At 42.0% G+C, this 194,586-nt stretch carries 177 protein-coding genes, 5 tRNA genes, 2 other RNA genes, 2 pseudogenes and 1 other annotated feature (1 of these 187 cut by a window edge); of the genes and pseudogenes, 32 read left to right on the top strand and 154 right to left on the bottom strand.

Annotated features, from left to right (window positions below; translation table 11 throughout):
• The 3 genes in view from YYK_RS08800 to rsgA are tightly spaced (at most 14 nt apart) and all read right to left on the bottom strand, a layout consistent with a single transcriptional unit that may run on beyond the window.
• Positions 1 to 406: the 5' portion of a thiamine diphosphokinase gene (locus YYK_RS08800; protein WP_012027875.1), read on the bottom strand. The gene continues 227 nt to the left of window position 1, outside the view; 406 of the gene's 633 nt are visible here — the first part of the coding sequence; the start codon lies at positions 404 to 406; its stop codon lies off the left edge, out of view.
• Positions 399 to 1,058 carry a ribulose-phosphate 3-epimerase gene (rpe, locus tag YYK_RS08805; protein WP_012027876.1) on the bottom strand — a complete coding sequence of 220 codons (660 nt, stop codon included), beginning with the start codon at positions 1,056 to 1,058 and terminating at the stop codon, positions 399 to 401. The genes YYK_RS08800 and rpe overlap by 8 nt, the downstream gene beginning before the upstream one ends.
• A gap of 14 nt (positions 1,059 to 1,072) precedes the next feature.
• On the bottom strand, positions 1,073 to 1,948 hold the full coding sequence (gene rsgA, locus YYK_RS08810) for a ribosome small subunit-dependent GTPase A (protein WP_012027877.1): 876 nt from the start codon (positions 1,946 to 1,948) through the stop codon (positions 1,073 to 1,075).
• Positions 1,949 to 2,343: 395 nt separating this feature from the next.
• Here rsgA and YYK_RS08815 point away from each other — a divergent pair.
• A tRNA-Leu gene (locus YYK_RS08815) sits at positions 2,344 to 2,425 on the top strand.
• A 419-nt stretch (positions 2,426 to 2,844) separates the two neighbouring features.
• On the opposite strand, the gene YYK_RS08820 is transcribed toward YYK_RS08815, so the two are convergent.
• From YYK_RS08820 to YYK_RS08940, 25 genes are all read right to left on the bottom strand, one after another.
• Entirely contained in the window at positions 2,845 to 4,422 is a 1,578-nt protein-coding gene (locus YYK_RS08820) for an ATP-binding cassette domain-containing protein (RefSeq protein ID WP_012027878.1), read from the bottom strand.
• Positions 4,419 to 5,660, bottom strand: coding sequence for a radical SAM protein (locus tag YYK_RS08825; RefSeq protein ID WP_014636518.1), 1,242 nt, complete (start codon positions 5,658 to 5,660; stop codon positions 4,419 to 4,421). Before YYK_RS08825 ends, YYK_RS08820 begins: the two co-directional genes overlap by 4 nt.
• Positions 5,661 to 5,818: 158 nt before the next feature.
• A complete protein-coding gene (locus YYK_RS10555; protein ID WP_014636519.1) occupies positions 5,819 to 5,932 on the bottom strand; it encodes a TQQ cross-linked RaS-RiPP peptide in 114 nt (37 codons plus the stop codon).
• A 96-nt stretch (positions 5,933 to 6,028) separates the two neighbouring features.
• On the bottom strand, positions 6,029 to 6,892 hold the full coding sequence (locus YYK_RS08830; RefSeq protein WP_012027880.1) for a helix-turn-helix domain-containing protein: 864 nt from the start codon (positions 6,890 to 6,892) through the stop codon (positions 6,029 to 6,031).
• Between the two features lie 489 nt (positions 6,893 to 7,381).
• A complete protein-coding gene (locus tag YYK_RS08840) occupies positions 7,382 to 9,826 on the bottom strand; it encodes an LTA synthase family protein (protein ID WP_012027881.1) in 2,445 nt (814 codons plus the stop codon).
• 12 nt (positions 9,827 to 9,838) lie between these two features.
• Complete coding sequence (locus tag YYK_RS08845) at positions 9,839 to 11,569, bottom strand: glycosyltransferase family protein (protein ID WP_012775361.1); 1,731 nt, start codon at positions 11,567 to 11,569, stop codon at positions 9,839 to 9,841.
• A gap of 364 nt (positions 11,570 to 11,933) precedes the next feature.
• Positions 11,934 to 12,806 (bottom strand): 16S rRNA (adenine(1518)-N(6)/adenine(1519)-N(6))-dimethyltransferase RsmA, encoded by an 873-nt coding sequence (rsmA, locus tag YYK_RS08850; protein WP_012775362.1) that lies wholly within the window; start codon positions 12,804 to 12,806, stop codon positions 11,934 to 11,936.
• 19 nt (positions 12,807 to 12,825) lie between these two features.
• Complete coding sequence (locus YYK_RS08855; RefSeq protein ID WP_009910909.1) at positions 12,826 to 13,356, bottom strand: DUF1697 domain-containing protein; 531 nt, start codon at positions 13,354 to 13,356, stop codon at positions 12,826 to 12,828.
• A 13-nt stretch (positions 13,357 to 13,369) separates the two neighbouring features.
• A complete protein-coding gene (locus tag YYK_RS08860) occupies positions 13,370 to 13,627 on the bottom strand; it encodes a Txe/YoeB family addiction module toxin (RefSeq protein ID WP_012775363.1) in 258 nt (85 codons plus the stop codon).
• A gap of 1 nt (position 13,628) precedes the next feature.
• Positions 13,629 to 13,889, bottom strand: coding sequence for a type II toxin-antitoxin system Phd/YefM family antitoxin (locus YYK_RS08865; RefSeq protein WP_002939010.1), 261 nt, complete (start codon positions 13,887 to 13,889; stop codon positions 13,629 to 13,631).
• A gap of 75 nt (positions 13,890 to 13,964) precedes the next feature.
• Positions 13,965 to 14,420 (bottom strand): 8-oxo-dGTP diphosphatase, encoded by a 456-nt coding sequence (locus YYK_RS08870; RefSeq protein WP_012028534.1) that lies wholly within the window; start codon positions 14,418 to 14,420, stop codon positions 13,965 to 13,967.
• Positions 14,421 to 14,426: 6 nt separating this feature from the next.
• A complete protein-coding gene (locus YYK_RS08875) occupies positions 14,427 to 14,756 on the bottom strand; it encodes a type II toxin-antitoxin system RelE/ParE family toxin (protein WP_012775364.1) in 330 nt (109 codons plus the stop codon).
• Positions 14,746 to 15,033: a type II toxin-antitoxin system RelB/ParD family antitoxin gene (relB, locus tag YYK_RS08880; RefSeq protein ID WP_012028535.1), complete on the bottom strand. Its 288-nt coding sequence runs from the start codon at positions 15,031 to 15,033 to the stop codon at positions 14,746 to 14,748. The genes YYK_RS08875 and relB overlap by 11 nt, the downstream gene beginning before the upstream one ends.
• Positions 15,034 to 15,130: 97 nt before the next feature.
• On the bottom strand, positions 15,131 to 15,499 hold the full coding sequence (locus tag YYK_RS08885; RefSeq protein ID WP_014917322.1) for a hypothetical protein: 369 nt from the start codon (positions 15,497 to 15,499) through the stop codon (positions 15,131 to 15,133).
• Positions 15,492 to 16,061: a ribonuclease M5 gene (gene rnmV / locus YYK_RS08890; RefSeq protein WP_012775700.1), complete on the bottom strand. Its 570-nt coding sequence runs from the start codon at positions 16,059 to 16,061 to the stop codon at positions 15,492 to 15,494. The genes YYK_RS08885 and rnmV overlap by 8 nt, the downstream gene beginning before the upstream one ends.
• Positions 16,045 to 16,827 (bottom strand): TatD family hydrolase, encoded by a 783-nt coding sequence (locus YYK_RS08895; RefSeq protein WP_012028536.1) that lies wholly within the window; start codon positions 16,825 to 16,827, stop codon positions 16,045 to 16,047. Before YYK_RS08895 ends, rnmV begins: the two co-directional genes overlap by 17 nt.
• Positions 16,828 to 16,933: 106 nt before the next feature.
• Positions 16,934 to 17,071 (bottom strand): 50S ribosomal protein L34, encoded by a 138-nt coding sequence (gene rpmH / locus YYK_RS08900; protein ID WP_002939016.1) that lies wholly within the window; start codon positions 17,069 to 17,071, stop codon positions 16,934 to 16,936.
• 167 nt (positions 17,072 to 17,238) lie between these two features.
• Entirely contained in the window at positions 17,239 to 18,234 is a 996-nt protein-coding gene (jag, locus tag YYK_RS08905) for an RNA-binding cell elongation regulator Jag/EloR (protein WP_012775367.1), read from the bottom strand.
• A 19-nt stretch (positions 18,235 to 18,253) separates the two neighbouring features.
• Positions 18,254 to 19,066, bottom strand: a complete 813-nt coding sequence (locus tag YYK_RS08910; protein ID WP_012027897.1) for a YidC/Oxa1 family membrane protein insertase — start codon at positions 19,064 to 19,066, stop codon at positions 18,254 to 18,256.
• On the bottom strand, positions 19,050 to 19,409 hold the full coding sequence (rnpA, locus tag YYK_RS08915; protein WP_004194560.1) for a ribonuclease P protein component: 360 nt from the start codon (positions 19,407 to 19,409) through the stop codon (positions 19,050 to 19,052). The genes YYK_RS08910 and rnpA overlap by 17 nt, the downstream gene beginning before the upstream one ends.
• Before the next feature lie 70 nt (positions 19,410 to 19,479).
• The gene (gene argH, locus YYK_RS08920; protein WP_012027899.1) at positions 19,480 to 20,874 is read right to left on the bottom strand and encodes an argininosuccinate lyase; all 1,395 of its coding nucleotides are present in this window, start codon (positions 20,872 to 20,874) and stop codon (positions 19,480 to 19,482) included.
• A gap of 13 nt (positions 20,875 to 20,887) precedes the next feature.
• A complete protein-coding gene (locus tag YYK_RS08925) occupies positions 20,888 to 22,081 on the bottom strand; it encodes an argininosuccinate synthase (RefSeq protein ID WP_012028537.1) in 1,194 nt (397 codons plus the stop codon).
• A gap of 193 nt (positions 22,082 to 22,274) precedes the next feature.
• A complete protein-coding gene (locus YYK_RS08930; RefSeq protein ID WP_012775368.1) occupies positions 22,275 to 22,823 on the bottom strand; it encodes a hypothetical protein in 549 nt (182 codons plus the stop codon).
• A gap of 72 nt (positions 22,824 to 22,895) precedes the next feature.
• Positions 22,896 to 23,420 (bottom strand): transcription repressor NadR, encoded by a 525-nt coding sequence (locus tag YYK_RS08935; RefSeq protein ID WP_012775369.1) that lies wholly within the window; start codon positions 23,418 to 23,420, stop codon positions 22,896 to 22,898.
• A gap of 105 nt (positions 23,421 to 23,525) precedes the next feature.
• The gene (locus YYK_RS08940) at positions 23,526 to 24,401 is read right to left on the bottom strand and encodes a VOC family protein (RefSeq protein WP_012775370.1); all 876 of its coding nucleotides are present in this window, start codon (positions 24,399 to 24,401) and stop codon (positions 23,526 to 23,528) included.
• Positions 24,402 to 24,507: 106 nt separating this feature from the next.
• Here YYK_RS08940 and YYK_RS08945 point away from each other — a divergent pair, with 106 nt between their 5' ends.
• On the top strand, positions 24,508 to 25,008 hold the full coding sequence (locus YYK_RS08945) for an NUDIX hydrolase (protein ID WP_012027905.1): 501 nt from the start codon (positions 24,508 to 24,510) through the stop codon (positions 25,006 to 25,008).
• Between the two features lie 49 nt (positions 25,009 to 25,057).
• Here the strand turns inward: YYK_RS08945 and mmuM are convergent, their stop codons facing one another.
• The 14 genes from mmuM to YYK_RS09015 form a co-directional block, all read right to left on the bottom strand.
• Entirely contained in the window at positions 25,058 to 26,005 is a 948-nt protein-coding gene (gene mmuM, locus YYK_RS08950; protein ID WP_012775454.1) for a homocysteine S-methyltransferase, read from the bottom strand.
• A gap of 12 nt (positions 26,006 to 26,017) precedes the next feature.
• Positions 26,018 to 27,394, bottom strand: a complete 1,377-nt coding sequence (locus YYK_RS08955) for an amino acid permease (protein ID WP_012028540.1) — start codon at positions 27,392 to 27,394, stop codon at positions 26,018 to 26,020.
• 136 nt (positions 27,395 to 27,530) lie between these two features.
• Entirely contained in the window at positions 27,531 to 28,985 is a 1,455-nt protein-coding gene (gltX, locus tag YYK_RS08960) for a glutamate--tRNA ligase (RefSeq protein ID WP_014917323.1), read from the bottom strand.
• Between the two features lie 71 nt (positions 28,986 to 29,056).
• Positions 29,057 to 30,337 carry an MFS transporter gene (locus tag YYK_RS08965; RefSeq protein WP_012027911.1) on the bottom strand — a complete coding sequence of 427 codons (1,281 nt, stop codon included), beginning with the start codon at positions 30,335 to 30,337 and terminating at the stop codon, positions 29,057 to 29,059.
• A gap of 91 nt (positions 30,338 to 30,428) precedes the next feature.
• Positions 30,429 to 31,088: a LiaF transmembrane domain-containing protein gene (locus YYK_RS08970; RefSeq protein ID WP_012028544.1), complete on the bottom strand. Its 660-nt coding sequence runs from the start codon at positions 31,086 to 31,088 to the stop codon at positions 30,429 to 30,431.
• Between the two features lie 4 nt (positions 31,089 to 31,092).
• Positions 31,093 to 31,539, bottom strand: a complete 447-nt coding sequence (locus YYK_RS08975; protein ID WP_012775372.1) for a LytTR family DNA-binding domain-containing protein — start codon at positions 31,537 to 31,539, stop codon at positions 31,093 to 31,095.
• A 177-nt stretch (positions 31,540 to 31,716) separates the two neighbouring features.
• A complete protein-coding gene (locus YYK_RS08980; protein ID WP_002939965.1) occupies positions 31,717 to 32,475 on the bottom strand; it encodes a TIGR00266 family protein in 759 nt (252 codons plus the stop codon).
• 207 nt (positions 32,476 to 32,682) lie between these two features.
• The gene (locus tag YYK_RS08985; protein ID WP_012027915.1) at positions 32,683 to 33,177 is read right to left on the bottom strand and encodes a beta-class carbonic anhydrase; all 495 of its coding nucleotides are present in this window, start codon (positions 33,175 to 33,177) and stop codon (positions 32,683 to 32,685) included.
• Between the two features lie 123 nt (positions 33,178 to 33,300).
• A complete protein-coding gene (gene radA, locus YYK_RS08990; protein WP_012027916.1) occupies positions 33,301 to 34,668 on the bottom strand; it encodes a DNA repair protein RadA in 1,368 nt (455 codons plus the stop codon).
• A 6-nt stretch (positions 34,669 to 34,674) separates the two neighbouring features.
• Entirely contained in the window at positions 34,675 to 35,208 is a 534-nt protein-coding gene (locus YYK_RS08995) for a histidine phosphatase family protein (RefSeq protein WP_012028546.1), read from the bottom strand.
• A gap of 6 nt (positions 35,209 to 35,214) precedes the next feature.
• Positions 35,215 to 35,658 carry a dUTP diphosphatase gene (locus tag YYK_RS09000; RefSeq protein ID WP_002939955.1) on the bottom strand — a complete coding sequence of 148 codons (444 nt, stop codon included), beginning with the start codon at positions 35,656 to 35,658 and terminating at the stop codon, positions 35,215 to 35,217.
• Positions 35,659 to 35,763: 105 nt separating this feature from the next.
• Positions 35,764 to 37,548, bottom strand: coding sequence for an ABC transporter ATP-binding protein (locus tag YYK_RS09005; RefSeq protein WP_012028547.1), 1,785 nt, complete (start codon positions 37,546 to 37,548; stop codon positions 35,764 to 35,766).
• A complete protein-coding gene (locus YYK_RS09010) occupies positions 37,549 to 39,255 on the bottom strand; it encodes an ABC transporter ATP-binding protein (protein ID WP_012028548.1) in 1,707 nt (568 codons plus the stop codon).
• Positions 39,248 to 39,697 carry a MarR family winged helix-turn-helix transcriptional regulator gene (locus tag YYK_RS09015; protein WP_012027921.1) on the bottom strand — a complete coding sequence of 150 codons (450 nt, stop codon included), beginning with the start codon at positions 39,695 to 39,697 and terminating at the stop codon, positions 39,248 to 39,250. Before YYK_RS09015 ends, YYK_RS09010 begins: the two co-directional genes overlap by 8 nt.
• 221 nt (positions 39,698 to 39,918) lie before the next feature.
• Between YYK_RS09015 and YYK_RS09020 the strand changes: the two genes are divergently transcribed.
• Positions 39,919 to 40,935 carry an NAD(P)H-dependent glycerol-3-phosphate dehydrogenase gene (locus YYK_RS09020; RefSeq protein ID WP_012027922.1) on the top strand — a complete coding sequence of 339 codons (1,017 nt, stop codon included), beginning with the start codon at positions 39,919 to 39,921 and terminating at the stop codon, positions 40,933 to 40,935.
• A gap of 44 nt (positions 40,936 to 40,979) precedes the next feature.
• Positions 40,980 to 41,879, top strand: coding sequence for a UTP--glucose-1-phosphate uridylyltransferase GalU (galU, locus tag YYK_RS09025; RefSeq protein ID WP_014917324.1), 900 nt, complete (start codon positions 40,980 to 40,982; stop codon positions 41,877 to 41,879).
• A 17-nt stretch (positions 41,880 to 41,896) separates the two neighbouring features.
• Here the strand turns inward: galU and YYK_RS09030 are convergent, their stop codons facing one another.
• From YYK_RS09030 to YYK_RS09230, 41 genes are all read right to left on the bottom strand, one after another.
• Positions 41,897 to 42,574 (bottom strand): rhomboid family intramembrane serine protease, encoded by a 678-nt coding sequence (locus YYK_RS09030; protein ID WP_012027923.1) that lies wholly within the window; start codon positions 42,572 to 42,574, stop codon positions 41,897 to 41,899.
• Entirely contained in the window at positions 42,558 to 43,100 is a 543-nt protein-coding gene (locus tag YYK_RS09035) for a 5-formyltetrahydrofolate cyclo-ligase (protein ID WP_012027924.1), read from the bottom strand. Before YYK_RS09035 ends, YYK_RS09030 begins: the two co-directional genes overlap by 17 nt.
• A 40-nt stretch (positions 43,101 to 43,140) precedes the next feature.
• Entirely contained in the window at positions 43,141 to 44,268 is a 1,128-nt protein-coding gene (locus YYK_RS09040) for an N-acetyldiaminopimelate deacetylase (RefSeq protein WP_012027925.1), read from the bottom strand.
• Between the two features lie 9 nt (positions 44,269 to 44,277).
• Positions 44,278 to 44,976, bottom strand: coding sequence for a 2,3,4,5-tetrahydropyridine-2,6-dicarboxylate N-acetyltransferase (gene dapD, locus YYK_RS09045; protein ID WP_012028552.1), 699 nt, complete (start codon positions 44,974 to 44,976; stop codon positions 44,278 to 44,280).
• 274 nt (positions 44,977 to 45,250) lie between these two features.
• Positions 45,251 to 45,718, bottom strand: a complete 468-nt coding sequence (locus tag YYK_RS10240; RefSeq protein ID WP_012027929.1) for a hypothetical protein — start codon at positions 45,716 to 45,718, stop codon at positions 45,251 to 45,253.
• Positions 45,705 to 46,241: a hypothetical protein gene (locus YYK_RS09055; RefSeq protein WP_012775374.1), complete on the bottom strand. Its 537-nt coding sequence runs from the start codon at positions 46,239 to 46,241 to the stop codon at positions 45,705 to 45,707. Before YYK_RS09055 ends, YYK_RS10240 begins: the two co-directional genes overlap by 14 nt.
• Positions 46,242 to 46,352: 111 nt before the next feature.
• Positions 46,353 to 47,093 (bottom strand): metallophosphoesterase, encoded by a 741-nt coding sequence (locus YYK_RS09060; protein ID WP_012775375.1) that lies wholly within the window; start codon positions 47,091 to 47,093, stop codon positions 46,353 to 46,355.
• A gap of 65 nt (positions 47,094 to 47,158) precedes the next feature.
• Positions 47,159 to 48,508, bottom strand: coding sequence for a glucose-6-phosphate isomerase (locus tag YYK_RS09065; RefSeq protein ID WP_012775376.1), 1,350 nt, complete (start codon positions 48,506 to 48,508; stop codon positions 47,159 to 47,161).
• An 81-nt stretch (positions 48,509 to 48,589) separates the two neighbouring features.
• Positions 48,590 to 49,132 (bottom strand): ATP-binding protein, encoded by a 543-nt coding sequence (locus YYK_RS09070; RefSeq protein WP_012775377.1) that lies wholly within the window; start codon positions 49,130 to 49,132, stop codon positions 48,590 to 48,592.
• Between the two features lie 137 nt (positions 49,133 to 49,269).
• An RNA gene (ffs, locus tag YYK_RS10080) (signal recognition particle sRNA small type) lies at positions 49,270 to 49,361 on the bottom strand.
• A gap of 41 nt (positions 49,362 to 49,402) precedes the next feature.
• A complete protein-coding gene (gene tadA, locus YYK_RS09075) occupies positions 49,403 to 49,924 on the bottom strand; it encodes a tRNA adenosine(34) deaminase TadA (RefSeq protein WP_012027934.1) in 522 nt (173 codons plus the stop codon).
• Between the two features lie 279 nt (positions 49,925 to 50,203).
• A complete protein-coding gene (gene tkt / locus YYK_RS09080; protein ID WP_012775378.1) occupies positions 50,204 to 52,174 on the bottom strand; it encodes a transketolase in 1,971 nt (656 codons plus the stop codon).
• A 210-nt stretch (positions 52,175 to 52,384) separates the two neighbouring features.
• Positions 52,385 to 53,476, bottom strand: coding sequence for an L-ascorbate 6-phosphate lactonase (gene ulaG, locus YYK_RS09085; protein ID WP_002938500.1), 1,092 nt, complete (start codon positions 53,474 to 53,476; stop codon positions 52,385 to 52,387).
• Between the two features lie 109 nt (positions 53,477 to 53,585).
• Positions 53,586 to 55,274: a BglG family transcription antiterminator gene (locus YYK_RS09090; RefSeq protein WP_012775379.1), complete on the bottom strand. Its 1,689-nt coding sequence runs from the start codon at positions 55,272 to 55,274 to the stop codon at positions 53,586 to 53,588.
• A gap of 124 nt (positions 55,275 to 55,398) precedes the next feature.
• Complete coding sequence (locus tag YYK_RS09095) at positions 55,399 to 56,016, bottom strand: hypothetical protein (protein ID WP_014917325.1); 618 nt, start codon at positions 56,014 to 56,016, stop codon at positions 55,399 to 55,401.
• An 84-nt stretch (positions 56,017 to 56,100) separates the two neighbouring features.
• Positions 56,101 to 56,817 carry an L-ribulose-5-phosphate 4-epimerase gene (locus tag YYK_RS09100; protein WP_012027938.1) on the bottom strand — a complete coding sequence of 239 codons (717 nt, stop codon included), beginning with the start codon at positions 56,815 to 56,817 and terminating at the stop codon, positions 56,101 to 56,103.
• The gene (locus tag YYK_RS09105; RefSeq protein ID WP_012027939.1) at positions 56,817 to 57,680 is read right to left on the bottom strand and encodes an L-ribulose-5-phosphate 3-epimerase; all 864 of its coding nucleotides are present in this window, start codon (positions 57,678 to 57,680) and stop codon (positions 56,817 to 56,819) included. Before YYK_RS09105 ends, YYK_RS09100 begins: the two co-directional genes overlap by 1 nt.
• A 5-nt stretch (positions 57,681 to 57,685) precedes the next feature.
• Complete coding sequence (locus tag YYK_RS09110; RefSeq protein ID WP_012027940.1) at positions 57,686 to 58,348, bottom strand: 3-keto-L-gulonate-6-phosphate decarboxylase UlaD; 663 nt, start codon at positions 58,346 to 58,348, stop codon at positions 57,686 to 57,688.
• A 10-nt stretch (positions 58,349 to 58,358) separates the two neighbouring features.
• Positions 58,359 to 58,844, bottom strand: a complete 486-nt coding sequence (locus tag YYK_RS09115) for a PTS sugar transporter subunit IIA (protein WP_014917326.1) — start codon at positions 58,842 to 58,844, stop codon at positions 58,359 to 58,361.
• Positions 58,845 to 58,906: 62 nt separating this feature from the next.
• A complete protein-coding gene (locus YYK_RS09120) occupies positions 58,907 to 59,185 on the bottom strand; it encodes a PTS sugar transporter subunit IIB (protein WP_009910950.1) in 279 nt (92 codons plus the stop codon).
• A gap of 58 nt (positions 59,186 to 59,243) precedes the next feature.
• Complete coding sequence (locus tag YYK_RS09125) at positions 59,244 to 60,692, bottom strand: PTS ascorbate transporter subunit IIC (protein WP_012027942.1); 1,449 nt, start codon at positions 60,690 to 60,692, stop codon at positions 59,244 to 59,246.
• Positions 60,693 to 61,019: 327 nt separating this feature from the next.
• The gene (locus YYK_RS10085; RefSeq protein ID WP_014917327.1) at positions 61,020 to 67,328 is read right to left on the bottom strand and encodes a pullulanase; all 6,309 of its coding nucleotides are present in this window, start codon (positions 67,326 to 67,328) and stop codon (positions 61,020 to 61,022) included.
• 181 nt (positions 67,329 to 67,509) lie between these two features.
• Entirely contained in the window at positions 67,510 to 68,451 is a 942-nt protein-coding gene (locus YYK_RS09135; RefSeq protein WP_002939863.1) for a LacI family DNA-binding transcriptional regulator, read from the bottom strand.
• 365 nt (positions 68,452 to 68,816) lie between these two features.
• Complete coding sequence (locus tag YYK_RS09140) at positions 68,817 to 69,563, bottom strand: amino acid ABC transporter ATP-binding protein (protein WP_014917328.1); 747 nt, start codon at positions 69,561 to 69,563, stop codon at positions 68,817 to 68,819.
• Between the two features lie 9 nt (positions 69,564 to 69,572).
• On the bottom strand, positions 69,573 to 70,232 hold the full coding sequence (locus YYK_RS09145) for an amino acid ABC transporter permease (protein ID WP_012027947.1): 660 nt from the start codon (positions 70,230 to 70,232) through the stop codon (positions 69,573 to 69,575).
• A gap of 12 nt (positions 70,233 to 70,244) precedes the next feature.
• Positions 70,245 to 71,033, bottom strand: a complete 789-nt coding sequence (locus YYK_RS09150) for an amino acid ABC transporter substrate-binding protein (protein WP_237718132.1) — start codon at positions 71,031 to 71,033, stop codon at positions 70,245 to 70,247.
• A 162-nt stretch (positions 71,034 to 71,195) separates the two neighbouring features.
• Positions 71,196 to 71,807 (bottom strand): CHAP domain-containing protein, encoded by a 612-nt coding sequence (locus YYK_RS09155; RefSeq protein ID WP_012027949.1) that lies wholly within the window; start codon positions 71,805 to 71,807, stop codon positions 71,196 to 71,198.
• Between the two features lie 331 nt (positions 71,808 to 72,138).
• On the bottom strand, positions 72,139 to 73,515 hold the full coding sequence (locus YYK_RS09160; protein ID WP_012027950.1) for a PTS sugar transporter subunit IIC: 1,377 nt from the start codon (positions 73,513 to 73,515) through the stop codon (positions 72,139 to 72,141).
• 43 nt (positions 73,516 to 73,558) lie between these two features.
• A complete protein-coding gene (locus YYK_RS09165; RefSeq protein WP_002938562.1) occupies positions 73,559 to 73,999 on the bottom strand; it encodes a DUF3284 domain-containing protein in 441 nt (146 codons plus the stop codon).
• A gap of 18 nt (positions 74,000 to 74,017) precedes the next feature.
• Positions 74,018 to 74,332: a PTS sugar transporter subunit IIA gene (locus tag YYK_RS09170; protein WP_002938564.1), complete on the bottom strand. Its 315-nt coding sequence runs from the start codon at positions 74,330 to 74,332 to the stop codon at positions 74,018 to 74,020.
• A 1-nt stretch (position 74,333) separates the two neighbouring features.
• A complete protein-coding gene (locus YYK_RS09175; protein WP_012027953.1) occupies positions 74,334 to 74,645 on the bottom strand; it encodes a PTS sugar transporter subunit IIB in 312 nt (103 codons plus the stop codon).
• A gap of 12 nt (positions 74,646 to 74,657) precedes the next feature.
• A complete protein-coding gene (locus tag YYK_RS09180; RefSeq protein ID WP_014917330.1) occupies positions 74,658 to 76,652 on the bottom strand; it encodes a BglG family transcription antiterminator in 1,995 nt (664 codons plus the stop codon).
• Positions 76,653 to 76,743: 91 nt separating this feature from the next.
• Positions 76,744 to 77,850: a DUF871 domain-containing protein gene (locus tag YYK_RS09185; RefSeq protein WP_014636529.1), complete on the bottom strand. Its 1,107-nt coding sequence runs from the start codon at positions 77,848 to 77,850 to the stop codon at positions 76,744 to 76,746.
• A gap of 9 nt (positions 77,851 to 77,859) precedes the next feature.
• Positions 77,860 to 79,260 carry a glycoside hydrolase family 1 protein gene (locus YYK_RS09190; RefSeq protein ID WP_012027956.1) on the bottom strand — a complete coding sequence of 467 codons (1,401 nt, stop codon included), beginning with the start codon at positions 79,258 to 79,260 and terminating at the stop codon, positions 77,860 to 77,862.
• On the bottom strand, positions 79,257 to 80,618 hold the full coding sequence (locus tag YYK_RS09195; protein WP_012028568.1) for a 6-phospho-beta-glucosidase: 1,362 nt from the start codon (positions 80,616 to 80,618) through the stop codon (positions 79,257 to 79,259). Before YYK_RS09195 ends, YYK_RS09190 begins: the two co-directional genes overlap by 4 nt.
• A gap of 174 nt (positions 80,619 to 80,792) precedes the next feature.
• Positions 80,793 to 83,294: a leucine--tRNA ligase gene (gene leuS, locus YYK_RS09200; protein ID WP_012775383.1), complete on the bottom strand. Its 2,502-nt coding sequence runs from the start codon at positions 83,292 to 83,294 to the stop codon at positions 80,793 to 80,795.
• A 102-nt stretch (positions 83,295 to 83,396) separates the two neighbouring features.
• Positions 83,397 to 85,289 (bottom strand): metalloendopeptidase, encoded by a 1,893-nt coding sequence (locus YYK_RS09205; protein WP_012027960.1) that lies wholly within the window; start codon positions 85,287 to 85,289, stop codon positions 83,397 to 83,399.
• Positions 85,290 to 85,344: 55 nt separating this feature from the next.
• Positions 85,345 to 86,184: a metal ABC transporter permease gene (locus YYK_RS09210; protein WP_012775384.1), complete on the bottom strand. Its 840-nt coding sequence runs from the start codon at positions 86,182 to 86,184 to the stop codon at positions 85,345 to 85,347.
• Complete coding sequence (locus YYK_RS09215) at positions 86,177 to 87,037, bottom strand: metal ABC transporter permease (RefSeq protein ID WP_012775385.1); 861 nt, start codon at positions 87,035 to 87,037, stop codon at positions 86,177 to 86,179. Before YYK_RS09215 ends, YYK_RS09210 begins: the two co-directional genes overlap by 8 nt.
• Positions 87,030 to 87,800, bottom strand: coding sequence for a metal ABC transporter ATP-binding protein (locus tag YYK_RS09220; protein WP_009910969.1), 771 nt, complete (start codon positions 87,798 to 87,800; stop codon positions 87,030 to 87,032). The genes YYK_RS09215 and YYK_RS09220 overlap by 8 nt, the downstream gene beginning before the upstream one ends.
• Before the next feature lie 553 nt (positions 87,801 to 88,353).
• A complete protein-coding gene (locus YYK_RS09230) occupies positions 88,354 to 89,277 on the bottom strand; it encodes a metal ABC transporter solute-binding protein, Zn/Mn family (protein ID WP_012775387.1) in 924 nt (307 codons plus the stop codon).
• Positions 89,278 to 89,402: 125 nt separating this feature from the next.
• Here YYK_RS09230 and YYK_RS09235 point away from each other — a divergent pair, with 125 nt between their 5' ends.
• Positions 89,403 to 90,062, top strand: coding sequence for a metal-dependent transcriptional regulator (locus YYK_RS09235; RefSeq protein WP_012027964.1), 660 nt, complete (start codon positions 89,403 to 89,405; stop codon positions 90,060 to 90,062).
• A 35-nt stretch (positions 90,063 to 90,097) separates the two neighbouring features.
• On the opposite strand, the gene YYK_RS09240 is transcribed toward YYK_RS09235, so the two are convergent.
• The 8 genes and pseudogenes from YYK_RS09240 to YYK_RS09270 all read right to left on the bottom strand — a co-directional run bounded on the left by YYK_RS09240 (position 90,098) and on the right by YYK_RS09270 (position 95,409).
• Positions 90,098 to 90,373: a hypothetical protein gene (locus YYK_RS09240; RefSeq protein WP_014636530.1), complete on the bottom strand. Its 276-nt coding sequence runs from the start codon at positions 90,371 to 90,373 to the stop codon at positions 90,098 to 90,100.
• Between the two features lie 97 nt (positions 90,374 to 90,470).
• Entirely contained in the window at positions 90,471 to 91,145 is a 675-nt protein-coding gene (locus tag YYK_RS09245) for a CPBP family intramembrane glutamic endopeptidase (RefSeq protein WP_012775389.1), read from the bottom strand.
• A 63-nt stretch (positions 91,146 to 91,208) separates the two neighbouring features.
• Positions 91,209 to 91,418, bottom strand: a complete 210-nt coding sequence (locus tag YYK_RS10545; protein ID WP_105202340.1) for a CPBP family glutamic-type intramembrane protease — start codon at positions 91,416 to 91,418, stop codon at positions 91,209 to 91,211.
• Positions 91,398 to 92,029 (bottom strand): annotated as a pseudogene (locus tag YYK_RS09250) (response regulator transcription factor); the annotation flags it as partial. The gene YYK_RS10545 and the pseudogene YYK_RS09250, both read right to left, overlap by 21 nt.
• Positions 92,030 to 92,206: 177 nt before the next feature.
• Complete coding sequence (locus YYK_RS09255) at positions 92,207 to 92,347, bottom strand: putative holin-like toxin (protein WP_014636172.1); 141 nt, start codon at positions 92,345 to 92,347, stop codon at positions 92,207 to 92,209.
• A gap of 154 nt (positions 92,348 to 92,501) precedes the next feature.
• Complete coding sequence (locus YYK_RS09260) at positions 92,502 to 92,687, bottom strand: hypothetical protein (protein ID WP_014636173.1); 186 nt, start codon at positions 92,685 to 92,687, stop codon at positions 92,502 to 92,504.
• 75 nt (positions 92,688 to 92,762) lie between these two features.
• A complete protein-coding gene (gene dtd, locus YYK_RS09265; RefSeq protein WP_012027970.1) occupies positions 92,763 to 93,206 on the bottom strand; it encodes a D-aminoacyl-tRNA deacylase in 444 nt (147 codons plus the stop codon).
• Position 93,207: 1 nt separating this feature from the next.
• On the bottom strand, positions 93,208 to 95,409 hold the full coding sequence (locus tag YYK_RS09270) for a RelA/SpoT family protein (protein WP_012028572.1): 2,202 nt from the start codon (positions 95,407 to 95,409) through the stop codon (positions 93,208 to 93,210).
• Positions 95,410 to 95,664: 255 nt separating this feature from the next.
• On the opposite strand from YYK_RS09270, the gene sntA reads away from it, so the two are divergent.
• Positions 95,665 to 98,106 carry a heme-binding protein SntA gene (sntA, locus tag YYK_RS09275; protein ID WP_012027972.1) on the top strand — a complete coding sequence of 814 codons (2,442 nt, stop codon included), beginning with the start codon at positions 95,665 to 95,667 and terminating at the stop codon, positions 98,104 to 98,106.
• Between the two features lie 521 nt (positions 98,107 to 98,627).
• Here sntA and YYK_RS09280 read toward each other — a convergent pair.
• The 14 genes from YYK_RS09280 to YYK_RS09350 form a co-directional block, all read right to left on the bottom strand.
• Positions 98,628 to 99,452: a class C sortase gene (locus YYK_RS09280; protein ID WP_012027973.1), complete on the bottom strand. Its 825-nt coding sequence runs from the start codon at positions 99,450 to 99,452 to the stop codon at positions 98,628 to 98,630.
• Entirely contained in the window at positions 99,449 to 100,306 is an 858-nt protein-coding gene (locus YYK_RS09285; protein ID WP_012027974.1) for a class C sortase, read from the bottom strand. Before YYK_RS09285 ends, YYK_RS09280 begins: the two co-directional genes overlap by 4 nt.
• On the bottom strand, positions 100,284 to 101,171 hold the full coding sequence (locus tag YYK_RS09290) for a class C sortase (RefSeq protein ID WP_012027975.1): 888 nt from the start codon (positions 101,169 to 101,171) through the stop codon (positions 100,284 to 100,286). Before YYK_RS09290 ends, YYK_RS09285 begins: the two co-directional genes overlap by 23 nt.
• A gap of 272 nt (positions 101,172 to 101,443) precedes the next feature.
• A complete protein-coding gene (locus tag YYK_RS09295) occupies positions 101,444 to 102,298 on the bottom strand; it encodes a prealbumin-like fold domain-containing protein (protein WP_012027976.1) in 855 nt (284 codons plus the stop codon).
• A gap of 23 nt (positions 102,299 to 102,321) precedes the next feature.
• Positions 102,322 to 102,474 carry an LPXTG cell wall anchor domain-containing protein gene (locus tag YYK_RS10220; protein WP_158309762.1) on the bottom strand — a complete coding sequence of 51 codons (153 nt, stop codon included), beginning with the start codon at positions 102,472 to 102,474 and terminating at the stop codon, positions 102,322 to 102,324.
• Between the two features lie 15 nt (positions 102,475 to 102,489).
• Positions 102,490 to 104,274 (bottom strand): isopeptide-forming domain-containing fimbrial protein, encoded by a 1,785-nt coding sequence (locus YYK_RS10225; protein ID WP_158309763.1) that lies wholly within the window; start codon positions 104,272 to 104,274, stop codon positions 102,490 to 102,492.
• Between the two features lie 43 nt (positions 104,275 to 104,317).
• Positions 104,318 to 108,412, bottom strand: a complete 4,095-nt coding sequence (locus YYK_RS09310) for a SpaA isopeptide-forming pilin-related protein (protein WP_012027979.1) — start codon at positions 108,410 to 108,412, stop codon at positions 104,318 to 104,320.
• A gap of 40 nt (positions 108,413 to 108,452) precedes the next feature.
• Positions 108,453 to 111,452, bottom strand: coding sequence for a SpaA isopeptide-forming pilin-related protein (locus YYK_RS09315; protein WP_012027981.1), 3,000 nt, complete (start codon positions 111,450 to 111,452; stop codon positions 108,453 to 108,455).
• Between the two features lie 1,295 nt (positions 111,453 to 112,747).
• Positions 112,748 to 112,870 (bottom strand): membrane protein, encoded by a 123-nt coding sequence (locus tag YYK_RS10465; RefSeq protein WP_012027982.1) that lies wholly within the window; start codon positions 112,868 to 112,870, stop codon positions 112,748 to 112,750.
• 3 nt (positions 112,871 to 112,873) lie between these two features.
• On the bottom strand, positions 112,874 to 113,620 hold the full coding sequence (locus YYK_RS09330; protein WP_012775393.1) for a 16S rRNA (uracil(1498)-N(3))-methyltransferase: 747 nt from the start codon (positions 113,618 to 113,620) through the stop codon (positions 112,874 to 112,876).
• 1 nt (position 113,621) lies between these two features.
• Positions 113,622 to 114,575 (bottom strand): 50S ribosomal protein L11 methyltransferase, encoded by a 954-nt coding sequence (prmA, locus tag YYK_RS09335; protein ID WP_012775394.1) that lies wholly within the window; start codon positions 114,573 to 114,575, stop codon positions 113,622 to 113,624.
• Positions 114,576 to 115,170: 595 nt separating this feature from the next.
• Positions 115,171 to 115,524 (bottom strand): ASCH domain-containing protein, encoded by a 354-nt coding sequence (locus YYK_RS09340; RefSeq protein WP_012027987.1) that lies wholly within the window; start codon positions 115,522 to 115,524, stop codon positions 115,171 to 115,173.
• 1 nt (position 115,525) lies between these two features.
• Positions 115,526 to 115,996: a DUF3013 family protein gene (locus YYK_RS09345; RefSeq protein ID WP_012027988.1), complete on the bottom strand. Its 471-nt coding sequence runs from the start codon at positions 115,994 to 115,996 to the stop codon at positions 115,526 to 115,528.
• 1 nt (position 115,997) lies between these two features.
• Positions 115,998 to 116,333 carry a MazG nucleotide pyrophosphohydrolase domain-containing protein gene (locus YYK_RS09350; protein ID WP_012027989.1) on the bottom strand — a complete coding sequence of 112 codons (336 nt, stop codon included), beginning with the start codon at positions 116,331 to 116,333 and terminating at the stop codon, positions 115,998 to 116,000.
• 69 nt (positions 116,334 to 116,402) lie between these two features.
• Here YYK_RS09350 and YYK_RS09355 point away from each other — a divergent pair, with 69 nt between their 5' ends.
• From YYK_RS09355 to YYK_RS09360, 3 genes are all read left to right on the top strand, one after another.
• Positions 116,403 to 117,689, top strand: a complete 1,287-nt coding sequence (locus tag YYK_RS09355; protein ID WP_014917332.1) for a replication-associated recombination protein A — start codon at positions 116,403 to 116,405, stop codon at positions 117,687 to 117,689.
• A 101-nt stretch (positions 117,690 to 117,790) separates the two neighbouring features.
• Positions 117,791 to 117,984: non-coding RNA, 6S RNA (gene ssrS, locus YYK_RS10100), on the top strand.
• 8 nt (positions 117,985 to 117,992) lie between these two features.
• Positions 117,993 to 118,065: transfer RNA gene (locus YYK_RS09360), tRNA-Lys, on the top strand.
• Positions 118,066 to 118,170: 105 nt separating this feature from the next.
• Here the strand turns inward: YYK_RS09360 and nrdG are convergent.
• The 5 genes from nrdG to nrdD form a co-directional block, all read right to left on the bottom strand.
• On the bottom strand, positions 118,171 to 118,728 hold the full coding sequence (gene nrdG, locus YYK_RS09365) for an anaerobic ribonucleoside-triphosphate reductase activating protein (protein WP_012027991.1): 558 nt from the start codon (positions 118,726 to 118,728) through the stop codon (positions 118,171 to 118,173).
• Positions 118,729 to 118,914: 186 nt separating this feature from the next.
• Complete coding sequence (locus YYK_RS09375; protein WP_012775395.1) at positions 118,915 to 119,409, bottom strand: GNAT family N-acetyltransferase; 495 nt, start codon at positions 119,407 to 119,409, stop codon at positions 118,915 to 118,917.
• A 1-nt stretch (position 119,410) separates the two neighbouring features.
• Complete coding sequence (locus tag YYK_RS09380) at positions 119,411 to 120,757, bottom strand: bifunctional metallophosphatase/5'-nucleotidase (protein ID WP_012027993.1); 1,347 nt, start codon at positions 120,755 to 120,757, stop codon at positions 119,411 to 119,413.
• Position 120,758: 1 nt separating this feature from the next.
• A complete protein-coding gene (locus tag YYK_RS10470; protein ID WP_002939130.1) occupies positions 120,759 to 120,893 on the bottom strand; it encodes a hypothetical protein in 135 nt (44 codons plus the stop codon).
• 98 nt (positions 120,894 to 120,991) lie between these two features.
• Positions 120,992 to 123,163, bottom strand: a complete 2,172-nt coding sequence (gene nrdD / locus YYK_RS09390; RefSeq protein ID WP_012775396.1) for an anaerobic ribonucleoside-triphosphate reductase — start codon at positions 123,161 to 123,163, stop codon at positions 120,992 to 120,994.
• A 383-nt stretch (positions 123,164 to 123,546) separates the two neighbouring features.
• On the opposite strand from nrdD, the gene YYK_RS09395 reads away from it, so the two are divergent.
• Positions 123,547 to 124,836, top strand: coding sequence for an IS4 family transposase (locus YYK_RS09395; RefSeq protein ID WP_012775456.1), 1,290 nt, complete (start codon positions 123,547 to 123,549; stop codon positions 124,834 to 124,836).
• Positions 124,837 to 124,950: 114 nt separating this feature from the next.
• On the opposite strand, the gene YYK_RS09400 is transcribed toward YYK_RS09395, so the two are convergent.
• The 5 genes from YYK_RS09400 to argR all read right to left on the bottom strand — a co-directional run bounded on the left by YYK_RS09400 (position 124,951) and on the right by argR (position 129,180).
• Positions 124,951 to 125,139, bottom strand: coding sequence for a hypothetical protein (locus tag YYK_RS09400; RefSeq protein ID WP_014636177.1), 189 nt, complete (start codon positions 125,137 to 125,139; stop codon positions 124,951 to 124,953).
• A gap of 33 nt (positions 125,140 to 125,172) precedes the next feature.
• Complete coding sequence (locus YYK_RS09405; protein WP_012027998.1) at positions 125,173 to 125,613, bottom strand: DUF3021 domain-containing protein; 441 nt, start codon at positions 125,611 to 125,613, stop codon at positions 125,173 to 125,175.
• The gene (locus YYK_RS09410) at positions 125,610 to 126,053 is read right to left on the bottom strand and encodes a LytTR family DNA-binding domain-containing protein (RefSeq protein WP_012027999.1); all 444 of its coding nucleotides are present in this window, start codon (positions 126,051 to 126,053) and stop codon (positions 125,610 to 125,612) included. Before YYK_RS09410 ends, YYK_RS09405 begins: the two co-directional genes overlap by 4 nt.
• A 131-nt stretch (positions 126,054 to 126,184) precedes the next feature.
• Complete coding sequence (gene mutS / locus YYK_RS09415) at positions 126,185 to 128,725, bottom strand: DNA mismatch repair protein MutS (protein ID WP_012775399.1); 2,541 nt, start codon at positions 128,723 to 128,725, stop codon at positions 126,185 to 126,187.
• A gap of 14 nt (positions 128,726 to 128,739) precedes the next feature.
• Positions 128,740 to 129,180, bottom strand: coding sequence for an arginine repressor (gene argR, locus YYK_RS09420; protein ID WP_002937036.1), 441 nt, complete (start codon positions 129,178 to 129,180; stop codon positions 128,740 to 128,742).
• A gap of 106 nt (positions 129,181 to 129,286) precedes the next feature.
• Here argR and argS point away from each other — a divergent pair, with 106 nt between their 5' ends.
• Both argS and YYK_RS09430 read left to right on the top strand, forming a co-directional pair.
• On the top strand, positions 129,287 to 130,975 hold the full coding sequence (gene argS, locus YYK_RS09425) for an arginine--tRNA ligase (protein ID WP_012028003.1): 1,689 nt from the start codon (positions 129,287 to 129,289) through the stop codon (positions 130,973 to 130,975).
• A gap of 179 nt (positions 130,976 to 131,154) precedes the next feature.
• Positions 131,155 to 132,069 carry an SH3 domain-containing protein gene (locus YYK_RS09430; protein WP_012775400.1) on the top strand — a complete coding sequence of 305 codons (915 nt, stop codon included), beginning with the start codon at positions 131,155 to 131,157 and terminating at the stop codon, positions 132,067 to 132,069.
• Positions 132,070 to 132,121: 52 nt separating this feature from the next.
• On the opposite strand, the gene YYK_RS09435 is transcribed toward YYK_RS09430, so the two are convergent.
• Positions 132,122 to 132,643 (bottom strand): ABC transporter permease, encoded by a 522-nt coding sequence (locus YYK_RS09435; RefSeq protein WP_012775401.1) that lies wholly within the window; start codon positions 132,641 to 132,643, stop codon positions 132,122 to 132,124.
• Between the two features lie 111 nt (positions 132,644 to 132,754).
• On the opposite strand from YYK_RS09435, the gene YYK_RS09440 reads away from it, so the two are divergent.
• On the top strand, positions 132,755 to 132,937 hold the full coding sequence (locus YYK_RS09440) for a hypothetical protein (RefSeq protein ID WP_002937045.1): 183 nt from the start codon (positions 132,755 to 132,757) through the stop codon (positions 132,935 to 132,937).
• A 42-nt stretch (positions 132,938 to 132,979) separates the two neighbouring features.
• Here YYK_RS09440 and malQ read toward each other — a convergent pair whose 3' ends face one another.
• Complete coding sequence (gene malQ, locus YYK_RS09445; protein WP_012028588.1) at positions 132,980 to 134,497, bottom strand: 4-alpha-glucanotransferase; 1,518 nt, start codon at positions 134,495 to 134,497, stop codon at positions 132,980 to 132,982.
• A 302-nt stretch (positions 134,498 to 134,799) separates the two neighbouring features.
• On the opposite strand from malQ, the gene YYK_RS09450 reads away from it, so the two are divergent.
• The 6 genes from YYK_RS09450 (at position 134,800) to pulA (ending at position 142,321) form a co-directional block, all read left to right on the top strand.
• A complete protein-coding gene (locus YYK_RS09450; RefSeq protein WP_002936107.1) occupies positions 134,800 to 136,059 on the top strand; it encodes an extracellular solute-binding protein in 1,260 nt (419 codons plus the stop codon).
• Between the two features lie 212 nt (positions 136,060 to 136,271).
• Positions 136,272 to 137,567 carry a sugar ABC transporter permease gene (locus YYK_RS09455; protein ID WP_012028009.1) on the top strand — a complete coding sequence of 432 codons (1,296 nt, stop codon included), beginning with the start codon at positions 136,272 to 136,274 and terminating at the stop codon, positions 137,565 to 137,567.
• Position 137,568: 1 nt separating this feature from the next.
• Positions 137,569 to 138,411 (top strand): sugar ABC transporter permease, encoded by an 843-nt coding sequence (locus YYK_RS09460; RefSeq protein ID WP_002936115.1) that lies wholly within the window; start codon positions 137,569 to 137,571, stop codon positions 138,409 to 138,411.
• A 131-nt stretch (positions 138,412 to 138,542) separates the two neighbouring features.
• Complete coding sequence (locus YYK_RS09465; protein ID WP_015445375.1) at positions 138,543 to 139,253, top strand: integral membrane protein; 711 nt, start codon at positions 138,543 to 138,545, stop codon at positions 139,251 to 139,253.
• 9 nt (positions 139,254 to 139,262) lie between these two features.
• The gene (locus YYK_RS09470) at positions 139,263 to 140,246 is read left to right on the top strand and encodes a LacI family DNA-binding transcriptional regulator (protein ID WP_002936122.1); all 984 of its coding nucleotides are present in this window, start codon (positions 139,263 to 139,265) and stop codon (positions 140,244 to 140,246) included.
• A 23-nt stretch (positions 140,247 to 140,269) separates the two neighbouring features.
• Positions 140,270 to 142,321: a type I pullulanase gene (gene pulA / locus YYK_RS09475; RefSeq protein ID WP_012775457.1), complete on the top strand. Its 2,052-nt coding sequence runs from the start codon at positions 140,270 to 140,272 to the stop codon at positions 142,319 to 142,321.
• Between the two features lie 153 nt (positions 142,322 to 142,474).
• Here the strand turns inward: pulA and nrdI are convergent, their stop codons facing one another.
• From nrdI to YYK_RS09520, 9 genes are all read right to left on the bottom strand, one after another.
• Complete coding sequence (gene nrdI, locus YYK_RS09480) at positions 142,475 to 142,927, bottom strand: class Ib ribonucleoside-diphosphate reductase assembly flavoprotein NrdI (protein ID WP_002941880.1); 453 nt, start codon at positions 142,925 to 142,927, stop codon at positions 142,475 to 142,477.
• Positions 142,928 to 143,003: 76 nt separating this feature from the next.
• Complete coding sequence (locus YYK_RS09485) at positions 143,004 to 143,942, bottom strand: YitT family protein (protein WP_012028013.1); 939 nt, start codon at positions 143,940 to 143,942, stop codon at positions 143,004 to 143,006.
• Positions 143,929 to 145,680 carry an aspartate--tRNA ligase gene (gene aspS, locus YYK_RS09490; RefSeq protein WP_012775708.1) on the bottom strand — a complete coding sequence of 584 codons (1,752 nt, stop codon included), beginning with the start codon at positions 145,678 to 145,680 and terminating at the stop codon, positions 143,929 to 143,931. Before aspS ends, YYK_RS09485 begins: the two co-directional genes overlap by 14 nt.
• 95 nt (positions 145,681 to 145,775) lie before the next feature.
• Positions 145,776 to 146,228: a GNAT family N-acetyltransferase gene (locus YYK_RS09495; protein ID WP_012775709.1), complete on the bottom strand. Its 453-nt coding sequence runs from the start codon at positions 146,226 to 146,228 to the stop codon at positions 145,776 to 145,778.
• Positions 146,229 to 146,237: 9 nt separating this feature from the next.
• A complete protein-coding gene (locus tag YYK_RS09500; RefSeq protein ID WP_012775710.1) occupies positions 146,238 to 147,149 on the bottom strand; it encodes an aldo/keto reductase in 912 nt (303 codons plus the stop codon).
• Between the two features lie 69 nt (positions 147,150 to 147,218).
• The gene (locus YYK_RS09505) at positions 147,219 to 148,232 is read right to left on the bottom strand and encodes a glycosyltransferase family 2 protein (RefSeq protein WP_014636535.1); all 1,014 of its coding nucleotides are present in this window, start codon (positions 148,230 to 148,232) and stop codon (positions 147,219 to 147,221) included.
• Between the two features lie 44 nt (positions 148,233 to 148,276).
• Positions 148,277 to 150,676, bottom strand: coding sequence for a glycoside hydrolase family 3 C-terminal domain-containing protein (locus YYK_RS09510; protein WP_012775403.1), 2,400 nt, complete (start codon positions 150,674 to 150,676; stop codon positions 148,277 to 148,279).
• Between the two features lie 361 nt (positions 150,677 to 151,037).
• Positions 151,038 to 151,517: a GtrA family protein gene (locus YYK_RS09515; protein WP_012775404.1), complete on the bottom strand. Its 480-nt coding sequence runs from the start codon at positions 151,515 to 151,517 to the stop codon at positions 151,038 to 151,040.
• A 38-nt stretch (positions 151,518 to 151,555) separates the two neighbouring features.
• Positions 151,556 to 154,465: a glycoside hydrolase family 3 protein gene (locus YYK_RS09520; protein WP_012028020.1), complete on the bottom strand. Its 2,910-nt coding sequence runs from the start codon at positions 154,463 to 154,465 to the stop codon at positions 151,556 to 151,558.
• A 238-nt stretch (positions 154,466 to 154,703) separates the two neighbouring features.
• Between YYK_RS09520 and YYK_RS09525 the strand changes: the two genes are divergently transcribed.
• Together YYK_RS09525 and YYK_RS09530 are read left to right on the top strand one after the other, a co-directional pair.
• The gene (locus YYK_RS09525) at positions 154,704 to 155,417 is read left to right on the top strand and encodes a LytR/AlgR family response regulator transcription factor (RefSeq protein WP_012775405.1); all 714 of its coding nucleotides are present in this window, start codon (positions 154,704 to 154,706) and stop codon (positions 155,415 to 155,417) included.
• Positions 155,414 to 156,721 carry a sensor histidine kinase gene (locus YYK_RS09530; RefSeq protein ID WP_012775459.1) on the top strand — a complete coding sequence of 436 codons (1,308 nt, stop codon included), beginning with the start codon at positions 155,414 to 155,416 and terminating at the stop codon, positions 156,719 to 156,721. Before YYK_RS09525 ends, YYK_RS09530 begins: the two co-directional genes overlap by 4 nt.
• A gap of 38 nt (positions 156,722 to 156,759) precedes the next feature.
• Here the strand turns inward: YYK_RS09530 and YYK_RS09535 are convergent, their stop codons facing one another.
• The 13 genes from YYK_RS09535 to YYK_RS09600 form a co-directional block, all read right to left on the bottom strand.
• Complete coding sequence (locus YYK_RS09535) at positions 156,760 to 158,106, bottom strand: metallophosphoesterase (RefSeq protein ID WP_012028594.1); 1,347 nt, start codon at positions 158,104 to 158,106, stop codon at positions 156,760 to 156,762.
• A gap of 85 nt (positions 158,107 to 158,191) precedes the next feature.
• The gene (locus YYK_RS09540; RefSeq protein ID WP_012775406.1) at positions 158,192 to 159,709 is read right to left on the bottom strand and encodes a flavocytochrome c; all 1,518 of its coding nucleotides are present in this window, start codon (positions 159,707 to 159,709) and stop codon (positions 158,192 to 158,194) included.
• A gap of 132 nt (positions 159,710 to 159,841) precedes the next feature.
• A complete protein-coding gene (locus tag YYK_RS09545; RefSeq protein ID WP_012028596.1) occupies positions 159,842 to 160,291 on the bottom strand; it encodes a DUF6568 family protein in 450 nt (149 codons plus the stop codon).
• Positions 160,292 to 160,356: 65 nt separating this feature from the next.
• Positions 160,357 to 160,968 (bottom strand): 30S ribosomal protein S4, encoded by a 612-nt coding sequence (gene rpsD / locus YYK_RS09550; protein WP_002938227.1) that lies wholly within the window; start codon positions 160,966 to 160,968, stop codon positions 160,357 to 160,359.
• A gap of 307 nt (positions 160,969 to 161,275) precedes the next feature.
• Positions 161,276 to 161,527 carry a Veg family protein gene (locus YYK_RS09560; RefSeq protein ID WP_002938218.1) on the bottom strand — a complete coding sequence of 84 codons (252 nt, stop codon included), beginning with the start codon at positions 161,525 to 161,527 and terminating at the stop codon, positions 161,276 to 161,278.
• Positions 161,528 to 161,530: 3 nt separating this feature from the next.
• Positions 161,531 to 162,886: a replicative DNA helicase gene (gene dnaB, locus YYK_RS09565; protein ID WP_012028597.1), complete on the bottom strand. Its 1,356-nt coding sequence runs from the start codon at positions 162,884 to 162,886 to the stop codon at positions 161,531 to 161,533.
• A 31-nt stretch (positions 162,887 to 162,917) separates the two neighbouring features.
• The gene (rplI, locus tag YYK_RS09570; RefSeq protein ID WP_012775408.1) at positions 162,918 to 163,370 is read right to left on the bottom strand and encodes a 50S ribosomal protein L9; all 453 of its coding nucleotides are present in this window, start codon (positions 163,368 to 163,370) and stop codon (positions 162,918 to 162,920) included.
• Positions 163,371 to 163,380: 10 nt separating this feature from the next.
• Positions 163,381 to 165,342, bottom strand: a complete 1,962-nt coding sequence (locus YYK_RS09575) for a DHH family phosphoesterase (protein ID WP_012775409.1) — start codon at positions 165,340 to 165,342, stop codon at positions 163,381 to 163,383.
• A 106-nt stretch (positions 165,343 to 165,448) separates the two neighbouring features.
• Positions 165,449 to 167,365, bottom strand: a complete 1,917-nt coding sequence (mnmG, locus tag YYK_RS09580; protein WP_012028034.1) for a tRNA uridine-5-carboxymethylaminomethyl(34) synthesis enzyme MnmG — start codon at positions 167,363 to 167,365, stop codon at positions 165,449 to 165,451.
• On the bottom strand, positions 167,362 to 167,823 hold the full coding sequence (locus YYK_RS09585; RefSeq protein WP_012775410.1) for an NUDIX hydrolase: 462 nt from the start codon (positions 167,821 to 167,823) through the stop codon (positions 167,362 to 167,364). Before YYK_RS09585 ends, mnmG begins: the two co-directional genes overlap by 4 nt.
• Entirely contained in the window at positions 167,813 to 168,244 is a 432-nt protein-coding gene (locus tag YYK_RS09590) for an NUDIX hydrolase (RefSeq protein WP_012028037.1), read from the bottom strand. The genes YYK_RS09585 and YYK_RS09590 overlap by 11 nt, the downstream gene beginning before the upstream one ends.
• 16 nt (positions 168,245 to 168,260) lie before the next feature.
• Entirely contained in the window at positions 168,261 to 168,713 is a 453-nt protein-coding gene (locus YYK_RS09595) for an NUDIX hydrolase (protein WP_012775411.1), read from the bottom strand.
• A gap of 141 nt (positions 168,714 to 168,854) precedes the next feature.
• Entirely contained in the window at positions 168,855 to 169,181 is a 327-nt protein-coding gene (locus YYK_RS09600) for a winged helix-turn-helix transcriptional regulator (RefSeq protein ID WP_012028039.1), read from the bottom strand.
• 125 nt (positions 169,182 to 169,306) lie between these two features.
• Between YYK_RS09600 and YYK_RS09605 the strand changes: the two genes are divergently transcribed.
• A complete protein-coding gene (locus YYK_RS09605) occupies positions 169,307 to 169,696 on the top strand; it encodes a nuclear transport factor 2 family protein (RefSeq protein ID WP_002941856.1) in 390 nt (129 codons plus the stop codon).
• Between the two features lie 42 nt (positions 169,697 to 169,738).
• Here the strand turns inward: YYK_RS09605 and mnmA are convergent, their stop codons facing one another.
• Positions 169,739 to 170,863, bottom strand: coding sequence for a tRNA 2-thiouridine(34) synthase MnmA (gene mnmA, locus YYK_RS09610; RefSeq protein ID WP_012028041.1), 1,125 nt, complete (start codon positions 170,861 to 170,863; stop codon positions 169,739 to 169,741).
• Between the two features lie 214 nt (positions 170,864 to 171,077).
• Here mnmA and sdaAB point away from each other — a divergent pair, with 214 nt between their 5' ends.
• Both sdaAB and sdaAA read left to right on the top strand, forming a co-directional pair.
• On the top strand, positions 171,078 to 171,749 hold the full coding sequence (gene sdaAB, locus YYK_RS09615; protein WP_002938202.1) for an L-serine ammonia-lyase, iron-sulfur-dependent subunit beta: 672 nt from the start codon (positions 171,078 to 171,080) through the stop codon (positions 171,747 to 171,749).
• Positions 171,750 to 171,761: 12 nt separating this feature from the next.
• A complete protein-coding gene (gene sdaAA, locus YYK_RS09620) occupies positions 171,762 to 172,634 on the top strand; it encodes an L-serine ammonia-lyase, iron-sulfur-dependent, subunit alpha (protein WP_012028043.1) in 873 nt (290 codons plus the stop codon).
• 456 nt (positions 172,635 to 173,090) lie between these two features.
• On the opposite strand, the gene apf is transcribed toward sdaAA, so the two are convergent.
• From apf to yfmF, 8 genes are all read right to left on the bottom strand, one after another.
• Positions 173,091 to 173,645 carry an aggregation-promoting factor gene (gene apf, locus YYK_RS09625; protein ID WP_012775412.1) on the bottom strand — a complete coding sequence of 185 codons (555 nt, stop codon included), beginning with the start codon at positions 173,643 to 173,645 and terminating at the stop codon, positions 173,091 to 173,093.
• Positions 173,646 to 173,776: 131 nt separating this feature from the next.
• Positions 173,777 to 174,571: an energy-coupling factor transporter transmembrane component T family protein gene (locus YYK_RS09630; RefSeq protein WP_002938197.1), complete on the bottom strand. Its 795-nt coding sequence runs from the start codon at positions 174,569 to 174,571 to the stop codon at positions 173,777 to 173,779.
• Entirely contained in the window at positions 174,564 to 175,406 is an 843-nt protein-coding gene (locus YYK_RS09635; protein ID WP_002938195.1) for an energy-coupling factor ABC transporter ATP-binding protein, read from the bottom strand. The genes YYK_RS09630 and YYK_RS09635 overlap by 8 nt, the downstream gene beginning before the upstream one ends.
• On the bottom strand, positions 175,382 to 176,218 hold the full coding sequence (locus YYK_RS09640) for an energy-coupling factor ABC transporter ATP-binding protein (RefSeq protein ID WP_002941820.1): 837 nt from the start codon (positions 176,216 to 176,218) through the stop codon (positions 175,382 to 175,384). Before YYK_RS09640 ends, YYK_RS09635 begins: the two co-directional genes overlap by 25 nt.
• Entirely contained in the window at positions 176,215 to 176,754 is a 540-nt protein-coding gene (gene pgsA, locus YYK_RS09645; RefSeq protein ID WP_012028045.1) for a CDP-diacylglycerol--glycerol-3-phosphate 3-phosphatidyltransferase, read from the bottom strand. The genes YYK_RS09640 and pgsA overlap by 4 nt, the downstream gene beginning before the upstream one ends.
• A 9-nt stretch (positions 176,755 to 176,763) precedes the next feature.
• A complete protein-coding gene (gene rodZ, locus YYK_RS09650; protein ID WP_012028600.1) occupies positions 176,764 to 177,621 on the bottom strand; it encodes a cytoskeleton protein RodZ in 858 nt (285 codons plus the stop codon).
• A gap of 81 nt (positions 177,622 to 177,702) precedes the next feature.
• Positions 177,703 to 178,986, bottom strand: coding sequence for an EF-P 5-aminopentanol modification-associated protein YfmH (gene yfmH, locus YYK_RS09655; protein WP_012775413.1), 1,284 nt, complete (start codon positions 178,984 to 178,986; stop codon positions 177,703 to 177,705).
• Positions 178,983 to 180,236, bottom strand: a complete 1,254-nt coding sequence (yfmF, locus tag YYK_RS09660; protein ID WP_012028048.1) for an EF-P 5-aminopentanol modification-associated protein YfmF — start codon at positions 180,234 to 180,236, stop codon at positions 178,983 to 178,985. Before yfmF ends, yfmH begins: the two co-directional genes overlap by 4 nt.
• A gap of 73 nt (positions 180,237 to 180,309) precedes the next feature.
• On the opposite strand from yfmF, the pseudogene yaaA reads away from it, so the two are divergent.
• Positions 180,310 to 180,694 (top strand): annotated as a pseudogene (yaaA, locus tag YYK_RS09665) (S4 domain-containing protein YaaA).
• 2 nt (positions 180,695 to 180,696) lie between these two features.
• Positions 180,697 to 181,791: a DNA replication/repair protein RecF gene (recF, locus tag YYK_RS09670; RefSeq protein ID WP_012028050.1), complete on the top strand. Its 1,095-nt coding sequence runs from the start codon at positions 180,697 to 180,699 to the stop codon at positions 181,789 to 181,791.
• A gap of 271 nt (positions 181,792 to 182,062) precedes the next feature.
• On the opposite strand, the gene guaB is transcribed toward recF, so the two are convergent.
• Together guaB and trpS are read right to left on the bottom strand one after the other, a co-directional pair.
• The gene (gene guaB / locus YYK_RS09675) at positions 182,063 to 183,544 is read right to left on the bottom strand and encodes an IMP dehydrogenase (protein WP_012028051.1); all 1,482 of its coding nucleotides are present in this window, start codon (positions 183,542 to 183,544) and stop codon (positions 182,063 to 182,065) included.
• Between the two features lie 231 nt (positions 183,545 to 183,775).
• Positions 183,776 to 184,801, bottom strand: coding sequence for a tryptophan--tRNA ligase (gene trpS, locus YYK_RS09680; RefSeq protein ID WP_012775414.1), 1,026 nt, complete (start codon positions 184,799 to 184,801; stop codon positions 183,776 to 183,778).
• 46 nt (positions 184,802 to 184,847) lie between these two features.
• Positions 184,848 to 185,054 (bottom strand) — a binding site (T-box leader).
• A gap of 101 nt (positions 185,055 to 185,155) precedes the next feature.
• On the opposite strand from trpS, the gene YYK_RS09685 reads away from it, so the two are divergent.
• The 3 genes from YYK_RS09685 to YYK_RS09695 all read left to right on the top strand — a co-directional run bounded on the left by YYK_RS09685 (position 185,156) and on the right by YYK_RS09695 (position 190,601).
• Entirely contained in the window at positions 185,156 to 186,028 is an 873-nt protein-coding gene (locus tag YYK_RS09685) for a YitT family protein (RefSeq protein ID WP_012775460.1), read from the top strand.
• A 64-nt stretch (positions 186,029 to 186,092) separates the two neighbouring features.
• On the top strand, positions 186,093 to 187,715 hold the full coding sequence (locus YYK_RS09690) for an ABC-F family ATP-binding cassette domain-containing protein (RefSeq protein ID WP_012775415.1): 1,623 nt from the start codon (positions 186,093 to 186,095) through the stop codon (positions 187,713 to 187,715).
• A 306-nt stretch (positions 187,716 to 188,021) separates the two neighbouring features.
• Positions 188,022 to 190,601 carry a YfhO family protein gene (locus YYK_RS09695; protein WP_012028056.1) on the top strand — a complete coding sequence of 860 codons (2,580 nt, stop codon included), beginning with the start codon at positions 188,022 to 188,024 and terminating at the stop codon, positions 190,599 to 190,601.
• 68 nt (positions 190,602 to 190,669) lie between these two features.
• Here YYK_RS09695 and YYK_RS09700 read toward each other — a convergent pair.
• Together YYK_RS09700 and YYK_RS09705 are read right to left on the bottom strand one after the other, a co-directional pair.
• Positions 190,670 to 190,742 (bottom strand) — tRNA-Asn (locus tag YYK_RS09700).
• A gap of 5 nt (positions 190,743 to 190,747) precedes the next feature.
• Positions 190,748 to 190,819: transfer RNA gene (locus YYK_RS09705), tRNA-Glu, on the bottom strand.
• Between the two features lie 111 nt (positions 190,820 to 190,930).
• On the opposite strand from YYK_RS09705, the gene YYK_RS09710 reads away from it, so the two are divergent.
• Positions 190,931 to 191,004, top strand: a tRNA-Arg gene (locus tag YYK_RS09710).
• Here the strand turns inward: YYK_RS09710 and YYK_RS09715 are convergent.
• Positions 191,002 to 191,685, bottom strand: a complete 684-nt coding sequence (locus tag YYK_RS09715) for a YoaK family protein (protein ID WP_012775416.1) — start codon at positions 191,683 to 191,685, stop codon at positions 191,002 to 191,004. The two genes, YYK_RS09710 and YYK_RS09715, sit on opposite strands and share 3 nt — an antisense overlap.
• A 24-nt stretch (positions 191,686 to 191,709) precedes the next feature.
• Positions 191,710 to 192,189: a 23S rRNA (pseudouridine(1915)-N(3))-methyltransferase RlmH gene (gene rlmH / locus YYK_RS09720; protein ID WP_012028058.1), complete on the bottom strand. Its 480-nt coding sequence runs from the start codon at positions 192,187 to 192,189 to the stop codon at positions 191,710 to 191,712.
• Between the two features lie 173 nt (positions 192,190 to 192,362).
• Here rlmH and YYK_RS09725 point away from each other — a divergent pair, with 173 nt between their 5' ends.
• A complete protein-coding gene (locus YYK_RS09725; protein ID WP_012028059.1) occupies positions 192,363 to 193,559 on the top strand; it encodes a S1C family serine protease in 1,197 nt (398 codons plus the stop codon).
• A gap of 60 nt (positions 193,560 to 193,619) precedes the next feature.
• Positions 193,620 to 194,384, top strand: coding sequence for a ParB/RepB/Spo0J family partition protein (locus tag YYK_RS09730; protein WP_012775418.1), 765 nt, complete (start codon positions 193,620 to 193,622; stop codon positions 194,382 to 194,384).
• The last annotated feature ends 202 nt before the right edge of the window (positions 194,385 to 194,586 follow it).

The following is a 194,586-nucleotide window of genomic DNA, read 5'->3' on the forward strand; positions in this document are numbered from 1 at the left end:
GAAAACGGACGACGTTCTGACTGTCCACCAATTCAATCTGCTCCATATAGGCTGCCAAGTCGGGTTCTGCAACCAGAAAGAGATTGCTCATCATGTGGTCCATGCGACCACCCAAGGCTCCGTATATGCGAACCTGGGCCTGCGGATAGGCCTTGAAGATTTCCTTTAAAGCCAACTCCAAGTCTGTATCATCTTTTTCAGCAGGAGCTTGCAGAAACTGCTCTGCCATCTCCCTTATCTGCCCCAGCTCCTCAGAGGTCACCGAGTCAAAATCACCGATAGCCCAGTCAAGAGGCAGGGAATGGTCCAGAAGACGAAGAGAGCCTGCATCTACCCCCACATAGAGGTCGGCAGGCTCAGGAAGGCAGTCAAAGGAACCGCCTGCAATAACAGCAATCTTAATCATTGAGGGCAGCTCTCAATTTGGCAACGTTGGCATCCAAGTCTCCTTTGAAGAGATAGGAGCCAGCCACAAAGACATTGGCACCCGCACTTTTGGCTGAATGAATAGTCTTATCGTCAATCCCGCCGTCCACTTCAATATCAAAGGCCAAGCCCTTGGCTTCACGGAGTTTGACCAAATCTGCAATCTTATCCGCAACCTCTGGAATGTAGGCTTGTCCACCAAAACCTGGGTTGACCGTCATGAGAAGCACCTGATCCACCAAGTTAAGCACAGGCTCAATGGTCACAAGCGGCGTACCTGGATTGATGACCACACCCACCTTCATACCAGCAGCACGGATTTTCTGCAAGGTTCCATGCAAGTGAACCGTTGCTTCTGCATGAATGGTTAAAATATCTGCGCCTGCACGTGCAAAGGTCTCAATATGATTTTCAGGATTGGACACCATGAGATGGCAATCAAAAACCAGCTTGCTATGAGGACGCATAGCCGCAACCACATCCGCCCCAAAGCTGATATTTGGCACGAAATGACCATCCATGACATCAATGTGCACATACTCCACACCTGTCTTTTCTAGACGCTTGAGCTCTTTTTCAAAATTTGCATAATCTGCCGCCAAAATAGACGGTGCAATCTTAAAATGTGACATAGAGAACCAACTTTCTATTTGAATTTTTTACTGACTTTAGTATAGGTTTCACGCTGATTTTGGATTTCGCTGAGGAATTGGAGATAATTATCAAAGCGACTTTGGGAAATGGCAGAGCTGGCAACAGCTTCCTTGACCGCACAATCCGGCTCATGGGTATGGGTACAGGTCCTAAATTTGCAATCCTGGCTACTTTCCGCAATCTCTGGGAAACAATCTGTCAGAGCCTCCGCCTCCTTGACTTCATAGTCTAGGGATGAAAAACCGGGTGTATCCGCAATTTTTCCACCGAAGACATTGTAGAAGCTGACCGCACGAGTGGTATGGCGACCACGCCCCAGACTATCTGAAATCGCCCCTGTTTCCAAGGCTAATTCTGGCGCAATGCGATTGAGAAGAGTCGATTTCCCAACCCCTGTCTGCCCCATAAAGACCGTCACCTTGTCCTGTAAAAGAGGCATCAATTCCTCCAAACTATAGACAAAAGGATAGCCAATTTTCTCATAGATAGCCTTGAAGGCATCCATCTCCGTCCGATCTTCTACCAAGTCCATCTTAGAGATATAGATAATGGGATCCATATCCTTCTGTTCAAGGAGAACTAGGAAACGATCCAGTAGATTGGCATTAAAATCAGGTTCCTTGGCCGACATGATAACCACCGCCTGATCGATATTGACGATAGGAGGTCGAACCAAACTATTTTTCCGCTCATGAATCTTTAATATATAGCCTTCTGAGTTTTCCTCCGCAGAAAAGTCCACAAAATCACCCACGTAGGGCGTTTGTCCCTTCTTACGAAAATTTCCTCTAGCTCTGGTTTGATAAATCTGTCCATCCGCCTCGACATAGTAAAAACCTGCCAAGGCCTTGATAATTCTTCCTTGCAATGAAGACTCCTTTGTGTGTACTTGTTCCTATTATACCAAATTTCCTAAGAAAAAAGGAGCAGGAAAGAACTCGAACCTTAATAAAAGAGCGCGTCACCCGTTCCACGTTTCAAGTTGTTGAGCTGAAACAGTCTATTCCCAGACTGTTTCAATCCCACCCCCGCACAGCTCAAACTGTCTGGGAGACAGTTTGAGGTTGGATATAAAGCGAACTTTGTTCGCAACAGTCGTAATGGTTAGATTTGGAGTGTAAAACACGAACGATTCTACCAATCAACCACTGCGCTGAGATGTTGACACTAACCTTATGAAGTGAGATGGTCTTTTACCCAGACTCTGAGATTTTACACTTTACTCTAGTCATTTCAAATAAAAAATAGTATAATAAAAAGCAAGCGGAGGTGGTGGAACGGCAGACACGCATGCTTCAGGCGCATGTGCCCATCGGGTGTGAGGGTTCAAATCCCTTCCTCCGCATGATAAATGGAGAGACCCCAAGTCAAAGTTGATGACTTGGGGGCATTTTTATATCTTCTCACTCATACTCAATGAAAATCAAAAACAGACTAGCTCCAAAGGTTTTGGGAACCTTTGGAGGTTGGAAATAGAGCGAACGTAGTTCGTTTCTACTTACGCAGATAGAACCCTGTTACTATTTTGTTTCAAAGGAACAGGCTGGGAGTGGGAAAGAACTCGACCATTCATAGAAGAGTTCGTCTTCCCACCCCCCGCACAGTTGATTAGGTCAGATTTGGAGTGTAAAACACGAACAAATCTGCCAATCAACCACTGCGCTGAGATGTTGACACTAATTTTGTGAAGCGGTGCTGTGCTTTTTGCCCAGCCTCGCTCATCAAATCAAGTCAACAACGTCTGATTTTGATTTTCGAAGAGTATTAATTGCTCTCCCCAATCCGTACCACCCCATCATAACGGCTAAGGACCTCATCGGACACGCGGTGGGAAATATGAATGAGCGTCTTATCAGCTAGTGAGGCAAGGTAATTTTCAATCACTGCATAGGTTTCCTGATCCAAGGCAGACAGACTTTCATCCAGCAACAAGATATCCTTATCTTGCAGCAAGGCACGGATCAAGAGCAGGCGTTGCTTTTGTCCACCAGACAGTCCGCTATCATCACTAATTTCCTCGCTCAAAGAAGCATAACTTGGGAAACGACTGTCAAGGTTCACGGTCTTAATGTGAAACATCAGCCTATCTTCTGGAACCTCCCGTCCCATGGTCAAGTTATATAGAACCGTATCATGGAAAAGGGATCCCTCTTGTGGCAGATAGGCAATCTTGTCTTGAATGGCTTGGTAGGATAAGTCTGAAAGAGAGATTTGATCAACGTAAATATCCCCTGCTTGCAGTTGGCTATTCTTGGTCAAAATAAGAGCCAAGGAAGATTTGCCAGAACCACTTTCCCCAAGAATTAAATACTTCTTGCCACGCTCAAACGCTACGGTCAGGTCTTCAAAGACCTGTTTTTCACCGACAGCATAACTAGCCTTGACCAGTTGAATACTCTGGAAAGCTGAAGCTAGTTCCTGTCCCTTCGTTTCTTGACCAAAAGTAGATAGCTCAAACTCTTGCTTTAATTTCTTAACGGCATGCCTGTCCAAAAAGGCTGCCGCAATGCTATTAATGGGATCCACCAACTGCTCTGAAATGGTCAGAATAGCTGTCAAGCCACCGATGGTCAAGGCACCAGAAAAGACTTGAAAACCACCGATAAAGATAATCGAAAGAGTGGTCAGATAAAAGACAAAACCGACTAAGAGCCGCATGGTTACTGTCGTTCGAGTGGCCTGATTGACCTTGTCATTGACTGCTTGATAGCGATCGTTCAGACCATCTAAAACTTGCTGTCTTTGGTGGCTATTTTTCACTTGCAAATAACTCAGAAAGACATCTGAAACTCTTGTATTATAGACCTGCTGACTGTCCGAAATCGCCTCCTGATTGAGCCTTCTCCGCTTTTTAAACAAATAGGGAATCACAACTGGTAAGAATGAGATCAGAATCAAGAAAATAGCGGTCAGACCATCCAAGCTAAGAAGGGCCAAACTGGCAATGCCAAAGGTACAAGCACCTTGAAAAATTGTAAAGAAAGCGTCGTAATAATCTTCTTTCACCGTCTCCAAATCATTATTGAGCTGAGAAATATAGGCCCCTGCCCCCTGCTCAACAAACTGCCTAAAAGGTAAATCAAAAATTTTCCCAATAAAGGTCGCCTGCAATTGGAAACCTACTTGATTGAGATAGCTGACATTGGCAATCTGACGAATGTATTCAAAAACCAGCATGACAAGGACAGTTAACCCCATCTGCACAAAATAAGACACAAAGGCCTGTCTATCTCCAGCTGCAATAGCATCAATAATATAGCGATATTGGTACAGAAAGCCAACATTTAGCAGGGCTACTGCAAAAATACAAGATAAGGTTAGCCAAAAATTCCTCTTTTTCATTTCTTCTCCACCATTTTATAGATTTCTTCGCAAATATTTCTAGTTGATAACCCAACCGTCTGGAGCAAACCTTCCCAATCATTTATTTTCCTTACAATATTCTGTTCGTGATTTTGCATTGAATATTCTTCAAAATTTTGAAGAGAGTAAGAAGAAAACTCACCATCCGGAAAGAATGTACACGGCTTAATATGGCCACTCTCATTGATTGTCCATTCAATAACACCTGCTCCGCAACGCATTGTCCCATCTACAATGTCTTCAAAATAGTTAAAGCAATTATCTTCTTCCCATGTATGTATATTAATTCTGCTCCCATACTCTCTACTTTTTTCTATAAGCATCTCATAAAATTCTTCTACTTTAGAGGGACTTAAAAACCAATCTGATCCGACTAACTTACCTCTACCCAAATGACTAAATAGCCCAAATCTCACCGCTTTTACTTGGTTTAGTATTAAAAATTCTATAAAATTATCAAATTCGTCGATAAGACTGTTTCGAACAATATTGGTCACTGAATAGTCTAAATTCTCATTGTTTAGAAATCTTATTCCTCTAATCGTTTTATTTAATGTATCCTTTCCATTGGTAATTTGGTCGTTTAGAATCGGATTATGATGATATAAAGAAATTTGAATGTAGCTCATTCCCTTCAAATAAATTATACTTTTGGAATTAATTAAATGACCAGTGGTTGTCATTGTTACTTCTTGAAAGTTCTCCGTAGCATATTTTGAAATCTCTTTAAAATGAGGATGTGCCATCGGCTCCCCACCCGTTAACTGTATTTCATAAACCTTTCCTTTTACCCTATCTAAAAAATTTATTAGCTCTTCATACTTCAAAAAATTCCTGTTAATTGGTCCAGCTTCCTTAAAACAGTGTGTACACTGTAAATGACATTTATTCGTTAATTCTATAACTATTTTCCTAGGGTAAAATTTCCCAACTTCACCATAAATATGCTTCGGATAAACAGAAACTCCTTTAACAATAAACTCTTTCTTCAAGAATAATTTTAATGTATCCAATAATAGCTTTTTTATTTTTGTTTCACATTCCCCCGCTATATCAGAGAAGTAACCTATCAAACTTTCTACACTACCCGTTTCGTTTATCTGTTTTAAAACTAACGCTTGATATTCATTTAATAAGTATTGACCGTATTTTCCTATAACCATCAAATCTTCACCAAAGTAATGGTAGTAGTAATCACAATTTAGCATAAATTTCATTATCATATTCTCCTTAAAAATACGTAAATTTATTTAATGGAATCAATACACTATTATGTTTTTAAAATACAATAAGTTTAATCAACGAAACTTGTAGCGATAATAATATAAAAAATCTCTGTCAACTAGACTAATTTTACTAATCGAAAAACCAAAAATTAATACCATCCTTTTGTTTGCTGTGTTCTTTTTGTTCCACATCCACTGAGGGTTTCAATTTTACTTACTTTTAATAATTTTGAAGACAACTTTTTAAATTCAATTACAGACATATTCTTCTCCTTTTCTTGTCCAATAAATAAATTTACGCATTATTAATAATAAATTATAAATATAGGACAACAAAATATGTCCCTTATACGCAACCACTACTCAATAAGTATCTTTTCCAATATACTTTCATACCAATCTGCTATATTCTGGCTATCGACCGCTCGTAAAAGTCCAATACACTTTCTCATCTCCAAAATAGCATTAGAAGTTCCGGTATTTTGATAATCATAAAAAGCCTTACCAAATTTAAACAAAATGCGTTCAAAAATTTCTGTCTCGTCGAAAAGCAAACCTTCGATAGTCTTTTCAAGAAAGATTGCGTCGACAAGTTCCTTAGTTTGAACGCTGACTAGATAAGCACTAAGGAGAACTTGAGAAACTACCAATCGATGTTGTTTCATTTCACGGTAAAACTGTGTACGATGAATTAACTCTCTACAAAAAAGCATCATTGTTTGATGACCCAATTTGTCAATCGTATTCGCAAATAGTAAGATCTCATAGTAGCTCCAATTCTCAACTCGAAATAAGTAATCCGTTAAAAAGGCTGTATCTTCTTTCGAAACAACTATTGTCTTATCTAAGTTTCTCAGTTTATAAGCGATTAAAATAGCATTCAACCGATGAAACTCCCTACGAGAATCTCTTTCTGCTTTTGCTAATTGTTCAGACAAGATTTTCTTTATGGTTACAACATCTCTGATATAGATGGATTGTTTTAGTTGTTCCAAAATTCTAGTCAGCTCATCTTTTTTGAAATCCTGACTGGCATACACGAACTCGTCCACATCCACATTCATTTCTGCCAGCACACCAAATAATTTACTAACAGTAATGTCGGATTCCCCATTTTCAAACCGAGAAAGTTGAGAAGTAGAAATATGTCCCTTGGCGACCTCCGCCAAACTCTTCCCCTTTCCCTCTCTGATAAATTTCAACGTTTTCCCAAAACAACTCATTTCCAGACCTCCTTTTGTATATAAGGGATTTGTTTAAAGCATAACTTAATAGATGTTATCATGATTTTAAAATAAATATTATCTATATTCAACAATGGGGAATATCAATGAAACAAAATTATCTAATTGCAAACATTACTATCGTTTTAATTTTACTTATTAGTATCCTAAAAGACATTCCACCAATCATTGTTATAAAATAATAATACTCAACGAAAATCAAAAGTAGACCACCTTCAACTATCTTCCAGATAGTTGAAGGTGGAAAATACAAAACAATGTTTGCGTCTTCAAGCCGACGATAGAACACTGTTACTTTCTTATTTTAAGGTAACAGGCTGAAAAGTTTTCCATTCATCAAGACTCTTGACAACGGATAATTTTGATTTTTGAAGTGTATAAACACCTTTATTATACCACTCCTTCCCATATTTGTGTCCATTTTCACATAAAGAAAAACCAAGCCAGCTATCTGACTTGGTCGTGATTTTATTCTGTCGTTTCAGTCGCTACTTTGAAAAAATCTTTGTATTTCAAAAGGTATCCTTTTCCTGTAGATAGGTCATATTGGACCAGTTTGAGTTCTTCTGCAACTTTCGCATCTCGCTCAGCCTGTCCTACTCGGTCCTTATGAAGTACTTCTGTCAAGAGGGCATAGTAAGGACTGACCTTGTTATTGGTCGTCTCCAGCATCAGTGCATTCATGTCGCTAGAGTTAACTAGCTCATAATTGTATTTCGCTGTATCAAAATTGCTCCAAACGAAATAATCTGTCTTATACTGCGCACTTGGGTCCGTCACGAAAGCTGACTCTGGATACAAACCTGGCAAATGGTCCCCGTAAAAAACAACTGTCACTTTCTTATCCAAGGTCTTAAGCTGGTCTAGAAAATCCCTTGTTGCCTGATCCGTAAAGGATAGGAGGCGAACATAGCTGGTCAAGTTTTCATTTTCCTCAGCCGTGAAGCCCTCACCCGATGCTATTATACCTGCAGGCTCTAGAGAATTCCACTGAACATGGTTCTGCATGGTAATAGCCGACACAAAGCTGGTATCGGCAGAACGTACCTGATCCAAAATCAAGTCATAGGTCTTCTTGTCACTGACAAAATTCCCCTGATAATCCTCAGCCGTCACAGTAAGAGGATACTTGGCACTATTGAGAGTGTAGAATTGCTCAATCCCCAGCTGCTTATAGATAGAATTTCGGTTGTAACTGGTATCGTAGTAAGGATGGATGGCAATACGATTATCTGCTGGATAGAGGTCACTGATACTTGGCAACTTCTTCATATTTGGCGCCACATCCAGATAGACTGAAGAAATGGATGAGCTGTAATTGTAGAAGGGCAGACCACTATAGACCTGAAATTCGATATTAGCCGTACCACCACCATAGTGGTCACTCTTCATCAAGCCACTGGTAGTCTGGCTCATGATGTACTCAATATTTGGAAGGACATTTTGACTAAGGGTTACACCTGGAATCCGACGCGGGTCAGCCAAACTCTCACTAAGAATGTAGATAACCGTCTGGTCAGTCAATTGACCTGTCCGTTCTGCATTGATTTCCTCAGCCAAGGCGGTATACTTCTTCACAATGGCCTTCATGGTCTTCTCAGAGTAATTCTCAGGCATTTCCATACTGGTCTTGCTGAGTTGCTGCAACCAGAGGAATGAAAGAGTGCGATAACGAGCCACAAAGGCGTAGCCCTTCCAATCTACATTCCGCCAGTTATTAACCTGAGAAAGAATAGGAATCCAGCCAGCAATCTTATGGTCTTTTTCATTGCGAATTGCCCAGCCCATTCCTAAAATCAAGGATACGATGACTGAAATTCCTGCCAGCCTTTTCCAGATAGAAGCGACAATCCTTCCTTGGAAGTACTTCTTGTGAATACGTCGGTAGATAAACACAAGGAGGACTATAAAGACGAGCGATACCAAGACAACACGTAGACTGATAAAGCTGAGAATCATCCCCAAGTTCCCGACCCATTTGAAATCATTGGGGGTCAATGGCTCCGAACGGTAGCGGAATTTGAGAAAATTGGCCGTAACCAAAATGACGTTTAGACTAGCAATCACGGCAACAGATAAGATTTGGCGGTTGATAACTAGGCTAATGATGACATTGAGGAAAAAGAGGCAGGCAATCTGGAAGACAATAGCCCCTGGAAAGAGATGACGTGTGAAATAAGAACCAGTCGCTCCAGCCATAGAAGCCTGATAACCAATATGCGATAGCGTAGCCAGTGCCAAACTGATAAAGAGCATGCTGTAGACATTGGTTCGATTGGCCTTAAACTCTACAAATGCCTTATGAAGATAGCGAAGAAAAATGTAGGTCCCTATAAAATGGATAGGTGCAAACAAGGGTGTCTGGCTGAAAAACTCTATGTAAGAACCTTTCTCAACCAAACTCTCATAATGGCTATCTTTCCAATAAGATATAGCTAGTGGACTGAGAGAAAGTAAGCTGGTCAAGAGCAAATAGCCATCTGGTACCAAGTGATTGGCTGACCACTGGCTTAATTTTTCTCGAATTCCCGTCTTCTTCCGCCATAAAAATGCCAACAATACAGGAAGAGCCAACATCAATAGAAGCTCAAATTGAAAGAGATTATTCCGGAAAATATTCCAGGGTTGATACTTCTTGGCATTGAGCCGATAGACCAGGTTGATAAGATATAGAAAACCTAGAAAATAGCCGACATACTTGGCAAAGGTTTTGGTCTTTATAAATTTCTCATATTTATCAAGCAAGACCAATACATAAAATGTAAAAATAAGATAGGCAATCAAGGGCAAGGGAATAAACCAGAGTGGAAAAGATACATCACTCAGTAAAAGGGCTCGCCCCATAGCCAGCAAGACGGTCATTACCATGACCAGAATAAATTGCTTGGTTGCCTTGAGTTTGATTTGTTTCATAGCATTTCTCTCTTAGGAAATATTTGATTTTCGGTAGATAAAGGTATAATAAATCGACCAAAGTATCCAGCCAGTCAAACTGATAAAGATAACTGGCAATAACCACCATTGTTGCTTATAGGAGAGGATTAGGGTGTTCTTCCCTTTTTGGCTGGTAACCGTTGGCACACCAATAGTGGAAAGATAATAATCCATCTTCCCTAACCTCTTTCCATTCAATGTCAATTCACTATCTCGGTAAATAACAATCGGTATTTGGATTTCCTCTGATTGATTTGCCGACCAACTTATTTTTAAGCTATCCCCAAAAACTTGCTTATTAAATTGCTGGTTAGGTAAAATAATCTGGTCACGGTAACGATCATAACGAGATTTAGCCTCATTTACCGCACGAACATTCTCTTCTTTTTCAGATAACACCGGCACATAGTCGGGAGTTGATTTCTGAGCCAGTTGAACAAACTCACCTAAATTTTTTGAATGCAAGGATGCACGTAATTCTTCCGTTGTTCCGTATAGAGTAGTATGAAGCATATCTTGTAAGAATTCTGCTTTGTTGTACTGGTCATTGACTGCTTGATTATATTGATCCCAAGTAAAACCAACACCAATTATGGTAGATAAGATTGTCAACCCCAAAAACAACTTTTTACGTACTTCGTAATCTGTTAATTGAAGACCAACAATCGTCAGAAGTAAAGCATTAGCATACAAAAAGAATCTAAAGGGAAATTGGATTAAATCCACTAATCCAATACCTTTACCAGCAAATAGTTGCCACGGAAAAAGATTTGTTGAAAAAATAAAAAATACCAGAAAAGTTACTGTCAGACCCCTCAATATCACCGATTGCTTCTTCCATTTTTTCAGCATAAAATAAAGAGAGGTTGCAAAAATGATTGGTAGAGAGTATGGAAAGTATAAGAAATAAGCCTTAGACCAGGTAACTGTTGACTGAATAAACTTTTTGTTTATAAATGGTGCTGCTAATTCATTTGTTGCATTTACATATAATAAGGGTAACCAGATATTTACAGTTAAAATCAGAAAAACTCCAACCGAAAACAGTACATCTTTCATTACGTTCCATTTGTCTTGCGATTTTAACCAACCAATTGAAAAAAGAATTGCATAGGCTAAGATGAGAAACAGAGCCGACAGCATGTGTATCTGCAACATTAACCCTACAGCTCCTGCCATCAGAAAAATAGGAACTTTACCAGTTTTTAGGAATCGAACTGCTGGAATCAAACAAAGCGGAAATAAGGCCACTCCCCAACTTGAAAATCCTTGAGCTACCCACCAGTATTGAACAGAGTAGGTAGTCGCGAAAAACATGGATAACCCAACAGATAGAGAATAGAGTACTTTCACTTCTCGCATTAGAAAATAAAGCGAAGTGGCACTCAAAACTCCTAAAAGAAGATTAGACAGTAGTTGGTATCGATACCAAGTTCCGGCCAACAACAGCAAGGCTCCTTGCAAATAGGCTAGATATGGACCATATAGAGCATTGACAATCCTTCCAGATTGCTGATAGCCATGCAAGCTCATTATATAAGAAAAATCTCCTGACTTAATTTGTATAGCTGTATCATAAAAACGATTATAATGAAAAACAATATCGTCTCCTGTCACCACTGCTTTTGTCAAAATCTGTGGCAATAGAAGGGTGAGCGAAAAAAGAAAAAATACAGTTACTGCAACAATATCTGGATGCTTTTTCAGTAATTTTTTTAACATAAGATACCTTCATAAAAAAAGAGGGAACCCCTCTCTTGTTTTTGTAAGAACCTGTACTCAGAAGTGAAGTGATTATCAATAAGAGATAGTTTTTCGCTAATCAAGGCAGTTTTATTGAGAGAATACTGACTGTACTTTGAAAAAACTAACGATGACTAGCTTAAAAACTATCCTTAAGTAGAAGTGCTGAACTGTGAATACGGGTTCTTACTATTCTGCTCATTTGCAGACAATAATTCCTTAAAATTTATCAACTCCCAGTATAACAAGCTTTCCCCCCACTGTCAACGAACAAGGCAAACAGGAAAACAATTTTCCATTAAAATAAATATTGATTGCAGATTTCTCCGCAATCAATACTTGCTTATAAACCAACTTCCTGAAGGCTGTCAGACAAACGTGCGAAGTCAGCCATGGAAAGTGCTTCGCCACGAACACTGGCTTCCAGCTCTGCCATGCCAAGTGCCTGCGTCAGCTTGTCCTTGACTTCTTCGGATTTGCCGAAATGGTTGGTCAGGTTGTTCCACAGGGTCTTGCGGCGATGCACAAAGCTGGCCTTGGACACTCGGAAGAAAAAATCTTCGTCTTTGACGCTCACCAGAGGTTGCTCGCGGCGGACCATTTTGAGAATGGCGGAGTCCACGTTTGGTGCAGGCACAAAGACGGTGCGAGGCACGATAAAGGCCACCTTGGCAGTCATGTAGTACTGGACCGCAATGGACAGGCTTCCGTAAGCCTTGGTGTTTGGCTCAGCAGAAATGCGGTCGGCCACCTCCCGCTGCATCATGACTACGAACTCGCTGAAGGGAATCTTGCTCTCAATCAGGTGCATGAGGATAGAGGTGGTGATGTAGTAGGGCAGGTTGGCCACGACCTTGATGGGCAAATCAGGGTTCTTAAAGTTCTGAATCTGGGTCTGCAGGTCGGTCTTGAGGATGTCTTGGTTGACCACGGTCACATTGTCAAAGCGACCCAAGGTGTCCGCCAAAATCGGAATCAGGCGGTCGTCAATCTCAAAAGCCAAGACCTCAGCGGCATTCTCCGCCAAAAACTCGGTCAAGGCCCCGATTCCAGGACCAATCTCGATGACATTGACATTTCGGTCAATCTCTGCCGTGTCCACAATCTTCTGTAAAATATTGGTATCAGTCAAAAAATTTTGACCGAAGGATTTCTTAAAGGTAAACCCGTGGCGTTCAAGGACGGCACGAGTAACGTTTTTGTCTGCAATTCTCATGTGTGTTCTTTCTTGTTTTTTATTTCGCCATTTCACTCAATCGTGAAATAACACTTAGTTTTCTCATCGTCGCTGTAATGTCCAGCTGTTTTTCTAAATAATTGGTATTTAGTTTTTTCTTTCGAGCATCTCTCGGAAGATACATGTATAGACATTGACTTCCCAGACGCAACTCCTCATCGCCAAAGTCTTGGTGCAATAATTTGTTTAATTTTTCACCATTTATCTCATCATTGGTAAAGACCAAATGAACACGAGAAGGATCATAGCCCTCACCAAAAGAATTTTCAGCAACTGCTTGTGTTAACTCCATCTGATGTTTGACAATGATCGCTAACTCTGCACCTATTTTTTCTTTAATGGTTTGATGGATAAGCCGACTGAGTTCTTCATCTAATATATCTGTTTCACAAACAACATTTCCGCTTTGAATATAGGTTTGGACAGAAGTTAAACCAGCTTCCGTCAAAATTTCCGCCAAGTAAGACATCTTGGGAATTTTATTCTTGCCAACAGGGGTAACACCTCGAAGGAGGACGACTTTTTTCATTTGTTAATCCCCCTCACCTATAATGATCCTTTAGCGACAGGATGCACAACCGATCAGCTTCCACCATATAAATCAACCGATTCTCCGCATCAATTCTCCGAGACCAGGCACCTTGATAATCATACTTCAAAGGTTCTGGTTTGGCAATGCCTTCAAAAGGATGTCGCTGCATATCCTGGATAATCTTATTGATTCTCTTCAGTGTTTTCTTATCCTGACCCTGCCAATAAAGATAGTCTTCCCAGGCGTCGTCTGTAAAATGGATTCCCATGTTAGTCCGCCTCTATCAGGTTTCGTTCTTGGGTTTGTCCCGTTTTGACTTTAGCCATACCACGTAGGACTTTTTGAGACAGATAAGTGTTCCGAGCAACAGCGAGGGTTTCTTGTAAACTATCCCACTCACTCTTTGAGAGTACAACAATATCTTCCTCTGGATTTTTATTAACCACGACCAAAGGTTCAAACTCGTCATTGACCTTTTTCATATAGTCCTTTAAGTGATTTCGAAAATGGGAATATACAATAGCTTCCATAAGCAATACCTCTCATCATTTCTAGGCTTACTATAGCATAGAAAAAAAGAGTTGTCAAACTTATTGTACAACTCTTTAACGATTCTCCACCTTCCATTCGCCGTCTTCAAACCAGTAAAAATTCTCCGTCAGCTGCGGCTGTTCAAAGATTTCCAACATGGTTTCAAAACCGTCAGCAAGTTGGAGATTCTTCAATTCTGCACGGTCAATCCAGAAGACCTCGCCCTCATCAGAAGATTGGATAAAACCTGAAAAATAACTGGTTTTGTAGCAAAATACCAGATAGCGATAATGGTCAGTAGGATCCGTCCAGTTTTGAATGCCACAGAGTTCGAGATTGGATACCGTCAAGCCCGTTTCTTCCTTGATTTCACGAATGACGGAGGAAATAATTGACTCATTTGGCTCGACATGGCCCCCAGGGAAAGTCACACCAGGCCATTTCTTTGAATTCCTATCCTGAACTAATACCTGCTGACCGTCTGTAATCATGCACATATTGGTTAGGATGACTTGCTCTGTCCTACTCATGCTCTCTCACTTCAACAACTTCACATAATCACTCTTGGTCGCAAAAAGATGACCAACTCGAACTTCATTTTTCACTACGCGATAGAGGGCGATGTAGTCTTTTCCAACGACATAGCCTCGGGTTAGATGAGGCGGGTCTATCTGCTTACCAAAACGGTTATCGGCGTTAAAACCACGTTCAGGAAAAATTTGCAAACTCTCCAATGCTTCGACAATCATCCCAATTCGTCTTTTGGCAATTTCTTCTGAGAACTGTTCCGAAAAATAGGCGTAAATAACTGCCAATTCCTTCTCCACTGCTGGAGCAAGTATCACTGAATAAGACTCAAATTCCATACTTCTCTTTGACACTTTCTAGGCTGATCCCGTGACCTGCCTCAATCGCCTGTTGGTTTTCCTGGATTTCCTTCTGTAACTGTAAAAACAACTCTTCTCTTTCCAACTCTTCTTCTGTCAGAATTGGCAACTCATTTTTTACAGCGATATTTTGCAAGAAGAGGTTAAAACCAGCAGTCAAATCCAGCTGGTTCATAGCAAATACTTCCTTGGCTTTTTCTAAAAGTCTGGAATCAGTTTTAAAATTTACTTGGGCATCTTTATTTATAGTTATCAATCTAGTCCACCTCCTAGTTTTCTATATTTTAACACAAATAGACACCGCTAGCAATTTTCAAAAAAGCAGAAATAGTAATATTTCCGCTCTAGATTGCCTATCTCCCCAAATCATCAAAATAATAGAGATTCAAAAATTCTTCCTCAGTAACTGGACGTTCAAAATTGTAAAACCAGCGATAGACTTCCACGGCTAGTCCATCAAACTCTACCCTGTCGTCCATTTCTTGCACACCGGCAATATGAAACAAACGGCTCTGCTTCCAAATACCATCCGCATGGACATAGCCATCTTCAACTAAACCAAGCAAATAGTCTGCTAGTTTGTTCTTATCAACCTGCTCATCCTCCCAAACAAGGACATCAGCCGGCAGCAAGTAGGTCACTTCTTCATAAGATGAATAATTTTCATAAGAAGGTTCAAACTCGTTTTTAACCAAGCACTTAACAGCGTAGACCCTATCCATGATAGCTCTCCATAGCCTCCTCAACCTCCGCCAAACTTATCCCAAACAATTCCAATCGTTTGAGGAGTTGTTTGCCGTTGCAGTAGCCGATGCGGAGCTTCTCTCCCAGATACTCCCTCCGCTTGCGACTGTCGCCACCCATAAGCAACCCTAGCCGAATCAGGGTCTTCTGGCTAATATCAAAGTTATTTTCATCATCGTAATGACCACGTACGCCTGCTAGGGCCTTTTCCAAGTCTTCAAAGCTGGCGTGCTCAATGCCCAAGGACCGCCCTTTTGTTTTGGACTTGGGGGCAGCCTCGTCCCGCTGTAAAAAAGCGTGTTTGACCGTGGGAATGGCCTGCATAATGATTTTTCGAATCCGCTCGCCATTGTAGTCTGGGTCAGTAAAGATAATCACGCCACGCAGGTCATGGAGTTTCTCGATGCGTTCCAAGTCATCGTCTGATATGGCAGAGCCTCTGGTTTCGTAGGTATCCACCTCGTAAAACCGCTTCAAGTTTGCCGTGTCGTCCTTGCCTTCAACAACGAGGACTTCTTGTATCTTAATTTTCTGAGTCAATTCTGAACAAACTCCTTGCATTCTCGTAGGTCGCAGCCGCCACTTCTTCGACCGACTGGTTGCGAAGCTGGGCCAGCATATCCACCACATATCTGGTGTAGCCGGTGCGATTTTCCCGACCACGCTTGGGAACAGGCGCCAGGTAGGGTGCGTCCGTTTCGACCAGGATTTTTTCTAAGGGCAATGCTTGCGCCGCTTCCTGAAGTTCAACGGCTTTTTTGAAGGTCACCACTCCCGAGAAGGAGATGTGCATGCCCAGGTCCATGAAAGCTTGAGCCTCCTCCAGAGTGCCAGAGAAGGAATGCATGATGCCTCCACGCGGACCGACGCCGACTTCCTTGATGATCTGGTAAGTATCTTCCAAAGCATCGCGAGTATGAACCACAAAGGGCAAATCCAACTGCTTGGCCAGCTCCATCTGTCGCTTGAAAACACGAGCCTGGATTTCCTTATCCGCCGTCATCCAGTAGTAATCCAGTCCAATCTCTCCCAGGGCAATGACCTTGGGATGCTGGAGGGCTTTGAGCAGATAGTTTTCCACTTCCTCGTCATAAGTGCCAGCCTCTGTGGGATGCCAGCCCAGTGTCAGATAAATTTCAGGGTGCTGGTCAGCAAGCTCCATAGCCTTGTCAATGGTTGCACGGTCAAAACCGACCACATTGTGGAGGGTGACCCCCATCTCCTTGGCAAAGTCTAATTCTTCTTGGACCCGACCGTCAAACTGCTCTACGTTGAGGTGGGTATGGGTATCAAAAATTTGTATCATCGTTCCATCACTTTCTTTCCTACTATTGTAACATATTTCAGAAGATTCTTATGAGAAGAAAAAAACCAGCAGACTCGAGTTTCTGCTGGCTTCTCTTTTCATCTTCTTATGCTACTGTAAGAACTTTACGTCCCTTACGGCGACGAGCAGCTAACACGCGACGGCCGTTTTTAGTTGCCATACGGCTACGGAAACCGTGTTTACGCGCGCGACGGATTTTACTTGGTTGAAAAGTACGTTTCACGATGAATACCTCCTCTTAGATTCTTGTATTCGTTTAGCCGGCTAGTTTTGATCAGTTACTAAACATACCAAACTATTTTATATAAATTCTGTTCGTTTGTCAAGCTATTCTGCCATACTTTTAGGAAAGAATCAGAAAATCATTGAAAAAAGAGGACTAGCCTCTTTTTAATCATGATTTCCTTCAATATCTACAACGACATATCGGTTCGGCTCGCTACCTTCTGAATAACTTGTCAAACCATCCATTTTAGAGATAATGCGGTGGATAATTTTACGTTCGCTACTTGACATCGGATCTGTATGGTAGGCTTCCTGCTCTGCCAAAACACGTTCTGCCAATTTTTGTGCGTAGCCTTGAAGAACCTCTGCGCGGTGTTCTACATAATCATTCACATTGATTGTGATATAGAAATTACGCTCATAACGGTTGTATAAGAAGTTCTGAGCCAAAAGTTGCAAGGCTTTCAAAACTTTTCCGTGATAACCGATAACACGACCTGGTTCATTGGTATCCACTTGAATATTGATTGTACGGCGATTATGACTTGTATCAATACGCGCCTCAACATCCATATCATCCAGAATTTCTTGTACATAAGCTGTCACTTCCGAAACAACTTGTTCAATATCATACTGGGGCTCAATCTTAATATCTAAATCAGCAAAATTATCTGCTTGATTTTCTGAGATGACTTCTTGATTTACGTCTTCCTTAGCAGATGTTGTTGCATCTGTAGTAGTTAGTAAATCCTCTGAAAGAATTTCAATCCGACCTGTTTCTTCCAAAATCGTTGTCGCTTCTTTTTCATTTTTCAAGATCTGCGCTTTAATATCATCATCAAGCGTTTGACCAGACTTTTCAAATTCTTTCACCGCTGCAACAACTTTTCCTAGGTCAATCGTAGCCTCTGAAACGCTTTTTACTGGTTCATTGAGGTCATTAATTTCACTTGGAACGCCACGAACTGCTTTCTGATTAGCCTTAACAACCGTTGTTTCATTGATGACATCAATATCCACAATCGCTGGCTTTTTACCGAAACCAAGGAAACCTTTTTTCTCACGCGCAACCACAGTAATATGTGCTTTTTTTCGAGGAATATTCAGCTCTACCAAGCCATTCTGGATGGCCTCTTCAACACTTGCTCCTGTAAATTTCATCTTCTCTCTCCTAGTTTTCCTATTTCTTTTTCTGTGCTTTTTTCTGTGCCCGTCGGATTTTTGCCTGACGCTCTTTTTCAGCATCAATTTTCGCTTGACGCTCTGCTATTATTTTAAACGGATTATTGAACACCAAGGTTTGAGCAACCTGATAGGCATTTGACACTGTCCAATACAAAGCCACCCCACTAGCAGCTGCCACAGCAAAGAAAAAGATCATCACGGGCATGACATAGGTCATAATTGTCATAGCCATATTCTTCTCAATTGCTGATTTATTGGTCAACCATGAGCTGAGGAATGTAAACACTGCAGCTAGAATCGGCAAAATAAAGAACGGATCCGGCTCCCCAAGATTTAACCAAAGGAAGTGACCTACTTTCAAGGCTTCAACACGTGTCAGAGCTTGAAAGAGGGCCAAAAGGATTGGCATTTGAATAAAGAGCGGAATCATGGACGCTCTCATGCTGACGCCATTCTCTTTGTAGAGAGCTTGCGTTGCTTCATAAAGCTGCTGGCGACTTTCCATATCCGTTCCTGGATACTCCGCTTGCAACTTTTTCAGCTGAGGTTGAAGCTCCTGCATCTTCCGTGAGGAATTCATCTGTATTTGGAACAACGGCAACAGAAGGGTTCGAATTAAAATGGTAAAAAGTATAATACCGATTCCAATTTGACCGTTGATAGATAGGAACTGAATAATGCTGGCAAACCAGTAAATTAATCTATCCCACGCATCTGTAGATTGACTGGTCACTGGCCCTGTTCCGCAGGCTGTTAAAACAATTAGAGATGCTACCAGTAGACCTGCCCATTTAACTTTCTTTTTCAATCACAACACCTTCCTGGTATAGTTTAGCTAGTTTCAAAACATGGATGAGGTTTTGCTTCATTTCTTGATAGGACAATTCCTCTACACCTTTTCGAGCAATGATAACAAAGTCATCTGCTACCAGTTGATGTTGGCATTCAATTAAGATGTGACGAATCCTGCGCTTAATCTTATTTCGCATGACAGCGTTTCCCAATTTTTTGCTGACAGATAAACCTACTCGGAAATGCTTTTGCTCTTTAGGTAATCGGTAGACAACAAACCTCCGATTGGCGACATTGTTTCCTTTTGTAAAAATGTCATTAAAATCTCGTTCACGCTTGACACGATAGCTTTTTTTCAAACTGCCACTCCATCTTTCAAAATTACTTCTATTATACCACAAAATTCAAAAAAGCCAATAAACATACCGTTTATAGGCTTTTTGCGTTCTGAATTTCCTCTTTGGCACTTTTCAACTGGTCTGCAATCGATTCAAAACCTGTCCCGCCAAGGGAATTTCTACGACTAACAGCAACTTTGGAGGACAAGGCATCATAAATATCTGCTTGAATAAGAGGCGAAATAGCCTGATAGGTCTCAAATGATACATCCTGGAGATAGTGTCCTGCCTTGCTACACTCCAAGACCAGTTTTCCAACAATCTCATGCGCTTGGCGGAAGGGCAGACCTTTACTAGCCAAATAATCAGCCAACTCTGTAGCATTTGAAAAGTCCTTCTCTGTCGATTGAGCCATCCTTTCCTTATGAACCGTCATCGTTTTCAGCATACCCGCCAAAATATCAATTGAAATCAAAACTGTTTCTGCCGTGTCAAACATGCCTTCCTTGTCTTCCTGTAAGTCTTTATTATAGGTTAAAGGCAGGGATTTCATGACTGTCAGTAGGCCAACTAAGTTCCCATAAACTCTACCTGTTTTCCCCCGAATCAGCTCAGCCATATCTGGATTTTTCTTCTGAGGCATGATGGAAGAACCTGTTGAAAAGGTATCGGATAGGGTGACAAATTGGTATTCATATGAACACCAGTTAATGATTTCTTCACACAAACGCGACATGTGCATCATGAGGATACTGGCATTTGACAGAAATTCCAAGATAAAATCACGGTCAGACACAGCATCAAGAGAATTACTATAGGGCTTGGCAAATCCCATCAAATCAGACGTCATCTGACGGTCAATCGGAAAGGTCGTCCCTGCCAAGGCCGCCGCACCAAGTGGGGATACATTTGTATGCTGCATGTTGAATGCAAAGCGCTCACTGTCTCGGCTGAACATGTTGTAATAGGCTAACAAGTGCTGAGCAAAACTAATGGGCTGGGCATGTTGCAAGTGGGTATAGCCGGGCATGATTGTTTCCACATGCTCCTGTGCAAGGTCTACTAAAATCTGACGTAGGTTGGTCAATTTGTCTACAACTTGAAAGAGTGTATCCTTCAAATAAAGGTGCATATCCGTAGCCACTTGGTCGTTACGAGAACGAGCTGTATGGAGTTTGCCTGCAACTGAGCCTATTTTCTCCGTCAATAGACTTTCAATATTCATGTGAATGTCTTCGTTTCGAATATCAAATACCAGCTTGCCAGCCTCATACTCCTCTAGCAATTCTTCCAGACCAGCTTGAATGACCTGAGCCTCAGCTTGAGAGATAATCCTAGTTTGCCCCAGCATCTTGACATGGGCCAGTGAGCCTTGAATATCATACTTGGCCAATTTTTGGTCAAAGCGAATGGAGGCTCCGAATTCTTCAACCCATTCCTCAAGACTGGCTTCAAAGCGACCTCCCCATAATTTCTTTGCTTCCATAGGCTCCTACTTTCTAGCTCTTTTTATGAATTTCCGCATTGACCTTGGTTGGCAATCCCCAAAGCTTGATGAAACCGACTGCCGCATCTTGATCAAAGGTATCTGCACTGGTATAGGTTGCCAAATCTTCGTCATAAAGGGAATTTGGAGATTTCCGAGCAACTACTTTGGCTGACCCCTTATACAATTTCACTTTTGCGGTGCCATTAACAACTGCCTGGGTCTGAGCAAGATAGGCCTTCAAGGCATCTGTTGCTGGATTGAACCACAAACCATTGTAAATCAAGTTAGAGAGTTCATTTGAAACAATCGGTTTGAAATGCGATACTTCCCGTACCAGGGTCAAATCTTCAATTTCCTTGTGGGCTGTCAGAAGGGTAATAGCTCCTGGGCACTCGTAAATTTCCCGTGACTTGATTCCGACTAAACGATTTTCCACGTGGTCAATCCGACCCACACCATGTTTACCAGCAATGACATTGAGTCTTTGAATGAGATTAGCAAGACTTAACTTTTCACCATTTACAGCAACAGGAATACCTGCTTTAAACTCAATATCGACATACTCGGGAGTATCTGGTGCATTTTCTGGAGAAGTAGTGATGCCAAAAGTATCTTCTGGCGCTTCATTCCATGGATTTTCCAAGACACCACACTCATTGGCACGACCCCAGAGGTTTTGGTCGACTGAGTAAGGACTGTCCAGATCGGCAGGAACTGGAACACCATTTTCCTTGGCGAAGATGATTTCTTCTTCACGCGCCCACTTCCATTCACGGACAGGAGCCACGACTTTCAAGCTTGGATCCAGGGCTGCAATGGCTACCTCAAACCGCACCTGGTCATTTCCCTTACCAGTACAGCCGTGGGCGATAGTGGTTGCTCCTGTCTTATGAGCCATTTCCACCAACTTTTTGGAAATCAAGGGACGGCTGAGAGCCGATACCAGCGGATATTTTTGCTCATAGTAGGCATGGGCTTGTAGGGCAGGCAAAACGTATTCTTGAGCAAATTCTTCTTTCACATCCAAAACATGCGATTCAATTGCACCGATGGAAAGGGCCTTGTCATGAATAAATTCGAGATTTTTCCCTTCACCAACATCCATACAAACCGCAATGACATCATAGTCTTTCTTCAACCAAGCAATCGCAACTGAAGTATCAAGTCCACCAGAATAGGCCAAAATTAATTTTTCTTTTGTCATAAACTTTCTCATTTCTATATATATTAGCAAATAAAACTTAGTGACTATTATAGTGTATATTTATACTTTTTTGCAACATATTTATGCAAATTTTCTTAAAAAATGAATAAATATCGTACATTTCCAGAAAAATTTCCAAAAAAAGCTAGAGAATATTCTCCAGCTTCTAAAATATATTCCTCATCATAACTGATTATGGTTGATAAATTTTCCGTTCTTTTAAAATTTTCCAGAAATAATAAGCTAAACTAAAATCAAGCAATCCATGAATAGCCGAGCCAACACCCACCAAGCCAAGCATCGTTATCCAGTAGGTAGCAGAAGTTTGTTGCCCCGAAGTAAGCACCATCACCACAATATATTCTCCTAGACCATGCAGGAGATTAAGCCCAATTCCTAATAGTAAAAAGCGCTTAGAATCCATGAGAATCGGAAAACGCTTGACCAAGACCGCACCTAAGGTAAGGAAGAACAGGTGCGTAAGCGCCCGAAATACAATAACGATTGGAAAACCGGCGAGGAAAAAGCCTAAACTAGAACCTAAAGCAACAAAAATAGCAGTAGCTGGTGAAATAAACATGGCTATAAACAAAGGAATGTGACTAGCAAGTGTATAGGATGCTGGGCCAATAATGATTTTAATCGGCATCATTAAAGGTATTAAAATGGCAAATGCGGTTAAAATTGCACTAATTGATAGCTGCTTAACTGAATTTTTAGATGATAGTGTTAATTGGGACATTAGGCACCTCTCTTTCTATTGGTTTGATTATAAAACAAAACCTTACAGGTGTCAAGACGCCTGTAAGATTTATTAATTTTCTAGTAAAATACCTGCATGTTTTAAAGCTGCTGAAAGTTCATTATAGGCTTGCACAGATGGGAAAGAGACTGTATGTGTATGAACTCCTTCTGTTAAATTACTCAGTAACACACCTTGGTATTGACCTAAGGCATCCAAAAAATGATCCCTATCTTCTAAACTTGCAATATTCAGCTTGCCTGATAATAAGCCGTAAATGGGATGCTCAATTTCAACATCTAGTATTTGAGCTCCACCCTCTAGCAAGATTGTCAATTCTTTTTCTACCTCTTCTGGACCATGTTGACAAGCTATCTTTCGAATGTAGGCTCCTTCAGTAGATGGCAAAGAAGATTGGAGTAAGTACCCTCTCGGAGTTGCCAAGACAGCTTCTCCCTCCGCACGAAGCAAGGCTACATCTCCAACAATTACTTGTCGACTCACTCCAAATTCTTTCGCCAGATAATTAGCTGCAAGGGGATAGGGGCTTTCTCGTAAAAGGGATAGGATTTTCTTACGTCGTTCTGTTGCTTTCATACACATTCCTTTCGTACACTTTTTTCCATTATATCAAAATTCCTGTAAATCAACCTTTCCTCAACCCAAAAACGGAAACTGCAGAACAGTCTCCGTTATCATCTGCTAGTTTAGCAATGCTTGAATAGCCGCAATGTCCAAACGTTTCATGGTCATCACAGCCGCATTGACTGCCTTGACCTTTTCTGGGTTAGCCGTATCGTATGCTTCCATCAAAATACGCGGCACGATCTGCCAAGAAATCCCAAACTGGTCCTTGGCCCAACCGCAAATCTCCGCTTCTGGAACTGCCGACACTTTTTCATACCAGCTCTCCGCTTCTTCCTGACTGTCTACATAGACCATGAATGAGAAGGCTTCGTTGAAAGAAGCCACGCCACCGTAGCCGTGGTCCATAACAATCATTTTCTGTCCAGCGACAAGAAGTTCCGCATAATTCAGTTTGGCAGCCTCAACAGCAGCCTCCCCTTCACCGTAGTAGGAAAGTTGACCGACACTAGCCTGAGGGAGCTTGTCCTTGTAGTAGTCCAACATAGGCTGGGCCAAACCGACCTGTTCCTGCGAGAAGAGCAGGCAGATGTCAAACTGATAAGGCTTGTCCAAGTCCGGTGCATAAGACAGTTGCCAAGACAGACCAAAGCGGTCTTCCAACCAGACATAGTAAGGGCTGAAAGGATATTCTCCCAAAGGCATGAGAATACGACCGCCTTCTGACAAGGCTTGGTACAAACGTGTCACTTCATCCTTGTCGGCTACATTGACCATAAGGGACATGGACTCATTGAGCGTAAAGTATGGACCCGCACTAATAGCCGCCAAGGTCATATCCCCCAGTTGAAACTGAATCAAATCCGAATCACCAGAAGGCGTATCCGTAATCGTGTAGGTCCAGTCAACATTGCCACCAAAGAGGTCCACATAAAAAGCCACCGCTTCTTTTGCCTCTGTATCATACCAGAGATGAGGAATAATAGGTTGCATAAATTTCTCCTTTTCTTTCGTCTGCCCATTATACCACACACTTGTCCGTACAAGCTCACAGGAAAACTTCCTATGCTATAATAGAAGGATAGAAAAGGAGCAAGCTATGGAAATCTGGAATGCCTACACAGCCGACGGTCACTTGACCGACCACACCCTCACACGCGGAGAATCCATTCCCGACGGCCTCTACCACCTAGTCGTCGAGTGCATCATCCGCCACCACGACGGCAGCACCCTCTTCATGAAACGCGACAGCACCAAACCCTCCTACCCTGACTATTATGAAGCGACAGCAGGAGGTTCGGCTTTGTTTGGAGAAATAGCAGAGCAGGCCATTTTGCGCGAAGTCCGCGAAGAGACAGGCATTGAGCTGACAGCTGACCAACTACGCCACCATAAACACTTTGTTGCCCATGACGACCAGTGCATTTTCCACTGCTACTGGGCTGAAACCGACTGGGACAAAGTTGCTATCCAACTCCAAGCCAACGAAACCAGCAATTATATCTGGGTGCAACAAGAAAATTTGAAAGATTTCCTGGAAACAGAGCTAGTCATTCCAAGGCAGAAAGACTATGTGGAGAGGCTGTTTTTAGAAAGCTAAATTCCCCTAACAGACAAATCCCCGCCGTCACAGGACAGCGGGGCTCCTTTTATTTCAAACCTGCAACTAGGTCAGCAATATCGGCTGGTCGGGTTCGGCAACAACCTCCAACTACCTTGGCACCCAGTTCGTGCCATTCAAGTGTGTTGTCCAGAAGAGAATGGCTGTCGTCTGCCTTTTCCTTCCAAGTTTGAGTGGCTCCATCATAGACTTCCCCAGAATTCGGATAGGTGACAAATGGTTTATCCGTTTTTTCTCTCAACTGACTGAGAAAGGCTGGATAGAGCGAGGGAGCCGTACAGTTAAGACCAACCGCCAAAATCTGCTCACTGCTGTTGACCAGCTCTGCTATTTTTTCAATAGACGTTCCGTCAGAAATCGACTGACCGTCTTGTGAGGTGAAACTAATATAGGCTTCAGCCTCTGGAAAATCCTCTGCCAGCAACTCTACTAAGGCTTGTGCTTCAAGAACATTTGGGATGGTTTCCAAGGCTAAGAGTTCAGCCTCCTGTTCTAAGAGGAGTTCAATTCTGCGACGGTGGAAATCTTTTAATTCTGACAGACTAATGTTGCCATAATCGCCTGTATATTCAGCACCGTTCGCCAAATAGGCTGCGTAGGGACCCACGTCACCTGAGATGAGAGGATAGGTTCGTTGTACTTTTTCAGCTTCAGACAATTCTGCCCAAACCTCATCACGCGCTTCCTTGGCCAAATCAACGGTCAAGCGAATGAGTTCTTCAGCCTCTGCTTGTGACAAACCAACTTCTGCTAATCCTTCAAAGGTTGCCTGATAGGTTGAAGTCGTGACCAAGTCTGCTCCGGCACGAATATAATCCTTGTGGATATCCTTGATATACTGGGGATTCTCCAAAAGATACTTGGCTGACCAGAGCTTACCTGATACATCATGACCTCGAAATTCCAATTCCGTCCCAAGAGCACCGTGTAAAATGATGTATTCCTTTTGTTCTAATAGTTCTTTAAAACGACCCATACTAGTTTCTCCTTACCACTTCTTGAAGCGGATGTAGTGATAAATATAGCAGCCAATCATGAATGGCACACCAAAGTAAAGACCGGCACGCTGAGAAGGATCCCAACCGATTCCGATGATGGAAATAACCAACAAAACAACCGTAATCCACGGCAAGGTTGGTGAGAAGGGTGTCTTGTATTCCAATTCATCTTCGCTATGATTCTTCAAAAATTCACGTCGGAAACCGATTTGTGCCAATGGAATGGCCAACCAAGCAATCACAACTGCAAAACCAGCAATGGAAACCAGAGCAAGGAAGATAGTATCTTCTGCATAAATTGACGCAACCAAGGCAATCACAACACCAATCATGGACAAGATCATGCCACGCATTGGAACACCGTGTTTATTAATTTTTACCAATTCCTTGCTAATCATGCCTTCATTTGCCAAAGACCAAAGCATACGGCTTGAAGCGTATAGCCCTGATGTAGAGGCCGATAAAATAGCCGTCAAGATAATAAAGTTCATAATATCTGCAGCGTAAGGAAAACCGATTTTATCCAATACAAGTACGAATGGCGCTTCTGTCACACCTGCTTCTGACATAGGAAGTAGGGCTGCCAAGACTACAATGGTCAAGACGAAGAAGATGACCAAGAGACCGATTGTTGACTTGATGGCTTGTGGCACGGCTTTCTTAGGATTGTCAGTCTCTCCAGCGGCAATTCCGATCATTTCCACACCTGAAAAGGCATAGTTAACCGACAGCATAACTGAAATCAACCCAACTAGGCCGTTAGGAAGTAAACCTTGGGCTGTAATATTAGTAAAGAGCGGCGCAGCATTGGTTCCCTCAAATGGCAAAATACCAAAAATAGCTAAAGTCCCAAGCACAATAAAGGCTGCTATGGCATAGACCTTGATAGACGAGAGTGCATCCTCCGCCTTGGCAAACCAACCAACAGAAAGGGTATTTAGCCCAAAGACAATAACTGCAAAAATCGTCGCAAAAATCCAAATCGGTACACTAGGAAACCAGCGTTGCATAAGCTGTGCTGCTCCAACGAACTGAGAAGCTAGAGCGACTACCCAACAAAGCCAATACATCCAGGCCACCATAAATCCTGTTCCAGGACTGATAAACTTGGTCGCATAGGTATGAAAAGAACCTGTGACTGGCATGGCTACCGAAAGCTCACCCAAAGAAAACATAACCAAATAGACCATAACAGCTCCGAAAAGATAGGCTGCAACAGCTCCAAATGGACCAGCCTGTGCAATGGTATAGCCTGAACTCAAAAACAATCCTGTCCCGATAACCCCGCCGATGGACAACATCTGCAAATGACGACTGTTCATCTCGCGGTTAAAGGTCCCTTGATTTTCAAAATTATGATTTTCCATAAACTCTCCTAAATTCTTGTGATTATTCTATCATACCATGGATTTTCAAAAACTGGTTATATCGTTTTCAATCCAGGTGTTATAGCTTCAAACTATGACAAATCCCCACCGCCATATGACAGTGGGGATTATTTCATTACAAACTCTTCAACATATTGTCAATATGCTGGATGGATTTTTCACGGCCGAGCAGGTAAATAGTATTTGGCAACTCAGGTCCATGCATTTCGCCTGAAACAGCGATACGGATTGGCATGAAGAGGTTTTTGCCCTTGATGCCTGTTTCTTTTTGAACAGCCTTGATTTGTGGGAAGATGTTATCTGGTTGGAAATCTTCGTCCGTCATGGCTTCCAATTTTTCCTTGAGGGCGTTGAGAACAGTTGGAACCGTTTCGCCTGCCATGACTTCTTTTTCTTCCGCAGTCAATTCTGGGAAATCAGAGAAGAAAAGGTCTGTCAAACCAACGATTTCATCCGCAGATGACATCTGTGGCTTGTAAAGTTCCACCAATTTTTCTGCCTTGTCTGTCAAACGCCCCGCTTCTTCCAAGAATGGCTTAGCAAGGTTGAAAATAGTTTCTAAATCAGCATTTTTGATGTACTCATTGCTCATCCAGTCCATTTTCTTCTGGTCAAAGGCAGCGGGTGACTTGCTGAGACGGTTCTCATCGAAGAGTTGGATAAATTGCTCACGAGAGAAGATTTCCTCTTCACCACCCGGGTTCCAACCCAAAAGACCGATAAAGTTGAAGACAGCCTCAGGCATGTAACCTTTACGGCGGTAATCTTCGATGAACTGAAGGGTGTTAGTATCACGTTTAGACAACTTTTTACCTGTTTCAGAATTGATAATAAGCGTCATGTGACCAAATTCTGGCGCTTCCCAACCAAGTGCTTCATAGACCATGAGCTGCTTGGGTGTGTTGGCAATGTGGTCATCCCCACGGATAACGTGCGAGATTTTCATGAGATAATCATCAATGACCACGGCAAAGTTGTAGGTTGGGTAGCCGTCACGTTTCTGGATAACCCAGTCACCACCGATGTTGCCACCTTCAAACTCGATCTCACCCTTAACCATGTCGTTCCACTTGTAGATACCAGCTTCGTTGACAGCCAAGCGGACCGTTGGGACAATGCCAGCCGCCTCACGCTCTGCGATGTAGGCAGTTTTTTCATCCTCAGACATACCAAGGTATTCGTTGATGTAGCGAGGTGTTTCGCCCGCAGCTTCCTGACGCTCACGCTCCGCCGCCAACTCTTCTTCGGTCACATAAGACTTGTAGGCCTTGCCTTCTGCCAAGAGCTGATCAACATACTTTTGGTAAATATCCAAACGCTCAGACTGACGGTAGTTCTCATGGGTTTCTGGACTCTCATCCCAGTCAATACCCAACCAACGCAGGTTTTCAAGTTGAGAACGCTCGCCGTCTTCCACATGGCGCTTGCGGTCTGTATCCTCGATACGAATGAGGAAAGTACCGCCATGATGACGGGCAAAAAGATAGTTAAACAATGCTGTACGGGCATTTCCGATATGCAAAAGTCCCGTTGGACTTGGTGCGTAACGCACACGAATTGGTTTAGTCATGTTTCTCTCCTGTAAAATTTCAATCAAGAACATTATAGCATAGATATGCATAAGAAAACAGAAAAATCAGTCTAAACAGACTGATTTTGAGGTGTTTTTTGGTTACGTGCCAGCCAGTAGAAGACATAGAGGACTAACAAACCAGTTGCAGCTAGGAAAAGTCCGCTAATCTGATTGACAGTCAAGATTAAGACCAAACCCGAAACCAACAGTCGAGTAAAGGCTTGACCTAGCATAAAATAGGTTGATACCGCTCCGCCAATGGTCGCCAACTGCTCCTCTGGCATAGAATTGACAAACTTAGCGTTAAACTTAGGTCCACTAGCTCCAGAACTAATTCCCATTGTAGTAAGGAAGAAGAAAATAATTGGCAGTTGATGAAGCAACATTCCGACAAAAACGCCAAGAAGAGAGAAAGTGGCTGCCACTTCCAGCGTCACCATGCTGGTATTTTTGAAAAGGGTAAAGACTAAGGTCGAGCCCAGAATATGTCCGATAAAGAAGATCAGAATGGTCAGGGCAAGGGTTGTTTCAACATTGAGGAAGACGAGGCCTGGGTCTTCGCTAATCAGCAGGACCAGAATAGGATAGAGAATCGCTCCACAGGCGTTGATAAGAGGGTTGGTAATCAGGACCAGGCGGAACTCGGGTATCTTGCGCAGCTCCACGATTGCTTGCTTGAAAGAAGCTAGAATGCCTGGTCCCTTGGTTTTTGGCTCAGTCTGGTTCGGCTGCTCCGCTATTTTCAAAGGCTGCTCCGTCAGGAGTTTGCGAAAGGCTGGCGTCAGCAGCTGCATGATGAGAAGGGAGGCTAAAAAGGTGCCGGCGTTGAGAAAGGCCAGGTTTTGGTAGGAGAGGAGGCCGACCAAGAGGGCAGAGAGGGCCTGAAAGGCGATGTTGAGGAGGCTGGTCACGGTCTGGCGAAAGGCCGAGTACTGCTCCCGCTCTTCTTTGGGCGCTACGCGTAATCCCAGAGGTGTATAGAGGCCGTTTTCATAGAAGCCAGCGAAGTCTGCAAAGACATTGAAGCTAGCTGCCACTACGACAATCCAGAGGGCTGGCTCAAAGCCCATGCAGAATCCGAGGATGAGGTAGAGAAGGACACGAAAGAGTAAGGTCAGCTTGATGGTGCTGATTTTATTGACCGTCTTGTCTGCTAGATAGCCCGTAAAGAGCCCCATAAAGCTAGGGAAGATTTCCGAGAAGGTCACGATCGCCAGAGCCAGACGACTGTTGGGCACCAGTAAAACATAGTTCATCAATGCCAGATAATAGACCACATCGCCAAAATTGGACAACATATCCGCAGTCAGTACCCATAGGTAAGTAGCATTTTTCAAAATCTTTTTCATGATAATCCCTTTCTTTTGATTAATTTTCAGAATATTCTGATTTTTTGTCCTACAGAGGAGCCTGGATAGACCTTCCTCTGCGATTATTCTTTTACATAGAGTAAATATTTAATGTAGAAAATGCCATATCACCCGTCACCAAGAGAATCTTTTCTTTTGGCTCAGATGCGTAGTTGTTAGTTGTTGACATGGCGCTATCCAACTCTACAACCGCTTGCCAGTCAGCAGGCAGATAGAGTGTGATATTTGAGAAGGCCGCATCGATATGAAAATCTGCCTTATTACCCAGAATCACCGCCTGATCAAAATAGACTGTACTAGATCCAAAGGCTACATCCACACTATCATGGATAAAATTTTCCTCATGGATGTATCGAGTCGAGGAACCAAAAGCTGTATCGCGTCCCTTATCGCCAATCACCCCTGTGACAACTCCATGAGCCAGTCTGCGCTTCCTTGGTTTAAAAATTAGTTTCAAGCCAAGACAGAGTAAGACAAGCGACAGAAACATGTTCCAAGTCCCAAACTCCACCCATTCATAGACAGAGTTGGCAGCTATAAAAGCTAGGCCGAAACAAAAGATACTGGCAAGCCAATCCAACTTTACCAAGCGGTGAAAACCTGTCACAAAGGTTAATACAAACCAGACAGTGGTCCAAAAGGGCATTGCCAAATGCAAACCCAATGACTCCCTCAACAAGACCAAAACCGCCAGTCCTATAACTGCAGCTCCAATTAATAAACGTTTCATCTTCCTACCTCATTTCCTGTAACTTTTCTTTTAATAAATGATAATAATGCCGCGACACGTGGACTTCCTTGTGAGTCTTATAGAAGGAAATCCGACTGGTGCCCGAGAAGGACTTATTTAGCGAATAGACTAACTTGCTATTGACAATGGTTGACTTAGCTACCCTACAAAAGTAGATGGGCAAATGCTCCTCAAGTTCATAGAGTTTCATCTTAACCTCGTAGGCATCATCGCCTGTATGAGCAAAAATCTTGGTTCCATCCGTTTCAAAGAAAAGTATGTCCCCCAATGAAAGAAAATACTCGCTGCTCCCCTTGTAAAAAACAAGCGAGGGACGACTAACTTGTTGCAAAGCTTGCTGAATCTGTTCAATCTCTGGTCCCAGCTGGCTGGTTCGGATAACAACTTCAACCTGATCTAAGCTGTCATCAAATTCAATCCTAACTTTCATAGCTCCCTCCTTTTTGATAGCTCTATTATACCAGTTCGACATCCAATTACAAGGGCATTTCAGTAAGTGGCAAAATTAGACAGGTAAGTGGTAGAAATAAACTAAGAAAAGTCCCTTGCATTACGCGAGGGACTTTATTTTTATTATATGATTTTGAAAATTGCAGAGTTTTTCTTCTTAAAAAATCGCATCCAGCAACGATGTGCTTCCACCACCACCATCACCACCTGCACCGACAATATGATTGCCAATGACCTGAGCAAAGGTCTCAATGTTCAAACTCTGTACATAGATTTCTCCATAACCAGTAAAGGTATTAACGATTCCTTCACCTGTACCGATAGATTGGAGGAAACCATTTTCCATATGGATATTGTAGTCCAAATCACGACTCCAAGCAACCACATGAGCATTGTCAATGGTGATACTTCCACCATCCAAAGTTAGCTTCTTAATAGAACCAAACGCATTCGCCAAAAGTGTGCCATGGCCCTCTGTAGTCATCACAAAGAGTCCACCCTGACCACCAAAGAAAGCTTTCCCAACACTCTGGCGTTCCATTTTATACTGGGCAGAACCGTCAAGGGCAAGGAAGGCACCATCATTTAGTCGATATTGCTCTGCACCAAGTTCCAAGGCAATAACCTGACCTGGCGTTGAAGGCGCAAGTGCAATTTTTCCATCGTCACTATTGGAAATGGCTTGCGTGATAAACATAGATTCGCCTGATACCATTGACCGACCGATGGCCCCCATCAATTTACCAAAACCTGAACCACCACGCGCATTGAGCTTGGTATTCAAGGTCACACTCGGCGTATGGTAGACCATGCTCCCCTGTTGAATATAAGCTGATTCACCAGCTTCCAAGGCGATTTCCACCAAAGGAAACTGCATATTACTATCGATAGTATATTTCATCCGATTGTCTGACATAGTTGACTCCTATTTTTTACGAAAGGTCCTGTTAACCACAGGATAGCCATAATAAACCTAGAACAAGCTAAAATAAACCAAGTATCATTTATCTCTTCATTTGTTCTGTTGTGATAATACAATTTTATCTCATTCAAAAAAACTTGTCAAGGATTTCCCGGTCATTCAGATAAAATTTACAGGAAAAACCGAACTTCCTGAGCATTCCTATATAACTTCTGTTATACGACCCGTATCCACATCATAAACCGCACCAGAAATTTCAACGTCGTCAGGTATGAGCGGAGATTGTTTCAAGAGAGCAATATCCTCCCGCACGCTTTCTTCAATGTCTGTAAAAGGAAGAAAGTCCTGACCAGCCACATCCACTCCCAAATCTCGCTTGAGTTGGACTGCAAATTCTTCATTGGTAAAGGTCTGTGCACCGCAGTCTGTATGGTGGAGGACAACGATTTCCCATGTACCGAGCTGCTGCTGGGAAATGACTAGCGAGCGAATCATGTCTTCTGTCACGCGCCCACCCGCATTCCGCAGAATGTGAGCATCCCCCAGAGCCAAGCCTAAGGCCTGCGCCACGTGAAGCCGTGAGTCCATACAGGTCACGATAGCCACCTTGGTCTTTGGACGAAGAGGCAAATGGTAATCACCATGCAGGTCAACATAGGCCTTGTTGGCCTTCATAAAGTTTTGAAAATAAGACATAGGACCTCCTTGTCTGATGAGAATTTCTGAAATTTTCAGAAATAGGTTAGACCTAGCTTATCACATTCCCGACTATTTGTCGCAAAAAGAGGAGCGACTAGCTGTAACTCCCGAATGATTTCATCAGTTGAATACTTTCTGCAAGACTTCGCCAATGGTGGTCACGCCGATAACGGTGATTTCCTTGGGCACCTTGATACCTGTCAGGGAATTTTTGGGGGCATAAACCTTGGTAAAGCCCAATTTGGCGGCTTCGTTAATCCGTTGTTCAATACGATTGACGCGGCGGATTTCCCCTGTCAGACCGATTTCGCCCATAAAGCACTCTTGTGGGTTGGTTGGCTTGTCCTTGTAACTGGAAGCAAGGGCAACTGCGACTGCCAGGTCAATAGCTGGCTCATCCAGTTTGACACCGCCTGCTGATTTGAGGTAGGCGTCTTGGTTTTGGAGCAGCAGGCCTGCCCGTTTTTCCAAAACCGCCATAATCAAGCTAGCACGGTTGAAATCCAGTCCTGTCGTGGTCCGCTTGGCATTGCCAAACATAGTCGGCGTCACCAGAGCCTGCACTTCCGCAAGGATTGGGCGGGTACCCTCCATGGTCACGACAATAGCCGAGCCAGTCGCTCCGTCCAGACGCTCTTCCAGAAAGACCTCACTTGGATTGAGGACTTCGACCAAGCCCTGCGACTGCATTTCAAAAATGCCGATTTCATTGGTGGAGCCGAAGCGATTTTTGACCGCCCGCAAGATACGGAAGGTGTGCTGCCGCTCGCCTTCAAAATAGAGAACGGTGTCTACCATGTGCTCCAAGGTCCGCGGTCCAGCCAAGGTTCCTTCCTTGGTCATGTGGCCGACGATAAAGGTTGCGATATTGTTGGTCTTGGCAATCTGCATGAGCTCATTGGTCACTTCACGTACCTGACTGACAGAGCCTTGCACGCTGGAGATGTCAGGACTCATAATGGTCTGGATAGAGTCGATAATCAGGAAATCTGGCTTGATTTTCTCAATCTCGGTCCGAATGCTCTGCATATTGGTCTCTGCATAGAGATAGAACTCGCTGTCAATGTCGCCCAAGCGTTCCGCTCGCAACTTAATCTGCTGGGCAGACTCTTCCCCCGACACATAGAGGACGGTGCCAATGGTAGACAGCTGAGTGGATACTTGCAGGAGCAAGGTGGACTTGCCAATCCCTGGATCGCCGCCAATGAGAACTAGACTCCCCGGTACCACACCGCCACCGAGGACGCGGTTGAACTCCTCCATGTTAGTCTTAGTGCGAGCCACTTGAATGGATGACACTTCATTGAGTTTCATGGGACGGGTCTTCTCACCTGTCAGGCTGACCCGCTCGTTCTTGACTTCAGCGACTTCCACTTCCTCGACAAAGCTAGACCAGGAGCCACAGTTGGGGCAACGACCCAGGTACTTGGGCGAGTGGTACTCGCAGGATTGACAGACAAAGGTTGTTTTTTTCTTAGCGATGGTCATTTCCTCCTATAGAGTGTATTCTAGGATTTCGCAGTAGGCTATAGTTTCTTTGGGAACAAACTGGCGTATCAGCATACCGTGACAGACGATAACGATTCGGTCATAGGCTTTGTATTTTCCAAGGGCCTGTAAAAATCGCTCTCTCATCTCCGCAGCAGTCTCATAGCGAACAGGTGAAGACTCAGGCACCGCTCCGCTATTTTCCAAAAATAATCGATGAGCTAAGACAGCCTCGTCTTGACTGGCATTTTGCCCCGTCATATCTGGTCGCCATTCATGAAAAAAGGGCTCGACCATAAGAGGTAGTTGCTGGGCATGAGCAATGTAGGTCGCAGTTTCCAAGGCCCGTGTGACGCTTGAAGCGACGACTACTTGAGCTTGGGAAAAGATAGGATTACTAGCAATTTCCTGAGCTAAAGTCCGCCCCTTTTCAGTTAAAGGAGCCAAATCCCGTCCAAAACCTGCATACAGCCGAGGATTATCATGCTGGTCAAACATACTGTAGTCGGGTTCGGAATGCCGCACAAAGAGAATCTGCATAGTAGTCTATTTCCCTGTCGATCCAAATCCGCCCGTCCGAACGCCGTCGGCCTGATCACCGTCAGCCAAGAGGAAGGGGGCAAAAACAGCCTGCACAATCCGCTCACCAGCTTCCACCACGACGGTTTCCTCTGTGATGTTTCGCATCTGGGCAAAGATGTGGCCTTCGTTGGCTGGATTGCCGTAGTAGTCCCCGTCGATAACCCCAACCGAGTTAATCAGGACCAGACCCTTCTTGCGAGGATTGGACGAGCGGTCGTAGAGATAGAGGACTTCGTTTGCCTGCATATAGGCCTTTACACCTGTCGGCACCAGCTTAATCTCGCCTGGCTCCAAGCTGACAGTTTCTGCAGCTTTCAGGTCATAACCTGCTGCATGAGCGGTCTCACGTTTTGGCAATAAGTTTTCATCAGTAAACTGGCTGACCAGTTCGAATCCACGGATTTTCATAGTAGTTTCCCTTCAATTTCTTCATGCATAATACATACGCTCTCTATTATAATTTATTCGCAGGCTAAAAGCAAAACTCCAACCTAGTGGCTGGGGTTTTCAACTTTATTCAAACACAAACTGGTTGTGGTAAAGTTCGGCGTAGAAGCCATTTAGTTTGAGAAGTTGGCTGTGGTTGCCTTGCTCGATAACCTTTCCATCCTTGAGGACGATGATTTCATCCGCATTGAGAATGGTTTTGAGGCGGTGGGCAATGACGAAGCTAGTCCGTCCTGCGATAATGGCCTCCATAGCCTTTTGAATTTTGGCCTCCGTTACGGTATCAACGTTTGAGGTTGCTTCGTCCAAAATCAAGACTTGTGGGTCTGTCAAAAGCGTACGGGCAATGGAAATCAACTGTTTCTGACCTGTTGAGAAGACATTCTCATCATCGGTCACAAAGGTTTCATAGCCCTCTGGCAAGCTCATGATGAAGTCGTGGATATGGGTGGCACGAGCTGCGGTTTCCACCATTTCCTGCGAAATGCTTTCATCACCAAAGCGAATATTGTCCGCAATAGTACCCGAGAATAACACCGACTCCTGCAAGACGATACCGACCTTATTCCGCAAGCTATCCAAATCATATTCCCGAATATCGCGACCATCAAAGGCCACACTACCACCATTGACATCGTAGAAGCGGTTAATCAAGTTCATAATGGTAGTCTTACCAGATCCCGTCGGACCAACGACCGCCACCATCTTACCCTTAGGAGCAGAGATAGACACCTTGTCCAAGACCTTCTGACCTGGCAAGTAGCCAAAGTCGATGTCCTTAATTTCAACACCTTCTTTTAATTCGGTAAATAGCGGAGCGTTTTGAGGACGAACTTCCTCAGGCTCATCAAACATTTCCTGAATACGATGAGCTCCTGTGAAAGCTAGCTGCAATTCTGCCCAGCTGGCAGCAACCTGCATGATTGGCTGGTAATACTGTTGCGAGTATTGAACAAAAGTCACCACCAGACCAAGTGCGGCAGCTGTTTCCAGTGAGCTGTCATTGAGAACAATGCTGGAACCTGCAAAGATAACAATGGCCGTATTGACCAAACTCATACCATTCATAAATGGGAAGAGAATCCCACCAAACAAGCGTCCCTTGAAAGTTGTGCGACGAACTTCTTCATTGAGCTCCAAGAAACCATCAATTGTCTCTTCCTGCACACCTTGTACAATAATCGCTTTTTGTCCAGAAATTTTCTCGTCCATGTAGGCATTGAGTTTAGACACCGCAGCCTGTTGCTTATCCGTATATTTCCGTGATAGGCGGATGATAACGACCAAGGCAATCAAGGCAACTGGCGTAGAAGCAATGGTCACCAAGGCCAAGCGAGTATCCTGACGGAACATCATGATGACCATACCAACATAAAGAGCGATGTTGGTCACCACTTGGGTCAAGGACTGGTTGAAAGCGTTTTGGATATTGTCCAAATCACTGGTAAAGCGAGAAAGTATATCCCCGTCCTTGTGGCTATCAAAGAAGGCAACTGTCAAGCGTTCCAGTTTGCCAAACAAGCCCTTACGCATACGGTTGGTCGAATGAGCCACGATACGCGTGAAGAGGAGAGTGTAAATCAAGGAAGCCACAACCGTCGCCGCATAGGCAAAGAAAAGATTGAGCATAACCCCGTTAAAATCAGCCATGTCTGGCTGAAAGTCAGCCTGACCAGCTTGATTGGCCATAAAGTAAGCCTGCCCGATTTTCCCCATCTCCGCAATGGCATTTCCAAGGAAAACAGGTGTCTTAACCTGCAGGTAGGTCGCTGCCACAATGGCTAGAAAAATCACAGCAAAGGACAGTTTATAGCGTTTAAAATAAAACCAGAAAAAACGTAACGTCTTCATCTATTCCTCCCTCCCTTTCTGTGTTTCGTAGATTTCACGGTAAACATCGTTCGTCGCTACCAACTCAGCGTGAGTTCCTTGTCCAATTAGACGGCCTTCGTCAAGAACCAAAATCTTATCAGCTTTGACAACAGAAGAAATCTTCTGGGCAACGATGACAGTGGTTGTCCCCTTCAAATCATGGTTGAGAGCCTCTTGGACCAGTTTCTCAGACTTGGCATCCAGGGCAGAAGTCGAGTCATCCAAGACCAAAACCTTAGGCTCACCAATCACCCCACGAGCAATGGACATCCGCTGCTTCTGGCCACCAGAGAAGTTATTTCCACGTTCTTCTACTTGGCTCTCATAGGTATCATCCAAGCGGTCGATAAATTCTTTGGCTTGGGCAATACCTGCGGCCCGCTCCAAGCGTTGCAAATCAGCACCAGGTGCCCCTTGACGCAGGTTGTCCGCAATGGTTCCCGAGAAGAGAATAGCCTTTTGCAAGACAATCGATACCGTATCACGCAGGGTGTTCTTGCTGACTTCTTTCAAGTCCCGACCACCGATGGACACCGTTCCTTCTTGCGGGTCAAACAAACGCGGAATCAGTTGAGCAAGAGTGGATTTACCCGCACCTGTTGCACCAACCACACCGACCATTTGACCTGGCTCAATCTCAAATGAGATATTTTTCAAAGTCGGCTCCGTATCGTGTGGATAGGTAAAGCTAACATTGTCAAAAACAATCTTACCAGTCAATTCTTCATCCGCCACATCCTTGAAGGTCATAGCAGGTTCTGTATCCAAGACCTCGCTGATCCGCTTAATAGAAATAGCAGCACGTGAAGCCTGCATCCCCATGAAGCTAGTCATGATAATGGCAAACATGATTTGCATGAGGTAACTCATAAAGGAAGTAAAGCCACCGACTGCCTCCAAGTTGGTTTCCAACATCCCGGACACCAAGTAGAGCGATGCAAAAATCGCCATGTAAGAGATAAACATCATCAAGGGTTGCAAGATAGCAAAACCATAGCCGATAAAGAGGTTGAGGTCCAAGAGTTCATTGGATACTTTCTTGAACTTGGCATACTGATTTTTTTCCTGTACAAAAGACTTAACCACACGAATCCCACGGAGGTTTTCCTTAGCAATACTGTTCATCTTGTCCATGAGGGACTGGAATTTCCCAAAACGTGGTCCCATTTGCCCCATGACAACTGCCATAATAGCCATAATCAAGACCACCATGAGAATAATCATCCACCAGAGTTCTGGCATGGTCCGCACTGCCATGATAAAGGCTCCGACAAACAGCAATGGAACCCGCATCAACACTGTAAAGAGCATCATGACAAGGTTCTGGATTTGATTGACATCGTTAGTCATCCGAACAACCAGGTTCCCTGCGTTAAACTCTTCGATATTAGCATAAGAGAAGCTTTGGATCTTCCGAAAGGTCTTCTCACGAATATCTGCAGATACCCCTTGTGAAATTTTTGCTGCAGCAATGGTATTGACAAGCCCTGCCAAAAGACCAATTCCAGCAATAATCAGCAGTAATTTGCCCACACGAACAATTTCATCCTTGTCATTGGCCAAGACTGCTGTCAAAACATCCTGCAAATAACTAGGTTGCATCAAGGTCGTTGCTACGACAATTGACGTCAGCAAGACCGATGCCAAGGCGTACCATTTATAACGTAAAATGGCTTCTTTAAACATGATTCTTCTCCTTATAGCGTTGAATATTTACTTTTAATTGATTGCCCACCTGTTTAACCAAGTCAAAGTCCTCTTTTTGAATGCCCCAAAAAAGTGAATGGTGCATTTCTTCATGAAAAGCTTTCAGGTGACATATCTTCCCTTGTCCCTTCTCTGTCAAAACCAGCTGTTTGAAGCGTTTGTCAACCTTAGAGGGAAGGACTTGGATAAAGCCATTTTTCTCCATTCTCTTGACCAGATTGCTGGCAACCGATTTGGAAATCTTTAATTCCGCTTCTATATCTTTTACAAAGGTTTCGGCTTCCGACCGTTCCGCAATGAAGCGCAAGGCCCAGCCCTGTGGACCAGCCAAGTGCTCCACATCGTATTCTTTTGCAATGGTTTCACTAATTTGTTCAATCTGATTGAGCAAGTTCCGAAAATCTGCAATAGTATGTCCCATGACAGCTCCTTTCTACGAAAATAATTACCATGAGAACTATTATAGTTCTCTTAAGAACTATTGTCAATTATTTCGTTTGCTCTTTTCTGAAAATATTTTGTTATTTCAGCATCATTACGCACTTAAAACCCATAATATATATACCGTATAAATTATATAAGATTTTATGTATCAATTATGGTATAATATATCTAAATTACACCAACTAGAAAGGATTTTTTATGACCAAACAAACCATTGCCATCTTGGGACCCGGTTCATGGGGCACCGCCCTAGGACAAGTTCTCAACGACAACGGTCATACTGTCCGTATTTGGGGAAATGTCCCTGAACAAATCGACGAAATCAATAAAGAACATACAAATAAGCGCTATTTCAAGGATGTTATCCTAGATGAAAACATCAAAGGATATAAGGATTTGAGTGAAGCCTTGGACGGTGTTGACGCGGTTCTTTTCGTTGTGCCAACCAAGGTAACACGCCTAGTTGCCAAGCAAGTCGCACAAGCTCTCAAACACAAGGTAGTTGTCATGCACGCTTCAAAAGGCTTAGAGCCTGATAGTCACAAGCGCTTGTCTGAGGTACTGGAGGAAGAAATTCCTGCTGAACTCCGTTCTGAAATCGTCGTGGTTTCAGGGCCAAGTCATGCAGAAGAGACTATCGTCCGTGATTTGACCTTGATTTCTGCAGCTTCAAAAGACTTGGAAACAGCCAGCTACGTCCAAAATCTTTTCAGCAACCACTACTTCCGACTTTACACAAATAATGATGTCATCGGCGTAGAAACAGCAGGTGCCCTTAAAAATATTATTGCTGTCGGTGCCGGCGCTTTACACGGACTTGGTTATGGTGATAATGCCAAGGCAGCTATTATCGCTCGCGGTTTGACAGAAATCACACGTCTAGGCGTTGCTATGGGCGCAAATCCTCTGACTTACAGCGGTCTTTCTGGTGTTGGTGATTTAATTGTTACCGGTACATCTGTCCACTCCCGCAACTGGAGAGCTGGAGATCAGCTCGGTCGCGGTGAAAAACTCGAAGATGTAGAACGCAATATGGGGATGGTGATTGAAGGTATTTCAACAACTAAAGCAGCCTATGAATTGGCACAGGAATTGGGCGTTTACATGCCTATTACTCAAGCCATCTACAAGGTCATCTACCAAGGTGCAGGTATTGAAGATGCCATCAAAGAAATCATGACGGGTGAATTCCGACATGAAAATGAATGGCATTGATTTTTATTAAACAGAAAAAATAAAATTAAAAGGATTACATACTTATGAAAAAAGTTAGAAAAGCCGTTATCCCTGCAGCAGGTTTGGGAACACGTTTCTTGCCTGTCACTAAGGCTCTTGCCAAAGAAATGTTGCCGATTGTTGATAAACCAACTATTCAATTTATCGTTGAAGAAGCTCTACGATCTGGTATCGAAGATATTTTGGTGGTCACTGGTAAATCAAAACGTTCTATCGAAGACCACTTTGATTCAAACTTTGAATTGGAATACAACCTCAAAGAAAAAGGCAAAAATGATTTGTTGAAACTTGTTGATGAGACAACAGGCATTCGACTACACTTCATTCGTCAAAGCCATCCACGTGGACTTGGTGATGCCGTTCTTCAAGCTAAAGCATTTGTCGGGAACGAGCCATTTGTTGTCATGCTGGGCGATGACCTCATGGACATCACAGATACAAAAGCTGTCCCATTGACTAAGCAACTCATGAACGACTATGAAAAAACACATGCTTCAACCATTGCTGTTATGCCCGTTCCTCATGAAGAAGTTTCTGCATACGGTGTTATCGCTCCACAAGGTGAAGGTGTCAACGGTCTCTATAGTGTGGAAACCTTTGTGGAAAAACCAAAACCAGAAGACGCTCCTTCTGACCTTGCTATTATCGGACGCTACTTACTCACTCCTGAAATCTTTGAGATTTTAGAAAACCAAAAACCAGGTGCCGGGAACGAGATTCAATTGACAGATGCTATCGATACACTCAATAAAACACAACGCGTGTTTGCTCGTGAATTCAAAGGCAACCGTTACGATGTTGGGGATAAGTTCGGTTTCATGAAAACTTCTATCGACTACGCCCTCCAACACCCTCAAGTAAAAGATGATTTGAAACAATACTTGATCGATCTTGGTAAAAAATTAGATACAAAGAAAAACTAGCAAGCGCTAGTTTTTTCTTATGTCAAATAAAATATCCCTAATAATAGGGCGATCAGACCCAGATAGCCAATGAAACTGAAAAAAATCTGTTTTCCTGTAAAGAGATCTTTTTCCACAAGAGGTGGAAGGAACATCACGACCAAGCAACCTCCAACAGCTCCTCCAATATGTCCTGCCATACTAATGGTTGGATTAAAAAGTCCCAAGACCAAGTTCAATCCTAAAAGGACCATGTAGCGTTGACCAAGAACCTGTAGATAAGGGCTGCGACTAAATTTCCTCAAAAGTGCCATAGCCGCAAAAAGACCAAAGAGCGAGGTCGATGCACCTGCACCAACTACATCTGGTGTAAAAAAGAGAACAAAAAGATTGCCCATTATCCCAGACAAGAGATAGAGGAGAAAGAAGCGCCTTGAGCCAAACAGTCCTTCTAATTGATAACCCAAACCAAGCAAAGTAATGCTGTTAAAGATAAAATGCTCCCAACCAATGTGGACAAAGATGGGGGAAATCAACCGCCACAACTGAGTCGGATCATACCGCACAACTTGACCATACATGCCACCAAATTCAAAAATTGTATAGGCTGTAGTGGTCTGCCCAAATCGAAATACTTGTATCAAAAGAAAAACAAGAGCCGTGACTGCCAACAAGCCATTGGTCACAGGATAGCGCTTATCAAAAAAGTTCTTCAAAAATCAACAACTCCTTCACTGGAATATCAAAAACATCTGGTTCGAAATCATAGACTTGAAAGTCTGCCAAGGTCGATACCGTCTCCCCCTGATAATCTGCTAGGTAGCGATCATAAAAACCACCACCATAGCCCACTCGAAAACCCGCTTGATTCCAAGCTAAACCAGGCACATGGAGCAACTTAACCACAGACTTATCCACAGGTTGTGAATAAATACCAGGTTCCCAAACTCCAAACCTAGATTTCACCAAATCATCAGGATTATATTCTACAAAATCCATACGTCCTTGTGAATAGGTCTTAGGGATGAAAATCTGCTTGCCGTCCTTTTGAGCCTGTTCAATCAGGTAAGAAGTGTCAAACTCATGGGGCATGGAAAGGTAGGTCCCAAGCGACTTTGCACCCTGATAAGTATCAGAAGCAAGGAGGCGTTCCGTTAACTGCTGACTCCATCTTGCTCGCTGACTACTAGTCAGATCTTTCAAACTCTGCAAGACCTCTTGCCGAATGCTCTTTTTATCCACAGAAACTCCTTTCTTTTCAGAAAAAGGCTGGAAAACCAGTCTAGTTTGCTTTCATTTTCAAAAAATCACTCAACTTATCCACAGCAAAGGGAAGCACTTCCTCCTTGGGACTAAGGCGAGGATTGTGGAGGGGATAAGGCGTATCCACACCCAGCCAGAACATAACACCCGGCACCTTGTTGAGCAGGTAGCCGAAGTCCTCACCCGTCATGGCAGGTGGACAGTCAATCATCTCCACTCCGTCAATGCCATCAAAGTAGGTCATGAGTTCATCCGCCAACTGAGGATTATTTTCCACAGGTAGATAACCGCTAGGATTGAGCTCGATTTCCAAGTCTACTCCAAAGGACAGGGCGATTCCCTCTGCCACTTCCCGCACCCGCTTTTGCACCAGAAGACTCATGTTCTGGGTCAAAGCCCGAATGGTGCCGTGCAAAAAAGCTGTTTCAGCAATAACATTATTGGTCGTGCCCGCGTGCATGGAGCCGAAGGTGACCACCGCTCCCTCAATCGGATCAACGTTACGGCTGACCACCGACTGCACCTGAGTCACAAAGTAGCTGGCTGCCACCAAGGCGTCATTTGCGGTATAGGGAAATGCTGCGTGCCCACCCTTTCCTGTAAATCGTATCTTGACTTCACAGGTCCCAGCAAAGAGGGTCGCACGGTTGGTGGCCATTTGACCAACTTTGAGGTCCGGTCGGACATGGAGCCCATAAAATTCATCTGGTAACCAATCCCCGAAAGCTCCCGCTTCATACATAAGCATGCCACCTGCTAGATTTTCCTCCGCAGGCTGAAACAAGAAGAGAAGATTATTTCTCGGCTGCTGCTCTGCCATTTTCTCCAAAAGCCCCAAGGCAATGGTCATGTGGAAATCATGTCCGCAGGCGTGCATCCTGTCTGGGTGGAGGGACTTGAAGTCCAGGCCCGTCTCCTCCACGATCGGCAGACCGTCAATATCCGCCCGCCAGCCAATCGTTTTCTCTGGAGCAGAGCCTGTCAGATAGACCAGAATCCCTGTCTTCCAAGTGCGGACTTGGGCAAAAGAACAGTCTTGAAGTAAACCTTCAATAGTTTCCATAAGAAAGGCGTGGGTCTTGAACTCCTCCATGCCCAGCTCTGGAATCTGGTGGAGGGCCCGGCGTGTCGCAATCAAATCTAGCATAGCTACCTCTTAGAGTGTCCGCAAAGCCTCTTCCAAGGCTGTTTTTTGTTGGGTTTGAGCGTCGATTTCCTTGATGATGCGGGCTGGCACACCTGCCACCACTACGTTTTCAGGAACATCTTGAGTCACAATGGCACCCGCCGCCACTACAGAACCGCTACCGATTTGCACGCCCTCGATAACAACGGCATTGGCACCGACCAAAACGTTGTCGCCGACACGAACTGGCTCGGCAGAAGCTGGCTCGATGACACCTGCAAGGACCGCACCTGCACCGATGTGGCTGTTTTTACCAACGGTCGCACGGCCGCCCAAAATCGCACCCATATCAATCATGGTACCTGGACCGATTTCCGCACCGATGTTAATCACCGCGCCCATCATGATAACGGCATTATCGCCAATGGTCACTTGATCGCGGATAATGGCACCTGGCTCGATACGGGCATTGATATTACGCTTGTCCAGCAAAGGCACAGCCGAATTGCGGCCGTCTTGCTCCACCACATAGTCTACATTTTCAGTCAAGTTTGCCAAGAGTGGCTCGACATCCTTCCAGTCACCGAAGAGGACATTGCCAAGCTTTGTCACTTCAGCAGGAACAGCTCCTGCCAATTCTCCTTCAAAGGTCACTTTAACAGTTGTCTTCTTCACAGCATTACCGATAAAAGCAATGATTTCTTGCGCAGTCATTTTTTGTGCAGTCATAATGTTTCCAATCTAAAAATAATATTTTTTCTATTATATCAAAATTTTCTGAAAATTTGGGAAGAAATGCAAAAAAATGAAAAAGGGAGTGGGAAAGAACTCGATTAGGTCAAAAAAGAGTTCGTCTTCCCACCCTCGCACAGTTGATTAGGCCAGATTTGGAGTGCAAAACACGAACAAATCTGCCAATCAACCACTGCGCTGAGATGTTGATACGAACTCTGAGAAGTGATCCTGGGCTTTTTGCCCAGCCTCCTAAATACTATAGAACTCTCTATCCTCCTAAAGCAGCTGACATTTGCTCTATCTGCTGTTGCAAACCATCTCTATACTCTTTCAAGAATGTAATAATCTCTGCTCTTCCAACAATTGCAGCATTTCCTAATGGACCATATTGTTTTTTCTGTTGCTCAACAGATTGTGATACCGTATCACGCACAGACTGGTACATAGTGGCATCACCCAATCCATACTGGCTGACCATATTTTCATAGTTCGTAATATATTCATTCACAATGAATTCATACATCTTCATATAATCGCTATAAGTTTTTATACTTTCAATTGTTGCATCTGAGCTATCTGTCGGATTAAATTCTGAAACTGTAGCAGTACTTTCTGAACTTGTTGGGGTTTCCGTAGTTTTAGAGGAAGATTCTACTACCTCATCACTAATATCTACGCTATTTAAGATCTGTTCAAACTCTTGTTTCCTAGTGGAAGAATAGTCATCCTTTGACATATAAATTACATTTAAAAATCCCTGTTGGAGTGTCGACTAAAAAGAGTTGACCTTTATATGCTTCGCCATCTATCGTACCTGTCGCATCATAAAGGAAGCTGTCCATCCCATCAATCTTAGCTGAGCTTTCGTTAGCTGGTATCACTTTTCCTGACTGTTCCATCCCCTTCAGATATTGGGAGCGAACAGTTGCATCTTTAACTGATTCCTCTAAGGGCAACCAATATGCCATTGCCAATGATGAATCATCGGGATAAAAATATAAGGTATCACTCGTATCCCCTTCTTTACTCTTCCATGATTCATTTATGCTGATAGCCACTTCTGACAATTGGTAAGTTTTGTATCTTATAGAGCTTGTACTTACCTGTTCTGTCGAAGATTGGCCACCGCTAGAGCTCGTAAGGTTCTTAATCAGACCAATCGCAAACAATCCAACCAACACAATAAACCAAATTCGCTTGTAAAATGGTTTCTTTTGCACATAGACATTCCCATGTTCATCTCTAATTTTCTTCGCCATATAATCCTCCAAAAAATTGTGTACAACACCATTATATATATATATATATGCGTTGTCAAGTAGAAAAACAAAAAAATTAGAAGTTTTACCTCCTAATTTTCATGTATTATCTTAATCTTCAATTTCTTTTCTGGGATTGACAGCTCCTACGATGTAATCCTGTACCAAGCCTGTACCATCCAGCACGATCCCATGCAAAACTCCGCCGTAAACAGCTCCACCGTCAATCCCCATTTTCCCATCTGGACTGGTCCAGATTTGGCTAATGCGGAGTTTTGTTTGATAAAGGTTATAAACAGGAGTATGCCCAAAGACAATCATCTTCCCTGTGGTATTTTCGGCCTCATGGAAAGGGGTGCGTAACCAAACCTTATCATGATTGCTGGTTTCACGCCAGTCTGGTAAGGTCAAGTCCACACCAGCATGGACAAAGATATAATCTTCCGTTTCCAGATGATAGGGACAAGATTTGACGAAATCAATCAGGTCCTCATATTGTTCCAACACTGCATTGGCATCCACCAATCCATCTACAGGAGCATCCAAGGGCCGACCAAGAAGGGAGTTAATCGTCGTATCGCCACCATTTCGCCGATAGTGGTCATAGCGGTCAATCGGATCACGCAACCAGGCTAGAAACATTCGCTCGTGGTTACCCGTCAGACAAATTGCCCCCTTTTCCCGCACCAAGCTCCAGACCAACTCCAAACAGGCTTTGGAATTTTCTCCGCGATCAATCAAATCACCTAGGAAGATCAACTGTTGTCGCTTCTCGTTCCATTTCTTCAAAATATCGAGTAGCAGTTCAAACTTTCCATGGACATCGCCGATTACAAAAAATTCTTTTTTCATAGACTCTATTCTACCACATTTAATAAGCAAAGAAAAACTGACCGTTTCCGATCAGTTTGGTTTTCTTACAAACGTGCGTTCAATTCTGCACCGAGTTCTTCAAATCCTGGTTTTCCAAGAAGAGCGAACATGTTTTTCTTGTAGGCTTCTACACCTGGTTGGTCAAATGGGTTGATTGCATTGAGGTAACCAGAGATCGCAATTGCCAACTCGAAGAAGTAGAAGGTGTAACCAAGTGTGAACTCATCTTGTTGCGGAAGAGTGACAAACATGTTTGGTACGCCACCATCTGTGTGGGCAAGAAGTACGCCGTCCGTTGCTTTTTTGTTTACAAAGTCAACGTCTTTTCCTTGCAAGTAGCCAAGACCGTCAAGGTCTTCTGCCATTTCAGGAATCAAGATATTTTTTCTTGGTTTATCAACACGAACTACTGTTTCAAAGATATTGCGGTTTCCTTCTTGGATAAATTGTCCAAGTGAGTGCAAGTCTGTTGAGAAGTTAGCGGATGTTGGGTTGATACCTTTTTGGTCCTTACCTTCTGACTCGCCCGCCAATTGTTTCCACCACTCGCTGAAGTATTGGAGTGATGGCTCGTAGTTAGCCAAGATTTCTGTTACATAGCCTTTTCTGTAAAGGATGTTACGGACAGCTGCATATTGGTATGCTTGGTTTTCAGCAATCTTATCAGATGTAAATGTCGTGCGGGCTGCGTTTGCACCTTCCATAAGGGCATCAATGTCTGCACCAGCTGCCGCGATTGGCAAAAGACCAACTGCAGTCAAGACTGAGAAACGACCGCCGACATCATCTGGAACTACAAAAGTTTCCCAACCATTTGCGTCCGCTTCAACCTTAACTGCACCTTTTGCCTTGTCAGTTGTCGCATAGATACGCTTGTTGGCTTCTTCTTGACCGTATTTCTTGACAAGTAATTCTTTGAAGACGCGGAAGGCAATAGCAGGTTCAGTTGTTGTACCTGATTTTGAAATCACGTTAACTGAGAAATCCTTATCAGCAACATAATCCACCAAGTCAGCAAGATAGCTTGATGAGATAGAGTTTCCAGCGTAAAGGATTTGTGGAGCTTTGCGCTCTTCACGTGTTTGCAAGTTTACAAAGGCATTGCTCAAGAAATCAATAGCTGCTTTAGCACCAAGGTAAGAACCACCGATACCGATAACTACCAAAACTTCACTTTCATTTTGGATTTTAGCTGCTGCTTCCTTGATACGAGCAAACTCTTCTTTGTCGTAGTTTTCTGGCAAATCCAACCAGCCGATAAAGTCGCTACCAGGACCTGTTCCTTGACGGAGCATTTGGTCTGCAAGGGTAACTTGTGGTTGCATGTATTCTACTTCTTGAGCTCCAACGAATTGGCCCAAGACTTTTGAATAATCAAATGTAATATGTGTCATGTTTTTCCTCCATTTATGTACCATAATATGATAACGCTTTATCATATTTTTTTCAAGAAATTTATCAATTTTCATTTATTTTCATGAAATATGTTGTATAAATCTTAATTTTTGTGAAAATCTAACGAAATTTTCGCGTTTGTAATAATCCTCCAAAGTCTCTCCCGACTGGGTTACTGTAATCCATTTCGGGAGAATCTTAGATAGTAGGTAAAGCGGAATGAGGGCAGGATACCAAATGAACATGACTTCAAAGATGAACCGGTCGTTGTTGCCTCTTGAAATGTAACGTTGGCGGTATTCTTCTTTGAGAGAAGGGTGGGGAATATAGATATGAAATGGTACACCACCGCGTATAGACATGGCCAGCAACATTCTCATCAGAAAATTCAGCGCTACTAGGACTGTCTTTCCTTGTCTATGAAGAGTGTAGCCCTTATTGACATAGATTGTTTTATAGCGTTTATCCTTCAGTGGGCGTTTGGTGGATTTTCGCTCCTCTTTCGTTAAATGACGAACACTGCTATTATCGTACTTAATGTCAGACATTTCTAAGTCCACAACATCTGTATATTTCTTAGCAAGTGTCGTTTTTCCCATACCTGGAAAGGCAAATAAAAACATAGGCTTTCCTCCTTATTCCTCAGTAGAATAGCAGAGCATCCAAAAAGTTTTCTTAAGTTGCCCCTATTTTGCCTCTCATTTCTAAAAATAAGCCAAAGAAAACCCTCTGAAAGCCTGATTTCAAAGGGTTCTTAGATTATACGCAAAAAGAGCACACACTCGACCTCGCTTAGGGCTGCTGGATTCCTCCCCTGACCCGCTTCACGCACGAATGTTGCTCCATTTAATATTATAACACAATTTGGCCAGAGTGCAAGTTTGGAATATTAACTAGCTATCCGAAGTTGCTTCCTCTTGCGTCTTCATGATAAGTTTAGCAGCCTTCTGACTTTCTCTGCGTTGTCTGAAAAAATCTTGCATGATATTGGCACATTCCGCTTCTAAAATACCTGTTTCTACCTTGACACGATGGTTGAGCCGCTCATCTGTCAGAATGTCATAGAGGCTACCTGCAGCTCCAAACTTTTTGTTGGTTGCTCCATAGATGACCTGCGGAATGCGTGCTAGGCCAATAGCTCCGCTACACATCACACAAGGTTCAATCGTCACAAAAAGGGTCGAATCAAGCAAGCGCCAATTCCCCTCAACATTGTTAGCCTCTTGGATTGCCATAACCTCAGCGTGCATGATTGCCTGATTGAGTTCCTCACGCGCATTATGCCCTCTGCCAATAATCTGGCCATCCTTGACAATCACACAACCAATTGGAATTTCATCCTTTTCTAGCGACTTTCTAGCTTCTTGCAATGCTTGAGTCATAAAATACTCTTTTTCTTCATGTGTATAGTTCATAAATCTATTATAGCACAGCCCTGATAACAGTTCAAAATCACTTCTTTATTCGCTGCTATCAAAATCAATCTAACACTACTTCTTCCTTATCACACATTTCTTTCAAAATTCTGCCCTTCTATTAACTTAAAAATATAAAAATACCTCCTCAGTCGAGAAGGTAGGGGGAGCAATATTGATTTTTACAGATATTAATATATCATTTATTGTCGATATTGTCAAGAAAATTTTTAAAAAAATTCAAAAACAGCCTCGAAAGGCTGTATCTGACATTTTCTATTACAATTCGCCAACTAATTTCACAACATTTTCTACTGTGAAGCCGTAGTTGTCAATAACTGTTTGGGCTGGAGCTGAGGCACCGAATGTGTCGATACCAAGGACTTTACCGTCAAGACCGACATACTTGTACCAACTTTGAGTTGCACCCATTTCAATTGCCAAACGACGACGGATGGCATTTGGAAGGATTTCTTCCTTGTAAGCTGCGTCTTGTGCATCGAAGAGTTCAGTTGATGGCACAGAAACCACACGAACCTTAGTGCCTGCTGCTTCTAATTCTTTGGCAGCTTTGACAGCCAAGTTCACTTCTGAACCAGATGCAAGAAGGATTGTATCAAAGCCTGCTGCTTCATAGACAACATAAGCCCCTTTTGCAACCTTGTCAAAGTCTGTTCCTTCTTCAACTGTCAAGTTTTGACGAGTGAGAACAAGGGCTGATGGTGTAGACTTGCTAGTCAATGACAAGTACCAAGCTGCCTGTGTTTCACGCGCATCTGCTGGACGGAAAACGTTGAGGTTTGGCATAGCACGAAGTCCTGCCAAGTGCTCGATTGGTTCGTGAGTTGGTCCATCTTCACCAACTGCGATAGAGTCATGAGTGAAGACATAAGTCACAGGAAGTCCTTGAAGAGCTGACAAACGAACTGCTGCTTTTACATAGTCTGAGAAGACGAAGAAGGTACCACCATAGACACGAAGTCCGCCGTGGGCTGCCATACCATTCAAGATAGTTCCCATGGCAAATTCACGCACACCGAACTGAATATTGCGGTTGAGTGGATTTACTGAATCTTGCAAACCATCTTCCTTGATGTAGGTCATGTTTGAGTGAGCCAAGTCAGCTGAACCACCGAGGAAGGTTGGCAAGACCTTAGCCGCTGCGTTAAGCGCATCTTGTGATGAGTTACGAGTTGCTTGTGAGAAGCCATTCTCATAAACTGGGAAGTCTTCTGGCTTGATTTCAACTACGTCACGACCTTCCAAGATAGCTGTTACTTCAGCTGCTAATTCTGGATGAGCTACTTTGTAGTCTTCAACTAATTTCACCCAAGCATCGTAGGCTGCTGCACCGCGATCAGCTACATTAGCTTTGAAGTCCGCATAGACTTCAGCTGGAATTTCAAATGGACCATAGTTCCAATCAAGCGCCTTACGAGTTGCTTCTGTTTCTTCTGCACCAAGTGGAGCACCGTGAACGGCATTTGTACCTTGTTTGTTTGGCGAACCATGACCGATAACAGTCTTGATTTCGATAAGAGATGGCTTACCAGCTACTTTTGCCTTTTCAATAGCAGCAAAGATGGCATCTACATCTGTACCGTCTGTTACAAGGTCTGTATGCCAGCCATAAGCATTGTAACGGGCACGTACATCTTCTGTGAAGGAGTCTTTTGTTTCGCCATCCAAGTTGATGTCATTTGAATCGTAAAGAACGATGAGTTTTTCTAATTTTTGAAGACCTGCGTAAGAAGCCGCTTCTGCAGAAACACCCTCCATCAAGTCGCCATCACCACAGATTACGTAAGTATAGTGGTCAAAGATTGGGAAACCATCACGGTTGTACTTAGCTGCAAGGAAACGCTCTGCTTGCGCAAAACCTGTCGCAGTTGAGATACCTTGTCCAAGAGGACCTGTTGTTGCATCCACACCTGCTGTGTGACCGAATTCTGGGTGACCTGGTGTTTTTGAGCCCCACTGACGGAAGTTTTTAATCTCGTCCATAGTCACTTCTTCAAAACCTGAAAGGTGAAGAAGTCCGTAAAGCAGCATTGACCCATGACCTGCTGATAAGATAAAGCGGTCACGGTTCACCCAGTTTGGCTGAGCAGGGTTGATACGAAGTTCTTTAGTAAAAAGGCTGTAGGCCATTGGAGCCGCACCCATGACGACACCTGGGTGACCTGATTTTGATTTTTCGATGGCATCAATACCAAGGAAACGAATCGCATTGACTGAAAGATTTGACATGTTTTTCTCCTTTTTTAAAGTCATGAATTTATTATACCATAAAGCGTTTTCTATGTCTGTTTGAATGAAGCGAGAAATAAATTGTCCGTAGAAAAGAGGCAGGACTTTCGTCCCGCCCTTGGAGTGAACAGTAGTAATTCGCACATTTCATACTTTATCAGAGTTTATAGTGCCTCTCCTCGTCTCTATGGGGCAAGAGAGTTCTAAATCTTATAATAAAGCCTTAAATTGAATATTTGAGTCTTCTAAGAAGCAATCATCAAAGCCACGTGGGTGGTGATATTCGATACGGTCCTTGTCCATCGGGTAAGTATACTTGCCACCAACTTCCCAGATGAATGGATGGAAATCGTATTGCAAGCGTTCTTTCCGCATTTTCCAGAGCTGTAGGATTTCATCTGTTGACGCCATGAAGTTAGACCAGATGTCGTAGTGAACAGGGATGATTACCTTAGCACGCAAGTTTTCTGCCATCCGGAGAAGGTCGATTGATGTCATCTTGTCTTGGATACCGATTGGGTTGTCACCGTAGTTGTTGATAGCAACGTCGATGTTGAAGTCACGACCGTGTTTTGCAAAATAGTTTGAGAAGTGGGAGTCTGCACCATGGTAGATAGTTCCGCCAGGTGTTTCAAAGACATAGTTGACTGCCTTGCGAGCCATGAGTTCATCTGTCACAGGAAGTCCTGCTAATTTACCACCATTTTCGTCATAACCTTCGATCGGAAGTGTCACCAAGCAAGTACGGTCGAAGGATTCTACAGCGTGGACCTTGATGTCTTTAAACTCAAAGCTATCGCCTGGTGCGATACGGATGATACGGTCAGCTGGAACCCCCCATTTTTCCCAGATATCGCCACTTTCAACCGGTCCGACAAATTTCACATGGTCCAATTTAGGATTGTTGATGATGGCAGCGGCAGTGCTGATATCCATGTGGTCGCTGTGGACGTGCGATACTAGATAGTAGTCCAATTCATTGATGGCAAATGGATCGATAACCATTGGCTGCACACGCAAGTTTGGTTGCAATTTGCGCACGCCAGCCATGTTAGCCATCTGGTGTCCCCAAACCATATCTTTCACTTTTTTAGTGGATTTTCCACGTGATGACCAGAGGTCCATGACCACGTTAGCTCCACCTGGTGTTTTAATCCAGACACCACAGTTTCCAAGCCACCACATAGCAAAGTTGCCCTCTGGCACTACTTCTTCTTCGATTTCTTCATTGAGCCAAGTTCCCCACTCTGGGAAGGTTGAAAGAATCCAGGATTCTCTTGTAATATCTTGAACTTTAGCCATTTTCCATTCCTCCTATAAGGTACGTTTCTATGCTTCTAGTATATGCTCCAAAGGCAACAAAAAAAAGACCAAATAAAACACAGGCTTGTGTTCAAACTTGGACTTTACCCTAATACAGATCTGTTTCAATATCTTGACTGGATAAATTGGTTAATAATTCATTGGTAATCAGTTTTTGTAGCCGTTGTTTGAGTTCTCGAGCGGTCCTTCCGTCTGCGATATATCCCGATAGAAGCTTGTCTAGTTCTACTGCAAAAACTTGTTTTTCATCTGCCAAACTACGATATTTTGCAAAATGAGTCATGTTTAGCACATCATCAAAATCTAAAATGGGGTGAACCTGCACCAAAGGGAAATCAGTTTCCAACCCATCGCTGGTTGTAATCAAGAAATCAACCTCTAGTAAGTCTTCGACACTCTTGAATTGTTCAGTGGTAAAGACTGCGCCAATCTTCTTATCTGGCAAGTGATGCTGGCATTGTTTATAAAGTAAGCGTTGGACTGACACCCCTTCATCACAGATTAAATAGACAATCTGTGTCTGTGCCTTGCGTGTCCCACTGCGTCGAATAGCTCCTCCTAGATGAATCGTCAAATAGGCAATATCTCCATCGGATAACTCAATCTGCCACTCCTCCTCCAAAATCTTTCCAGAAACCCGTGTCATAGCAAACAGGGTGCTGTATTTATCTTGGATTTGTTGGACCATTGGATTTTTAGATAGGATGCCGTAGGTTTTTCTGAACAACAGAGCCTTACAATGTGCCAAGAGATGTTTGGCTAATTCGTCAGGATTTTCCAATTCAAATGGTGAATGTATCTCAAAATGATGAATAAATCGCTCTACCACTCGCTTCAAGTCAATGAAATCTTGGCTGAATACATGAACATCGCTGTCCTTTCGATAGGATAGAAGTAAAATGGCAATCAGGGAGATTTCTATTTCATCCAATTTCAAATCAAAGGTTTGCAACAAGGCATCTTTCAATTCCTGAGCAACTCGGTACTCGATACGCTCTCGAACTTGTTCAAATTCTTTGAGAATGGCTCGTTCTTCCAAGTCATCCAGCTCCATATTGCGATAGCTAAGGAGCAAGAAAGGCAATACTTTGAGCATAAACTCGATTTCGTAGCGATTGATTTTCTTGCCCAGTTTCTTTTCTAACTGCGATACTTGTCCCTGTAAAAATTGTGCCATTTCTTCTGAGAAGAGCAACTGACACCCCACCAACTCAAATAACTTAGCTTCTAGAACCTGCAAAAAACCTTTATTGGCATCCAAGAAGATGGTATAGAGAAGTGAGTGGACATATTGGATTTTATTTAAAGGGTGACAAACGAGACTATAGCCATGACTCTTAGACACATAGAGGGTCATCTTGTATTGTTCTTGAGCCAACTGGGTTCGAATTTCATTCAAATCATTTAAGACCGTATTACGAGAGACTTCTGTCAACTCCATTAGCCGTTCAATGGTCACTCTTTCTGGTGTGATACAGATATATACCAACATCAGCTGAATGCGCTCAGGCATGCTCATGACGTAGGTGTACGAATCAATGGAATCGAGAAGATCTCGACAGGCTAGTTTTTGCGCTTCGGTAAGTCGAATACCGAGGCGAGGTAAGCTTTCAATACTCTCTACAGTTGTTGGTAGGGCATCATTGATTTTTTCTAGATGGTAATAGATTTTTCGACGTGATTGTTGCAAGCCCTTGGAAATAGCCATGATTGTCTCAGGTTCCTGTAGACCAATCAGGTACCTCAGTAGAGCGCAACTACTCTTATCTAATAACAAGATTCTCCTCCTCTTTCCCCCGTCCCGTTACTATCTTAACATAATTATCTGGGATATTCTAATAATTATTAAAATTCATCTGATTATTACTTGTTTTACATTACATAAATATTTGTAGTTAGAATTAATAGATGCTTTTAATAATTTCTACTCGGGTAATCAGTTCTCCGTGCATGTTATCTATCCGAAGGGCAACATTTTTCAAATATACACAGGCACCAATAGCAATGGTTTTCTCTTCTTCATTGAGTTTTCGTGTCACAAAATCTCTCAAAGTCTCACTACCTTTACTTGGAATTTTTACTCGTGCGATGATATTAGCCACTTTTACTTTCTGGCTGGCGCGCATAATAATATTATTAGAATCATCAAACTGAGTGAAGAGGTATTTTCTAACTGCAAATAGGATGGCGACCGAAATAATTCCAATCAGGTAATCACTACTAGAACCATGCTCTACAATCAGTTGGCGAGCAATGGCAACCAGGAGTACCTCAATCACGGTGCTAGGTGACTGTTTGCAAAGCATTTTGATAAATTCGACTCCGACCGCCAAGGTCATTGCACGACTCAGAAAATTTTGAATAAACGTATCCGCTTGAATATCACCAGCTAATGAGCTGAGTAGGTCTGCAAAAAGAAGCGTTGACAAGGCTAAAAGTGCTAAGCCAAGTATGGCAGATAAAATCAATTCTAAATAGTAGGCTGTTTCTGTCAGACTATCCTGTAAAAATTTCCTCATCTTTCTCCTCATCAAAAGGGAAAAAGCAGTTCTCCTTTTGGGGGAGTCTGCTACTTTTCCCTACTGTTTTTTTCACACAAGAACTTAATGTTCATCACCCTTTTGTCCATAGTAGGCATTTGGACCATGTTTACGGAGGTAGTGCTTGTCCATGATATAGCTTGGTGCTGGCTCCACCCTTGGATTAATCTGCTCGGTGTAGCGGTTCATCCGAGCTACTTCCTCAAGGACAACGCTGTGGTAGACTGCCTGAGCAGGATTCTTGCCCCAGGTAAATGGTCCATGGTTACGGACAACAATTCCTGGTACAGCAACTGGGTCGATACCACGGCGTTCAAATTCCTCGATGATGACTGAACCTGTTTCTTTTTCATAGGCCGAGTTTACTTCCTCAGCTGTCAAAGAACGGGCACATGGTACCGGACCATAGAAATAGTCCGCATGAGTTGTCCCATAAAATGGAATGTCACGACCTGCCTGAGCCCAACCAACTGCTTCTGTCGAATGGGTATGGACAACAGCGTGGACATTTGGCCAAGCCTTGTAGAGGGCAACGTGGGTCGCCAAGTCAGACGAAGGATTCAAGTCCCCTTCCACTACATTTCCGTCCAAGTCGGTCACCACCATGTTTTCCGGTGACAATTTTTCATAGTCCACACCAGAGGGCTTGATGACGATGCGACCAAGTTCTCGGCAGACTTCTGATACGTTGCCCCAGGTAAACTTGACGAGCCCATGAGCAGGCAGGGCGATATTGGCTTCATAGACCCGTTGACGCATTTCCTGTAAATCTTTTGGCATTAGTTTAACCCCGCTTTCTCAATCAATGGATAGAGGAAATCTTGTGCCTCCTTGATAGCTGCTCGTGTTTCCTCAACCGTTTCGCAGTTTTCAGACCACATCTCAATCAAGAATGGACCTTGGTAGTTGGTCTTTTTCAAGACTGCAAACATATTGTCCCAGTCCACACAGCCCTGACCAAATGGGACATCACGGAATTGACCCTTGGAGTTTTCGGTTACCGCATAGGTATCCTTGAGGTGAAGGGCTGCGATAGAACGGTGTCCCAGGTAAAATTCGCTGTAAATGTCATTATGCCAAGCAGACACGTTTCCAGTATCTGGATAGACAAAGAGATAAGGCGAGTCGATTTCTTTTTCAACGGCTAGGTATTTTTCAATTGAGTTGATAAATGGATCATCCATAATTTCAATGCCCAACATGACCTGAGCCTGTTCTGCCCAGTCGCAAGCCTGACGGAGATTCTTGATGAAACGCTCTCTAGTTTCAGGTGATTTTTCCTCGTAGTAAACGTCGTAGCCAGCCAACTGGATGACACGAACGCCCAAATCCTGAGCCAGTTCGATACACTGTTTCATGGTTTCTAAGGACTTGGCTTCAAGAGCAGGGTCATTGGAGCCAAGCGGGTAGCGACGGTGACCTGAGAAACAAATGGTCGGAATGCGGACACCTGTTTCATAGATGGCCTTGACCAAGTCTAAACGCTCTTCCTTGGTCCATTCCAAACGAGCCAAGCGTGCATCGCTCTCATCTACCGACATTTCCACAAAGTCGAAACCTAATTCTTTGGCAAACTCCAAACGTTCCTTCCATGTGAAGTGTTTGGGCGTTGCCTTTTCATATATTCCGATTGGTCGTGCCATAGGTCTTACCCCCAGATACGACGGATTTCGTCTTTAAATTCACGCGCCGCTGCTGCTGGGTCGGCTGCTTCTGTGATACCGCGACCTGCGATAAAGGTGAAGACATCTACACCCTCGAAGAGTTTAAGGGTATCAACGTCCAAACCACCAGTTACAGAAACACGGAAGCCCATGTCAACCAATTTTTTCACTTTATTGAGGTCTTTTTCGCCCCAAGTTTCGCCAGCAAGGAGGGCGTCACGCGATTGGTGGTAAATCGCTTGGGAAATACCTGCGTCCAACCAGAGTTGAGCCTGTTCATAAGTCCAGTCACCATAGAGTTCGATTTGGATTTCACCCTTATCACCACGCACTTCCTTGATAGCCTTCAAAGCAGCTGCCATAGTTGGAATAGTTGCTGAACAAATACAAGTCATCCAGTCCGCACCACGAACAGCATTGTTTTTAGCCACAGTACCACCCGCATCCGCACACTTGGTATCTGCAACGATAATTTTGTCTTGGAAGAGGCTACGTAGCACTTCTACCAATTCGCTACCAACTTGAAGCAAACAAACGGTACCTGCCTCGATAACATCCACTTCATGACCAACGGAAACAGCTGCTTTAATCGCTCCCTGCAAGTCTGAATGGTCAAGGGCAACTTGTAAATTTGGAATATGTTTCATGTTTTTTCTCCTAACTTTCTAAATCTAAACCTTCTAGGTAAGGACTGTTTTTGGACTCTTCCACCATTGCCAAGACTTCCTCAGGAGTTTGACAAGCAATCAAACGCTCAATCGAATTTTCCAATTCGAAGAGGGCGATAATTTGTGGAATAGCTACGGATGTATGAATCTTTGGATCGGTAGCTGCAAGAGTGAGCAGAACAGACACTTCTTTCCCATCTGAGAAGACGACTGGTTTTGTCAAGGTAATCAAAGCAAAGGAATCCTTCAAGACGCCGACACCTGCTTGGGCGTGAGGCATAGCCATACCAGGCATGAGCACATAGTAAGGTCCATATTCTTCAGTTGATGCGATGATCGCGTCGTAGTATTCCTCAGTTGCAGCACCACTTTCAATCAGCGGTTCAACAGCCTTGTGAACAGCCTCCTGCCAGGTTACCGCTGTCAATCCCAAGCGAATGGAATTATTTTCTGTAAATGATTTTTGTAAATTCATAGTTTTTCCCTTCTACACGCTATATGAAAGGGGGAGGGAAACTCCCTACCCCTAACGGCTATTTATAGCACTGCTTGTAATTTTGTTTTGATTTCGTTGTCGTCCATGAGGTTGTCAAGACCAACCAAGTGACCTTTCGTGCGACCTTCCAACTCAGAAATCAAGTGGTTAGAGGCTACGACAATATCATATCCTGCCGCTAAACCTTTTGCTTCACCGACTGAGCAAGAAGCTGATTGAAAATCTGTTACGCCGAGTTGACGAAGGGCGTTTTCTACCTTCATCTTGATGACCATAGATGAGCCCATGCCGTTTCCGCAGGCTGTTAAAACTTTAACCATAATTTCACTCCTATTTTATTTTTAATACATTATGTTCTGATTTTACAGACCAAGGATACTATTCTGCTTGTGCCTCGCCACGATAGTACGCTTCCTTATCTTTTGCTTTCGCAAATTGAAGTTGCGGAATAGCCAATAAGAAGAGGCAGACAAGAACATAACCAGCAATACCGAGGTACTTAAATGCAAATCCAAATGGTAACCATGGCACTTCAAAGTCAATGTTTCCGTGGTAACCACCGCTCAATTCAAGCAAGCCAACGCAGACTGCACCAAGAGCAACTTGAAGGACACCTGAGATGAAGGAAAGGATGGCTGCCGCTTTCCAACCACCACGTTTGTCAGCGTACACTGCGATAGCTGCGTTATCGAAGAATACAGGTACGAAACCAGTGATGATGAGGATTGGACTCTTGAAGACAATCAAGAGAACGATTGTAATCAACTGACCGATTAAACCGAAGGCAAAACCTGAAAGAACTGCGTTAGATGAACCAAAGCCGTAAGAAGCTGCAACGTCCACCGCTGGGAATGAACCAGGAAGCAATTTGCTTGAGATACCTTGGAAGGCATTTGTCAATTCTGCTACGAACATGCGGACACCTTGCATCAAAATGAAGAGATATACTGAGAAGGTGAAGGCTGTTTGAATCACATACATAAAGAAGGCTTGTTTAGCTGGGTTGTATGGAGCACCTGAAGTGATAACTTCTGGATTTGCCATGATTTCTGGACCCAAGATGAACAAAATCACACCGAAGAATACAAGCATCAATGTCGCTGAAGCAACAACTGTATCGTGGAAGATGTTGAGGAAGCTAGGTAGCTTCAAGTTATCCAAGTTTTCTTCTTTTTTACCAAGTTTTGGTGCAATCTTATCGACAAACCAGATTGCGAATTGTTGTTGGTGACCGATGGCAAATCCACCGCCACCTATCAATCGTTGGGTTGGCTCAACTGTCATGTTTGAGCTGACTGCCCAGTAGATACCACAGATGATACCAATCGCTGCTGTACCGAATTGGTTACGAAGAGCCGGGATGAGGAAGAGCACCATCAATGAGACTGTTGCCGCTTGTTGTACCATGATGTGTCCAGTGATGAACAGAGTACGTACTTTGGTAACCTTACGTAGTGCCACCAAGAGGATGTTGACACCGAAACCAATCAAGAGCGCTGTAGTGGCTGCTGATACGAAATCAGGGAACTCCTCAGCAATTTTCCCATTTGCTGCTGCAAGACCGAAGTAAGGGTCAATAACTGCCGCATCAATTTGGAACTTATAGTTCAAAGCCGCCAAAATCGGACGGAAGGTTGTGACCAAACCACCGGCTGCTACGTTCAAAATCATATAGCCGACTGTCGCTTTGATAAACCCTGCAAAAACATCATGAGGCTTTTTCTTTAAGAGGGCATAGCCCACCAACACTAAAAGACCTACGAAGAAGGCTGGATTCTGCAGGATATTCTGTGAGAACCAGTTTAATGGGGTTTGAAGGAAATCCATTTTTCATTCTCCTTTTTTGAAATGATTTTTATGGTTTTATTATAAGTTATGTAAGCGGAAACAAAAAGACCAAATAAAGCACAGGCTTGTGTTCACTATTGGACTATTTCCGAACTTTAATGGCTGATTTAATCAGAATTCCTCCCTATAGTTCACCAGCCCATTTATTCTAATAATCAATAAATAGACGTTATTTTACCTAAAAATTTAAAAGAAGAGGTTGGTTTGAAACCAACCTCTTCTAGAGGGAAGTGATACTCTCAACTCTTGTATTTATAAGAAATTCACAAGGTTTTGAGTAATGCTCCTCTGGAGAGCCAAATATTATTACTCTTCTGATTTTTTAGTTCTTCCTTGCGCAGCAACTGTCAAACCAAGTCCAGCAAGTCCGAGACCTAGAAGTGCCAAATCGCTTTGTCGGTCACCCGTAATCGGCAGACTCGCCTTGCTTGCACCACTTGTCGCTTGTCCAGACGCTTGAGCTGTTGGAGTAGAAAGACTTGGTTTTTCTACCACATCCTTAGCCTCCATACTACCCTTAACAACAATCCGCGCCTCACCATCTACAACTGTTTCAGATAACAGATTTGTTGCTACTACCTTGCCGTCAACCAAGACATCTTGATAAACTAAGACTCTCTTACCTGCCTTACCTTCTTGAAGCACATAAGATTGACCTTTTGCAAGTGTTGCATCATAGCGAACTTCCTCTGCAATCGGAAGGACTGTTTCTTCTGTACGTTCCTTGGTAGTAAAGTCTAGACTTGGTTTTTCTTCAGCAGTAGGCGCTGTATCTGGAAGCGCCGTAGTGATATAAGGCAAACGAATCACTGTTGCAGTCAACGGTGCAAGAACAACTGAGCTATCAGTCAATTCGACACCCACTAAATCAGACAATGCTTCTACACCTGCACGTTCACCGTCAACCAGCACTTGACCCTTAAGCAATTCTTTGTAAATATCAGAAAGAACAAAGCTGCGCTCCTTACTGTCGGCGTTGACAAAAACAGCATAGCGGTCCCCATTGCTTGCAATGGTTTGATAGGCAATGACCACATCATTTTTAGCAATACCATTTTGACCTGGAATTGAAATCAAGCTAACCTTCTGTTCAACTTCTTCTTTTGTTCCCAAACGGAAGGCATCTGTAGATTTGCGCAAGGCAATCAATCCTTTTGTAAAGGCCTGAGTACGGGTATTCTCTGGATAGAGCGCCTCATCTGTCGCTTTGGTCCAGTCAAACTTGTTGACCGCATCCGATGAATCGTAAGAATCATGAATGTAGTATGGATAGTCAAATGGTGTACCATCAGCATTTGTCAACAAATGCGCTTTGTTCGGTACCTTGTCCTCTGTAACTGGTTCCTTATAATCAGGATGGCGGAACTGTTTGGTCCGTCCATACTCCTGACCAGAATGAATAAACGGTGTCCCTTGAGCAGTCAAAACTAGCAAATTACCCAAGCGTTGACGTTGGTGAATTTCAGTATAGTTTTCAGTAACTGACGGATCCTTCTTGATGGACTGAGCGATAATATCAAAGAGGGTCAAGTTATCATGCGCAGCAATATACTGGATCACATCACCTGGATCATCTGCCAAGAAGTTGCCTGGTTGTGCCTTGATGTTATTGAAGACAGACTCAACACTCTTAGCACCCCCTGTGATAAAGGCTGGCTGACCTTCGTTTGGATAACCAGATTTAAGTGTATTGCGAATTTCATCTGAGAATACCGCAACCGTATCTGTTGAACTCATCCAGTCTTGGTCCGCTGGCTGAACAGGCTGATTAGCATCACCTGTAAAGGTTCTCCATCCTTCACCAAGCATAATGATGTTTGGATTGAGTTTTTGAGCCTCAGTAAAGGCCAGCTCAATTGCTTCGGCATCATGGTCCCCCATCATATCGAAGCGGAAACCATCTACCTTAAACTCATCCACAAGATACTTGATGGAATCAACTAAGACACGACGGCTCATGTAGTGAGTGGTCCCCAGACGACCACCACCAAAGCTTGATTTAGCCGTACCATCTGCCTCCATGAAGTGATAATAGTTTGGCTCTAAGTCTTCAAATAAGAAGGTCTTAGAAGTGTGGTTATAGACCACATCCAAAATCACACCCATGCCTTGTTTGTGGATTTCATTGACCAGATTTTTGAACTCTTCGATACGTTTCATTGGATCTGTCGGATCTGTAGAATACATACCTGTAAAGGCAAAGTAGCTCTGTGGATCATAACCCCAGTTGTAGTTACTGTTGCTTGACGCGTACTCACTCATCCGCTCTGCATTTTTCAATTCATTGACAAAATAGTAGCTCATAACAGGCAATAATTGAATATGAGTCACACCCAATTCCTTGAGGTAGCTGAGACGCTCTGCAAAGGCAGCAAAGGTACCAAACTGAGCAGTCAATTCATCGGAAATAGCAGGATCGGCTGTGAAGTCACGGACATGAGCCTCATAGATAATAGCATCTTCACGCTGATTGAAGTTAGGAATTGTGGCATAGTTCAAATCACTTGGACCAACTTCTGCTGGGTCCACAATCGCAGCTTTTGCAATCCGATAAGATGGATCTGTATCTGCCAAATCACTATTCCACTCCGCTAAAGATTTAGCATATGGGTCTAAAACAAGAACAGATTGATCCCCACGAGTGATTTCATAATGGTAGTAGTAACCACGATAGTCCGCGATACCAAGACCTGATTGGCTGTTCAATTCGAGGTCCCATTGTCCCTTATCCCCCTTGGTCATGGCCAATTTACCGACCACCTTAGATTGATCATCCTTATCATAAAGAACGACTGCCACACTGTCTGCACTTGGAGACCAGAGAGTCATATCAACGACACTACCAGCCTGACGCACACGCGCACCAAGCTCTCCATCATAAGCATAGAGCTCATCCTTCAACTGCCAGCTCATAGTTGTTGTGAAGCTATCATTGCCATATTTGAGGGTATAGCCCGCATTTTCTTGGTTGAAATCCCCGAGGACTCGCACCTTGTTGCTGGTAAGGTCCAAGACAAGGTCCGTCACTGCAACTGTCTGACCATTCTTATCTGTTACAGACAATTTCTCCAAGATGCTATCCTTATCCGCACCTTCCAATGTTGTAAAGGCTGCTTCTAAGGCTGTTAGGCTAACGTGAGAAACACCTGTCGCACGGACATTATTGACAAAATAAGGGTTGGTGTAAATAGTCGCATCATCATCCTTGAGGAAGATTTGTGTCTGATTTTTCAAATCTTTAAAGCTATAATCTTTCTGCTGAATCTTCACATCGTCTCCTGACTTGCTTTCATCCAATAGCAAGAAGCCAATGGAACTTGGTAAATCTGTCAATTTGACATCAATATAGGCACCGTACTTGCCTTGGTTTTCAAAATCAATACCATTTGGCCAGTCACCCAGGGTAAGGTCAGTCACATCACCCCAGATCCAGAGACCTTTTTGATCATAATTGCCATCGGTACGGAAGTAATTGATACGGATGTAGCCTTCTTTAAGTGGTTGATAGAGGCTGAGTTGATAATTCTCATCAAACCAAGCTTCATTCATCTTGGTGCTAATCCGTTCAATGGTCTTGTCACCTGTGATGTTATCACCAGAAGTGTTATTAATCAACAGACTAATCTTGCTGGCTGTTTCATCTTTCATCTTGATATCAAGATAATAGCCATAGTCATCCTGTTTAGCCGTGCTGAAATTGGTTGCACCTGTTGGCCAAGCACCAAGATCTGACGATGGTTTTTCGACATCATCCCATGTCCATAAACCTAGGCTAGATAAATTATCAGATGGTAGAGTTTTAAAGTGAACACGGAAGTAGCCTGCTTCAATTGGTTCTTCAGTTGCTCCTTGCACACTTGCATTGACGATGTCACCTGCTTCTGTCTGAAGGAGCATGGTGCCACCTTGACCGATTGTTGGCAGTTCGACTTGAACAACCCATTTACCGTCTTTCTCGATAGCTTGATAAGATTTTCCTGTGTAGGCATCTGTGACAACTACATCTTTACCAGATACTTCAAGCGCCATTTCCTTGTTCTCGGTATTGGTCGAGAAGACAAGATAGGCAGCTTGATCTTGGTAACTGCGTTTGCTGATAAGCCAACCTTGGCTATCATTTCCAGCAAGTGTGCTTGTATCACCACGTGAGAGCAATGTTGAATTGGCATTGCGGAAAGCCAATAATTTCTGATAGTGGTCTGTGATGTCGCTAGTCTCTACCTTGCTCCAATCGAAATCGTACCGGTTGTCATAAACTGGCCAGTTGTTTTGTCCAGATTGCCCCACTTCTTCACCGTAGTAAATGACTGGCTGACCTTTAGCAGTAATCAAAAGACTAGCAGCCAATTTCAGTTTGTCCAGATTTCCTTCTTTTTCTGCGCCACCGAGACTGTAGAGGAAACCATCTTCGTCGTGACTGCCCAAGAATTGACCCAGAGAAGCTGCACTAGTCAGAACCTTGCTACGTTCTTCCAGCTCTTTTCCAGCTGCTTTTAGTTGACCATTGACCAGATATTTGGCGATATCCTTGAAGCCAAAGTCCAACAAACTATCCATAGTGCCGATACCCAAGTCACCCTTGGTATCCTTATAATTCGCTCCCCAAGTTTCCCCAATCAAGTGGAAGTCAGGATCTCTATCCACCAATTCATTTTTGAAATGTTGCCATGTGGTATCATCAACGTGTTTGACTGTATCGACACGGAAAGCATAGATAGAGTTGCCCTTGGCAGTTGTTGAACGTTCCAACCAAGATGCCTGCCAAGCAACCAACTGATTGCGAACAGCAGCTTCTTCTGTCTTGAAGTCTGGTAATCCAGATAATGAGCCTAATTGGTCATCTCCCTGCTTGTCTTCTTCCTTAGTCCGTACCATACCTGCAAAGGTTTCTTCTGTACCATAGCCAGCATGGTTAAGCACCACGTCAACAATAATATTGATGCCTTTTTCGGCTGCGGCATCAATCAATTCGTGGAAATCAGCTAAACTTCCCAAATGCGGATTTAGTTTCTCAAAATTGGATGCCCAATAACCATGATAAGCATAGTATTCTCCATCTTTTACGCTACCAACATTCTGTGGAATATTTTCCACAATCGGAGTCAACCAGATAGAGTCCACACCCAATTCTTCCAAGTAGTCCAGCTTGGCTGTCACTCCTTTGAAGTCACCGCCCTGGTAAAGACCGCGTGGGTTGGAGGCTGTTCCTTCCACTAGCTTGTCATTGCCGGTGTCTCCATTATAGAAACGGTCTGTCATCATGAAGTAGATGACTTGCTCGTCCCAGTCTTTTTCACCATCTGCCTTGATACGCTCTGTAATGGTCACATCCAATTTTGTTTCGTAGTAACCGTTGTCCTTGTCATAGACCTTTACAGGAAGACTATATGTCCCTGGCGCTGTGCTAGACGTCGCTTTAATGGTCACACGATTGAGCTCAGTAGAGATTGGCACAAGACCTCCACCGATGGCACTTGTATCGACTTCCATTTTGACTATTTCAGCATTTTCAGGGTTGGTGACGGTTACAGATACCAAGCCACTTTCATTGTAGTTGAATGGTGCTTTCACACTTGCCCCAACAGTCACATTTTTTGTACCTGGAGTAGCTTTACTTGTATCGAGTTCTACTTTCTCTTCGATAAAATATGGATTGGTATAGACTTTGTCGTCGTCATTGCGAAGGAAAATTTGGCTATGCCGTTTACGATCTGCAAAGGCTAAATCAATTGTTTTATTGCCTGCCAAATCTGGATTATTCTGATTGATTAGCAGAAATCCAAGCTTGGAATCTAAACCATTCGATAGAGGAATGTCAACATAGGCGCCGTATTTGCCAAGTTTAAAGTCAACGGCACCTGCTGGCCAGCCGCTACTTGCTTCAGTCGTATCTCCCCAAGTCCATACGCCCCAACCTTCATAATTATTGTCTTCACGGGTGTAGTTGATACGGAGGACATTTTCATCTTTGAGTGGCTCATAACTAGACACGCTATAATCACTAGCAATCCAAGCCTCATTTTGTTCCGGAACAAGTAGCTCCACTTTCTGGTCCGATTCTGTTATTTTTTCCCCATTCTTGAGAACCAGATAACCAATCGTTCCTGGTGTCTCAGATTTTTTAATATCAACGTAATGGCCGTAGTCATCTACCTGACTGCTTGAAAAGTTCGCTGTATCCGTTGGCCATTGATTACCATCGGACGGCTCTGCCACTCCTCCCCAAGTCCAAAGTCCTTGACTTTCTGGTGCTGTTTCATCTACATTTTCAAAGTGCAGACGAATGCTGCCTTCTTCGATAGGAGCTTCCTCTGGAGCAGTTGCATCGGCTGTTTCTGTTACCGCTGTCGCTTCAGCTACCATAGAATCTGTAGCTTCTATCGCAGTTGTGGTCGCTTCTACCGCGCCGCCATCCTGTTCCGAAAGAGTCGTTGAACTAGTTGACGCAGGGAGGACAACTTCCTCTGCCTGCACTAGTTGACCTGCTCCACTTAAAAACAGAGCAGCCGCAATCCCAACAGAGGCTACACCTACATTTAGTTTACGAATGCCAAAAATCTGTTTCTTCTCTAGCATCCCTGTTCGTTTCATATTCTGAACGGATTTCTTTTTCATAGACTCCTCCATATAAATAAGTTTGAATTGTACACTACCAGTATATACAATTCCAAGGAGTCTTTGCAAACGTTTTCTTAAATGTTAACGGTAACAAGTTTTGAGCTACTATCTAACAAAAATAGAATAAATAGCTCCCCCTTCTTTTGCTCCTAGACCGCCCACTGACCAAAAAAAGAGACTACTGAGGTGTAGTCTCCCTTTCAATTAAGGTTGCCTGGCAGTAATGCCCCTGTCTAGCCAGAGGCTTGCCATCCAATATCGTCATTAAATGTTTGACGCTAAGAGCCCCCATTTGACGAATCGGCTGCTTCATCGTCGTCAAGGCTGGTCTGGACATCCTATCTAAAAAGAAGCCGTCAAAACCAATCACCCCAACGTCATTCGGAATAGACTTTCCTAGAGCTTGTAAACCTCTTGTAACCCCAAGAGCGAGACGATCCGATGCGCAGATAAAGCAGGTGTTTTCTGGTAAATAATCAAGATTTTTCACAAATTCTTCCGCAACACGAGAACGATTTTCCAATCGATAGAGATGAGTTTCTCGGCCCTGCATCGCATCTTTGTAGCCTTCTTCTCTCCCTTTTTCAAAGGCTTCTGGCAAGTCAATCCCTACAAAAACAATCCTCTCATAACCTTTTGATAAAGCAAACTGGGTTGCGGACCTAGTCGCCAAACGATTGTCTGAATCTACAAAAGGAAGGCCTTCTTGATTCTCCCCAAATAAAATCAATGGCTTCCGCAGCCCTTTCAACCAAGGGTAGTCATCCTTGCGAGCGCCAGTCACAATGTAACCATCACATTGATCAGTGATCTGACTTGGATTGGTCACCAACTGCAAGGTATAATTTCGATGATTGAGCTCATCAGCGATTCCTGCAAGAAGGTCGATATAGTACGGCTCTACCACATCCATCTTTTCGAGAATGACAGCCTGAACAATCAGTGTCCGTTGCTGGGCCAAGGCCTTGGCCGCCACATTTGGCTTATAGTTTAATTCTTCCATCGCAGCTGTTACGAGCGTCCGCAGCTCTTGTGTAACTTGTTCTGGATGGTTGATGACACGCGAAACAGTCATCTTTGATACATTGGCTAACCTAGCCACATCGGCTAATGTCGTCATAGAACTCCTCCCTAATTCTATTTCTGTTGCTTATCTTTTAGCAAGCAAACAGTCAAAATTGTGCAAACGTTTTCTTTAGGTTATTATATACTATTTATTACTAAAAAGTAAAGACCTTTCGAATACATTTATCGTTATTTAGTTTTCCTTCTATTACTTCCTTAGCTCACCTTGCCTAACTTCATCTATGCCTGCGGCTCATCGCCTCGTGCTAAAAGTACTATATAAGAATACCCATTCCCTCTAAACAAAAAATACTCCAACTGCTAGACCAATCAATGTCTAACAATTGAAGTATCTTTGTCAAATTCTGTCCATTTTCTGTACGATTATGGAAATGAATAAGATAAATTAATTTGCTTAGCTTACTCAACATCTACCTTTTGAATGCGAGCTAAGAATTGCTTAGTACGTTCTTCTTTTGGCTGGTCAAAAATGTCTTCTGGTCGACCTTCTTCGATAATCCGACCACCATCCATAAATATGACTCGATCAGCTACCGCACGCGCAAAGCCCATTTCATGAGTCACAACCACCATGGTCATACCTTCTTTTGCCAACTGCATCATGACAGCCAGGACTTCACCGATTAACTCAGGATCCAAGGCCGAGGTTGGTTCATCAAAATAGATGACCTCGGGATTGGTCGCAATGGCTCTGGCAATGCCGACCCGTTGCTGCTGACCACCGGACAGCTGACTTGGATAGAAACCATATTTATCAGATAGTCCCACCTTGTCCAAGGCTGCTTTACCGATTCTTTCAGCCTCTTGTTTGGGTACTTTCCGAGCCACAATCAGGCCTTCCGTCACATTTTGTAAGGCAGTCTTGTTGGCAAAGAGATTATAGTTTTGAAAAACGAAGGCTGTGCGCTTGCGAATGCCTGCAATTTCCTTCTTGGTCATCTGAGCCAGGTCATAGCTGTCCTCACCGAAGACTAAGTGACCCGCGTCAGCTTTTTCCAAAAAGTTTAAAGAACGAAGAAGAGTCGTTTTTCCCGATCCAGACGGGCCTAAAATGACGACCACCTCACCTGGATTGACCTCTACATCAATCCCTTTTAACACCTGCTGACTACCGAAGGTCAGCTTTACTCCATTTGCTTGAATCATCTGAACCTCCTAATAGACTGCCAACTTCTTCTCACCATAGGCTTGAAGCTTGGTCAAAATAGTTGAAAAGAATAGATAAACAAGGGCCACCTCACAATAGAGGGCAAACGGTTCGTAGGTCCTTGCTGCAATCTGCTGAGTTGCCATAAACATCTCCAAAACGGTAATATTGGCAGCCAGCGATGTATCCTTGACCAATCCAATCAAAGTATTGGACAAGGGCGGGAAGGCCACTCGAAAGGCCTGTGGGAGAATAATCCGACGCATGGTCTGAGCAAAACTCATCCCGACAGAATAGCCAGCCTCCAACTGCCCCTTAGGCACGGACTCGATAGAAGCCCGTATGGTTTCCGCAGCGTAGGCACCTGTATTGACAGAAAAAACCAAAACCGCCGACGGAAAAGCATCCAAGACAATTCCTAGACTTGGTAGCCCAAAGAATATCACATAGAGTTGAACCAAGAGTGGTGTCCCTCGAACAACCCAAATATAGAAACGAGCCACTTGTTTGAGAATGGGAATCTGAGCAATTTGCACCAAGGCCGTCCCAATAGCAATTAACAAGCCAAAGGTAAAAGACAGGATTGTCAGTGGGATAGTCACCAACAATCCTGGAACAAGTATTTGTGAAAATGAATCAAGCAATAGTTGCCATACTCTTTCTGTCATTGTTTCTCCTGATTACTTAGCTTTTGATACGTCTTCACCAAAGTATTTGTTTGAAATTTCAGCTAATTTTCCTTCACTAGCCAATTCTGCCAAGGCTGCATCAATCTCTTTCACAAGATCTTCATTTCCTTTTGCAACTGGGAAGGCTGTTGTCGATACGTCATCCGTCAAGGTCACAACCTTAATCGGTGCATCAGCATGTTGTTTCACATAATCCAAGTACACCAAGTTGTCATTGATGGTAGCATCCACACGTCCTGTATTTAACAATTCAACTGCCTGAGAGAATCCATGCACACCGACAACTTCTGCACCATTTTCACGCGCCAAATCTGCCCAGTTACTTGTCAAGCTGTTGGCAGATTTTTTACCAGATAAATCTGCAAAGCTTGTAATGTCAGTATTATCTTTTTGCGTCACCAAGGCTCCATAGATGTATGTATATGGTGTTGAAAAATCGTATTTTGCCTTACGCTCATCTGTAATACCGACTTGGTTAGCGATGGTATCAAAACGGGCCGCATCCAAACCTGCAATCATGGAATCCCATTCTGTTTCAACAAATTCCACCTTAACACCCAATTTCTCAGCAACGGCTTCGGCTACTTCTACATCATAACCGACCAATTTCCCGCTCTCATCGTGGTAAGAGTAAGGAGCATAGGCACCTTCAGTACCGATTTGAATAACGCCTTCTTCCTTAATTTGTGCCAAGAGGGTTTGGTCTGTACTATTCGATGTACCTGCAGATGAATTGCAGGCTGCTAACACGATACCCGCAAACAATAAACTTGTAAACATAGCTATTTTCTTCATAATTAAAACACACTTTCTTTTTCAGATTTTACAATAGTATCATGAATAACAATTTCCAGCCAATATATTTTTTCTATCGGGGACATTAAAAATTTTAATCAAGTATCGGAGCATAAAAAAAGACCTACTCGGTCTTTATATCTCATATTAATTTACTCCAGCTGGTGGGTAAATATAGCTGACTGTTCCTTCGCTAGTCGTTGTTGGATCAAAGAAACCTCGGACATTACTTGGGTAGTATACTCCACCATAGTTTGATTCCTTAACTTGAATGTGACCATTAGCTGCCACATCTGTTACATAGGCAACATGACCGTAGCCTCCATCTGTCCATACAGCAATAGCGCCAACTTTTGGAGTAGTTCCCACTTCATATCCAAGCGCTGCCGCACTAGCTGCCCAATCTCCACCATTACCCCAATAGTTTCCAACCCAAGGAGCCATTTCTTTGGCACCCCAAGTACACTGACCCGCTGGATAGGTATTAGCCGTATATTCCAAAGCAACCTCTGACACCATATTGGTAGCCAAAGCAGCCTTTGCAGCGGCAGCAGCTTTCTCAGCCACAATTTTTTCTGCAGCAGCTTTGGCTGCTATTTTTGCAGCTTCAACCTTTTTTGTTAACGCTGATACTGTCGGACTATCGCTTATAACTGTGTCATCTGCACTGACATTCACCATTCCCAACCATAAAAGATTTCCTATGAGGGCTGTAAACAGTCCCAATTTGAATTGTTTTTTTATCATTTGATAACTCATAATATTTGATTCCTTCGTGTTTTTCTGCCCTATCTATCCTAAGGGATAATCCTTGCAGAGAGCTTAAAGGAATGTAACAAATATTACAGATAACTTGCAATCTCTTAACAATCACAGTGTCCGGACTTTTTGTCAAAAAAACGACCTCCAATACGGAAGTCGTTTTCTATTTAGTGTTAGTGTAATTATTTTCTCCTACTCCTGAGTACACTGATTAGAATAAAAACCAAACCAGATATAATGTTTAGATATTTATTCCCATAAAGCGGACTAATCGCGATAAGGAAAAATCCTAGCGCCAATAAGAAAGGAGATTTGTTCTTGGAAAACATTATTCCTCACCAGCCTTAACCTTATTGGCTGCAATAACAAATGGTGTCCAAATCAGGAAGGCAACAAAGAGGTTGAATAGTGAAACCAACGCAGCCATAATGTTACCACCTGTTGCTAGATAAGCGTAGAGTCCTGGAGGGGTAATCCATGGAACAGGAGCAAAGACTGGCGGAATTATACCTGCCGCTGTCGCTAAGTATGCGATAGTTGCACAAATCGGTGGAACAATTAGCCATGGAATAGCAAACAGTGGATTCAATACCATTGGTATACCAAAGGTAACTGGTTCGTTAATATTGAATACACCCATTGGAGCAGATAATTTAGCTACCATTTTGTATTCTTCTCGTTTTGAGAAAATGAAAATAGCAATAATCAAAGCTAGAGTGACGCCTGAACCACCCATTTGAGCATAAGCATCAAAGGAACCACGAGTCCAAAGCCACGGTAAATTCGCAGTACTATGAGTTGCAGTATAAGCAGCCGCATTTTCATTTAGTGCAACCATATAGACTCCGTCCATAATTGGCGCCAAGACATTGTGACCATGCAGGCCGAAGAACCAAAAAAGTTGTACAAGGAAAGTTAAAAGAATGACTGACCCAAGACCTTGTGACAGACCAAGTAATGGCAGTTGAATATAAGTTGATACTAAATCTCCCAAAGATTGTCCTGTTAGAGTAAATGCAAGATATGCCACAATGGATGACGCATAAATTGCAGCAGTACCTGGGATAATAGCAGCAAAGGCCTTATTAACTGCCGGTGGAACAGAATCTGGCAATTTAATAATGACATTCCGTTTTACAAGACTTGCATAGACCCATGTAGCGAGAAATCCAATAAACAATGCTGTAAACAAACCTGTTGCACCGCCATATTTCAATGCGATAGCTCCCCACTGGCTTGTTTCCAAGGCTGAAACTCCATCTGTCGTCACAATGGATAATCCCAAACCTTCCAAAGCAGAAACAACTGACTTATCAACTCCGTCTAAAGCAGTGGAAATCGTTACACTTTGAGGAATAGTAGAGATGAATGATGCAAAGGAAATTAAACCACCTGCTAAAGGATTCACCTTATACATGAGTGACAAATTGTAACCAAAGGTAAAGGCAAATACAAGTGCCATTATCCCGATAGTTCCAAAATAAACGTAACCATTGATATCTATCACTGGTTGCATGGCATCAGCAAAACCAGTCCATCCCATATTATTTGGGATGTCTCTCAGAAAGACATTCAATAGAACGGCCACTGTACCTGCCATCGTAATGGGCATCATAGAAATAAAGGAATCACGAATCGCAATCAAATGCCGTTGCGAACCAATTTTTCCAGATATTTCCATGAACTTCTCAGAAATATTTGACATATTCTGTCTCCTTTTCTATTTTTTGTTTTATATTTCCTAAATGTTAAACTGATACCGGCTCAACTGAGCAACGAATCAGCGCCTCTAACTGGGCATTTGTCTGACGTTTTATACTTTTTGAAAAGATTTTTTCCATGAGAAATTGATTGCCTTTTACAAAAATATCACCAGCCTCCATCTCATAAGAATATTCTATATTGGTTTGATCATTCCCTAAATCCTCTAACTGATAGCGAACATGCTCTTTTCCTCGATTAGAATGGAAACAAACTGCATAGCAATAAGGAGCTGTAAACTCTTCTACAGTTACCTTGACACTATGTTGTCCCTTATCACCAAATGTTTTAGTATAAGTAAGTCCCTGGATAATGTCTTGATCTTGCAAGATGGAACCCGTATTTTGCTGAAAATCATCTTTTAAGGATTGGCGAATAGTAGCGAAAAGTCGCTCAATTGGAACTTGACCTATTTTTGATATCTTCATAACCCAGTTCTCCTATAATTATCCAATCTGTTTATAAAGATCTACGAACTCTTTCGCTAAATCAATAAATGTCAAAGCATTCATCAAGTGATCTTGTCCATGTACCATTAACAAAGATAATTCAACAGACTCTCCACTTGCTTCTTTTGCTAATAATTGTGTTTGCGATTTATGGGCAATATTCAATGAAGCTATTGCGTCTTGGAGCAGCTGTTCCGCTTCGTCAATACGACCTTCTTTGGCTGCTTGAATCGCCTGGCTAGCGAAGCCCTTTGCTTCACCACCGTACATGATTAACCCCATAATCGCTTCAAGATACTCTGGAGAATTCATACTACCCCTCCATCATTTTTAGGGCAGCCTCTAGCACCTTAGCTCCGTTCATCACTCCGTAATCCATCATATTGATAGCATCTACCTTAATAGTTGGCTCAAATTTTGCCTTATAGTCGTTCAATAGGAATTTTACTTGTGGACCTAAGAGTAATACATCAATCTCTTTTTGAGCAACTTCATTATCGGCTTCAGATACTGGAACAGCCCAAATAGTTGCTTCAACCCCTGTTTCTTCTGCTGCTTTTTGCATCTTAGTTACAAGCATACTTGTAGACATGCCTGCGTTACAAACTAACATAATGTGTTTCATAAAAAACTCCTCCTACCCCTTTCTTTGAATGAGGAGAATAAAAATATCAATTAATTCTTTATAATTTGGATGATGTAACAAACGTTCTTGGAGAACTCTATCTTGAACAAAATCAACCAGACAAGGTGAGATATACTTCAGAAATGCATTTCGACCCTTTGACGGTGACAATAGGAAGACGAATTGAACTTGCTTTCCATGGCCCCAATCTACAGCATTCTTATATATCCCTACAACAATTTGTTCTGAATAACTCATCGGCAAGGCTGGATGAGGAAAGGCTAACCGATTCCCAAAGACAACCGGACTGTAAGATTCTCGTAAATTCACTTGTTCTATAAAGCGATTAACAAAATCAGGCTCAATGGATTCGTCCAAAGAGGTTACTAGTTGCTTCAAGGCTACTTCTCGATCACAATCCTCCTCAAGATAGATTATTCTATGTGGAGCAAATACTGCTTCTGCAATCTGCTTAGCCTGACCTACTTCCATTAGCACATTTTCCCCTTGGTCAGGAATAACTGGGGTCGTTTGCTGTAAATGAGATCGAATAGCCTCAATGTCCTTCTCTGATAGGAAGACGCTGACATTGATAACCGGTGTCATAAAAATTAGATTCGACAAGCTAATGGATGAAATAATCAAATCAACATCCTTCAGTCGTTCCTCTGTAACTTCATAATAACTAACCGTATCAAGAATTTCTAAGCTGGATGAAAATTCTTTCTCCAAGCGATTCTTTAACATCAATGCACTTCCAATTCCGGTAGCACAGACTACCAATACTCTGGTCTTCTTAAATCCCTGATAGCGTTCAATTGCCGCCATCACATGTAAGGTAAGGTAAGCCCACTCATCATCCGAAATCGAATACCCCATTAGTTCTGGTATCGCTGCAAATGCCATTTTTGTTAATTCGAAAGCCTCAAAATATTGGTCTTTAATTTCAGCAGTTAGAGGATTTCCCAGTTGAATATTATTCTCCAAACGAATACGTAACGGCATCAAATGGGCCAGAACTCCTTTGAATAGCTGCTGATCCTTTGACAACTCTAGGCCTGTTAAATGTGACAAATGTAAAAGACTATTCTCCACATTCTGTCTAAATATCTCTTCCACCTCACCATCTTGATTTGGATTCCCCGTTAGTTTTACCTTAAGGTGCAACGCAATGTAATTTGCTTCCTCTGACGGTATCGTCACTTGAAACGTTTCTTCGATTCGGTCTATAATCCGTTGTGCCACAAGATACTCTTGAGACGACTGAATACGCTCCGGTATCGGGAATCGGTCTAGACCAGACCCGATTTTCAACCGTTGTAAAAGAAGAGCGATATGGAGCACTAGATTCTGCATGACAAAATCCGATAAACGTAATTTAGCATCCCGACACTCGTCTAAGACGATTAACATTAAGTCTGTGAACCGTATATCTGGCAATAGATTGGTTTCGACAACCCCATAAACAGATTGAACATTTCCCTCATCAAAAAAGTAATCCATAATAAAGTGACGGATAGCAGGTTCATCCCCCTTTAGTTCAATTCCTTTACGTGTCACAAGGAGTTCTAATTGATAGGGGATAAATAGTTTTCGAATATCCGCCAAAATGGAATGAAGCGTAGTCTTTCCAATGAATAGCTCTCTTTGTAAACAATCTGGTGACTGAATCGGATCCTCAAACAAGAGCTTATTGAGAATATACCGTTGCCGATCCCCCGCTTCTTCTAGTTGAGTTAAATCAGTTAACCGCTTTTTTAGGAGCAATTGCTCCTGCCAAAACATTTCAAACTCAACTGGCCGTTCAATCTGTAAACAATAACCACTACCTTGTTTTGAAAGGATATGAGCACCGCTATTTTCTAAAGAAGATGTCAGTTGATGAATATACGTTCTTACCGTTCGATCACTCACTGATAATACCTTGGCTAGTTCGATGCTTGGTACGAATGTCTCCTGTTTTGCAAGTAAAGCCTCTAACAAGCGTACTTCTTTTTTAGATAACATGCTCCCTCCTTTCCTCCAACAGTCTTTGATTTCTTATATGTACATTATAACATGAAAGCGATTTCTGGAGGTGCCTACTTTTTCCGCATCATTAATGAAAGTGCTCGGAAGCTATGACCAGTTTAAACTCTTGCCACGGTTTAATAAAGCGTAACAAGGGAAGATAGTCTGGGCTGATTCGTCCGACCTTATTTACCTTTGGACTGATGGTAAATTCTTTGAGTGCAATTTGCAATTCACCCTTGTAGCGACCATATAAATCATTATCAATTAAGATATCACCTCGTCCCACAGGAATTGCTTGGTCTGACCGAGCCGGTACAGATGCGTCCTTATACACCACACGGGGCATGGTTGAACGCAGAACATAAGCAGAAATATCACCTCTATAAACATGATTAAACGCTACAATCTCTCTTTCAACGGGAGTCAAACCCTCCTCAATATCAACCATGAGGCTGATTGTATCTTCATTTAAAACTGTTTGAATGGATTGTAGTTCCTCCTCCGAGATAAATTGGTTTGAAATCAAAATAGAATCAATAAAACCCGTTGCCTTCATCCAAGCAATTTGCAAGGGAAGAGGCCAGAACCGATGATCTTCTAAAGTTGGTAGGCCTTCAGATAATGGCCACGGTCCTTCAGAAGCTGTTTGTGCACTGACAAATGCCGCAGTTCTTATACCTGATTGATGATAAAAAGATGACATCTCTAAGAAGTGCTCTTCGGATAAACCTGTAAAAGCATGAGGATAAAAATTATGGCAGGCAATAATATTATCCCTGTTTGCAACACTAGCCAAAAGATTGGACAGCAAGATCTTATCTGTACTCAAATTCAATTCAACTTTTATGTTGCGTGGATTATGTGTCATCTCAATGATTTCTTCCAAAGGAAGAGCTTCATCAAGACGAATCCCGGCCAACCCCAGTTCTGCTGCACGCTCCATCAACGCCCCATCCCAACCTTGCGCTGCGATAAAATGGGGACTGATATCTGCAATGACAGTCATCCCCAGTTGATTTGCATAGTCAATTAGTTTTTGATACAATTCGAAAACTGTTCGGTCTCCATTTTCAAGTTGCAACAAACTCATAAATAAGCGCCTTGCTCCGTATTGGTGCAGAAGTTTAATGTAAGCTTGACTCTCTTCTAGCGAATAGTTTTCAGGATAAATTGAAAAGCCCAGTTCTACCATCATTCCCTCCTAGCGATGAAAACCATTAGCATCGCTCAATTTCTTGAACCACTTGCCTGATTTCTTAACAATTCTTTCTTGCGTGTCTAGATCCAGTTCAACTAATCCATAGCGATTCTTGTATGCATTTAACCAAGACCAGCAATCAATAAAGGTCCATAACATGTATCCTTTACAATTCGCCCCTTCTTGGATAGCTCGATGTAATTCAATTAAGTGATCTTCGATAAATTCGATCCGGTAATCATCTTGAATGAGTCCATTGTCTTTAAATGCGCGCTCTCCTTCAACTCCCATACCATTTTCTGTTACAAACCATTCGATATTATGGTAATTTTCCTTAATATTTATCGCAATATCGTATATCCCTTTTTCATAAATCTCCCAACCTCTATGCGGATTCATTTTTTTACCTGGCATATCATATGGGGCAAAGAAATATTCCGGAGTTAGAGGCTCTCCCTCTTTCCAACTATTGGTTGGAGCTTGTACCCGAAGGGGTTGATAATAATTCACCCCTAGGAAGTCCACACGATTTTCCTTAATAATGGCTAATTCCTCATCGCTGACCTCTGGCATTAGACCATATGCATCAATCAGCTCGACTAAGTCATCGGGATATTCTCCTAACACAGACGGATCTAGAAAGCTCTTTGTTTGAAACAATTCTGCAATTCGAGCTGCTTTTATATCCTCTGCTTGCTCACTACGAGGGTAGGCAGGAGTTAGATTCAAGACAATAGCGATTTTTTTGTGAGGATTTACCTCATGGCATGCCTTTACAGCTAAAGAACTTGCCAACTGTGTATGATAAGCCACCGCAACTGCCGCTTTTGCATCAACCTTACATGGATAATGATAATTTCCTAGATAACCACACTCTACTGGAACAATCGGCTCATTAAAGGTAATCCAACGATCGACTAAATCATCAAACAATTCAAAACATGTACGTGCATATGCTTCATAGGCTCGAACAATTTCCTTATTTTCCCAACCACCTTTTTCTTGTAAACAATAGGGAAGATCAAAGTGATAAAGATTGACAAAGAGCTGAATTCCCTTTGCTCTTACCAAAGAAAAAACCGAACGATAGAAGGACACCGCCTCTTGATTAATTTCTCCAGTACCTGTTGGTATGAGACGCGACCATTGAATGGAAGTCCGAAATACAGTGTGTCCAGTTTCAACTAGTAAATCAATATCTTTTTCATAATGTTTGTAAAATGTTGATGTTTGACTAGGGCCAATTTTGTTATGAAATCGTTCAGGCTCAATACTATACCAATAATCCCAGTTGTTCTGTCCTTTTCCATCACCTGGCTCGATTCCTTCACTTTGAGGTCCTGATGTAGAAGAACCCCACAAAAAATTTGTTGGAAATTGATAAAATACCTTGTCTTTAGTCATTGATTGTTCCTTCTCTCTTTTATGTGCTGTATAGCTGGTGCGAATTGTGGCAAATAGTTCTCATGTGCAAGTAACATATCTTGTAATAGCACTTCAGCTTGTGGTCCATTTGAAATAAGCGGGTTGAGTGTAAAAGCTTGTAAAGCCAGGGAATAATCACCTGTCATTGCTGCCTGAACAGTGACAAGCTCCATTTGCTTCATCAGTTGTAAATAGCCGGTTACAATCGGCGGAGTTGGTGGACAAGCTAGTGGAGTTGCTCCTTGCGCAGAGATAATCGAGGTGACTTCTACCACACAATTTTCAGGTAGATAGGGAATAACTCCTCTATTTACAGTAGATACGGTCAATTCTTCTCTACTATCATTATGGATAGCACAAATAATTTGACAGGCAACATCACTATAGTAGGCACCCCCACGTAGTTCCAGTTGTTTTGGTTTGTCTTTCAATTGTGGGTCTTTGTAAAGCTCAAACAATTCTGTCTCTACTTCTTGAACAACCTTGGCTCGTACATTACCCTGACGATACTGTTCCAAAGCATCCTCTAACATTTCTTGTTCCAAAAAATAATAACGATGGTAATCACATGGCAACATTCCAATCGTCCGAAGCAATTGAATAGGAAACTCTAGATTAGTAATATTTTTGACTGCTTCTGGCATCTCCTCTCTCAAATCCCCATACAATGTTTCTAAGATTACTTGCGTACGATTTTCCCCATACTTATCCCAAACTTCATGAAAGTGAAAATGATTTAACCCAATATGGCGCGTACTTAGGTCTCCTTCTGATTGGCCTAAAATCTGAGCAGCAAGTTTCTTTTGACCAATAGGGATATTACACAAACCAATAACTTTCTTCCAGTGGAGTTCATTAGCAATGGCTTCCGTTACGATACCAGCAGGATTCGTAAAATTAATCAACCAAGCATTCGGACACAAGTCCTTCATATCCTTGATAATCCCTTTATATGCTTCAATGGTCCTAAATGCTTTAAAGATTCCTCCAGCCCCATTGGTCTCTTGCCCCAGCATCCCATAACTCAAGGGAATGGTCTCATCTAAGTATCTTGCAGGTAGTTGGCCAACTCGGAACTGAGACGTTACAAAATCAGCCTCTATCAATGCTTCTCTTCTGTCTAAGGTCGACTCTATCTTCCAGTCCAGGCCTGCTTTTGCGACCATTCGCCGTGCTAACTCAACTACGATCTCCTGTTTTTTTGCGCCTTGTTCAACATCAACAAACCACCATTCTCGAATGGGTAATTGATGTGCACGAAGAATCATACCTTCAACCAATTCTGGAGTGTAACTTGAGCCTCCACCAATTGTCACTAATTTAAGAGTTTTCAACACGCTTTCCCTCCCTCATCTTCTTTTATATTCTTATTATATTTCAGTGAACATCTATTGTAAACGGATACACAGACCCTCTTTTTCCGTATCACAACGGAAATTAAGACAACATGATCATTCTAGAAAATACAAAAACGACCTCCAATACGGAAGTCGTTTTCTTATTATTTACATTTATTTCACAACAATATTAACTAGTTTATTCGGAACACTAATCACCTTCACCACTGTTTGACCAGCTATTTCAGCTTGGACTTTTTCATCTGCAAGGGCAACTTTTTCAAGTTCAGCTGGTGCTAAGTCTTTGGCTACGGTCAAGCGAGCTTTTACCTTGCCTTTGATTTGGACAACGATTTCCACTTCGCTTTCTACCAGCTTGCTTTCGTCATATGTTGGCCATGCGACATAGCTGATTGACTGGCCTGTATTTGCAAGACCCTGCCAGAGTTCTTCTGCCAAGTGTGGTGCAAATGGGGCGATCAATTGGACAAAACCTTTGGCGTAGTCAACATAAAGCTTGTCTTCCTTGTTGGCTGCGTTGACAAAAATCATGAGCTGGGCGATAGCTGTGTTGAATTTCAGGTCTTCAATATGCTCTGTCACCGTCTTCACAGTTTCATTGTAAACTTTATCAAGCGCTCCGCTATTTTCCGCCACAAGCTCCTTAGTGGTTAAGAGGCGATAGACACGGTCAAGGAACTTACGGCTGCCTTCGAGACCTTCTTCTGACCAAGCGATTGACGCATCAAGTGGACCCATGAACATTTCATAAACACGGAGAGTGTCCGCACCGAATTGCTCGACCACATCATCTGGGTTAACCACGTTTTTAAGAGACTTAGACATCTTAGCAGGTGCCTGCTCCAACTCTTCACCAGTTTCCATGTGGAAGAAGGACCCATCGCGTTTTTCAACTTTATCTGTCGCTACAAGGGCACCACGGCTGTCGCGGTAGCTAGTTCCCAAAATCATCCCTTGGTTAAAGAGTTTTTGGAATGGCTCTTTGGTCGGCACAACGCCAAGGTCGTAAAGGAACTTGTGCCAGAAGCGAGCGTAGAGCAGGTGAAGGACTGCGTGCTCAGCACCACCGATGTAGATGTCCACTGGCAACCAAGCTTTGAGAAGATCCTCGTCTGCCAATTTCTCATCATTGTGCGGGTCGATATAGCGGAGGTAGTACCAGCTAGAACCCGCCCATTGTGGCATAGTGTTGGTTTCACGGCGACCTTTAACACCGTCTTCACGCACCACTTCCAACCAGTCTGTCAAGTTAGCAAGAGGTGACTCCCCTGTACCTGAAGGCTTGATGTCTGAGGTTTTTGGCAATACCAAAGGTAACTCATTTTCTGGTACGGCTGTGGAAGTTCCATCTTCCCAGTGGATGATTGGAATTGGCTCACCCCAATAACGCTGGCGGCTGAAGAGCCAGTCGCGGAGGCGGTAAGAAATCTTCTCCTGACCGACACCGTTTTCTTCCAACCAAGCTACCATTTTGGCAATAGCTTCTTCCTTGTTAAGACCATCTAGGAAATCAGAATTGATGTGGGCACCGTCCTCTGTGTAAGGAGCTTCTTCTACATTGCCACCTTCCAGAACTGGAATAATGTCCAAACCAAACTGTTTGGCAAATTCCCAGTCACGCTCGTCATGAGCAGGAACGGCCATGATAGCACCTGTTCCGTAGCTTGCCAGTACATAGTCGGCAATCCAGATTGGAATTTCTTTACCGTTGACAGGGTTGATGGCATAAGCACCTGTCCAGACACCGGTCTTGTCTTTAGCCAGGTCAGTACGAGCCAGGTCTGATTTGAGAGAGGCTTGGCGTTTGTATTCTGCCACAGCTTCTGCTTGTTCAGCTGATGTGATACTATCTACCAAGTCATGCTCAGGGGCAAGGACTGCGTAGGTCGCACCGAAAAGGGTGTCAGGACGGGTAGTAAAGACTGTGAAGTCCTTATCTGTGTCCTTAATCTTGAAAGTCACATTGGCACCCGTAGACTTGCCAATCCAGTTGCGTTGCATATCCTTGATAGACTCTGGCCAATCAACTTCTTCTAAGTCATTAAGCAAACGCTCTGCATAGGCCGTTATTTTCAACATCCATTGGCGCATTGGCTTGCGGACAACTGGATAACCACCACGTTCAGACGTTCCGTCAGGAAGGACCTCTTCGTTGGCGATAGCTGTTCCCAATTCTTCTACCCAGTTTACAGGCACTTCTGCCTCATAGGCTAGGCCTTTTTCATACAATTTGGTGAAAATCCACTGAGTCCACTTGTAGTAGTTAGGGTCAGTCGTATTAACCTCGCGGTCCCAGTCGTAAGAAAAGCCAAGGGCGTTAATCTGACGTTTGAAGTTGGCAATATTTTCCGCCGTAAAGTCAGCTGGGTCATTGCCTGTATCCATAGCGTATTGCTCAGCTGGCAGACCAAAGGCATCCCAACCCATTGGGTGAAGAACGTTGTAACCTTGGGCACGCTTGTAACGGCTGAGAATGTCCGTCGCCGTATAGCCCTCAGGGTGACCAACGTGCAAGCCCGCACCAGACGGATAAGGGAACATATCTAGGGCATAAAAGTTTGGCTTTTCTGCATCTGTTCCTGTCTTAAAAGTATGATTTTTTGCCCAAAATTCTTGCCATTTGGGCTCGATTTCCTTGTGATTATAGAAGCTCATGTCATTTCTCCATGTCAATAAATTATCTTTACTATTATATCACGTTTTGGGGGAATTGGGAAAGACAAAAACAGCCAGTTTTCACTAGCTGTTTTCCCATTTTTACCAAATAATCACACGGTCTTCTTTGGCACGCCACATGCCGTCGCCTTCTTGAACGCCAAATGTTTCATGGAATTCATCGAAGTTTGGCAACTGGATGTTGGTGCGTAGGTGACCTGGTGCATGGACATCGACACTAGCCAACATCTGCATGAACTCAGGACGAGCCTTCATTCGCCAGATGCGAGCAAAGTTAGTGAAGAATTCCTCTGCGGAGAAGTCATCTTCTGACTTGGCTGCTTCTAGGGCTGCCGCAATCCCACCAAGGTCGGCAATGTTTTCTGACACGGTCAATTTACCATTGATTTTGGCACCGTAAGAATCCTGACCCTCAAACTGGTCGATGACCTGCTGAGTACGAGCTTCAAAGGCAGCATAGTCTTCCTCTGTCCACCAGTTATTAAGGCTACCATGCTCATCAAAGGAAGCACCGTTTGAGTCAAAGGCATGAGAAATCTCGTGGGCAATAACCGCACCGATACCGCCGTAGTTAGCTGATGAAGACTGCTCCAGAGAGTAGAAAGGCGCCTGCAAAATGGCCGCTGGGAAGACAATCAAGTTCTTCTGTGGATTGTAGTAGGCGTTGACCATGTGAGCTGGCATGCCCCATTCCTTAATGTCCACAGGCTTGTTCCACTTGCTCCAACCATGAGCAATGTCAATCTTGTTTAGTTCGATGGCATTTTCCACCAAGGACTTGCTTGGGTCAACAAGCTTCTTATAATAACGCTCTGGCAAGGCTTCTGGGTAACCGATATAAGGCTTGATAACATTGAGTTTGACAATGGCCTTGTCACGCGTTTCCTGAGCCAACCAGTCTGCCGTTTCCAAACGAGATTTGTAAACCTCAATCATCTTGGCAACTTTGGCTTCCACATCGGCCTTGGCTTCTGGTGAGAATTTTTCTCCTGCATACCAAAGACCGAGGGCTTGGTTAAAGTAGCCTTGTGCCAAGTTGTAGGCTGCTTTTTCTTGGTTTTGCGCCTGCGGTGTACCAGAAAGAGCACGGCTGTAGGCTCCTGCTAGAATACGGATTTCATCCGACAGGAAGGCTGTATAAGCTCCTGCCGCTTTCAAGATCAAGGTCGCCTTCAAAAGCTCCCAATTATCCGCACAGTAAATGTCCTTTGCAGCCTGCCAGAAACGTTCCTCAGGCACGATAATCTTGTCTGGCGTTTGACCTAAAATCGCTGTGAAGAAATCATCCAAAGGCAACTCTGGTGCCAAGGCAGTAAAATCTGCCCACTCGTAGGGGTGATAGAGTTTTGCATACTCAGAACCCTCTTCATTTGACAGAACATACTTGGCAATCGTGGCATCTAGTTCCAAACGCTTGTCCAAGAGGTCCTTGATTTCCTCATCACTGAAACCAAACTTAGGTAAGAGGGCTTCTTGGCTCTCTCTCCACGTTTTGAGCAACTCTGCTCCTTTTTCATGCCCTTCTTCATAGTAGGTCGTATCTGGCAGGATAATGCCTAGAGAATCTGCCCAGAGGACATTGGTGGTCGCGTCCATAAAGTCAGGTGCCACACCGAAAGGCATGAGGTTTGGCTTGCCTGCCAACTCATATTCTGCCAGCTTGCTGGTAAATTCTTCGAAAGAGTTGAGAGCCTTGTACTCTGCAATCAAGGCCTGGGCAGGTTCTGCACCCAAACGGTCACGGATTTCATAGTCAGCTACTTGTTTGTGAAAAGCCACAAAGTTTTGCAAAACGCTATCTTCTGGGACATCTTCTCCCGCCAACCAAGCGTTTGTCGTGTCAATCATGAGCTTTTCAATCTCATCCGCCAAGTCCGTGAAACCACCTGTTCTTGGCTTATCATCTGGAATCACGGCTGTTTTTGCCCATTCACCATTGACGTATTCGTAAAAATCATCTTGTAAACGTATCATTGATTTTCTCCTTTGTCTTTCTTAATGACTATAATAACAAAAAATTCTGACAATTTCACTTATCAGATGACCGTGACCAAGTATTTTTTAGAATAATACTCGAACAAACCACAAGAAGGCTGACAACGGCACAGGTCCCTGACATGGTTAAATCCAGTTGATTGGCCACTAAAAAACCTAGCACAACCGTTAGAATAGCGATACCTTGCCCTAAAAGAAGCAATTGCCAAAAGGATTTGACCCAACATAGGGCAGCCATACTTGGTGCCACCAAGAAAACAATAACAGTCATCGAACCAATCGCTTCAAAGGCCAGAACAGTAGTTAAGGAAACTAGAATCAAAATAACCATTTCTAAAATCCTTGTTCGTAAGCCAGACAAACGAGCATGGTTGCTGTCAAATAGGTACACTTGTAAACGATGGTAAGCCCACGCAAAAAATAGAACAATAACCAACCAAGCCAAACTCGACTTGACCAGACTAACAGGGAGTGACCAGGCTAGAACATCCATACGATGGAGCGGAGCAAAAAGTACTTCCCCCTGCAAAACCAGATCCACATCCAAGTGAACATTGCGAGCAAAAAGAGAAATAAGTAAAACCGCCACCGCAAAAAAGAAAGAAAAAACTAGACCTGTTGCGGCATCATGCGCTATCTTTCGACTATGCAGACGGTCAATGGCAAGAACCGATAATAACCCAAACAGACTGGCACCAACTATTAGCAATGGCGAATCCAAACTATGACTAATAAAAAATCCCAGAACAATCCCAAGCAAAACAGAATGCGATAGCGCATCTGCCAGCATTGATTGATTTTTTACAACCAGTATCGAGCCGAGCAAGCCACAAGAACTAGCAATAACCATCAAAATGAGTAATACTTCAAACACGACCATTCTCCTTTCTGACATAGGTAATATACACAAATGCAGACAGGGTCAGACCTGTCAGACAGACGATAATAGTCGGTCCGGTCGACAAACCAGATACACTGGAGCTAATCCAGGTCCCTACGAAAGCCGACCCAATTGCAACGATTCCTGCCAGTAATAGACTCTTGTGATACGATTTTCCCAGCATCAAGCCAAAGACAGCTGGTGCAATCAAAAAACTACTCATCAAAATAGCTCCGACTAACTTTAATCCTACTGCAATTAGGCAAATCATCAAAAACATCGTCAACTGCTGCAAGTACTTTACACGAACACCAATAACCCTTGCAAAAGTTTGATCAAACAGATATAGCTTATAGTCTTGATAAAAGAAAGCAAACAATGCCAAAGCCAATAGAGAAATAATTCCGATGAGTATCACATCATCCAGCTGAATAAAGGCTGCCTGTCCAAATAGATAGGTTTGCAATCCAGCCTGGGAAGCCCCTGCAAAGGCTTCATTTCCCTGAATAGCATTTTTCAAGACCATTCCCAAACCAAAGAAAGAAGCAGACACCAATGAAAGGGCATTGACTAGGCTGTGACCTCCTTTTCGACGCAGCCAATGGACAAGTGCATAAGAAAGGTAACCTGACAACACTGCTCCTAACAGCAAGTAGAGAGGATGTCGCGACTGAAAAATCATGAAAGAGACAATCACTCCAGGATAAGAAGCATGCCCAAGAGCATCCCCAAGCAAACTCTGTTTAGTAAGAACAGATATACTTCCGATAGTGCTGGCTGCTACAGCTAGGCTGACGGTCCCTAAAGCAACTGTCCAGAAAGAATACTCTTTGAAAACCTCAAACATGACTGCCTCCTTTGGCATTTCCTAGAAACAACCCATTTCCTATGCCGTAGGTCGCCTGATAATTCTCGCTTGTCAAAGTCTCATCCATCGGACCAGAGTCAATCACATGCTTATGAAGCCAGACAAGGTGATCAAAGTAGGCATCCAGCGTCGTTAAGTCATGATGAATGACAATGGAAGTTTTCCCTTCACATTGGAACTCCTTGAGCATATCCATGATCATGATTTCTGTTGCCTGATCAATCCCTGCTAGAGGCTCATCCATAAGATACAATTCTGCTTCCTGTGCCAGGGCTCTCGCTAAAAATACCCGCTGACGCTGCCCACCTGAAAGCTGATCAATCTGACGATGGCGTAAATCCGCAATTTTTAACCGTTCTAGAGCCTGCTCAACAATCTGTCTATCAGCCTTAGTCGGTCTTCTAAACATTCCCTTACTATGAGCGAAGCGTCCCATCAGAACAATTTCAAAGACTGTTGCAGGAAATTGCCAATTTACTTGACTGGATTGGGGAATATAGGCTACTTTTTGAGCAATCAACCTCTCTAGACCTGCCTCCTGACCAAGCAAGCGAACCTGCCCTGTGTCAGGTTTTTCCAACCCCAAAATGACCTTGAATAGACTGGACTTCCCAGCACCATTTGGTCCAACAATAGCCGTCCGACTCCCTCTGGGAATCACCAAATTGACATCTTCTAAAGCCATGGTCTGGCTGGCTGTATATGCTAAATTGACATCTTTTAATTCAATGATTGCTGACATATTTCCTCCTATTTTTAAAAATGATATGCCTCATTCATACTCAATGAAAATCAAAACCAGACCAACCTACCAAGCTGAGAAAGTCGATAAGATTAAGATACCGTACCAACAAATTGCTGGCAAACCCTATACATCGCTTATTTCAACACATCAGTACATGAATTTGATTTTCGCAGAGCACCAATGCTTCCTTCAATCGTATGTTTATAAATCTGTTAAAAATGGTCCAAAAACGGAAAGAACTCAACCTAGACCGAGTCCTTTTTACTACTCATTTGAAATCTCTATTCACGCACAGACTACTGATATATAAAGTCCCGCTGTAAACCAAGATCATCGAGGTCTACAAGCGGTATTTCTAGTCAAGGACCTCAATAACTGGTGTGATTTGCTACTAACGCCTATCCTCCCCCAAGCGTTACCACCTCCAATAGAAAGAGCCCTATACCGCTTGTGCTCGAAACAATTGATTGTCCCTCATATTGGTACCTATCAACTCTATCTTTGGTAATATCTCTAGTCTTCATTGAATAGCAAGTCCGTTCGACCTGTACTATTTCAGATATTTAACCATCAGTTTAACATTATGTTTGTACATGTCGATAAAGGTATCCCCTTCCTCGCCTTCTGGTGCCAAGGAATCTGAGAACAACTCTTTACCTTCGCCAGTAACAACTTCAACCTGACCACCTTTGGCTTTTACTGCCTCTTGCAATTTCTTCATGCGTTCTGGATTGGTTGTAGACTCTGTAAAGATAGCCTTGATATTATGGTCGATGATTAGGTTAACTGTCTCAATCATGTCACTGTTAGCCACTTCTGAGTCGGTGCTCACGCCTTGAGGAGCATAAAGAGTGAAGTCATAACTAGCAGCAAAGTAATTAAAGGCATCATGTGGTGTTACCAAATAGCGACTTTCTTTTGGAATCACACTTAATTCTTTTTCTACCCAGGCATGCAAATCATCTAGCTGCGCTTGGTATTTTTCTGTATTTTTCTGAATCATCTCAGCTTTAGCAGGTAAGAGTTTTTGTAGTTCCTCTGAAGCTACAGCTACAGCTGACTTGTACAAGGGAATTGAAAACCAGAAGTGCGGATCGACAATCTCTTCTCCATCCTCATCCATCGTATTCAAGTCTTTTGCATTAAAGTTTTTAGAAACAGCTACTCCGGTCTTCTCCAAAGCTTCAACCATTTTACCTTCAAAGTGCAAACCGTGATAGAGAACAAGGTCAGCCTTTTGTAATTTTGATAAATCACTAGATTTGGCTACATACAAATGAGGGTCTTCTCCTGCTGGAATCAGCAAATCACGTTCCACCTCATCACCCGCCAACTGATAGACCATGTCATTGAGGAAGGAAGTAGTCACAGCCACTCTTGGCTTACTAGAGCCTTCTGTGGTTTGCGATGGACGACAAGCTCCTAACCCTATTAGGGACAATAGCAGAGCAAAACTGAACAATATTTTCTTCATATAGGTTCTCCTTTTATTTTTATTAAGCATACCTAACTATATAATTAGATTAATCTAAAAAAATCATTTTGTCAACTGATTTTTAAATTTTTTGATATAATAGTTTCAGAAGAAAGCGAGTTCTCATGACACCAAACAAAGAAGATTACCTAAAATGTATTTATGAACTGGGTCAATTAGACCAAAAAATTACCAATAAACTCATCGCAGAGAAGATGGCCTTCTCCGCACCAGCCGTTTCCGAAATGCTCAAAAAAATGGTAGCCGAAGAGCTCATTTCTAAGGATGCCAAGGCAGGTTATCTCCTCAGTCAAACTGCCCTTGAAATGGTAGCCAGCCTCTATCGCAAACACCGCTTGATTGAGGTATTCTTAGTTGAGCAACTTGGCTACTCTCCAGAAGAAGTACATGAAGAGGCTGAGATTTTAGAACACACCGTTTCAGATCACTTTATCAATCGCCTAGACCTGCTACTGGAACAGCCTCAAACTTGTCCTCACGGGGGAAGCATTCCTCAAGCAGGACAACCGCTCATCGAACGCTACCAGACACGGCTGTCACAGCTAACTGAGACAGGGAACTACCAGCTTGTCCGTATCCATGACTTCTATCAACTCCTTCAGTACTTGGAACAACATGAATTAGCTGTCGGTGATTTACTAACCGTCACAGCCTTCGACCAGTTTGCCCAGACCATCACCATCCAGTACAAGGACAAAGAGCTCGCCGTCCCAACAGCCATCGCTCAACAATTATTCATCGAAAAAAGCAATCGCCCAGCCTAAACAAGCTGAGCGATTTTTTCTTCTAAAATAAATAGTTACCTCTTTTTCAAATTACGGAAAATAGATCTGGCTGCAAAAAATAGTTGCCCACATACATACACCAACCAAAGTAGGAAACCTATATAAAAACAGCCCAATAGAAAATGAGGGTTATAGGTTAAAGGCTGCAAGACAAACATGAGAATCCCTACCAACCCCCACCGCATACCCCAGGTCATCTTTCTCTGGATAATCCACTCCAGCCAATCTTCTCCAACTGAACTTCTGGTTTCCAGATACTCTTGATTAAGGTCTTGAAAAAATTTTCTCATATTTCTGCCCACCTCTGCACTTGATAGTTAGCAATTATAAAATTGCCAACTTCCTCTCAGTATACAGGCATTTCCACAAAATGTCTACTGTCAATTTTTATCCACCAATCTGCACCAAACCAAATAAAATTTGGAGGAATAAAATGGAGGCATTATAGAAGCTATGTGCAAGGATAGTATCCGTCATTCGTCTATTGCACATATACAGATAGCCCAGATAAGCCCCTGTGATAAAGTGACCTAAAAATGCCACTGAAAAGTTCCAGGTATGACAATAAGCAAATAGAAGGGCAGAAAATACGATGACCATTTGAGGATGCTTAGGAAAATACTGGGCTGTCTTTTCTAACAAAATTCCTCTGTAAAGAAATTCTTCTAAAACTGGAGCAAACAAGACAACTGAGAGAGCCATCACCCCAAAATTGTCCGAATTTAACTGATTGACTGTATCCATGGCGTTAGAATCACTAAGGCTAAGACCCAAATACTGCCAAAAGAGGTTCAGGCAAGTTTGTCCAGTAAATACCAGTGCTGTCATTCCGACTATTTTTAAAACATTCAGCTTCTCTCTTGAAAAGACTTGATGCTTCATCATTCCTCGTCTGATGACAGAAAGTAGTGCCAATATTGGAAGACCAAGCCCTATCATGACTGCAAGTTTTAGTAGCACATTCTCTTGAAAGGCTGTTATCCCCACATAAGCTGGAAATTGAATGAGCAAAGTGAGCAGCAAGGTACCCACTGCTAAAACGATGGATTTTATTATTTTCATATTCTCTCTCCTTTCCATTGTCATTTATAACCTACTCAATTGTTTTTCACAATGTTCACACCTTTAAACACTTATAACATTTAAAATGGTCACAATACTGTTCGACAAGATATGTGCCACTATCGGATATTTGAGATGGTTCGTTTTATAGTAAATCCAAGAAAACAAAAATCCTGGAAAAAGTGCCGACCAGAAACTCAAAGAAATTTCATAACTATGTACAAAAGCAAATAAAACTGCTGTAATTAACACGCTAATATTTAATGGATTCACTACACAAGAACGATGTGCCTGGTAAAGTCTTTCATCAGCTTTCGCTATATCCGATACTTTCCCGTAAAACTCTGTCTGACCTGTTTTCGTTTTTAAAATGACTTTATGAATCGTTGATGATTTTCAAAATAAAGGATGTCACTAAAAGGAACTTGAATATGAGCAGTTTCAGTTTTGTATACAAAAGAATTTTCAGCTACAGTATGATCAATATTTTCAAAAGCATGCACTAAGACATCTGATACTGCCTTTTGAAAGTCACTATCCTCCAGGCCTTTATCTATAAAATCTAAAGCAGAAACCTGATAACGATATGTTACTGGCATAAATTCTGAGTGAGTTGTTACAAAGACAATAACAGCATAAGGATCTCGAGCCCGGATTTCTTTAGCGATTTCCATTCCTTTCTTTTCTTCTCCTTTTATTTCAATATCTAAAAAGAAAAATTGATGATTCCCTGCTTCCTCAATTGATTCCAATAATTGATTTGGTTTACCAAAAACTTCTAGGAATTTATACCTTACTGACGTTTCTTCAACACACTGCCTAATAGCATTTTCTAACCTGCTCTGCTGAAAAAAATCATCTTCTAATACAAAAATATTAAGCATTGCTATCTCCTAAACTTTTTGTAAGTTATAATCATTATTATAGCATATTTAGACAAAAGATAAGTGTCCAACTTGACTTGGTAGACCTGCCAATGTATAATAAACATAGGAAAAGGTAGTTGCTGGAAACAACTACCCCTTGCAGAACCGTTTAAGACGGTGGCTTGTTATAAATTATTAAAAAATAACCGTGAACTCGCCAAAGTTATAGACGGTTATTTTTTTTGTCGTTTTCACCAATTCAAGTACTAACATCACGAGAGCGATAACAAAGTTACCAGCTACAAACATGAGTGTTAAGACCTCAAAGGTTGACAAAGATAGCTTCTCCTTTCTGTTAGATTTTGATGATTTGCCCATAGACACCACCTACCTTTCAGAAATTAGAGCCACCGTCTTTACTTTTCTGCAAAAACTATTATAGCACAGTTAATAAAGAATTGTAGTCCAATTTACACATCAAAAAACCAGCCTACTTGGGCTGGTCTTCTTGGAGTCGCTCTCTTAGGCGACGACGGTATAAAATCTGCGATGGAATGAAGTAAAGAAAACTTGCCAAAATAATCCAACGTTTATCTATTCCACTAAAGTAAATCACCAAAATCAAAAGAAAGGCAATCGTCAAATAAAAGAAATGATTTGTGAGCAATTTTTTCATAGCATCCTCCATACCTATTTTTCAATATTAGTATATCAAAATACACAAATAGAGTACATACCATTGCCAAAAGTTTTACTTATTTTTCGTATCCAAAACAATGGTCACCGGCCCATCATTGACCAGGCTAACCGCCATATCCGCCCCAAAAACGCCCACTTCAACAGGCACAAAGGCTGACAAGGCCTGGTTAAAAGCATCATAGAGTTGGCTGGCTAGGGCAGGAGCTGCCGCTCCTGTAAAGGCAGGGCGATTGCCTTTTTTTGTATCCGCAAAAAGCGTAAATTGGGAAATGGATAAAATCTTGCCCGCCACATCTTGAACAGACTTGTTCATCTTGCCTGCCTCATCTGAAAAAATCCGCATATTGACAATTTTACGAACAGCATAGTCCAGGTCTTCCTGGCTGTCATCTGGCCCCACACCGACTAGGAGCAAAAGCCCTTGTTCAATTTGCCCATGGATACTTCCTTCGATGGTCACACTAGCCTGTGATACACGTTGTAATACAATTTTCATCTTATCCGTTGGTCCTTTTCACTGAGTAAACTTCTGGCACCGACTTGATCTTGTCCACCAGACTGGTCAAGGTTGCCAGGTTAGAAATGCCAAAGGAAACGTGGATGGTCGCAAACTTCATATCCTTGGTTGGCTGGGCATTGACTGACGAAATATTCTTGCTGGCATTGGTCAAAACCTTGAGGACATCGTTGAGAAGACCTGAGCGGTTGAGACCGTAAATGTCAATGTTTGCCATGTATTCCTTGGTCGAATTCTCATCCTCCCAGTCCACATCAATCAAGCGAACATCGTAGTTTTCTTGACTCTTGAGGTTCATACAGTCCACACGGTGGACCGCTACCCCACGCCCCTTGGTGATGTAGCCGACAATTTCATCGCCAGGTACTGGGTTACAACATTTGGCAATCCGTATCAGCAAGCCTGACGCTCCTTCAATGACCACGCCACCTTCGTGACGGATTTTCAGACTATCTTTGTTGTCGTGTTTGACTTCGCCACCGTTGACCAATTCATCCGCGACAGCTTTGGCCTTAGCCCGCTCAGCTTCGCGACGTTCTTTCTCTGTCAGACGGTTAAAGATTGATATGGCAGAAACTTCTCTAAAACCAACTGCCGCAAAAAGGGATTCGTCGGTCTTATAGCTGGTCTTTTGCAGGACCTCATCCATGTGGCGACGGTCCAGGTATTGGTTGGGAACGTAGCCATTTTCTTGGAGTAGGTTCTGAAGCATCTCACGCCCTTTTGAAACAGACAATTCCTTGTCCTGATTCTTGAAGAACTGCTTGATTTTATTGCGAGCCTTGTGAGTTTTAACCAAGTTGACCCAGTCACGACTTGGACCGAAAGAGTTGGCAGAGGTGATGATTTCCACCTGATCGCCTGTCTTGAGCTTGGTCGTCAGAGGCACCATACGGCCGTTGACCTTGGCACCTGTCGCCCGCTCGCCGACCTTGGTATGAATCTCATAGGCGAAGTCAATCGGTACGGAGTCCTTAGGCAACTCACGCACTGCACCATCTGGCGTGAAAACGTAAATACGCTCTGTAAAAATATCGTCCTTGACAGAATTTACAAAGGTTTGCGCATCCCCAGCCCCTTCTTGGAGTTCAATCAGGTTGTTAATCCAGCGCAACTCTTTTTCACTAGCAGTTGCCTTGCCACCACGCTTGTAGGCCCAGTGAGCCGCAACCCCGTACTCTGCAACCTGGTGCATTTCCATGGTCCGAATTTGGAACTCGATTGGACCTCTCGGTCCGTAAACCGTGGTATGAATAGACTGGTAGCCGTTAGCTTTTTGGTTGGCAATGTAGTCCTTGAAGCGACCTGGCATAGGTTTCCACAATTCATGAATATACCCTAACATAGCATAGACATCGCTCGGAGTATCCATGATACAACGAATGGCAATCAAGTCATATAGTTGATCAAACCGCTTTTTCTTATCGTGCATTTTGCGATAGATAGAGTAAATATGCTTGGGTCTACCGTAAATCTGACCATGTAGATGGCGCTCTTCTGTATAATCTCTTAGCTTCTCAACAACTTCATTGACCAACTCTTCCCGTTCACGACGCTTCTCACTCATCATTCGAGTAATCTTGTAGAATTCAATTTCATTGAGATAGCGGAAAGACATGTCTTCCAATTCCCACTTGATAGAAGAAATACCTAGACGGTGGGCAAGCGGTGCATAGATTTCCATTGTTTCACGTGAAATACGTTCCTGCTTGTCCTTGCGCAAGTGCTTAAGAGTCCGCATGTTGTGAAGGCGGTCTGCCAGTTTAACCAGAATGACCCGCATGTCTTGGGACATGGCTATCAGCATATTTCGGTGGTTTTCAGCCAACTGCTCCTCATGAGACTTATACTCAACCTTACCCAGTTTGGTCACACCGCCGACAATATGGCGAACCTCTGGACCAAATTCAGCCTCCATATCATCCAAAGTTACATCCGTATCTTCAACCACATCATGTAAGAAACCACAGGCAACCGTCACAGCATCCAGCTTGAGTCCTGCTAAAATACCTGCTACCTGGATCGGGTGTACAATATAGGGCTCGCCCGATTTACGAAATTGTGACTTGTGTGCCTCTGTCGCAAAATCCAAAGCTTTCTTGACAAATATAACATCTTCTTCCGGTAAATAGGTGGCTGTCAAAGCAACCACTTCCTCCCCAGTGTAGTTAATTTCTTTCATATCTCTACTCTTCCTCTTATATTTCCTACTATTCTACCATTTTCACGAAAAAAGAAAAAGGAATCTAACATAAGACTACTAATTACAAACAATCCAAACCAAGTTCAGATTCGGTGAACGTTCTTGTTTTCTTTCGTTTTCTTGTTATTTTCACTCGTTTTTCAAACGAACGTTCAGAATTAGTCTTGAATTTTGCATTTCTTAGCTGTATAATGATTGTAGAAGATTATTACAAAAAGAAAATGGAGGATTCTTATGAATTTTCGTTTCAGTAAGTGTGCCGTAGCACTCACACTAGCTCTCTTAGCTGCAAGCAATCCAAAATTAGCTCAAGCCGAAGAGATTCTCAACACAACTCCAGCTTCTTCAACAGAAGCAAGTCAGGCTGTACCAGTTGAATCTGACACCACAGAGGAAGCTGATAATACAGAATCTCCGGTTCCAGCCACTACCGAAGCTGAAAATCCAAGCTCTTCCGAGACAGCTGAAACTAGTGATCCTACAAGCGAGACAACTGACACAACTACTTCAGAAGCACGCACGGTCACTCCTGCTGCAACTGAAACTAGTCAGCCTGTTGAAGGACAAACTGTTGATGTTCGCATTCTCGCAACAACTGACCTCCATACGAACTTGGTCAACTATGACTATTACCAAGATAAACCTGTAGAGACACTGGGTCTAGCAAAAACAGCTGTTCTTATCGAAGAAGCAAAAAAAGAAAATCCAAATGTCGTATTGGTAGATAATGGAGACACCATTCAAGGTACTCCTCTTGGAAATTACAAGTCTATCGTTGATCCTATTGAAGAAGGTGAACAACATCCTATGTACGCCGCCTTAGAGACTCTGGGATTTGACGTCGGCACACTTGGCAACCACGAATTTAACTACGGCCTTGCCTACCTCGAAAAAGTAATTCGTACAGCCAACATGCCTCTAGTCAACGCCAATGTCCTCGATCCGACTACGAAAGACTTTCTCTACACCCCTTATACCATTGTGAAAAAGACATTCACAGACACCGAGGGTAAAAAGGTTACACTAAATGTCGGTGTTACAGGGATTGTTCCCCCTCAAATTCTCAACTGGGACAAAGCTTATCTAGAAGGAAAAGTGATTGTTCGTGATGCAGTTGAAGCCGTTCGCGATATTATCCCAACCATGCGAGAAAATGGCGCAGACATCGTTCTGGTCCTTTCCCACTCAGGTATCGGCGATGACCAATATGAAGTCGGCGAAGAAAATGTCGGTTACCAAATCGCCAGCCTGTCAGGAGTTGATGCGGTTATCACAGGTCACTCCCACGCAGAATTCCCAGGAACTGCCGAAAAACCAAGCTTCTATGCTAAATACTCTGGCGTAGATGATACAAATGGTAAAATCAACGGTACTCCTGTCACCATGGCGGGTAAATACGGTGATCACCTCGGCGTCATCGACCTCAATCTGGTCTTTAAAGATGGCAAATGGACAACTACTTCTAGCAAAGCGGCTATTCGTAAAATCGATACAAAATCATCTGTAGCAGATGGTCGCATCATCGACCTTGCTAAAGAAGCCCATAACGAAACCATCAAATATGTTCGTCAACAAGTCGGTGAAACAACTGCTCCAATCAACAGCTTCTTTGCCCTTGTTCAAGATGATCCATCTGTACAGATTGTTAACAATGCACAGATTTGGTATGCAAAACAACAGTTGGCGGGTACTTCAGAAGCTAATCTACCAATCCTATCTGCGGCTGCACCATTTAAGGCTGGTACTCGAGGCGATGCTTCAGCCTATACAGACATTCCTGCTGGCCCAATCGCCATCAAGAACGTAGCAGACCTTTACCTCTACGACAACGTTGTAGCCATCTTAAAAGTCAACGGTGCCCAACTCAAAGAATGGTTGGAAATGTCCGCAGGGCAATTCAACCAAGTTGACCTAAGCTCAACAGAGCCACAAAACCTAGTCAACACAGATTTCCGCACTTACAATTTTGACGTTATTGACGGAGTAACTTATCAGTACGATATTACGCAACCAAATAAATACGATCGTGATGGTAAGATAGTCAACGAAACTGCCAGCAGAGTTCGGAATCTGCAATACAATGGGCAAGATGTGACAGCTGATCAAGAATTCATCGTGGTGACCAACAACTACCGTGCAAACGGTACTTTCCCTGGGGTCCGCGAAGCTTCTATCAACCGATTGTTGAACCTGGAAAACCGCCAAGCCATCATCAATTATATTATCGCTGAGAAAGTTATCAATCCTACAGCAGACAATAACTGGACCTTTACAGATAGTATCAAGGGACTCGACCTCCGCTTCTTGACAGCAGACCGTGCGAAATCTCTAGTTACTGACCAAGAATGTATTGTCTACCTACAGGCTTCAACTGCCAGCGAAGGATTTGGCGAATTCAAATTTGTCTACACTGAATCTAAAGTAGTGACTCCAGATGAACAGCAGTCAGATCAAGGTAACACAGGTCAAGATATTGTACTCGAATCTGGTCAACGAATTACTCTTCCAGCGGTAAATCCACCTGCTCCTGCTCCACAACATAAATTGGCTAGTCCACATTCACAAGCGAGCACCAAGACACTCCCTGCAACAGGAGAAGCTACTTCTATGCTTAGTCTGCTCGGTCTCACTTTGATTGGTTTTGTCGGCGCATGGACTAAGAAAAAAGAACATTAAAATAGACGAGACTGAGCAAAAACTAGCCCTTGTTCAAGCCTCATTGCTTTTGACTCGTCACGAACCTCTTAATACTCAATGAAAATCAAAAGTAGCCTAGGAAACGAAGTCGAAGATAGAACTGGAGTTCATCAAGGCAAGTTGACAACGGATAATTTTGTTTTTCGAAGAGTATAAAGAGGCGTTCGTACGACTTGTCACTATACCAATACCCTTTTGCACTCAATAAAAAAACACAGATAGACTCAAGCTGATTTTGATGAAATCCAGCTAAGCTGTCTGTGTTTTTCTTTTGCTCCCATTGTTTTGGACTAATTTCTTAACCAATTTTCGTTAATACTCAATGAAAATAAAAATCAGACTAGGCGACGCAGATGCAGATAGAACCGAAGTTCATCAAATCAAGTTAACAATGTCTGCTTTTGATTTTCGAAAAGTATAAATTCATGCTCACTAGGAGGAAGCCTATCTTTGTTTCAACCCTCTTTTGACCTCTGCATACGCCAAAAACACCCTTCATCCTACCAAATATAGGTTCTAATAAAACGGTAAAGGATATAAAGCAACAAGACCCAACCAAATATCGTCAGGTAAAATACAAGACTGAATGAATATTGCTGAAACTGCTTTATTTCACGTTGACTGGTCTGACTCACTTCATCAGCTTCCTCTATTACATCTGATTCGCGATAAGCGTTGACTAACAAGCGATAATCAAAAGGAGGAACTAGTGGATCACATGTCAACAAGGTTACCATATCCTGACTCTCAACAGGTAATAACTTTTGCCAATCTGTTGCTTTTATCACTTCTGTATTTTTTACCAAATACGTCAGCGTCCTCCCACCAACCTCAATAAAAATCTTATCGCCTTCTCTCAACTCTGACAGTCGGAAAAATCTGAGATCATTGTACCAACTACGGTGACCGGCAATGACACTTCGTCGACCTATTCCACCTATAGGTAAAGCTGTTCCTATAACAGAAGCAACTCCATCATTTAAATGTTCACTGGTTGCCCCAACATAAATAGGTTGTCGAATTTCAATTTTTGGAATACTCAAATAACCAATTGCCCCTTCCATTAATTCAGAAGATAACACATCGGTACTATTTGAATCATTTTTTTCTGCAAAGGGATCAACTGTGGGTAAGTCACCACCACTAACCTGTTCCCCATAAGCCTTAATTTCTTCGAGTTGCTCTGTCGAAAAGAATTTAGAATTCCTACGATAATACTGATACTGTTGGAAAACTTGAAACTCCTGCACTGACATATTTGTCAGCAACACTAAAGGAAGCAACAAACCAACCAATATGAAAACATATCCTATTCTTTTCATCATTTCATTTCCCCCTTTTGATACTTCTTCCTACGGAGAAGATAGAGGATAATAACAATCACTACTATGATTAATAGGGCTACCAAGTAGGATAGCGTTAGCATATCCAAAAAGAATGCCGGTTTTTGCTTGATTGCAACTTTCGGTTCATAAGGAACGCGATGTCCACGTACCAACAAACGATGGCTGTTAATCATATAAGGAGTACAGGTTAGCAAGGTTGCATAGTCTTTTCCGTTTTGAACTATAACAGGATCAAAATTATTCGGTTCAACAACTAAAATCTGGTCCACCTCATAAGCCAATACCTCAGCTATATTATGAATGTAGAATTGATCCCCGACTTTTAAATGATCGAGATTGGTAAATAGCGAAGCATTAGGAAGACCACGATGCGCCGTAATCACAGTATGAGTACTTTCTCCACCAACTGGCAAGGAGGAACCTTCCAAATGCCCCGCTCCTTTTTGTAATACTTCCTCAGTTGTCCCAGCGTATATAGGAATTCTCTCGTTGATTTTCGGAATTTCTACAAAACCAATTTTCTCCTTCACCTCAAGCATACGAGCGTATTCCACTACCCCAGCCTTCTCTTCTTCTGTGTAAGGATCTTGCAATTTGTGAGGTTCCAAGGTCTGGTTGTAGGCCCTAGCATGCTCCAACCTTTTCAGAACTTCTTCACTCGGTAACTGTTGTGCTTGTTCATAAAATGATTGGATTTTATAATCAGAGTCATAACGATAATAATATTGAGAAATCCACGGATATAGCGTCACTACTAAACCAAAGAGAAATAAAAGCTTCAAGAGTATGGACTGTTTAGATATTCCCTTTCTAAGTTGTGAACGTTTCATCATTACTCGTCACTTTCTTTTTATTTTTCCGCCTTTTTGTTAATAAGAAAATCAGTAAAATACCGACAAACATTCCGAGCGCATAAAGAAGATAACGAATAAGAATACGCTTCTCTGCATTTTCAGACGCTTTAAGATGCTCTTCTGCAACATAAGGAATACGATGACCGCGTACCAATAAACGGTGCGTATTCACCATGTAAGGCGTACAGGTTAGCAAGGTTGCATAGTCCTGCCCAGGCTTGACCAGCAATTCCTCAAATTGAGTTGGTTCAGCAACCACTATTTGATCTACTTCATACGCTAATGTTTCTACGATATTGTGAATGTAGAAAGTATCACCGATTTTTACCTTCGTTAAGTCTGTGAATAACCGAGCTTTGGGTAAACCTGTATGAGCCGTTAAGACAGTATGGGTATCGCTCCCCCCAATCGGTAAGGATGTTCCTTCCAAATGCCCTACACCTTTTTGAAGAACGGTCTCAGAAGTTCCTGCATAAACAGGAAGCTTGACCTCAATTTTTGGAATTTCAACATAACCTATCTTTTCATGCAATTCCAGCATCCGTGCATACTCTACCCGTCCAGCTTCATGTCGTGATTTGGTATACGGATCCTCCGAAACCACATTGTTCAAACTCTCATTAAAAGCTTGAGCCAAATCTATTCGTTCCTTAACCTCCTCAGAAGCTAAGGTCTTCTTTTCTTGGTCGAAAGAATTAGTCAGCTGATCCGACTCATATCGATAATAAAAATTAGAAACATGAGGATAAAGTAAAATCCCAAATCCAATCAAAAATACCAAGTAAAAGGGGATATTACTTTTCTTTTTTTTCTTTGTAGTTTTTCCCGATTTTTTCTGTATCATAATCCGAACTTCATTATTCTTCCATTGTCTTTCTACTGCATTGCAAAGTTAATACTCAATGAAAAACCAAAAGTAGCCTGAGAAACGAAGCCGAAGACAGAACTGGAGTTCATCAAGGCTAGTTGACAACGGATAATTTTGATTTTCGAAGAGTATAAAATCCCCTACATTCTGCTTTTATTATACCATAATCCAACTTTAAAACGAAAAATCCCATTGCCCCAGATTCAACCTGACAATGGGATTTTCCCTCTATTCTAGTCTGTCAAACGTTATCGCTTAGTATAAGTTACCAAGCGATAACCTAGCAAGAAGAGCAAAATACCGGTAGATAAAACTGCAATCACCACCACATTTCCTGTATATGGAATTTCAATTCCAGGAGGTGTAACAGGTTTATTCTTAATCTTAATAATCTCGGACACATGTGAATCCGAGGTTATTTCAAAAGGAATCGTATCTTGAGATAAAATGTAGCCAGTAGGGGCCTTGACCTCTTTTAAGTAGTAAGTACCATAAGGAAGAGGACCTACCACAAACTGACCATTCGAACTTGACGTGACGTGATAAGAATTGCCGTCGACTATCACTTCCTTCAATTCTCCGCCTACTTCCTCAAGAACCGCAAATTCTGCCCCAGATAAAGGGGCGGTGCTGGTTGATACCTTTAAAAATGGCTTGCTACCCTTTTCTTCGCTAGGTCTCCTGACCTTAGCCTCAATCTTTGTAACACCTCTACCTACATTCATCAAGAATGGGATAACTTCTAGACTCGTAGGCTTTCCTACTTGCCGAACATAATACCATCCCTTAGTCAATCCTCGAAAAGTGGCTTGACCTTCTGGAGAAAGAGCTTGAGAAGAAATTGGCTCACCATAGAGACTGGTCAACTCAGACCGACTTTTTTGATATAAAGAATCTGCCAACTGTTCAGAAGAAACGGGTTCTTCTGAAGCGATGTACCAAGCCTCCAAACCCGTCGAAACTTGACTGGCATCTATTCCATTAGGGAAAGGAATATGAACCTGAACATCAAAAGAATCTTGTGCTTGGAGTGAAAGCGAGGGCAATGATAATACACATATTATAGCGACAAGGCAACATATTATTTGTCTTACTGTTTTCATCTGCCCCTCCTTTCTAGTAATAATTAAGCTTCTTCAGATTGACGCTTTTTCATCGCGATAAAGGCAAATACCATAGTACTCAAACCTACAATTGTGAAAACAAGTGTACCGATACCACCCGTTTGTGGAATGGTTACTTTTTTGTTTTTGATTTGTTGGAAGTTATCTGCTGTCAATGCATCTATTGTACCTCATGTATGTGCTCCTACAGTGAATTCCACAGGCGAAGTAGGGAGAGCGAATCCTTCTGGAGCCTTGGTTTCAATAAGTTCATACTTACCTTCTTTAAGACCTTTGACTTCAAACTTACCATCTGTTGATGATACAAATGTAAACGCACCTTCCTTAGTACCTACCCAAGTCCATTGCATGTTCATCTTTTCGTAAGCAGTGTCGCGAGCATCTTTCTTCTGCTTAATTTCATCAATTTTAGGATTGTCTGTTGTGGCTGATTTAACAGTAGCTAAATAATCAGCTTCCGCTGCTTTATAATCTGCGATTTCTTTTGCTTGTGTTACTGTATCTTTCAAAGCAAGATATGACTCTTCACCATCTTTACGAACGATGAACTCAGCACCTAGAAGTTTTTCGCTACTGTCCAAATCCTTATCATCTGTCTTCACAAATCGTTTACCGTATGTGACAACTTTTGGATCTTCTGGTGTGAGCGGAGTTGGATTTGGATTTTTCTTGTTTTCTATTCTGATAGTACCTGTATCACCATTTGAATAGCTAGGAAGTGAGCCTGAAACGATTGTTTCTTCAATTACGATGTATTCTTTAGCACCATCAAGACCAGTTAATTTTCCAGTATTAACACCTGCTGCAAGTTTAATTTCACCTACACGTACACCAGTTCCTTTTTCATATACACCGAATACAACTTCTGTTTGGTTTACACCAGTATCCCATGTTTTGTTAACAATAATTTCACCATCTTTTGGAGTTGTTGATTTTGGCTCAGAGAATTCACTTGGACGGTTACCGTAAATCAATTTTACTTGGTTAGGGATTTCAGTCTCTACTTTCGCTGAGTCATTTAAAGTAGCCTTGTAAGTCAAGGTAAAGTTCACTTCACCTTCTCTTGCTTTTTCTTCTAATTTCGCAAGACCGTTATTATTCAATTTCACCATGAATCCACGTACAGTTTGTGTCAATGTGTAGTCTGTATCTGCTACAAGGTTAAGATTTTTATTATCTGCGATTTGTAGTGAGTTTAGTTTGAAATCAAGACCTGCAAGCATGGTATCTTCCCAAGCAAATGTCTTATATGCTGCGTCCTTAGGGACTTTTGTTGTAATAGTGTAACCAATTTCCTGACCGATTTCAACATTTTTTATACCATCTTGATCAACATTTGTTCTCTTATCAGTGAATTCTTTGGTGATTTCAGGTTTGTTTTCAGTATTCTTTGGATACACATGAAGAGGAGTTTTGGTATCAAAGTATCCAGAACCATCTGTTTTAGCCTGTGGCAATTCAAGCTTGAATGGTACAGCTTTCATACCAGTAAGTTCATTCTGATTATTGTAGTAAGGTGAATTTTCTTTATCTTCAGTGAAGATATAAATGCCATTAGCTAGAGTGAATGTTGCACCGTTATCTTGTGTCATTGCAGTTTTATCGGTTTTTACATACTTATTTGTATCTCCAGTAATACCAAGTTCTGCACCTGTCTTAGCTTCTGGAGCTACTACATCTGTCTTTTTCCATACGTCAAATTTTACTCCCGCAACTTCCACGGCAGAATTACCAAAATAATTCTTCAAATCTCCGATTGAATTACCATTATATTTGGATAAATTTTCTTCATAAGTAAATTTATTGAAATCGTCATTATTCATTACGATTTTGTGAACAATAACGGTTGTGCTAGCCGTATCTTCGGCATGGACTAAGTGTTTAATATTTATCAGTGAACCGAGCACCGTTAGGAACACAGTAAACACTGAAAATAATTTCGTCAATTTTTTCATTGTATACTCCTATTTTTATTTCTTATTTTATTTACATTAGGAACTATCTAGTATATTTCCGACGTTGCTCAACGGCAAAAGCAATGAACATCATCACCCCCCCTAATGCAATATATGGAATGATACCCATACCACCTGTTTTCGGATATTCTCCTTTGCGGAGGTTTTTCACAATAATCAGGTGATTGTCCATATTGTCTAGACTGACGAGGTCCTCTCCATCTTGGATAGAGATAGCCCCATCTGCGCCAATATTAATATGGAATTCTTTCTCAATCTTTTGATAACCGTCAGGGGCTACTATCTCTTTCAAGATATAGGTTTTCCCTACTGCTAAATTGTCAAAGAGGACTTCATCCCCTGTTGTAGTCGTTGTTTTTACAACTGCTGTCGCTTGAGGATTGTCACTTTCTCTTAGTTCAAACGTTGCTACAAGACGTTGCGTAGGATCGCTATAAGACCGTTTAGCAAGTTTGATATGGGTTGTTTGTTTTGTATTCTTCATGTTAAAGAGAATAACATTGTCACCATCTACCCTTTCAGCTAAGGTAACCTGATTATCTCCATTATGAAGTTTGGTCGTTCCATCATGGTTTATCTGGAAACGGTATTTCTTAGGATTTAATTGATATCCCGTTGGCGCAACAGTTTCTTCCAAAATGTAGTAACCAAAACTCAAAGATGTTTCAAAGAGACCATTTGTCGTCACACCACTAGCAACTTCAGTATCCTCAACACCATCGTTGTTTGGATCGCTGTAAATTTTAAATGTTGCACCATTTAGAAGGTGATTCTCGTCACGATTATCTGTTTTTTGGAGTCTGAACTTAAATTGCTTGAAGTTCTTGATGGTGATCTCAAAGGTAGCACCTTGTGACGTATCAACTGTCACCATATTCGAATCTGACTCTAAAATTTGTAAACTACCATCTGGTCGGATTTCAAATTTGGTATCTTGTAATTGATTAACAGGGCGATAGCCTCCCGTAGGAACAACTGTCTCTTTCAAAATATAGACGCCAACTGGCAAGTTCGAGAAGGTGATACTGTTGTCAGCACTATTTGTATCCCCCTTCATATTAACACCATCAATTACAACTGGATGACCAGCCTCTGTAACAAGTTCAAAGCGCGCATTTAAACCAAGAGTCGGATGGTGATAATCACGTTTTTTGATTTTAAGATTGTACCTACGCTCGTTATTTTTCACTTTAATGCTAATCGCATTTGCAAGAGCACCACTAACACCAGGTAAATCTGTTACACTAACCGAATTAGTTTGACTTAAAACTCTAAAACGTGTCACAGCTTTCTGTTGCGTTACCGCATAAGCTTGCGTTGTTTCGTATAACTCCAACAATACCGGTGCACTCAAACCGTCATAACCTTCTGGTGCTTGTGTCTCTACAAGAACATATTTGCCAAGCGCTGTCGCAGTTAATCGTGTCAAACTGCTTTGACCTGTAAATGTTAAGGTTTGTACGAGATTGGTATCGTCAAGAGAGGTACTTGATACAGTTGCCTCTGTTGTACTATCGTCAACTTTATAGAGCTTAAAGGTAACAGGTTTTGAGATTTGCTTATTATTCGCATCTACTTTCTCGATTTTGAACTCTGGATTTTCGATGTTACCGATTTTAATAACATTAGCGGCAGCATCACTTCCACCTGCTTCAATCGTTTGGGTAGCATCTCGAACACTTACCTGCAATTCTCGGATTCCCAACCATCTATTCGTTCCCGTCTGTAGATTCCGTACACGAATGTATTGAGCATAGATATCTACAGTCTGAGTAAGGTCGGTCTCGGTGAAATTACCAATTGATTGATAGGTGATACCATCCGGTGAATACTCAAGGGCATAGCTATCCATCTTGTCATGGTCACTACCGTTTGTGGTATTTTTACCTTGAGCAAAGCGAATTTGCGTTACGCGCTGAGGCGAACCCAAGTTCACTCCCCACCATTGTCCCTCATTCAAAGTCGAACTTGGGAGTTGGTACAAGGCACCGGTTGTCAAATCACCGTCCAGCGCCTTATCTTCTGTACTAGAGCCATAGGTAGAGGCCATAGCAATCTCTGCAGATTTTATCACATGCAAACCACGTGCTATGTGACTACTTATATCCGAGTCAGAATAGAAACGCACGCTGCCATCTCTATTAACATAAATCGTGTAGTTTTCTGTCGATTTGACATAGCCAGATGGAGCTTGTGTTTCTGTCAGAGTATAGACCCCAGGCTGGAGGTTTTCAAAAACAAAGTCTTGGTTTGCAGCTTGCTGTTTGACGATAGGGGCAAAGTTTACATCGTCATTCTTTGTCAAAGTAAAGGTCATTTGTCCAGTGATAAGGTTGGTCAAATCACTAATCCCTTTAACACGCTTGCTAACTTTGAATTTTCCGAGTGGATAGTTCTTGACTTTTATCGTAATCGTATCTGGCGAGCTCGTCGTCACATCAATACCTTCAAGATAATCACTATTCACTTCTACGATACCATCTGCCCGAATAGTGAATGGTACCAAACCTGATAAGCCAATATAACCCGATGGAGTTTTTTCTTCTTTGATATAGTAAGTTCCTGGGGTAAAGTTTTTAGGAAAGCTAAATTCTCCATTGTCAAAGTTTGCAATTTGCCCATCAATTACATTCCCTTGGCTATCCGTAATACCAATACGTGTCTGCACAGTTACTTTCTGTCCAGTCAGTGCATCAATTTTCTGCACTTTAACTTTATAAGTTGGAGGGCGGTTAATAATACGCTCACTAGTACCAGATTCAAAACTGATAGTTCCAGTCTCAGATACCGTAAATCGTGCCGCAGCTGTTGTTAACTTACTATAACCTGCTGGCGCACTAGTTTCCCAAAGTTCATAGGTTATACCACCTTGCAAGTGGTCCACACGGAGCTTGCCTTGACTATTTGAAGTTAAGCCTGTTAGAACTCGTTTGTAGCCTGTTTGGGTTATCTGACGAAGCTCAAACACTGCATCTGCGAGTGGCTGACCTTGCTCATTTACCTTGGTGAACTCAGTACTAAAGTCCTCGTCAACAACATTTATACTAAAGTTTCCGTTGACAACTTCTACCGCTCCCGTCTGTGTATTGGAAGTGTCTGTTAATTTACGTACTTTTAACTCTCCATTTTCCTCATAAACCTCAATATCAAGAGGAGGAATCGTTTTATAACCCGCAGGAGCTTTTGTCTCCGTCAAAGTATAAATGCCTTTTGCGAGGTTAGAGAAAATAAACTGACTTGCAGGAAGAACATCTCCTATTGTGACATCATAATTTCCACCATTTTTACTTTGCAGTCTAAAGACAGCTCCTTTCAATGGCTTACTTTCACCAAATTCAAATTTATTGATTTGAAGTGTAGTTGATTTAGTATTAACAACTTCTGTTGGCTTATTGACATCGTATTTTTTCCCATCAATGGTAATATTTTGATTATCGGTTACAACAATAGTGTGCTCTGTCGGATCTAAGATATAACCAGATGGTGCACTAGTTTCCTTGAAGGTGTAGGTGCCGCCGATTATCTCCGAAAACTGAATATCTCCATTATCATCTGAAACTGCGGTTCGATATGGTTCATTTCCTTTATATAATGTGAAAATCGCACCTGAAAGTGGAATTTTCTGACCATTTTTAATTCCAACCTTTTTCAGTTTAAAACCATACCAATCTACAGGATAAGCACCACCTTGTGATACTGTATCTCCCTCACGACGATAGATATTAGTGGTTCTTCCTCCACCCATAACTGGACTATTCCATGGTACACTCATACCATTATAGTACAGACCATTTTTCTGAAACTTTTTCCGTTCTTTTAGACGGACTACAATTGCTTTATTACCTAGTTTCCAACCTTCTTGATAAAATTCGATTGTATGAGTGCTTTCAAATCCATCAAAAGCCGGATAAGAATTTCTCTCAGAATAAACTCGAACAGATATTCCAATATCCGTACCTGGTAGGTAATAATGGTGGATATTCCCATTATTTGATGTTCCTTTATAAGTGAGCTTTTCTAAGCTATCCTTAGAATAGGACATAGCCTTGGTACCATCTGCTACATAGAGTTCGATAGATTGAGGAATACTATTTGCTACATTTCCATTTGGAAACAACTCTAAACCTGGATGAAGAAAATCATAAAATTTTCTCCTATTACCTAGACCTCTTAATCAATGTCTGATTGCGAGTAGTCGTTGTATACCACTCGGGAAGGTTTGGAAGCACCCCTGTTTTATATAGTTCTGTAGTCTCTCTATTATTGATTTTGATCACATTACTGGTTGGAACTCCAATCTCAAACCAACCATTGTACTCTTGTACGGAATAAGCCTCTGTAGTCAGTACAAAGCGAATTAAATTATCTTTTTCGTGATAAACTTTTGCTATCACCTTACCATTTGCAGACACAGTGGACCATGCAACATTAGGATTTGCAACATGACTTAACTTTAACTCTGGTGGCAATTCTAAAGTAAATGAATCTCCTGCACGCGCAAAAGCAGGTATTTTCAAGTTCATTTTCATCGAACCGTCAAAACCACCCCAAATTTTAGAACCTGATTTATACATGACATAGTTGATGCTTACAAGGTCTATACTGCTTACCCCATAGTTTCCGCAAGTATCTGGTGGGAATACTGGTGTCGTGGTATTATCCTTTTTATTTGTAAAGACATAGTAAAGATTTTCCCAGTCAGTCTGTGCGCTAGAAAGAATATAACCTGATGGAACAGCTTCGGTCACATCATAATATATCCTCTTTTTAGTTGCTGTGCTTCTCATACCAGAAAACTTATCAACATTAGCAATCGTAATTTGTGTATTATTTGCGCTAAGTGTTTCCTTACGATTAGTTAAACTTCCTCCATTAACCGTAAAGGTCACGTCTACCTTATCACTATCAGCCTCCCAATTCTTCTGGATTTTTATATCACCTTTCAGCGCTTCTAGTTGTGCTCCTGAAATGGTGTGATTAACTTTTTCGTCTTTCACATTTGTCACTGTCTTAACCAAAGCGACCGCACCTGCCGGAACATTGTCAACCGTAATCTGGTTCCCAGGCGTAGCAACCTTTTCAGCTTTAGTTTCAGTATAAGTTCCATTACTTGGTTCATATATATAAACCTTATATTCATGGGCAGCTTGTGAGCTATCTAGAGCAACATCAAATGTAAAACTTTGGGTTGTCGACGTATCATTTAGTTGTGAACTAGTCCATTCGATGACCTTATCGTCATTATCACGATACTTACCAATTGTACGATTGGTATTGGAAGTATTGACCGTATCTACTTTTAAGTCCCCTAGAGGACCACCATCATTTTTAGCTGGAAGCGTAATAGTATCTGCTGTTGATAAGGTACGTGTTTCCTTCTGAGTTAAGGTAACTGATGTGCCATTATAGGTAAGCTTGCTGCCCTTTGGAGCATCAACAGTTACTTCCGACCGATAATCCAAACTATAGTTATCACTTGGAATCACCACAGGAGTCTCAATCGTATAGACATACGTCCCGTTTCCAACTGGTAAATTATCGGTAGCTGACTTAAAATTGTCGAAATTTCCGTAGTAAGTCGTATTGGGCGTTATTGCAACTCCATCCTTCATGATAGAAGTAATTTTAGGTTCACCCAAACCAGAGTCAGTTGTTGTTGAGAAGGCATTTCTAATGGAGGTGATATTGCTATTGACACCGCCTACCGTAGTAGTGTATTCCCAAATGATTTTTGTTGTATTGGTATTTGAGTCAACCACTACCTCTTTTTTCTTCAAGACACCATCTTGTGAATAGCTTTGATAAACACCTGGAATTGAAATTGTAATAGGTTTAAAAATGTATTTTATGTTTGACTCTTCACGCGTGATGGTTGTTGTTTTATTCCCGAATACGGTGGTCGTTGTAGTGGCATTTGCATTTCCTGTCACAGTAGGATTATCAAGTAATGAAGTATCAAGTAGCGAACGTGCTACTCTCGCTGAACGCGGTATCAAAGATGAATCCAATATTGAGTTCAGCATAAGTCCTTCTAAAGGATTTTTAGGGGAGTTGCTAATTGAGACGGTTTGTCTTGATTGAGCTACTGTTAACTCCACTACTTCTTTTGTGGCAGAAATCTCATAGCCATCTATGGTAGATTTTTGAATTACCGCATAGTTTCCCAACGGAAGATTTGAAATCGTTAGGAGACCATCTTTATCTGTCTGACCAGTATAAACAAGATTTTCACTTTCTACATTACGCACCTCAAATGTAGCACCTTCGATGGCTTCATTTTCAGTATCCTCAATGCCCTCTTCTTGTTCAGAACTAGATTTTGTTAATTTGATACAGATAACTCCTCGTTGTTCGACCAAAGCATCCACCGCTTGCTCTGACTCTGGAACTGTTGAACTTCCTTGTGATTCTGGATTATCAGGTACATTTTCTTTTGTTTCAGAGACGGGTGGGTCTTGAGAAGGACTTACTACATTGACATCCTCAGTAGATGAAGGCTTTTCATTAACTTGAGAATACTCCTTAAAGACACTCGGTTCAGCTTTAAAATATGCGATATGTTCCGCATCTACTACCGCTACTAACTCCCCCTTAATAACCTCACTGACCTTGGTAAAACTTAAAGTCAGACTTACATTATCTGCCGAATAATCCAATTCTGTTGTTGGCAGCAGTCTATAGGAATGGTAGTTTTCTCCATACACTGGAAGTTCTTCTACAGTCTTTGACAATACATCTAATTCATTTGAAAGAGAGCGTTTTTCTGTCTCACTCTTTGTTATAGCTAGGTCCTTCTCGTTATATGACTCATCTAGTTTCCAACCTTTTTCTAAATCATCTTTCTTTAACTCTAGCCCTTTTTGAGTGATAACTACTATACCTTTTTCGTTAAAATTCTGTGTAGCTAAACTCTGCTTATCTATTGTTATTTTTTGACCTATAGTCTTTGGACTAGACAACGATTCTACTAACTCAATATTTAATCTATCTTTGTCCTCCTTTTTGTCTTCGATATAGGTGCGTCTTATTGTTGAAGCACCATCGGTCGACAAACTTTCTGCCATGATATACATCGCATCTGTAAAACTATACGTGCATAGAAAAAAAACTGACATTAAACTAGCTAATTGAACTGCTTTCTTTCTAAATTCTATCATCTCGTACTCCTTGGTTTGTGTCTAAATCTGCTAAAGTTGAGATACAGGGACATTATCTTTTTCGGTTCTAAATATAAACAAAATCAACTTTAATACTTATTAAGCTTACATGAAATTGATAGTTCAAATACCATTATTTCAATGCACTATAATATAAATAGCAATCGCCGTAAGTTCCCTGCAATCTTCCTCTAGTTTTCACTTTTTACAATAACACTTACACAGATTTTTTCCATATACAATCTTACTTGATTTCCCTCTAAAATCAAGCGACATTCAGCGATAAACACAGAAAAAATAGAAAAAGAACATCTGGAAATGACAAAAATCACCTTAATATAAAAATGACCATATTTCAAAAAATATGCATCACACCATATTACATTTCAAACACTGACTCTCTAATGAGTCTAGGACAAAAAGATTTGTTTTTTTGAAATACCTCATCTGGTCATTCTACCGATTGATAAACAAAACAAAAAACGAACAATACTAGTTTCTAGATACCTTAAAACTAATTTTGTTCGTTTTTATATACAAATTTTTAATTTTTCTCAAAATCATTAATAGACTAATTTTAGATTCGATTGAATAAAAGATGTAGCTTAAATATTTCGGCGACGCTATTTCTGTTGCCAAAAACTCGGATTTGTGAGCTATTATATATAAGTCTGTCCTAAATTGTTTTTCTTGATAAAGAATTCCCGAACTACTTAAAAAGGACTTTTTACCTTTTTAGCCTAATATGCATGAAGAAAAAATTACTCACAGGCAATCTAGCACAAATAATAGCGCAGCTAGGTAAAAAGTACAACGCCACTTCTTTAAGTTAGTGTCAATATCTCAGTGCAGTAGTTGATTGCTCTAGCAATCTGAGAGAATTGCTTGAGGTTAGAAATTGAACAAACAAAGTTTGTGCCGAGACAGCCCAAGAAACTGTTTCAGCCTGACCCTAGAAATCAAAAGTGAGGTAAAAAAGTTGGATATAGGATTTGTAAAAAAAATCACAGCAATTCGTATTTTATAGTCTTTTAATTTACTTTTAGTACGAGGCAATGAGCCGCAGGCATAACTGAAGTTAGGCAAGGCGAGTTAACGAAGTAATAAAAGAAAAACTAAATGACGATACACTCAAAATCTACCCTAATCAGCTATGTAAGGATGAGAAGACGGACTCTACTAGGAATAGTCGTCTTCTCATCCTTGCCTGGTTCTTAATTCCATTATTGAAACCAATCACCATTTAACTATCTATACCCCAATAATCAAAGGATTCTAACAGGTTCAAGAAAGACTCAAACATTCCCCATCGTCAGTCCCGACTGATGCCGTTCTTTCAGTAAATGGCCAAACCAAGATCCTAGCAAACCTGCTAGGGCAATGGCCAAGGTATTTATAATCGTCCCTAAGGCAAACATGGACTACCTCAACAATTCCGTCGCATAACTAATGGTCGAAAGAGCATAAAGCGGAGCTGTTTCCGCCCGGAGAATGCGAGGACCTAGGCCTGTCTTGACCGCTCCTGCTCCTTCGAAAGCAGCTACTTCCTCAGGCGACACGCCACCTTCTGGACCGACGATGACAAGGACTGATTGGCCGATTTCTAAGCCAGACAAGATTTTCACTAGATTGGCTTGTTCACCTTCTTTTGCAGCCTCTTCGTAGGCTAAGATAATCTGGTCAAAGCCTGCTAGTTGAGCTAGGAAATCCGATTTTTTCTCAAACAAGCGAACAGCCGGAATGCGATTGCGTTTGCTTTGCTCGGCTGCGCCTTGGGCAATTTTTTCTAACTTTTCTGCTTTTTTTGCCAGTTTTTTACCGTCCCATTTGACCACTGACCAGTCCGCTGGAAAGGCCCAGAGGGCTGACATGCCTAATTCCGTTGCCTTTTGGGCGACAAATTCGAGCTTATCTCCTTTTGGAAAGCCCATGGCAATGGTCACGGAAATGGGTAATTCGACATTATCTGTCAGTTCTTCGATGATTTCAACAGACTGGCTCTGGCTATCCACCACACGCGCCAAGCGTTTAATACCGTCGTCAAATACCAAAACAATTTGGTCACCTGCCTGCAAGCGCATGACAGAAAACATGTGCTTGGCAGTGTCCTTATCGCTAATCTGGAACATGCCCTGCGGTGCTCTGCCATTGACAAAATACTGCTGCATCCTAGCCTCCAATCACACCTGAGCGGTCAGCCGTCTTCTTAAAGACGCAGCAATTCCACTCGCCCTGGGTCATGTGAGTCTCAAGGAAGAAGCCAGCCGCCTCCGCAGATGCTCGCACCATGTCCCACTTATCCGCGATGATGCCGCTCATAATCAGGTAGCCCTCGTCCTTGACCAGACGGTAGGCGTCCTCGGTCAGATGGATGAGAATATCCGCCAAGATGTTGGCAACGATGACTTCTGCTTTAATGTCAATGCCACGAAGCAAATCGCCCGCTGCGACATGAATATTGCTAGTATTGGCGTTGAGGTCGATATTTTCCTGGGCTACACGCACCGCCACCTCATCCAAGTCATAGGCATAAATCTCCTTGGCACCTAGGAGGGAGCTAGCGATGGAAAGGACACCTGAACCTGTGCCGACATCAATGACTGTCTCGCCACCACGCAAGACCTGAGAAAGAGCAAAGAGGCTCATCTTGGTCGTCGGGTGGGTTCCTGTACCGAAAGCCATGCCTGGATCCAAGCGGATAATCTTCTCCCCAGCTGTCGCCTCATAGTCCGTCCAAGACGGCACAATGGTCAAATCGTGGGTAATGCGAGCTGGCTCATAGTATTTCTTCCAGTTGTCCGCCCAGTCTTCCTCTGCCAATTCTTGACTTTCTAGACTGATCTGACCTGTTTCCAAGCCAAAGCCCGTCAAATCCGCCAAGCGAGTCGCCAAGTCTGCCTTAACTTCCTCAATATCCACAGTATCAGGATAGTAAGCCGTAATCGCAATCATATCCGACTGCTCCACCTCGGGATAGAGTTCGCCGAAACAGTCTTCCTGTCCCACATAGTCAGCCGAGTCGCTAATGGCCACCCCCTGACTGCCCGTTTCAATCATGAGATTTGAAACTGCTTCTTCTGCATCACGATGCACGTGAATCGTTAATTCTTGCCATGAGTTCATGTTTGTTTTCCTTTTCTTTTCTATCGTCAATCACTGTATTATTGTACCGATTTCTAGCCCATTTTACAAGTTAATATTACGCGATGGAGCCCTAATAATACTTTTTCGAAAATTTTCTAATCGCACTGCGAATAAACATGTGTAGGAAAGTTTGAAACGGTGGTTCCAAGTTTCTGAACGGAGGTGATGCCCATGAAAGTGGACAGCAAATCTGCTAGAAAGGCTAGCCCATGCCAGATGGATAAGTAAACTTACTCATCTGGCAACGACAAATCCTATAAGATTTGTCTAGGGCACGCACTAGCTCGAGTTTTGAAAAATATCGTTTCAAAACTCTCACGTCGGAAATCTCTGGATTTATATTTATCAGGTCTGCTTGTTGAAAGGCTGAGCTTGATAATCGTCATCATTTTAGCTATTCGAGATAAAAAATAACCGTCAGCAAACTTTGACACAGTTCTGACGGTTATTTAATCTAACGAACTGAACCACCGTTTAGCGGTCCTACTGGGCGTTGAGCTGGAACTCAACGCCTTTTCTATTTTTATAATAGCAAAAATTTCGCCTGCAGTCAAGCAAGAGAGAAAACAGAATGTCAAATAGAATCTATTACCCTCAATTCTATACCCACTGCACCATACTGTTCTAATTGTTCTCGCGAATAATAAACTTCCATATCTTCTGGTTTCGCCTCTCTGATACTGCTTTGCGTATACCCACAAGACAATAAATCCAGTTCTTTGTATAACTGAGCAAAATTATCAAATATGTGAAGCTCTAATACTTGCACCTCGATCGTTTGCGTCTGATTTTCTGTACAATAAAAACGGATGCGATCTCCAATTTGTATATGCTTGCGCTTCTCGTCATAAAGTCGTAGCTCAATGGTCTTCTGACCAGACTTCATCATTTCAAAAGGTTTTGGAGCCAGTAACATTTCATGAACCATCTCAATACCTCGGATATGGGTAAAATTCCCCTTCTACCAAGTCTGCTTTGCCTTTTTCAAAAGCCTCTCCATCCCAAGAAATCGCAAATTCTTGGGCTTCTGGGTCCGCCAAAAAGTCCATGAGATCATCTAGGCCTTGGTCTGCGGTGTCCTTGAGAAAGCTTGCGAAATAGGTCAGAAATTCTGCTGAAAAGCCCTTCTTGGCGTCAAATGGCAGAGCGACCAGATAGTCTTCCTCGTCAAAGCGAGACTTGTCCTGGTTGTAGAAAAGGACATACTCCTCTAGGAAAATATCCTCAGAAGACGCATTGCCTTCGTCGTCCACCGTTTCAATCTCAGCCGCATTTTGTGCTTCCAAGATAAAAGCCAACTCAATAGCATGATTTTTCTTGTCCCAGTTGAGCTCGTAATCATAAGTAAAATGTTTGTCCAGTGCCGCTTCCAGCACATCTAAAAAGCCATGTTTTGCCATTCTATTTCCTCTTTTCTATAAATTCCAATAAATTTATTTCTCGACCGTATTTGACGGAAGCCCGCTCATCTTTCTCCAAAATGGACTTGGTTAAATCTAGTTGATTTACCGCTGCTAAGGCTACAGCATAGTGAATAACATCTGCTAATTCTTCTGCCAAACGAGCAGAGCTGTCGTCTTCGCTATCCATCATCTTGCGGCCTGCACGTTGATTCAGTAGCTCTGCTACTTCACCGATTTCTTCCACTAATTTCATAAAGAGACTTTGCTCTGGAACTGTCGTCCCATAGTGGTCACGCAAGTATTCTTCCAAAACACTCACTGTCAACTCCGTCATCTTCGTTTCTCTCCAAATCCTAAAATTGTAGTATAATGATTATACCATAAATGCACTGAAAGGAAGCCTATGCCAGCCAATCTCGCCCTTCGTATGCGACCCAAATCCATTGATGAGGTAATCGGTCAGGAACACCTGGTCGGTCCTGGAAAGATTATCCGTCGCATGATCGATGCCAATATGCTGTCGTCCATGATTCTCTACGGTCCGCCAGGGATTGGCAAGACCTCTATCGCCTCTGCCATTGCTGGCACAACCAAGTATGCCTTTCGGACCTTTAATGCCACGACCGACAACCAAAAACGCCTGCAGGAAATCGCTGAAGAGGCTAAGTTTTCTGGCGGTCTGGTTCTCCTGCTCGATGAAATCCACCGCCTTAACAAGACCAAGCAGGATTTCCTGCTCCCTCTTTTGGAAAATGGCAATATCATCATGATTGGAGCAACGACGGAAAATCCATTTTTCTCTATTTTACCCGCCATTCGCAGTCGAGTGCAGATTTTTGAATTACAACCTTTGCAAACCAGCCATATCCGACAGGCCTTGGAGTTGGCTTTGACAGACAGCGAACGTGGTTTTGACTTCCCTATTACCATTGAGCCTGAGGCTCTGGATTTTCTGGCAAATGCGACCAACGGTGACCTTCGTGCCGCCTACAATTCGCTAGAACTAGCTGTACTTTCGACCAAGGAATGTGACGACGGTAGCCGCCACATTGATCTGGACGCCGTGGAAAATAGCCTGCAAAAGTCCTACATCAGCATGGACAAGAACGGCGATGCCCACTACGACATCCTCTCCGCCCTGCAAAAATCCATTCGGGGTAGCGATGTCAATGCCAGCCTCCACTACGCCGCTCGTTTGATTGAGGCCGAAGATCTGCCTAGTCTGGCTCGTCGCTTGACGGTCATTGCCTACGAAGACATCGGCTTGGCCAATCCAGAGGCTCAGATTCATACGGTGACGGCCCTTAAAGCCGCCCAGAAAATTGGCTTTCCAGAAGCACGGATTTTGATTGCCAATGTGGTAGTCGATTTGGCTCTTTCTCCCAAGTCCAATTCTGCCTATCTGGCTATGGATGCAGCTCTGGCTGATTTGCGAAAGAACGGTCATCTGCCCATTCCAAATCACCTGCGAGACGGTCATTATGCTGGTAGTAAGGAGCTGGGAAATGCCATTGGTTACCAGTATCCCCATGCCTATCCTGAGAAATGGGTGGACCAACAATACCTGCCTGATAAGTTACTTCATGCGGACTACTTCACTGCCAATGACACCGGCAAATATGAGCGTGCCTTGGGCATGACACAAGAAAAGATAAAAAATTTGAAAAAAAATAGACGCCAAAATCCTTGATAGAACTGGTTTTTTGGCACATACATTTTGACACCGCTTACATTTTTGCCATTTTTCTCTTGATTTTTCAAAAAAAAGTGGTATTATTAAATCATAAATAAGAACTGCTGTGGTATACGAATTCATACCTATGTGTTGACCGACTATTTTTGTATTACTAGGGAGACAAAGATCCTCTAACAGTATGCAAGCTGGCACACCCAGAAGCAACTAAGTTAGAAACGCGTCACCCACCTGCTTTTAGCGTGCGGGATCAATACAATCCATGGATAACCGGTACCAATACAGCATTTTTATTTTTTACCTTCCTTAGCTCAGCTGGCAGAGCAGCGGACTCTTAATCCGTGGGTCGTAGGTTCGATCCCTACAGGGAGGATTGGTTGATATGAGGAAAGTCTTGATTTATCAAGGCTTTTTCTCGTTTTTTTGAGTGAATTTGGTCAAAATTTGGTCAAAAAGAACCTTTTCACATTGTGAAGGGCTATTTTTTTAACTTATCCCACAGGACAACTCGTTTTTCCTGTAATGATTTCTGTACATCGATGATGCGTTGATTCGATGAGCCTCGAAATTGCAGCATAAGATTGCGCTTGGTACGGTCATAACGGCCGTCAACTAGAATATCTAAATAGGATAGTAACTCTAACTTATCCGGAGTTTCTAACATCATTTCTTCCCATGTGTAGCCTGTCCAAGACCAAATGTCCTTTTCTGGCAGTTCTTTCCGAATTCGCTTTACGAGTGGGAGGACCGTGCCCGTGTTCAGAAAAGGCTCGCCACCCAAGAGAGTTAGGCCCTGTACATAGGGCTGGGCCAAGTCTGCTAAAATGCGGTCTTCAAGCTCCTTGGTATAGGGAATCCCAGCTTTAAAAGACCAGGTTGCAACATTGTAGCAGCCCTCACAGTGAAACAGACAGCCACTAACATATAGAGAGCAACGGACTCCTTCTCCATCCACAAAGTTAAAGGCTTTGTAGTCCATTATTCGCCCTTGGCTAAGTTCCTCGCTCTTCCATTCTTGTGGTTTAGGATTATTCATTTCAAATACCTGAGCATAAGCAAATGAAATCTGATCGTTTGGATGAATTCCGTTTTACCAGTACACAGACTGTTTTTATCCATAAATGGTACTTCCAATGCTTTAGCTCGGATTGATCCCAGCAAGCTTAGTGCGGAACCAATCTCAATTCCTTTCCTGTTTTGATTCAGCAGTTTGTCACTCCCATTAATCCTCAATCCAGTATCTTTCTACTCCGTCTCGAACATCTTCCAAAACGCCACCACAAGCCACAATCGTGCAACGGCTGGCTTGATTGTCTGTCAAGCAAGTCACAAGGACCTTGGAAATATTTTTGGTTGCGGCTTCCTGCAAACCAAGTCGCAGCTGGTCCTTGGCATAGCCCTTTCCTCGCTCGGTTGGGCGAATGGAATATCCGATATGACCGCCTTTATTGAGCAGGAAATCGTTGAGCCGTAGGCGTAGACTGAGAAAACCAAGGGCTCGACCAGTCTGGTCAAATGACACATATTGAATGGAAGGAACAAAACCGTCTGGCAGATTGAGACCTGTCTCATAGTCTTTGTTTCTAAAAATCCATTCTTCAAAGTCGACATCTTTAGAGATAAAGCCTCCGTCCATAGCTGAGCCTGCTTTTTCAAATTCTGCCAGCATCTCCAAAATCGTTTCCTTATCCGCTATAGTCGGTCTTCTTAATTCCATTTTAGTCTCCATATTGTCTTTTGAAAAATTCACTGATGATGTCTATATCCAGTCCCAAGTCCTGCACAATTTCTGCCTTGTGGAAATCGTCATAGTTGTCCTTACCGCTCCAAACAAAAGAATTGGTCACAATCTGATAGTCCTTATCTGACTCGGCTGCTCTGCCATTGACCACAAAACCCTCACTGCCCGGGACAATGCCCCACATCTGAGGGTGGAGACCTGTCTGTATACTGGAGAGCAAGTCTCTGCCCTTGATACGAACTAAGAGTACTCGCTTGGAAAAGGGCAAGACCTTGACCAAGTCCGAATAAAAGATTGGTCCCGCCGACAAGGAAGCCCGAATACCGAAGCCGTTGATGACCGCTCCATCCACCTGCAAACCTAGTTGACTCGCCTGTTCAAATAAAGCCTGACAAATAACAGGGGCCAGAGTTGATAACCCTTGACGAATGCTGTCTCGCTCTCCGTCTAGTGCCTGAGGTAAAATCGCTATCGGTTGGGAAAAAACTGCGTCACGTTCTGATTTCATCTGGTCGATAATAGCCTTGACCGCCCTGTCTTCTTGGGTCAGTTTCTCCACCTCAATCAAGTCATAAGCCAGGACCTCGTGCCGTCCGTCTGCATAACACCGCAGGGATAGATGACCGATAAATCTGCCATATTGCCCAGCCTGGCAAATACTGACGCTCCCTACTTGAGTTGGCTCTTTCAAGATTGTATGAGTATGCCCACCTAAAATCACGTTGAGTTCAGGGAAATCCTTGGCCAAATGCACATCCTCATCGTATCCTAGATGACTGAGTAAGACCATATGAGCCTGTGGATCCTTGGCAAGAACCTGATCCACCACTCTTCGTAGAGCTTGTTTATGGCCTTCAAAAATCACATTCTCCGACGGTGACGCAACCTCCTGGGTTTCCAAGGTAGTCAAACCGAGGACATAGAGGGGGTTCCCATTCATATCAAATTCAAGGACATCCTCAAGCAGCACCAATTCATCAGCCACCTCCACATCCCGATAGCGGAGATTGGAGGACACAATTGGAAACTGAGCATAGTCATCCAAGCGACTAAGCAACTCATCTCCGTGGTCAAACTCATGATTGCCCAAGGTCATAGCCTGACAACCAATTTGATTCATCAGCTCGATTTCCTTGACTCCTCGGTACATATTGAAAAAGATATTACCCGAAAAGAGATCGCCGCTGTCAAAGACAAAGGTCGGAATACCTTTTTGCTCATTTCGAGCTCGAATATCCGCAATCAGCTGGGCTTTCTTTGGAAAATTCTCCATGTAGGAATGCATATCATTGGTATGGAGAATACTAATATCTGTATAGTCCATACTATTTTTTCTTGTTTTTTGCTTGTTTGAGCAATTCCTGCACACGCGCTTTTTTATCCTGCTTCACATTAGAATTCTTCTCATGATAGCGTGTCACCAGGGCCTTGCCCTTATCGTCTAATTGATATTTTCCCATTCTTTTCACCTCATTTTCATTTTTGAACCTGTGTTCATTTATAACAAACTTCCACAGCTACCTGGAACTGTGGAAGTCCTATCTTGTTTATTTATGATTTACAAACTTGACCCGTTCATGTGTTTCACACGCGCTGAGATTTCCTTGTGACGGCCTTTTACCATCGGACGGGCCTGCGGATTTCCTAGATATCCACAAGTTCGTTTAACAACATCCACCGACTTAGGATCGCTATTCCCGCAATTTGGGCACTTGAAACCACGCTCTGTTGGCTCAAAATCACCTTCAAAATCGCAGGCGTAACAATGGTCAATCGGAGTATTGGTTCCCAAGTAACCAACACGGTCATAGGCATAGTCCCAAACAGCTTCCAAAGCCTTTGGATTTTGTTGCAGTACAGGGTATTCACAGTAATGGATAAATCCACCACTAGCACCTACAGCAGGATAAATTTTCTCAAAATCCAGTTTTTCAAACGGTGTTGGATTTTTGCGTACATCATAGTGGAAACTATTAGTGTAATACTCTTTATCCGTAATGTCCTTAACGATGCCAAATTTCTCTGTATCCATACGGCAGAAGCGATCTGTCAGGCTTTCAGATGGTGTCGAATAAACTGAAAAATGATAACCATATTCATCCGACCAATCTTCAACCAAGGCTTTCATTTTCTTGATAATATCCACCGTGAAATCTTTTGCCTCTGGGTTGGTCTCCCATTCGCCACCGTAAAATACGGTTGCGACTTCATACAAACCAATGTACCCCAAAGATACGGTTGCTCGACGATTTTTAAAGACTTCATCTACTGCATCTGTCTTAGCCAAACGTTTGCCGAATGCCCCATATTGATAGAGAATTGGAGCATTGGCCGGGGTTGCCTCCTTAACCCGCTCCACGCGGTAAACCAAGGCATCCTTGGCAATGGCCATACGTTCTGCAAAGATTTCCCAAAACTTATCCTTATCTCCAGCAGACTCCATGGCAATCCGTGGCAAATTGACGGTTACGACACCCAAGTTCATCCGACCAGATGTCACATCCTGTCCATTTTCATCCTTCCAACCTTGAAGGAAAGAGCGGCAACCCATTGGCACCTTGAAGGAACCTGTCAACTCAACAATCTTGTCATAAGAAAGCATATCTGGATACATACGCTTGGTTGCACATTCAATCGCCAATTGCTTGATGTCATAGTTTGGAGAATCTGACTCCAAGTTCAAGCCACGCTTAACTGTGAAAATCAACTTAGGAAAGATAGCTGTCCGCCCTTCGCGCCCCAGACCCTTGATACGAATGTTCAAAATCGCTTTTTGAATTTCTCGCTCAAACCATGATGTCCCTAGGCCAAAACCGAGTGAGGTGAAGGGTGTTTGTCCATTGGAAGTAAAAAGGGTGTTGATTTCATACTCCAAAGACTGCATAGCGTCATAGATGTCTTTTTGCGTTTTAGCACGCGCATATTCTTCTTGCTTGTCTGCTAACACCCAATCCTCGGCGTCTTTCAAATGCTTTTGGTAGTTAAGTTCCGCATAGGGCGCCAAAACTTCATCGATACGGTCAGCTGAGCAGCCACCATATTGACTTGAGGCCACATTAGCAATGATTTGTGAAATCTGAGCCGTAGCAGTTTGAATTGATTTTGGACTTTCTACATCGGCATTTCCTATCTTGAAGCCCTGTGCCAACATCCCTTTAAAATCAATCAAACAACAGTTGGTCATTGGTGTATAAGGGCTGTAATCCAAATCATGGTAATGAATATCGCCTTTTTGGTGGGCATTGGCCACATGAGCTGGTAATAATTTGAGACCGATAGACTTTCCGACAATACCTGCTGTCAGGTCCCGTTGCGTATTGAACACATCCGCATCCTTATTAGCGTTTTCATTGACCACAGACTGGTCCTTGCTCAACAGCTTATGAATTTCAAAATTAATATCGGTAGCCTGATGACGGCGAAAATCACGGCGTGTTCGGTATTGAATATAAAGCTCCGCCAAATCATATAAATGAGCCTTTAACAATTCCTGTTCAACGACCGTTTGAATTTCGTAAATTTGAACATCTTTCTCAAATCGGCGACCAATTTCAGCCAAAACAGCTTCTAATACAATTTTTAAACCTGCCTCTGAAACAGGATGTTCTAATTCTTGGTTTGCCCGCTGAAGAGCAGAAAAAATCTTATCCTGGTCAAAGGATACTGTCCGTCCATCACGTTTCAAAACCAATAATTCTATACTCGGTAAGACATTTTCTTGCACATTCATCTGACAAACCTCCAAAATTCTTCACTTCTATTAGTGTAGCACTTCACAAAACAAAAATCAATATCTTGTGTAAAAAAATATTAAACAACCTATCCATGTACTATATATAGGTCTTAAAAATTCTATCAATTGGAAAACAACTGTGCCCAATTTCACCACTCGACAAGGATGAATTACTAGATTGAAATATGAAAACAGATTGGGCAAAGGTCTAACTTCTCTATCAGAAAACCTAAAAAACAGCCCTCTAACAGGGCTGGCTCTATGTATTGAAAATAGGCTAGGGCGGGTCACCCACCAATGTCATTAAGTTAACTAACCTATCACGTTTTGTGGTAGGTTAGTTTTTTCTATGGTACACTAAAAATAAAAGGGGAAAAGTCATGTTAGATCAGATTAAAGCTCACTTACTTGATAGTATTAACGACATCGTTTCCATCGCAAACCAGTTTGTGCTTCATCCTGAAAAAGATTTTAGTCGGAAAAGTCAGCTAACTATGGAAACCATGATTCAAGCTATACTGACCATGGGTGGTAATACCTTAGCCAAAGAGCTACTTGATTTAGATTTGCCCGTCTCTCAATCTGCCTTTGTCCAACGACGGTATCAGCTTAAACATCAAGCTTTTAAAGCCCTGTTTGCCAATATTACTTCTAAGATTCCAACATTTAAAGATCTCCCTATCTTGGCTGTTGATGGTAGTGATGTGGTTCTACCAAGAAATCGTTCTGATAAAACAACCACGTTCCAAACTGGACCACACCACACTCCTTACACTCTCATTCATATCAATGCTCTTTACAATCTTGAACAAGAGATTTATCATGACCTTCGAATTCAGAATAATCGGGAGGTTGATGAGCGTGCGGCTTTCATCGACATGATGGAGAGTTGCCCTTTTGAACAAGCTCTGGTGATAATGGATAGGGGGTATGAATCCTACAATGTCATGGCTCACTGCCAAGAAAGAAATTGGTCCTATATTATTCGTATTCGTGACGGGAATCATTCTATGAAATCAGGATTTAACCTCCCTGACACCCCTTGTTTTGATGAAGAGTTTGACCTAAACATCTGTCGCAAACAAACCAATGTCATGAAAGAACTGTATCGAGACTTCCCTAATCAGTATCATTTTTTACCTCATAATGCTTCCTTTGACCTTTTACCAAACTCTAGTCGAAAAAGTGATCCAATCAGTTTTTATGACCTTCATTTTCGGATGGTGCGTCTCGAAATCAAGCCAGGTTTCTTTGAGACTTTGGTGACAAATACGGATTATTCACCAGAAAAATTAAAAGATCTCTATGCCTACAGATGGGGCATAGAGACTAGTTTTCGTGACCTAAAATACAGTATCGGTCTGACTCATTTTCATGCAAAAAAGAAGGAAGGGATTCTCCAAGAAATCTACGCTCACTTTATCAATTTTAATGTTTGTAAATGGCTAACCTCACACGTTGCTATTAAACCATCAAAGTTAAAACAGGCTTATAAAATTTGTTTTTCAGACGCTGTTTATGCCTGTCGAAAATTTCTTAGAGAAGAACTCACTTCCTTCCAATTAGAAACCTACATTGCTAAGCATTTATCCATTATTCTACCCAATCGAACCTTCCAAAGAAAGATAAAAAGCAAGGCACCTGTAAGCTTTACTTATAGAATATCATAATAGTTAAAAAATTGGGTTAAAAATCTTCCTTTTTGTGCGCCCTAAATACAAAAACTATTCCCGTTTTGTCATCAATTGCTCAGACGGGAATAGTTTCTTTAGCTGCTTAAATGCTTAACTTAATGACATTGATTCTGACTCTTGTTTTCTGGTCCATAAAAAGTACAAATTGATGGCACAGGCCACTAAAATCACAGCAGGCCAAAGCAAATTTAACAAAGGAAGTTTACCGACATTGTAGGCAATATAGAGAGTATTCCACACTACCCCCAAGCTATAGACAATCGTCAAAATAATTTTCATAAGACACTCCAATTAAATGATAGTGCTATTATACTACAAACGACCATTGATGTCCTTAATCTGCCGTTCCATTTTCCGATAGTTTAGGAAAAATAGCAGAGCGTATACCAAGACAAAGATGAGCCAGAAAAAGAGAAGGGCCCCAAGTTTCACGGGAAACCAGCCAGCCAAAATGCCCAGCGGTGTAAAGCCTAAAACCGTGAAACCAAAATGCGTTGCCGTCATTCGTAAAAGGCTCCAATCCTGTTCAAAAATCTTGTCTGCCAGCTGAAACAAGATACCGATTGTCGCCCAAATGGCTACACAAATCAACATGACGGTTACTTGACTAAAGTTGCTCAGGTAGTAAGCACCCATGGTTGAAAAGGGATTTAGAGGAAGGTAGGTTCCCTGTCCGAAGACGGCTGATGTGATAATGGAGATAATGGTTCCGATGGCGATGCCTAAACTGGCTGATAAGATGTATTTTTTCATAGTCCTAACCTTTCTTTGATAACTTTTAGATAGCGACGGGAGGAGTAGGTGACCGAGCCATTCTTCATGACCAGTTTGACCAGACCGTTAGCAGTCAGTTTGAGGTGGTCCAGTTGCTTGATGTGAATGATTTCCGACTGAGAGATTTGTAAAAAGTTTGCCGGCAAGTCCTCCTTAACCTGATACAAGCGTAGGTTGGAAGTATAGGTAGTTTCTACTGTTTCCACCTGTAAAACCCTATCTTCCAAGTAGAGTCTGACAATCTCATCATGTTCCACAAGATAGACCTGCTCCCCTTTTTTAACAGTTAGACTGGATCTCTGCTTATCCAAGTTTTGAATATAGGTCACCAAGTTAGTAATTTGCTCAGACATAGCTTGAGCTTCAATAGTCACCAAATCTTCCAAAATCTCTGATGATATGGCTAGTTTTACTTTCATATTCTCTCCTTTCTCTTTCTGACCCTATTAAACACCATTTCTTTACTGGTTTCAAGGGCTTTTGGCTATGTGGTCATTTTCCAGCACTAAACGGCAAAAAAGCCAGAACAACTGTCCTGACTTTCATTGTCTTATATTTTTTTCTTCAACTCCGCCACCGCCATCATGACTTCCATAGGGGTCATATTGTAGATGTCTAGTTTTTCCAGTTCATCAAGTACTGGGTGAGAAGGCGTGTCTGCGAAGAGATCAAGTTGACCTGACGGTTCTTCCACTACTGACGGAGCTGGGTGAGTTGGTGCAGTAGGGGCTTGGTTTTCAAGCGTCTGCAAAATCCGATCTGCCCGCTGCAATAGTTCCTCTGGCATTCCCGCAATCTTAGCCACATGAATCCCGTAGGACTTGTCAGCTGGACCTTGGGCAATCTTGTGGAGGAAGGTGACTTGGCCGTCCTTCTCCAAGGTCGATACATGGACATTCTCTAAGTGTTCCAAGGTCTGGCTAAGGTCTGTCAACTCATGGTAGTGGGTGGCAAAGAGAGTCTTGGCACCAATCTTGTCATGGATGTACTCGATGATAGACTGGGCCAGGGCCATACCGTCATAGGTGGCCGTTCCCCGTCCCAACTCATCAAAGAGGATGAGCGACCGATCTGTCGCCAGACGGACCGCCTTATTGGCCTCCATCATTTCGACCATGAAGGTCGATTGACCACTAACCAAGTCGTCTGCCGCCCCAATTCGGGTGAAAATAGCATCGAAAATCGGTAATTCAGCCTGATCCGCAGGCACATAGGAACCCATCTGCGCCATGATGACGATAACCGCCAACTGTCGCATATAGGTAGACTTACCACTCATGTTTGGACCAGTAATCAGTTGCATATGTGTATCGGTATTCAAGTGAATAGAGTTGGGAATGTAGGTCTGCTTGCCCATGACCTTCTCCACCACCGCATGACGACCACGGTCAATGGTCAGTTCTCTTTGATCTGTAAAGCGTGGACAAACCAAATGTTGCTGCTCCGCCACAACTGCAAAGGCCTGCAAAACATCGATGGTTGCAATGGTCCGAGCCAGCTTCTGCAAGCGACCTATATACTTCTCAACCTCTTGGCGAATCCGCATGAAAATCTCGTACTCCAAATTAGCAGACTTATCACGCGCCTCCAACATCTGCCCTTCAATCTTAGCCAACTCTTCCGTTCCATAGCGCTCCGAGTTTTTCAAGGTCGCCTTACGGAAAAAATGGTCCGGCACATTGCCCAGATTGGAATTGGTAACATGGAAATAGTAACCGTCTTTTTTATTGTAATCAATCTTAAGATTATTGATACCAGATGCTTCACGCTCCTTGGCCTCAATCTCCGCAATCCAACCCGCTCCCTCACGCATGACTAGACGATACTGATCCAGCGTTTCGTCAAAGCCTGTACGGATGATGTTTCCATCTGTGATGGTCCCTTGGGCTTCTGGGTCAATAGCAGAGCTGATGAGAGCGTGCAGTTCTGGGATTGGGTCCAATCCAGCCACCAAATTGCCTAGAGCAGGCTCATTGATTTGTTGCAAGATATTCTTGATTGCTGGGATATTTCCCAAAGTCTGGGAGAGCTGCAAGAGATCCTTGGGCATGGTTTTTCCAAAAGACACCCGGCTGGCCAAACGTTCGATGTCATAGACACCTTTTAAAGCCTCGACCAAGTCACTCCGTTCAAAGAAGTAATCCAGAAAAACCTGAACGACAGCCTGACGATTCTCAATCCGCTTAAGATCAATCAAGGGACGATCAATCCATGTCCGCAATAGTCGCATACCCATGGCTGTCTTAGTTTCGTCTAGCAACCAGTACAAACTACCATGCTTCTTGCCTGTCCGACCGTTTTCAAGCAGGTCCAGACTGGACTTGGTTGCATAGTCCATTTGCAGATAGTCCTTGATTTCATAGTGGACCACCTTTTGCAAGTGGCTCAGATCTCGCATCTGAGTCCGATGTAGGTAGCTGAGGAGTTTACCTGCCGCAGCCTTTTCCAAGTCTGTCAAGGAGTTGTCAATCAGCTGGACATCTTCCGTCACCTCATCCTCAAAAGAGAGCAGGAGGTTCATCTGGTTCGAAAAGACCTGCTCTTCTTCCTCAGATAAAGCATAGCCGATGACCAATTCACGTGCCCGTAAATTGCGGATCTCACCGCAAAGACTAGTAAAATCATCCAAACTAGTCACAAAAAACTGACCTGTTGACACATCCATATAAGAAAGCGCGAACTGTACTCCCTGACGGTCAATCGCAACCAAATAGTTACTGTCTGCTCCCATTTTGGACGAGTCTGTTACCGTACCAGGAGTAATGACCTGCACTACTTCCCGCTTGACCACGCCGACTGCCTGCTTAGGATCTTCCATCTGCTCGGCAATTGCGACCTTGTGCCCCAATTCAACAAGTGTGTCGATATACTGTTGTGCCGCGTGATACGGTACCCCCGCCATGGGAATCGGATTTTCCGCATTCTTATTCCGACTGGTCAAGGACAATTCCAAAATCTGTGCCGCTTCTACCGCATCTTCATAAAATAATTCATAAAAGTCTCCCATACGGAAAAGCAAAAAAGCATCTGGATACTGTGCTTTTATATCCAGATACTGCTGCATTCCCGGAGAAATTTTTTCTGTTGCCATCATCTCTCCTTGTTCTAATTCAAATAGTAGTTAATCTCCGCTTCAACTTGCTGAGCCGCTACATCATCTCGACAAATAACTAAAAGTGTATTAGCTCCCGCCAGCGTTCCCAAAATAGTCTCTGGCTTTTCTGCATCAATGATATTGGCCATCAAGGCCGCTTCTCCCAGTTCTGAATGAAGGACCAGAATAAAACTAGCCCTATCTACTTTATACGCATATTGTGCCAATAATTGGATAAAATTCACGCGCTCTTCTTCGATAGCTAAGGAATAAAATGAACGCCCGTTTTCATGAATTTTTATCACTCCCAACTCACGTAAATCACGAGACAAGGTTGTCTGGGTTACCACTACCCCTCGAGCCTCTAAACCTTGCTGAATATCCGTTTGTCGCCCTATTTTTTCTTGACGAATCATGGCCTTTATTAAATCATGTCGTCCTGCTTTATTCATCATTTTACCTCAAAATGTATATTTATAGAAATATTATAACACTTTTCCCCGCTATTAGCCTAGAAATGTGTTAAAATAGAATCAATAACTTTGGAGGAAATCCTATATGAATCAAAAACAAGTGATTGCAGAAAGATTGGCTGCCATCCTTCCGAGTTTGGAAGTGGAAGCTATCTACAATCTGCTAGAAAAACCAAAATCATCAGAAATGGGCGATATTGCCTTCCCAGCCTTCTCACTTGCTAAAGTGGAACGCAAGGCTCCACAGGCTATCGCAGCGGACATCGTTGAAAAACTCGATACAACTGGCTTTGAGAACGTTGTTGCAACTGGTCCTTACGTCAACTTCTTCTTGGACAAGGCTGCGATTTCCCACCAAGTCTTGACAGATGTTATTACTGAAAAAGACCAATACGGTAAACTCAACATTGGTCAAGGACGCAATGTAACCATCGACATGTCTAGTCCAAACATTGCTAAACCATTCTCAGTTGGACATTTACGCTCAACCGTTATCGGCGATGCCCTTGCCAACATCCACGAAAAACTAGGCTACAAGCCAATCCGTATCAACCACTTGGGTGACTGGGGCAAACAATTTGGCATGTTGATTGTTGCCTACAAACTCTGGGGTGACAAGGCTGCGGTCGAAGCTGACCCAATCTCAGAACTTCTTAAACTCTATGTCCGTATCAATGCTGAGGCAGAAGAAAAACCTGAGTTGGACGACGAAGCACGCCAATGGTTCAAAAAATTGGAAGACGGCGACCCAGAAGCGCATGAATTGTGGCAATGGTTCCGTGATGAGAGCTTGGTCGAATTTAACCGCATCTACGACAAACTTGATGTAACATTCGACAGCTATAACGGCGAAGCCTTCTACAACGATAAGATGGACGAAGGTATCCAAATCTTAGAAGAAAAAGGACTTCTTCAAGAGTCTAAAGGTGCCAAAATCGTTGACCTTGAAAGCTACAATCTTCCACCAGCCCTTATCATGAAGACAGATGGCGCTACCCTCTACATCACGCGCGATATGGCAACAGCTATGTACCGCAAGCGCACCTATGACTTCGTGAAAAGCATCTATGTCGTTGGTCAGGAGCAAATCAACCACTTCAAGCAACTCAAAGCCGTTTTGAAGGAAATGGATTTCGACTGGAGCGACGATATGACCCATATCACCTTCGGTCTAGTGACCAAGGACAAGAAAAAGCTCTCTACTCGTAAAGGAAACATCATCCTGCTCGAGCCAACTCTAGACGAAGCTATTTCACGCGCCCTTACTCAAATTGAAGCTAAAAACCCTGACCTTGAAAACAAGGAAGAAGTGGCACACGCAGTTGGTGTCGGCGCTGTGAAGTTCTACGACCTCAAAACCGACCGTGACAACGGCTACGACTTCGACTTGGAAGCTATGGTTTCCTTCGAGGGTGAAACAGGTCCTTATGTACAATACGCATACGCCCGCATCCAGTCTATCCTACGCAAGGCAAACTTTGTACCAAACGCAGAAAATGACTACAAACTGGCTGACACAGAAAGCTGGGAAATCATCAAGCACATCCAAAACTTCTCAGCTGTTGTAGAACGTGCCGGAGACAAATTTGACCCATCACTTATTGCCAAATACGCTATCAACCTAGCTCAAGCCTTCAACAAATACTACGCCCACACGCGTATCTTGGATGAAAGTCCAGAGCGTGACAGCCGCTTGGCACTTGCCTACGCAACAGGACTTGTCCTCAAAGAAGCTCTGCGTCTTCTCGGCGTAAAAGCACCAGAAAAAATGTAATCAAAGCCTTCGGCCATCAGCCGAGGCTTTTTTTCTACCACATTGCCTACTCTCGTTTCCGATTCCTTATCACAACAACTCCTTCTCCCAAATGAAAATCAAAAAGATTCATTTCAATTACGAATATATAGATGGGAGGTACACGTGATACCTCTACATCTACTACACAAGGAGAAATAATGAAAACATTCTTGAGAAGAAAAGGAATCGCCTGTCAGCTTCTAGCCGCCATTTTTATTGTCGGTATCAATTTACAATCCCCACCTTCAGCCTCAGCCAATGCAAGAGGAGATGACTATCCCTACACAGCAGTTGATGCAGTCGATCCATGGAGACTCTACACACGCCAGTGCACCTCCTTTGTAGCCTTTCGACTTAGCACAGTTAACGGTTTTACATTGCCACCTGCCTATGGTGATGCCAATGTTTGGGGCCATCGTGCCAAACAAGAAGGTTATCAAGTTAATATGACACCTGCTGTCGGAGCCGTTGCCTGGTGGGAAACTCCCATGCATGTCGCATGGGTTTCTGCAGTAAATGGAGATACCGTAGAGATTGAGGAATACAACTACGGTGTTCGCTATACCTACGGAAGGCGAGTTATCCCCAAAAATGCCGTTAGCGGCTACATTCATTTTAAAAACCTCGGAGCGGGAACAACCAACTCTCAACCCGCCTTAGCCCCAAGCGGCACCTATACCTTTACCAGCCAACTGGCCATCAAATCTCAAGCTAGTCTATCTAGCCCTACCCTCGATTACTATTATGCTGGCGAAAGCGTCCGCTACGACAAGGTTCTTGAAGACGACGGACAACGCTGGATTAGCTATATCAGCTATTCTGGAGCTCGGCGCTATATCGCCATCCAGCCTACCATTACTCAATCTACAAACAACAGCCTACCAGCATCAGGTAGCTACACCATCCAGTCCTACTCTAGTGTCCGCAACAATCCAAGTCTGTCCAGTCCTGAAATCACCTTCTACGGAGCTGGCTCAGTCGTTCGCTATGATAAAGTTATTACTGCCGAAGGTCGCACATGGATTAGCTATATCAGTTACTCAGGTGCTCGACGCTACATCGCCATCTCCTAATCACAAAAAATACAATATTTAAAAGCACAATCTTTTAGACTGTGCTTTTTCATTAAATATCTGTCGAATTAATAGCTGTGCTCGGTTTTTCTTTCGGTTTACGCAGATGGAAGAAGACGGTCACACCAAAGTAAATGGCAAATAGGACAATGTTAAGGATGTAAGCCCCTAGCATACCTGCTGCTGTCACATCACGCAAGGCTGCATCTGAGTAGAGGTTGGCAATCCCCTTACCTGCTAGGTAGCTATAGGTATTCAGCAGTAAGGTCGAAAATAGATAGCCGATGTAAAGATAAGAAGCCAGCTCATTTTTCTTCATGAATAAGAAGACAATGACCGCAATCAAAAGACCAAACATGACCAGGGCTGCTGTCTTTTGAATGATACCCGTCTGGAGATTGGCTGTTTCTCTCGAAACAAGAATCAATTCTTCTACATCAATCCCAACAACTCCCTGCACAGACGTACGAAGTCGCTCCTCATTAAAAGTCGACACAAAGGCACTAAACAGCCTTAAAATACTGGCAATACTGGATAGTATCACAAAAATATACAAATGAATCGGTCTTTTCATAATAGCCTCCTTTTTTCTATATTTTATACTCATATTTTTATATTGTCAATCATATATTTCATTTGACTGCAAATATAATTTTGTTATACTAAGTTCAAAGGAGGAAAACTCATGAAGAAATTGCCCACCTATATCGGAGTGATTATTTTTGTAGTCACTCTACTGATTAACTGGTTATTGCCAAGTCTTGCTAAAGTGCTGAATACATTTTTCATTTGGACTATCGTAGCCTGCCTACTCTACACCATCTACTACTGGATTCGCTACTGGCTCTATGTCCGACAACAGAGATAACAAAGACTCCTCTAAGTTAGCTGCTTAGAGGAGTTCATTTTATTATGACTTTTCATCAACCAAATGCACATTAACCCGACGATAAGTTTCTGTAAGGTCTAGCAATTCCGCTTCAATCTCTGGTGTCAATTGATCTGCCGTCATTCTCCAAGTCCAGTTACCACCAAGCGTATTTGGCAAGTTCATGCGAGCTGAACCATCCAAACCAAGTAGGTCCTGCATAGTAGCCACCGCCATAAAGGCAGGTGAACCAAAGAGCAGACGGAAAAGAGCATGACTGACCGTTTCCCCCTCACGACGATTGCTGTACTTATCTAAGAATGCACGCGATTCTTTCGTTGTTTCATTTTCGTACCAGCCAAGAATCGTATCATTGTCATGGGTTCCCGTATATGCCACCACATTATTAGGATGGTTATGTGGCATTTCAATGCTGTCTCCTTCTGGATCAAAAGCAAACTGCAGGACTTTCATACCAGGAAAACCTGTCGTATCACGTAATTGGATGACCTTGTCTGTCACAGAGCCCAAATCCTCAGCTATGATATTTAAGTCTCCGAGTTCACGTTTGATTGTATCAAATAACTCAAAACCTGGTGCTTCGACACGATAGCCATTTACAGCTGTTTCTTCACCCGCTGGAATTTCCCAGAAGGAGGCAAAGCCGATAAAGTGGTCGATACGTACCATATCGTATATCTTAAAGGATTCACGTAAACGAGCAACCCACCAAGTAAATCCGTCATGCTTCATCGCTTCCCAATCATAAATCGGATTGCCCCAAAGCTGACCAATTTCCGAAAAGGCATCTGGTGGGCATCCTGCAACCACACTCGGCTTGCCTTCTTCATCCGTTTTAAAGAAATGTGGATTAGCCCACATATCGGCAGAATCAGCCGCGATATAAATCGGCATATCCCCAACAAACTCAACACCTTTGGCATTGGCATAAGCCTTTAAAGCCTTCCATTGTGAAAAGAATAAATATTGTGTAATGCGGTGATAATCAATTCGATCTGCCAACAAGTGACGATAATATTCCAAGGTATCGTGGTAACGTAAGCGCGCCCCTTGATCTTCCCACTCTGTCCAAGGTTTGAGATCAAAATGCTCTTTTATAGCCATATACTCCGCAAAGGTATGAATCCAAAAGTCATTCTCCCCTAAGAACATCCAATAATCTTCTGGCAAGCCTTGTGCCTTCATGTTGGCAACTACCTTCTCCAGTAATGGACGTCGAGCATAAAAAATGGCTGCGTAATCTACCTCTGTAGGATTCTGCCCAAAGTCAACACCGTGTAAATCCTCTGCTGCCAGCCAGCCTTTATCAATCAATATATCAAAATCAATAAAATGAGTATTCCCTGCAAAAGCTGAAAATGACTGGTAAGGAGAATCTCCATAACTGGTTGTTCCCAAAGGTAAGATTTGCCAATAGCGTTGCTTAGTTCTTACCAAAAAATCAACAAATTCATAAGCCGATTGGCCCATGGAACCAATTCCATATTTCCCAGGTAATGATGAAATGTGCATCAGCACACCACTCTGTCTTACTTTCATAAGTTCTCCTATCTAATCCGCTTGCACAACGCAAACGTTTTCTCTTTTTTATTATATACTGAAAACGGTAACAAATCAAGAAATTTCCATTTAATTCTGTTAGTTCACATGCCATTCCATATTTCTTTTCATTAATATATGCAAAAAAATTCTTATATTTTTTTAAACTCAAAAAAATTTTTAAAAATTTTTATAAAAACGCTTGCAAACGGATTCAATCTAGTGTATAATGAAGTCAACTTAGGAAAACGTTTGCGCAAAGCAAGCGTCACACAAAACTATTTATCTTCGGAGGGAAGAAAATGAAACACAATCTCCTTAAGAGCGTTGCTCTTCTTGCTGCATCAACTGCTGTTTTAGCTGCATGCTCAAACTCAGGTTCATCAACAGAGGCATCTAAGTCTGCTGAAGGTAGCAAAGAATTGACTGTCTACGTTGACCAAGGTTATGAATCTTACATCAACGATGTCAAAGCTGGCTTCGAAAAAGAAAATGGTGTATCTGTTACCGTTAAAACTGGTGATGCTTTAACTGGTTTGGATAACTTATCGTTGGATAACCAATCTGGTTCAGCCCCAGACGTTATGATGGCACCATACGACCGTGTAGGTAGCCTTGGTTCTGAAGGTCAACTATCTGAATTGACTCTTGCAGATGATAGCAAAGCAGATGACACAACAACTGCTCTTGTAACAAACGGTGGTAAAGTTTACGGTTCACCTGCGGTTATCGAAACACTTGTTCTTTACTACAACAAAGACTTGTTGACTGAAGCTCCTAAGACATTTGCAGAACTTGAAACACTTGCTAAAGACAGCAAATACGCATTTGCTGGTGAAGAGGGTAAAACTTCAGCATTCCTAGCTGACTGGACGAATTTCTACTATACATACGGACTTCTTTCTGGTTACGGCGGCTATGTATTCGGTGAAAATGGTACAAATCCAAAAGACATCGGACTTGCTAATGAAGGTGCTATCAAAGCAATTGAATACGCTAAAACTTGGTACGAAAAATGGCCTCAAGGTCTTCAAGACGGTACTGCTGCAAACAACTTGATTAACACTCAATTTACAGACGGTAAAGCAGCTGCTATCATCGAAGGTCCTTGGAAAGCAGCTTCATATAAAGAAGCTGGTGTAAACTATGGTGTAGCAACAATACCAACTCTTGTAAACGGCAAAAACTACTCAGCATTCGGTGGTGGTAAAGCATGGGTTGTTCCAGCAGGCGCTAAAAACCAAGAAATGGCTCAAAAGTTTGTTGACTTCTTGACTGCTACAGACCAACAAAAAGCACTTTACGACGCTACAAACGAAGTTCCAGCTAACACTGAAGCTCGTGAATATGCTGTAAGCAAAAAAGACGAATTGACAACTGCAGTTATCAACCAGTTTGCTTCAGCTCAACCAATGCCAAACATCTCAGAAATGGGTTCAGTTTGGACACCAGCTGGTAACATGCTCTTCGAAGCTGCAAGTGGTTCAAAAGACGCTAAGACTGCTGCAACAGACGCTGTGAAAGCTATTGCAGACGAAATTGCTCAAAAACACAGCAACTAGTCAAGTTTAAAGTTGGACTGGGAGTTCTCTTCCCAGTCTACTTTATTACTTAACGATAAACTGAATAGATATAGTCTTTTAGTTTACTTTTAGTACGAGGCAATGAGCCGCAGGCATAACTGAAGTTAGGCAAGGCGAGTTAACGAAGTAATAAAAGAAAAACTAAATGACGATAACATCCACCGTCTATTCAGAAGCTATATAAGGAGACTATGACTATGAAACAAAATCCAGGTAAGGCACTCCTTTTGTCCCTGATCCCTGGTCTCGGACAAATCTACAATAAACAAAAAGCCAAAGGATACATCTTTTTAGGTGTTACGCTTGCCTTCCTTGTTTATTTTATTGCTATTGCAGCTGGTGAATTAGGCAACTTGATTACCCTCGGTAGTGTTCGTGGACAAGATAATTCGCTATTCATGCTGATTCGTGGTTCTTTCCACTTAATTATCACAGTTGTCTATCTCGCTTTCTATGCACTCAACCTAAAAGACGCACGTGATACCGCGAAACGATGGAATTCAAGGATGCCAGTGGCTACCACATTAAAAGAAATGGTAAAAGGTATCTATGAGAATGGTTTCCCATATCTCTTGATTATCCCATCATATATTGCGATGACCTTTGCTATCATCTTCCCAGTTGTCGTTACATTGTTTATCGCCTTTACAAACTACGACTTCAAACACCTGCCACCAAGCGCATTGTTGGATTGGATTGGTATTACCAACTTTACAAATATCTGGAAACTAAGCACATTCCGTACAGCATTTGGTTCTGTACTTGGCTGGACAATTATCTGGGCACTCTGCGCTTCAACAGCTCAAATTGTTATCGGTATCTTGACAGCCATCATCGCAAATCAGCCATTCATCAAAGGAAAACGCATCTTCGGTGTTATCTTCTTGCTCCCATGGGCTGTTCCTGCCTTCGTAACTATCTTGACTTTTAGTAACATGTTCAACGATAGTGTTGGTGCTATTAACACACAGGTATTGCCATTCCTGAGCAAATTCCTACCATTCATCGATAATTTCCTTATCCCTTGGAAGACCGACCCATTCTGGACTAAAGTTGCCCTCATTATGATGCAGGCTTGGCTTGGTTTCCCTTATATCTATGTTTTGACCCTGGGTATTTTGCAATCCATTCCAAACGACTTGTATGAAGCTGCTTACATTGATGGTGCAAGTGCCATTCAAAAATTCCGTAACATCACCCTTCCGATGATTTTAGCAGTAGCAGCTCCAACACTAATCAGTCAATACACCTTCAACTTCAACAACTTCTCTATCATCTACCTCTTCAACAATGGTGGTCCTGGTAGCGTCGGTGGTGGAGCGGGTTCAACTGACATCTTGATTTCATGGATTTATAAATTAACCACAGGTACATCACCTCAATACTCAATGGCGGCAGCAGTTACATTGATTATCTCAATGATTGTCATCAGTATTTCCATGATTGCCTTCAAAAAACTAAATGCTTTTGAAATGGAGGATGTATAAGATGAAAGTATCTGTAAAAACTAGACGCATACTCAATCAGACCTTAACCTATCTCTATCTGATTGTTCTGTCTGTTATCATCATCTATCCTCTCTTGATTACAATCATGTCCGCCTTCAAGTCTGGTAACGTGGTTGCCTTCAAATTGGATAGCAATATCAACTTTACACTAGACAATTTTAGCAAGCTCTTTAGCGAGACTCTATACGGAACCTGGTACTTCAATACGCTTATCATTGCTCTCTTGACAATGGTTATTCAAACAAGTATAGTGGTACTAGCGGGTTACGCTTATAGTCGCTATAACTTCATCGCTCGTAAGCAGAGTTTGGTCTTCTTCTTGATTATCCAAATGGTACCAACCATGGCTGCTCTTACCGCCTTCTTCGTTATGGCCCTCATGCTCAATGCGCTCAACCAAAGCTGGTTCCTCATCTTCCTTTATGTCGGTGGTGGTATCCCAATGAACGCTTGGCTCATGAAAGGCTACTTCGATACGGTACCAATCTCACTTGATGAATCTGCAAAACTAGACGGTGCCGGGCACTTCAGACGTTTCTGGCAAATCGTCCTCCCACTCGTTCGTCCAATGATTGCTGTACAAGCGCTCTGGGCCTTCATGGGACCTTTTGGAGATTACATCCTATCCAAATTCTTGCTTCGTGAAAAAGAATTCTATACTGTAGCTGTCGGACTTCAAACCTTCATCAGTGATGTGAAGAATATGAAGATTGCCTACTTTGCGGCAGGTGCCATTCTTATTGCCCTCCCTATCAGTATCCTATTCTTCTTCCTACAAAAGAACTTTGTATCTGGTTTAACAAGCGGTGGCGACAAGGGATAACCCTGTCCCACCTTTTCCCTTTTTAGGGGAAACATTGATATTTATGAAAGGTCCAACGAATGCTCCCATATCCTTTTTCCTATTTTTCTAGTATCTTCTCTCCAAGAAATATGTTTGCCAATCGTAGACTAATGAACCTTTGGCAACGGTTGTTTACAACGCTTTTTTTAGTGGCGCTCTTGCTCATTCCGAGCTCCCTACAGACTGTCAATCTCGAAACCTATCCTTTAGAAAATTTCGTAGAAGGTATCTATGCACCTCTGACAGATCAAGTCGTAGATGACCTCCGTCAACATGCAGTCATCGAAAACAACCACCTAACCTATACTGGAAATACTAACTGGGAGCAAGTGACATTTGGTGATACCGTTAGCTCTAGTTCTGACTTTACTTATCAATTCGCCAATCAGTCTCTGACTATTCGTAAAGGAAGTGATATTCTAAGCGAATTGACTTATGAAGGTTTGAATACTGACGATTTTGCTAGTAAGGAGACCTTGACTGCAACCATCTCTAAAAAATGGTATCAAGCCAACCGAGCAGCTGTCGGACTGTCCATCACTCTTATTTCGACCTTTATTTTAACAACAAACCTACTCTTCATCCTACTAGGAGCCAGCTTCTTCCTCTTTTTGACTAAAAAGTCTCGTTTCTTCCATTTTGAAACGTTTGCAGAGTGCTATAATTTTGCTCTCAACTGTCTGGGCCTGCCTACTCTTATAGCCTGTCTAATTGGACTATTTGGTCAACCTGTGACTACCCTTCTAACCATACAAAATATCCTATTTGTACTATGCTTGTTATGGGTATTTTTCAAAACAAAATTCAGAGATGAAATCTAGGAGGTCTATATGCGTGCTACCATCAAAGATGTGGCAAAATTAGCTGGTGTCTCGCCATCTACAGTTACTCGTGTCATTCAAAATAGCTCTGCCATTAGCCAAAAAACGAAAGACTTGGTTAGGAAAGCCATGGCGGATCTCAACTACCATCCAAACCTCAACGCTCGAAGCCTAGTTTCTAGCTATACACAGGTTATCGGACTGGTTTTGCCAGATGACTCGGATGTTTTCTATCAAAACCCCTTCTTCCCTACTGCCTTACGAGGAATTTCTCAAGTTGCGGCAGATCATAATTATGCCATCCAAATCTCCACAGGAAAGAATGAAGAACAACGTCTAGAAGCGATTTCTCAGATGGTCTACGGCAAACGAGTGGACGGCCTCATCTTCCTCTATTCCAAGCCCGACGATCCATTGGTACAATTAGCTATCCAACACAAATTCCCCTTCCTCATTCTTGGTAAGGCGGATTCTCCATTCATATCACTAGTTGATAATGATAATATCCAGGCCGGCTTTGAAGCTACCAACTACTTCATCAATAAAGGTTACAAAAACATTGCCTTCGTCGCTGGTAACAAAGAGTTAGTCGTATCTCAAGACCGTTATACAGGTTACAAGAACGCCCTTAAATCGCACAATATTCCCCTGGATGAAAACAAGGTCAAGTTTGTGTCTGGCTTCCTTCTCGAAGACAGTGCCTACAAAATTTCTAAGAAATTACTCAAACAAGACCTGGATGCAATCGTCACAACTGACACTTCCGTTGCCGAAGGTGTTGTCAAATATCTCAACGAAGTCGGAGTCAAACTTCCTATCATTTCTTTTGACTCCGTCAAGCCAAAACTAGATATTGAAGCCTACGTTGACGTCCACGCTATTAAACTAGGACGCGTCGCATTCAACACTCTGCACCAAATCATCAATGACAACAAGGAAGACAAGCAAGTCTGCTACCGACGTGTCATTCCACATACCATTACCGAACTCTAACTTAGAAAGGAGCCTTTTGGCTCATGGCATTACGACAATTTCAAGCATCTCTTGACGATGTAGCAACTATTCGCTTGGTCATGGAAAAACGATTCGACTCCGAACATATGAGCTTCTCACTTGAATCAAATGATGCTACATCTCAACTTTTTATCCATTCCTGTCTAGAAGTAGATAATCTCGTCATCTATTATCTAACCAGCCTCCATGCACTGACATTGGACAAGGACTATACCATCTACGACCAAGACCGTAATAAAACAGAACTCGGCTATGGTCATATCGTTCGCTCTACACTTTTTGAACAAAGTTATACATACAATGGCCAAGATTTGGGAGCAACCTATCGACCAGAGGCAACAACCTTTAAGTTATGGGCACCTATTTCTAAGCAAGTTTTTCTTGTTCTAGAAGGAAACCCACATGCAATGACGAAGGGAGCAAAAGGAGTTTGGGAAATTACTGTTGAAGGAGACCTAGAAGCGCACAGCTATCACTATCTCCACAAAGTAAACGGTGAATGGATTTCCGTTCACGATCCCTACGCCCTGTCTTCCACAGCCAACTCAGGTGACAGCTACGTTATCAATCCAGATAAACTTCATAAAATTCGTCGTGCTAAGACCCAACGACCTATTTCTCAGGCCATTATCTATGAAATGAGCGTCCGTGATTTCTCATGGCAAAAAGAAGCTGGTTTCAAGCATCGCAGTCAATTTCTCGGCTTGACAGAGTCTCCTACCATGGATGGAATGAAGCTAGGAATGGATTACATCAGAGAACTAGGCGTTACCCATATTCAATTATTGCCTGTTTATGATTTTGGCAGTGTGGATGAAAATAAACCCCAAGCTGTTTACAACTGGGGCTACGACCCTATGCAATACAATCTGCCAGAAGGTTCCTATTCTAGCCAACCAAACGATCCTTACGCACGTATTCTAGAGCTACAAGAAGCTATCCAGGCCTACCATGATGCAGATATTTCAGTTATTATGGACGTTGTTTACAACCACGTCTATCATGCTGAAAAGTACGCATTTGAGCTCATCGTTCCAGGCTACTTCTATCGCTATGATGACCACGGCATGCGAACAGACGGGACATTCTGCGGTAACGACGTTGCCAGCGAGCGCAGTATGGTCCGCAACTACATCAAACAATCCCTTCGCCAATGGCTAGAACTCTATGGTTTTGATGGCTTCCGTTTCGACCTTATGGGTATTTTAGATAGCGAAACAATCAACCAGATTCAAACTGAATTATCTGCCATTCACCCAAATGTCTACCTCTATGGTGAAGGATGGAAAATGGCAACAGGCCTCGAATTTGAAAAGCTGGCTCACCAGTACAATGCAGAGCATTTACCTGAAATCAGCTTCTTCAATGACGATTACCGTGATACCTTTAAGAAACTCTTGCTCAATCCAAACCGTCTAATAGATAAGCAATTGCACGAAAAGGTACAACATCTCCTGACTGGTAGCCGATTAAGCCATTTCTTAACGCCTCAACAGTCCCTCAACTACATCGAATGCCATGATAATGCTACAGCATTTGACTATTTCCATATTGAGAATCCAAACTGGACACCTCAACAGCAGAAACGTGCTGCAAGTTTTGGTCTCCAGCTCATCTTAATCTCTCAGGGTATGGCCTTCATTCACAGCGGACAGGAATTTTTCCGTACAAAAGATGAAATAGATAATACTTACAATATCCCTGACCGTATCAACCGTCTGGACTGGACACGAGCTATTCGTTATAAGGAACATATCGAGTTCATTCAGGAATTAATTACCTTCCGCAAAAATAATCCAATACTCAGCCAGGATAACTACGAAAGTATCCAAGAAACTTGTGATTTCTACTGGTTAACTGAATATGTTCTTCGCTATCAAGTGACAAGTGAAGAAAAGACCATTCAATTTATCATCAACTTTGCAGATAGCGACTTTACCTATGAACGTGAAAAAGATAAGGCAGTTCTCTACAACTATCCTCCAGTCGAAGAGCGTGATCAGCAAGAAATCACGATTGCAGGACAGAGTATTTGCATTTTAGAAGACAAATAGGACTTTAGACCGATGAAACACGATATAGTCTGAGGTATACTATAGTCAATCCTAAATATTTTTCATAATCTCCTTAAAACTCACTAGTCACTCTGGTGAGTTTTTTTTGTGTGACCAAAAAAACAACCCAGCATAAAGCTGAGTTGAGGCTCTTTACATCAATTCCATTATCTTCCGACCAATGCGTTCAATGTCATTCTGCATCCCTCTGAGTTCAAAGGTGTCTATAACAGGAAAATTAAATCGCTCAGCATATTGCTTGGCAGTCAGACAATATTGGTTGTTAAAATTGCGGTTACCTGAGCCAACGACACCCAGACAGAGCTCTGCATTGGTCCCCAAAGCGATAAAATCTCCAAGAGGATTGGTCAGAATTTCCACATCTCCGTTGTCCACTCCATTTCCACCTTCTAAGTAGGTTGGTAAAAAGGCGACAAAGGGTGCATCTAGCTGATAGAAAGGAATAGCCTGCTTGACCAAATCTTTGACATGAACTAGCTCAATCTCCCAGTCAGTTTGAAATTGGAAAAAGGACTTTAGACGTTTCACAAAACTCTCTGTATTGCCACTCAAACTGATGTAAACCAAATATATTTTCTTCTTCATACACTTCCTCTTTATAATAAAAACACTACATGTAGACTGTAAATACTATTTTACTCCTACATGTAGTGTTTGTCAATCAGTCGCTTTCCACAAACCGACCAATAATATTGACGTTGTCAGCTACCGATACAAAGGCTTTGGGGTCTGCCTTTTTCATAATATGCTTGAAATCATTAAACTCCGCACGAGTGATGATGGTAATGAGAATCGTCTTTTGCTCATGGTTATAAGCACCCTCAGCACCGTTGATAATGGTCACACCGCGATTGAGCTTCTTATGGATTTTCTTAATGACACGTTCAGGATGATTGGTAATAATCATGGCCTGCATCCGTTTTTGTTTCACGAAAATCGCATCTGTCATGCGACTGGAGATAAACAGCGCAACCATTGAATACAGGGCATATTGCCAGCCAAAGGTCATCCCTGCAATCAACATAATCATAATGTTGACAATCAAGGAAATAGAGCCGACTTGTCGTCCCGTCTTCTTGCGAATAATAATAGAGACAATATCAGTACCACCACTGGATACATTGTTCCTAAGTGCAAAGCCAATCCCAGTTCCCAGCATGAGACCACCGAAAATAGCATTGACTAACGGATCCGTCGTCAGGGTAACTGGCGGCATAAATTGGATAAAGAAAGAACTGAAGGATACCGTAATAAAGGTAAAGATAGTAAATTTATAACCAATTTTATACCAAGCTAAGATAAGCAAGGGAATGTTCAGGCCGTAGTAGACCACCGCAATCGGTACATTCCAACCAGCGTAAGAAGCTGCCAGAGCAGAAACAATCTGTGCAAGACCAGTAACTCCAGACGAATAGACATTCCCTGGTCGAAAGAAAAAATTGACTGCAATACTAGATAGGAGTCCATAAATAATGGACCCCGATATCCGTTCAGCATATTTTTCCCGAGAAATTCCCAAAATGACCGACCAAAACTTATTCTTTCTGGCCTTTCTTAAAAAGCGTACACGCTGTTTTCTGAAAAATTTATTCATTTTCAAGTGTAATGTCTAAAGCCAATTCCTCTAATTGAGCTGATGCAACCGTACTTGGTGCCTGTGTCATCGGATCAGATGCCTTGTTATTCTTCGGAAAGGCGATAACTTCACGAATGTTATCCTCACCAGCCAATAACATGACAAAGCGGTCCAACCCGATAGCCAATCCACCGTGTGGTGGGAAACCGTAGTCCATAGCTTCTAGCAAGAAACCAAACTGCTCATGGGCATCTTCAGCTGAGAAACCAAGAGCCTTGAACATCTGTTCTTGCATGTCTTTTTGGTTGATACGAAGGCTACCGCCACCCAATTCATAACCATTCAAAACAATATCGTAGGCAACTGCACGCACCTGCGCCAAATCACCATCCAAATGATGAGCTGTTTCTTCCGTCGGCAAGGTGAATGGGTGATGGGCACTCATATAGCGACCTTCCTCTTCAGACCACTCAAACATTGGCCAATCCACAATCCAGAGGAAGTTGAACTTGCTTTCATCAATCAAGCCTTGCTCTTTTGCCAAGCGGTTACGCAAGGCTCCCAGGGTATTGTTGGCTACTTCCAATTCATCTGCTACAAAGAGAACCAAATCCTTGTCTTCCAACTGTAAACTTGCTGTCAATTTTTCTGTAATACCCGTCAAGAACTTAGCAACTGGGCCCGCTAATTCTCCCTTGTCTACTTTAACCCAAGCAAGTCCCTTAGCACCAAATTGTTTTGCGTAGTCTGTTAATTTATCAATGTCTTTACGTGAGTAGCTATCCGCCGCACCCTTGACCACAATGGCTTTGACAACTGGTGCTTCTGAGAAGACCTTGAAGTCAACTTCCTTGACAAGTTCTGTCAAGTCTTGCAAAAGCATCTCAAAACGAGTATCTGGTTTATCTGAACCGTAGAAGTTCATCGCATGGTCATAGGCCATACGTGGGAATGGCAAGGTCACATCAATTCCTTTGGTATCTTTCAAGACCTTAGCAATCAAGCCTTCTACGATGTCTTGGATTTCAACCTCATTCAAGAATGAGGTTTCCAAGTCAACCTGTGTAAACTCAGGTTGACGATCCCCACGCAAATCTTCATCACGGAAACACTTAACGATTTGGTAGTAACGGTCAAAACCAGCGTTCATTAAAAGCTGCTTAGTAATCTGTGGACTTTGTGGCAAAGCATAGAAATGACCTTTGGACACACGAGATGGTACCAAGTAGTCGCGCGCACCTTCTGGTGTTGACTTGGTCAACATTGGTGTTTCCACATCGATAAATTCCAAATCGTCCAAGTAGTTGCGAATGCTGTGGGTTACAGCCGCACGTAATTTGAAGTTGTTGAGCATTTCTGGACGGCGAAGATCCAAATAACGGTAACGAAGACGGGTATCATCACTGGCTTCAATGCCGTCCTTGATTTCAAACGGAGTTGTCTTAGCCGTGTTCAACACTGTCAAGCTGGTTACTTGCAGTTCAACAGCTCCTGTCGGGATATTGTCGTTAGCTTGCTCACGCTCCACAACCGTTCCTGTTACTTCGATAACAAACTCGGAACGAAGACTCTCCGCTTTTGCCATCACTTCAGCTTCAACTGACTCAGGGTTAATCACCAATTGCATAATGCCTTCACGGTCACGCAAGTCAATGAAAATCAGGCCACCCAAGTCACGACGGCGGCCAACCCAACCTTTCAAAGTAATTTCCTGTCCGACATGCTCCTTACGAACACGTCCAGCGTACATAGAACGTTTCATTTTCTTCCTCTTTTACTGATTTTATACCTATTCATTCTACCATAAAATAGCTGATTTTTGGGAGAAATTGCCGAGAAAAAATCGAAAAACCAGCCCTAGTTGACTGGTTTGATGTATAGCATATCCAAATGCGGAATATCATCCTCCAAATATACTTCAGAAACTGGCTTAAAGCTAAGTGATTGATAGAATTTTTCTAAATAGGCTTGGGCACCGATTTTAATCTGACTTTCTTTCCATTCATTTGTAATGTAATGGATAGCTTGCTCCATCATTGGCCGACCCAATCCTTTACCACGATGGCTTGGCTTGATGACCACACGACCGATGGAAACTTCATCATAACTTATACCAGCCGGCAATATTCTCAAATAAGCCACTAACTCTCCTTCATCAGTTCCCAAAAGATGAAGACAGTTTGGATCCTTTCCATCGACTTCAGGATAGGGACAAGCTTGTTCTACAACAAAGACATCGGTCCGAAGTGTCAAGATAGTGTAAAGTTCTTGTAAATTAAGTTGTTCAAATGTTTTTATTTCCCACTTCATATATTCCTCCTAGGGCAGAATGTTGCCTGCACTTTTGTAAATCTCGTACCATTCTGGTCTGGTTAAGGTAATCTGGCTAGCTTGGGCAATCTTTGTCAGGCGATCTGGATTCATAGAACCTACAATCGTTTGAATCTTTGCTGGATGACGCAAAATCCAAGCTACGACAATTGTTTCATGTGAAACATTGTATCGCTCTGCTATTTCCCCAATAGTTTGATTTAAATGAGCATAGTCAGGATGGTTGGCAAAAATACCTCGCTGCAAATCAATCAAGAAAGGAGACCAAGCTTGGATAGTGATTTTTTTAAGCTGGCAATAATCAATCAGTCCACCATCACGCATAGTCGCAGCATCATCTTTCATATTGACATGTAATCCAGCATCAATCAAAGGCGTGTGAGCAGGAGATAGCTGCAATTGATTAACTGCAAGCGGTTGATCGAGATAGGATTGTAATAACTCCATTTGGTAAATGTTTTGGTTGCTGACGCCAAAATGATGAACCTTCCCTGCTTTTTTCAAGAGATAAAAGGCTTCAGCTACTTCCTCTGCTTCCATTAGAGCATCCGGACGATGTAAGACGAGAACATCTAAATATTCCGTATCCAAGCGCTTCAAAATTCCATCTACAGATTCCAAAATATACTCTTTTGAGAAATCAAAATAGCCTTTACGAATACCACATTTTGATTGGAGGAGCATGTCCTCACGTTTCAATCCCGCCAATTTTGCCCCCTGAGCAAAACGGATTTCTGATTCACCACCACCATAAATATCCGCATGATCAAAAAAGTTGATTCTTTGCTCAACCACGGTTTCCAATACCTTGGCTGTTTCCTTCTCTCTCAAACTTGCCATTCGCATACAGCCTAAAGCAATTCGTGAAACTTCTAGACCTGTTTGTCCTAATCTTTGCATTTATCTTCTCCTTTGTAAACGCTTTTCATATTCCTTATTATAACAGAAAAACTCAGCCGAAACTGAGTTTTAGTTAAAACCATAAATTCTTTTCGCGATTTTATAGACGGCATTGGAAATTTTTCGACCTGGGTAACCGTAAAGGTTGGTTAATTGCCCGAGTAACCCTTTTCGAACGATTTTAAATAGAGCTGGATTATTATCCCGAATATAGTGCCAGAGTTCCTGCTTTTTCATCATATGTTCAGCTGTTCCAGCACGATTGAGAAGAGCACAGGAGATAATGGTCGTAATCTCCACATGATTGAGCAAATAACTTCGTAAATCAGGATTGTCAATCGCCTCCAAGTCTAAATTATCTACCAAAATTCGATTGACTTTTAACTGCTGGTCAATGCGCTTAATCATGACGGATTCATTGACAGACTGGTCATTTCGCCCAATAAAGTAACGATAAAAATCTACTGGCAGATAGAACATAGTTTTCACAGCCTGCAAAGGAGTAAATACGAAAATATTATCCACATAGAAGGTATGCTCTGGCAGAACGAGACCAACCTCACGCAATAAATCTGTCCTGTAAATCAAGGAATGCATCATCATGTATTGCCCCTTGGAAAAGGCATCCACATCTTCCCAGCCAAAAATCCGATTTTCTGGTAAAACATCCTGATAAGACATGGATTTTTTACGAGATTGTCCCTCTTTTTCGTAAACAAAGTTGGAGATAAAGGCATCAACTGGCGTATTTTCATCTTCCAAAGCCTGCAAACTCTCTAGGATCTTCAAATAGGCCCTGGTATCGACCCAGTCATCTGAATCTACAACTTTAAAGTACTTCCCCTTGGCCTCACGTATCCCTGTATTAACAGCTCCGCCATGGCCCTTATTGTCCTGATAAATGGCACGTACGTTTGAAAATTGATTCTCTAGCCCCTCTGCGATTTCCTGAGTCCGATCGGTCGACCCGTCGTTAATAATCAGAATTTCAACCTTGTCACCGCCCATTACAAGGGAATGAACACAGTAATGAAGGTAGGCTTCCGAATTATAGCTCGGTATGGCAATGCTTAGTAAGGTCATCTTTCTCTCCATTTGACACAATTTGTTACTATTTTATCACATTTTCAGGAAAGTTGCTTTTGATATTTTCTTTTTGCTTGATAGGCTCTCCATAGTTGGCCTAAGCCCTTGAAAAAATTTCCATTGACAATGGTTAGAATCCCTTCCACCATCGGTAAATCGAGCATGTCTCCTGTCATCTTTGCCATTGCCCTAAATGGCATATTATAAAGGAACAGCAGGTTCAAGTCAGGAGTCCCTTTCTGCTCTGCTTTTTTCAGTAAGCCAGCCAACAGTTTATGCACGCCACGTGCCAACCCACTCTTCGCAAATTGGAGTTTCAAAACTGGATCGTTCAGGCTCAGTTCTTGACCAATTTTCCAGGTTTCTTCTGGAACTGGACGTCCAAGCAATTGTGCAAAATCCTGCTCTGAAACAGCCTGCACTTGGGCTGTCAGATAAGTCGGAATCTGTTCTGAAGCAGGAAATTGGTCTACAGTGCCTTCTCGGGTAATCTCGCCAACTAAGCGAATATCCTGACTACTTGCACCTACATACAAGAGATAATTTCCAGCCTCTACTTCAAATTGGCCTGTCTCTTTATTAAAATAACGAAACGTATAGTCCTCAAAAGGAATAAAAATCTGTTTGGACTCGCCTGCTTTTACATATACTTTTTTAAAGCCTTTTAACTCCTTTGCAGGGCGGTAAATCTGACGAACTTCTTTGCCTACGTACAATTGGACAATTTCAGCACCATCAACCAGACCAGTATTTGTAATAGTGACTCTGACTCCTAATTCGGTCACATCCAATTGACTGTAAGAAAAGTCTGTGTAGGACAATCCATAACCAAAGGGATACTTGACAGTCTTGTCAAGGCTTGTAAAGTAACGGTAGCCTACATAGAGAGCTTCCTTATAGAGGGAAAAATCGCCTTCCGCTGGATAGTCATCCGAAGATGGAACATCTGCAAGATTAATAGGATAGGTTTCGCTTAGTTTTCCTGATGGGTTGACACGTCCTGTCAAGGTATCTAAAATGGCTCTGGCACCAGCTTCTCCTGATAGATAGCCGTGAAGAACCGCATCTACATCCACATCCCAATTCATATCCACAACTGAGCCTGCTGATAGGACAACAACGATTTTTTTACCTGTCCCTACCAAGGCATTCAGTAAGGATAACTGGTTTTTAGGGAGACTTATATGATGACGATCCAAGCCCTCACTTTCACTCATTTCATCTAGCCCCATATAGTAAAGAACAAGTTCCGCTTGGTTTGCAAGATTGACAGCCCTGTCAACTAACACCCTGTTTTCTTTATCTACACGTTGATAGCCTTGTTCGTAACCAATGACATTTAATGGATAATCTGCGATGCAATCCACTGTTTTATCTAATTGTCTTGTATTGATTAAAGAAGAACCTGCTCCCTGATAGCGAGGATTTTGGGCAAATTCTCCGATGAGAGCTATTTTTGTCTCACTAGATAAGGGCAAGATCTGATCCTTATTTTTTAATAGCACAATGCTCTCAGTGGCAGCCTGACGGGCCAATTCATGTTGTTCAGAATAATCTACAGATTGTTTTTCAGCATGAGCCAACTCTAAAACTACATCAATCAGCTCATCCACGCGCTCATTCAATACTTGCTCGGATAGACGACCAGACTGAACAGCGTGAATGATTTCCTTTTGACCAACCTTTTTAGTACCTGGCATTTCCAAATGACTACCATTTTCAACACCGAGAACATGGTCATTGGAGCCACCCCAATCCGATACGACAAAGCCTGTAAAGCCCCATTCATCACGGAGAATGTCACGTAAGAGGTGCTTGTCTTCATTAGCGTAGACGCCGTTTATTTTGTTATAGGCAGACATGATTGCCTTTGGATTTCCTTCACGCACTGCAATCTCAAATCCTGTCAGATATAGCTCTCTCAGTGTACGCTCATCTACAATGGAGTCTGAAGCCATACGGCGCAATTCCTGACTGTTTACAGCTAAATGCTTTGGCGTTGCCGCAACACCTTGCGACTGCATTCCTCGGATCATTGCGGCCGCCAGTTTTCCCGCTTGATATGGATCCTCTGAATAATACTCAAAGTTTCGACCACATAAGGGACTGCGCTTGATATTAAGCCCCGGCCCCAAAATGACATTGACACCCAAGCTATTTGCTTCTGCGCCAAGACCCTGTCCGACACGTTCAACCAGGTCCACATCCCAAGAATTTGCCAAGGTAGCAGCTGTTGGGAAACAAGTTGCAGGGACAGAGGCATTCAGCCCTAAGTGATCACCTTCACCTTCTTGCTTGCGAATTCCATGTGGTCCATCAGACAAAAAGATAGATGGAATTCCTTTTTCAGGGTAATCCTTTGTTTCCCAAACAGATTTTCCTGACATGAGAGCTGCTTTTTCTTCCAATGTTAAACGATTAATAATCTCCTGATACTTCATCATCTTTTCCTCATTCTATTTCTTTATCACTATCATATCAGACTAAAGGGACAATTAAAACGCTTTCTTCATAATCTGTATGATTTTGGACATAATCTGCTATAAAAAATCTCCCCAGAAAATACTAGGGAGATCGCTCCTATTACTTCTTATACTCAATGAAAATCAAAATCAGGCTAGCTCCAACAGTCTGAGAATAGACTGTTGGAGGTGGGAGATAGGACGAACCTAGTTCGTTTCTATATGAGCAGATAGAACTCTGTCGCTTTATTATTGTCAAGCGACAGGCTGGAAACCTCCACTGGAACTTTCCACTCATCAAATCAAGTCAACAACGGCTGAGTTTGATTTTCGAAGAGTATTATTTCATGATTACAAACTTCATCATTGGATAGTTGACAGCCACTTGAACGAAAATATTGACCCAGTTGGCTGCTGTCTGTGCCCAGCCCAAGCTCAAGCCCCATGATGTAAAGAGTTGAGTGGTGTAAGGCGGCAGCACAATGGACAAAATTCCTGCAACGACAACAGTCAAGATATACCAATGGAGGGTTTTGGATATATCGTTTTCTGCTCCGAATACCAACTTCCTTTGAACAATATAGTTGACAACCTGTGCCGCTATGTAAGCCAAGAGGAAGGAGAGAAAGCCGTTCAATCCGCCATTTTCTACGGAATAATGAAAGATAAACCAGTGAAATGGCTGACTTGACAAGGCTGTAAAGAGGAAATTGGTTGACAACCAAAGGACGCAGAAGTTTGTAATAGTTGCGATGTTTGATAAGACATTAAACTTGATAAACTCCCACAAATCTGGGTGTTTGGCAATCCATTCTTTCATACGGTCTCCTATGCAAGACAAGGGGGAAATCCCCCTTGTTATGCTACTTCTTTTTCTTCTTTTTTCTTACCTGTCAACTTAACGAGTCCAAGACCTGTCAAGCCGATAAGGGCAATATTACTTGCTACCAATACAACAATCCACCATTTTGTTTTTGGTTTATAGATGTCAAAGGCTGCAGAATGAGCAACGGTGTACAAGATGTTCTTACTTGCCTGACGAAGTGCTGCAACACCTTCTTTAGTACCTGTTGAGGTTGCTGTCGGTGCATCACCTACTGGGGTTAACATAAGGTCGCCACCATTGCGGATTGCTTGATCTGGACTCATGTAGTCTTGACCGTCAAAGTCCGTAATAACCATTCCTCTGAAGCCCCACTCGTCACGGAGAACTGTATTCAAGAGGTCGCTATTACCCCCTGCCCAGAGGGTACCAATACGGTTAAAGGATGACATAATAGCAGTCGCTCCGCCTTCTTTGACAGGAATTTCAAAGGCTTTCAGATAGATTTCACGCATTGCCTGTTCATTTGACCATGTTGCAACACCTTCTCGGTTATCTTCTTGGTCATTGAGAGCAAAGTGTTTGGTAAAAGTATAGACACCATTTTCAAGAGCTTTTGCTACCAGTGAGCTTGCCATTTTACCTGAAATCAGTGGGTCTTCTGAATAGTACTCGAAGTTCCGGCCTGAGAATGGTGAGCGGTGGATGTTCACTGCAGGAGCATATAGACCAACAATACCGTGTGCCAATGCCTCTTTAGCAAAAGCATCACCCATTTCTTCCGCCAAGTCGGTATTCCAAGTAGAAGCAACAACGACTTCTGAGTTGTATTGGATACCTTTGATACCTTGGAAGATACCGTTGATACCAGCAGGTCCGTCCAAGTCAACAACAGCTGGTTTATCGATTGATTTGACTGCTCCTGTTGCATAACCACCAAAGCCAACCAAGTTGACCATTTCATCAACAGACATTTGAGCAACTAGTTGTTCCCAACGCTCATCATCATAGTTTGCACCAATCAAATCAACCAAACGAAGTCCATTGTCTTCTGTTGTCACAGTATCAATCGGTGTTTCAGATGATTCGTCAATGCGGAAGTTTGCGTTGTTAATTTCTGTAGCAATTTGCTCACTTGCTTCTTTGTCTTTTGTGCGTTCGGTTGGCAAAGTACCGTCCCAATCCGCACGGGTTACATAGTTGATATCGCCCACAGCATATTCAAAGGCGTTGGTTACTTCAGCCTTATCAGATGAACGTTGTTTCAAGACTTCTTTGCTATCAACTGTGTAGGTTTCTGAATCCAAGACATCATGCGCATTGTTCATGAGTTTGATTTCATAGTCACCCTTGTCCAAAACATAGGCTTTTTCTGTCTTTTCGTCGTAAGATGCCATATCATCACGGTCGAAGGAAATGGTTAATTCTTCGCTCTTACCTGGCTCAAGGACCTCAGTCTTATCAAATCCAGCCAAGACAACGTGTGATTTCTCAACACCACCTTCAGTATATGGAGCTGTGTAATAGACTTGTGCAACTTCCTTACCAGCCACGTCACCAGTATTGGTTACTTTAACATTGACCTCAATCTTGTCACCATTTTCTTTCATGCTAGTGATTTCTTGGTCAAAGTTGGTATAGCTCAAACCGTAACCAAATGGGTATTGAACAACTTTATCATAAGCTGCTTCGTCCACTTGACCAGTCGCATTGTCAACAAAGCGAGTTTCGTAGTAACGATAGCCTAGATAGATACCTTCTTGATAGTTAACAAATTTGTAGTTAAAGGTTTGTGGTTCTTTTGCTCCCCATGGAGTTTTTTCATAGGTGATATTAGTATAAGAGAAGTCACCTGTATTCCAGTAGGTTGGATTGCTTTCCAAGTCGTAGGCATAGGTATCGACCAAGCGACCAGATGGGTTGACCTCCCCTGCCAAGATATTAGCTACACCAGTCAAGCCGGTTGAGCCAGGACCACCAATCCAAAGAGCAGCATCGACGCCTGCATCTTCTAAGAAGCCGAGTTCCATGGCATTTGAGGAGTTAACCAAGACAACAACCTTGTCAAAGTTCTCTGTCACAGTCTTCAACATGGCTTTTTCAACTTCTTGAAGTTCAAGGTAGTGCTTGTCCTTGTCACCTTGTTGGTATTCTGCCATGTTTTGTGGAAGGTCCGCACCTTCACCACCATTACGAGAAATGACTACCAAGGCTGTATCTGAAAAGTTCTTCGCGTTTGTTAACAGTTCCTCTGAGTATTTGTCTTGAGTTGGCTCGTAGATATTGTAATCTCCACCATTGAGGGAGAAAATATTTGTCCCTTCTTTTTCTGGAAGGTTTTCTGTGTAGAAGTCTGTCAATTCGCTGTTGACTTCAAAACCTGCATTTTCAAGACCTTGTTGCAGATTGATGTTTTTGGACTCATCTGCCGCACCTGAACCAGATCCACCGTAAGTAATGGCTACAGAAGAAATACCAAAGACATTGACCTTGGATGATTTTTCAAGTGGTAGGGTCTTATTCTTGTTTTCAAGCAAGACAGTGCCTTCTTCTTGAATGGTCGTTACCAAGGACTTAGAAACTTCTTCTGCATCAGCAATTTTAGCAGCATCTGCATAAGACGGCGCAAAATAGGTGTCGATCACATTGACAAACATATTGACAGCATAGTTAGCTCCAACGATAATGATACTCAAGAGAGCCAAGAGGCCAAAGCCCAACTTTTTCTTCTTGCTAGAGAGGGATTTTTCCTTCACTACGCGATAAATCGCAAATCCCAATAAGCCAAGGACAACTACAGCAGAACAGATAAATACTGTTTTTGCAATCCCGACCGCATCCAATGATTGATAGCTACTTGGATAGCTATCTGCATAGACTATTTTTCCTGATAGCAGAGCTCCTGCTAGGCTCAAGAGAGCCCCTTTCCTTTTCCAAGTCTTCATAAGACTTCCTCCTAAACATTTCGGCTTTCATGTAAGCCTTTTCTTTTTCTTGAATCCACTATATCAATTAACATACTCAATGAAAACCCTTTCTTCATAATCTGTCATTTAACCTTCATAATTTGTAAATTTATAAGAATAATCCTACTCTTGCTATTTTATCATTTGATTTTCTAAAATATAGCTAACAATTTCATTTTAATTTTGATATACTGATAGAAAATAAAAGGGGTGCTTTATGAAAATCGCGATTGTAGAAGATCAAAAAATTGAGCAAGATAGATTGTCCAACTACATCAAAACCTACTGCAAAAAAGCTGGGATTGCAGTGGAAATCAGCTGTTTTAACGACGGTCTCCATATCACTAGTGACTATCAAAAACAATTTGACCTGATTTACCTAGATGTCGAGATGGAGATTATGGACGGGATGACCACCGCTCAAAAAATTCGAAATCTTGATAAGGAAGTTCTATTAGTATTTGTGACCAATCATTCCCATGTCGCTATTCAGGGCTACTCTGTTGAGGCCATTGATTTTCTTCTCAAACCACTGAGCTCCTTTGTCTTTGAGGAACATTTTAAAAAAATTCTTAGAAAATTACCCGATAGCCAAGAGAAGCAAAGTTTGTATATAAAAAGCAAGCAGTCCACCGTAAAACTCTATCAAGAAGATATTGTTTACCTAGAAAGTCAAGGACATCAGGTTCACATCTACACAGTTGACAGTGGCCTAACCATTACCCATAATAGTCTCAAAAATCTCGAAGCCATGTTAAACAGTAAATTGTTTGTACGAGCCCACTCGGCCTATATCATCAATTTGTCCCATGTTCAAAAAGTGGAAGGTAGCCTTGTTTACGTCACAAATACAGCCTTGCCGATTAGCCGCCCAAGGAAAAAAGAATTTATGACAGCTCTAACCAACTTCATCGGAGATAGCCTACTATGATCAATTTCCCTGATATTCCACGTTTCTATACTGCACTAACAGAAAGCTTGGCCTGCCTACTGGTATGTTCCTCACTTGTTTTGTCTGAAAAATGGTCACGCAAACAGGTACGTATCCTCCTGATTTTTCTCATACAAATCTTACTTCAACTAGCGGCTGGCAAACTCCCCTTGCTCCTTTGGACTGTAGGAATGGGCACCAATATCGCTTGGATGTTTGTTTCCGTTCGATTTCTTGGAGTTATCCACAAGAGGACTAGTCTCTATTTGACAGCAAAAGCCTTTATTATTGCCGAATTAGTAGCCTCCATTACTTGGCATCTCTACTGTTTGACGATTTATCAACAACCTGTGGATAACTTGTGGACACAGGGGTTATTTCTGTTGATAACTTCTCTACTTTCCTATTGGCTCATCTATCTTCAAGATCAAAAAGTTCGCTTAGAAGAATTGGATAAATTCATTGAGCAGCGAGATGTGACGGTAGCCGTCTTTACAACTTTATCTATCTTTGTTCTCAGTAATATTGGTTTCATCCTCTCAGGCACGCGCCAATTTCAAGATTCGACCAGCATCTTCATTCTCCGGACAACCGTCAATCTCTCTGGTCTTCTACTCCTATTCACCCAAGAATCTCAACAATACGATCGCTATTTACGGCAGGAATTGACTTCTATCAATAATATCTTTCAACTTCAATACAAGCAATACCAAGCCTATCGTGAAAACAGTGAGATTCTTGACCGTAAGGTCCATGATTTAAAGCATCAACTGGCCATCATTCAGCAAGAATCGGATAAAACCAAAAAGGAGCAATACCTAGAGGAAATGAGCGAGGTGATCCAGACACTTGATGCCAAGATTGAAACAGGAAATCCCGTTCTAGATACCATTCTCAGCCAGAAAAATTATTACTGTTTGCAAAATGGAATCAACTTTACCTGTATTGTTCAGGGAGAACCCCTCCATTTTATGGATGTAATGGATATTTCAGCTCTGTTTGGAAATGCCATTGACAATGCCATCGAGGCTGTGGAAAAAATAGACAATCCTGAACAACGCTTGATTACTTTAAAGGTTGCCAGCCATCAGCAATTTCTCATCATCCGATTAGACAACTACGATACTTCTTCGCTTGACTTATCCACAGGACAGCTCCCAGAAACATCAAAAACAAATAAGGACTACCACGGATTCGGTCTTAAGAGTATGGAGTATGTTGCCAATAAATACGGTGGCAGTCTCACACTTAGCAAGGAAGATAATTGGGTTCAACTAAAGATCATTCTCCCTTTACAAGTATAGAAAAATCCCGCTTGAAGGCGGGATTTTCTTTCTATTCATCATTTAGAAACCGTTACTTGCTCCACATCTCGACTTTGACTCCGTTTTATAATCACATCAAGATAATCAGCCAAGAAACTTCTCGGTGATGCTGCTTGCAAGGTCTGATAAGCCTGGCTTGGAAATACCTTCTCATCTAGCCAAGTCTGATCTAGTTTTTCTCCTGAAAAATAAGCACGGTTGGCCGGCATGATAAATTGTGAAATAGCGTCTGCCGTCTCGCCGTCATACCAACGCTCATCGTTCAACACATTGTGGACCATGATGTCACTGGTATTGTCAAAGACAGTTTGTAAGTAGGTAACGTGATCCTGCAAATTTGGATCACTAGGTTGGTGCTTTTCTGCCCACGAAGCCATATCAAGTTGAGTTTTTTGATAGTGAATGCTTGTATCATCAAGGCTCAATTGACCGATAATAGCTGGATAAATAGAAAATGCTCCATTGACCACTTCAGTATAGTTAACTTGTCCCAAGTCTTCCTTAACAATATTCTGAGAATGAGTATGGCCTGAAAAACCAAAATGAATCCCATACTGATCAAACAAAGCCTTCAAATCGGCAGCATTATCCAAAGTATAGCCTTTTGAGAGCATGGCATGCTGTTGCAAGACATTGTGATGGACAACAGGTAACAGGCTCACTCCAGCTTCCTTGGCTGCCTGAAGCTGAACTTCTATCCATTCTAGGGTCTCTTTTTTGATACATCCATTGGTTGGAGGAGCTCCTTTTCCGTAGCCGTCAGAGTAGATGTTGCTGTCTATCATCAGAAACCAAGCATTGGAAAATGGTTTGGCCAGGTAGCTCAATGAGGCTTTGTCACGACTGCTAGCTTGTTGATAACCGTGATTGACAAATAGCTCTGCAAATTGCTGAGCAGTGACCTGATCCGTCACTATCTGCTGGTCTCCCTTAAAGGCTCTAGCCCATCCACTGGCAATATCATGGTTGCCAGGAATCACCAAAACCTCCGTTCCTTTTTCTTCAATCCGGGTAAAATATTGCGCCAACTCAACCATGCTCTGTTTTTCACCGTTTAGAGTCAAATCCCCACTGACTAGTAATAAGGACGGTTGCTCACGCTCAACCTGCTCAACCAAAGCCTCCATCCGCTCTTTTCCATAACGTAAATCCTTACCAGCAGCTGTTTTTTCTATATAGGAAAAAGCCTCTCCATCATCAAATAAATCCTGTGACAAATAATGCAAATCAGTGATAATCCAGATTTTATCCTGGTCTCTTAACTCAGCCTCGGCATAGGATTGCTGACGCTGGCCAGTAATAGCCGACCAAGTCAAAACTATAACTGCAATAGCTCCTAATAATAATACTATTTTCTTCTTCATACCTTAAAAGTATATCATCTTAGAGATAGAGGGACAAGAAAAAGAAGCTCGACCTTCTTTCTGCCGAGCCTCTTATGTCTACAATTTATTTCTTAGCAAATCCAGCTGCTTGTTCACCAGCCTGACGACCAAATACGATGATGTCTGCTGCTGCATTACCACCAATACGGTTTTGACCATGAACACCACCAGTTACTTCACCAGCAGCATAAAGACCAGAAATTGCTGAACCGTCTGTTTTCAATACTTCAGTATTGGTATTGATTTTCACACCACCCATTGTATGGTGAACACCAGGTGCAACTTTAATGGCATGGTAAGAACCAGTATTCAAAGCATGGTCCATACCTGATGTACGACCAAATGCCGCATCATTTTTGTCTGCCACAGCCTTGTTCCAAGTATCAAGTGTTGTTTGAAGAGCATCCGCAGGTACACCAATTTCTTTAGCCAAATCTGCAAGAGTAGCACCCGTTTTTACAAGACCTTTTTCTTCATATTGAGCAATAGCCTTCACACGATCTTTCAAGGCATCATCAAAGATAACATAAGCATAGTTTGGATCCAAACTATTGATAGCCGCAGAAACTTTATCACGAGTTTCCAATTCGTTAACAAAACGCTCACCTTTTGAGTTGACAAGGATAGCACCTTCGCCACGAACTGCTTCTGTAATCAAGTAAGAAGTTTCTTGCTCAACACTTGGGTGAATTTGGATTTGTTCCATATCAACAGTTGCTGCACCTTCTGATTCAGCAAGCGCAATACCGTCACCTGTTGATCCTTCTTGGTTAGTTGTAACATAACCTTTCAATGCTGGGTTTAATTTAGCAACCATTTCCAAATCAGCACCGAAACCACCAGTCGCCAATACAACTGCTTTAGCTGAGATTTTCTTAGTTTCACCAGCAATCTTCACTTCAACACCTGTCACAGCTCCATCCTTGTCTTGGAGTTTTGTAACATCTGCATTGACAAAAATTGGTACTTCACGTTCAACAAGATTGTGGTAAAGACCATTTACCAAGTAGCCACCGACAGCTGAACCATCTGCTGGACGGTGGGTACGTTTCTCGCTCATACCACCAGTTGTAGTTAGGTTGCTAAGAGTGATCCCCATTCCATCCAACCAGTCAATTGCACTAGCAGAGTTATCTACAAGATAACGAAGCAATTCAGGATCGTTTGTCCCTTTACCACCTTTAAGCGTTTCTTCGTAGAATTTATCATTTGTATCAGCAATACCTTCCGCTTCTTGGAATTTAGTCTGTGAAGCATTCATACCAGCTGATGATTTAGCCGTATTACCACCGATAACAGGCATTTTCTCCAAGAGAGCAACACTAGCACCAGCGTCTTTAGCTGAGATAGCTGCTGACATACCTGCACCACCTGAACCAACAACGATAACATCGTAGCTATCTTTCAACTCAGATGGATCTGTATAAACTTTCTCAGATGCACCTGAAACAGCTTCTTCTGATGAAGAAGAAGTCGTAGATGATGAAGATGTAGCTGTCTTTTCAGACTTACCTCCACACGCCACTAAAAACAAAACAGCAAGTAGACTCATTAATAAGCCTAACCAAGCTTTCTTTTTCATATAAACCTCCAATTTTTATCTGGTATTAGTATTATACAAGATTGTGAAATGTTTTTCAATTTGTTTTGAAATATTTTCACAAACATGAACAAAAAAATGTATGATATCCGCTTCATACATTCTTAAAACTATTTACTGCCCTTGAAGAGCTAAAAAATTCTCTATTTCGGATAGCGTTGCTTGGCTCCCTTTACGGAGTATTCCAGATAATTTACCTGATTTATAGTAGGTTAAGCTAGGAACCGTAGCAAGACCTTGACTCTGTCGAAATTGTTGTATTTTTCCATTCGGATCCGACTCGCTATCTAAATAGTAGATCGTCGCATGTGATTGCTCTACTGCCTCTGTTAATTTCGGAACAAAATCACGACAATAAGGGCATGTCTCACGACCTATGTATAATATAAATTCTTCCTCGTCTTGGACCTTTTGCTCCACTTCGTCTATCGAAATAGCCTGGTAACTCTTTACAGCCTTCACATAGTCTGATTCATTTGGCGTAGCCGCTGATTGAGATAGAAAGAAGGCCCCACCTACGACCAAAATAGCTAATAGCACTAGCAAAAAATACTTACGCCACATAATCCCTCCTCAAATACAGACAAAAAGCCCTTGTAAATAGGGCTTTTAAAATATCGATACAAATCTTAGAGCATTTTGTTGTAGAATTCTACGACAAGAGCTTCGTTGATTTCTGGGTTGATTTCGTCGCGTTCTGGCAAGCGAGTCAATGAACCTTCAAGCTTTTCAGCATCGAATGATACGAAAGCTGGACGTCCAAGAGTTGCTTCAACAGCTTCAAGGATAGCTGGAACTTTGATTGACTTCTCACGAACTGAGATCACTTGACCAACTTCAACACGGTATGAAGGGATGTCAACGCGTTTGCCGTCAACAAGGATATGACCGTGGTTTACGAATTGACGTGCTTGACGACGAGTAGTTGCCAAACCAAGACGGTAAACAACGTTGTCCAAACGACGCTCCAAAAGAAGCATGAAGTTGAAACCAAGAGTACCTTGTTTGATTTTAGTAGCTTGTACGAACAAGTTACGGAATTGTTTTTCACCCAAACCGTAAGAGAAACGCAATTTTTGTTTCTCAGCCAATTGCAAACCGTATTCTGACAATTTAGAACGGTTGTTTGGTCCGTGTTGACCTGGTACGTAGTTACGACGTGCCAATTCTTTACCTGTACCTGTCAATGACAAGCCAAGACGACGAGCTTGTTTCCAAGATGGTCCTGTATAACGTGACATAAGTTATGTCCTCCTAAAATAAAAATTTCCGTCATTTCGTTTCTCTTTTATTACGTCGTTAAGTCGGCTTGGCATACCTCAGTATAGCCTGCACCTCCTTGCCTAGTACTAAAAGGAAACAAAAAGACTTATCTGTAGGAAATAACGTTTTAAGCAAACCTGATTCGTGCAGGAGGCCTTCATCGAAACAGCAACGATTACTCTTCTTGCTGACCTTCTGTTGACGAGCTTCATTTTGCCCTGCTGTTATTTCACACAAAGATTAGTATAGCACAAAAAAAAGGCTCTGTAAAGCCTTATATAGCGATTAATCCAAATAATGAATCAAAATCTTTTCAGTCAAAATGTCTGAGTAAGTATAAGATTCCACAAAGGTATTGTTTGGATCTTCAAATTCAACGATGAAGAGAGACTGATAAACCTCTACAATACGCCCCTGCTTATTCTTCTCACGCTTACGACCATTTTCAAGGGTCAACTCGACAATCTGTCCCTCATGGTCCTTAATATCTTGTTTGATTTGCTTCATCTTAGCAACATCTGTAAATGCATCACTCATTCTCTATCCATCCTCCCTCTTGGAAATACTTGCAAATTTATTGTATTCTTTTTGGAACATGAGTTCCACGGTACCACGCGCACCGGAACGGTTTTTCTCGATGATAACTTCAACCGTATTATTGGGAATACCACCGTCTTCTTGCTCTCCTCGTTCATAATAATCATCACGATACAAGAAGGCAACGATATCCGCATCCTGCTCAATAGACCCTGACTCACGGATATCAGACAAGACAGGACGTTTATCTTGACGTTGCTCCACACCACGAGACAACTGGCTTAGAGCAATAACTGGAACTTTTAATTCCTTGGCTAGAATTTTCAATTGTCGAGAAATCTCTGAAACTTCTTGTTGACGGTTTTCTCGACCGGTTCCTGTAATCAATTGGAGATAGTCAATCAAAATCAAACCTAAATTCCCTGTCTCCTGCGCCAATTTACGAGAACGCGAGCGAATTTCGGTAATCTTGATACCTGGAGTATCATCAATATAGATACTTGCTCGAGCCAAATTAGCTTGAGCCACCATATACTTGTTCCATTCCTCTTGCGTTAGGTGACCCGTACGGATAGCCCTCGAATTGATAACTCCCTCAGAAGCGAGCATACGGTCAACCAAGCTTTCTGCACCCATCTCCAAAGAGAAGATAGCAACTGTCAAACCCAGTTTTGTACCGATATTTTGAGCAATATTGAGGGCAAAAGCCGTCTTACCAACCGCAGGACGAGCCGCAAGAATAATCAACTCTTCCTCATGCAGACCCGTTGTCATGGCATCAAGAGCAGGATAGCCAGTTGCAATCCCTGTAATATCCGACGTCTGCTTAGCACGAGTTTCAAGGTTGTCAAAGTTGATATTCAAGACATCATCAATCCGCTTGAAACCACTTCGACTGGCTCCCTCACTGACATCAATCAAAGCTTTTTCAGCATTGGCAATAATGTCATCTGAACCATCCGTACCCTCATAAGCCTGATTAACTGCATCCGTCAAACGGGCAATCAGTTTACGGAGATTAGACTTTTCAGCAACAATCTTGGCATAGAATTCCGCATTGGCTGCCGTCGGTACGGAACTAATGATTTCAGCCAAATAGGCCAAACCACCGATATTTTCCAAATCACCATGGTTCACTAAATAGTTACGCATGGTAGTCGCATCAATTGCCTCATTTCTATCAGAAAGAGCAATCATAGCTTTAAAAATTAGCTTATGAGCATGTTTGAAAAAATCTTCAGCTTCGATGTATTCACGAACGAAGACCAGCTTGCCTTCATCAAGGAAAATAGCTCCTAATACCGATTGTTCAGCTAGAATATCCTGCGGTTGCACCCGCAATTCATCCAACTCTGCCAAGATCTCACCTCCTCACTGGCTAGATAAATAATTAAGCTTCCTTAATACTCAAATTAATGATGCCTGTTACATCTTGATAGATTTTAACTGGTACATCAATGAGACCAATCGCACGAATTGGGTGATCCAGCTGAATATGGCGTTTATCAATCTTGATGCCAAATTGCTTGTCCAATTCTTCAGCAATTTTCTTGCTGGTAATAGAACCAAAGGTACGACCATCTGGACCAACTTTTTCGACAAATTTCACTAAAGTAGCTTCCTCAGCCAACTTAGCCTTGATAGCCTCTGCTTCTGCAATCATCTCTGCATGAGCCTTTTCCTTAGATTTTTCCTGACCACGAAGGGCGCTGATTGCTTGGTTTGTTGCTTCCTTAGCCAAATTTTTCTTGATCAAGAAATTTTGGGCGTAACCTGTTGGAACTTCCTTAATCTCACCCTTTTTACCTTGACCTTTAACATCTGCTAAAAAGATTACTTTCATATCTGTTCTCCTAATTTCCATTTATTTCTTCGCGGATTTTATCCGTCAACTTTTCACATACTTCTGCGATTGTCTGGTCATATACCTGAGCGGCAGCTAGGTTAAAGTGGCCACCTCCACCCATTTCTTCCATGATGCGTTGAACATTGATTTTATTATGACTCCTTGCAGAAATAGATACATACCCTTTGATATTTCTTGTTACAACGAATACCGCCTCAATTCCTGCCATGTCCAATATTGTATTGGCAGCCTTACTCGGAATAATATTATCGTATTCTTTAGTATCATCTGCACACGCAATAACAACATTGGACTCAATTCTCTGCCCACTTAAAATCAGTTCATTGATTTGACGATATTCCTCAAAATCTGTCGCAGCAATCTGCTGGATTTCCAAGCTATCGCTACCACGAGTCCGCAAGTAACTAGCCACATCAAAAGTACGACTAGTCACACGAGAGGTGAAATTTTTTGTATCAAGCATAATCCCAGCCATCAATAAACTAGATTGAATGCGATTAAGCTTATGGTGTTTGTCATTCTGGAACTGAATTAATTCCGTTACTAACTCACTCGCAGAACTAGCACCACTCTCTATATAAGTCAAAACTGCATTATTTGGGAAATCTGTATCGCGACGATGATGATCAACCACCACAACCTGGGTAAATTTTTCATAGAAATCCTTATCCAAAGTCAAGCCAATCTTTGAATGATCTACCATGATTAACAACGACTGGAAAGTGACCATCTTCATGGCTTCCTCAACCGTTAACAAATTAGAACAATTTTCATCACTCAACTTCTTGATAGCACGTGCAATATCTGGTGCCATTTCATCTGGATTATACACCGTATAAGCATTGTTCATAATATTTTGAGCAAAGTACTGCATGCCGACCGCGGATCCAAGCGCGTCCATATCTAAATTACGATGTCCCACCACAAAAACAGCATCAACCGATTTGAGTTTATCTGATACAGCAGTCATCATAGCACGAGTCCGCGTACGTGTTCGTTTAACGGAAGAAGCCGAGCCACCGCCAAAGAAAAGTGGCTGTTTACTCTCATCATTTTCCTTGACCACAACCTGGTCTCCACCACGAACCTCAGCCATATTGAGATTTTGGAGCGCAACCTGTCCGATTTGGTGATGATTTTCATTACCATACGCCAATCCCATACTCAAAGTCAAACCTAAATCTAACTTTTTAGCCTCCTCGCGGAACTTATCAATAACTGAAAACTTATTCTCTATCAATTTTTCCAACACAGCATAATCTGTAAAGAAATAGAATCGATCCATTGTGCCGCGTCGGTAGTAGATACCGTAATCATGGCAAAATTCTGAAACAAATTGAGCCAAGAAGGAATTGACTTGGCTAATTTGAGAATCAGTTACAGCATCCTCAAGCTCATCATAGTTATCAACTGAAATAATCCCTATAACAGGACGGCTTCCGATCAAACTATTTGTCGCTGAATACTCTGTCGACGCATCAAAAAAGTAAAATAACCCTTGATCAAAATCAACGTTAACAGCGTATCTCTTGCCTGAAAAGTTTGCATAAATTCGCTCCTCATCCAGACCAACGTCAATAATTTCACGTAGTTTTTTTTGATCAAACTCACCATTTTCTTGAGCAAAAATCAGCTCAGCAAAGGGATTAAACCATTCTACCTGATTACTATCTGGTCGAACTTTGATAACTCCCACTGGCATTTTATCCAAGAGCATCATCAAACCAGAATTGGCCTGATTATTGAGATATTCAATCTGTTCTAGCTCACTAAATTCATAAGAATGTTTTTGATAAATAAACAGCGCAATCAACACCAATAGGCTGATGAGTAGCGCAAAAACTGTACTGGCACCAATTGGAAAAAATCGGTGGACAAGAGCCACCAACCCAAATAAAATGACACATATCATGACAAAGTGAATTGTCGAAAATCGAAATCTTTTCATCACTAACCTCTGCCTGCCATTCTACCATAAATTCAGTAAAAAAGCTACTTTTCACATGATTTTAAAGTAGTTGACATATAGCTGACATACAGCGAAAAGAACAGCCTTAGTGACTGTCCTTTGATTTATTTTTAGAAATGGAACGACTGCGTCCTTCCAAGTAGACCATGAGAATGGATATATCCGCTGGATTGACACCGGAAATCCGACTAGCCTGGCCAATGGTTTCTGGTGAAATCAGCTTGAATTTTTGGCGAGCCTCGGTCGCAATGGAGTCAATATCATCCCAGTCAATGTCGGCTGGAATGCGTTTTTCTTCCATACGTTTCATCTTCTCCACCTGATCTAAGGCCTTAGCAATGTAGCCCTCGTACTTGACTTCTGTTTCAATCAATTCAATGGTCTTGGCGTCCAAATCCTCTGCCGCAGGACCGATAAAGGCTACCGCATCTGCGTAAGTCACATCTGGACGACGCATGAATTCCTTGGCAGTCAGAGCGTCTGTCAAGGGCTTGAAGCCCATGGCTACGACTTTTTCGTTGGTTTCCTTGATTGGCTTGAGTTTGATAGACTCCAAACGCTTCATTTCATTGTCAAATTGGTTTTTGTGAATCTGGAAGACCTGCCAGCGTTCATCATCTACCAAGCCAACCTGACGACCAATCTCCGTCAGTCGCATATCAGCATTGTCATGACGCAGAATCAAGCGGTATTCTGCCCGACTGGTCAAGAGGCGGTAAGGCTCCACCGTTCCCTTGGTTACCAGGTCATCAATCATAACACCAATGTAGCCGTCGCTTCGTTTCAAAATCAGCTCAGGCTTGCCCTGCACCTTGAGGGCTGCATTGATACCAGCGACAATTCCCTGACCTGCTGCTTCTTCATAACCTGATGTTCCGTTGGTCTGACCTGCTGTAAAGAGCCCTGAAATCTTCTTGGTTTCAAGCGTCGCCCGCAACTGGTGCGGCATAACCATATCGTACTCGATAGCATAGCCCGTCCGCATCATCTGGGCATTTTCCAAGCCTTTAATAGAGTGGATCAAGTCCTGCTGCACATCTTCTGGCAGACTGGTTGACAGCCCTTGAACATAGATTTCGTCTGTATTGCGACCTTCTGGCTCTAGGAAAAGCTGGTGGCGTTCCTTATCCGCAAAACGGACAATCTTGTCCTCGATTGACGGACAATAACGGGGCCCAATCCCCTTGACAATTCCTGAAAACATAGGTGCTCGATGAAGATTGCTGTTGATAATCTCGTGGCTGGTGGCGTTGGTATAGGTCAACCAGCAAGGAATTTGATCCAGCAAATAGTCCTCGTCCTTGGACAAGAATGAAAAGTGGTTTGGCTTTTCATCGCCTGGTTGAATCTCCGTGTCTTCGTAGTTAATGGTACGAGCATTGACACGCGGTGGCGTTCCTGTCTTGAACCGACCTATCTCAAGTCCAAGTTCTTTCAGGTTATCCGCCAGCGTGATAGAGGCAAGGCTATTGTTAGGCCCTGACGAATACTTGAGGTCACCGATGATAATCTCACCACGCAAGGCTGTACCCGTTGTCACCACAACTGCCTTGGCTGAGAATTTCTGGTTGGTAGCCGTGCGGACACCGATAACCTTGCCATCCTCCACCAAAATCTCATCAATCATGGTTTGACGCAGGGTCAGATTTTCCTGACGCTCCACCGTCCGCTTCATCTCTGATGCATACTCTGCCTTATCTGCCTGAGCCCGCAAGGCACGAACAGCTGGCCCCTTGCCCATATTGAGCATTTTCATCTGAATGTAGGTCTTGTCAATGTTGCGGCCCATTTCGCCACCCAGGGCATCGATTTCTCTTACCACAATCCCCTTGGCAGAGCCACCAATGGAGGGATTACAAGGCATAAAGGCCACCATATCCAAGTTAATGGTCGCAAGCAGGGTCTTACAGCCCATCCGACTGGCTGCCAATCCCGCTTCTACACCCGCATGCCCCGCACCAATCACGATGACATCATAGTTTTCTGCAAATGTGTGTGTCATGTTGTTCTCTCCTTCATGTTCATGATATGTTTAACTTGTCCACTCCAGTTTGGTAATTCCTGTGTCAGAAAAGCTGGTACGACATCTAAGTTGACAAGGTTGTCAAGTGCAATCCATTCACACGGTTGTTTCAACTTCCCTTCAATCATCTCCTTAGGCATTTCTCCAATAGGCTCAACGATAAAATGAAACTCGATATTGTGAAAATCTATACCTTCATGTGTAAACTGATTTTCAACGACAAAAACTAATTGATTGACACGACTGTCAATCCCTAATTCTTCTTTGACTTCCCGAACAGCCGCATCCGCTGCTACCTCATTGACCTCAACCGCACCACCAATCGTATAATAACGGCCCTTAGCGTCCTTCGTGAGAAATATTTTCCCATCTTTTATAATCAATGCAGTGGCACGGACACCGAAGATTTGATTGTCAATTCTGGTCCTAAAATCCATTTATCCTTCTCTTTTCTAAAATTTCGTCCAGATATGGAACTAAGTTTTTCTTATTTTTATCGCTAGGGGCTAACCATAGAAAATCTGTATGCTCTTCTGGGTCAAGAAGAATGGTTTTCGGTTGTTCAGGAAGTGTTACTTCATAAACCAGCCTTGTAAACACCGTCTGTTTTTCTTCATCAAACTGACTATCTTCATGGATAATGGTCAGATTTTCCTTTTCTATCGAAATACCTGTTTCCTCAAAACACTCTCTCACTGCAGCATCACGGGGCAACTCATTCTCCTCGACACGACCGCCTGGAATATCCCAATGCAGCGGAAATACATTCGGCTCTCCACGCTTAATCTGCGAACGCTGAATCATCAAGTGACTGTCTGCAACAGTCAGCAAGACATGGGCAATCAATTTAACAGGCATGGTTTCCTCCGCTACTTTAGTTGTCTTTGTTCATAAAATGCTTTAGTTGTCCGTCCCATTTGGCTAGCTCGGTCTTAAGAAAGGCTGGATTGAGATCCAATTTCTCTAAGTCCACAAAAGCAATCCATTCACACTGGCGAATGGAATTTCCTTCTTCCAGATAGGTGACTGGCTCGGACAGTGGGGTAACAAGATAAAGAAATTCAATCTGATGATAGGATTTCTCCTGCAAGGTGAACTGATTTTCAACGATGAAAGCTAGTGGTCCAACCTCCACATCAATTCCGATTTCTTCTTTCATTTCCCGTTGCACAGCCTCTTCGGTTGTTTCACCAAGCTGAATAGCTCCACCCAAAGTGTAGTATTTCCCTTCCGGCGACTTAACGAGATATAACTTCTCATCTTGTACCACCAAGCCCGTCGCACGGACACCGAAAATTTGGTTGTCAACTCTGGTTCTGAAATCCATCTTCTCTCCCCAATCGCAAAAAATAGCCAAAACTCTCGAAAACTGCAGGACAAAAAAGCCTACAATTCCCATGAGCTTTGACCATCATGATAATTGTTACGCTTATTTTAGCAAAAGATTTGTAGAATTTCAAATCTGGTGTTACGTTAACGTTTCAATATATTCTAAGCCCCAAGCCTCAACAGCATCCAGCACCGAACGAAATTTTTCGCCCATTTCAGTCAAGCTATACTCTACACGAGGGGGGACTTCTGCATAGACCGTGCGACTAATAATGCGATCCTCCTCCAATTGTCTAAGGTGCCTTGTTAACATGGTTTGAGTAATACCTGGAATTAGTCGCTGTAATTCATTGAAGCGTTTCGTTCCTGTACTGAGTTGGTAGATAATCACCAATCCCCACTTACCAGTCAAGACTTTTTGCGTTGTTGCAAAAGGACAAATACCATATTCACTAACTTTGTTCAAAAAAATTCTCCTTTATTTATCACAATAGTATCACTTTTGATACCAACAAATACAAAAGTACCTACTTGTATAATTGACTACTTCCACTATAATTGTACTATATCAAAAAAATTGGAGGACATCAAATGTCAACAAACTTAGAAATTTTTAATGCCTATAACAATGCTCTCATCGCTGGTGATTTTGCAGCTCTTTTTGAAACAATGGCAGACGACATTATCTGGCATCAACCCGGAAATCATTCAACATCTGGTGCTAAAATTGGTAAGGAAGTACTCGGAGCACATCTAGCAACTTTCGCCGAAAAAACAAATGGAACTTTCAAAGTAGTGACAAACTGGGTATCCGATAATGATACTCTTGTTGCCGCTAACGTAACATTCCTCGGTACTCGCACAGACGGTGAAGAACTAAACATGAATGGTATCGATCTTTTCCGTATGGAAGATGGCAAAATCAAGGAAGTTTGGCTCTTCTCAGCCGACCAAAAAGCCGAAGATGCTTTCTGGGGATAAGATAAATAGCTTAGCACGAGAGTGCTAAGCTATTATTTTTGATTAAATATACTGACAAGCCTCTCCGTCTTTATAGGCCATGTCAATCATACCGCCACCGAGGCATTCCTGTCCGTCATAGAAAACAACGGCTTGTCCTGGTGTGATAGCCCGTTGTGGCTCTGCAAAGATGACTTCTGCCTTGTCACCTTTTACCTTGACAGTCACTTGACTGTCTGGTTGACGGTAGCGGAACTTAGCTGTACACTCAAGTGTGAATTCTTCAGGCATATCACGTGTAAAGTGAACTTGACTAGCCTGTAAAGAAGTTGACATCAAGGACTCATGATAGAAGCCTTGACCGACATAGAGGATATTTTTTGACAGGTCTTTTCCGACAACAAACCAAGGCTCATTGTCCCCTCCGATTTGTCCTCCGATACCAAGCCCGCCCCGCTGACCGATTGTATAGTACATGAGGCCTGTATGCTCTCCCATGTCACGACCGTCAACGGTCATCATCCGACCGGGCTGGGCTGGCAAATACTGCCCTAAAAATTCTTTGAAGTTCTTTTCACCGATAAAGCAGATGCCTGTCGAGTCTTTCTTTTTAGCGGTCGCCAAGCCTGCTCGCTCTGCTATTTCCCTCACCTGAGGCTTTTGTAAATGGCCGAGCGGAAACATGGTTTTCTGCAGCTGTTCCTGTGAGAGTTGGCTAAGGAAATAGGTCTGGTCCTTACCATTATCTGCCCCACGCAGCATATGAACGGTGCCGTCCTCGTCGCGGGTAACCTGAGCGTAGTGCCCTGTCGCCACATAGTCCGCACCCAAGTTCATAGCGTAATCCAAGAAAGCCTTGAACTTGATTTCCTTGTTACACATGACATCTGGATTGGGCGTGCGACCAGCCCGATACTCTGCTAAAAAGTACTCAAATACGCGGTCCCAGTACTCTTTTTCAAAGTTGACAGAGTAGTAAGGAATGCCGATTTGATCTGCCACTGCAGCCACATCCTTGTAATCTTCTGTTGCTGTACAGAAGCCATTTTCATCCGTGTCGTCCCAGTTTTTCATGAAGATGCCGATCACATCGTAGCCCTGCTCTTTGAGCAAGAGAGCCGTAACCGATGAATCCACACCGCCACTCATACCGACAACAACACGGGTTTTAGAATTGTCAATTGACATAATCTTCTCCCATCTTTTCGTAGAAATAACGATTTGAAGGTCGTATTCCAAAATTTGATTATCCAAAAACGATTGACGATTTTGAACAACTTGTATTATACCATACAAAAAGGGTAAGCGATAGAATTTTAACATAAGAAAACACATTCATCTAGGCATATTCTCTAACTGGAAAATTTGATATAATAGTACCAAGAAAAACGTGAGGATTACTATGACAAACTTAAAATTTCAGTCGGTCTTTGATATTATTGGACCTGTTATGATTGGTCCATCTTCTAGTCACACAGCTGGGGCGGTCCGAATTGGGAAAATTGTGTCTTCCATCTTCGGCGATGAGCCGACAGAGGTGGAATTTCAACTCTATAATTCCTTTGCCAAGACCTATCGTGGTCACGGTACGGATGTAGCCTTGGTAGCAGGTATTCTGGGCATGGATACGGATGATCCCCGCATTCCTGACTCTCTTGATATTGCAAGAGAACGAGGCATTAAGGTTTACTGGCGTGTCAACAAGGACAGCAATACCCCACATCCCAATACCACCAGAATCATCATAAAAAACGATAAAAAATCCATCTCAGCCACAGGCGTTTCCATCGGTGGGGGAAACATTCAAGTAACAGAGCTCAACGGCTTCTCTGTCAATCTAAATATGAATACGCCAACTATTATTATTGTTCACCAAGATGTCCCTGGTATGATTGCGAAAGTGACCGATGTTCTTTCTAAGTATGACATCAATATCGCCCAAATGAACGTGACACGTGAAAAAGCTGGCGAAAAAGCCATTATGATTATCGAAGTGGATGCTCGCCAATGTGAAAATTCTATTGCAGAAATTGAAAAAATTCCACACCTGCACAATGTAACCTTCTTCAACTAGAAAGAGAAAGACATGTTTTATACTATCGAAGAATTAGTTCAGCAAGCAGACAACTTTTCTGGTAATGTAGCTGAACTCATGATCGCGACTGAAATTGAGTTGACCGGTCGTAGCCGCGAAGAAATATTGACAATTATGTCAAGAAACTTGACAGTTATGAAAGCCTCCATCGTAGATGGACTTACTGAAAGCAAATCCGTATCTGGTTTAACAGGAGGCGATGCTGCCAAGTTAGATGCCTATATGAAATCTGGTAAAACCTTGTCAGATTCCGCTGTCCTATCCGCCGCAAGAAATGCCATGGCCGTTAATGAATTGAATGCCAAAATGGGCTTAGTCTGTGCCACTCCGACAGCAGGATCTGCAGGCTGTCTACCAGCTGTGCTAGGAGTTGCTATTGAAAAGCTCAATTTGACAGAAGAACAGCAACTTGACTTCCTATTTACAGCTGGAGCCTTTGGACTAGTTATCGCCAACAACGCCTCCATCTCAGGTGCAGAAGGAGGCTGTCAGGCAGAAGTCGGATCTGCCTCTGCTATGTCTGCCGCAGCCCTGACACTGGCAGCAGGTGGAACTCCCTACCAAGCCAGCCAAGCCATCTGCTTTGTCATAAAAAATATGCTGGGTCTGATTTGCGATCCCGTCGCTGGTCTGGTAGAAGTCCCTTGTGTCAGACGTAATGCAATGGGAGCAAGCTACGCCATGGTAGCTGCCGATATGGCACTGGCAGGAATTGAATCAAAAATCCCTGTTGATGAAGTCATCAACGCTATGTACCAAGTGGGATCTGCCCTACCAACCGCCTTCCGTGAAACTGCCGAAGGAGGCCTTGCAGCTACACCGACGGGTCGTCGCCTTGCTCAAGAAATTTTTGGAGAAGATTGACAATAATGTAAACCAAAAAGGACCCTAACGGTCCTTTTTCTTATTATGGCTTCGGGCTAGTTTTCTCATAGAGAAAAACAAGAAAACTACTACCTATGCTGGTGGCTAGCAAGGCTTTGAGCTTCTATTTTTTTCCTGTTATAATCTAATTTGTCAAGTTAAATAAAGGAGGAGTAAACTAGTCCAGTGGACTAGTTTAGCATGGTTAAAACCGTTACAGTTTATCACATACCAAATGTATGTCACTCCTAAGTACCGCAGAAAATCCATTTACTAAAAAATTAGACGGGACTTAATTGATATTTTCCATCACCTATGTCCATACAGCGTGGAAATCAAAAGTTTTGGGCTAGAGGCTACTATTCAGTACCGTTGGACTGAACGAAAAAGCAGTTGTGAAATACATTCGTGAGACAGAAAAAGTCTAGCATCGTGCTAGACCTCTTCTAATTTATCTTAGTACCAACCATTTGCCAACCAGAAAGCCTTGGCTGCAGACCATGAACCATAGCGACTAGCAACATAAGCATCTGCTACACGCTCTTGGTTTTCTGGTGAGTAATCACCATTCAAGTAAGTATTTGTCAACTGGTAACGACCAATGTAGATACCGTTACGGGCATCATAGCTACCGCTTGATTCCTTCATTGCAATCCATTCTTTTGCTGCTGCATCTTCAGCACTCAAATTTGAAGAATAGGTGCTAGTCGTTACTGTTGCGGTAGAAGTTGATGTTGATTGAGTTTGTTCAACTGAACTCTCTACTGCCTTCACTGTCACATCACCCAATTCGATAACTTGACCGACATGGATAAAATCTAAGTTGGTAATCTTATTCTGCTCTGCTAATTTTTCAACAGTAGTATTGTATGTTTCAGCAATTTCAGACAGGGTATCACCAGACTTTACAGTATAGGTTTCTGCACTGACTACACCCGCAGTTAAAAGGGAGATTCCCGCTACCAAACCAGCAATAGTTGTTTTTAAGTTTTTCTTTAATGTAATGTTCATAATAGTCACATTCCTTTCTGTCATGTGTCTATCATACCCTCTAACTATTACTTAGACTTTGTGAAATTGTTACAAATATTACAGACAAATTGAGATTAGACAATAAAAACGCTAGAAATAGCGTTTTTTACTTATTTTTTCAATATAAATAAGAGTCCGGCTAAAGCTAACATAACTAAAATTGCTAACGTATCTGCTAACTTCCATTCCAAAATCCGGTACTTGGTTCTCCCATCGCCGCCTTGATACCCACGCGCCTCCATCGCCGTTGCAAGAGCATCTGCCCTCTTAAAACTTGATGCGAATAACGGAATCAAAATAGGAATAACTGACTTTACCTTCTGAATAAGATTTCCCTCATTAAAGTCCACTCCACGAGCTCTCTGAGCATTCATAATCCGAGTGGTATCATCCATCAAGGTCGGTACAAAACGCAAGCTCATGGACAACATCAAACCAATTTCATGCACAGGAACTTTAAATTTCTTCAAAGGTGCAAGCCCCGACTCAATACCATCAGCCAAGCTAAGGGGTGTCGTCGTCAAGGTCAATAGGGTTGAGAAGAAAATAATCAAAACAAAGCGAACAAAAATAATCGCCGCCTGTTGCAACCCTTCTACAGATAATTTAAAAATCCAAAACTCCCATAGAATGGTCGCTCCAGGTGTAAAGAAAACCTGAAAGAAAGTTGTAAATAGAATAATTCCTATCATCGGTTTCAAACCATTAATAAAAAATGATAAGCGAATACGTGATAAAACAACCATTCCTAAAACAAATGCTATCAACAAGGCATTGGTGACCAAATTATTGGCCCAAAAAATCATCAATAGAAATCCAAACATTGCTAAAAGCTTACTTCTTGGATCCAAGCGATGAATAATTGAATCCCCAGGAATATAGCGACCTAAAATTAATTTATCCATGTGTCACCATCCCCGTAAATTCTTCAATTGTAATAGGAAGACGTTCAAATACAAAGCCTCTTCTCTCCAAATTAGCTGCAAACTTAGTAATCTTAGGCACTCCCAACTGAATACTCTCTAAAAAATCTACCTCTTGAAAAATATCGACTGGTTTACCAGAACGGACCAGCTTTCCCTTTTCCATAATGTAAACAAAATCAGCATAGTTAGCCACATCGTCCATCAAATGAGTTACCAAAACGATTGTCATGCCTGATTCATGAAGCTTTTTGAAAATATCCATCAATTCCTGACGACCCGCAGGATCCAATCCAGCCGTTGGTTCATCCAAAACTAAGATACTTGGTTCCATTGCCAGAATCCCAGCAATAGCTACCCGACGCATTTGACCACCAGATAGTTCAAAAGGACTACGCTCAAACAAGCTTTCATCAATTCCAACCAAGGCCAACTTTTCACGCGCAATCGTTTCAGCCTCTTCCTGAGAAACTCCGAAATTTTGTGGACCAAAAGCAACGTCTTTTAAGACCGTTTCATCAAACACTTGACTTTCAGGAAATTGGAACACCAACCCCACTTTCTTCCTGACTTGCTTAATATCCTTATTTTCAGACGTCGCTGTAATCACAACATCATCAATAACTACTCTTCCTTCTGTTGGTACATTTAATCCATTCAAGAGTTGTAAAATCGTTGATTTGCCCGAACCCGTATGCCCAATAAGGGCCGTGTAAGAGCCATCAACAATCTCCAAATCCACACCAAAAAGCGCACGCCCCTCAAAAGGAGTGCCAGCTTGATAGGTATAGCTTACTTCTTGGAGATCAATTCCCATAAAGTTTCCTCTAATTCTTCCTCTGTAAAATAGCGGAGCGGTAAATCAAGTCCAGTCTGGCGCAAAGATGAAGCCAGTTCTGTCGTAAACGGTCTATCCAAGTCTAAATCTACCAAATCTTCTCGCATAAATAGTTCATTTGGAGTGCTAATTGATTCAACCTGTCCATTTTTCATCACGATAACTCGATCACTCAATGCAACCTCATCCAAATCATGTGTTATAGAGATAACCGTCATACCATGACGCTCCTTAATTTCACGGACAATCTTAATCAAGTCGAGACGACCTTCTGGATCCAACATAGACGTAGCCTCATCCAAAATAATAATTTTTGGACGCAAGGCAACCACTCCAGCAATCGCCACCCTCTGCTTCTGACCACCAGATAAACGAGCAGGCTCACGTGTTTTGAAATCAGTCATTCCAACTAATTCCAAAGCTTCGTCAACTCGACTACGCATCTCCTCCAAAGGGATTCCCTGATTCTCTAAACCAAATGCAACATCATCTTCAACTGTAGCGCCTACAAATTGGTTATCTGGATTTTGAAAAACCATACCAATCAAGCGTCGCTTATCCCATACATTATCAATGGTTAAGGCATCACCGTCAATATAAATATCACCTGATTCAGCTTCCAACAAACCATCAATCAAACGAACTGTTGTTGATTTACCCGAACCATTATGACCAATAATAGATAGCCACTCTCCCTGTTTCACGTGAAACGAAACATCATTTAGAGTATATTGCTCATCCTCTTGGTTGTATTTATATTTTAAATTTTTTACTTCAATAATATTCATCATTTAAATGTATCTTTAAACAAGAAGGACGCACCCTTGAAATAATCATAGCCAGAATATAGGGTGAAGAAAAGTGCAATATAGAGTGTTATTTGCCCCACGACGTTCCAGTGTAAGAGCAGGAAAATAACTGCAAACATCTGTGAAAATGTTTTGATTTTTCCTGGCATAGCCGCAGCTAGAACTGTTCCTCCATTTTCCACCAAGAGTAGACGAAGACCTGTCACTGCCAATTCACGACAAATAATAATTGCAACTACCCAAGCTGGAGCAAAGCCAAGCTCTACAAGCATGATAAATGCTGTCATCACCAAAATCTTATCTGCCATCGGATCCGCAAATTTTCCAAAGTTTGTTACAACCTGCCATTTACGAGCCAAGTAGCCGTCTAGATAATCCGTAATACTAGCTAATGCAAAAATAAGTGCTGCTAAGACATGACTAATTGTTGAATTCCAAACGGTCAGTAACAAGATAAAAATTGGAATTACCAAAATCCTACCTATCGTCAATGCATTGGGAATATTTTCTTTTTTCATATAAAACCTTTATTGTTCAAAATTTATTGTAATTGAGCCTGTATCTGCTGTCAGAGCTGATAGTTCTAGCTTTTGACCACCTACACTTACCTCAACCCCTTTAACAACACCAAGAATAAGTGTAGTAGAAGTCACTCCTTCTTCAATAGTAGTAGTTACTGTTGGATTATCAGGTGTTAGTGTAACGCCCCCCTCTAACAAGGTGTCAGAAAGGCTGATCCAACTCGTTGTATTTTTTGCTGTTACAGTTACTTCTACTGGATAAGTCACTGTTTTAAGGGTCGCAACAATGTTAGAACCTGATCCTGAAATAGTCACATTTTCTGTAGCGGAACTACTTGAACTCGTTGAATTTGACTGCGCCTGCTCAGTAGAACTCGTCTCTGTGCCACTACTTGCTTCAGATACAGATTGCTCAACTATACTATATGACGTTGTAGTAGGCGTAATAGATGCTCTATTTTTGAGCCTGCTATGAACAATATAAATCACAAAAATAATAATCAACCCCGTCGCAAGTAATAAGTAAATCAACGGAAGATAAGAGTTCTTTTTACGTTTACGAACCTTATAGCTTCTTTTCAATTCTGAAGAGCGTAGTTCTTCTTCTCCATCTTCATAATATTTCACTAAACTATTGGTCTCGTAAGCATCCAGTAGAACATCTGCATCTAATTCCAAAGCCTCAGCGTATGCTTTTAAAATAGACTGAACAACATCTGAGTTTGCAATAAAATCAAAATCATTGTACTCAAGTGCCTGCAAATATTTAGCTTGGATTTTTGTTATCCGTTGCAAGTCAACAAATGTCCAACCCCGTCCTTCTCTGGCTGTTCTAAGTACTTCCCCTATACTCTTTTGTCTCATAATACCCTCTCTCTATCGCTCATCATGTACAGTATACTATTCTAACAAAATTCCAAGGAAATTTCGACGGGTTGCGCCCACTTATTTTGGAAAAATCGTGAAATCTGTCATATCACAGTGATCAATAAAGCGACGACCTGCCTCTCTGATGTCATCTAACTGAAGACTTTGTATCATTTGAGGTATATCAAAAACATTTTCATATTCTGAATACTGAGAAACAAAGTGACTAGCTGTAAACTCAAGAGAATTTAAGCTACGAATAAAATCTCCATACATCTCGTTTTTCAACAATTGTAAATGATCCTCTGTCACATCTGCATCATCCTCAAATTTCCTAAGTGCTTTCATCAGTATACTAGAAAGCGTAATGGGTTCTTGAGTATCTCCCGAGATAATCAAATAGTGGTATTCAGGTGTAACCTCTAATTGGAACTGGAAAGAAGAATCAATTTTTCCCTGCTCGTATAACTGTTGATAGCGTTTTGAAGTCCAACCAAACAACATGGCAAATAAAAATTGTAAACTAAGCCGATATTTCTGAATAGTCTCCTTATCAACCTCGTCATTTCCCCGTAAACCAACAGCCAATTTTGGGGTAGATACTTCAAATTGTTCTGAGAGATGTTCCTGTATCGGCAACTTTTGGATACCTGCCAATTCAAACGACTGAGCTGGATTATCCATCTGAGCTACTTGATAACTTGAAATTTGTTTCCAAACTGCCTCTAAATCAAAATTACCAATAACGAATAAATTCATGTTACTTGGATGATAAAACACATCAAAATTCTCATGTAAATCATCCGCAGTAATTGCAGCAATTGATTCAACTGTCCCTGCTATATCATAGGCCAAAGGACTTTCTGGATAAAGCGATGATAGAATTCCCGTAAACAAGCGATAATCTGCATCATCTTGATACATCTCGATTTCTTGTTCAATAATCCCCTGTTCTCTTTCTACATTGTCTTCTGTAAAATACGGTTCTCGAACAAAAGATTGTAAAAGTGATAGAGACTCCAATACTTTCTGAGTCGTTGAAAATAAGTAACTAGTCTGTCTAAAACTGGTATAAGCATTTGCGCTTGCTCCCAATTTAGCAAACTCATTCATAATATCCTCTTCATTCTCAGTTTCAAACAGCTTATGTTCTAAAAAATGTGCAATCCCTGCAGGATAAACAACACTATTACCATTAGCCAATGTAAATCGAGTATGAATACCCCCAAAATTTGTCGTTAGAATTCCATATGTCTCATGGAAATCTACTTTAGGAAGCAAAATAACTGTCAACCCATTGTCAACTTTCCCATAAAAGACAGATTCTTTCATGTAAGGATACTTCTTCTCAACTAACTTCATTCTTCTGTCCCCTCCATAAAGTAAACAGCCTGTAAATTAATCATCTGTCCTACTTGAATGACATCGTCTATTGATACCGATTTGATAGCCTCAATCCAATCTAACCAACTTAAATTTCTATTTCCTAAGGTAACTTGATTATATACTTGTTCTATCAAATTATTCTGCCTATCTTGAGCCAAGGTTGCTGAATGAATCAACATGTTTTTTGTCAACTCTAATTCTTCTTCTGTAAACTTACCACATTTTAAATCAAGTAGTTGTTTACTAATTAACTTCATTACCCTGAGTCTATTTTCACGGCTAATTCCAGCATAGACCTTTAGCATTCCTGAAAAAATAGAGACCTGACTACCAATTGTATAGGCCAAACTTTCTTTCTCACGAACATTCATAAATAACTTCGAATGGGAGAAAGCACCCAGTAGACCATTAAATACCATCAAAGCCGGATAGTTTACATCGTTGTAAACCACCTGTAAATGATATGCCAATTCCAAAATGGACTGCCTTGCCTGTTTACGCTCGATTTTTTCTTGCGTGATATTTGAGTATTCCTGATGATATTCTAACTCTAATTTTGGATTTCTATAAGTAAAACCAAAATCTTCAAGTTTTCTTTTTACTTGTTCTCTGTCAACCTTCCCTAAGACAAATATATCAATTTTATCCATACGCAACATATTCCGATAAATCTGAAAGGTTGATTCTGCTGTTTCTTTTTCAACCAAATCAAGCCTACCGACGCGTGGAATTTGAAGAGAGGGATCTTTATAAAAAAGCTTACTCATTTCAACATCTACATGATAAAAATTATCTTCTATCTCTGACTGAAGAAAATTGATTAAATTCGTTTTTTCAACCTCGAAAATCTGGCTATCAAATCCTCGCCCCTTTTTCAGTGGTCTAAATATACATGTGTATAAAAAATCAAGAATCTCCACTGTAATATCCTCATTTTCTGGTAAGTGACGAGGACTGACATATGAAATTGTCACATCTACACAGTGCACCCTACCACGTTTCGAAACTGAGGTCGAGAACTGAGCACCATACAATTCTGCCAATCTTCTCCGAACAGCCTGAGCAGTCTGAAATTCTTGGTTACCCATTTCAAAAATATTTGCAACTAACACACGACCAGCAACTGTAGCCTCACTCATTTCAGCTGCAAAGCGAATACGTATACGATTTGTCGTAAACTGATCTGTATCAATAAAATGAAGATCTACTCCCTCTTGTAATTTCATCGTCTTCCTCTTTCAAACATTGTACCTTCCATTATACCATTTTGTGATATAATATTCTGTAACGAGGTGACTTATGGAATTTAAATTATTTGATGACTACATCACATTACAAGCATTGTTAAAAACGACTGGTATTCTCCATTCAGGAGGTGCCATTAAAGGTTTCTTAGAAGAAAATACCATTCTTTTCAATGGAGAGGATGAAAAAAGACGCGGTAAAAAAAATCCGTGTCGGAGATGTTATCACACTCCCAGACCACAACACCAGCATCACAATCGTCGCTCCTAGTGCAGAGGAAATCAAACAGCACCAAGAGGATCAAGCTGAAAAAGAACGTGTGGCTGCAATCGTTAAAAAGTTAAATCAAGAAAATAAAAATAATAAGAAACAGGTAAAAACTCCTAAAAAAGCAACTAAAAAGACTGAAAGAAAACCTGTTCGTTTCCCTGGTATGTAGACATGTGGCTAGAACGATTAGAGTTACAACATTTTCGCAATTACAACCAATTAGATATTGAGTTCCACAAAGGGCTCAATGTCTTTTTAGGCGAAAACGCCCAAGGAAAAACCAATATTCTAGAATCTATCTATGTTTTAGCCTTAACACGAAGTCATCGAACACGGACAGATAAGGACCTACTACAGTTTCAAGAAAAGGAATTATCTATTTCTGGTTTACTCCATCGCACAAGCGGTAAAGTTCCCCTTGACATTCACTTGACAGACAAGGGACGAGTGACCAAGGTCAACCATCTCAAACAAGCCAAGCTTTCCAACTATATCGGCCACATGAATGTTGTTCTCTTCGCCCCTGAAGATTTACAGCTGATAAAAGGTGCGCCTGCTTTGAGAAGAAAGTTCATCGATGTCGAGCTCGGGCAAATCAAGCCACTCTATCTCTCTGACCTATCGAATTATAACCACGTTTTAAAACAAAGAAATACTTACCTCAAATCTACAGATAAGATTGATGAGAACTTCCTATCTGTGTTAGATCAGCAACTTGCTGAATATGGTAGTCGTGTTATCCAACATCGTATTGACTTTCTAAAGAAATTAGAGGAATTCGGAAATAGAAAAGTTCAAGAAATATCTGGCAATCGGGAAGAATTGACAATCGAATACCAGACCTCAATCGAATTGACAGATGATGTCAATTTAATTGACAAATTCTTGACGGAACTAGAAAAGTCTCGTAAACGTGATTTATTTAAGAAAAATACAGGAGTTGGACCACATCGAGATGATGTAGCTTTCTTTATAAATGGAATGAATGCCCATTATGCTAGCCAAGGTCAGCACCGCAGTCTCGTTCTGTCACTCAAACTAGCTGAAATTGAGCTGATGAAAGAAGTCACACGAGAGTACCCAATTCTACTCTTAGATGATGTTATGAGTGAGCTGGATAATAATCGTCAAATCAAACTATTAGAAACTATTACAGATACGATTCAAACATTTATTACAACGACATCTTTAGACCATTTACATAAGCTACCTGATAGTTTAAAAATCTTCCATATTGAGTCTGGTAAGGTTACTGAGTCAGAATAAGATTGTTTACACTATCGTCAATAAAGTTTACAAAAAAGTAAAGACCCTGTCAAGAGGGTCTTGCAGAACGTAGACAAACTCCTAAAAATATAAAAAATTGAAGAAGTTTGCGAAAGATAGCAAGTTATTAAACTCTTAGAAATATTGATATTTCGGCGTTTCTGAGAGTTTTTTTATTTTCAATATAAAGAAAAAAAGATTGAAGAAAATTGTCCAAAATGGACTTTTTCTTCAATCTGAAAGACCCTGCCAAGAGGGTCTTGTTTTTGTTTTACTGAACTGAATAGTTTGGAGCTTCGTTTGTGATTTGAACATCGTGTGGATGGCTTTCTTTCAAACCAGCACCTGACATTTCGATGAATTGTGCATTTTCATGCAATTCAGTCAAGTTACCAGCACCTACATAGCCCATACCTGAGCGAAGTCCACCAACCATTTGGAAAATCATATCTGCAACAGAACCTTTATAGGCTACACGTCCTTCAATTCCTTCTGGAACAAGTTTGTTGGCTTCATTGACAGATGCTTGGAAGTAACGGTCTTTTGAACCTTGTTTCATGGCAGCGATAGAGCCCATACCACGATAGGTCTTGAACTTACGACCTTGGAAGATTTCTGTCTCACCTGGTGCTTCATCAGTTCCTGCAAACATAGAACCAAGCATAACGGCATGACCACCAGCGGCAAGTGCCTTGACAATATCTCCTGAATACTTGATACCACCATCAGCGATAATCGTTTTACCATATTCACGCGCAACACCAGCTGCATCATAGATAGCTGTCACTTGTGGTACACCGACACCTGCGATAACACGTGTTGTACAGATTGAACCTGGTCCAATACCGACCTTCACAACATCAACACCAGCTTCATAAAGAGCACGAGCTCCTTCAGCTGTGGCAATGTTGCCGGCAATCAAGGTACGAGTTGGGAAGTGGTCACGGATTTCTTTAATCTTGCGAAGAACGCCTGCTGAGTGACCGTGAGCTGTATCGATGACAATCGCGTCTGCACCCGCTTCAAAAAGGGCTTCTGCACGTTCAAAAGTATCAGATGTAACACCAACAGCACCCGCAACCAAGAGACGACCAAATTCATCCTTCGCAGCATTTGGGAACTCAATCACTTTCTCAATATCTTTGATGGTAATCAAGCCTGACAAACGACCATTTTCATCAACCAATGGCAATTTTTCAATACGATGCTTGTGAAGAATAGCCTCCGCAGTCGCAAGATCTGTTCCAACTGGCGCTGTCACCAATTCATCGCTTGTCATGTTGGTCGAAATTGGCTGTGAGTAATCTGAAATGAAACGCATATCGCGGTTGGTGATAATACCGACCAACTTACGATTTTCCAATGTTTCAACGATTGGCACACCGGAAATACGATAAGTAGCCATCAATTTCTCAGCTTCAGCAATGGTGTGTTCTGGTGTTAAGAAGAATGGATCGATAATGACACCATTTTCAGAACGTTTTACCTTACGCACCTCATCTGCCTGCTCCGCGATAGACATGTTCTTATGGATGACGCCCAAACCACCTGCACGCGCCATAGCGATAGCCATTTTGCTATCTGTTACTGTATCCATGGCAGCAGAAATAATCGGAAGATTAAGGGTCAAATTTGGTGCTAATTGTGTTTTTAAATCAATATCATGTGGTAATACATGACTTTCAGCCGGAATAAGTAATACATCGTCGAAAGTAAAGCCTTTTTTCAAAAATTTAGTGTCCCAGTTTGACATTTTCTTCCTCTTTTCTTATTTAATATGTAGCATGATTGCTATTTGTATTTTAATTATGATAACATTTTGAAATCATTTGTCAATCATTATTCGCTTTAATATCATCATTCCTAAAAATTCAGAAAATTCTATTCAGTCTTATACATAAAATTCGAACGTTTGTTTTTTGCTACGTCGTAAAACAAATGAAAAAAACAACATTTTCTCAACATTGCTCTTTCATTGTTAACCTTATTTAAAATAGTTGATTCCCATAGCAGATTTCACTTGGTCAAGAGTTTTCGCAGCAACTTGGCGAGCTCTTTGGCTACCTGCTTCCAACATTGCATAGACCTGTCCCATATCCTGTGCAAACTCCAGACGGCGTTCACGGATTGGTCCTAATTCTCTCTCTAAAATGTCCAGCAAATAACGTTTGGTCTTCACATCGCCCAAACCACCACGTTGATAGTGCTCCTTCATAGCCTCAATCTCAGCCTTATCTTCTTCGCGCCCAAAGACGTCAAGATAGTGGAAAACCATGTTTCCTTCAATCTTACCTGGGTCTTCAACACGGATGTGGTTGGGATCAGTGTACATGGACATGACTTTCTTCTTGAGCGTATCCATGTCATCTGCCAGATAAATACCATTTCCAAGTGATTTAGACATCTTGGCATTGCCGTCCAAACCTGGCAAGCGACCAGCTGCCTCATTTTCAGGATAAATGCCCTCCGGCTCTACCAAAATATCAGTCTGGTAAGCATGGTTAAAGCTACGAACGATTTCACGAGTCTGCTCAATCATAGGTTTCTGGTCATTTCCTACTGGAACAAAGTTTGCCTTGAAGGCTGTAATATCCGCCGCTTGTGACACAGGATAGACCAAAAAACCAGCTGGAATTCCTTCGCCAAATCCCTTCTGAGCAATCTCAGTCTTCACTGTAGGATTGCGTTCTAGACGTGCAACAGATACCAAGTTCATGTAGTACATGGTCAACTCTGCCAATTCAGGAATTTGACTCTGGATGAAAATCGTTGTCTTAGCTGGATCAAGTCCTGCCGCTAGATAATCTAGTGCTACGTTTCCAACGGATTCAACAATCTTTTGCGGTTCCTTTGCATGATCTGTCAACGCTTGTTGGTCTGCTAAAAAGACAAAAAGTTCATGTTGACCTGCATCCTGTAATAAAACACGATTTTTCAACGAACCAACATAATGTCCAATATGTAATTTGCCTGTTGGACGGTCTCCTGTTAGGATAATCGGTTTACTCATAAAATGTTCTCCTTTTACATAATAAAAGCCCACGCACAGAAAACTGTGCGAGGGCGTCAAGGACACGGTGCCACCTCACTTATAAGCATTAAATAAGCTTACATCTTTTTGCACATAAGGCCTGCTAGCCGAATCCTTATTTATTCAGATTCTATTCACTCAGTCCATTCATAAGCGACTCTTGTTTGTTTACACCAACCACAAACTCTCTAAAAATTATCCACTTACTACTCTTCTGATTGATTCCTATTATAACCGCAAAAAATTAGAAAGTCAAGCTGACAAAGCCTTGACGATACTGTCTAAATTAGGGATAATAGAAATTGCTTTTATAACACTAACCAAGGAGAATATATGAAAGAACGTATAAAGGACTTTATCTCTGTCACACTCGGATCAGTTGTCATGGCCATTGGATTTAACAGTTTTTTTCTAGAGAATAATATCGTATCTGGTGGTGTCGGAGGTTTAGCAATCGCACTCAATGCTCTTCTGAGGTGGAGTCCGTCTGATTTTGTCCTCTACTGTAACATCCCTTTATTAATCATCTGTTGGTTTTTCTTAGGAAAATCTGTATTTATCAAAACTGTCTATGGTGCTATCATCTATCCTCTTTGCATCAAGTTGACAGCAGGTTTACCCAACTTGACAGAAAATCCTCTCCTAGCTGCTATTTTCGGTGGAATTATCCTAGGTTTTGGACTTGGGCTTGTCTTCCTTGGAAATTCTTCTACTGGTGGAACAGGTATTCTTATTCAATTTATTCACAAGTACACCCCTTTATCATTAGGTCTGACAATGGCTATTATTGATGGTATTATCGTTGGTCTTGGATTTGTTGCCTTCGATACTGATACTGTTATGTACTCGATTATTGCCCTAATGACCATTACTTATATTGTCAACCGCATGATGTCTGGTACCCAATCTTCTCGAAATGTCATGATTATTTCTCAAAAATCAGAAGAAATTAAAGACTATATTACTAAAGTTGCTGATCGCGGTGTGACAGAACTTCCAATTATCGGTGGCTTTACAGGAGTTGACAAGCGCATGTTGATGACTACCATCTCTATTCCAGAAATGCAGAAACTTGAGACAGCGGTATTAGAAATTGATGAAACTGCCTTTATGGTTGTTATGCCTGCGAGTCAGGTGCGTGGACGTGGCTTCAGTCTTCAAAAAGACCATAAACATTATGATGAAGATATTTTGATTCCAATGTAATTCATTGAAAATTCAAGTTCTTTCTAGTACAATAAAACTAATAGACAGAAATAGAGGAGAAACTATGCTTACAGTATCAGACGTGTCGCTTCGCTTTAGCGATCGCAAATTATTTGACGATGTCAATATCAAATTTACAGCAGGAAATACCTACGGTTTGATTGGTGCAAACGGGGCCGGTAAATCTACATTTTTGAAAATTCTTGCTGGTGACATCGAGCCATCAACAGGTCATATTTCACTTGGACCAGACGAACGCCTTTCTGTACTACGTCAGAACCATTTCGACTATGAAGACGAACGCGTCATTGACGTAGTTATCATGGGGAATGAGCAACTTTACAGCATCATGAAAGAAAAAGATGCTATTTACATGAAGGAAGATTTTTCTGATGAAGATGGTGTTCGTGCTGCTGAATTAGAAGGTGAGTTTGCTGAACTTGGTGGCTGGGAAGCTGAAAGTGAAGCTTCTCAATTGCTCCAAAACCTCAACATTTCAGAAGACCTCCACTACCAAAACATGAGCGAATTGACCAACGGTGAGAAGGTTAAGGTCCTCTTGGCTAAGGCACTTTTTGGTAAACCAGATGTTCTTCTTTTGGACGAGCCAACCAACGGTCTGGACATCCAATCTATCAACTGGCTCGAAGATTTCTTGATTGACTTTGAAAATACGGTTATCGTCGTGTCACACGACCGCCACTTCTTAAACAAAGTATGTACCCATATGGCCGACCTTGACTTCGGTAAAATCAAGATTTTCGTTGGTAACTATGACTTCTGGAAACAATCTAGCGAACTAGCAGCTAAACTACAAGCTGACCGTAATGCAAAAGCAGAAGAAAAAATCAAAGAACTACAAGAATTCGTTGCCCGTTTCTCTGCTAATGCTTCTAAGTCTAAGCAAGCTACTTCACGTAAGAAAATGTTGGACAAAATCGAGTTGGAAGAAATCATTCCTTCTAGCCGTAAGTATCCATTTATCAACTTCAAATCAGAACGTGAAATCGGTAATGACCTCTTAACAGTTGAAAACTTGAAAGTTGTTATTGATGGTGAAACGATTCTTGACAATATCAGCTTTATCCTGCGCCCAGGTGACAAGACTGCTCTTATTGGTCAAAACGACATCCAAACAACTGCTCTCATTCGTGCTCTTATGGGCGATATTGAATATGAAGGTACTGTCAAGTGGGGTGTCACTACTAGTCAATCCTACTTACCAAAAGACAATACTCGTGACTTTGATACAAACGAATCTATCCTTGATTGGCTCCGTCAATTTGCCAGCAAGGAAGAAGATGACAATACCTTCTTGCGCGGTTTCTTGGGACGTATGCTCTTCTCGGGTGATGAGGTTAACAAACCTGTAAACGTCTTGTCAGGGGGCGAAAAAGTGCGCGTGATGTTGTCAAAACTCATGCTCCTCAAGTCAAATGTCTTGGTCTTAGATGATCCAACCAACCACTTGGACTTGGAATCAATTTCCAGTCTGAACGATGGTTTGAAAGCTTTTAAAGAGTCCATCATCTTTGCCAGCCATGACCACGAATTTATTCAAACTTTAGCAAACCATATCATCGTCATTTCTAAAAACGGTGTTATCGACCGAATCGACGAAACTTATGATGAATTCTTGGAAAATGCTGAAGTACAAGCAAAAGTACAAGAACTTTGGAAAGCATAATAAAAAGAGGCTGGGACTTTTGCCCAGCCTCTCTTCTCAGAGTTCGTGTCAACATCTCAGCGCAGTGGTTGATTGCCAGATTTGTTCGTGTTTCACACTCCAAATCTGGCCATTACGACTGTTGCGAACAAAGTTCGCCTTATCTCCAACCTCAAACTGTCTCCCAGACAGTTTGAGCTGTGCGGGGGTGGGAGTGAAACAGTCTGGGAATAGACTGTTTCAGCTCAACAACTAGAAATAAAGACTTGTTGACGAACTCTTTTTTGACCGGTCAAGTTCTTTCCCACTTCCTTTTCTTTTAAATCTATGAAAAAAATATTTACAAAAACATCCATTTATTATCTCTTATCTTTCCTTATTCCGCTGACTATTATTTCTATCGTCTTAGCATTTCAAGGAATCTGGTGGGGAAGTGATACAACAATATTGGCCAGTGATGGTTTCCATCAGTATGTTATTTTTAATCAAACATTACGAAATACTTTACACGGAGACGGCTCTTTATTTTACACATTTTCAAGTGGTTTAGGACTCAATTTTTATGCTCTATCCTCCTATTACCTAGGTTCATTCCTATCTCCAATTGTCTTTTTCTTTGATTTACAATCCATGCCTGACGCTATCTACCTTGTCACTATTGTCAAATTTGGATTGACTGGGTTGTCAACTTATTTCAGTCTAAAGGGTATCCATAAAAATTTGAAAGAAGAATGGGCACTATTACTCGCTACTAGTTTTTCTCTGATGAGTTTTAGTACAAGTCAATTAGAAATAAACAACTGGCTAGACGTTTTTATACTCCTCCCACTCGTTCTTCTTGGATTGCATCGATTATTAAAAAAACAGGGTCCGATTCTCTACTACATAACATTAACATGCTTGTTTATCCAAAACTATTACTTCGGTTATATGGTGGCTATTTTTCTAACATTATGGACATTGGTTCAATTATCATGGATAGATAGTCAGAGAATCAAAAGATTTATCAACTTTACAATAGTGTCAATTTTATCTGCTCTAAGCAGCATGTTCATGTTGTTACCAACCTACTTGGATTTAAAAACTCATGGTGAGACATTTACAAAAATTGTCAACCTAAAAACCGAAGACTCTTGGTATCTGGACTTCTTTGCAAAAAACTTAGTTGGTAGCTTTGATACAACAAAATTCGGTTCTATTCCCATGATCTCTGTTGGTCTCGTTCCATTAATACTCGCTTTATTATTCTTTACATTAAAAGAAATAAAACCAACTGTCAAACTCTCCTATGCTCTATTCTTTACATTCATTATTTCAAGTTTCTACCTACAACCACTCAATCTTTTTTGGCAAGGTATGCATGCGCCAAACATGTTCCTCTATCGTTATGCATGGGCTCTATCAATAACCGTTATCTATTTAGCAGCAGAGACATTGGTACGACTACGTCAAGTAAGTATTAAAAATTTTACTCTGATTGTTTCATTTTTACTCATTTGCTTTACTTCTACCTTTATTTTTAGAGATCATTATGAGTTTCTAACGGATGTAAATTTCCTACTCACACTAGAATTTCTAATAGCCTACTTCATTCTTTTTGTAGCAATGATTCGCTATAAATCATCCTTAAAATGGATTAATATTGTTTTATTGTTCTTCACTTTCTTAGAACTTGGATTACATAGTCATTATCAGGTTCAGGGGATTTCTGATGAATGGCATTTTCCTAGCCGATCAAACTATGAAGAAAAATTGACAGATATTGACAGTATTGTAAAGTCTACAAAGACTACAACTGATTCATTTTATCGTATAGAACGTCTATTACCACAAACTGGCAATGATAGCATGAAATTCAATTACAACGGTATTTCTCAATTCTCCTCCATTCGAAATCGTGCTTCCAGCTCAGTACTAGATAAGCTCGGTTTCCGTTCAGATGGTACCAATTTGAATCTTCGCTATCAGAATAATACAATCATTGCTGATAGCCTATTCGGAGTCAAATATAATTTAGCTACTACGGACCCAAATAAGTTTGGTTTCACACTGAATCAGAGTCAGTCTACTATTAATCTTTACGAAAATAGTTTTAATCTAGGGTTAGCCCTATTGACTGAAGGGATTTACAAAGATGTCAATTTTACAAATCTGACTCTCGATAATCAAACAAATTTTCTTAATCAACTAACAGGGCTATCTCAAAAATACTACCACACTTTATCAGATGTTGTTTCACAAAATACAGTTGAACTGAGCAATCGAATGACTGTCAACAAAGTGGACAATGAGGATGCTGCAAAAGCAACTTTCTTAGTAAATATACCTGCAAATAGCCAAGTATACTTAAATTTGCCAAATTTAACATTCTCAAATGAGAATCAAAAAAAAGTTGTCATTACTGTCAACAATCAGTCAAGTGAGTTTACACTAGATAATGCTTTCTCTTTCTTCAATGTGGGGAGCTTTACTACAGATGTACAGGTTCAAGTCAATGTATATTTTCCTGAAAATAATCAAGTTTCTTTTGATAAACCACAATTTTATCGATTGGACTTATTAGCTTTCCAACAGGCTATTTCCATTCTCCAAGAAAAACAAGTAGTAACAAAAACTGATGGTAATAAAGTAACTGTTGATTTTGTAACCGATAAAGAATCCTCACTCCTCCTTACTTTACCCTATGATAAAGGATGGAATGCAACCATTGATGGTAAACCTATCAAAATCCAAAAAGCGCAAGATGGTTTTATGAAAGTGGATGTAAGTCCAGGTCAAACTAAACTAGTTTTAACCTTTGTACCAAATGGTTTCTATCTAGGTTTACTGATTTCTTTTGGTGCAGTTTTTGTATTTTTCTCCTATCAATTCATTGGATACTATTATTCTAAGAACCGAGAATACTAAACTTTCTCGGTTTTTTCTTGTAAAAAACAAAAAACCTTGATTTCTCAAGGTTTCCTATGCTTTATCTACTCCGCCAACAGGGCTCGAACCTGTGACATCATGATTAACAGTCATGCGCTCTACCAACTGAGCTATGGCGGAAGAAATAGTCCGTACGGGATTCGAACCCGTGTTACCGCCGTGAAAAGGCGGTGTCTTAACCCCTTGACCAACGGACCATTTTTAGAACAATAACTAGTATAATACATGTGACTTTGTTTGTCAATACATTTTTTGATTTTTTATTGTATTGACAGAGTGCTTTGTTTAATGTAAAATAAAATGGTTAAGGTTCCATAGCTCAGCTGGATAGAGCATTCGCCTTCTAAGCGAACGGTCGCAGGTTCGAATCCTGCTGGAATCATTTAGACCTACCTCGAGTAGGTCTTTTTTCTTGCCATAATTCATAATTAATATATAACACTGGCAAAATCAGACCAATAAGGGCATATTCTTCAAATTGGAAGGATAGGTGAGTAGATATGATGACACCTAGCATAAACCCTATAATGGTCAATAAGATGTTTCTACCTGTTTTTCTAAGTTCTGAATCTTTTTCAATAACTCCTTTAAACCAGAGATAAGCAGCATTTTTGACATTCCCTGTCATCATCACATTGGCATACGGAGCACCTCGTAACCTTCTAAATGTTTCTACTTGAATAGAGGCTACGAAGGCTAGACTAGCAATTGTAAAAGACGCAGGCATTATAGGTGAGAGAATGATAGTTAGTAAAATAAGAACTAACATCATTACACTACTACCAAAGTGCCAAGACCATGTTTGTTTTTCAAAATACCTTCTTGCTAAGTAGGTAAAAAATTGTCCGAATACAAAAAATAAAATGGGAATGGAAAAATTAACTACCTGCGCAAAATCACCTTTAGCTAAAAAATAAGCTAGGGAAATAACATTTCCAGATTGTACGCCAGCAAAGCGACCACCCTGAGTCACAAAAGTAAAGGCATTTAAATAACCACTGATAAACGTTAATGAACAAGCAATTCTCAATCCCTCAAAAACACGATACTCTTTTTGATTCATTTTCACTCCTTGTTTCACGTGAAACTACTTATGATATGGGCTTCCCTGCTGAATCATAAATGCACGATAAATCTGCTCGATGAGAACTAATTTCATTAGTTGATGGGGAAGTGTCAACTGTCCAAAACTCATCAACAAATTAGCTCTTTTTTTAATACAAGAATCGAGACCCAAACTACCACCGATGATAAAAGTTATATCTGAATACCCATTTACTGCAATGTCAGATATCCTTTGACTAAATTCTTCCGATGGAAATTGTTTCCCTTCTATCGCTAAGGCAATGACAAAATCTCGCTCTCCAATTTTAGACATAATTCTATCGGCTTCTTTTTTTAATATTTGTTCATTCTCTGCCTGACTGGCTTTATCTGGTGTTTTTTCATCAGGAAGCTCAATCATATCCAACTTAGTAAATCGTCCCAATCGTTTACTATATTCTGCAATACCTTCTTTGAGGTACTTTTCTTTCAATTTTCCAACGGTAATCAATTTTATTTTCATAAAATAATTGTAACATATCCACAAGCATACGACAGAAAATATTTTTAGAAAATCAGGATATGGCTACAGTTTTTCACATAATTCACAGAGTTATCCACAGGTTGTGGATTGATTTTTGAAAACTTTAAGTTATAATTAAGAAAGAAATAGTACTCTTAAGGAAAATTAAAGAAATGGAAAGGATTCCTTATATGAAAAAATATTTGAAATTTGCGATTTTATTTGTAATTGGATTTTTTGGGGGTCTTATCGGGGCCTTGTCAGCCTCTTTCTTCCAGCCACAGGTGCAACAAGCAAATTCTGCTATCACTAGTGTCAGCAATGTTCAATATAATAATGAAACTTCCACCACAAAAGCTGTAGAGAAAGTACAAAATGCTGTTGTGTCTGTTATTAATTACCAAAAATCAGCCAACAATAGTCTTGGTGTTATCTTTGGAAATATTGAATCATCTGACGAACTAGCTGTTGCTGGAGAGGGGTCTGGGGTTATCTATAAAAAATATGGTCAATATGCCTATATTGTGACAAATACGCATGTTATTAATAACGCAGAAAAGATTGATATCCTTTTAGCATCTGGAGAAAAAATTAGCGGTGAACTTGTTGGTTCCGATACATATTCTGATATAGCTGTTATAAAAATATCAGCAGATAAAGTCACTGCTGTTGCTGAATTTGCTGATTCCGATACAATTAAAGTTGGAGAAACTGCTATCGCAATTGGTAGTCCTCTAGGTAGCGTCTACGCCAATACAGTTACCCAGGGTATTATTTCTAGCTTAAGTCGGACAGTTACTTCACAATCAAAAGATGGACAAACAATCTCAACTAACGCTATTCAAACTGATACAGCTATCAACCCTGGAAACTCTGGCGGACCGTTAATCAATACCCAAGGACAAGTGATAGGCATTACCTCTAGCAAAATTACCTCAAGTTCTGCAAATAGCTCAGGCGTGGCTGTAGAAGGGTTGGGATTTGCTATTCCTGCAAATGATGCCGTAGCTATTATCAATCAGCTTGAAAAAACTGGACAAGTTAGCCGACCTGCTCTTGGAGTTCATATGGTTAACTTGACGACCTTGTCAACTAGTCAATTAGAAAAAGCTGGATTATCAAATACGGAATTAACATCCGGTGTAGTAATTGTCTCTACACAAAGTGGGCTACCTGCAGATGGAAAATTAGAAACTTTTGATGTTATTACTGAGATTGACGGAGAAGCTATTCAAAATAAGAGTGACCTCCAGAGCGCTCTCTACAAACATCAAATTGGAGATACAATCACTGTAACTTATTACCGCAATAATCAGAAACAAACTGTTGACATTAAGTTGACACATTCTACAGAAGAACTTAGCGAATAATTGACAAATGAGACTTTACACAATTGTAAAGTCTCATTTTTTTTGCTAGAATAAGGATATATGGAAGAATTACGTACACTAAATATTTCAGAAATCCATCCCAATCCCTATCAGCCAAGAATTCATTTTGATGAAAAGGAGCTACTTGAGCTCGCTCAATCTATTAAGGAAAATGGCTTAATTCAACCGATTATTGTAAGAAAATCTTCTATTATCGGATACGAATTATTAGCTGGAGAAAGAAGGTTGCGAGCCAGTCAATTAGCTGGACTGACTACAATACCAGCAGTGGTAAAAGAACTGACTGATGATGATTTACTCTATCAGGCTATCATAGAGAATCTGCAGCGTTCTAACTTAAATCCGATAGAAGAAGCAGCCTCTTATCAAAAATTGATTAGTAGAGGGTTAACACATGATGAAGTTGCTCAAATCATGGGAAAATCAAGACCATATATCAGTAATTTATTGCGCCTACTAAATCTATCATCTCAGACTAAACAAGCTGTAGAAGAAGGAAAAATTTCACAAGGGCACGCGCGACAATTGGTGTCATTTTCAGAAGAAAAGCAAGCCGAATGGGTTCAACTCATTTTATCAAAGGATTTAAGTGTGCGTACGCTTGAAAAATTAATAGCTGCAAATAAGAAAAAACACACTAAGCTTAAACAACGCGACCAATTTTTAAAAGAACAGGAAGATTCACTCAGTAAAACTCTTGGAACAGCTACAAAAATTATCAAGAAGAAAAACGGGAGCGGAGAAATTCGGATTAGCTTTAATGACCTCGATGAATTCGAAAGAATTATCAACAATTTTAAATAGACTTGTTTACAATTTATTTTTATAAACACTCTTTTCCACACTAAAATCATTACAAAAAGTCAGGACCAGCAAGGGTTCTGACTTTTATTCACATCTTGTGGAAAACTTTTCTTAACAGTGTGGATTTTAAAAATTATCTGTGGAAAACTTTTGTTTTTTATGGTACACTATTCTAACGAATATAATGTGAAAGGGGGAAAAT

Source organism: Streptococcus suis S735, assembly GCF_000294495.1.
GTDB lineage: Bacteria > Bacillota > Bacilli > Lactobacillales > Streptococcaceae > Streptococcus > Streptococcus suis.

Bases quoted from the DNA above. Each gene is read 5' to 3' on its own strand.
- yfmH (WP_012775413.1), bottom strand. From the start codon at position 178,986: ATGAAGTTAGTTGAGAAGAAGTATCCTTACATGAAAGAATCTGTCTTT.
- YYK_RS09185 (WP_014636529.1), bottom strand. From the start codon at position 77,850: ATGGTAGAACTGGGCTTTTCAATTTATCCTGAAAACTATTCGCTAGAA.
- YYK_RS09100 (WP_012027938.1), bottom strand. From the start codon at position 56,817: ATGCCAAAAGATTTACAGGAAATGCGTCAACGGGTCTATGAAGCCAAT.
- YYK_RS09435 (WP_012775401.1), bottom strand. From the start codon at position 132,643: ATGAAAAGACCGATTCATTTGTATATTTTTGTGATACTATCCAGTATT.
- YYK_RS09540 (WP_012775406.1), bottom strand. From the start codon at position 159,709: ATGAAAAAGAAAGCTTGGTTAGGCTTATTAATGAGTCTACTTGCTGTT.
- YYK_RS09215 (WP_012775385.1), bottom strand. From the start codon at position 87,037: ATGTTTGAGGTTTTCAAAGAGTATTCTTTCTGGACAGTTGCTTTAGGG.
- nrdI (WP_002941880.1), bottom strand. From the start codon at position 142,927: ATGAAGAAGAAAATATATTTGGTTTACATCAGTTTGAGTGGCAATACA.
- YYK_RS10465 (WP_012027982.1), bottom strand. From the start codon at position 112,870: ATGTTTGCCTTAGGGACGATTATAAATACCTTGGCCATTGCCCTAGCA.
- nrdG (WP_012027991.1), bottom strand. From the start codon at position 118,728: ATGAATAATCCTAAACCACAAGAATGGAAGAGCGAGGAACTTAGCCAA.
- mutS (WP_012775399.1), bottom strand. From the start codon at position 128,725: ATGGCAACAGAAAAAATTTCTCCGGGAATGCAGCAGTATCTGGATATA.
- YYK_RS09005 (WP_012028547.1), bottom strand. From the start codon at position 37,548: ATGAAGACGTTACGTTTTTTCTGGTTTTATTTTAAACGCTATAAACTG.
- mnmA (WP_012028041.1), bottom strand. From the start codon at position 170,863: ATGTCAATTGACAATTCTAAAACCCGTGTTGTTGTCGGTATGAGTGGC.
- YYK_RS08965 (WP_012027911.1), bottom strand. From the start codon at position 30,337: ATGAAAAAGATTTTGAAAAATGCTACTTACCTATGGGTACTGACTGCG.
- YYK_RS09235 (WP_012027964.1), top strand. From the start codon at position 89,403: ATGACACCAAACAAAGAAGATTACCTAAAATGTATTTATGAACTGGGT.
- YYK_RS09060 (WP_012775375.1), bottom strand. From the start codon at position 47,093: ATGAAAAAAGAATTTTTTGTAATCGGCGATGTCCATGGAAAGTTTGAA.
- YYK_RS08840 (WP_012027881.1), bottom strand. From the start codon at position 9,826: ATGAAACAAATCAAACTCAAGGCAACCAAGCAATTTATTCTGGTCATG.
- ulaG (WP_002938500.1), bottom strand. From the start codon at position 53,476: ATGGCTAAAGTTCAAGATATTACAAGAGAATCCTGGATTCTTTCAACC.
- YYK_RS09585 (WP_012775410.1), bottom strand. From the start codon at position 167,823: ATGGATTTTAGGACCAGAATTGACAATCAAATCTTCGGTGTCCGTGCC.
- argS (WP_012028003.1), top strand. From the start codon at position 129,287: ATGAATCAAAAACAAGTGATTGCAGAAAGATTGGCTGCCATCCTTCCG.
- YYK_RS09000 (WP_002939955.1), bottom strand. From the start codon at position 35,658: ATGAAAATCCGTGGATTCGAACTGGTCAGCCAGTTTACTGATGAAAAC.
- YYK_RS08975 (WP_012775372.1), bottom strand. From the start codon at position 31,539: ATGAAAGTTAGGATTGAATTTGATGACAGCTTAGATCAGGTTGAAGTT.
- YYK_RS09135 (WP_002939863.1), bottom strand. From the start codon at position 68,451: ATGACGACATTAGCCGATGTGGCTAGGTTAGCCAATGTATCAAAGATG.
- YYK_RS09510 (WP_012775403.1), bottom strand. From the start codon at position 150,676: ATGAAGTATCAGGAGATTATTAATCGTTTAACATTGGAAGAAAAAGCA.
- YYK_RS08895 (WP_012028536.1), bottom strand. From the start codon at position 16,827: ATGATACAAATTTTTGATACCCATACCCACCTCAACGTAGAGCAGTTT.
- leuS (WP_012775383.1), bottom strand. From the start codon at position 83,294: ATGAGCTTCTATAATCACAAGGAAATCGAGCCCAAATGGCAAGAATTT.
- YYK_RS09160 (WP_012027950.1), bottom strand. From the start codon at position 73,515: ATGTCAAATATTTCTGAGAAGTTCATGGAAATATCTGGAAAAATTGGT.
- argH (WP_012027899.1), bottom strand. From the start codon at position 20,874: ATGGAAGCAAAGAAATTATGGGGAGGTCGCTTTGAAGCCAGTCTTGAG.
- YYK_RS09515 (WP_012775404.1), bottom strand. From the start codon at position 151,517: ATGAAAGAATGGATTGCCAAACACCCAGATTTGTGGGAGTTTATCAAG.
- guaB (WP_012028051.1), bottom strand. From the start codon at position 183,544: ATGTCAAACTGGGACACTAAATTTTTGAAAAAAGGCTTTACTTTCGAC.
- rplI (WP_012775408.1), bottom strand. From the start codon at position 163,370: ATGAAAGTAATCTTTTTAGCAGATGTTAAAGGTCAAGGTAAAAAGGGT.
- YYK_RS09285 (WP_012027974.1), bottom strand. From the start codon at position 100,306: ATGATGAAACGTTCACAACTTAGAAAGGGAATATCTAAACAGTCCATA.
- YYK_RS09240 (WP_014636530.1), bottom strand. From the start codon at position 90,373: ATGAGAAAATTTTTTCAAGACCTTAATCAAGAGTATCTGGAAACCAGA.
- YYK_RS08860 (WP_012775363.1), bottom strand. From the start codon at position 13,627: ATGGGAATCCATTTTACAGACGACGCCTGGGAAGACTATCTTTATTGG.
- YYK_RS08955 (WP_012028540.1), bottom strand. From the start codon at position 27,394: ATGGAAAATCATAATTTTGAAAATCAAGGGACCTTTAACCGCGAGATG.
- YYK_RS09245 (WP_012775389.1), bottom strand. From the start codon at position 91,145: ATGAAAATAATAAAATCCATCGTTTTAGCAGTGGGTACCTTGCTGCTC.
- YYK_RS09270 (WP_012028572.1), bottom strand. From the start codon at position 95,409: ATGAAAGAAATTAACTACACTGGGGAGGAAGTGGTTGCTTTGACAGCC.
- YYK_RS09440 (WP_002937045.1), top strand. From the start codon at position 132,755: ATGAAGAAATTGCCCACCTATATCGGAGTGATTATTTTTGTAGTCACT.
- YYK_RS09040 (WP_012027925.1), bottom strand. From the start codon at position 44,268: ATGCTAGATTTGATTGCGACACGCCGGGCCCTCCACCAGATTCCAGAG.
- YYK_RS09220 (WP_009910969.1), bottom strand. From the start codon at position 87,800: ATGTCAGCAATCATTGAATTAAAAGATGTCAATTTAGCATATACAGCC.
- rsmA (WP_012775362.1), bottom strand. From the start codon at position 12,806: ATGAGAATTGCAGACAAAAACGTTACTCGTGCCGTCCTTGAACGCCAC.
- mmuM (WP_012775454.1), bottom strand. From the start codon at position 26,005: ATGGGTCGTTTTAAAGAACTATTAGAACAAAAGGAATACATCATTTTA.
- YYK_RS08885 (WP_014917322.1), bottom strand. From the start codon at position 15,499: ATGGATAGGGTCTACGCTGTTAAGTGCTTGGTTAAAAACGAGTTTGAA.
- YYK_RS09545 (WP_012028596.1), bottom strand. From the start codon at position 160,291: ATGTGGCGTAAGTATTTTTTGCTAGTGCTATTAGCTATTTTGGTCGTA.
- YYK_RS09165 (WP_002938562.1), bottom strand. From the start codon at position 73,999: ATGAAGATATCAAAAATAGGTCAAGTTCCAATTGAGCGACTTTTCGCT.
- jag (WP_012775367.1), bottom strand. From the start codon at position 18,234: ATGAAATTTACAGGAGCAAGTGTTGAAGAGGCCATCCAGAATGGCTTG.
- YYK_RS09685 (WP_012775460.1), top strand. From the start codon at position 185,156: ATGAAAGAACGTATAAAGGACTTTATCTCTGTCACACTCGGATCAGTT.
- YYK_RS09095 (WP_014917325.1), bottom strand. From the start codon at position 56,016: ATGAGGAAATTTTTACAGGATAGTCTGACAGAAACAGCCTACTATTTA.
- YYK_RS09520 (WP_012028020.1), bottom strand. From the start codon at position 154,465: ATGAAGACTTGGAAAAGGAAAGGGGCTCTCTTGAGCCTAGCAGGAGCT.
- YYK_RS08945 (WP_012027905.1), top strand. From the start codon at position 24,508: ATGGAAATCTGGAATGCCTACACAGCCGACGGTCACTTGACCGACCAC.
- YYK_RS09470 (WP_002936122.1), top strand. From the start codon at position 139,263: ATGCGTGCTACCATCAAAGATGTGGCAAAATTAGCTGGTGTCTCGCCA.
- YYK_RS09290 (WP_012027975.1), bottom strand. From the start codon at position 101,171: ATGATACAGAAAAAATCGGGAAAAACTACAAAGAAAAAAAAGAAAAGT.
- YYK_RS09355 (WP_014917332.1), top strand. From the start codon at position 116,403: ATGCCAGCCAATCTCGCCCTTCGTATGCGACCCAAATCCATTGATGAG.
- YYK_RS08855 (WP_009910909.1), bottom strand. From the start codon at position 13,356: ATGAAAAAAGTCGTCCTCCTTCGAGGTGTTACCCCTGTTGGCAAGAAT.
- YYK_RS09065 (WP_012775376.1), bottom strand. From the start codon at position 48,508: ATGACACATATTACATTTGATTATTCAAAAGTCTTGGGCCAATTCGTT.
- apf (WP_012775412.1), bottom strand. From the start codon at position 173,645: ATGAACATTACATTAAAGAAAAACTTAAAAACAACTATTGCTGGTTTG.
- sdaAB (WP_002938202.1), top strand. From the start codon at position 171,078: ATGACAAACTTAAAATTTCAGTCGGTCTTTGATATTATTGGACCTGTT.
- YYK_RS10555 (WP_014636519.1), bottom strand. From the start codon at position 5,932: ATGTCTGTAATTGAATTTAAAAAGTTGTCTTCAAAATTATTAAAAGTA.
- yfmF (WP_012028048.1), bottom strand. From the start codon at position 180,236: ATGAAATTACAAGAGGGAGTAGATCTTCATTTTATTGATACAGATCAG.
- YYK_RS09695 (WP_012028056.1), top strand. From the start codon at position 188,022: ATGAAAAAAATATTTACAAAAACATCCATTTATTATCTCTTATCTTTC.
- radA (WP_012027916.1), bottom strand. From the start codon at position 34,668: ATGACCATCGCTAAGAAAAAAACAACCTTTGTCTGTCAATCCTGCGAG.
- YYK_RS09525 (WP_012775405.1), top strand. From the start codon at position 154,704: ATGAAAATCGCGATTGTAGAAGATCAAAAAATTGAGCAAGATAGATTG.
- mnmG (WP_012028034.1), bottom strand. From the start codon at position 167,365: ATGACACACACATTTGCAGAAAACTATGATGTCATCGTGATTGGTGCG.
- YYK_RS09070 (WP_012775377.1), bottom strand. From the start codon at position 49,132: ATGTTTTTATTTGCCTTTCCAGGTATGGGAAAAACGACACTTGCTAAG.
- YYK_RS09395 (WP_012775456.1), top strand. From the start codon at position 123,547: ATGTTAGATCAGATTAAAGCTCACTTACTTGATAGTATTAACGACATC.
- YYK_RS09110 (WP_012027940.1), bottom strand. From the start codon at position 58,348: ATGAAACATATTCCAAATTTACAAGTTGCCCTTGACCATTCAGACTTG.
- tadA (WP_012027934.1), bottom strand. From the start codon at position 49,924: ATGAACTATACACATGAAGAAAAAGAGTATTTTATGACTCAAGCATTG.
- YYK_RS09400 (WP_014636177.1), bottom strand. From the start codon at position 125,139: ATGAAAATTATTTTGACGATTGTCTATAGCTTGGGGGTAGTGTGGAAT.
- rodZ (WP_012028600.1), bottom strand. From the start codon at position 177,621: ATGAGACAAAAGAGTATAGGGGAAGTACTTAGAACAGCCAGAGAAGGA.
- YYK_RS09575 (WP_012775409.1), bottom strand. From the start codon at position 165,342: ATGAAAAGATTTCGATTTTCGACAATTCACTTTGTCATGATATGTGTC.
- YYK_RS09375 (WP_012775395.1), bottom strand. From the start codon at position 119,409: ATGGAATTAAGAAGACCGACTATAGCGGATAAGGAAACGATTTTGGAG.
- YYK_RS09590 (WP_012028037.1), bottom strand. From the start codon at position 168,244: ATGCCTGTTAAATTGATTGCCCATGTCTTGCTGACTGTTGCAGACAGT.
- YYK_RS09190 (WP_012027956.1), bottom strand. From the start codon at position 79,260: ATGACTAAAGACAAGGTATTTTATCAATTTCCAACAAATTTTTTGTGG.
- YYK_RS08830 (WP_012027880.1), bottom strand. From the start codon at position 6,892: ATGAGTTGTTTTGGGAAAACGTTGAAATTTATCAGAGAGGGAAAGGGG.
- YYK_RS08845 (WP_012775361.1), bottom strand. From the start codon at position 11,569: ATGTTAAAAAAATTACTGAAAAAGCATCCAGATATTGTTGCAGTAACT.
- YYK_RS09055 (WP_012775374.1), bottom strand. From the start codon at position 46,241: ATGGCGAAGAAAATTAGAGATGAACATGGGAATGTCTATGTGCAAAAG.
- YYK_RS08865 (WP_002939010.1), bottom strand. From the start codon at position 13,889: ATGGAAGCTATTGTATATTCCCATTTTCGAAATCACTTAAAGGACTAT.
- YYK_RS09350 (WP_012027989.1), bottom strand. From the start codon at position 116,333: ATGACGGAGTTGACAGTGAGTGTTTTGGAAGAATACTTGCGTGACCAC.
- YYK_RS09640 (WP_002941820.1), bottom strand. From the start codon at position 176,218: ATGATGAATATTATTGAAGTAAAAAATTTAAAATATAAATACAACCAA.
- YYK_RS09295 (WP_012027976.1), bottom strand. From the start codon at position 102,298: ATGAAAACAGTAAGACAAATAATATGTTGCCTTGTCGCTATAATATGT.
- YYK_RS08875 (WP_012775364.1), bottom strand. From the start codon at position 14,756: ATGGAATTTGAGTCTTATTCAGTGATACTTGCTCCAGCAGTGGAGAAG.
- sntA (WP_012027972.1), top strand. From the start codon at position 95,665: ATGAATTTTCGTTTCAGTAAGTGTGCCGTAGCACTCACACTAGCTCTC.
- YYK_RS09605 (WP_002941856.1), top strand. From the start codon at position 169,307: ATGTCAACAAACTTAGAAATTTTTAATGCCTATAACAATGCTCTCATC.
- YYK_RS08970 (WP_012028544.1), bottom strand. From the start codon at position 31,088: ATGAAACGTTTATTAATTGGAGCTGCAGTTATAGGACTGGCGGTTTTG.
- rlmH (WP_012028058.1), bottom strand. From the start codon at position 192,189: ATGAAAATAAAATTGATTACCGTTGGAAAATTGAAAGAAAAGTACCTC.
- pulA (WP_012775457.1), top strand. From the start codon at position 140,270: ATGGCATTACGACAATTTCAAGCATCTCTTGACGATGTAGCAACTATT.
- YYK_RS09430 (WP_012775400.1), top strand. From the start codon at position 131,155: ATGAAAACATTCTTGAGAAGAAAAGGAATCGCCTGTCAGCTTCTAGCC.
- YYK_RS10240 (WP_012027929.1), bottom strand. From the start codon at position 45,718: ATGTCAAAGGATGACTATTCTTCCACTAGGAAACAAGAGTTTGAACAG.
- YYK_RS09530 (WP_012775459.1), top strand. From the start codon at position 155,414: ATGATCAATTTCCCTGATATTCCACGTTTCTATACTGCACTAACAGAA.
- YYK_RS09635 (WP_002938195.1), bottom strand. From the start codon at position 175,406: ATGGGAATTGATCTCCAAGAAGTAAGCTATACCTATCAAGCTGGCACT.
- tkt (WP_012775378.1), bottom strand. From the start codon at position 52,174: ATGTCAAATCTTTCAGTCAATGCGATTCGTTTCCTTGGTATTGATGCC.
- YYK_RS09410 (WP_012027999.1), bottom strand. From the start codon at position 126,053: ATGAAAGTAAAACTAGCCATATCATCAGAGATTTTGGAAGATTTGGTG.
- YYK_RS09460 (WP_002936115.1), top strand. From the start codon at position 137,569: ATGAAAGTATCTGTAAAAACTAGACGCATACTCAATCAGACCTTAACC.
- prmA (WP_012775394.1), bottom strand. From the start codon at position 114,575: ATGAACTCATGGCAAGAATTAACGATTCACGTGCATCGTGATGCAGAA.
- YYK_RS10470 (WP_002939130.1), bottom strand. From the start codon at position 120,893: ATGGGAAAATATCAATTAGACGATAAGGGCAAGGCCCTGGTGACACGC.
- YYK_RS09105 (WP_012027939.1), bottom strand. From the start codon at position 57,680: ATGGCACGACCAATCGGAATATATGAAAAGGCAACGCCCAAACACTTC.
- gltX (WP_014917323.1), bottom strand. From the start codon at position 28,985: ATGACTAAACCAATTCGTGTGCGTTACGCACCAAGTCCAACGGGACTT.
- YYK_RS09455 (WP_012028009.1), top strand. From the start codon at position 136,272: ATGACTATGAAACAAAATCCAGGTAAGGCACTCCTTTTGTCCCTGATC.
- YYK_RS09155 (WP_012027949.1), bottom strand. From the start codon at position 71,807: ATGAGTTATCAAATGATAAAAAAACAATTCAAATTGGGACTGTTTACA.
- YYK_RS09450 (WP_002936107.1), top strand. From the start codon at position 134,800: ATGAAACACAATCTCCTTAAGAGCGTTGCTCTTCTTGCTGCATCAACT.
- malQ (WP_012028588.1), bottom strand. From the start codon at position 134,497: ATGAAAGTAAGACAGAGTGGTGTGCTGATGCACATTTCATCATTACCT.
- YYK_RS09180 (WP_014917330.1), bottom strand. From the start codon at position 76,652: ATGTTATCTAAAAAAGAAGTACGCTTGTTAGAGGCTTTACTTGCAAAA.
- YYK_RS08980 (WP_002939965.1), bottom strand. From the start codon at position 32,475: ATGTCAGACAATCGGATGAAATATACTATCGATAGTAATATGCAGTTT.
- YYK_RS09715 (WP_012775416.1), bottom strand. From the start codon at position 191,685: ATGAATCAAAAAGAGTATCGTGTTTTTGAGGGATTGAGAATTGCTTGT.
- YYK_RS09500 (WP_012775710.1), bottom strand. From the start codon at position 147,149: ATGCAAAGATTAGGACAAACAGGTCTAGAAGTTTCACGAATTGCTTTA.
- YYK_RS09345 (WP_012027988.1), bottom strand. From the start codon at position 115,996: ATGGCAAAACATGGCTTTTTAGATGTGCTGGAAGCGGCACTGGACAAA.
- YYK_RS08870 (WP_012028534.1), bottom strand. From the start codon at position 14,420: ATGAGTAGGACAGAGCAAGTCATCCTAACCAATATGTGCATGATTACA.
- dapD (WP_012028552.1), bottom strand. From the start codon at position 44,976: ATGACTGCACAAAAAATGACTGCGCAAGAAATCATTGCTTTTATCGGT.
- YYK_RS09315 (WP_012027981.1), bottom strand. From the start codon at position 111,452: ATGATAGAATTTAGAAAGAAAGCAGTTCAATTAGCTAGTTTAATGTCA.
- YYK_RS09595 (WP_012775411.1), bottom strand. From the start codon at position 168,713: ATGGATTTCAGAACCAGAGTTGACAACCAAATTTTCGGTGTCCGTGCG.
- argR (WP_002937036.1), bottom strand. From the start codon at position 129,180: ATGAATAAAGCAGGACGACATGATTTAATAAAGGCCATGATTCGTCAA.
- YYK_RS08995 (WP_012028546.1), bottom strand. From the start codon at position 35,208: ATGCAGATTCTCTTTGTGCGGCATTCCGAACCCGACTACAGTATGTTT.
- YYK_RS09330 (WP_012775393.1), bottom strand. From the start codon at position 113,620: ATGCAGCAGTATTTTGTCAATGGCAGAGCACCGCAGGGCATGTTCCAG.
- YYK_RS08930 (WP_012775368.1), bottom strand. From the start codon at position 22,823: ATGTCCCAATTAACACTATCATCTAAAAATTCAGTTAAGCAGCTATCA.
- YYK_RS09630 (WP_002938197.1), bottom strand. From the start codon at position 174,571: ATGGATAAATTAATTTTAGGTCGCTATATTCCTGGGGATTCAATTATT.
- YYK_RS09340 (WP_012027987.1), bottom strand. From the start codon at position 115,524: ATGGTTCATGAAATGTTACTGGCTCCAAAACCTTTTGAAATGATGAAG.
- YYK_RS09465 (WP_015445375.1), top strand. From the start codon at position 138,543: ATGAACCTTTGGCAACGGTTGTTTACAACGCTTTTTTTAGTGGCGCTC.
- YYK_RS09140 (WP_014917328.1), bottom strand. From the start codon at position 69,563: ATGATTCAAGCAAATGGAGTAAAGCTGACCTTCGGTAGTCAGCAGGTG.
- YYK_RS09015 (WP_012027921.1), bottom strand. From the start codon at position 39,697: ATGGGACATACTATTGCAGATTTTCGGAACTTGCTCAATCAGATTGAA.
- nrdD (WP_012775396.1), bottom strand. From the start codon at position 123,163: ATGAATGTGCAAGAAAATGTCTTACCGAGTATAGAATTATTGGTTTTG.
- YYK_RS09125 (WP_012027942.1), bottom strand. From the start codon at position 60,692: ATGGATTTCCTTCAAACCCCATTAAACTGGTTCTCACAGAATATCCTG.
- YYK_RS09175 (WP_012027953.1), bottom strand. From the start codon at position 74,645: ATGAAACACATTATGTTAGTTTGTAACGCAGGCATGTCTACAAGTATG.
- YYK_RS09150 (WP_237718132.1), bottom strand. From the start codon at position 71,033: ATGTTTACAAGTTTATTGTTTGCGGGTATCGTGTTAGCAGCCTGCAAT.
- YYK_RS08985 (WP_012027915.1), bottom strand. From the start codon at position 33,177: ATGTCTTATTTTCAAAACTTTATGAAGGCCAACAAGGCCTATGTTGAC.
- YYK_RS10085 (WP_014917327.1), bottom strand. From the start codon at position 67,328: ATGAAAAAGAAATCCGTTCAGAATATGAAACGAACAGGGATGCTAGAG.
- YYK_RS09380 (WP_012027993.1), bottom strand. From the start codon at position 120,757: ATGGACTATACAGATATTAGTATTCTCCATACCAATGATATGCATTCC.
- YYK_RS09010 (WP_012028548.1), bottom strand. From the start codon at position 39,255: ATGTTTAAAGAAGCCATTTTACGTTATAAATGGTACGCCTTGGCATCG.
- YYK_RS09495 (WP_012775709.1), bottom strand. From the start codon at position 146,228: ATGAAGTGGGAAATAAAAACATTTGAACAACTTAATTTACAAGAACTT.
- sdaAA (WP_012028043.1), top strand. From the start codon at position 171,762: ATGTTTTATACTATCGAAGAATTAGTTCAGCAAGCAGACAACTTTTCT.
- recF (WP_012028050.1), top strand. From the start codon at position 180,697: ATGTGGCTAGAACGATTAGAGTTACAACATTTTCGCAATTACAACCAA.
- YYK_RS09535 (WP_012028594.1), bottom strand. From the start codon at position 158,106: ATGAAGAAGAAAATAGTATTATTATTAGGAGCTATTGCAGTTATAGTT.
- YYK_RS08825 (WP_014636518.1), bottom strand. From the start codon at position 5,660: ATGAAATTTATGCTAAATTGTGATTACTACTACCATTACTTTGGTGAA.
- YYK_RS09405 (WP_012027998.1), bottom strand. From the start codon at position 125,613: ATGAAAAAATACATCTTATCAGCCAGTTTAGGCATCGCCATCGGAACC.
- dtd (WP_012027970.1), bottom strand. From the start codon at position 93,206: ATGAAAATTGTATTACAACGTGTATCACAGGCTAGTGTGACCATCGAA.
- YYK_RS08940 (WP_012775370.1), bottom strand. From the start codon at position 24,401: ATGCAACCTATTATTCCTCATCTCTGGTATGATACAGAGGCAAAAGAA.
- aspS (WP_012775708.1), bottom strand. From the start codon at position 145,680: ATGAAACGTTCTATGTACGCTGGACGTGTTCGTAAGGAGCATGTCGGA.
- YYK_RS09145 (WP_012027947.1), bottom strand. From the start codon at position 70,232: ATGACAGAAAGAGTATGGCAACTATTGCTTGATTCATTTTCACAAATA.
- YYK_RS09505 (WP_014636535.1), bottom strand. From the start codon at position 148,232: ATGACCTTACTAAGCATTGCCATACCGAGCTATAATTCGGAAGCCTAC.
- YYK_RS09115 (WP_014917326.1), bottom strand. From the start codon at position 58,844: ATGAATTTACAAAAATCATTTACAGAAAATAATTCCATTCGCTTGGGA.
- YYK_RS09725 (WP_012028059.1), top strand. From the start codon at position 192,363: ATGGAAAGGATTCCTTATATGAAAAAATATTTGAAATTTGCGATTTTA.
- YYK_RS10225 (WP_158309763.1), bottom strand. From the start codon at position 104,274: ATGAAAAAATTGACGAAATTATTTTCAGTGTTTACTGTGTTCCTAACG.
- pgsA (WP_012028045.1), bottom strand. From the start codon at position 176,754: ATGAAAAAAGAAAATATTCCCAATGCATTGACGATAGGTAGGATTTTG.
- YYK_RS08925 (WP_012028537.1), bottom strand. From the start codon at position 22,081: ATGACAAAAGAAAAATTAATTTTGGCCTATTCTGGTGGACTTGATACT.
- rpe (WP_012027876.1), bottom strand. From the start codon at position 1,058: ATGTCACATTTTAAGATTGCACCGTCTATTTTGGCGGCAGATTATGCA.
- rpsD (WP_002938227.1), bottom strand. From the start codon at position 160,968: ATGTCACGTTATACAGGACCATCTTGGAAACAAGCTCGTCGTCTTGGC.
- YYK_RS09560 (WP_002938218.1), bottom strand. From the start codon at position 161,527: ATGAGTGATGCATTTACAGATGTTGCTAAGATGAAGCAAATCAAACAA.
- YYK_RS09120 (WP_009910950.1), bottom strand. From the start codon at position 59,185: ATGGTTAAAGTTTTAACAGCCTGCGGAAACGGCATGGGCTCATCTATG.
- YYK_RS09280 (WP_012027973.1), bottom strand. From the start codon at position 99,452: ATGATGAAAAGAATAGGATATGTTTTCATATTGGTTGGTTTGTTGCTT.
- YYK_RS09730 (WP_012775418.1), top strand. From the start codon at position 193,620: ATGGAAGAATTACGTACACTAAATATTTCAGAAATCCATCCCAATCCC.
- YYK_RS09020 (WP_012027922.1), top strand. From the start codon at position 39,919: ATGACCAAACAAACCATTGCCATCTTGGGACCCGGTTCATGGGGCACC.
- YYK_RS09260 (WP_014636173.1), bottom strand. From the start codon at position 92,687: ATGAAAAAATTGCTCACAAATCATTTCTTTTATTTGACGATTGCCTTT.
- YYK_RS09170 (WP_002938564.1), bottom strand. From the start codon at position 74,332: ATGAATTCTCCAGAGTATCTTGAAGCGATTATGGGGTTAATCATGTAC.
- YYK_RS08935 (WP_012775369.1), bottom strand. From the start codon at position 23,420: ATGAAAGCAACAGAACGACGTAAGAAAATCCTATCCCTTTTACGAGAA.
- galU (WP_014917324.1), top strand. From the start codon at position 40,980: ATGAAAAAAGTTAGAAAAGCCGTTATCCCTGCAGCAGGTTTGGGAACA.
- YYK_RS09205 (WP_012027960.1), bottom strand. From the start codon at position 85,289: ATGATACGTTTACAAGATGATTTTTACGAATACGTCAATGGTGAATGG.
- YYK_RS09230 (WP_012775387.1), bottom strand. From the start codon at position 89,277: ATGAAGAAAATATTGTTCAGTTTTGCTCTGCTATTGTCCCTAATAGGG.
- YYK_RS09690 (WP_012775415.1), top strand. From the start codon at position 186,093: ATGCTTACAGTATCAGACGTGTCGCTTCGCTTTAGCGATCGCAAATTA.
- trpS (WP_012775414.1), bottom strand. From the start codon at position 184,801: ATGAGTAAACCGATTATCCTAACAGGAGACCGTCCAACAGGCAAATTA.
- YYK_RS08820 (WP_012027878.1), bottom strand. From the start codon at position 4,422: ATGAAAAAGAGGAATTTTTGGCTAACCTTATCTTGTATTTTTGCAGTA.